Below are 191,443 nucleotides of genomic sequence, written 5' to 3' on the forward strand. Positions count from 1 at the left end.
ACAAACGCCGAAGGTACTTGGTTGGAAACGGCCTGGGAGATCAGGAAGTTGCTGGTTGATAAAACACCTACTAATTGTTGTAGGTGTTTTTTGTTTTGCTGAAAAGCTTGGACTGTTCAGAGTGGATGCCAGGTGGAGTGAGGTCGCCATAGTCGTAATAGAAGTACGTCGAAGGGGATGGCCTTAGTAACAAACAAGCAGAGGGAGTGCTGTAAGCATAATAACTTACATTTTTTTGCTTGACAGCATTTAGGCCCTGTGCTACTATGCTAATATAGTCCATGAATTGAATATAGTATTTTTCATCAAGAGTTGGCTGAGGGACTGGCCCTATGAAGCCGCGGCAACCATCGGATATGCATTGCATATGCGAAACGGTGCCAATTCCTGCAGAAGCCCGCAAGGGACTGGCAGATGAAGAATAGCATAGTTAGTTAATTATGCCTCTTCTTCTGTGAAGAGGTTTTTTTATTGTCTGAAAGTAAAGGAGGAACCCATACAAAAATGATTATGTTAACTGAATTACAGAAGATATATCATGGGGGAACAGGTATTGTAAAGGCACTTGACAATGTATCTCTTGAAATTGAACAGGGTGAAATTTTTGGTATTATTGGTAAGAGCGGTGCAGGGAAAAGCACGCTAATTCGCTGTATTAATCTGTTGGAACGTCCTACTGCTGGCCGGGTATTGGTTGATGGTCAAGATATGACTAGTTTATCTGAAGTCGAGTTACGAGACGCTCGTAAAAGCATGGGCATGATTTTTCAGCACTTTAATTTGCTTTCGTCTCGCACTGTACTGGGAAATGTTGCTTTTCCGCTTGAGATAGCTGGTATCAGCCGTACTGAACGAGAGAAAAAAGCATTACCCTTATTAGAATTGGTTGGGCTGACAGATAAGAAAGATGTTTATCCGGCCCAACTTAGTGGTGGACAGAAACAGCGAGTGGGTATTGCCAGGGCTTTAGCCAGTCAGCCTAAAGTTCTCTTATGTGATGAGGCAACTTCGGCGCTTGATCCGCAGACCACAGAATCCATTTTGGCGCTTTTGAAAGATATAAATATAAAGTTGGGCCTGACTATTGTTTTAATAACTCATGAGATGCATGTTATTAAGGCGATTTGTGACAGAGTTGCTGTTATTGAAGGTGGACAGTTGGTTGAAACCGGTAAAGTATTTGATGTATTTACTAATCCGCAATCAGCAACTGCGCAGGATTTCATTAAAGCAGTAGTAAATAACAAAGTTCCAGATACATTAGCAGCCTTATTGTCAGATGCCCCAGTAGCTGGTGGAAATCTTGTTATGAGGTTATCTTTCTTCGGTGACGCAACCAATGAACCAGTTATAGCTGGACTTATTCGTCGGTTTGCTGTAGATGTAAATATTATATCAGGAAATATTGATCATCTGCAGGACACTCCTTATGGTACGCTCTTGATTGAGCTGTCTGGTAAGGACGAAGATATCCAGAATGCACTAATTTACTTGCAGAATCTAGATTTAAGAACAGAGGTGATTGGTTATGTCGCAAGACATGCTCATGCTGCTGGTTGAGGGACTAGGAGAAACTTTTTATATGGTAGCTGTTTCATCGCTGGTTTCAGCACTTTTGGGGATTCCCTTAGGGGTTATCCTAGTGATAACCGGCAAAGGTCATATCAAGGAAAATCTTTTATTTAATCAAACGTTGGGAGCCATTGTGAATGCTGCTAGGTCAACCCCCTTTATCATTTTGATGGTAGCTATAATTCCCTTTACCCGGATTATTGTGGGTACATCTATCGGCACAAATGCCGCCATTGTACCGCTTACTATTGCTGCTATTCCATTCCTCGCCCGGGTTGTTGAGTCGGCAATTAAGGAAGTGGATGCTGGTTTAATTGAGGCTGCACAGTCAATGGGAGCATCACCTAGCCAGATTATTTTAAAGGTACTTATTCCAGAATCTATGCCTTCCATTGTGCTTGGAATCACGCTGACAGTAATTAGTCTTATCGGTTACTCTGCCATGGCAGGTGCCATCGGTGGCGGTGGATTGGGCGACTTGGCCATCCGTTATGGCTATCAACGCTTCCGCGCTGATGTTATGTTGGCTACTGTAGTCATTCTCATTGCCATGGTGCAGATCGTGCAGTCAAGTGGCGATTATTTTGCGCACAAGCTTAATAAAAGATAAATTTATTTTGGCAGGAAGTGAACTCGTTTCAGCATAGCTGAAACATTGGAGATTCAGGTGGAGAGTCTATGCTACCTGAATGAACGACGCCTATAGAGGCGGGAGTATTGACTCGTATCCAAGATAAACTTGCAGGCACAGGTGGGCGGCGTAATACAACGCTCCACCACTAGCGTTTGACTTGTGCTATTGCCAATACGCTAACCGCCTGTAAAAAGGAGGCAATATACTAATGAAAAACAGTATCCAGGATATTCGTAAGGACGGTTATGCGTCAGCTAAAGCCAGACAATTTACGGAATCGGTTATTCGGGAGATGAGCCGGATTGCAGCCGCTCACAACGCGATAAATTTGGCACAGGGATATCCGGATTTTCCAGCGCCGGAAGCTATCAAGCAGGCTGCTGTCAGAGCAGTCATGGAGGATCACAATCAATATGCGATAACCTGGGGTACGAAAGGCTTGCGTGATGCCATTGCTACCAAGGTAAAGCGCGACTATGGAGTAGTCATTGATCCCGAACGTCAGCTCACAGTTTGTTGTGGCGCGACAGAAGGCATGATTGCTACATTGCTGGCGACTATTAATCCGGGCGATGAGGTTATCATATTTGAACCTTTTTACGAGAATTATGGGGCAGATGTTATTCTCTGTGGTGCAGTTCCTAAGTATGTTAGCTTACAGCCGCCGACGTTCAATTTTAGCCGTGAGGAATTAAGCGCTGCATTTTCGGATAAAACCAGGGCGATCATTATTAATACACCCAATAATCCAACAGGCAAGGTTTTTAATCGTGAGGAACTGGAACTAATTGCCCAGTTGTGTATTAAACATGATGTACTGGCAATTAATGATGAAATTTATGAACATATTCTTTATGACAATACTAAACATATTCCCTTATGGACTCTGCCAGGGATGGCTGAGCGGACAATCGCGGTAAACAGCGTTTCAAAAACCTTTAGTGTTACCGGCTGGCGGATTGGATATGTGCAGGCCGCGGCTGAGATTACTGCTTCTATTCGCAAGGTACATGATTTTCTTACTGTTGGGGCAGCAGCACCGCTGCAAGTAGCCGCTGCTGAAGCATTTAATTTTGGGTTCGAATACTATGAGGAATTGGCAGGCTTTTATAGCGAGCGTCGTGACTATCTGCTTACTGCCCTGGAAAAGGCTGGTTTTACTTGCATGAGACCACAAGGCGCGTATTATATTATGGCAGATATTACTCCGTTTGGCTGGGTAGATGATGTTGCCTTTGCTAGATATATGGCTAGTGAAATTGGGGTAGCTGTTGTGCCAGGCTCCAGCTTTTTTCGATCAGAAAGTACAGCTGGCAAACAACTGATACGTTTTTGCTTCTGCAAGAAATTTGAGACATTAAAGGCGGCTGCCGATCGGCTAGAAAAGCTTAAAGCAAAGACAATATAAAAGATAGGGAGAGAAAAGAAATGAAAAGATACGCAAAGCTACTGACAGTATTCTTAATTCTAGCAGTTACTGTTGTGGTATTGGCAGGCTGCGGTAAACAGGCAGCTGCTCCGGCAGCCTCAGATAAGCCTCTTAAGGTCGGTGTTACCGCCGGTCCACATGCTGAGATTATGGATGTGGTAAAAAAAGTGGCCGAGAAAGATGGTCTTAAAATTGAGATAGTTGAATTTAATGACTATGTCCAACCCAATGTAGCATTAAGTCAGGGCGATATTGATGCTAACAGTTTTCAGCATCAGCCCTATCTTGACAATATGGTTAAAGACCGCCAATATGACATTGTATTTGTTACCAAGACGGTAATTTTCCCTATGGCGATATACTCGAAAAAAGTGAAATCACTCAATGAGCTTAATCCTGGGGCTACTATCGCCATTCCTAATGACCCTACTAATGGCGGCCGCGCTTTGTTGCTCCTAGAGAGGCAAGGTCTGCTCAAGCTTAAGCCTGGTGTAGGACTTAAAGCAACAGCGGCTGATATCACTGAAAATCCTAAGAACTTTAAGGTTAAAGAATTGGATGCTGCGCAAGTCCCGCGTTCATTGGAAGACGTAGATTTGGCAGCCATTAATACCAACTATGCTATTACTGCTGGTTTGGTGCCGAATAAGGACTCTCTGGCGATTGAGGATGGCAATTCTCCTTATGCTAATATTATTGCTGCTAAGGCCAAAGATAAAGATAATCCGATGATAGCTAAGTTTATAAAAGCCTATCAGTCGGAAGAAGTCAAGAACTTTGTCAATGAACATTTTAAGGGCTCAGTAATTGTTGCTTGGTAATAAGAAAATGGATAAAAACCACGGATTAACCGTGGTTTTTATCTATTTTCCTCTACCGACGTGATGAACTTTTCTACTAATTTTGGATCAAACTGAATGCCAGCAAAGCGGCGAAGTTCATCAATAGCTTGTTTCTGGCTTAGTGCCTTGCGGTAAGGGCGGTCACTGGTCATAGCATCATAGGCATCAGCAATGGATAAGATCCGGCATTCTAAAGGAATGTTTTCACCGCTCAAGCCCATCGGATAACCGCTGCCATCCCACCACTCATGATGTTTGAGGATATAATCAGCAATTAGGTTTAAGTCAGGTGACGATTGGGCAATACGGAAGCCAATCTCAGAATGACGCTGCATTTCATTAAATTCTTCGGGAGTAAGTGTACCTGGCTTAAATAATATCTTATCGGGAATACCAACTTTGCCAATGTCATGAAATTGAGCTAGTAGTTTGAGGTCTGTCACCCTGTTTTCAGGTAGTTTAAGTGCTATCCCTAGATGGGCGACTAAGAGTTGTAGGCGGTCACCATGACCTTCGGTGATAAAGTCCCTGGCTTCCAGCAGCTTCATCGCCGTTTGTACAATAGCGCTCCGGTTGCTCTGACTCTGGTTCAATTTTTCCCGGTACATATTATTATCTGCAACCTTAAAGACTTCCGGTAAATCAAGGTGGCAGCCTTCTGCTAAAGCGAATCCTAACGACATACTGAGAACGATACCCTCTTTCAGGGGATTGGTTTGATTATAGGTATCTATCGCGCGGGTCAGCGTGTGGCACAAATTTTCGAGTGTAGCAAGGGTCGTACATGGTAGCAGCAGGACAAATTCATCGCCTCCGATGCGGGTAACAGTTGCGTTATTGGGACAAAATTTTTTTATAATGCTAGCCGCTGCTTGCAGCAAGCTGTCACCACTTTGATGCCCCCAGGTATCATTGATCAATTTAAGTCCATTTAAGTCACCAACGATGATACCAACTGGTGCAAATTGGGGCTGTTGCAGGCGTTCTAGTTCTGATGAAAAATGTGCTCGATTATAAAGACCGGTTAACGGGTCGTGGATGCTTAAATAGGTAAGGCGCTCTTCCATTATACGCCGTTCTCGGCGTACAATGGTTTCCTGTAGTTCACGGTTGATAGCAGGCACCAGACGAGTTAGGTTGCCCTTAAGAATGTAATCATGAGCACCGGCCTTCATGGCGGCTACTGCTACGTCTTCCCCAATGGCACCTGATACGATAATAAAGGGAATGTCCTGACCGCTTTTTTTTAGGAGTTCTAGTGCCGCTAATCCACTAAAATCTGGTAACGAGTAATCGGCGATAATAATATCCCACTTTTCTTCGGCCAAGGCGTCTATCATTGAGGAAGGTTGGTCTACCCGCCGGATATAAGGTACATGACCTCCCAGGCGGAGAGCTCGTTTTAACAGCAGTACATCATCTTCCGAATCCTCGATAACCAGAACATGCAAGAGTTCTGCCATTAGCTACCTCCTAACTGGCGGGATTTCGTTCAGTACCAGCCAATACAGGCCCAACTGTTGTACTGCAGCAATAAATTGATTAAAGTCCACGGGTTTGCGAATATAGCTGTTAGCGCCTAAATCATAGCTATTTAATAAATCTTGTTCTTCACGTGAGGAAGTCAAGATGATTATTGGCAGTAATTTGGTACGTTCATCAGAACGCAGGCGTTTAAGTACCTCTAAACCGTCCATTTTGGGTAAGTTTAGGTCAAGCAGGATGATTTGCGGAATAAGGTTATTAGCAGAGTCCGGACCTAGCAAATAATTGATTGCTTCAACACCATCATGGGCAATAACAACCTGATTCATAATATTATTCTTTTTAAAAGCGCGAAGCGTTAAGGCCTCATCGTCAGGATTGTCTTCAACCAAGAAGATTATTTTATCGCTCATAACGTGCTCCTTTGGGAGTATATTTAGATATTGTGGCAATAATTCAACAAATAGTGTGAAAATCCTGCAATTATTGAATTATTTTGCAAATTTACTATGAACTGGTCTGGCTTTCTTAATTTGCAGGACTTTGTCCTGACTGAGGCGAAATTTCTTTTTAGGTGAATTTCTATATAGTTCGCATTAGCAAAAGGCTGCAGGCGACATACTGTGTTGATCTGCAACGAGTTAAGCGTTTTAGTATACATATGATACATAAAAGGAGTAGCAATACCATGCGAATTTTACATACAGCCGACTGGCATTTTGGCAAGTCTATTGAAGGGCGAGACAGAATGCCGGAACAAGTGGCTTTTGTGGAAGAACTGTGCACTATTTGTACAGAGGAACAAGTTGACTTGGTGTTGGTGGCTGGTGATGTATTTCAAAGCTCTAATCCCAGTGCTGCAGCGGAGGAGCTTTTTTACTATGCTGTGGACAAGTTAGCCAATAATGGCAAACGTGGTGTAGTTATTGTGGCTGGCAACCATGATAATCCTGACAGATTATGTGCTGTGTCGCCGCTGGCTGGCCGATTAGGTATTACGTTAGCTGGTCTCCCTAAAGACGGGCTTGGTCCCACTAGTCCCGTGGCTGGAAGGGTGCAACGGGTGAATGGCGGACCGGCTTGGTTGGAATTGGCTGTGCCGGGAGTTGATCATACGGCTATTATTGCGGCTCTGGCATATCCGTCAGAGGGACGGCTCAAAGAGGTTTTATCGCAGTCGCTGGAGGATAAAGAGTTACGTCAAGGATATAATGACCGGTTGGCGGGCTTGTTTAGCCAACTAAATACTAAGTATCGGTCAGATACTGTGAATTTGGTTGTAAGTCATCTATATGTGCGCGGTGGGCTTGAGTCTGATTCGGAACAACAGATTCAAATCGGGGGGGCTTATGCTGTTGACCCATTGGTATTTCCGGCTGATGCCCAGTATATTGCACTTGGTCATCTCCATCGACCACAATATGTAGGCTCTACAGTAGCTCCTTGCCGTTATGCCGGTTCGCCACTAGCTTACAGTTTTTCCGAGATTGGATATGCTAAGTCAGTAACTCTTGCTGATATTAAGCCTGGTAAGCTGGCAGCTATTCGCGAGGTGCATGTGACTTCAGGCAAGCCACTATCTAGATGGCGGGCAACCGGTGGTCTGGCTCAGGTACGGGAATGGGTAGCAGCCGGGCGGGATAAAGATGCCTGGATTGAAGTTGAATTGGAGATGAACAAGGCCTTGACGTTGGAGGAGATTCACGAGCTTAGGGCCTTGCATTCCGGCTTTGTTACTATCAGGCCGGTATTTAATTCCCCTGAAGGAGAATCTGACAAAAAACCAGTCCGGCTTAACAGCCTGCCGCTCAATGAATTGTTTATCCGGTTTTATAAGCAGCAAAATGGCGGGCTTTTGCCTGATGATAACCTTGTGGAGCTATTTCTGGACATAAGCCAGAGTCTTATACAGGAGGAACAGACGGCTGAGCCGGAGTTAGCTGAGGAGGGGCAAGCATGAAACCGATAACTCTCAAAATTGCTGGTCTCCACAGCTTCCGCGAGGAGCAGGAGATTCCTTTCGAACAGCTATGTGAGCTTGGTGTATTTGGAATTTTTGGACCGACAGGCAGTGGCAAATCGTCGATACTTGATGCCATGACTTTGGCGCTATATGGAAGTGTAGTTAGAGCCGGACGGCGGACGCAGGGTATATTAAATCACGCAGAAAAGCAGGTTAAAGTAGCCTTTACCTTTGCCTTAGGGCAGGGCGGCGAGCGGCGCCTTTATCGGGTCGAACGCCGATATACCCGTAAAGATCAGGTTGCAGTGTCCAACACCTACAGCCGTCTGGTGGCAATAATGAATGAGCAGGAAGAGGTTCTTGCCGACAGGGACCGTGAGGTTACAGACCAGGTTACAACCTTGCTTGGATTGCGTGAAGAAGATTTTACCAAGGCTGTGGTGCTGCCGCAGGGCAAGTTCGCCGAATTTCTTAATTTAGGTGGCAAGGAACGGCGTGAGATGCTGCAGCGGTTATTTTCGCTGGAACAATATGGAAATGTACTGCTAAATAAGGTCAATGAGCAATATAGAATGGTGGAAATAAGCCATATTGAAATAGAAAGCGAACAAAAGGGCCTGGGGGATGCATCTCCGGCAGCTGTCGCCACTGCCCAGGCGGTGTTGACAGTTACTAAGCAAGAGGAAACAGCCGCCTTAAAACAGTACCAGGCGGCGGAACAAGGCTATAAGGAAGCTAATGAAGTCCATAACCTGCAAAGCGAATTGAAGAAAAAAGAGACTGAGAAGGCCGCTCACCGCCAGCGCGAAGATGCGGTGAAGCAGCAGGCAGCAGTGCTGGCCGCTGCTGAAAGGGCAGCGCGGACCGCCCCGGTACTGGAGGAGTTTTTAGCCAGTCAAATGGCTGAGCGGGCAGCTGATAAAACCAAAAGGCAAGTGCTGGGGCGGGTTAATGAGCTGTCTGAAGATTGCAAGCGGCTAAGTGCCAGCTATATAGCGGCGCAGCAATCCAGGTTAAGAAAAGAACCGGAACTGATTGAACGGCGTACAAAATTAGAAGCAGCGGTTAACCTTGAAGCTGAAGTAAATAAGTTAGCTATGGAGACAGCTGGATTAGCAAAACAACAGCAGGTGTGCCAGCAGGCCTGTCAAGCCGCCAGCCAAGCAGCCGCTGAAAAGGGCTCCTATAGCCATAAATTAACAGATAGCATTCAAAAGCTGGAGCAGCAGTTACTGTCAGCCACAATCAGCACCATACAGCGGAGTCAGGTGCAAGCCTGTATGGCGCTGGCACAGATAGTAAAGCAAAATAGGTTAGCAGCTGATAAGATAAAAAAGGAGGGCGCTGTACGCAAACAACAGTATGACGTTACCCAGAGTGCTGCCTGCAAGGCAGAAGAGCAATTACGTCAAGCTGAAATAAGGCTTAGTGAGCGGGAAACAGCGGAAGGCAAACTGACAGAAGAACAGTTAACTGCTGCGGTGGCTCAGCTTGACCAATTATTTGCTGGTGAAAAGCAGGCTGCTGCTATCCGGTTAGCCGGTGAGCTAACCGCAGGCAGTCCTTGCCCGGTATGTGGTTCAGTAAGTCACCCTCAACCGGCAGGTGGTGGACAATATGGCGGGGGGACGCGTGACCAGGTTAAATTTGAGCAGGAGATTGCGGCTACCAAAGAGCACATTGCTAAACTAACCTTAACTTTGTCTGAGGCGAGTAAAAAAGCTGTTGTTGAGCGGCAAAGCCTTAATGAGGCCCGTACGGCAGCCGTTGCACTTACCCAGCAGGCAGCCAGTGCCCTGGCTGAACTGGATAAAATCAGAGAAGAGTATGTTGAGGCGCAGGCGGCAGTTGCCGACGCCGATGGCCAGCTTATTGCGGCACTTCAGGCTCAAAGTATTGTTGCTTTTTTGTCTAATGAGACCGCCCTTACACAGGTAGTTGAGCTGCACCAATATATTAGCAAGCAAGATCAACTGGCTGAAAGTTTGGCCAGGCAACTGACAGACTACCGTCAGGAACAGGTAGCTTGTCAGGCTGAAATTACCTGTATTCAGCAAACTATTCAAACAGGTGAAGCGGAATTGGCGACATTGACTGCCAGGTTAGATAGTCTTACTGATCTGGTAGCAGCCAAGCGGCAAGAGCTTTTTGTGGTTACAGGGCAAATACCAGCAAGCCAACTGCGAGCCCGTACAGATCAGGCCCTCGAAACTGTGCGCCGCGAGGAGCAGGAGGCGCAAGCTGCCTATGAGCAAGCGGCTGAGGGGCTTGCTGAAGCCGAGCAGGCGCGTGCCAGTGCGGAAACTAGTTGGCAAGAAGCCGTCCTGCGGCGAGAGAAGTTGCAAGTGCGTCTAATGGCCAAGCTTAGCGAAGAGGGGTTTGCCGATAGCGAAGCTGTTAAGGCCGCCCTGTTGCCGTTAGAACGTCAGGAGGAATATCGCCAATTGCTTAAGGGGTATGCAGAGACTGAGCAGCGGCTAAGCGCCCAGTGCGAACAACTGGCAGAAACGCTTAGGGGGCGGAGTGTAACTTCGGTTGAGTGGGAGCAGCGCAAACAGGAGCTAACCCAGGCTGAAACGAACAAAAGTACAGCTATTGAGCGCCGGGTGGAGGCAGATAAGGAGTACCGTGATCTCACAGAGAAATATCAACGATGGTCACAGCTTGAGACTAGGCGGTTGGCAATTAAGGTACGCAAAGACGGCTTGCAGGCACTCAAAACGCTGCTGCGGGGTAATGTATTTATTGAGTTCCTGGCACAGGAGCAGATGGGACTTGTGGCTTGGCAGGCATCTGAACGATTAAAAGAGATTACGCAAAATCGATATGCGCTGGAAATGAGTTCGGACGGCGGTTTTCTTATTCGCGATGATACTAATGGTGGGGTAAAGCGTCCGGTTAGCACACTGTCAGGCGGAGAAACCTTCCAGGCTTCTCTGGCGCTGGCGTTGGCTCTGTCTGCCCAGATTCAGCTTAAAGGTAAGTATCCATTGGAATTTTTCTTTTTAGATGAAGGGTTTGGTTCGCTTGATCAACAGGCGCTGGATGTTGCTATGGTATCACTGGAAAAGCTGCACATTGAGAGCTTAACCATTGGTATTATTAGCCATGTAGCTGAATTAAAGCAGCGAATGCCGCGCCGTCTGCTGGTCGAGCCGGCAGAACCGGCTGGTCGTGGCAGCCGGGTTAGTATAGAGGAGGCATAATAAGTTTTTCTATGGAGGATAAACTGTTTTGTTAAGAATATCTACACCGTGGCTGTCCAGGATAGCAGGCATTGTGTTATAATTTTGATAGAAAATACGAATAGTTTCGAATGGAGGCAAGGGAAAAGAAGATTTGGCACCGGTGCAGGTGCCGGCTGATGGGCAGAGGGTAGATTTTACATAACACTGGAGAGGCTATATATGAAAAAATACATATTAATATATAATCCAGTAGCAGGTGATGCCAAGTTTAAGTCTAGACTGGATGAAGTTGTGGAATACTTACAAGTGTCTGACGGGATAGTGTTGCCTTTTCGCACCAGATATCAGGAGGATATCCGGCCATTTATCAGGCAAATCAAAGAGATTGGCGCTGACGGCTTGATTGTGTCTGGTGGTGATGGCACAGTGCATCAGGTAATTAATGCGATGTTGATAGAAGATGTTGATATACCTGTTGGCATTATTCCCAGTGGAACTTGTAATGATTTTTCCAGTCATGTAAGCTTTGATAAGAATTTGTCCAGGTGTCTTAGTGCAGTCACCGGCGGGCGGTGGCGAATGGTTGATGTGGGCAAAGTAAATGAGGAGTATTTTCTAAATGTTGCCAGTGCCGGACTGCTTACTTCGGTGGCCCATAGTGTGGATGCTTCTCTTAAAAATACTGTAGGGCGGCTGGCATATTATTTTAAGGGCTTAGGACAATTGCCTAACTTCAGGTCACTGCATGTCAAAATAACGGCAGATGGTCAGGTATTTGACGGCGATATTCTACTGTTTCTGGTGATGAATAGTGGCATAGTGGGCAGCTTTCCTTCGTTGGCTCCAGAGGCCAGAATTGATGATGGTAAACTGGACTTATTGATTATTAATAAATGTAGTATTCCAGAGCTTATGGGTTTGTTTATCAGTTTGTTTTCCGGGCGGCATATATTAAGCAAGCATATCCGGAATTTACAGGCCAAAGAGCTGTATATTGAATGTGATGAACCTGTAGATAGCGACCTGGATGGTGAACAGGGGCCGCTGCTGCCATTGGCTATTTCTACGGTTACGAAAAAGCTGAAGGTATTTCAACTGTCCTGAACGAAAGAGGTACGTTCATCACTAAGGATAGGGCTATATACTAAAAGGGGGGACTACTATGCGTTCAACAACATTGTGCTTTCCCATTCAAGGTAATCCAGCCCGGCAAATCTTACTTGGAATGAAAAAGACGGGGTTTGGCCGGGGTAAATACAATGGTTTTGGCGGTAAGCTGGAAGCTGGTGAGACGCCGCTGGGCTGCGCGGTGCGTGAGTTGGCCGAAGAGTGCGGTATTGTTGCTGAGGAGGCTGATCTCAGGCCAGCGGGTGAGTTGCTATTTATTTTCCCTGCCAATCCGGAGCTTAATCATGATGTGCATTTGTATCTGCTGTATAAGTGGCAGGGTGAGCCACAGGAAATGCAAGAAATGAAGCCAGTGTGGTTTGATGTTGCTGAGATACCTTATGCTGAGATGTGGGCAGATGACTGCTACTGGTTACCGGCTGTTCTTAAAGGAAAAAAAGTCAATGGCAAGGTGATTTTCTCTGATAACAATGAGGATGTGGATGGTATTACCATTCGCACCGAATAGCCATATATATTAAAAAGTAATTGACAGACAGCATGAGGGTTTGCTATACTTTGCTATAAATATATAATGATATTGTCGATGACCAGAAAGAGTACATATGTTAGAGAGCCACAGAGAGCCAACGGTAGTGGGAGTTTGGCGCTGCTCAGCATGTCGAATGGGCCTGGGAGATACAGTCTGAGCCGGCATAGCCGGGGTAGGCGCTGTCGGGATTCTTCCGCCGTTACCAGGAAGCAGGTATCAGATCTTTTTGTTCTCGTACCTAGTAAGCCGGGCCGATTTATCAGGCCAATTAGGGTGGCACCGCGGGTTAATGATACCCCGTCCCTTAAGTCATACAATTAACTATGTATGATTTAAGGGATGGGGTTTTACTATTTTTTGCGCGAATACTTTAGAATTGTCGATAAGCCGCCATCTGCGTTGCATCTCTTCCGGGCTTCACTCCAGCGTACGCCCGGTACGCTTGCGTTCCAGTCCTTGGAGAAGCTTAGCAGCTGACGACTTCTCGGCAATTCCGGCATTTCATTTGTTATGGGAAAATAGAGGAGGAAGTTATGATGGCTGTGAATTTTGAACATTTTTCTTACGCTTATCCGAACAGTGATGTGGTTCTTGATGATATTACCATGGCGATTCCTGAAGGTTCATTTACCGTTATTACTGGCCCTAGCGGGGCAGGCAAAACTAGTTTGGCGCTGGCGATAGCCGGTGTGGTTCCCCATTATTTTGGGGGGCGGCAGGGAGGCTCTGTGCAGGTTGGTGGCGTTATCTCCGCCCAAAGCAGTATGGGCGAACTGGCTAAGCAAGTAGGTACTGTATTGGCTGATTACGAAAGTCAGCTGGTGGCATTAACGGTAGCAGAAGAAGTAGCATTTGGTCTGGAGACTTCCGGCTTTGGCCGGAGTGAGATTGCCGAACGGGTTAATCAGGCGCTGGCACTGGTGGGGCTGGCTGGGTTAGAGGATCGTGAGGTGGCCGGGTTGTCAGGCGGCCAGAAGCAGCGGTTGGCGATTGCCGCTGTGCTTGTTACCGCTCCAGAGATATTGGTTCTTGATGAACCGGCTTCGGCGCTTGACCCGGAAGGGGCAGCCGGGATTTATGAGCTGCTGTATAAGCTTAATTGCCAGGGGAAAACAGTGGTTGTTGTGGAACATCAACTGGCGCGCGTATTACCGTATGCCAGCCAGGTTGTTGTTTTGCAGGCAGGTCATCTGCAATTCGCAGGTAACCTGGAACAGACGCTAGCATTTATGTGGGAGCAACCGGCGCTTAAGTTGGGCGTACCGCCACTATGGGTCATTAAATTGACCATGGAAGAACAGACAGGACTAACCTTAACTGCTTGGAAAAGTGAAGACGAAGCAGCCGCAGAACTGAACAAACTGATGCGAACGTGCGCAGAAGGAGTGGCCAAAAGTGCCTGAAACACTTTTAGATATACAAAAATTAGTTTTTACCTATAAAAATTCCGAACAAACGCTGAATGAAGTGGACTTTGCCGTCAATGTCGGTGAATTTGTAGCATTAGTTGGGCGCAACGGCAGTGGGAAGACAACACTTACCCGTTTGGCGATGTCATTGATAAAGCCGGCCAGTGGAAAAATTACCTTTCAGGGGCAAAACACGGCAGCCATGACACCTGCTGATATGGCCCGCAGTATTGGTTATGTTTTTCAAAACCCTGATAGGCAGATTTTCCATGATACTGTTGCCAAGGAAGTAGCTTACGGTCCGCAACAGCTTGGATTTGCTCCTGAGGCACTGAGCCAGTCGGTGGCATGGGCGCTTAGAATGACCGGTCTGACAGAACTGGCCGACAGTTTTCCGCGTTTGCTCAGCCGGGGACAAAAGCAAAAAGTAGCTATTGCGTCAGCCATTGCCATGCAGCCCAAAATGCTCATTCTGGATGAGCCTACCAGCGGGCAGGACCCTTGGGACGGACATAACTTGATGGAGCTGTTAAACAGCCTAAATCAGCAAGGTATTACCATAATTCTGGTTACCCATGACATGGAACTTATTGCTAAATATGCAACTAGGGCTGCTGTGCTTGATCGGGGGCTAAAAGTATTTGATGGTACGCCATCAGAGTTGTTTTCTGGCAGTCGCGATATCGCTGCCTGGGGTTTACTGCCGCCAACAGCTGTTGCGCTTGGTCAGCAGTTGGCTGGTGTAAATGCACAAAATGCGGCTGAGTTAGTCAAGCTGGTTATGTCAACAATTAAAGAGAGGGGTGAAGGCTATGCCTAAACTTGCGCCGCTCACCAAACTCATTTTTACAGCTGTCGTATCGGTATGGGCGTTACTCATTCCTACGCTAACAGGCCAAATTGCATTGGTTGTTGGTCAACTGCTGCTACTGGGACTTTATCGCCCCTTAGGTAAGCATTGGCAGGCGGTTAGTGGATTGGCACTATTTGCCGGCCTGTTGGTAGCTATTCAATATGTGTTTGGCAGTAGCCTGGAGTTTTCATTGATGTCCGGCTTTAAGATGCTTGCGATGTCGCTAGTATTTGTCTTTATGTTAGCTACCACCCGGTTGCAGGACTTGACAGCTGCGCTGGTTAGTCAGTGCCGGATACCTTATGAATATGCTTTTATGTTTACTTCAGCATTACGGTTTGTGCCTGATTTCCTTGAAGAGAGTAAGGCTGTGCGCGAAGCGCAGGCTTGTCGCGGTTATGTTTTTCGCGGTAATCCGGTAAAACGGCTCATGGATTATATAGCCATTGTTGAGCCATTGGTTTTGCGGGCCATTTCCCGGTCGGAAACTATGGCCATGAGCCTGGAACTGCGGGGGTTTGGCCGCAAAGGACGACGGCAGTTTACTGCCGATGTAGCGCTCAGCCGCCCTGATTATGCCGCTATGTTGTTTATGCTGCTGCTGACGATTGGTTTGACGATTGTACGATAATTTGTGATAGTTGTTGCCACAAGCGGCAGCAACTATTTTTTGTAAGGACATGAAGGAAAAATGTACATGTAGCAGAATATAATACCAAATATCAATCATTAATGATTGCATTGACCCCGTTATTTTGGGGAACAATTTAAAAACTACCAATTTATTCAAATAGGAGAGGAGTTTTCAGCAATGGCCCTGATTAACGAGAATTATCTTAAATTGCAAGGAAGCTATTTATTTGCTGAAATAGCACGGCGTATAACCAAATTCAAGGAAGATAATCCCAGTGCCGATGTTATCAGACTCGGAATTGGCGATGTTACCCGACCGCTGCCTGAGGCTGTAATTAAGGGGCTGCACATGGCCGTTGATGAAATGGCTGATGTTAAGACCTTCCGCGGCTATGGCCCTGAGCAAGGCTATCAGTTCCTTATTGAGAAAATCATTGCTACTGACTATCAATCACTGGGTGTGAGCCTGGATGTGGATGAGCTATTTGTTAGTGATGGTTCCAAAAGTGATGTCGGTAATATTCAGGAAATCTTTGGTGTGAACAACCGAGTAGCTATTACTGATCCGGTATATCCGGTTTACCTGGATACTAATGTTATGGCTGGACGCACTGGCGACTTGGTCAATGGTAAATTCGCCGGTGTGACCTACTTGACTTGTAATGCCGAAAACAATTTTACCCCAGCGTTACCGGAGGAGAAGGTAGATATCATTTATCTTTGCTTCCCCAATAATCCCACAGGCACGACGCTGCCTAAGGAAGAACTAAAAAAATGGGTGGATTATGCTAAAGCCAATGGGGCTATTATTCTCTATGATGCCGCTTATGAAGCCTACATCCAGGAACCAGGCATTCCCCATAGTATTTATGAAATTGAAGGCGCAAAAGAGGTGGCTATTGAGTTTAGAACCTTCTCCAAAAATGCTGGTTTTACCGGCACGCGTTGTGCTTTTACTGTCGTACCTAAGACTGTTTTGGCAGCCACTAAAGATGGTGGTCAATATCCTCTGAATAAGCTATGGAATCGCCGCCAGACCACTAAGTTTAATGGCGTGCCGTACATTATCCAACGGGGAGCGGAGGCTGTATATACGCCAGAAGGCCAGCAGCAGATTAAAGCGCTTATTAACTACTATATGGATAATGCCAAAACCATCCGGGAAGGATTAAAAAGTATCGGGTTAGATGTTTTTGGTGGTGTTAATGCACCCTACATTTGGCTCAAAACGCCGCCAGGCTACGATTCATGGTCATTTTTTGATAAGCTTCTGAATGAAGCTAACATTGTCGGCACCCCGGGAGCTGGTTTTGGCCCGGCTGGCGAGGGTTACTTCCGGCTTACCGCCTTCGGTAGTCAAGAAAGTACCCAGGAAGCGATTGACCGTATTAAAACTAAGTTGAGTTTATAAGACCTAAAGCAGGGGGATAGTTCTTGTGCTTCGTTTGGTGAAGCAGGAGAATATTCTTCCTGCTTTCTTTAGATCCCCAAGCGGCCGAGCTTTTGGTAAAGGTAAAACAATCGCAAGAAAAATATCGTATAGCGAGAAAATATTTTGCGTCGGGATAAAAAAAGATTGACAAAGAATCAGGAACGTAATACTATTAAATTGAGAATGATTCTCGATATCAATTTAATAGCTTTAAAAATAGAGGGGCGTTTGGGGTGAAATTTTGAAAAACGTTTTATTAAAAAAATTTATTGCTACATTAAATACTTTTAGTGACGGCGAATATCTTATGGCCAAGATTGAATTAGAAGCCGCACCAATACTTGCAGGAATAAAACCTTCTTCACTAATGACTTTCAGCAAAGATTCACGTAATCTTTATCAAATGTGGGAAACGTTCAAGGACAAGTGCTGTGCGATACTGCGGTTGCAATATTTTGAAATGAAAAAAACCGAAAGATCTGTATTAGTCTTATTCTATAATCCCGTTTTAATATCAGAAGTTGTGCTACGTGCTGAAAATAAAGATTTTTTATGCGGTATGGGGTATCCGGCTGGCGTATCGCTACAGCAAATTTTGCAGATTCTTAGGGAACGATTTAAACATACATTCCCGCATGAAATTGGATTATTTCTTGGCATAGCCAAAGAAGATGTTGACGGCTTTATACAAAATGGGGGAGCCGGATGCTTATTTTGCAGGTATTGGAAAGTCTATCATAGACCTCATGAGGCGATTTGCTTATTTCGTAGATATGATACGGCTAGGTATACTGTTATGAAAAGTATTTGTCAGCGAAATTCATTGGTAAATATGCCCGCGTGAGTAAAAAAGGTATACGCGTTAATTTATAACAGGCATGATAGATATAAAACAGATAAGTAGTAGAATCTTCTGTTGGAGGTATGCTGAGTTAAGGGGGTGGGCTATCTGCATTGTAAGCTTCGGTTGCTAGTTCTGGTGATGATGCTCATCCCACAAGGAGTTGTTTTCGGGTTAGCCAATGGTACCGGATTGGCAAGTGATAGATGGTTTAATCAAATAGAAGCTGTATCATTGGTGAGTGCCTTGTTGTTAGCCCTCGCGACACCGGGTCTGATAATTGAATGGTTGCTGGGTAAGCCTTTAGAAAAAATAAGATGTTTTTGCTTTATGGTAAAGCAGGGGGATTACCGGGCGAGAGTATCATTGCCTAACGAATCCCGGGATAGGGACGATGAGGATGCTATAACTCTCCTTATGCGTGATATGAATTGGATGGCACGACAGATAGAGCTACGAGAACAGGAATTAAAGCAGGTTGTAGAAAACTTAGAACAATCTCGCCAGCATATCGGGAAACAAAATCAAGCTTTGGCCAAAACAAATGCGGAACTAATGGTAGTCCAGGGCCGGCTAAATGAAAGAACAACTGAACTGGAAGAAGCTTTCAAACAAATGCAAGTGATGGCATTGACAGATCCACTCACAACGATAGGCAATCGACGGTGTTTTTTCGATACGTTGGAGCAACAGTTTGCGGCACTGATATGCACTTGTCGGCCGATTTCATTGGTTATGATTGATATTGACCGATTTAAAGCAATAAACGATACATTTGGCCATGAGGCGGGTGATCGGGTTTTACAGGAACTTGCCAGGATTATCATACAACATAGTCGAGAAAACGATTTAGCTGCTCGTATTGGGGGGGAAGAATTTACTGTTCTCTTGCCTGGAGCGGGTTCTCAGGAGGCGGTGCTTGTCGCCCGGAGAATTAAAGCCGCGATTGCAAACCATAATTTTGAGTTGGCTGATGAACAGCGAATTTCCATCACAGTTTCTATTGGTATTTGTACATTGTCGCAAACGCCGTGTTTCAACAGAGATAATTTATATAATTATGCCGATCAGGCGCTTTATCATTCTAAAAACAACGGGCGCAACAGCATTTCTATTTTTGATCCCACGATTCGATCAGTGACCAAAGTTAGTTGAAATAGGAAAGGAAGGTAATTGTATGTCAGTGGTAGTTGTTGGAGGTGATTATTTAGGCAGTATTGAAAAGAATTTGTATTCTATAGGGGTTACTGAATTGGTACATATTTCCGGCAGAAAGACGTTTGACAAAAATAAAATGAATTTACCAAAAAATACTGCTTTTGTTTTAGTGTTGACTGACTACGTAAATCATGGTACTGCAAAGAATGCTAAACTTGCAGCTAAATCACAATCAATACCGTTGATTTTTGCCAAAAGATCATGGCGCTTTGTTGAAGAAAAACTTAGAGATAGTAAGTTTATTTAGTTACGGCAAACAGACAGGAGGGAAAAACTTGACTTTGCAAATACGTTCAAATGAAGAAAAAGTAGATTTACTTATTGAGGGAGACATTTACGAAGAACATGCGGAATGTTTACGGGATATGACTTTTTCTTATGCACGGCGTGGAATAAAAAAGCTCGATATCCAACTTTGCTCTACGTATTACATTAGCTCTAAAGGGAAGCAATGCCTGCGTCTTATGAAAGACACATTAGACGGGCAAGGTGTACAGGTCTTATTTAAGCCTAAATTATAAGGTTTTTTATTTTGCTACTAAAGTGAGAATGATTCCCAATATTGATTGAAGCCAGGAGGATATTATGGTCAAAACACTCAACCAGTTAGGTTCCGGTGAAACGGGCGTGGTGATAAAGGTGTATGGAAGCGGTTCGGTGAAACGACGGATTGTAGATATGGGCATTGTTGCCGAAACTCTTATTCAAGTACAAAAGTTGGCCCCGCTTGGTGACCCCATGGAGATTAAGGTAAAAAACTTCAATCTTTCTCTACGTAAGTCGGAGGCAGCGCTAATTGAAGTTCGGACGCAGTGAAGCTGGAAGGCATGCTGATGATATAGAAGGAGGCTTACGGATGTCGACGAAAAATTTGACAGTGGCTTTGGCGGGCAATCCTAATTCCGGCAAGACCACTATTTTCAATAATATTACCGGAGCGCGCCAGCATGTGGGCAATTATCCGGGGGTAACCGTGGAGCGACGAGAGGGTTTTCGTCGTTACCAAGGCAAGGAGCTATTGCTGGTAGACCTGCCAGGAACATATAGTCTGACAGCTCATTCGCTGGATGAGTTGGTAGCACGTAACGTGATTGTCAACGAAAAACCGGATATCATAGTGAATATTCTGGATGCATCCAACCTGGAACGTAATTTGTATTTGGCGGTCCAACTACTGGAGCTTGAACGGCCAGTGGTATTGGCTCTAAATATGACTGACGTGGCGGAAGAGAGAGGCCTAAAAATCAATGATGAGTTGTTAGGCCATAAACTGGGTATTTCAGTAGTTCGTATGGTGGGCAACCGTAACAAGGGCACGGACGATCTCCTTCAAATGGTGTCAGACGCTGCAGCGGCAAATGAACACCAGCCTTTCAATTTGGACTATGGTCAGGAGATTGAGGCCAAAATTAAGCTGGTGACCGAGGCTCTCGAAGCCTTGACCGAGGTTAAGTATCCGCTAAGGTGGCTGGCAATCAAACTGCTTGAAAATGACCAAGACGTTAGCAGTGCAATCAAACTGGTAGTGGGCGGGTCAAAGATCTTGTCGTTGGTTGAACAAGCCAGAGGCGAACTAAAAGTTGTTTTTAACGATGAGCCGGAACTTGTAATTGCTGAGAGCCGTTATCGTTTTGTCGGCAAAGTTTACCGGCAAGTCGCGTCTGCTAATAATGATCTGGGTAAGACCACATCGGACAAGATTGACAATGTTTTGACTCATCGTGTACTTGGTTTACCAATATTCTTTGGCATTATGTGGCTATTGTTTAATATTGTTTTCACTGTTGGGGCCTATCCGCAGGAGTGGTTGGAACAGGGAATTACATGGGGCGGGGCATTCCTTGGCCAGAATTTGGCGGATGGCGCTCTCAAATCACTGGTGGTCGACGGTATTATCGGCGGCGTGGGAAGTGTCATTTCTTTTCTACCAAACATTTTATTGCTCTTTTTAGGAATAGCATTGCTTGAAGACACCGGATACATGGCTCGGGCTGCTTTTGTCGTAGACCGCGTAATGCGTGCTGTTGGTTTGCACGGCAAATCTTTTATACCACTTCTTTTGGGCTTTGGCTGCAGTGTTCCCGCCATTATGGGAACTCGCACCCTGGAGAACCCCCGAGACCGGATGGTTACTATCCTTGTTGCTCCGTTGATGAGCTGCAGCGCTCGATTGCCGGTCTATACCTTGCTTACCGCTGCCTTCTTCTCTCCGCAATTTGCTGGCACAGTCCTATTTTCCGTCTATGTCGTAGGCATTGTTTTGGCTATATTTATGGCACTAATCTTCCGTAAATTCTTATTCCCCGGAGCGGCCGAGGCTTTTGTGATGGAAATGCCCCCTTATCATTTGCCGACAATACGCAGCATTTTTACGCATATGTGGGAGCGAAGTGTACTGTATTTGAAGAAAGCGGGCACGCTGATTCTAGCCGCTTCCATCCTGGTCTGGTTTGCTACCAATTACCCTACAAATGTTGAATATAGTAAGGACTACGATCAGGAGAAAACGCAAGTCGAGGAAAGCTTTAGCGCTCAAGTTACGCAAAATGTTTTAATTCCTCTACATATCGAGAACCCGGAAGATATTGAAGCATTGAGTGCTCTTGTAGGCGAGATTGCGGCAATTCATGATGCGAAGGATAAAGAGGATCAAGCCTTATCAGCTACGGCGATAGCTGATAAGCTGGACGAACTCCAACAGGCCAAGTCTGTGTTGTATCCATATGCTATGCATTATTACGAACTTGAACAGGAGAAACAATCCGAAACTGAAAAAATCGATAAAGAGCAGGCTGGCGAGAAACTGGCCAAAAGTTATGCCGGACAAATTGGGAAAACAATTGAGCCAGTTATTCAGCCGCTAGGGTTTGATTGGAAAATTGGCGTCAGCTTAGTATCGGCGATGGCTGCCAAAGAAGTTCTCGTAAGCACCCTTGGCACTATCTACAATGTAGGCGAAGTCGATGAGGATGACTCAACCAGTCTGCAAGAGGCACTAGCTGCAGACCCGGCGTTTAGTCCACTGGTAGCCTATTGCCTGATGATATTTACGCTCATTTATTCTCCCTGCCTGGCTGCGCTCGCCGTCTTACGGCGTGAAACCAACTCATGGAAATGGACGGCTTTCAGTTTTTGCTATTCCACCGTTTTGGCCTGGATCATTACCCTGGCTGTTTATCAGGTGGGTATGATGTTGAGTTGAGAAAGGGCATGATAAATTGTTGCATCAAATTACAGTTGACGATCTGCACGAAATGGTGGATGCGCTGACCACCGCGCTTGATGCCAAAAACTCATATATGTGCGGACATTCTGAACGTGTGGCGAAGCTATCGCTGCTATTGGCTAATACCATGGAATTATCGCCATCAGAGCAGACGCGGATTCATATTGGGGCCCATTTGCACGATATTGGAAAAATAGGTATTCCTGACGCAATCCTTAATAAACAGGGAAAGCTGACAGATGATGAGTTCATTATCATCCGTCAGCACCCGGCAATCGGCGATAACATTGTGGGTAAACTCAAGCTGTTCCAATCGGTCGCCGATATTGTCCGCCATCATCATGAACGCTTTGATGGCAAAGGTTACCCTGATGGCTTACGAGGTCATGATATTTCGTTAGGCGCGAGGATTGTGGCTGTTGCCGATGCTTTTGATGCGATGACCAGCGCCCGGGCTTACCGTACGGCATTCACGCTTAGTCAGGCGATAGCGGAAACACAGCGCTGTCAGGGCACTCAATTTGATCCGGATATAGTAGCGGTATTGGTTGATTTGTCTACAAAGAATAAACTTTTTAGCAGTGGCGGCGGAGAAATTCGCAGTCTAGTAGCTACGGCCTAAAGTTAATCGTAGAGCAACTTAGTTATCCGATAAAATGAAGTAATTTTAAGGAGGTCGTGACATGGAAACTCTGTTAGTAAGTCTCATAGGAATAGCGGCGATTGGATACGCAGGATATATGGTTTGGCAAAGCATTAGCGGAAAACATGGTTGCAGTTGTGGAAATGGCGGCTCTTGTCAGACTAGTGGGGGCAGTTGTTGTTCGACAAAAAAGGTTTTGCGGAAGCTTCCTTAAATTTAGATAAAAGGAATAATGCATCAAGGAGATGTTTATTGAATGAAAAGGATAATGGTAAGTTTGACTGCAGGTATTATCTTAATGAGTGCGCCAGTAGGTGCTGAACCGATTCATATAACTGGTGATACATCAATTAAATATCAGAGAGATAGCGCCGACGGTGAGAGCACAATTTCCGGCTCGGTCTATACAATAAAACTTATGGGTGAGGCTGATTTGGGAGACGGTTGGTCACTATACACTCGCCTGGCAGCGCAAAGTGTAACAGACCCATTCCTGGCGGATTTCAATCTTTCTCCCGGAGCTTATGGAGAAAGCAAAAAATCGGTGGTTGCTTTGGACCAGTTCGGCTTGAATTACAAGACAGACAAAATGGTCTACAAGTTTGGTCGTCAGGATGCGACTGTGGGGACGACCGCCTTGCTGTATAGTCGACCCGATTCGAATATTGGTAAGGAAGCCTTTGTTGACGGTCTTAGCTTTTCCGGTACTGTCGGCGCTATTAACATGTCAGGTCTCCTGGCACGAGAAGATAATCCGGCAGGGGAGATCAAAAACAAAATTTATGCAATACGGGCTGGCTATAGTCCGGTAGAAAACTTCGGTTATGGTGTTACCCTGGGCCGGTACGACGGTGACGACAGTACCAATCATTGGGCTGTGGACGGAACATATACACTTGGTAAGAGTCATTTTACTGCCGAATATACGAAAGCGAACAGCAACACTAATAACAAAGCGTACGCAGTAATTTACGGCTATGATTTTAATGACAAAATTTCCGCGTCGGTAACTGGGTTCAGGGTCGAAGAACTCGGTTCAATGGGTCAACAAAGTGACTTTGATGTGGATAACCGCGGTTTTCATTATGGCGTCAGTTACCAACTCAATGAGGCTACGGGTCTAGAGCTCGTTTATAAAGACCAAAAAACTATCAGTGAGGGGCAAAATAACGAATCTTTCGAAGCTACGATCACTTATGCATTCTAAGTAGTTTAACTAGTAGCGTCTGTTACGAAAAATTGGTAAAAAACGATGCATGTATAAATAGTAAAGAGGAAAGTCAGAGAAAAATAGCAGTGGGACAGTTCTTAACTTGAAGGGTTATTCAAGAAGAGCTGTCCCACACTGTTGCACTGCTGTATTTGGTTATGGAATGCATAAACACTATGGTATAATTAGATGCAAACAATTTTCAACTAAGTGGAGGAAGTTATGGAATTTTTAAAATCTATGGGTTATTTTATTCTTGCAGGTCTGTTTGAAATTGGTGGAGGATACCTAATATGGCTTTGGCTACGAGAGGGCAAAGGAAGCAGCTATGCGATTGTTGGTGCGATTATTCTGACCTTGTACGGCGTAATCCCGACACTACAACCGGCTAACTTTGGACGAGTTTACGCCGCATATGGCGGGGTATTTATAGTTTTGTCTATTCTTTGGGGATGGGGTATAGACAAGGTTATGCCTGATAAATTCGATATTATTGGCGGTGTTATATCTCTGCTGGGAGTGCTAGTTATAATGTACTGGCCTAGATAAATTAGTCACACGTTATACTTTCTAATAAATGACATTATTTCCATACAGGTTTTAATTGAGGATCTCTTATTATAGCTTTGCGAAAATGGATTAGCAAATCCATGCTGACCAGATCGTTTTTCAACTTGGATATTATCAAGGTTAGTTAAATGTGAAATCAAGTTGTCTACATCAAAAACTTTTTCTTCAGTAGGAAAGAACAATAAGACAGGACATGTAGGCTTTATTTCGAGGTAATCTCGTATTCTTGAACCATAAAAGCCAATAGCTAAATCGCACAAACCTGTGTCGCTACACAACCACGCAAGTGTAGCCCCCACGCTATAGCCCAACACGTAAACTTTTTTATAATTTGCGCGCGCATTACGTAGAACCTCTTTTATTTGATTGAACGCACTCTCAAAACCAACAGTATTCATAAAATAATTATAAGCTATTGCTTCTTGATCATAACAAAATGACTCTCTACCATTAAGTAAGTTAGGCGCAATACTGTCAATTTCATATTCTGAAAACTTCTCACAAACTTCAATAATGTGTTTATTTATACCGTAAATTTCATGTAAAACAATAATGACTGTATTAGAGTGATGAATATAGGCTAGCATCAATACCTCCGCATCCTATACTTTTCATAATAATATCATATAGATTCAGCGCTGAAAAGCAGGCTTGGATTTCTGCATCGGGTTAGAAAGAAGCAGAATACTTGTCTGCATTCTATTTTTCTGTATGCCTAACCTAACCTGGGGAACAATACCTAACAAGAAAAACAATCCAGGGGGTGAAGTAGTATGAGTGAATATTACCGGCTCATTCGCCATAGTGGTAACAAAGATTTGTTTCGCGCGGTTGAGATGTCGGTGGCGGCTCTTGTAAGCGGGCATTCATTTCATATTCAGGCTGAAGGCTTGGCGGCGATAAAGGCGGCACTTAAAATACGCTTGGCAGCTTTGCTACAAAGCCAATTTCAGTTACCTAGCAGCGGCAAGGGCAGCAGTGACAACCGGGGCGGACTGGGGAGAGCGCAATTTATTGATCCATTACACACCAGGATTATTGCACCACCCAAACCAGCCATACCGCTTAGCCGCTTACCTGACGAGCAACTGGTGACGAAGGAAATCAAATCACATGGTTGATAGTCTCAATACCAGCCTTGCGCAATTATCCCTATCCCGCTTAGGGGCAGCAGCGGCTGTTATTGATGAGGCTCTAGGACGCGGGCAGGGAATACGCCTTGGACAAAGTACTGTTTTCAGCAGCAAAGTGCATGCTTTTAATTCACATAGCCCTGAGCATGTGAAAATCATGGTGAATACGGATGCTGGTCAAGTTTTTTATTATCGTTCAGACAGTGGTAGGATTGGTCATTTAGATATATTTCACGAGTGTGGTGCGATCGATCATCAAGTAGCAGCCTACTATGTTTGTTCAGCCCTTGAACGGTATCGTACCATCGCTGTACAGCAGCCAACAATGATGGGTACCGGATTGCTTAACCCTGATCTTGTGGATATTCAGACAGCTACCGGCGGTGGGCGAATAACCGGCAATTTGCAAGGCGGACAAAAGCCTTCTGTGCGGCGAGTGCATGAAAATCACGTGCATGTAGCACTGCAACTGTCGATAAACAATCTGTTATGTCTGTTTTATATTGTGGCGGCGGTTGAAACTGCTATACTGGACTTGGGTTTGGAACTTAGATGCAATGAACGCATTTCGTATGTTGAGGCGGCTGACTGTCAATCTGACCTTAGCCCGTACACTGATCAAACGGATTCTTTGCTTGCCAGTCAACTGTTGACTAAGAATAACCAACAGGCCATTTGCCCTGTGTCTGATAGTACTCCCGGCTCAGCTGCTGAGTGCTCGCCTGAATATAGTTATACAGGCAGTCGATTTGGTGCGGGACCGCAGCCAGCAGAGAGTGTCGCGGATAGACCTTTGGGTTTTGAAAAGTAAAATTATGCTACTGAAATAAACAGGTTTGCCGGGGTTCAAGTCGGCAGACCGTTGATATATCGCAGTAAAGATGTTTGCTAGTGGGGTGTATTGCCAGATAACTATAAGCTGAAAATTATCTTGATTTTGAGCGCAGCAGCTAATTCGCGAACAGGAACCAGCAACTGGCCGTGTTGTTTATAAGGAGCTTGCGGCAAGGCCAGAGTTTTGCCATTAACAGTCATACTTGCTTTCCCGGCAGTTAGGGTAGCTTTACTTTCGCCAATAGTAAAGGTAACGGTATCATCTGTTTGCTCAAGACCGGCAGACAGGGCATCAGCTGCTGTTATAGCTGGTAGCAAGAGAAGTTGTTTTTTTTCAGTTTTAGTTATAGAAATAGGGGTTTGCAGGAAAATTTTGCGATTATTGACAGTAATAAAGCTGGCTCCTGCTTTGGCTTTTAACTGTTTGGGTTTATTGCTGGCTTTGGGAGCAAAGGTAGTAAATAATGTTTTGGCAATGGCGTTTTCCACACTGTAATAGGGGTTGGCTTCTATGAGGTTCGCCCCGTTCATTAGGAAGACTATACCCAATTTGCTGTCAGGGTCATAGTAGGCATCACTGGATAGTCCATAGGCTTCGCCAGAGTGGCCAACAAGGCGTTTTCCTGGCACCAGGTCATCGGTAATATGGAAGTTCAGACCTTTTTGTTTGTAAAAGCCACCCATACTGTAGCCAAACCACTGCATACTATGCATCAGGTCTGTTGTGTCTGATTTTAGAATACGGGTATGTTGTTTATATATGCCGCCGTTCATATGAATCTGGAGAAATTTGGCTAAATCGACAGAATTGGCGCGTAATCCACCGGCTGGAGAATGAGCAAGCGAACCAGCACTTGTTGTTGGCGTGGGCTTAGTGCCGTTATAATTATCCTTTGTTGGCCTAAAGCTGATTAGGGATGCATCCAGGCGATATAATACGGCTGTGTTTTGCCAGTTTATACTATCGGACGGTTCGAAGCTGGCATCCATGTCGAGTGGCTTGAAGATATATTTGGTACAGTATTTATCAAAAGGAAGGCCGGAGATTTTTTCAACAAGCGTTCCAACAATGCCTGTGCCAAAGTTGGAATAGCTAAATTGTGTGCCTGGGGCATAATTGCCAAAGGTGTCCGGATCATAATACTGACCATCAGGAACCAGCATATCTTGGATATTAATTTCCTGCAATAAGGCAGGTGTCTCTTCCAAAATGGTATTATAGGCGCCACTGTCAACAATACTGGAGGTGTGAGTCAGCAACTGGCGAAAGGTGATTTTGACATCTGGATAGCGGGGATTTCTTATTTGGTAGCCCAGGTATTGACTGATATCGTCATCAAGGCCAAACTTGCCCTGTTCATAAAGCTGCATCAGCGCCGTGGCTGTGATCATCTTGGAGAGGGAGGCCACGCGAAACAGCGTTTCAGCGTTTACGGTGCGGGTAGTGGCCAGATCAGCCCAGCCGTAGCTGCCATTCCAGATAAGCTTGCGCTCGTTGAAGACAGCCGCTGATAAGCCGACAACCTTGTATTTTTCCATGGTGACCAGCAATTGCTTATCAAGAACCGTTGGTTTGGCGGGCAGCAGATAAGGCGGTAAGACATAATAGCCTGGCGGCGGTTCAAGTTGGTTTCCCTGGGCAGAGGAGGTCAGCAGGCTTAGGACAAGAATAATGCCCGTCAAGGCGGTGGGTAGATGTTTTCTTAAACGGTTAGAGAACATAGGGACCTCCTCGTTAATGACTGGAATGCGCTCTACACGGAGTGCCTTTCCTGGCTGAAGGAATAGGTTCTAGGGTGTGAAAAACAAGCGGTTATAATATACCGAATTGCCGATAAGGATGATTGGCTGCGGTCCAATGCCTAAATCGCAAATCAGCTGCTGGTTGTGGTTGTTAAGATTAATTCGGTATAAGGCGTGATTGGCTGATGTATTGGTAAAATAGACAAAGCCATTAGCAACATTAATAAAACCGGCCTGGTCATCTGTCAGCTTGGTGCGCCCCTGACCGTTGGTGCTGATGGTGTAGAGCTTTTGGTTGTCGCTATAATTGCTATAGTAAATGGTATCGTCAGCTACGGCCATGAAAAGAACCTGATCATCGGCAATCTTGCTGCGACTAGTGCCGTCAAGCTTAATTTTGTACAGCTTGTAGCCGTCAGAAGCATTGAGGTAATAAACCCAATTACCGGCGATGGTAAGATTTTCAGCCTGGTCGTCACATAGCTTTTGCGGCTCAGACTGACCGTCTAAGGCCAATTTGTAGATGGTATTAGATGGCGTAGAATTGTCATTGCTCCAGTTAATATATACCAACCAGTTGCCAACTACGGTTAATTGACTAGCAGGCTGGTTGCCAATTTTGGTTTTTTCAGTGCCGTCAAATTGCATCCGGTAAATATGATGCTGGTCTGACCAATTGCTATAATATAAATATTTCCCGGAAATAGTAAGGCTCCAGGCTTCATCGGCGCTAATGATGACAGGCCTTGCTTCACCAGGTCTAAGCCGGTAGATATTCTCTTGACCACCAGCATAACTATCGCCGGTAAGGTCAAGGTAATACAAAGTGCCGTCGCTATCAGCAACCGCCAGGCCGTTGTTGGCGGTATTTGCCGGAGGGATGGTAACGGGAACTGCAAAAATAGAGGCTGGGATAATAACTAGCCACAAGGCGAGCAGGGTTGTGACAGTCTGCTTGCATAAGGTGGTTGGTGCCATGCTTAGTTCCTCCTTGCTGCCAGTGCGGTAATCGAAAAGTATTTATCTGTAGCCTGGAAAATTGCCTGGGCAGCTTGCTGGCGATAAATTCGCTGGGATAGCAGTTTGGCATCTTGCGGGTGAGGCATCATGGCAACTTCGACAATAACTGCCGGAACCCAGCTGGAGTTAAGGACGACCAGGCCTGGCCGGTCTTGCAGCGGATATTGATGAAGATGGAGCGTGCCTGCCAGCTCATTTGCCAACAGAGTAGCTAATTCTTTAGCCGGTTTGGGAGCGGATGAGTTGTAGAGGGCGGTAGTTCCCCGGTATAGCTTTCTGGCAGCATCAGGCATATCAGTAGGCATAGAATTATTATGAATAGCAAGGAAAGCGTCAGCCTGTAGAATGTTGGCGGCATCGGCCCGGTCTAACAGACTGGGATTGCTGTCATCTGTTCTGGTCATATACACATCATAACCATGCTGACAGAAAATATCACGGCTTAACAGGGTGATATCAAGGTTAAGCTCTTTTTCTAATAGATAGTTACTGGTTGCGCCTAAGGCTGTACCGCCGTGTCCGGGGTCAAGTACAATGGTTTTAGGCAGGGGAGTGGTGAGGGTATCGGAAAAAGTCAAGACAAGGTAGGTGCGAAAGATAATGGTGTCGTCAGGCTGCATTACCCGTTTGCGTTTTACTGTCGTTACCGTGGCTGTGGTATTTCGTGAAGAATAGGCAGCTGTTAGTATAAAATCACTGTTGTTGTCAGAATTTGTTGCTAGCCTTGTTAAACGCGGGGAGAAGTTTACAAGAGTAACAGCATTGCTGTCGGCAGGCAGGGTTGATTGTGCGGCTACTGTGAGTGTAAGGATGTTGTTTTTTTCTGTTATGTGATATTGCGGTTCAAAGGTGTAGGCTAAGGGGCCAGGTACACTGGCTGCAGGCAGCCGGGTTTCCACTGCTACGGCGACAACATCTTTGTGTTCAAGTTGAAACGTTTTTACCGCGACAATGCTGGCGGGGAGTGTTTCTGCCAGGTCAGCCGCAGCAGGCACCGGGGAAAGTAAAAACAGGATGGCGATAAACAAGGTGATATAGGATATAAAGACAGGCATAGCTACACCTCACTATTATAGAAATAGATAATAGAAAATGGTTCGTCATTAAAATAAAAATACCTGCCGAGTAATCTGAGTATTGACAAATGTGCGTGTCCCTTGGTATTCTATATACATCATAGTTGCATATTGGAAATATCAATGACCAGGAAGAGTAAACATTCAGTGGAAGCTGCAGCGAGCCAATGGTAGTGAGAGTTTGGCGCCGACCGGTATGTTGAATGGACCTGGGAGATGCAGTCTGAGCCGTGTAAGCGGGGTAGGCGCTGACGGGATTCTTCCGCCGTTATCAGGAAGCAGGTATCGGACAATTGTCTCGTACTTTGATGAGCCGGACCAGAGCAGTTTTGTTGTGGTCAATAAGGGTGGCACCGCGGGTTATTCCCCGTCCCTTGGATATACTTCTATCCAAGAGACGGGGTTTTGTTTGTTTTGTGGCTGATACTTTAGAATTGCAGATAAGCTGCCATCTGCGTTGTTGCTCCTGCGGGCTTCACTCCAGCGTACGCCCCTGTACGCTTGCGTTCCAGTCCTCGGGGCGCCTAGCAGCTGACAACTTCTCTGCAATTCCGGCAATTCATTATTGATTTTTAGAGGAGGTTGTTGAACAATGGAAAACAAAGAGCGAGAGTTAGTGACGGTTACTACCGGGCAAGAGGGGCGTTTTCGTTGGGCTGCTGTTTCTGCCATGTTGCTGGCGATTGGTGCCATCCTTAGGTTGGTCAGTCCGAGTATTGCCGGAATTTCACCTAACTGGATTATAGCCATGTACTGTTTGGCGATTGTGCTATTTCGTCTGCCTGCCAGCCGGGCTATGGGTATCGGCTTAGTGGCAGGTGCGCTGTGCCTGGCAACTTCCAAATCGGTTTTTCCGTATGGTAATCTGATTAGCGAACCTATAGGGGCGCTGGTATGTGCACTGGTAGTGGGGTTGCCGTTTAGTATGAAATTGGGGCGACTGGATCTCAGACCAGCGATTGGCGCGTTATGTGGTACCTTGGCCAGCGGGCTGACGTTTACAACGTTAGCAAAGCTCCTGTTGGGTTTACCGCTTAAGGTTTATCTGTATGGCATGCTGCCGGTAGTAGTGACAATGACAATTGCCAATACGGTTGTTGCTCAGGCATTGTTCTATCCGGTAACGGCGTTGTTAGGCGGCTTTGTTGCCAAGCATAAGGCAGATGACAGGGTTAACAAGTAAAGAAAACGCCTGTTTTGAGGGAAAGAACTCAAAACAGGCGTTTTCTTTTGCTAAGCAATAATTTTAATTAGCATTTGCCCAATATTCCGGATTAACGAGACGTTGGATAAAGATGGTCTTGGTAGTGGCAAGATCAATGATTGTGCCGCTATGGGTTTTGACAACCGGTTTATCTAAGTGGTCGGTGTTGAAGAAGATAATCTGTCCAGTACGGCCATCACTTAGCAGAACAGGAGAATTAATGAGACAATCGCGTATATAGCGAATAAAGGGCTGGCAGATGCCTTGATCTAGTTTGTCAAATAATTGCTTGGACATGTATTCTAAAACTGGGAAAGGATTGGCGTCTTCACCTGAGTATGCATGTTGATGAAATAGATCAGCAACCGCAATGATGCGGGCGAAGAGGTGAATTTTATCACTGGCCGAGCCCATGGGAACTCCGCTGCCATCCATCAATTCATGATGCTGTAGAACTGATAGCAATACTTCCTGGGGCAAAGAGGGTACATGCTGCAGTAGTTTAGCACCATTTATTACATGAGCTTTGGGTTCTGAGTCGGTCTCTTTTGAAACTACCAGTTTGCCAATATCATGCAAGAGTCCTGCCAAACAGAGCACATGTATTTTATCGTCTGAGAGTTTGAGTTTATGACCAATGATGGTACTAATAAAAGCTACCATGACCGAGTGGCGGGTAACCTTGTCAGCTAAATTATAGTCGCTGACTAATAGATAATCCATTATGGCAGGGCCGGTTGACAGTACAGTAGAATAGATACTAAAGGAGGTTTCTTTTAGTTCCTGTATGGGAACTTGCTTGGTATTACGAATAAAATCAAAGGAGTTAACAGATGTTGTTATTAAATTATCATATTCTTTAAAAAAGTCAGTAAAGTTCTCTGTCAGACCATCTTTTCTTACTGACGTTTCCACTGGTGCGTTACTTTCCGGTGAACTAGTAGTTTCGCTGGACACAAACACATGACTAACATTCCACATGGTTAACAACGAAATAGTACGAGGCGCAATGATGACATCTTTCCCAAGCAGCACCTTGCCGCTGACTGACAGGACTGGTTCGCCGATAGCCATGCCGGGAACCAATTCTTTGACGGCGATCATCCTGGTGGACACAATACCAGCTCCTTTTGAAATGAAAAAAATATAATGGTAACATAAGTATAAATTAGATTATAATGGGAGGCAATCAGTCAAAAGTCATGGTGCTTAGTACTAAAGTCCTAGATGACCAATGTATTAATGCCAAGGGTAAAGAAAAAGGGGCTGTTGCACTAAAGCAGGCCTAAAAAAACAAAAGACGGCCCCGGTATGTAGCCGGGAGCCGTCTTTTGTTGTAAAATCAAGTTTGTGAAAACAAAGAAATTACAAACAGATTATACAACAAACGGGAATGTATATCAACTGGTTATCCCCATGGACATCGGCGAAATGATCCCGGCAGATGATTCGGTGCGATTACTCAACGCGGTCATGGAAAGGATGGATTACAGAAGATTGTATGCCGCGTACTCCCGCCTGGGGAGAATCGAGAAGTCACCGAAACGTCTGTTTAAAATTCTCGTATATGGATACATGAATGGCATTTATTCCAGCCGCAAACTGGAACAATCCTGCCGGCGAGACGTCAATTTCATGTACCTGCTGGGCCGGGAAAAAGCACCGGACCACGCCACGATTGCCCGGTTTCGCAGCGAGCGGTTGGCAGAGGTTGTAGACGACCTGTTTACCCAGCTTGTGCTACTGCTGGCCGATGCGGGCGAACTGTCACTGTCAAGCGCCTTCATCGACGGAACCAAGCTGGAGGCCAATGCCAACCGCTACAGCTTTGTCTGGAAGAAATCGACGCAAAAGAACGAGGAGAAGCTGCAGGAAAAAATGAAAGCTCAGCTCCCGGTGCTGGCGGCAGAGTTCGGTCTGCGCTTTCCTGTCGGTCAGACGATCAAGGCCAAAGACCTGAAAAAGCTGCGCAAACGGCTCAAAGCGCTGCAAGCCGAACGCGGCATCGTCTTTGTCCACGGCAAGGGACAGCGTAAGGCGCCACTGCAGCGGGCGATAGAAACGGTAGACGAATATCTTGCCCGGCAGAAGAAGTACAACGACTACAACCACAGCTTCGGGGAACGCAACAGCTTTTCCAAGACGGACAGAGACGCCACCTTCCTGCGGATGAAGGAAGACCATATGAAAAACGGGCAGCTTAAACCGGGATACAACGCGACACTGGCGGTAGATGCAGAATATATCGTATCTGCCATGATCAGTCAGGAACGAAGCGACAGCCAAACATTCATCCCGATGCTGAAGACGCTCAAAGGACTGGGATATACCAAGCCTGTAGCGGACGCGGGGTTCGAGAGTGAAGAAAACTACACCTGGTGCGAAGAAAACGGACAAATAGCATTTATTAAGCCGTCGAATCACGATAAAGCCAAAACCCGCAAATACCAAAGTGACATCGGCAAGCGTGAGAATATGCCCTATGATGCGAAAAGCGATAGTTACCGCTGCCACAGGGGCCACCCCATCAAGGCGGCGTATGAAAAAAAAACCAAGTCAAAGGCGGGTTATCCCATTGTGACAACGGTCTACGCCTGCACCGAGTGTGCCGGCTGTCCGTATAAGGCCCAATGCATTAAAGGCAAGAGCAAGACGCCGCTCGAAGAACGGAGCAAGAACCTGTACGTATCCAAAACCTTTCTCAGGCAGAGGCAGGAAATGCAGGCGCGCATTCAAAGTGAGGAAGGTGTCCTCTTGCGCATAAACCGCTCCATCCAGGTAGAGGGAGCGTTCGGTGTACTTAAACAGGACATGGGCTTCCGACGGTTTCTGCTGAGGGGCAAAGGCAAGGTCCAGACCGAGTTGTTGCTGCTATGTATGGGGTATAACCTAAACAAACTCCATAACAAAATCCAAAGCGGCCGCTGTGGAACCTATTTACATATTCCCAAAGCGGCCTGACAACTATATACAGATTTTTTTAGAGGAAGAGGCTTCCTCTGTTTTGTTGTGCACATAAACCGACTGCGGCTTCTTTTTTTCATTCTCCCTACTAGGAGTTTCCTTCCTAAATTACCCAAAAAGGCGTGTCGCTCTGCGTTTTTCAAAAAACGTTTTGCGACACGCCCTTTTCTCCATTATCAGGAAGATTAGCGGGGTTTTACTGATAATACTATTTTATCAGTGGCAGCACTTAGGTGTACAGTGCTGCCTTCGGGTACTTCACCACGAATAATCATTTTGCTCAGTTCGGTTTCTACCATGCGGCTGATAAGCCGTTTTAGGGGGCGGGCGCCAAATTGAGGATCATAGCCGGTTTGAGCGAGCAGGGCAAGCGCCTTGTCATCCCAATTTAGGGTGATGGTTAGCTGTTTTTGCAGCCGTTTATTCAAATTCTCCAGCATAATGGCCGCAATATCAGCTACTTGTTTGGTAGTGAGCGCCTTAAATACGACAATATCGTCAATCCTGTTTAAAAATTCGGGCCGGAAGTGTTGTTTTAAAAGTTCCAACACCCGATTCTCCGCAGTTGCAAAATCACTGTTCAAAATTTCGTGTGATCCCAGGTTGGAGGTCATAATGATGATGGCGTTTTTGAAGTCAACCGTACGTCCTTTGCTGTCAGTCAATCGGCCATCATCCAGAATCTGCAGCAATACATTAAACACGTCACTGTGGGCTTTTTCCACTTCGTCCAGCAAAATAACGCTATACGGGCGGCGGCGTACGGCTTCGGTTAATTGTCCCCCTTCATCATAACCAACATAACCGGGAGGTGCGCCAATGAGGCGGGCTACGGTATGCTTTTCCATATATTCGCTCATATCCAGGCGAATCATGCTGCGTTCGTCGTCAAAAAGTACCTCAGCCAGAGTTTTGGCCAACTCGGTTTTACCGACACCAGTCGGTCCCAAAAAGATGAAGGAACCGATCGGCCTGCTGGGATCTTTGATGCCAGCCCGGGCCCGGATAATGGCTTCACTAATGGCCGTTACGGCTGTCTCTTGGCCTACTACCCGCTGATGCAGGTGGGTTTCCAGGTTGACAAGTTTTTCCCGTTCGCCTGTCAGGAGCCTGGTTACCGGTACGCCTGTCCAACGGCTGACTACTTTGGCAATATCGTCTTCATCCACTTCTTCTTTGAGCATGGTTTTGTGCGAGCGGTTCTGGGTAAGCTGTTCTTCTTGGGCTGTAAGCTTTTTCTCCAATTCTGGCAGACGGCCATATTTAAGCTCAGCCAGTTTGTTTAAGTCATAGGCCCGTTCAGCTGCTTCCATTTGGGTACGAACGGTTTCAATTTCTTCTTTGACTTTTCGCTGCTCAATAATAGCCTGTTTTTCCAGTTGCCATTGGGCTTTTAACACGTCTGCCTGCTCTTTAAGGCCAACCAATTCGTGATGAATGCGTTCCAGCTTGTCTTTGGAAGACGAATCAGTCTCCTTTTTGAGTGCTTGTTCTTCAATCTCAAGCTGCATGACCCGGCGGAGGAGTTCATCCAACTCACTGGGCATGGAATCAATTTCAGTACGCAATTTGGCTGCTGCTTCATCCATCAGATCAATGGCCTTGTCTGGTAAAAATCGATCAGCAATGTAGCGATCAGACAGCACGGCGGCGGCCACTAAAGCGGCATCTTTGATCTTAACGCCGTGGTGTACTTCATAACGTTCGCGTAAGCCCCGGAGAATAGAAATAGTGTCTTCGGTGTTGGGTTGGTCTACCAGGACAGGTTGGAAGCGCCGTTCTAAAGCGGTATCTTTTTCAATATGTTTGCGGTATTCGTTTAATGTGGTGGCGCCGATGCATTTGAGTTCGCCTCTGGCCAGCATGGGTTTTAAGATATTGCCGGCATCCATAGCGCCTTCAGCAGCACCTGCCCCCACGACAGTATGCAGTTCGTCGATGAATAAAACAATCTTGCCTTCGGCTTTGGTGATTTCGGCTAATACTGTTTTGAGGCGCTCCTCAAATTCACCGCGGAATTTGGCGCCGGCAACCAGGGCTCCAAGGTCCAGGGAATATACGATCTTATTTTTCAAGGTTTCAGGGACATCACCGGCAACAATACGCCTGGCCAGTCCCTCGACAATGGCTGTTTTACCAACGCCGGGTTCACCGATAAGTACAGGGTTGTTTTTGGTGCGGCGGGATAGAATCTCGATAGTCCGGCGAATTTCTTCATCCCGGCCAATTACCGGGTCAAGTTTGCCTTGTTTAGCCAGTTCAGTCAAATCGCGACCATACTTGTTTAGTGCTGTAAGATTTTCGTCAGGATTGTCGTTGGTAATGGGCTGACCGCGCCTAAATTGGTTTACTACTTCCTGAATCCGGCTGCGCGTCAAGCCAAAATCACGGCATGTGGCCACTAAGTCACTGTCACCATCCTCGGCAATGGCCATCAGAAAATGTTCGACACTAATATACTCATCTTTCATACTTTCTGCATGCTTCGCGGCTAAGGCCAATACCCGCAACATGGCTGTATTCATGCGTAAGCCACTTTCCTGGCCACGCACCGAAGGCAGGTTTTTCAAAAGTTGTTCCAGTTTTGTGGTTAGTAACCGTACATCAATAGTTAGCTGGCTTAACAGATAGGCCATGATGCCATCAGCATCTTTAATAAGGGCGAGAGCGAGGTGTTTGGCCGTCAGCTCCTGATGGTAGTGCAGGGCCGCCAGCTGTTGCGCTTCCTGCAAGGCGGCAGCCGCTTTTTGGGTATATTTTTCGCTGTTCATGACTATACCTCCTAAAAAAATTATGTCATACTTTCAGCAGAGATATTCACAGGTAATGCTTACAATTAAATACTACCAGAAAAGTGGTATTAATTGGAGTTGGATAATGAGGCATAGCAGGCGATTTTGGGCATAGTAGACTGATTTAAAGCCAAAAATATTGCCGGACGCAGGCTCTCTAACTTTTTCTGACTTTTTGACCTTTATTGACTTTGCCTATACATATTTCACAAATAATTTTGTTATAGATCAGAAGAATATCGCAAAAAAAAATAATGTTTTTAGTGTATAATAATATTCACAAAGCTAATTATGACACGTTTCTCCTTCGGTGATTTTGCAAGAAGCAGGTGTAAACAGTGGATACAATCTTTGCCAATATTGCTGTTAACGAGTTAGTATCAAACAGCTATATTTATGTTGCAATTGTTGTGCTTGGCGGCATTGTTACTTATTTACTGGCAAATGTTCATAAGTATAAGCAGACTATAAAGTTATTACAGCAGCAGAATGAAGAATTTATGACAGTACATGAAGAGTTATCCGCCCAGGAGGAAGAGCTCAGGCAGAATTTCAATGAGTTGTATCTAAGAGAGGAAACTATTAGACAAAATGATGAAATATATCAGCTTGTTACCGAAGGCTCAAATGATGGGTTGTGGATATGGGACATTGTTACTGATGCCAAGACGGTGTCTGAGCGCGGCTGGAATATGCTGAAATTACCTGAGCATGCAGTAACTACGAAAGCGAAATGGAAGCAGACGATTGTCCATCCTGACGATTTACCGCTCATGGTGGCTGAATTGGAGCGTCATTTTAGTGGTCAGACCCCTTTTTATCAAGCTGAGTATCGGGCTAAATCAGCACAGGGCGGCTACCGTTGGATTCTATCACGGGGAAAGGCTTTGTTTGACAGTAATGGGCAACCGATGCGGATGGCCGGCTCGTATACAGATATTACCGATCGCAAATATAAAGAAGAAAGAATTAAACATATGGCTTATTATGACGCTCTTACCGGTCTTGCTAACAGGGAACGCCTGGTAGAGGTTGTTAAGCAAGCATTACATTCGGCTGCCTCAAGCGATAGGAGAGCGGCTTTAGTTTTTATTGATATTGATAATTTTAAACAGATTAATGACACCTATGGTCACTCATGGGGTGATAAGCTGCTTATTAGTCTTAGCAAGCGACTGGAAGCGCTGGTGGTTGAAACCGGTATGGCCGCCCGCCTGGGAGGTGACGAATTTATTATATTTTTACCAGTTATGGTCCAAAGTGAAGAAGTAACTGCTTATGCGGACAAGATGATGCACGTACTTGAGCAGCCAATTACCGTGAACAGACATGTTTTCCACATTACGGCCAGTGCTGGTATTGCTATTTATCCTGAGCATGGCGATAATGTGGAAGATCTTTTACGCACGGCAGATATGGCTATGTATTCAGCCAAAACGTCAGGGAAACACACCTATCGGTTTTTTGATAAATCAATGCAGGATGCAGTTGTAGAAAAAACACTAATGGAAGCCCGGCTGCGTCAGACCGTTTACAATAATGAACTTAAACTGCACTATCAACCACAGTACAACATGAATTCTGGTCAGATAGGCGGGTTTGAGGCTTTGCTAAGATGGAAAAGCTCCGACTATGGCATGGTGTCACCGTTAAAGTTTATCGCGCTGGCAGAAGAAACAGGGCTTATCATCGGTATAGGTAATTGGGTGCTAAGAGAAGCCTGTAGTTTTAGCCAGGAACTATATGCACGCGGTCAGGGACGGTTATGTACAGCGGTAAATATATCGGTGGTGCAGCTTATGCAAGCAGATTTTGTTCAAGTGGTTGCTGCGGTGCTGTCTGAAATCGGGCTGCCACCGGAACTGCTTGAGTTAGAGATTACTGAGAGTGTGTTAATGGAGCGGTTTGAGGACAATGTTCGCAAGTTAGGAGAGCTCCGGAGCATGGGAGTGCGGATTGCGCTTGATGATTTTGGCAGTGGTTATTCATCGCTGACCTATCTGAAAAAACTACCAATTACGGCTCTAAAAATAGATAAAGCCTTTATTGACGATATCGCAGTGGGGGGTAATAATATTGCTATTACTGGCAGTATTATTGAATTAGCGCATGAGATGGGTTTGGTTGTGGTTGCAGAAGGCGTTGAAACTGAGGAGCAATTTGCTTATCTTAAGCAAAAAGGCTGCGATACTATTCAGGGATACCTTATTAGCCAACCGTTGCCACCGGAAGAATTCATAGCAAAACTTCAGGGGTGAGAATAATGAAAAGTGTGTTAACAATTGCTGGCTCTGATTCAAGTGGTGGTGCCGGCATCCAGGCAGATCTAAAAACATTTGCGGCACATGGCGTGTTTGGGATGAGTGTTATCACCGCCGTTACAGCGCAAAATACGCAAGGAGTATTTGCTGTCCAGGATATTACGCCTGAGATAATTGCAAAGCAGATGGATGCTATTTTTTGCGATATTACGGTTGCCGCTGTTAAAATTGGCATGGTATCGCAAATTGAAACAATTAAAACCATTGCTGCCAAATTAAAGGAATATGGTGCGATAAATATCGTGCTCGACCCGGTTATGGTATCAAAAAATGGTTATCATCTTTTAAATCCCGTTGCGGAGGCCACACTGGTGTTAGAGTTGTTGCCGCAGGCAACTATTGTGACACCGAATATTCCTGAGGCTGAGGTTATTACCGGACAAACCATTGCTACGTTAACAGATATGGAGGCAGCAGCCCGCACTATTTTGGCGCTGGGTCCGAAAAATGTGTTAATAAAGGGCGGTCATTTGGAGGGTGATTCAACAGATATTCTCTTTGACGGCCAGGAGTTTATTCACTTTAAATCCCGCCGGATTGAGACTAAAAATACGCATGGCACAGGCTGTACCTTGTCTTCGGCTATTGCGGCCAATCTGAGCCGGGGATTACCGGTAACAGACGCGGTAGCAAGGGCTAAGGAGTACATAACCATTGCCATTGAACACTCGTTGACTATTGGCAAAGGGGTAGGGCCAACCCACCATTTTTATACTTTATATAAAAAAGCTGGACTGCTTGATTAATAGTCAGCCTGCAGGATGTATTATATATGCCTGCGGCTTAACGGGCTAGTATATTTATAAAACGCGTTGGCAACGGGAGTAACTTCTGTTTCCAACTCATTTGTTGACTCAAGATCACTTTGAATTACTGAGTCGAGTTTTTTCTTTACTGGTGTTGGGGGAGTGGGCGGCGGTTTTGGTGGTGTTATTCCTTCTGGCGGCGGACCAAAGCAGGAATTGTCATGGCAATGGTGGTCCAGCACCTGGCGTAGTAATTCAAGGATAACAATTTGTTCTGCCGTACGGCATGAGTCATCCTCCAGTGTGCCGCAGTTGGCTAGGAGACGGATGATATCAACAGGCGCACAGGTTACGGCCAAAAACTGGCTGCTAAAAGCTATCTTACAACATAACAGCTCAAGCAAAATATCAATCAGTGTGCCAGCCCGGTCAAAGCGGATAACAGCCCGTTCAAATATCTCAAAAGGTACGCCAGGCGTGCGGTGTATTTCTTCAGCTGAGCCAACCAGCAGCCGGTAGGAGCTAACTAATGAAGAGAAATTAGGAATAACGCCAGTAATATCACCTAATATCGTATTAATAATAGTTTGCGTACTGTCGGCCATATAGAAACCTCCACTTATAGATACTTATACTATATGCCGTATGTTTGCTGGTGGCTAAATATAACCGCAAAAAACCGTAACACGTCTATATGATTAAAAAGGCAGTAAGACCAATTTAGTTTTACTAGATTATTCTTTTTTTTTCTCTATCAACTATACTAAAAGTACTTTGGGGTATAATGACAATAGTATAGGTTGAAAGTCGGGAGGCACACATGCAGCACAGTCCGTCAATTGTTGCAATGCTAATTGTTTTTTTGATTCTATTGGGAATAATGTGGCTGGGTGGGCGGATTTTAGCCAAATGGCATCCGGTCTATGCCGGAAAAAGAGCTCGCGCTGGTTACTGGTTGGTTACGGCTTTGGCAGTGGTAATTCTTATTTTTAGCCGCTGGCTGCGGCCGCTGAGTGGGTTCCCCGGGGAGTGGTTCAGGTATTTTATTTATGCTGCTTATGTATGGATGGTTGGATTGGTATTCATGCTGGTAGTGTTATTGGCAGGTCATGGTGTAAGACTTTTGGCGAGGAAGCTTAGTCAACAATCTAAACCTCTGCAAGCCGGAAGGATGGTGCCAGGGGGGGTAACGCGCCGCGAATTTTTACAGCGGGCGATAACGGTAGTTCCGGCAGTGCCGTTTGCGATGAGTGCTTATGGCGTAATTGACGGGGATACCAAGATTGTTGCTAATCGGTATACACTGTCTTATGCCCAGTTGCCATTTGCTTTGGATGGTTTTACCATTGCACAAATAAGTGATACTCATATTGGGCCTTTTTTCGGGATGGATAAGCTGGAACGGGTGCTGGACATGGTTAGACAGGATGAGCCGCACCTGCTTGCTATTACAGGTGATTTGGTGGATGATTTAGACTTATTGGCACCAACGATCGAGCGGTTGACGGCCTTTCAGGCTGAGCTGCCCTGCGGTATTTTTTATTGTTGGGGTAATCATGAGTACTTTCGGGATATTAGCCGCATTCGCAAGGCACTTTATAGCAGTCCAATCGCAGTACTGGAAAATAGCCATCAGGCAGTAAAAGATGGCCTGTATTTAGCCGGAGTCGATTATCCATGGGGAAAAAATAAGGCCGAACAGGAAACCAAGCGACAGGATTATTTTGCGCAATCAGTCAGCAAAATACCTGCCGACGCTTTTACTGTTTTTTTGACCCATCACCCCGACTTTTTGGACAATGCGTTTATGGCGGGAGTGCCCTTGTCATTAGCCGGGCATACGCATGGTGGTCAGGTGGCGGTTTTTGGTGCATCGGTGCTGCCGGTACAATATAAGTATATGAAGGGTATGTTCCGGCAAAACGGTTCTTATGGGTATGTCAGCGCAGGAGCAGGGCACTGGCTGCCGCTGCGTATTGGCTGCCCGGCAGAAATTAGCTTTTTTAAGCTAAAGCGGGGGATATCATGAAGCAGGTACCTGACATTATTGCTGCTAATCTAAAAATTCTGTTTATCGGTTTTAATCCAGGAACCAGATCAGCGGAAACAGGGCATCATTTTGCCGGTTATTCGAATAAGTTTTGGAAGTTGCTAGCGGCAGCCGCTCTTACGCCCTATCAGTTTAAACCAGAGGAAGATGGCAAGTTACTGGCTTTTGGTCTGGGTATTACCAACATTGTGGCTCGTCCCAGTCGGACAGCTGCCGAGATAACAAAAGCGGAGTATCAGGCCGGGCGAATAATTTTACAGGAAAAGCTGCTGCTATATAAACCGCAGGTTGCCTGCTTTGCCGGTGTGGGGGTGTATCGGGAGTTTACGCGGCAGGCGCGTGTCATCTGTGGCTGGCAGGCTGCCAGTGTGGTAACAGGGGTGGCTGATTTTGTCGTGCCGTCGCCTAGTGGTTTGACGCGGATCGTGTTTCCTGAGCAATTGGCATATTATCAGGAGCTGAAAGGATATGTAACCTGATGCCTATGGCAGCAGGGGAAATGCTAGGGCTTTACTGCAAAGGTTAGAAAAGCGGATAAGACAGGTGCTTGCGTAAGCAAGCACCTGTTTTTCTTTTTAATTTGCTTGCTAGCTTAGGTTGCGGCCAATACAAAACGGTGTATAATTATAGAAGATTATTCTTTAAAAAGAGGTGCGTAGTATGTTAAAAAGATGGATGGCTTTGGCTAGTCTGATTGTATTGGTCTTGACTTTAGGTCTTGCCGGATGCGGTGGAAACCAGTCCGCACAGCCAGCTGCCAAAGTACTCAAGGTGGGTGCTGAAGCTACCTTTCCACCATTTGAGTTCCAAGACGAAACAAGCAAGGAATACGTTGGTTTTGATGTGGATATTATGAAGGCTATTGGCAAACAGATGGGGCTGGAAGTACAAATTGTCAATACAGGCTTTGATGGCTTGATTCCGGCGCTGGAAGGCAGTCAGATTGACGCCATTGCATCAGCTATGACTATTACTGATGAACGCGCTAAAAGGGTCAACTTTTCCAAGCCATATTATAAATCTGGTTTATCAATTGTAGTGAAATCAGACAATGTAACAATTAATAACTTCAAAGAACTAGAGGGCAAGCGGATTGCCGTACAAATAGGCACTACCGGCGCGGAAGCCGTTAAGAAGATCAAAGATGCCAAAGTCCGCGAGTATAATAGTGCGTCCGAAGCCTATCTTGAGCTCAAGGCTGGCGGGGCGGATGCAGTTGTCAACGACTTGCCGGTAAACGAATACTACCTGACCAAAGGCGGAAGCAAAGATGCCAAGTTGGTTGGTGAGATTCTTAATGCTGAGGAGTATGGCATTGCAGTCGCTAAGAAAAACACTGAACTAGCAGGTAAAATCAATAAGGCGCTGGATGAAATCAAACAAAATGGCGAATATGCCAAAATATATGAACAGTGGTTTGGAAAAAAGCCGCAATAAGCGATCAGGTGCCAAAAGAAAAGGCTCATCTTTGGATGGGTCTTTTCTTTTGAGTGAACCGAGAGGGATTACAGATAGTTACAAAGCTGCCTATTGCCGCGCGGAATATGTATTGCAGTTTACGCTATTCTTTTATATGATTAAATACAGATAACCATACTTGTTCCCCTATAAGTGCTAAGCACTAAAAAAGGAGCTGTTGATAAATGAAAAAACTTGTGTTAGGCGGTCAGTCTATTATTACCGGCTGTGGTTCGATTGCTGAACTTAGTAATGTTAAAGCCAGCCGGGCATTCATTGTGACTGGCGGCAGTGCGATGCAGACAAGCGGCGTAATCGCTAAGATAGAGGGAATTTTCAAAGCTAACGGCTGCAAAACCTGTATATATGGGGGGATTGGTAAGAATCCTGATACACAGGCTGTACTTGAAGGACTTTCTATAATGCGGGAGTTTGAGCCTGATTTATTAGTGGCTGTCGGTGGTGGTTCGCCGATTGATGCAGCCAAGGTTATGGCGCTCTTTTATGAGTATCCGAAACTGGATTTTGCTGCGGCCCAAACAGGGGAACTGCCTGCTGCCCGCAAGCGCCTACTTTTTGTGGCTATTCCTTCAACTTCAGGCACCGGGACAGAAGTAACTAAAGCGGCAGTGATTACTTTTCGGGAACTGGAACTCAAAGTTGGCTTAAAAACCCCAGCCTTTATTCCTGACCTGGCGATACTTGATCCGGAGATTACCATGACCATGCCACCCAATGTGGTGGCCGAGACTGGCATGGATGCACTTACACATGCAGTAGAGGCTTATATAAACCGTAATTTGGACGACTTTAGCGAGGTGTTAGCTAAAGGGGCGGTAGCGGGGTTGCTTACATGGCTGCCGGTATCTTATCACGAAAAAACCAAAGAAAGCCGGGAAAAGGTGCACCATTATCAGTGTATAGCCGGTTTAGCCTTTGAAAATACCGGTTTAGGTATGGCGCATGGTATTTCGCACGCAGTTGGTGGCAAGTTTGATCTAGGGCATGGCCTGATAAATGCGATTGCTTTGCCCCATGTCCTTGCCTATAATGCCCAAGAGGAATTTGTGGGTGCGCGCCTGGATGAATTGGCCCGCAGCATTGGGCGTAAAGGTCGCCAGGAGTTTATTGCTGCTGTGAAGGAACTAAACCAGCAACTGGCAATTCCGGCTGGACTGGCGCAGGCCGGTGTTGATCGCGCCTCCTTTGAGGAGGGCTTTGATGAGTTGACAGTCAACTGTCTCAAGGGTTCTACCCGCGTTAATCCGGTGCCGGTGACTAAGGAACAAATGGCGGAAATTCTCAAAGAACTGTATCAAGGCTAATTTTTTGGAGGGGACGGCGTTTGAAACTTAATTTTATCCTAGGTCAGGCTGGCTATGGCAAGACCTGGCAGTGTTTTCATGAGATAGTAGCCCGGCTGGCCGAGTCGCCTGATGGCCGGCCGCTTCTTTTTATTGTGCCTGAACAGGCTACTTATGAAGTTGAGCAGGCGCTGGCCGCCGCCTGTCCGTCTCAGGGCTTTATGCGGGCTCATGTGCTGGGCTTTCGCCGGCTGGCGTATCGGGTACTCAATGAAACCGGGGGTGCGGCCAGACCGCATATATCGGAACTGGGAAAACGCATGGTCTTTAGCCGGTTATTAATGGAGAATAAAAGTAATTTCAAACTACTCTCACGGGTGGCTGCGGAAAAAAGTTTTGCCGCTACGGTTGCGGGCTTAGTGAAGGAGTTTAAAACCTATGGAGTAGGGCCGGACTTACTTACCGCGATAGCCAGCGAGCAAGACTGTAATCAGGTGCTAACGGCTAAAATGCAGGATTTGGCGTTATTGTACCAGGGATTTGAGGACTTTTTAGCCGGACGGTATATTGATCCGGAGGATTATCTTACCTTGCTGGCAGAAAAAATTCCCGGGTCTTCTCTACTGAGGCAGGCTGAAGTGTGGGTGGATGGCTTTACCTTTTTTACCCCACAGGAATATGCAGTAATAACAGCTATGCTTGAAGCGACACAGACTGTGACGGTAACTCTATGTCTGAACCAGCCGGAGAATGAGCTGCACTCCCACGAAGAAGCGTTGTTTCACCGTCAATGGGAAACCTATCAAAAATTAAAAAAACTGGCGGGGGAGCTGCAGATTGAAGCTGAGCAGCGGGAACTCATGCTGCCGCATCGTTTTGTCAGACCGGCACTGGCAGCCATTGAACAGCAGTTTTTTAGCGGTCGGAATCCGGCTAAACCGGTTATGCCGGATAATAGCTTTATGTTGGCAGAAGCGGCTAATCGCCGGACTGAGGCTGAGGCCATTGCCCGTGAAATGATTAGGTTGAGCCGGGAAGAAGGCTTACGGTGGCGGGATATGGCTATCCTTATTCGCGACATGGACAGCTATGCCGAGTTACTTACAACCGTGCTGACCGATTATAATATTCCCTTTTTCAGTGACAATAGCCGTCCGGCGGTGCATCATCCGCTGGCCGAATTGCTGCGTTCGGCACTTGATGTTGTGCTGGAAAGATGGAGTTATGAGCCGGTTTTTCGTTGTTTAAAAACAGATTTACTGCCAGTAACCCGTGACCAGGTGGACCTCTTGGAAAATTACTGTCTGGAATTTGGTATTCGCGGTTCGCGGTGGACAAAACCGGAAGACTGGGCGTTCCGGCGTCGATACTCGCTGGCTGAGGATGAGTGGGCTGGCGCTGAGCCTGATGCTGCTGAGCAGGAGTATTTGCGTCAGATTAATACTATCCGTCAGGATAGTACAGCCGCGCTGGTACTCTTAGCCGAGAAGATAACACCGGCGATAAAGAAGGGCTTGACACCGATAGAATTGGTACAAGCTGTCTATGAATTTTTGCAAAGCTTACAAGTGGCTGATACGCTGGCGGCCTGGGCGGTGTCCGCTGAAGCTGCCGGGGATCTTGAACAGGCTAGGGAACATCAGCAGATGTGGCCTAAGCTGATGGAACTGTTAGATCAGATTGTGGATACGTTTGCTGAGCAGCCGTTAAGCCTAGCGGAGTTTGCTGCTATTGTCAGTGAGGGGCTGGAGGGTACTACTCTTAGTTTAATTCCGCCAGGGCTTGATTATGTTACAATTGCCGCCCTGGAACGGACGCGGCGATTGCGAATAAAGGCCGCCTTTGTCCCGGGGGTGAGTGATGGCATATTGCCGCGCCGCCGCAGGGACGAGGGGCTGCTGAATGATGGTGAACGGGCGCTGCTGCGGACGCTGGGGTTGGAACTTGGCAGCGGGGCAGTGGCTGATGTCTTTGCGGAGCAGTTTTTGGTATACACAGCTTTGACGCGGGCGAGCCAGTACCTTTGGGTTAGCTACCCGCTGGCCGATGCGGAAGGCAAAGCGCTGGCTCCTTCAGCCATTATCAGACGCTTAAAAGAAATTACTGGTACTGTGCCTGTGGCGCTGCCAATTGAGCCGCCGGCGGGGCGGGAAGCCGAGTACCTTGCCAGGCCTGAGCGGGCGCTGGCAGCACTGGCCGGGGCGCTCAGGCTATATCGGGAGACGGGAAATATCAGTCCGGTCTGGTGGGATGTCTACAACTGGGCGCTGATGCAGCCTCAGTGGCGTGAACCACTCAGGGCCAGTTTAGCCGGGTTATTTCATCATAACCAACTAGAGCCGTTGCAGCCTGGACTTCCTGGCCGCCTATATATGAAAAATGGTGTCCTGCGAGGCAGTGTGACCCGGTTTGAGGCGTTTCGCGCCTGTCCGTTCAAGCATTTTGCCCAGTATGGACTGAACCTTAAGGAGCGGGCTGTCTATCAACTGGCGGCACCTGACCTGGGACAGTTTTTGCATGCAGTGCTGAAATCATTTGGTGACAGGCTGGCCGCGCATGGTCAAAGCTGGGGTGAGCTCACCGGCAATCAGCTTAGTGAATTGTGCGGTGATATTGTCACTCAATTAGCACCTAAACTGCAGAATGAAATACTGCTTAGCAGCAAGCAGCATGAGCATTTGGTTACCAGGCTGACACGGCGGGCTGTGCGGGCTGTTAGCCGTCTGGCTGCCTGGGGTGAGGTCACTCAGTTTCGGCCGGTGGCACTTGAGCAGGCTTTTGGCCGGGGGGTGGATGCGCTGCCGCCGCTTAAGCTTACTCTGCCGGATGCTATTGTGGAAGTAGCCGGGCAGATTGACCGCCTGGATATGGGTGAGCATGGCAACCAAAACTATGTGCTGGTTATTGACTATAAATCAGGCGGCGCGTGGCTCAGTTTGACTGAGGTTTACTATGGTCTTAAGCTGCAACTGCTAACTTATTTATTAGTGGCGGTGAGCGCCCAAAGCGGTCCTGATGCTTGTCTGCCAGCAGGGATATTATATTATTTTTTGAAAAATCCCGTTATATCGGGGACAACCCTAAAAACTCCTGAGCAAATTGAAAACGATATTAACAGCCGGCTCAAAATGCCAGGCTGGTTACTGGCTGATACGGATATTGCCGGCTTACTGGATGCAACGATTAACGGTTGGTCTGAGTTTTTTAAGATTGCGTTGGGTAAAAACGGTTTTTACGAAAGTTGTAGGGATAAGCTCAAAACAGAGGAAGAGTTCAAATTATTATTAACCCATGTTGAACAGGAACTGATGGCTGTAGCGGCCGCCATTCTTGCTGGCGAAACAGCCATTAGGCCGTATCGTTTGGAGAAAAGTACACCCTGTGGCTATTGTGCCTTTCTGCCAGTATGCCAGTTTGACGGTAATTTGCCGGAAAATGACTATGTAGCACTTCCTAAGCTGGCTGATGATACTATTATGGAGGAATTGCGTCAACGGAAAGGAGGCGGTGAGTAATGCAATGCTCTCCTGAGCAACAAGCTGCGATTGAAACCCGTAACCATAATCTGTTGGTGGCGGCAGCTGCCGGGTCGGGTAAGACCTGGGTGCTGGTGGAACGTATTATCAGCCGGATCATTGATCCTGAAGAACGGCTGAGTGTGGATAGTCTGCTGGTGGTTACCTTTACCAATGCGGCGGCTAATGAGATGCGCAGTCGCATTAGCGAAGCGTTAAATACTGTACTTAAGCAGCCTGAGCTTACTGATGTTGAGCTTAGGCGCCATGTCGAGCGACAGTTGGTGCTGCTAGGCGCAGCCAATATTTCAACCTTACATGCCTTCTGTCAGGGCATTGTGCGGCAGTATTTTTATCTGCTGGCCATTGAACCTAATTTCCGGGTGGCTAATGACACCGAGGTAACGTTAATCAAGAGTGATGTGCTGGAGGCTGTGTTTGAAGAAAGCTACCTGCAGGCAGATACTGATTTTATGATGCTGATTGAGCATTATGGAGACGAAGTCAATGATAATTCTCTAGCTGGACTGGTGCTGAAGTTATATGAATTTTCCCGTAGTCATCCCTGGCCGGAGAAGTGGCTAACTGATTTACCTGGCGCTTTCCTTTTGCCGCCAGAAGCAACGTTTGATGAGACTCCCTGGTCGGCCTTGGTCCGAGATAAAATAATACTAGACTGGGAAGAGGCCCGCCAGCAGCTGCTGGCACTAATGGCAGAGGTTAGCAGACCGGGTAAGCCAGCAGCCTATGCCCAGACCTATGCTGAAGATATCCAGATTATTGATAATTTGCTAGTAGCTGCGCAGTCATCCTGGGCAGCGTTGGCTAAGGCGCTGGCAGAGGTAAGTTTCCCCCGGATTGCTTCCGTTGGCAAGGAAGTGCCTAAGGAGGTTAAGGATTATTTTCAAGGCCAGCGCAATAAAGCCAAAAAGCGGATAATTGATGCCAGGGAATTTTATTTTGAACGCAGCGGCTCAGAACTTGTGGCTGATTTGCGTCAGGTCGAGCCGCTCATGGCTGCATTGGTCCAACTGGTCAAGAACTTTGCATTAAAATTTTCTCTGGCGAAACAAGAAAAAGGCATTGTTGATTTTAATGACTTAGAGCATTTGTGCCTGGAGGTATTACGAGCGACAGATGCAGGGCAAGGGGAAACCAAGCCTTCACCGGTAGCTCTCCAGCTTAAAGCCCGGTTTAGCGAAATTATGGTCGATGAGTACCAGGATACCAACAGAGTACAGGAAGAAATTATCCGGCTTGTCGCAAGTGTCGAGCAGCCCAATCTCTTCCTGGTGGGCGATGTCAAACAAAGCATTTACCGTTTCCGTTTGGCTGAGCCGGCCCTGTTTATGGACAAATACCATGGTTATCAGAGCGGCGAGCGGGTTGGGTGTAAACGCATTGATTTGAGTAAAAACTTCCGCAGCCGCCCTGGGGTTCTTCATGCTGTCAATTTCTTGTTTGCTCAGCTTATGACAGAGCGTATGGCTGAGCTTGATTATGGACCGGCAGAGCAGCTTAATCCTGGTCCTGATTATCCGGTCACGGAAGGAAACAGCTTGGAGGGGCCGGTAGAAATCATTATACTTGACAGGGAGAAAGCTGGGGATGAGAGCTTTGCTGACGAGGGTGAGGCGATTAGCAGTCCAGAGCCTGAAAGCGAGGGTGAGAGTAGCCAACTGGGTGATGGTATACCGGAAGAAGAACTATCTGCTTTTGAGCAGGAAGCTGTCCTCATTGCCAGGCGTATTCAGGAATTAATAAGCAGCGGCTGTTTGGCGTTTGATAAACAGGCGGGCGGCTATCGTCCCTTATTGTACCGTGATATTGTTATTTTACTGCGTTCGGTACGGGGTAAGGCTCAGGCGCTGCAGGACAGGCTGCGGCAAAACGGGATTCCCTGTTACGCAGAACTGGATTCTGGCTATTTTTCGGAAACCGAGATATCTATTATGTTAGCCCTGCTGCAAGTTATTGATAATCCCCACCAGGATATTCCAATGGCCGCTGTGCTGCGTTCGCCGCTGGTTGGTCTGACTGGCGATGAATTGGCTGAAATTCGGCTGTGTTTGGCGCAAGGCAGTCTGTGGGCCGCGGTGCAGGAATATAGCCATACCCAGGCTGTTTCCCACAAGGTACAGGGCTTTTTGGCTAAGCTAACGACTTGGCGTAATTTAGCGCGGCGTAAGGGTGTGGCCGAGCTTATCTGGCGTATCTATCAGGATACCGGTTACTATGACTATGTGGGTGGGATGCCTGGTGGAGTTTTGCGGCAAGCTAATCTGCGGGCGCTGTATGATCGGGCCCGGCAGTATGAGGCCACTAACTTTAGGGGACTGTTTCGCTTTTTACGGTTTGTTGAGCGGCTGAAGAATAAGGATTCTGATTTGTCAGTAGCTCGGGCGTTAGGCGAGAGCGAGGATGTTGTCAGGGTCATGAGTATTCATAAAAGTAAAGGGCTTGAATTTCCGGTAGTTATTGTAGCTGATATGGGAAAAAACTTTAACCTTATGGATACGACTGGGTTGGTATTATGTCATAAGGAGCTGGGTGTCGGGCCGTATGTTACTTTACCTGAGCTTAGATTTCGCTATCCGACACCGGCTCGATGGGGTATTGCCCATAAGCTTGAGTTGGAAACTAAGGCCGAGGAACAGCGGATTTTGTATGTGGCTCTGACCCGGGCCAGGGAAAAACTCATTTTAGTTGGTTCGGCCAAGAAGTTGTCCCAAAAGTGTGCTGCCTGGTGCCGGGCAGTGGGTGAACCGCAGGCAAAACTGCCAGTCAGCCAAGTCATAAAAGCTAAAAGTTATCTGGATTGGGTTGGTATGGCGGTTGCCCGGCATACTGATGGTGAGGCTATTCGCCAGTATGGTGAGTGCACTGATCAGCCGGTGACAGCATTAGCAGGCCAGCTTTCAGCCTGGAACATCAAAATTGGTAAGCTGGCAGATAGTAAACCGTTAGCGCAGGCCAGTCCGGCGGATGACGCGTTATTGGCGGCTGTCCGGCGGTTGGAACCGGTTGAATGCGATACCGATACCCGGTGGGTGGATACTCTTTTAAACTGGCAATATCCATGTAAGGCTGCGGTTAGTAAACCAGCCAAACTGTCAGTGTCGGAAATTAAACGCCGTCTTGAACTTGTGGAAAGGGAAGAGGCCGAGGTTGTATTTGCACCAAAACCATCGACCGTGCATGCTCGTCCCCGCTTCCTGCAAGCCTCCTCGCAGCTGACACCGGCAGAGTATGGGGTGATGCTGCATACGGTTATGCAACATATTGATTTGGCGGGCGAGTTTTCTAACCAAGCCATTACTGAGCAGGCCAGTGCCTTGGAAGTTCGCCAGATTTTGCCGCCAGGTCAGGCGGCAGAGGTTGATGCTGGTTTAATCAGGGCTTTTTTTGCCTCTCAGCTTGGTCAGCGTTTGACGAAAGCCAATGAGGTGTGGCGGGAAATGCCGTTTAGTCTGCTGCTGCCAGCCGAAAAGTTTTATGCTGATTTGCAAGGCTGTGGGGAACAAATCTTCGTGCAAGGGATTATTGACTGCCTGTTTGCCGAAGATGACGGTTTAGTGCTGATTGATTATAAGACCGATAGCGCTGCTGCGGCAGAGGAATTGGTCACCAAGTACGCAGCGCAGCTTAGCATGTACGCGCTGGCAATTGAACGGATACTTGGTCGACCGGTCAAGGAACAGTATATCTATGCATTCCGGTTAGGGCGTGAGATTAAATTAGATGGTTTAGGGTAAAGGAAAAGTGGCTGCACGGGAACGCAAGTTCCCGTACAGCCACTTTAGGATGCTTATTAATATTGTTTTACACAAACCATAGCTTTGGGGAGGAATGTCTTGCTCATTATTTTTACTAGAACATGCCTTTACGCCATAAACCAAAGGCACTAAGTGCAGTAACAGCCATAGCAAATAATAGCGTAATAATAAAGCCGCCGTTGCCGCTAAAGGGTACGTCAACATTCATTCCCATAAAGCTTGAAACCATAGTTGGTATTGCCAAAATAATGGTCATAGAGGCCAGGAATTTCATAACGCGGTTGAGGTTGTTCGAGATGATGGAAGTAAACGTATCCATCATACCGTTCATAATGCGGCTATACATTTCGACCATTTCGATAGCCTGTTTATTTTCAATAATAACATCTTCTAACAGATCTTCATCTTCTTCATACATTTTAATCAGGTGTTGTACTTGGCTGGTAGAACGGAGTCGCAAGAGCTTTTCCAAGACAATGCCGTTAGAACGCAGGGAAGCGGCAAAATAAGTTAAGCCTTTCTGCAGCTCTAAGAGCTGGAAAATTTCCTCGTTTTGCATGGAACGGCGCAGATAACGTTCGATTTCGTCTGTGCGACGGTTAATCTGCTTTAAGTATTTCAAATATAAAGTAGCCGATTTATACAATATCTGAAAAAGAAATCTGGTCTTTTTAAAGGTACTGAACAACCGGTGATTTTCAGGTTTAAAATCAGCTAACACTTCGTTGGATTCCAGGCAAATGGTAATGATGTAGTCGGTAGTAAGCACGATGCCTAATGGCAGCGCGTCATAACTATCATGACCACGCGTAACGGGAATGTTGGTGATAACAAGCATATGATTTTCTTCAAGTTCGATACGGGAACGTTCTTCTTCGTCTAAGGCGGCTTTAAGGAAATCAAGTGGGGTGCCAGTAGTGGCGGCCACTTGCTCCAGTTCCGCGGATGTGGGATTGATCAGGTTAAACCAAGCACCCCGTTCCAACGTTTGAAGAGTAAGTTCATATAGATCTGTGCAATTGCTGCGATAAATTTTAAGCATAATGCTCCCCCTTTTTTCTTTTAGGGGAATGCAAATAGTTACCTAGTCAATCAGATACCCTTAGCCAAGGCTGCTAAGTGGTGTACTCAGATAATTTCGGCGAAAAAAATGGAATATTCCCCTAATTTTTATTAAATTGAACAACAGACGCCAACTAGGTCGGCCTACGTCCATCTATCTCACCTGCCTTTGAAATATTAATGATTATCTTTAAATATCTCTATAATGAATATAATTCTGTTTACCTTAATAGTCAACCCTTTTATAAAAAAATAACCTAGTTTTAACCTGGCTATAGCATGAGGCAAGTATTCTTACTGCTAGATAATCAATTCTATGTATTATTGTATTACCTCTGCTTAGCAAATGTGCACACGGACAAGAGCAGGTAAGGCGAAGCAAACAGAAATTACCGGGGTTTGTTTTGTTGACAAGCCATCTTGCCATTTGTTATAATACTAACTGTGCTTGATACGGAGGGGTGTCCGAGCGGTTTATGGAGCTGGTCTTGAAAACCAGTGATCCCGCAAGGGACCGTGGGTTCGAATCCCACCCCCTCCGCCATATAAGTCAATTGACTTAAGGCAGAGTATCTGCTATAATCTAACCAGTTTATGACACGGAGTGGTACTCAAGTGGCTGAAGAGGACGGTTTGCTAAATCGTTAGAGGTCGTGAGGCCTGCCAGGGTTCAAATCCCTGCCACTCCGCCATTAAAAAACGGCTGTTTACCGAGAGGTAAACAGCCGTTTTTTATATGCATCAGAATTTATAAGTTTTGGGAATCGCGGATGAGGGGCAATGCCAAAAGTAAAGCCCCTCTCCCTTTATGTCGCAGTAGTGAACTAGAATTTACTGAGCCAACTGGCAATAGCTTCGCCAGCTTGGCTGCTTTGTGCGGCCAGGTGGTGATCGCCGTCTGGATAGAGAATTAGCTTTTTGGGTTTTGCCGCTAACTCATAAATAGTTTGAGCCTGGCTGACTGGCACGATGGTATCGGCTGTTCCGTGGAGAATAAGGAGGGGTCGTTGTTTTATTTGTTGGACATAAGCCAGGAGGTTATGGTGGGCAAAATCCTGGATGAATTCTGGTGTAAGCAACAGGTCACCATACTCATCTGTTAGTTGCAGGGGGCTGCCGGCTGCCAGTTGCTCATAATGAGCCCCCAGTGCCAACCGGAAGGTGGCGGAGAGGTTCCAGGGTGTAGCCCAGAGGATGAGGCCGCTTATCGCTGGGTCAATGGCGGTTACTGCCAGTGAGGTGGCGCCGCCCAGGCTGCGTCCCAACAAAAATAGCTGTCCGCCGATTGTCTGTCGGGAATAGGCAACAACGGCTGTAAGTTCGGCAATCTGGCAAGATAGGTTTTGGAGGGGAGTAAAGTCATAGCGGAGTACGTTAACATCTGTTGCAGCAATGGTTTCTGCCAGGCAGATTGCCCGGCCGCCGCCGTCCTTACTGCCCCGGAAGCCATGAGAGATAATTAGCGTTTTATCTGAGGGATGGCAGGCAGGGTGGAAAACACCCGGTAGTTGAGTATTACCCGCAGGTAGTAGAATATTGTTCATTAGGACACCTCATCTATTTAAAGTTAAGGATATTATTTTGGGTTATACTAATTATAGTATAGCTGTAGCTAAATATAATTGTAGGAGGAGCAACTATGACAGACATCTTGTTAGGATATCTTATTAATAACTTTTTGATTGATAGTCATCAGTATGAAGCATGGCGAGGTCTTAGCCAGGACGAGCTGCGGGAGGAACTGAGTACGGCTGGTATAATGAACAGTGCTGAGTTTGATGAGTTTAGCCATCAGCTTGCCACTGGTGCCGAGGTAGTGGAAGAGCAAGGCGAATAAAAACAAATGCGTTTCATAGTATTATATATACCAGTGGTATATACAATAGTGAACCTGGTAGAAAGTCCGGCAAGGGACTCAGGACGGGAGAGGGGAACAGCAATTGAATAGTATTGATTTACATTGTGATACGATAATGCGCTTAATGGAGGGAGATAAGTCAGAGGGCCTTTATCGTAATTCGCTTAGTGTTGATATTGAAAAGCTGCAGGCAGGTAAGGCTCAGGCTCAATTTTTTGCTATGTTTATCAATCTCCAGACAGATGGTGATCCGTTGGTGAGAGCACTTAGAATGATTGACCGCTTTTACCAGGAAATAGAGGACAATAAACAATATATTGCGCTGGCAAGAAATTATGGTGAATTTCAGCAAAATCAAGCAGATGGCAAATTATCTGCTTTTTTGACGATTGAGGAAGGCGGGGCGCTTAAGGGTGAGTTGATTAATTTGCGTAATTTCTACCGCCTTGGTGTTAGGCTGATTACGCTCACTTGGAACTATCCTAATGAGATTGGCCATCCGAGCGCCTTGCCCGAATGCCGTGAGCGGGGGCTTACGCCCTTTGGCCGGGAAGTAGTGGCAGAGATGAACAGGCTGGGGATGATAATTGATGTATCCCATTTATCAAATCAGGGTTTATATGAGGTGGCCGCACTGACACAAAAACCGTTTGTGGCTTCCCATTCTAATGCCTGGTCTGTAACCACTCATCATCGCAATCTGACTGATGAGATGATTAAGGTGTTAGCCACAAAGGGTGGTGTTATGGGGATTAATTTTGAAAAATCCTTTTTGGGCAGTGCGCCGTTTAGTCGGGTTGAAGATATGGTTCTTCATATCCAACATATTTATAATGTGGGTGGGATAGAGGTCATTGCTATTGGGTCAGACTTTGATGGCATTAGCCCAGAACTGGAATTGGCTCATGCCGGCGAAATGAGTAAACTTGTAGATGCTTTGGGAAAAGCAGGATTTGGTCAGGCGGAAATTGATAAAATATGCTGGAAAAACGCCCTCAGAGTGATAAAAGATACATTACAATGAAGCTGGTTAGTGAAGTAACAAGGCATTTAGAGACTTGCACATTCGGATACGGGGGAGTAAAATAAATTTATGGTAGTACCTCTTGATAGATGATATTAAAATCTGATAACAAGATACAGTGTCCTTTATCAACTAGTGCTACAAAGCGATAACAATAAAAGGAGTGCGAAAAGGTGGAGTTTTTGGTAGCACTAGCTAGTATTATGATGGTTAACATCGTACTTAGCGGCGACAATGCAGTGGTCATTGCTTTGGCGAGCCGTTCTTTACCCCCGAAGCAACAAAAGCAAGCAATCCTATGGGGTAGTGGCGGGGCGATAGTCCTGCGCGTTATTCTTACAGTTGTAGCTGTTATACTTTTGCAAATTCCTTATGTTCAGTTTTTTGGCGGTTTACTTCTTATTTGGATTGCGGCTAAATTACTTATGGAGGATGATGGCGATGAAAATATTGAAGCCAACACTTCGTTCATGGGGGCTGTAAAGACTATTATTATCGCCGATTTAGTTATGAGTCTTGATAATACCCTGGCAATTGCTGCGGTAGCCAAAGGCGATTATGCTTTGCTTGTCATAGGGCTTGCGCTTAGTATCCCATTGATTGTTTTTGGCAGTCAAATTATTATTAAAATTATGGACAAGTTCCCGATAGTTGTGTATCTCGGAGCCGCGCTTATTGCCTGGACGGCCGGAGAAATGATGGTGGCTGATGAAAAAATTGGTCCGGTTATTCATGCAGCGATACCCGAATGGCTGTTGCCAGCGGCAGTCACGGTAGGGGTAGTAGCGGTTGGTCTCTGGTGGAAGAGCACACATAAAGAAAAGGGTACCGAAGCCTGTGCAAAAGAGGGAAATCCGGTGCAATAATGTATGTTCTAGTGCAAAGGCATTGTTAGGGGGACATCGTATTTTGGTGCGATGTCTTCCTTCTTTTTTGCAGGGTATTAAGGCTCTATGCCGAATAATCTATAGAATATCTATCCAAGGAAGGGCTGACATAGATGGCAACGCCAGTAAGTATGCAAAAACGCCTGGCTTGGTTTCTGACTGTAACCATGCTGGTGATATTTGGTTTAGCAGGGAGAATTGCCTGGATTCAATTCGGTGAGGGGCAACGTCTGAGTCACAGGGTACAGGATCAAGTTAGCGAAAGCCGGGTAATGCAGTCACCTCGAGGCACGATATATGACCGGAACGGGCAGCAATTAGCGGTAAGCAGTCTAAATAAGTCCCTTTATGCTGATCCGCAGGAAGTAAAAGATATTGATGGATTAGCGGCTTTATTAGCGCCGGTTCTTGGTGTAACATCCGCAGATATTAAGGAGCGGTTAGCGGACGGAGCTCGTTTTGTTTGGCTTAAACGGACGCTGGAACCGGACGTAGCCAAGGCAGTTTCCGCGCTTATCAAGGACCACCAGCTTACAGGACTGGGTTTTATCGAGGAAAGCAAACGGTATTATCCTAATGATAAATTGGCAGCGCAGGTGCTGGGTTTTGTGGGTACAGATGATGTTGGTCTGGAAGGACTGGAAATGTCACTGGATAAGGTTATTAAGGGCCAGGTTCGTAAGCAGGTTATTGATACAGACAGCTATGGTACACCCATATTCCAATCCATATTTTCTTTTATACCGGAAAAAAAGGGACGTTCAATTTACCTGACGATTGACAGCAACATCCAATATATTGTCGAAAGGGCACTTGATGCTGCCATGGCGAAGACGGGCGCAAAGACGGGTACAGTTATCATTATGCAGCCTAAGACAGGGGAGATTCTCGCTATGGCCAGCCGTCCCACGTATAACCCTAATCAATTTGGCAGCTATAGTTCAGAAGCCTGGAAGAATCGGGCTGTATCTGATGTGTATGAACCAGGTTCGACTTTTAAAGCCATTATTGCGGCGGCGGCACTGGAGGAGGGAAAGGTGCGGCCGGATGAGCGGTTTATTGATAAGGGTTATGTGGAGGTATCCGGGCGGCAGATCAAAAACTGGAGTGGCGAGAGCTATGGCAATATACCATTTACTGAGATTATAAAGAATTCTATTAATACCGGTTTTGTTGAAGTTGGTTTGCGGGTTGGTGCGGCCAAACTGACAAGCTATGCGCGGGCATTTGGGTTTGGAAAGATTACAGGAATAGAGTTGCCGGGGGAGGCCGAGGGCCTGCTGTTTGATCCCCGGGAGATGCGTGATAGCGATACCGCAACCATGTCGATCGGTCAGAGTGTTGCAGTGACACCACTGCAACTTACCGCGGCTATTGCCGCTATTGCCAATGATGGGGTACTGCTAAAACCCCGGCTTGTTAAGGAATACCGTAACGAGGATGGTACGCTGGCGGAAACCTTTGAGCCTGTTGTTGTCAGACAGGCTATTACGCCGGAAACAGCCCGTACTCTGACCGCATTATTAGAGAAGGTAGTACATGAAGGCGGCGGTAAACTGGCGGCCGTTAAAGGCTATCGTTTTGCTGGGAAAACAGGTACAGCTGAAAAGTTAAATCCCAACGGTGGCGGCTATTTAGCCGGGCATTATATTGCCTCTTTTGCCGGTTTTGGGCCTGTTGATGATCCGCAGGTAGCGGCACTGATTGTGCTTGATGATCCGAGTGGTATTTATTATGGCGGGACAATTGCCGCACCGGTATTTAATGATATTATGACACAGGTTATGCGAGTGTTAAATATTCACCCTGATGGGGGGAGCTATGTAGTGCCGCCTATAAAGACGGTAGAGTCCCTGACGCCGTCAGATGTCCCAACTAGCCCCGGGCCACCCCCGGAAGTGCCGTATGGGCATGTATTAGTTCCTGCACTTGCAGGCAAGTCCATCAGAGAAGCTGGTGAAACTTTACATGAACTTGGGCTCACCTTTGTACCTGTGGGTACTGGAATGGTTGTAAAGCAAAGTGTTGCTCCCAATACACCAGTCAAGCCGGGCACTGAGATTATTGTATATTTTGAGTCAGTGAATACAATTTCGCCGGGTGGGTAATCTGGTACATAGAAGCAGCGACAAAAAATGCTAAATCAAAATTAGCCAACCTAAGTGAGAGTTAGGATAACAACAATAAAAGGCGGCTAAGCCGCCTTTTATGCTACTATGAGTTATTTGCTGTTAATATCGAATTGGGAAGTCATCGTACTCGAAGTAGCGGTTGTTCCACTTGGAGTGGAAGTTTGTCCACCCATGGATGATTCATATTGTTCGATCATGCGACGAACCATGTGACCACCTACCCGACCACAATCAGCCGAAGTCATAGTTGACCAGCCTTGGCTGCGTACGCGATCACTAATACCCAATTCGGTTGCTATTTCTAGCTTCATGCGGTCAAGTGCATTTTCTGCACTTGGGTTAACAGGTTTGTTACTTCTAGCCATAGAATAAACACCTCCTGAAATTTTTCTAATCCTAGTATCTGCGGCGCAAATACCTGTTATTCTATAAATATTATGTTAATTAAGTAAGAAAATCCCAAAAGGATAAAGGAAACTGTAATTTTTTATTGAATAAATACGAAAAATAGCAGAAAAACCACAGGAAATGACGAAGTTCGCCTGGAAGGAATTTACAGACGAATAAAGAATCATTTATTTAAATGATGCTAATGGTAAAACAATAATTTTGTGTTAGGGGTATTGCCATGCATGAGCTTGCAATTGCGCAAGGGATACTGGATATTGCTTTGAGTACGGCCGTAAATCATAATGCCAATAGTGTTTTGGGCGTTAAAGTAATTGTGGGTGAACTTACAGGGACTGTACCGGAGGCGCTGGAATTTGGTTTTGTGGCGTTGGCTAAAGGAACAATGGCAGAGAACGCCTGTTTATCAATCCGGATAATTCCGCTGACAGGACATTGCCGGGACTGCGGCAGTCAAAGCAGTATTGATAAATATTGTTTTGCTTGTGCAAGCTGTGGTTCTCATGCGGTTGAGATTATAACCGGGCGTGAACTAAAAGTAGAAAGTGTGGAGGTAGAGTAATAGTTGGAAATTACTGTAATGAGCAATATCCTGGAAAAAAATGAGGAAGTGGCTGCCGAGATAAATGCCATGTTGAGCAGACAGGGGATTTTTACAGTTAATCTGTTGGGTTCTCCTGGTTGTGGTAAAACTTCTCTTGTGGAGCAGACGGTAAGCCTGCTCAAAAGTGAACTAAATATAGCCATTATCGAAGGTGATTTATATACATCTAAAGATGCTGATCGTATTGCTGCCTATGGAGCGCCGGTGGTTCAAATCAATACCCAGGGCGGCTGTCATCTTGATGCGGCGATGGTTAAGTCAGCTCTTGACCAATTGGATTTGAATGAGATTGATATTCTGATTGTCGAAAATGTTGGCAATCTGGTTTGTCCAGCTGAGTTTGCCGTTGGGGAGCATGCCAAAGTGGTAGTCCTCAGCGTTACGGAAGGAGAGGACAAACCGCTAAAATATCCCCTTGTATTTAGGCAGTCTGCAGCTGTTATTTTGAATAAAATTGACTTACTTCCCTATACTGATTTTGCTATTGATTGTGCGGTAAGAGATATTACCGGTTTGAATCAACAAGCTGTCTTGATGAAGGTGTCCTGCAGAACTGGAGCAGGGTTAACCGACTGGCTAGAATGGCTTAAAAAGCAGGTGCAGTTAACTAGAAAACGAAAATGTGATTAGGGGGAGTATTGTGGCAATTCTGGCGGAAATGGAATGGGAAATTGAGGTTGTACGTGAGCGGTTACATCAGCTAGTAGAACGGAAGTTGGGCGATCTTACTGACGTCGAAGTAACTGAACTTAGCGGCTACCTGGATCAGCTTATTGTCAAGTATGAGATGACTAATACCCGCCAGAAAAAAACAGATAAACTGGCGTCAGTTTAAAAGAAACAACAAAGTTCTAAGCCTACGACCGCAAGTATATAGTAGTAAGGGGGACTCGCTTTCTTTGGTAGTAAATGCGGCGGAGGGAAAATTTTGCGTATACAGGAGAACCGGCGGGAGCTCCGGCGTGGGCTCAAAGAGCGTCATATTCAGTTGATCGCGATTGGCGGTTCAATTGGTGTAGGTCTGTTTTTAGGATCGTCTGCCGCTATTCAAGCAGCAGGTCCATCACTGCTAGTTACGTACTTTATTGGTGGTATTGTGGTTTTCTGTTTGTTGAGGGCGCTGGGTGAAGTTGCTGTTGCTATCCCGATAGCGGGCTCATTTAGCGCGTATGCCCATAGATTTTTGGGACCGCTGACTGGTTATTTGACAGGCTGGACGTATTGGTTTATGTGGGTTGTAACAGGCATGGCTGAGATTACAGCCGTGGGAGTGTATGTAAATTACTGGTTGCCTGAATTGCCGCAATGGATTCCTGCGCTGCTGGCGGTAATCTTCATGACAGGGGTTAATCTTGTTGCCGTAGAAGCCTATGGCGAATTTGAATTCTGGTTTGCGTTAATCAAAATTATTGCCATCATTGCGTTAATTATGGGCGGGTTGGGGATGATTTTGTTTGGTTTTGGCAATGGTGGCGTTCCTGTAGGGATAGGGCACCTCTGGCAGCATGGCGGCTTTTTTCCGCATGGTGTAAGTGGGGCGATTATGGCCCTTTCGATGGTGCTGTTTTCTTATGTGGGTATTGAAGTTATTGGCGTTACCGCCGGAGAAGCCAAAGAGCCGGAAAAGACATTGCCAGTCGCTATTAGCAAAGTGTTTTGGCGAATTCTATTATTTTACATCGGCTCACTATATGTTATTATGTCAATTTATCCTTGGAATGAGCTTGGTCATGTTGGTAGTCCGTTTGTAGCGGTATTTGGTAAATTGGGAATAAGTAGCGCCGCCGACATAATGAATTTTGTTGTGCTATCAGCAGCTCTGTCCTCCTGTAACAGCGGCGTTTTTAGCACAGGCCGGATGCTGTATACTCTGGCAAGGCAAGGGGAAGCGCCGGCGCTTCTGGGTAAGTTAAATAACAGCCAGGTTCCGGTCTGGGGAGTATTGGTTTCAGCTGCTTTTTTAATGGTCGGGGTGGTACTCAATTACTTTATTCCGGCAAAAGTGTTTACCTATGTAACTAGTATTGGTACGTTTGCCTGTTTGTGGGTGTGGGCTATCATTCTTATGGTTCAGATCAAGTTTCGGCGAAGTCTGCCGCCGGCAGTGGCAGCCAAACTGGTCTATCCGATGCCCTTATATCCCATATCAGGTATCTTGTGTTTGGTAATGCTGGCGCTGGTAGTTTTTATTATGAGCCAAGATTCTGATACGGTGCTGTCGCTTTGGATTGGTCCGGTTTGGATAGTAGGATTGATGATCTTCTACCCTGTACGGTCACGCAAGTCGTGATGGTAATTGGCGATTCGGTTCATTTAGGAGGCTAATGGGTTATGTTTGAACGTCCTGTGTGGGCAGAAATTGATTTGTCTGCTATTAAACACAATGTTAGAGAAATAAAAAAAGGCCTAAAACCTGGTGTGAAATTTTGTGCTGTGGTCAAGGCTGATGCTTACGGTCACGGGGCAATAGCCGTCGCCCGCACCGTGTTGTCTGCAGGTGCTGACAGGCTGGCGGTAGCTATTTTAGGCGAGGCTATTGAACTTAGGGAAGCTGGCTTCTTGGTGCCCATTCAGGTGCTCGGTTATACGCCGCCTCATCAGGCTAGGATAGTGGCTGCTTATGGTATTGCTCAGACGGTGTATTCCATGGATGCCGTGCGGGCGCTGGCAGCGGCTGGAACAGAAACAGGCAAACCTGTAAAACTGCATATCAAGATTGATACGGGTATGGGGCGGATTGGTATTCTGCCTGAGGAGGCCGGCGATTTTGCTGCTGCGGCAGCTGCAATGAGCGGAGTCGAGATTGAAGGAGTATTTTCCCATTTTGCCACCGCTGATGCAAAGGACAAGTCGTATGCTTATGAGCAGTATGCCAGATTTCAGCAGGCGCTAGACCGAATAAAAGCTAAGGGAATTGATATTCCCATCAGGCATATTGCAAACAGCGCGGCCACTTTAGAAATGCCGGAGACGCATCTGGATATGGTTCGTCCCGGAATTATCTTGTATGGGCTGTGGCCTTCACCGGAAGTAGAACGAAATATTACTTTGGCGATGGCTATGTGTCTTAAGGCGCGGATTGCTCATGTCAAGAACGTGGCAGCTGGAACAGGCATAAGCTATGGCCGGGCGTATATTGCTGCAACTGAACGCAAAATTGCCACCTTACCTATAGGTTATGCCGACGGCTGGACAAGATTGTTATCTGGCCGGACAGATGTTTTAATTAACGGCAATCGGGCACCCTTAGTGGGGAGAATCTGTATGGATCAATGTATGGCAGATGTTACTGGTATTGCTGATGTCAAGCAGGGAGACACCGCCATTTTGTTTGGAACGTCGGCGTTAACGACAGATGAGGTAGCCGGTATTTTAGGGACAATTAATTACGAGCTTGTATGCATGGTGGGTAAGCGGGTTCCGCGTATATATATAAATGAGTAAATTGTGAAAGAGCGCTAGGGAAGAGATAAAAGCCGAATGGACAAAAGTTCTGAATTTAAGATATTTTACTAAATACAAAATAAGCAAGTATACTATATGAGGGGTGGGTTATGAGCTAGGTGACTTTAAACGAAAAATCGCAACAATAGGAGGAGAAAAGTGTCTAAAAAAGATGGTTTGCATGAAGATCTGCACCGTGGTTTACAGGAACGACACATTCAGCTAATTGCTCTGGGAGGGGCTATTGGTGTTGGGCTGTTCTTGGGTTCAGCAACAGCCATAAAAACAGCCGGTCCAGCCTTGATGGTTTCCTATATAATTGGTGGTATTATTATATTTTACATCATGCGAGCCCTTGGCGAAGTGGCGGTAGCTTATCCGGTTTCAGGATCTTTTAGTGCTTATGCAAATAGGTTTTTAGGACCGATGGCCGGGTACATCACCGGGTGGACGTATTGGTTCATGTGGGTGGTAACCTGTATGGCTGAGATAACAGCCGTAGGCGTATATATGCAGTTTTGGTTTCCTGAAGTGCCACAGTGGATTCCTGCGTTGGCAGCGTTGGTGTGTATGATGACCGTTAATCTAATTGCGGTGGCGGCCTATGGTGAATTTGAGTTTTGGTTTGCCTTAATTAAAGTTATAACCATTATCGTTATGATTGTTGTCGGCTTAGGCATGATTATCTTTGGCATCGGTAACAGCGGCGTGCCTATTGGTATATCCAACCTTTGGTCTTATGGCGGTTTTTGTGCCCAAGGCTTGACAGGCATGATTATGTCCTTGGTCATGGTTATGTTTTCTTATCTCGGCATTGAATTAGTCGGAGTAACGGCGGGGGAGGCCAAAGACCCGGAGAAAACGTTGCCCTCTGCGATTGACAAGGTTTTTTGGCGGATTCTTATTTTCTATATAGGTGCACTCTTTGTCATTATGTCCCTTTATCCATGGAATCAGTTAGGTACTATTGGCAGTCCGTTTGTGCTTACCTTCGAAAAGCTAGGGGTGCGGTCAGCGGCAGGAATTATTAACTTTGTCATTCTGACCGCCGCCTTATCCTCTTGTAACAGCGGTCTTTTTAGTACTGGCCGGATGCTGTATAATTTATCGCTACAAGGGCGGGCACCCGAGTTTTTTGGTAAGTTGAGTAACAGAAAAGTTCCCCAAAATGGAATCTTGGTATCAGCGGTATTTTTGCTAATTGGTGTTGTGCTCAATTATTTGATTCCCGGCAAGGTATTTACCTATGTAACAAGTATTGGTACCTTTGCTGCACTATGGGTGTGGGCTATCATTATCCTGGTGCAGATAAAATTCCGCCAGGAACTGACGCCAGAGCAGCAAGCAAAGCTAAAGTACCCTATGCCAGGCTATCCGGTTATTAACTGGATTTGTCTAGCCTTTCTGGCCTTTGTCGCTGTTGTCATGTGTTTTGATCCGGATACCTTGATAGCCATGATTGTCGGACCGATTTGGCTGGTTTTTCTTGTAGGCACCTACTATATGTTTGGTTGGAATAAAACGGACGAAAAGAATAGTAAAAATATCAAAAATTTAAAATAGTATATACACAAGAAATAATGTACTTTGGAATCTAAGGTTTACAAATGGCAGAATGATGCCATACTGATGGGAACTTTAGTTTTCGATAGCTAAGATAGTTCCGGTAGATAGGTTTCTATGACTAATCTGATTGTCTGAATTGTAAGTAGGTAAAGAATTTTCGGCAATATTGGATAATTTAGTACAAACAACCAATATTGGCATGCTGATTGCAATATAAAGACAGCAAGAACGGCAATGTTGCCAGTAGAATAGTCGAAGGAGGCCAAAGAATGATTATTGGTGTGGCAAAGGAAATCAAAAACAATGAGAACAGGGTGGGGCTTACGCCGGCTGGTACCGAAACCTTGAAAAAGGCTGGTCATACGGTGCTTGTTGAACAAGGAGCCGGTGTTGGCAGCGGGTTTGCCGATGAAAGCTATATAACAGCCGGGGCGCAGATTTTGGCAGACAAACAAACGTTGTTTGATCAGGCTGAAATGATTATCAAGGTGAAAGAACCATTGCCTCCTGAATATGAGTTGTTTCATGAAGGACAAATTCTTTTCACATACCTGCATTTGGCACCTGAGCCTAAACTAACCAGGGCTTTGCTTGAGAAAAAGGTAACCGGTATTGCCTACGAAACAATTGAACGTAATCACACCCTGCCATTATTATCCCCCATGAGTGAGGTTGCAGGGAGAATGGCGGTGCAGGTTGGCGCGCACTGTCTGGAAAAACCATTCGGCGGTAAGGGCATTTTATTAGGCGGTGTACCTGGTGTTGAGTCGGCGCAAGTCGTTATTATCGGCGGCGGTATTGTTGGTACTAATGCTGCTAAGATGGCTGTGGGCATGGGCGCGCGTGTTACCGTGCTTGATAAATCAGCAGATCGTCTGGTCTATCTTGATGATCTCTTTGACGGGAGAGTAACAACGGTTATGTCCAACAGCTATAATATTGCCAGTTGGGTGAAAAAAGCCGATCTCCTTATTGGGGCTGTATTGTTGCCAGGGGAAAAAGCGCCTAAACTGGTTAGTGAGGAAATGGTTACATCCATGGAACCCGGTTCGGTCATTGTTGACGTGGCAATTGATCAGGGTGGCTCAGTCGAAACAATTGACCGTGTTACTACGCACAGCGATCCTACCTATGTAAAACATGGTGTTGTTCATTATTCGGTGGCCAACATGCCGGGCGCTGTCGCTCGCACCTCTACGTTTGCTCTGACCAATGCTACGATTGACTATGCCATGCAAATTGCCAATAAGGGCTGGAAGACTGCACTCAAGGATGACCACGGTTTAGCTAAAGGCCTTAATACCTATGCAGGTAAGATTATCTGCATAGGGGTTGCCGAAGCTCATAAGCTGGCGTTTACGCCGGTGGAGGAAGTATTGGCTTAGCCCATATTTGGCAATAAGACTAAGAGGCAGTCACAGCAGCGACTGCCTCTTAGTCTTATTGCAGGAAAACAATGGACATGTGTCGAATTTTCTCATCATACTGTACGGGATATTAATAATAACACCAGGGGGTTGTCATGAGCGATAATGATTGGGCGCTTTTTAAGCAAAAACTTCATACTAAGTCAGGTATTAACCTTAATGACTATAAACCGGCGCAAATGCAGCGGCGTATTGGGAATATGATGAGTCGCCATGGGGCGAGTGGGTATCTTGATTTTTTCAGTAAGCTAGAGGCTAACCCTAAATTATATAAAGATTTTATTGATTTTCTGACTATTAATGTTACTGAGTTTTTTCGGACGCCGGAAAAGTTTGATGAATTGGAAAAAAAGGTTGTCCCTGATTTGTTAAAACAGAGTGCTAAACTTTCTATTTGGAGTGCTGGCTGTTCGATTGGAGCAGAACCGTATTCGCTGGCCATCATGCTTAACGAGCTTACGCCTCATATCAGGCACCGGATTTTGGCGACAGATCTGGATGTCGAGATGCTGGCCAAGGCGAAACAAGGGAGCTATACCGCAAATGAGTTAAAAAATATACCGCCTGCCAGGCTTAAAAAATATTTTGCGCAGGCAGACGGCTTAGCCACCATTAGTGATGATATCAAAGCCCGGATTGATTTTCAGCGTCACAATCTTTTGGTGGACAAGTTTGAAACCGGGTTTGACCTGATTTTGTGCCGTAATGTAGTAATTTATTTTACGGAGGAGGCTAAAGAGGGCCTTTACCGCCGGTTTTTTGCTGCACTTAAGCCGGGAGGAGTTTTGTTTGTCGGTGGTACAGAGGCCATCCTGAACTTCCGCGAAATTGGATTTAATCATTATCTGCCCTTTTTCTACAGGAAACCTCTATAGCAGTCCCCAGCCAGATAACCGTTGTATGGTACTAAGCCAATGCCGGAGCAGGATTTTATTTATGGTGTATTCCTCTACCGTGCTGCCGGCAACAAGATCAACTGTTTTTACGGCTTTATCCTGAACATAAAATACGATTTCCCCGATTTTTTGGCCCTGGTATACCGGGGCCTTAATTTTTTCGGGTAAGTCCACTTCTACGGTTACAGCTGGGTAATCGGTGGCAGCAACTACCAGTGAGCCGGGTCCTGCTACCAGGGCATCGACCATGTCTGTCATACCATTTTCTATCGGCAATGCGGCAAAAACAGCGCCGTCTTCGGCGTATTCGTACAAATCATACTGATCAAACCCATATTTTAGTAGTTGCATTGAATCATACCAGCGGGAGTGATCATGCAGGACAACGGCAATGAGCCTTTGGTTATCGCGGGTAGCGCTCGAAACTAAACAGGGGCCAGCCATATTGGTTGTACCGGTTTTTACACCGTCAGCATCTGCCAGCATCCAGAGTAGTTTATTGGTATTGCGGAGATTGCGGTTATGGTTTTTGCCTTTGCGGTCAAGCCATTCAATGTTGGTTTCCTTTGTACTGACGATTTGGGAAAACGTGGGATTCAGTAAGGCATACCGGGCTATTGAGGCCAAATCATAAGCTGTTGACAGATGATTGGGGGCGCTTAACCCGTGGGGGTTGCGAAATTGGGTATGTATGGCGCCAATGCTGAGGGCCTTTTTATTCATAATTTCGACAAAAACGTCAACCGAGCCTGCCAGGTGTTCGGCAATAGCAACAGCAGCATCATTACCGGAGCGGAGCAGGAGGCCGGTAACCAGCTCACGCAGCGTAATAGTTTGCCCTGGATACAGATTCAGAGAGGAGCCGCCGGTGGCGGCGGCATGGGCACTTACACGCGTGGTTTCATCCAAACGACCACTTTCGATGGCAATGATGGCAGTCATAATTTTGGTCGTGCTGGCTGGTGCCAGTTTTTTATTCATGTTGCGGTCATAAAGCACTTGACCGGTTTTTGCATCCATCAAAATAGCTCCTTGAGCGGACATTATCGGTGGTGCGGAACAAACCATACTGGTGGTTAGCCACCAAAAAAATGCCAGTAAGGTGGCAGAGCGTAGTAACCTGCGGGCCATGGAATACCTCCTTATAATTGTTACGATGCATCAAAGCTTATAGGGCTTTAAACTCTGCCAGTGGGCTTGGATTAACTGGTCATAGCGGTACATCGTGGCAGTTCGTTCATTTCTCAGGGCCTGAATGGCCCCCAAGATTTTTTGGTCAAAGGTATATACCTTTGCTTTAGGTAAGGTAAGTGGCTTGGAATACTCTTTAAGCTTGGTGGCTACCTTGCAATTAGCCTTAGTTTCTTTGATAAGAACAGCTGGCTCCAGCAGGTCAGAGCCTTCATAGCGATGAATCAGGCAATTGGGCTGCAAACGGTCAATAACGTTTTTCTTGTCGCCGTCAAGGATAAGTTCGCTGCCACAGCCTGGACAAGCAGTTAAATCTGCCGGCAAATAGTTATGGCAGCTCATACAAACAATTTCATTCATGTGACATCCCTCCAATCCTAGTGTATCCGGAAAAACGGGTGACTATAATTCTTGGGAAAAAATTGAACTTTAACAGGAAAAGATCCAATCATGGCGAATTTTTCAGTTAAGATATAGGTAACGTTCGGGTATGAGGGGGAGAAGGATTGGACAATTACCGGCGCTGGCTGATAATAATAACCGTAATAGTATTTACAGCTGGCTGGCTGGGAATGAGTTTGGCGGTAAAGCTAACCGAAGAGGAGCTGCAGAGCAAGCTCTTGCTAAGGACTGTGACAGCAGCAACGATGATAAGTCATGACCGGATAGCGCGGCTGACAGCAATGGCGGCTGACAGTGGTTCTTCTGATTACGAATATTTGCAGGAGCAGTTGATAGCTACGCGTGCGCTTAACACCGACTGCCGATTTGTGTACTTGTTAAAAAGAATAGATAACCGGATGGTGTTTCTTGTGGACTCAGAGCCGGTGACTTCTGAAGACTACGTCCCGCCTGGTTACGAATATAAGCAGGCATCTGATGAGTTGTACCAAATATTTTCAGATGGCCAGGCTTTTATCGAGGGACCACTAAGCGATGAATGGGGAATATGGGTATCCGGGATTGCTGCTGTGCGCGATCCGGCAGACGGGCGGGTGATTGCCGCTTTGGGCATGGATATAGCGGCTAGGGACTGGCAGGCCGCTATAGCTACTACGCGGCTTACCGTCATGGGTGTTACACTAGCCGTACTGTTTATGATATATGCCTTGTTTTATGCACTACATACCTTAGCAAGAGCGGCTACCAGAGTATACCAGGTGGAGAAACAGGCTAAAGAGGCGGTGGAGGCTGTTAGTCAGGCCAAAAGTCAGTTCCTGGCCTATTTAAGCCATGAAATCCGCACGCCGGTTAGTGGCATTTTGGGTGTGTGTGAGCTGTTGGAAACCACCTTGCTGGATAAATGCCAGCGGGACTATGTCAGTACAATTACTTACTCAGCCCGTTCCTTATTGACGGTGCTTAACGAGGTATTGGATTTTTCTAAAATTGAAGCCAACAAAATGACAGTGGATAACATTGACTTCGCCTTTTGTCCCCTGGTGGAGGGGGTGGCTGCAATGCTGCAGGCAACTGCTCATAACAAAGGACTTGAGCTTAGCGTGACGATTGATCAAAGCATTCCGCAACTAGTGGGCGGTGATCCGACTAGGCTGCGGCAAGTCTTGCTGAATCTTGTTGGTAATGCGATAAAATTTACCGAAATGGGGAAGGTCGAAATCGCGGCCATATGCCTACGGCAAAATTCCAGTACAGTACAGGTGAAAATTTCAGTTACTGATACGGGGATTGGTTTAGACTCCACTGAAATTGAGAAGCTGTTTCAACCCTTTGCTCAGGCAGACGGTGCCAATGCCCGTAAATATATGGGCTCAGGACTGGGTCTGTCCATATCAGGCCGCCTAATAAAACTAATGGGCGGTGAGATTGGAGTTATCAGTAGCAAAGGTGAAGGTTCTTCCTTTTGGTGTAGCATTCCTTTGGCAGTAATCAACTCAGCTAGTGAGTCAGTGGTTAATGAACCTGTTATCAATGCGCAGCCAATTGACGATGTACCTGCCTGGTTAACTCAGCCAGTGACCTTGGCAAAGGAGGCCGGCACTGTCCTTATTGTTGAGGATAATCCGGTAATTCAGCAGGTAGTTGTCTCCCAGCTTGGACATCTTGGTCTAACCGCTGATGTGGCTGGTAATGGTCAGGAAGCTGTGCAAAAGGCACTAAAAACAGGCTATAAACTGATTTTTATGGATTGTGGCTTGCCACTGTTGGATGGGATGGCTGCTACCCGTCTTATTCGGGACAAGGAAGCAGCCATTGGCGGGCATACTCCGATTATTGCTTTATCAGGCAAATCCATGCCTGATGAACAGCAACAGTGCTTGGCCGCAGGGATGGATGATTGCCTGGTGAAGCCAGTTTCCCTTCAGGACATCAAACAAATGGTGGAGCGATGGCTGCCCCAGGAGGCCACTGATAGCATTGATAAAACTGTGCTTAGGGAGTTAAAACAATTAGCTGATAGTGGCCAGTCTGATCTGGATATATTTATTGATGCTTATCTGGAGGAACTGCCAGTGCTTACTGATAAGCTCAGACAAGCCATGCTTGCCTGCAATAGCGCTCAAGTAAGTATGGTAGCTCATAGCTTAAGGTCAATGAGTGGAACGATTGGGGCTAAACGCCTGAGTGAATTATTCAGTAGCTTGGAGCAAATTGCTATTAGGGATAGCTGTGATAATCATGCGGAAGCAAGAAGGCTGATGAGTAAAATTGATATAGAATGCAAGCAGGTGGGGCTAGCCCTTAAAAATGCTGCCCGCTTAGTATAATGTAAAGGTAAGGTGAAAATATGGCGTACCAGATATTATTGGTTGATGATGTGCTTTTAAATCGCAAAGTGGTTACAGTAGCATTAAGCGGCTTGCCGGACGTTGCCTTTCTGGAAGCAGCTGATGGTGTCAATGCGCTGAAGGTTATTCATAGTGAAACGATCAACCTGATTATTCTGGATCTCATTATGCCAGGTGAAGTAGCAGGCTTTGACGTATTGCGAGAAATTAAGGCAAGTGTACTTTATAAGCACATTCCCATAATTGTTTATTCGGCCGTGTCGGATACGGCCAGTATCAAACAGGCACTGGAACTGGGAGCCTATGATTATCTTATTAAGCCACTAAAGCCGCAGGAGTTACAAACCATTTTGCCGGAAAAGGTCAAAGATGCATTGCAGCTTCCTTCAAAAAAGGATGAACAGCAACTTGCGGGAAGAGAGTCTTATGGGCAGGCTGCCAGGGGGCCGGACCAGCTTGTCATTGGGGTGGTTACTGAGGAAGAGGTGGCAACCATCAAATATTTGACTGACCGTAAAGCCGAGCTCAAACTAAAGCTAAAAAGACTTATTGATATGGACAAGGAAGAGTTGTACTGCACTCTGTATGATATGATTATTCAGGAAATGGGCGAAGTATCGACAGCTTGTGAACAATGGTGGGATGAAAAATATGACAAATATCAATGGGCCAACATTGTTGGTGACGAGATTGAGCTTGATTATGACAATGGTCAGGTTTTGGTGAAAAATATGATGAAAGAGAGCAAAAAGCACCCAGAGGATGATCGCCAAGAACCAAATGCGAAGATATAAAATAGTTGAATGGTATATATCCCGCAGCAGGCTGTTGAATTAGCTAAAGCTGCTGGCTTCTAATAAGATAAGGATTTAATAAGGTCTAAAAGTGTCTGCCTGCATTTATGCGGGCAGGCGCTTTTTTTTATATGTTCTATAGTTAGCCCTTTCTGCATAAACTGGTTGTATCTGCCATAGGGTTGAAGGAGGGGACATTTTGAGGAATAAAGAATGGATTGCAATGGTGTTGGCTGGAGGGCGGGGCACACGGTTGGGCGTGTTGACAGAGGCGGTAGCCAAACCTGCCGTGCCATTTGGCGGTCAATACCGCATTATTGATTTTACTTTAAGCAATTGTAAAAATTCCGGAATAGATACTGTAGGCATCTTAACTCAGTATCAGCCACTTACCCTGCATGCATACATTGGTAATGGTGCCGGCTGGGATCTTGACTGCAAAGGAGGAGGCGGAGTACATATGTTGCCGCCATATGCCAGCGCAACGGGCGGCGAATGGTATACAGGAACAGCTGATGCGGTGTATAAAAACAGAGAGTTTATTGAGCAGTTTGAGCCACAGTATGTAGTGGTGTTATCAGGTGACCATATATATAAGATGGATTATAGTGTCATGCTTGAACAGCATAAGCTGAGGCAAGCTGATGTTACGGTTGGCGTACTGGAAGTGCCCTGGCGGGAAGCTAACCGATTCGGAATTATGGAGACAACGGCTAGTGGCCGAATCATTGATTTTGTCGAAAAACCCTATCATCCCAAGGGAAATCAGGCATCTATGGGTGTGTATATTTTTACCTGGAATGCGTTAAAACAATATTTGATAAAGGATGCGGCTCAGGTGAGTTCCAGCCATGATTTTGGCAAAAACATTATTCCGACCATGTTAGCCGCTGGCCAGCGCATGTATGCTTACCATTTTAATGGCTACTGGAAAGATGTGGGGACACTAGCTAGTTATTGGGAAGCCAATATGGATTTGTTGGGGGACTCACCAAAAATAGAACTTGACGACGCGGCATGGCCGGTGTACTCACCGGGGCGGAGTCTGCCGCCCCACTATCATGGTGCTATGGCCAGAGTAAGCAGTTCTTTAGTCGCCGGAGGCGTTACTATCTTGGGAGAGGTGGAAAACTCGGTTATTTTTCCAGGAGCCTATATTGGGGATGGAGTTAAGGTGAAAAATAGTGTTATTATGCCTTATGCCAGGATGGAGCAAAATTCGAGCGTTGACGGTGCTATAGTTATTCCCAATACGGTAATTACTGCCAGGATGAATGGCGAGGAGGATAGCGGTATTATTCAGGTTGTCGCCCGGTCAACAACCCAAGAGGCTGTGGTACAGGTTAGTTTGGCGGTGTAAGATATATAATAGCATTAGGAATGCAAATAGTTGACAGGAAATATGTATATTAATAGAGAAACGTATAAAGAAAATAACAGTTTATTATAGGTGATAAAGGATGATTAACAATGACTGCTGCTTGCTTTAGTGATCAAGAGTTGTACTTGTTTCATGAAGGTACTCTGCAACGCAGTTACCGCCTGCTGGGGGCACATGTGGCAGCGGATGGACACGGGGTACGCTTTACCGTATGGGCGCCTAATGCGCAGGCTGTTCGGGTTATTGGTGATTTTAACAATTGGAATGGCAGTAGACATGGAATGGAAAGAATCAGCACCTGCGGTGTTTGGGGTCTGGTTATTCCTGGGGTTACAGTCGGCGATAGTTATAAATATGAGATTATTACTGCTGGAGGCGAGATACTGCATAAGGCAGATCCCTATGCATTTGCTGCAGAAATCAGACCCAAGACGGCATCAAAGGTGGCCTGCCTTGCTGGTTACACCTGGCAGGATGCGGCCTGGCGGGAAAATAAGTCCAAGCAGTCTCTTTATGAACAACCTATGAATATTTATGAAGTGGATTTGGGTTCATGGAAACGGGACAGTGATCGCCAGTGGCTCTCCTACCGGGAGCTAGCGCCGGAACTAGCCGACTATGCCGCCAATATGGGCTACACCCATATTGAACTGTTACCTGTGGCGGAGCATCCTTTTGACGGGTCATGGGGCTATCAGGCTACAGGCTATTACGCGGTTACCAGCCGCTATGGTTTGCCAGAAGATTTTATGTTTCTGGTAGACTGCTGTCACCGGCGGGGAATTGGGGTTATTCTGGACTGGGTCCCCGGGCATTTTTGTAAAGATGCCCATGGTCTGGCAGCTTTTGATGGTACAACACTCTATGAATATGCTGATTCGAACCGGAAGGAAAATCGCGGCTGGGGTACGCTGAATTTTGATCTTGGCCGGCCTGAGGTTATGAGCTTTCTTATTTCTAATGTGCTGTTTTGGATGGAACTATACCATATTGATGGCATTAGAATTGATGCTGTTGCCAACATGTTATATCTGAATTATGGGAAAGAAGACGGAGAATGGACACCGAATTGTCATGGCGGCGCAGAAAACCTGGAGGCTATCAGTTTTTTACGACGACTTAATGAAGCTGTTTTTGCCAGTTTCCCAGCGGCCTTGGTTATTGCGGAGGATTCAACAGCTTGGCCGCTAGTTACTCATCCCACTTATCTGGGGGGGCTTGGTTTCAACTTTAAATGGAATATGGGCTGGATGAACGATATGCTGCGCTATATGGAGCTTGATCCGCTGCAGCGCCAGTACCATCATAACTTAATAACTTTCTCTTTTATGTACGCGTTTTCAGAAAATTTTGTTTTGCCTTTATCGCATGATGAGGTGGTTCATGGCAAGCGGTCATTGCTTGATAAAATGCCGGGGGATTACTGGCAGAAGTTCGCTAATTTGCGGGCTTTTTATGCCTACATGATGGCTCACCCGGGTAAAAAGCTGCTATTTATGGGTGGAGAATTTGGCCAGTTTATTGAATGGAATTACCAGGATAGCCTGGATTGGCATTTGTTAGACTATGAAATGCATGGTAAGCTGCATAACTATGTCCGGGATCTGAATCATTTTTATTTGGAAAACCCGGCAATGTGGCAAAATGACCGGGATTGGCGGGGATTTTCCTGGATTGACTGCCAGGATTGGCAGCAGAGTGTCCTGGTATTTAAACGGCAAGGACTGCAGGCAGATGATTTTATTATTGCGGTAGTAAACTTTACACCCGTTGTTCGGCTAGAATACCGGATTGGTGTGCCAGAGGCCGAGTATTATCTTGAGGTACTTAATAGCGATAGCTTGATTTACGGCGGTTCTGGTCAAGGTAACACTGGCAAAAGGGTGCCTGTGGCAGTGGCTTGCCATAACCAGCCGAATTCGTTGGTTATTACGTTGCCGCCGTTGGCGACGGTATATTTTAAGCCGATAGGCTGCCGGAAACAGTATACCATAGGGAGTGAAGCACTTTGCGCAGTAAAGAATGCGTTGCCATGATTTTGGCTGGTGGTCAGGGAAGTCGACTCGGAACGTTGACCAAAAAGCTGGCCAAACCTGCAGTACCATTTGGCGGTAAGTACCGAATTATTGATTTTCCTCTCAGTAATTGTTATAACTCCGGGATTAATACGGTCGGCGTGCTTACCCAGTATCAGCCGCTCGCGCTTCATTCCTACATCGGAATTGGCAGTGCCTGGGATCTTGACCGGCGGGATGGCGGTGTCTACGTATTGCCGCCCTATGTACGGGAAAAGGGTGGTGAATGGTATAAAGGGACCGCTGATGCCATCTTCCAAAACATTAACTTTATTGAGATGTTTAATCCTGAGTATGTACTGATATTGTCAGGTGACCATATCTATAAAATGGATTATTCTCGTATGCTTGATTACCACAAAAGCAAGCAGGCTGATGTTACCATTGCCGTTATTGCGGTGCCATGGGAGGAAGCCGGCCGGTTTGGTATTATGAATACGGCTACAGATGACCGGATTGTCGAATTTGAGGAAAAGCCAAAGAAACCTAAGAGTAATTTGGCTTCGATGGGGATATATGTATTTAGCTGGGCGGCGTTGCGCTCCTATTTGACAGCCGATGCTATTGACACTAAATCCAGCCATGATTTTGGCAAAGATGTTATTCCGCAAATGCTTGCCGGCAATGAGCGGTTATGTGCCTATCATTTTGACGGCTATTGGAAAGATGTTGGTACAGTGGAAAGCTTCTGGGAGGCCAATATGGATCTTCTCAGCGATGAGCCTGCCTTGGACTTATATGACCCGGATTGGCGGATTTATTCGGTAAACCCGACCCAGCCCCCCCATGTGATTGCCGATACAGCAAGCGTAGTTTGTTCGTTGATTAGTGAAGGCTGCCAGGTTCTGGGGCAAGTGGAAAATTCAGTGTTATTTCCTGGGGTGTTTATTGGGGAAGGTGCAATAGTTAAAGATTCTATTATTATGCCTTATGCGTCAATAGGTGCAAACGCCATAGTTTCCAAAGCTATTATTGGACGAAAATCAAGGGTTGAAGCCAATGCGCAGCTGGGGGTTAATCAGCTGGAACAAGAAGCCAGTCACTGGTTTTCAGGCATAACGTTGATCGGCGACAACCTGACAATTAGCAGAGAGACCAAGATTCGGCGTAATGCGCTGCTTGCCCGGTCGTAATTCCTAGAAAGCCAGATAGCGTTAGGGGGAGTAAGCTTGTTAAAGAATACGATGGGTATTATCAATTTACATGAAAGTCATGAGTCATTCCGGGAGATAACCAAGCATCGTCCGCTTGCGGCTATTCCTTTTGCCGGCCGTTATCGGCTAATAGACTTTGTACTATCTAATTTCATTAATTCCGGGATAACTAATGTTGGCATTTTATCTGCAGGCAATTCCCGTGCGCTTTCCGATCATATCCGCTCTGGTAAGGAATGGGACTTGGCCCGTAAGCGGGATGGTTTATTCTTATTGCCTTCCTGGCAGACTGGCAATGTACAGGGGGCATTTCCCAATGATTTAGCTGACTTTTTCAGTAATCTTGACTATATCAAAAGCAGCCGTCAACGTTTTGCCTTGCTCTCAGGCAGTCGGGCGGTTTGTAATATTAACTTCGAGGCTGCCTATAATTACCACCTTGAGAAAGAGGCGGATATAACAGTATTATACAAAGAATATAGTATTGCAGAGGCCAAAGGCTTATCTGAGGCTACTATGCTCGAGACTGGCAGTGATGGCAGGGTTATTGATATGGAGGTATGTCCGGTAAATCCCCGCAGCAATAAATTGTCACTGGAGATGATTCTTTTGGAACGGCAGCTGCTGGTGGATTTGATTGATGCCAGCGTGTCAAGGGGCGGGACTAATTTCACCCGCGATTGTATTATGAGAAATATGGAAAACCTCAAAATTTACGGGTTTCCCTTTACTGGTTATTTGGCCCGTATTGACTCTATGCAAAATTATTTTGACCATAGTATGAAACTCTTGACCCAAGAAATATGGCAGGAAATCTTCTTTGCCCATGGCTCCATTTATACCAAGGTAAAAGATGAAGCGCCGGCAAAATACCAGCGGGATGCGATGGTTAAATCGTCGCTGGTAGCCAATGGTTCAGTTATAGCGGGTAAGGTTGAAAATAGTGTTTTGTTTAGGGGTGTCAAGGTGCATAAAGATGCCCGGGTCACAAACAGTATTGTCATGCAAAAAGGGGAAATTGGCCCAGGTGCAGTTATTGAGAATGTAATCTGTGATAAAGATGTAAGGATTACAGCAGGCAAAAAACTCAAAGGAGAATTAAATCACCCGATTGTGATTGAGAAAGGGACAGTGATTTAATATGCTAAAAGTACTATTTGTAGCATCGGAAGCAGCGCCATTTGCCAAAACGGGTGGTTTGGGTGATGTAATTGGTTCTTTGCCCAAGGAATTGAGTAACCAGGAGATTGATGTTCGGGTCATTATGCCTAAATACAGTGCTATCCCGGCCGGGTTTGAGGGGCAGATGGTGCAAAAGGCAATCCTTACCGTACCTGTAGGCTGGCGCCAACAATATACCGGGCTGTTTGAACTTGCGTATCAGGGGATTACCTGGTATTTTGTCGATAATGAGTATTATTTTAAGCGTGACAGCCTGTATGGTCATTACGACGAGGCCGAGCGTTTCGCCTATTTTTGCCGGGCTGTACTAGAAGCATTGCCCCAGCTGGATTTCATACCTGATATTATTCATTGTCATGATTGGCAGACAGGGCCGCTGGCGGCCATGCTCAAGCTGCAGTATCTTGCAAGAGCCGAATATGCAGCAATCAAAACAGTATTTACCATCCATAACTTAATGTACCAGGGGATTTTCTCGGGTGATATACTGAATGATTTGCTTAGTTTGCCAAACAGTGCCTTTACAGCCGACGGCCTGGAATTTTACGGACAGGTGAATTATCTAAAAGCAGGGCTAGCCTTCAGCGATGTTGTTACTACTGTCAGTAAGTCATATGCTGAAGAGATACGGCAGCCGTATTTTGGTGAAAATCTGGATGGGTTCCTGATTAAACGGCAAGCTGACATCTATGGTATTGTTAATGGCATTGACTATGAAGTATATAATCCGGCTGTCGATCCAGATATTTATAGCAACTATGCTTGGTCGGATAGTAGCAAACGGTTTGACAACAAGCTTAAGCTGCAAAGTGAGTTAGGATTGCCTGTAGACAAGCGTATTCCGCTTATTGGCATTGTCTCCCGCCTGGTAGCTTCGAAGGGTTTGGATTTGATTGACCATGTCATGGAAGAATTGTTAGCTCTTGATGTACAGGTGGTTGTGCTGGGAACAGGGGAAGAACGTTATGAGAAACTGTTTAGTGAGGCAGCTTGGCGTCATCCGGCTAAAGTAGCGGCAAATATTTATTTTTCGGATACGTTAGCCCACAGGATTTATGCCGGCTCAGATTTGTTTTTGATGCCTTCGCGGTTTGAACCGTGTGGCATTGGTCAAATGATTGCTCTTAGGTATGGAAGTATACCCATTGTGCGTGAGGTGGGCGGCCTCAAGGATACGGTTATTCCTTTTAATTTAGAGACCGGGCAGGGTAATGGTTTTGTTTTTACCAACTATAATGCGCATGAGATGCTCTGGGCAGTTGAGCAGGCGGTAGAGCTGTACCAGGATAAAACGCAGTGGCATAAGTTGATTAAAAATGCCATGCAGGCTGAGCATAGCTGGCAACAATCAGCTAGCCAGTATTGTCAGCTTTATAAGAAGTTGACAGGGAACAGAGAATGTATTGTAACATGAGCTAGTAAAGAATTTTGCAGGCGCCTTTAATGCGTTGGATATAGATGGGGACTGGAGTTGATTTACGAAGGGGATGGATCAATGTTTGAATCGAAAGAGCAGTTTAAACAAGCGTTTATTGAAAAAATCCAGACTCTGTTTGGACAAAGTCTGGAGGAATCGTCAACTGCTGCTAAGTATGAAGCCTTGAGCACGCTGATTCGCGAGATTATTAGCAAACGTTGGTATCAATCCAATCAACAATACAGCATTAGTAAAGAGAAGCAAGTGTATTATTTCTCCATGGAATTTTTGCTCGGACGACTGCTGGGCAGTAATTTGTTTAATCTGGGGATAACCGAAGTCTGCTGTCAGGGACTCAAAGAATTAGGTATTGAGTTAACAGAGTTGGAAGCGGTAGAGCATGATGCGGGGCTGGGTAATGGTGGGTTAGGTCGCCTGGCAGCCTGCTTTTTGGACTCTATGGCATCCTTGCATTTGCCTGGGCATGGCACTGGTATCCGTTTCCGTCATGGGATGTTTGAACAAAAAATTGTCGACGGCTATCAGGTAGAGCTGCCTGATAATTGGCTCAAGGACGGCTATGTTTGGGAAACGCGCAAGGTTGACCGTGCAGTTACCGTCAAGTTTGGCGGCAATGTTCATATGGAGGAACAAGGCGGGCGGCTTATTGCTATTCATGAAAACTATGAACCGGTGCTGGCCGTACCGTATGATGTGCCAATTGTTGGCGCCAATTGTAATACTGTCAATACCTTACGCCTATGGAGCGCGGAAACCAATCACTTTGACTTTTCCTCGTTTAGTAAAGGCGATTTTTTAAAAGCGGTGGAAGAAAAATATTCATTGGAGGCCACCTCGCAGATTCTCTATCCTGATGATAATTACCCTGAGGGCAAAACGCTCAGGCTAAAGCAACAGTACTTTTTTGTTTCCGCCGGTTTGCAAAGCATTGTGCGGCGCTACAAACGGACCCATGGCGGATTTCCGGCTGATTTGGGCAATTTTCATAAAAAAATTGCTATTCATATTAATGATACCCATCCGGCACTGGCGGTGCCTGAGCTAATGCGCATCTTTATGGATGAAGAGGGTTTGGGCTGGGAGCAAGCTTGGTATGTAACTAGACATACGATATCTTATACCAATCATACTATTTTGCCGGAGGCGCTGGAAAAATGGCCGATTGAACTTGTTAAGACATTGCTGCCGCGTATGTATATGATAATTAATGAGTTGAATGAACGCTTTTGTGCGGCTCTTTGGCAAAAATATCCTGGTGAATGGGAGCGAATCCGGAGCATGGCTCTTATCGCTGACGACTATGTACATATGGCGCATTTGGCGGTTGTTGGCAGTTACAGTGTTAACGGTGTGGCCGAAGTACATAGTAATATCCTGAAAAATGAAGTTATGGCGCCCTTCCATGAATTTTTCCCTTATCGCTTTACGAATAAAACTAATGGCGTTACCCATCGCCGCTGGTTGGCCAAAGCCAATCCTCAGCTCGCGGCACTGATTACCGCGACCATTGGTCCGGGCTGGATGGCCCATCCTGACGAACTGGCAAACTTGCACCGTTTTGCGCATGACTGTGCTTTACAAAAGGAGATAAAGGCTGTTAAGCAGGCTAATAAAGAACGGCTGGCTAACTATATCCAGGCGAAATTGGGCATAGCTATTGATGTGAGTTCCATTTTTGATGTGCAGGTAAAGCGTATTCATGCCTATAAGCGGCAGATCCTGAATGCTCTCCATATTCTTGATTTGTACAACCGCCTTAAAGCCGACCCTGGGCTTGACATTGAACCGCGTACTTTTATTTTTGCGGGTAAGTCGGCTACAGGCTATTATCTGGCCAAACGGATTATTAAGTTTATCAATACATTGGCTCAGGTTATTAATAATGATCCGGCTATTGGTGGCAAAATCAAGGTGGTTTTTTTGGAAAACTACAGTGTTTCCCTGGCTGAGCTTATTATTCCGGCGGCCGATGTCAGCGAGCAGATATCAACAGCCAGCAAAGAGGCCTCAGGCACCGGCAATATGAAGCTGATGATGAACGGAGCTATTACGATTGGTACGCTTGACGGTGCGAATATTGAGATTAAAGATGAGGTTGGTGACGAGAATATTGTTATTTTTGGTCTGACAGCAGAACAAGTGATGAATTATTATAAAAATGGCGGCTATAATGTCCTTGATGTATATAATAACAATCCCCGGCTTAAAGTGGCTGTGGATCAGCTAGTCAATGGTTTTCTGCCAGTTAGTCCGGATGAGTTTGACTGTATTCATCATTCGCTCATGCGTACCAATGATGAATATTTCGTATTGAAGGATTATGCAGATTATGCGGTTGCGCAGGAACGGATTAATAGCCTGTATGGCAAGCAATGCTGTTGGCAGGCGATGGCCATTAATAATATTGCTTTCTCCGGCCGGTTTGCCAGTGATCGTACGGTATCGGAATATGCTATTGGTATTTGGAAGATTAAGCCGGTAGTTATTAGAGAAAATTAAATCTGGAGGTAGACCGGGAATGAATGAGTACTGGATACTGCATGACTCCCACAATGCGGATTTTCGCAGCCCCTTTGGGGCTGTTTCTTGTCATACAGAGATCACGATTAGAATACTTATTGCTGCGCCACAGCATCCTGCATTTATACTGGTAGATGCTGTGCAGCTACGACTGTGGCAGGACGGTCTTGGTGAAACCATCATTGATATGCGGGTTAGTGAAAAACAGCAGGACCGGTGCTTATATGAGGCTGTTTTTTCTGCTCCAGCTGTTCCGGGTGCTCTTTGGTATTACTTTATTGTCAGGCAGGGTGGACAGATTTCCTACTATGGCAATAATGCCGGGGAAACAGGCGGTGTGGGGCACCTTGCCGCTAGTCCGCCGCCATCCTACCAGATCAGCACGTACCTTCCGGGAACAGTTACGCCTGGCTGGTTTAAACATGCGATCGTCTATCAGATTTTTGTTGACAGATTTTGCAATGGGCTGAGTAAAGTTCTTAACCCTCGTCCAGGTAGTCTTATTCATGCCAATTGGCGAGATACGCCAATATATACCCGCGATATGGATACTGGTGCTATTCTGGCCTATGATTTTTTTGGCGGCAATCTGGCCGGGGTTATCTCCAAGCTGCCTTATTTGGCTGAATTGGGCGTAACGGCCATTTATTTCAACCCGGTATTTGCGGCACCTTCGAACCACAAATATGATACAGCCGATTATCACAGCATTGATCCCATGTTTGGCGATAATGACGGATTTACTCAGTTGTGTGCTAAAGCCAGGGAGCAGGGTATTGCTATTATTTTAGACGGTGTATTCAGTCACACTGGCAGTGACAGTATCTACTTTAACAAGGAAGGCACTTATGATGCAGCTGGCGCATACCAGTCCCCGGAGTCCCCGTACTACTCCTGGTACAAATTCAGTGAATACCCGGAAAAATATGAGTCTTGGTGGGGAGTAGATAACCTGCCCAATGTTAACGAGGAAGATGAATCCTACCAGCAGTTTATCATTGGGGCTCCTGATAGTGTGCTTAAACAGTGGCTTTCGATGGGGGTAAAGGGCTGGCGGCTGGATGTAGCCGATGAGCTGCCAGAAGGATTTTTGGAAAAATTCTATAAAACACTCAAGCAAACCGACCCGGAAGCCGTGCTAATTGGCGAGGTGTGGGAGGACGCTTCCCGCAAGGTGGCCTATGGTAAGCTACGGCAGTACTTTAATGGTACTGAACTGGACAGTGTGATGAATTATCCCTTCCGCCAGCTTGTACTGGATTTTATGTTGGGGAAGAAAGAAGGCCAGGCTGTGCAGCGTGAGCTGTTTAGCCTGTATGAAAATTACCCGAAAGAAAATTTTTATGCCACTATGAATATTATCGGCAGTCATGATGTGCCGCGCATCCTGACACTGCTGGCCGAGGCACCACCTGAGGGCAGTCAGAGCAAGCTGGGCACTTTTAAACATAAGCTTTCGCCTGCAGAGCGTGAACTGGGCATTGCCAGGCTCAAACTCGTCGTATTGTGGCAAATGACCTTTCCGGGAGCGCCCTGCGTCTATTATGGGGATGAAGCCGGACTTGAGGGGTATAGCGATCCGTTAAATCGTCGTACCTATCCCTGGGGACAGGAGCAGGCAGACCTAGTATCCTGGTATAAAAAGGTAATAGGGCTTCGCCGTCAATACATGGTATTGCGGACAGGCGAATGGCTGCCGCTGCTAACAGAGCGTGATGTGTTTGGCTATGTGCGCCGCATCCGGGGCGGGCAGGATGTTTTTGGTGAATTGGCAGCAGATAATACGGCTGTTGTTGTGTTTAACCGCAGCCGACACCAGTCAGCCCGTGTCCAGCTTGACACCATGGCGTGGTTTGCCGACCAGGATTATATTATGGATGTGCTGATTGATGAAAAAATACCATTGCCAGATAACAATGAGTTGGAATTGGTATTGCCGCCGCTAAGCGGCAGATTGCTAATCGCTAATCCTGGCCGGCCAGTAGGGCGGCAGCGGGCAAGTGGTGTACTGTTACACCCGACTTCCTTGCCCTCGCAGTTTGGCATTGGGGATTTAGGTCCGACGGCGTACGAGTTTATAGATTTCTTAGCAAATGCAAAGCAATGTATATGGCAGATTTTACCGCTGAATCCAGTCGGCTTTGGTGAGTCGCCCTATCAGTGTTTGTCGGCATTTGCGGGCAATCAATGGCTGATTTCGCCGGAAAAACTGGTGACAGCCGGCTGGCTGAGCGAACAAGAACTGATGCTGCTAGACGTTAGCAAGCAGGATTCCGCCAGTGTTGATTTTTCCCAGGTTAAACATGGCAAAGAAACGGTTTTTCGTTTAGCTTTTGAACGTTTTAGACAGCAGGAAGAGACAACGGCCTATCAAAGCTTTATCCGGGCGGCCGGTGACTGGTTGCCGGATTATACGCTGTTTGCTGCCCTCAAAGAGCGGTTCGGGAGCTTGCCCTGGAACCAATGGGACAGTGATATCAGGCAACGGGAAGCTGCGGCTATGGACTATTACCGGCAGGAACTGGCAGAGGAAATAGCCTATCAGCGCTTTTTGCAATTTGCCTTTTGGCAGCAATGGCAAGAGGTAAGAAGCTATGCCGGCCGCCAGGGAATCCGGCTGTTGGGCGATATGCCGCTATTTGTGGCCCATGACAGTGCTGATGTTTGGGTCAATCCGGAGCTGTTTCAATTGGAGGGTATGGGAAACCCGGAGAAGGTAGCCGGTGTACCGCCCGACTACTTCAGTGCCGATGGACAATTGTGGGGCAATCCGCTCTATGACTGGGGACAGCAGGCTAAAGATGACTACCACTGGTGGCGGCAGCGCCTAGCGTGGCTACTTACACTTGTTGACAGTATTCGTATTGACCACTTTCGCGGCTTTGAAGCTTACTGGGAAATTCCCGCTGGTGAGCCTACGGCTGTCAAGGGCCGCTGGGTATCCGGGCCAGGTTCTGCTTTTTTTGCCGTACTGGAACGGTATCTGGGCAAAATACCATTAGTGGCAGAGGATTTGGGCAGTATTACGCCTGCTGTTAACCGACTAAAACATAAATTTAACTATCCAGGCATGAAGGTGCTGCAGTTTAGCTTTGGTGATGGTCATTCAGCACCGGAGTTTCCCTGCAATACCGGCTTTAATACCGTTGCTTATACGGGTACCCATGATAATGATACTCTCTTAGGCTGGTATCAAAAACTGGTTAGTACTCAGCCTGAGCTGCAGCGCATTATTCTGACTCATCTTGCCAGGCTGCAGGTAGACAGCGATAAAAGTGACACCGGTGTGTGCCGGCAGCTTATTCGCCTAACCTATCAGAGTCAGGCTGATACAGTTATTTTACCGCTGCAGGATGTGCTTGGCTTGGACACAACCGCACGGATGAATACCCCTGGTACGGTAGGGGGTAACTGGAACTGGCGGGTGGAGCAGGGGCTGCTTACCGCTGAGGCCGCAGCTCGCCTGCTCAACTGGACAAGGCTTGGCGGTCGTGCGTAAGGCAACAACAGGGTGGATATGAAAATAATACCAACAAAAATTGCATAGGTATGCAATTTTTGTAAACACGTATTACCCGAAAATAGCGTATTTTCGGGTAATAGTGCTGTTTAGGGTTAATTTTCCTTGGCATGATAATTGCATTATAAATGAGCAGTATCGTTATATATAACGTGTTAAAGTTTTTTGCAGCGGGTGGTGTTGTCAATACATTCACCTGGGCCTGCAAACTTCTTTAATGCGGAATATGTAGAAATGGAGAGCGTGAATAATTCATGAATATATTGCTGGTTGATGATGATGCTGGCTCTTTGTTAGGCATGAAATTTGCGATTGAGATGATGGGTTATGCCTGTGATGATTGTTTATCGCCGCTGGAAGCCATTGAGAAGTATTTACCTGAACGTCATGACGTCGCGGTAATTGATTACCAGATGCCTAGCTTAAATGGCTTTGAAGTGTTGCAGAAAATGCGAAGCAAGAATCCTGCCCTTAAGGCAATTATTATATCTGGCTGCATCAATATCAAGGCTGAGACTGAAAGTCAGCCCTATATTTTATTAAAGAAGCCGTTGGGAGACGATTTCTTTCAGGCGTTAAAAGAGATCGAGATAAGCAGTATACAGGCAGGAACTATGCTTTCTTTGAGGGAAAATGTAGAGTGATATAAATTTTTGCCAAAAAAGGGGTGGATAGAATGAGTTTAAAAAAGAAGCTTACGTTAATCTTTTCGGTATTGTCTATAGTAATTCTCTTAGTGTCATCAATCGCGGGTTATATGTTTACTAAAGAACAAGTGCTTTCAGGAATTCAGGCAGAAATGACGTCAACTGTAAATGCCCACGTAAACAAACTAGACGGTTGGCTTATTGGAAAAGCAAAAATGTTGGAAATAACAGCTGGTACGTTGCAAAGTTCAGTTGGTGACAACGAAATAAGCGTGCCCATGCTGGCCGGCTATAAAACTGTGGATAAAGAGATATCTGATATGTATTTTGCTTCGGTAGCAGGCCAGCTTGTGGATGGAAGCGGTTGGAATCCCCCTGCTGGTTATGACCCGCGTACCCGGAGTTGGTACAAGTCAGGCCTGGAGCAGGGGAAACTTGCTTTTGGTGAGCCTTATTTGGATGGAGCAACTAAACAAATGGTGGTACCAGTGGTAATGCCCTACAAAGGATCGACAGGCCAATTACGCGGAATTATGGCTCAGGATATCCAGTTGCAAATACTTGTTGATAACATACAGAGCATCAATCTAAAGGGTCAGGGCTATGCCTATTTATTTGACGCCAAAGGCTTCATGCTGGCTCACCCGGACAAGGAGATAGTGTCTAAGAATATCTTTGAAGAGGACAAATTGAAAGATATGTCAGCCTATTTCAAAGAGATGATAGGTAAAGAGCAAGGCTTTGCCAAGTACAGTGAAAATGGTGAAGTCATGCTGGTGGTTTATCAGAAAGTGCCGTCAACAGGCTGGACTTTGGCAATAAATATACCAGAGAAAATTGTTTTAAACCCGTTGGAACATTTGCAATGGCTATTGCTGATGATAGCCATGCTTGCTGTTATCATCGTGGTTGCAGTTACTTTTGTGATAGTTAAGCGCATTGTCAATCCCATAGAGGTTTTGGCTGGTCAGGTGGATTTAGTAGCCAGCGGAGATCTTACTGTACAATCACAAATTGACGGTCAGGATGAAATTGGCAAGCTTGCGACTGGCTTTAACAAAATGGTACATAATTTGCGAAATTTGATTGTACAAGTGAGTACCAATGCCCAACAGGTAGCGGCTTCGTCAGAAGAACTTACTGCAAGTGCCCAGGAATCGGCGCAGGCGTCCAATCAAGTAGCAGGCTCGGTAACCGAGATAGCTGCGGGCGCGGAAAGGCAATTGGCTGCGGTAGGACAGACTGCGAGTGTAGTGGAAAAGATGACAGCAAGTATTCAACAGGTGGGTGACGGAGCCAAACAAGCTGCGGCGACATCCTTACAAGCTGCAGAAAAGGCCAAAGAAAGCGGTACTTCCATTGGCAAGGCGGTTACCCAGATGGGACTTATTGAAAAAACGGTTAATACATCGGCCGAAGTAGTTGCCGATTTAGGAGAACGGTCCAAAGAAATAGGGCAGATAGTGGACACAATCGCAGGAATAGCTGGGCAGACAAACTTATTGGCACTTAATGCGGCAATAGAGGCTGCGCGGGCAGGGGAACAAGGTCGCGGTTTTGCGGTAGTGGCCGAAGAAGTTCGCAAATTGGCAGAGCAGTCCCAGGATGCGGCAAAAAAAATCGCTGATCTAATCGGGGAAATTCAGCGGGAAACAGCTAAAGCTGTTTCAGCCATGGACAATGGAACGCGTGAGGTTAGTAGGGGAGCGGCGGTTATAAACGTTGCGGGCATTGCATTCCAGGAGATTGAAGAAATGGTCGTACAAGTGTCAAATCAGATAACCGAAATATCCACAGCCATGCAACAGATGGAAATTGGCAGCCAGCAGATAGTTTCTTCGGTGAAGGTCATAGATGATTTGAGCAAAATGGAAGCAGGTGAAGCGCAGACTGTGTCGGCAGCAACGGAAGAACAATCGGCGTCGATGCAGGAAATTGCTGCATCAAGCCAAACGTTGGCAAAAATGGCAGAAGAATTACAGCGGGCTATTCAGCAATTCAAAGTGTAAAATCAGAGCAATAGTGTTCAATGAAGGAACTATCAAAAATAATTGATTGAGCGCTATTGTGGCCAATGTAAGAATAAATAAAATAGGCGGGCGTGCCCGCTTATTTTATTTGTAGATGCGATAAATGTGTTTTGTCAGGTATATGTCAAGATAGTATTGCACGATTTTATGTTGGTTTTTATCGCAGCGGACAGGGATTTTGCAAAGACTAACGAAAATATGAAAATACTATGTGATAATACGGTAAGTGTGAGGTTGGTGCGAAATAGTGGTAAAACGCTGGACGTTTGCGATTGTTTTGTGTGTCGGGTTGTTTTGCATAATTAGTGTTGATAAGATTTACTGCCAGCAAGAAACGGAACGCTATGCGTGGGTTTTAAATAGATTTACCGAACGGTTGGAGCAGTCACTGCAAGTTGAAATAGACCAGGGTTTGTATGTGGTGGAAGATATAAAAATGTTTCTGCAAATGGGAGAAGCTCTTCCGGAGCAGGAGGCTTTTGAACAGTTTGTTGCTTCCTTGCTAAATTATTACCCTACGGTAACAGCTGTGGCATATGCTGACAATGCTTATACCGTGTGCTATTTGTATCCTGCGAATTCAGTTGTGCCCCAGCTTGACACAAGCTTGTCCGAGGCAAACCAATATCCCCATTTTACCACAGCTGCGCATAAGGCTGAGAACGAGCGGATAACGGTAAATAAAGCACCGATTCAAATACAAAACGGGGTTACTGTTTTTGCGCTCAGAGCGCCGTTGTTTACAGAAGAACACTTTCGCGGTACGGTCGGGGTCAGTTTTGTGGTAGACAAGCTTTTGCAGGAGGCTATAGCTAAGATCGATTCAATGCTTACGAATAATGCCGGCAACTATTATGTTGAGATACGTGCGGAAGAGGGAGAAGCGATATATAGCCTTAATCAGTTAGCACCGCGGTCATCTGTGCGGGAATTTATCTTGCCGGTTGCGGATACACGTTGGCTGGTAAAGGTTGGCTGGAGCACTTTGCTGCAGCCCAGTCCTTATATGCGCGGACTTATCTGGGGAATAGGCAGTAGCACACTTATCCTATTGCTAATTTTTCTCAATAGTATGTTTCGCAGGCAAGAGTGGCTTACACAGGCAGTTACTGCAAAAACCAAAGAATTTCAACTGAAAAATCAACAGCTGGAATTGGAAATTTTGGAACATGAAGATACCGAGCGGGCTTTGCTTACAAGCGAACACCGGCTGGCCGCACTGCTAGCCGCTGTCCCTGATATGCTGCTCAGGGTTAGCCGGGAAGGAATTATTCTAGATGTTGAAGCCAAGAAACCAGCTGATTTGTATTTGCCGCGTGAGGAGCTATTGAATAAAAATCTGGCTGAAGCTTTACCAGCTCAGCCTTTATTGGCTGATGTATACGACAAGTTCGTAGAGCTAAGCAACAGCATGGTTGTAGGTGAATTGGTAACAGCCGAATATCAATTGATAATTAATGGTATCAAAAAAGACTTTGAAGCCCGTTTGGTAGTGAGCCCGAAGGATGAAATAGTAATTATCATTCGCAATATTACCGAGAAAAAGCAGAATGAAGCCTGTGAACGGATATTGATGCAAACTGCGGACAAAGTGTTGGAAGAGGCCAGCATTGAGGAAATTCTCAATTATGTCTGTGAGCAATTGGCGGCAGTTTTTGAAGTATCTCTGGCGCGGGTTATTTTAAAAGAGGCTAATGACACTATCAAAATAAGTGCTGCAGCAGGGAAGCTAGCTGTAGCAGCCGGGAGCACCAGACTAAACTGTACTGCCACAGGTAAGCTGAGTAGATTAGCCATTCGGGCTGGCGCAATCCAAGTAGTTCAATGTAACGATAAATTATCATGCTGGCAAGAAAAACTTCTGGCTGAATTACAGCTGGACAAGACTGTAATTCAGTCCGAGATTGCGTTGCCGCTCAAGCTGTCAGGCAATATGACGGGGGCATTCTATCTCATAAGTACGAGACCATATTATTGGGATGAACGGATTGTGACCCGGTTGCAGAGTTTTTCTGATCAGCTATCTATTGCCATTAATGCCGCCAGAGACCGTCAACGCCGCAGGCTGCTGACGGTCGGACTGGAGGCAGCCGCCAATGCCATCGTTATTACTGATAAGGATGGTAATATGGAATGGATTAATCCGGCCTTTGCTGTGTTGACTGGTTATACCGAGAACGAGTCTCTCGGGCAAAACCTTATGTTGCTGTCAGGCTATCAGGATGAGGGCTTTTGTCAGCGCTTTTGGCAACAGCTAAATTCTTCGGCTGAGGCATGGCGGGGTGAGTTCGCCCACTACCGGAAAGATGGCAGCTTATATCAAGAGGTTATGACCATTACACCTGTTCGGAATAATTGCGGGGAAATAGTAAACTTCATTGCGATAAAAGAAGATATTACGGAACAAAAAATGGCGGCAGCGGCCATGGCTAAGGCCGATGAGGTAAGAGCCCAGGCCGAAAAACTATCTTCACTCGGCACCATGGCGGCTGGTCTGTCCCATGAGATTAATCAGCCGCTTAACTCGATTAAAATGATCGCTAGTGGAATGGTTTATGCGTACCATAATGGCAAAGAGCGGCCGGTAGAAGATATTATGCGGAATATAGCTGAGATTTCCAATCAAGCAGATCGCATTAATAACATAATTACGCACATGCGGAGCTTTATCCGGCGGGATGAAAGCCAAGTAACTTATTGCCATGTTAATGAGGCCATAGAGCAAGCACTAAAAATCATTGGCAGTCAATTAACGGCGCACGGAGTTAGGGTGCACAAGGAGTTGGCTGAACAATTGCCCCTTATCTATACTATGCCTACCGCACTGGAAGAAATTGCAGTTAATTTGGCAGCTAACGCCATGCAAGCGATGGAGTCGGCAAAATGCCAGGATAAACAGCTTACGATCCGGACATGGTCAGACAAGAATACTGTGTGTATTAAAATTTCTGATAATGGTCCCGGCATACAGGCTGATCACAAAACCAAAGTGTTTGAGCCGTTTTATTCTACTAAACCTGGCAGTGATAATCTTGGGTTGGGATTATCGATAGTACATTCTGTTGTTACCTCCTGCAAGGGAACAATTAGCATTGTTTCGGGTGAGAATGAAGGAGCCGCATTTTTGATTACCTTTCCTGCTGTTAGGGAAGAGGCCAATTAGGGGGTTAAGCTATGGAAATATTATTGGTGGATGATGATCAACATAGTCGGGCGGCAGTGGCCTGGTTTTTGCGCGAACAGGAGCATCTGGTAATGGAGTGTGAGAACGCCGCAGAGGCGCTGGCTAAGTGGAAACTGGCTGATTATCCGCTGGTATTATCTGATATTCAGATGCCAGGCATGTCCGGAATTGAACTGGCCCAGGTTATTACTGAACAGCCAGATAGCTGGCGGACAGATGTTGTACTATTTACCGGCTATGGAGATATGAAAACAGCGGTGGCAGCCCTGCGAGCCGGGGCCTATGATTATTTACTGAAACCTGTTGATGCCCAGGAGTTAGCGGCTATTGTGCAACGTGTATCAGAACATCAGGCATTGTTAAGGGAGAACAAAGCGCTGACCGAGAATTTTGATGCCCAGCTCCAATCCGCGACTAAGAATACGGAGCAAGAGTTAACCCGCATGCGCAAGATGGTCGCCGAGACGGTTATTGGCAATGTGGGTGTTTTTTCTGTAAGCATGCAGCAGGTGACTGAGCTTGCACAACGTTTTCACACCGATAGGACACTGACTGTGCTGATTCAGGGAGAAACAGGCACTGGTAAAGAAGTAGTCGCCCGGATCATTCATTATGGCTCTAACCTAAAATCGCCGTCAGGGCCGCTTGTTGAGCTCAATTGTGCGGCCATTCCACATAATTTGTTTGAAACCGAACTCTTCGGTTACGAGGGCGGTTCGTTTAGTGGTAGTTTAAGCCGTGGGCAAAAAGGCAAGCTGGATGCCGCGGCAGGCGGGACATTATTTTTGGATGAAATAGCCGAGATGCCGCCGGAAATGCAGGCCAAGCTGCTCAGGGTTCTTGAGACCAAGGAGTATTACCGTGTCGGCGGTTTGAAAAAAATCAAGGCAGATGTCCGCATTATCTGCGCTACTAATGTTGATCTTGAAAAAAGAATGGAAGCGGGGTCATTCCGGCGCGATCTTTATTATCGCCTGAAAATCGGGCACATTGTTATTCCACCCCTTAGAGACCGGCGTAAGGAAATTGTACCGCTCGCAGCAATGTTCCTGCGGGAGTTTGCTCAAGCCAAAAGAAAACGCTTTGCCGGCATTAGTTTTCAGGCTGGGGAGCTCCTGGAACAATGTGATTGGCCTGGCAATGTGCGGGAATTGCGCAATGCCATAGAGTGGGTGGTCTTTATGTATAACGATGCTGAGCTGCAACCCTGTCACCTGGAGAAAGTGATTCAAGACTGTGCAATATCTCCCCAAAGTGAGAAATCTGCAGGCGGTACCACGGAAAAACAAGTGATATTGCCTTTGCCTGACGGAGGGTTGTCAATAAAGGAATATAATGACCTTATTATTCAGGCCGTTCTTAATGCACATAAGGGTAATCAGACGGCAACCGCCAAATATCTGGATATGTCACTGCGGGCTTTGTGTTATCGCCTGGAACAAATGCGCAATCGAAATGCTGGAAAAAAAGAAGAGTAAAGGTGATCATTTTTTGCATATCCACCAATAATTGCATAGCAATTGTTGGTGGATATGCAATTATTGGTGTTAATAAGGGTAAGTTTGTCGGCAAAGTATCGATGCCGGGAAGACTCTGTTTTATTAATTTAGGTAGAGCGGTTGCTGTTTAAGGGGCTTCTTAGTTAACTAACAAGAATTAACTGATTTTGGCATGATATTTGCATGAACAAAGGATAAGCGAAGTCCAATTTACGAGCGGTTCTAGCTGGCCGTTCGCATAGTAAAGGGGTAAGGAGCATGAGGCGTATTCTCAACCGAAAAATAAATTACTATAGATTTAGTAATAGCAACTGGAACCCTCTGGCACATGCATCACTTTATTCCAAGCTGGTTATTATTTTGTTTCTGGTGTTTACGGTTACTGTTTTGGCTTTGACCTATCAGTTAGAAAAAAATATAGCAGACAGTCATATTGAACTGGTCAAAGATGAACTAAAGTCTATCGCCGCTATTAGCGCAGTTTCTATTGACGGGGATTTTGTGGATGATTTGCGTGAGCCTGAGCAGCAGCAAAATAAAAAGTATATTGCTATCAAACAATTCTTTGCGCAACTTATAGAAGCCAATCAGAATATAAAAGATATCTATATTATGCGCAAAGGTGCGACAAATGAGGAACTGGTTTTTTTGGTAGATGCTGACCCGGACCCGGCTGAATTTGGTGAGATATATGATGTTGAAGTTGCACCAGATATGGTTAGCGGTTTTGAACGACCAGCGGTAGACCGCGATTTTACCACCGATAAATGGGGCATGATGCTTTCCGGATATGCGCCAGTAAAAAACTCTCGCGGAGAAACGGTTGCCATTATTGGGATAGATTACGATGTGGGCAGTATCGAGGCCGGAATTGGCCAGAGAAAAAAGCAGATACTGCTATACTCGTTAGTGAGTATGGGTATCATGCTGGTTATTAGTCTGATATTGGCCAAAAGCATAATTGGCCGCCTAAACAGAGTAAAGCGGGCTGTTGATATTATTCTGGAAGATGAACGCCATACCACTCAGCTTTACAAGGAGAAGGATGAGGTCAATCTACTCGCCTTCCGGGTTAACAAATTGATTCAGAAGTTTACGGTAGAGAAAGAGAAAATACTTATTTCAATAATAATGACATTGGTTAATACCTTAGAGGTAAGAGATCAATACACACATGGCCATTCAACAGAAGTTGCCCTGATGGCAACAGATATTATGGATAAATTGAATATGGATACTGAGGAGAAATTCACGATTAATTTTGCGGCGCTATTACATGATATCGGTAAAATAGGCATTACAGATACTGTTCTTAATAAAACAGGCAAGCTTACTGATGCCGAGTTTGATATTATCAAGCAGCATTCTGTTATTGGTGCGAAAATTCTGGAGAGTATCCCTTCGCTAAATCAGATTCAACTGATAGTAAAACATCATCATGAACGTTATGATGGGCGAGGGTATCCAGTTGGGCTGGCTGGTCAGGATATTTCCCTTGGGTCAAGAATTATCGCGGTAGCCGATAGCTTTCAGGCCATGATTTCCGATAGACCCTACCGGGAGGGAATGTCACAAGCGGTAGCGATGGAGGAATTAGAGCGAAATAAGGGGACACAATTTGATCCAGAGATTGTAGATGTATTTTTGGAATTATGCAGGGCTAAGAAATATAAAATCTAGTAAAGAAATGCTGGTATTGGTGCTGGATTCTTTACTGCTAGATATGACATAAGGATAACCGCAAGCGTTGCGGTTATTTTTTTTACCCAAACACACTACTTGCAGGTAATGCGGTGAACTTGTATATAATAGTTATAATAAAAGCCCTGCCAATAGCTTGACTAATTATTTTCCATTAATACGGTTTTCTAACAGATAGATATTGACAATCCTTAGTCGGAAGCAGTAAAATGAAATTGATATTATACTGGTTCAGTATACATTGATTATCGCACTAGAAGGTGGTGGCATTGTGCAGCTTAATCAGGCTACAGATTATGCTTTTCGAGTCGTATTATATTTGTCTGGGCTGCCGTTTGGGGAGGTGGTAAGCGGGATAACTATTGCTGAAAGTCAAACCATTCCGCGACGGTTTTTACAAAAAATTATGCGGATGCTGGCCGCAGGTGGATTGGTAAAATCATACCGCGGTGCTGTGGGCGGGTTTGCGCTGGCAAAGCGGGCTGAAGAAATCACACTCTATGATGTAATTATCGCCATGGAAGGTTCGCTCGGTATTCATCGCTGCCTGGTTGACCGCAGCGCATGCAACCGCCATTGTGGTGAGGAATGTCCGGTACATCAGGCACTGGCCGCAACGCAAGACCGGTTGGCAGCCGACCTAGCCAAGGTTACCTTTGCAGCATTGGCTGCTAAAACAAATAATTCTAGTAGGGGGTAAGAGCATGGAAGAATTACTATTATCCCGGTGGCAATTCGGGATAACAACAGTCTATCACTTCCTTTTTGTGCCACTGACATTGGGGTTGTCGCTCATTGTAGCCATTCTTGAAACTATGTATGTCCGCACTGGTAATGAGATGTACAAACAACAGACTAAATTCTGGGGGAAACTATTCCTTATCAACTTTGCTATGGGTGTGGTCACAGGTATTGTTCAGGAATTCCATTTTGGGATGAACTGGTCAGAGTATGCCCGGTTTATGGGGGACATTTTTGGTGCACCACTGGCCTTGGAGGCACTCACGGCTTTTTATCTGGAGTCGGTCTTTCTGGGTCTCTGGATTTTCGGCTGGGATCGCCTGTCTAAGAAGCTGCATGCTGCCAGTATATGGGTTGTAGCATTAGCTTCAAATTTGTCGGCTTTCTGGATTTTGACAGCTAACTCTTTTATGCAGTCGCCTGTGGGCTATGTCATTAATAATGGCCGGGCCGAAATGACAGACTTTGTTGCACTTATTACTAATCCTTATGTGTTCAATCAGTTTCCGCATACTGTATTGTCAGGTCTGGTAACCGCTGGTATCTTTGTACTATCTATTAGTGCTTTTCACCTTATCCGGAAAACACATGTTGATTTTTTTCGGGCTTCGTTCAAGCTGGGACTAATCTGGACGGCAGTAGGCTTATTCCTCCTGATGGGCAGTGGTCATGCCCAAACACAGTTTATTGCCAAAGCGCAGCCAATGAAGTTGGCAGCAGCCGAAGCACTGTGGGAGACGGCTAGTCCTGCGCCCTTCGCGGTTGCAGCTATTATTGACGAGCAGAATAAGACCAATCCGGTGGAATTGAAAATTCCGGCAATGCTATCTATATTGGCTTATAATAATCCCAATACACCGGTTAAAGGGATTAAAGATATTGAAAAAGAGTATATTGCTCAATATGGGCCGGGCAATTATGTTCCTGCAGTAACGCCGGTATTCTGGAGCTTCCGAATTATGGTAGCTGCCGGCAGCGCCATGATGATTATTGTACTGGTCGCAGGGTTCCTCTGGTGGCGCGGCCAACTGGAAGCAAAACCTTGGGTACTCAAAGCTGTATTGTGGAGCTTACCGTTACCGTATATCGCCAATTCGACCGGCTGGTTTGTCACTGAGGGTGGCAGGCAGCCCTGGATTGTATTTGGTCTGCAGAAGGTAGGCGAAGCCGTATCACCTTCAGTGGGGGCTATCAGCATCTGGATTTCGCTGATTGGTTTTACCTTGGTATACGCGTTGCTGGCAATAGCAGCGGTGTATCTTGTACAGAAATTTGTCCGGCAGGGTCCTGTAGATACTCCGGCTAAAACCAATAAACCGGTAGCAAAGGGGGCGTCATTGTGGAGTTAAATATATTGTGGTTTATTTTGCTGACAGTTCTCTTTATTGGCTTCTTTTTTCTCGAGGGATTTGACTATGGTGTAGGTATTTTGCTTCCCTTCCTGGGGAAAAGTGACACCGAACGGCGGGTGGTTATCAATACCATTGGTCCGGTATGGGATGGCAATGAGGTCTGGATGATTACTGCCGGTGGCGCGATGTTTGCGGCTTTCCCGCATTTATATGCTACTTTATTCAGCGGTTTTTATCTGGCGTTGTTTTTGATGCTGATGGCGCTGATTGTTCGCGGCGTAGCCTTTGAATTCCGGAGTAAAGATGAAAATCCAGCTTGGCGCAGTACCTGGGATTGGCTGATCTTTGCTGGCAGTGCTATCCCCGCAATTCTCTGGGGTGTGGCTGTGACCAACTTAATTCAAGGGGTACCCATTAATGCCAAGATGCAGTATGTTGGAACCTTCTTTGATTTACTTAGTCCGTATACAGTCGTTGGGGGCATTGCCTTCTTGCTGGTGTTTACTTTCCACGGGGCGCTGTATCTGACGCTCAAGACAGAAGGGGAACTGATGGAACGTGCCCGCAGTGCTGCGGTAAAAGTGGGAGTTTTGACGGCAGTATTTTGCCTGGTGCTTGTTGGAATGACCTATACACATACTGATTTATTTGCTAATACTGGCGCAGGGATTGCTCTTTTGGGAGCCGTTGCCTTGTTTGTCGGAGCTTATGGCGGTGTATATGGCAGGCGATATGGGCTTGGCTTTATTCTAAGCAGCCTGACGGTGGCACTTACAACCATAGCCTTTTTCTGGGGGTTGTTCCCCCGGCTGATGGTGTCAAGTATCAATCCGGCCTGGAGTCTGACGATTACTAATGCCGCTTCTTCGCCCTTTACCTTATCGATTATGACAATGGCAGCGCTGGCACTTGTGCCGCTAGTGCTGGTGTATCAGGGCTGGGTCTATTGGATATTCCGTAAACGGGTCAATGCCAATAATTTAGAATATTAAAGGATTTTATGTAAACAGGTGGTGAAAATATGGGGCTTGGTGATGAGGATAAAGACTTCTTGCGGCAGCTGGACTGGATTTATCCAGCTGATTATATGGCTAAATTACGGCAGTTGAGCGAGGCTTTAATAGAAGAGCAGCTGGCTATCGGTGAGCGCCAGAATATCCGTGAAATAGTTGGGACCATCATGACCAGGCTCCAGCTTGAGGCTGAGGGTACTATCGAGACTGAGGCTGATGCTGACGCTGCGGCAGCACAAGCGGCGGCCGGGGAGCTGGTGCGGCAAAAGGTGTTGGCAGCGTTACATGACGGTCAGCCTGATATTCCGGCAGGGATGGGACCTGAGGCTGTAGCAGCACTCGTAGGCTTTCTTGACCACGGGGAACTAATTGTTGCCGACAATGCGCGGCAGGCTTTACGCTGCTTAACCGATGGCGGGGCTATTGATGCGCTATGCCAGCTATGGGCAAATACCCGCCGCCCGGAACTGGAACACATTCTGGTTGCGGCCGGTTATTTGGCCTCCCAGCCGCTAGGGCTGAGACTGTTGACGGTGCTTAAAACCGGGGCAGATCGGGTGATGCTGAATGAGGGACCGGCACTTATCCCTGAGCTCTTGCGGGTGGTAGATGACGCTGACCGGAGTATTGCCGGGCGCGCCAGGCGCTTGCTGTTGACCCTGACTAACAGGCAGGCGATTGATGCGCTATGTGAAACCGTACTTGCCATAGGCGAGGAACAACTTACAAATTGGGCGGTCATTGCCCGATATGCGCCTACGATTGACAGTAAAGCAGCGCTGTATTATTGCATTACTGGGCAGTGGGATAAGTATTTTGCATTAGATTGGCAGGAAACAAGACCGTTATTAAAAAAAGGCTACAGTCAGGCAGTGTCAGAACAAAGACAGCAATTTTTAACTGCGGCTCGCCAAAGCGGTCACAGCTTACTGCTGGTAGGTTTACTATTGGAAGGTGGCCAGCAGGAGGAATATGAGGAAATAACGGACGAAGATTGGGCCGCTATGTTGGATCTGCTCACAAGCCAGGAACAGTGGTCAGAGTTATACCGGCTAGCTTTGTGTGCGCCGGCCAACTGGGCAGCTGAGTTTGTATTGGCGCTGGGTAATACGACCTGGAAACCAAAATCATGGGAAAGTAGTGACTGGGAGAATAGCTTAGCATGCTGCCCGCAAACAGGCCGAAATATGTTTGTGCCAGACGGGCGGCTGTTGGCTGTTCTGGAGGCGAACCAAGCAGAGGTCAATGTGGAATGTGCTGCTTTTCATCCTAACGGGCGAATTGTAGCCGGTGGCTGCGCTGATGGCCGGGTGCGGTTATGGCAGATAACCAGTGGCAAATTGTGGCGGACAGTTAACCTTCATGATGAGGGCATCACAGCTGTAGCCTTTACCCCGGATGGACGGTATTTGGTGACAGCCGGGAGGGATGCTCTGGTTCATATTTGGCAGCTGCCTGCTGTTAAATGGGTTGACAGTATTAAGGGCCAGCCAGGGTTTGTGATGGCGCTGGCAGCAGGCCAGGGTGGTGAAATGCTGGCGTTAGCTTGCCCGGGGGGAGTATTACCGGCAAGGGCTTGGTGGTGGGATGGCTCTTACATGACCACTAAGGCGCAGTATCCAGGCAGTCTGTTTTCTGCGGCCTCGGTTGCGCTGGAAAAACGTGCTGTGGCTGGCGGCGGACGGGATGGTCGGATTCGTATCTATACGTTAGCGGGCGGATCAGGCGGAAATAAGCTATGGGCCGCTCATAACGGACCGGTTCAAGGCCTGCTGTATAGCGGTGATGGCCGGCTGCTGGTCAGTAACGGGATGGATGGAACAATAAAGGTGTGGCAAACAGACAATGGCAAGCAGTTATGGAGTATCAAAGAGCAAGGTAAGCTATTAGCAGTTAGCCAAAGTGGTGCGTTCATAATCCTGAAATCGGCACAAGGTACGGTGGCAGTAAGGCAATTGCGGCTGAAGAAGCCATTGGCATTGGCTACACATGGCGACTGGCATTATATGGCGGCCATGCTAGCCTCGCCCGAGCTTGAAACCCCAGCCAGGCAGGCTGGTTCTTTTTTACACAGCCTGCTTACGGCTAAATTCCGCTATGATATCATGTTATAAGCTATGAGGTGGTGGCAATGGCCGGACAGTTGGCTATAGATTTTGGTAATAGTTATACGGTAGCTGCCTATTGGCGGCAAGCGTCCCGCCAGGCAGAGACACTTTATGTCCCTGGCATAATGCGGCCTATGCCGGGAAGTACTAAGGGTGTGTATGCGGCACCGTCACGTATTGCCTATGGCACTTTCACTGGAGACTGTTTGGTTGGGCAAGAGGTTGTTGAAAGCGATCAGACAGAAGGTGTATTTCAGGATCTGCGGTTTGCTGTTGTCACAGGTAAACTAGTATACAGTTTGGCTGGCGGTCGGTGGCTCAGCAATCAGGATATGGCCAAAGACTATGTAGCTGCTATTATCAGTCGGGCCGGACAAACGCTTGGTTTAAGCGGCGAGGCCGTACTTGCCTTTACGGTACCGCTAGCGGCCTGTAATTCGGCGCCAGCATGGCGGCGATACCAGCGTTGGCTTACAGGGGCGGTCAGACAGGCTGGTTTTAACCGTCTGGAGCTTGTTGAAGAGCCGTGGGCTGCTGCCTGGGGTGCCGGTATGAAGGTAAAACCGGGAGACAAATATATTGTTGTCAGGTTAAGTGCTGAATTTATGGAAGCAGCGATGGTATTGGCCGCGAGCCAAAACGGGGATGGCAGTAATGAGCGCCATATCCGGGTAGTAAGCTATAGCTCCGGCTGGCTAGCTAATGAGGAAGTAGGTTTTCAGCCACCGCAAGAATTAGCTGCCCTGATCCGGCAGGTATTGCGGCAGGCGGGGCTGCTCGGGTATACGGCCGCTAGTCTTGCCGGGATAGTAGTAACTGGCAGTGCTGTAAAAGCCGATATGCTGGCTGTGGTGTATGAGCTGTTTGCCGGCATTCCCATCTATGATAAGCAGCCGTTGGCGGCAACTGCCTGCGGTGCTGCGGTGCTAACCGCCGGTGTGGATGGCAGCGGTTATCTGCGACATAGTTATGGCTTACGTTATTTGACGGCAGATGGCTATCAATACCGCGAAGTGGTGCCGCAGGGTCAGTTTTATCCGAGTGACGGATTTGTGGCTGAGTTTACGATCAAAGCCAGCTATGATGGACAGCAAGAATTCGCATTATTGATATATCGTATGGAAGAACAGTGTATGAATGAAGACAGCCCGTTGTTACTCAGGACCGGAAAATCGGCCATTAAGGGGCAAGCTGTCATTACTGTAAAGTGCAGCCTTGATGGGGCCGGACAAATGATTGTAACAGCTTATGAGCTGGTGAGTGGGGAGGTTATCGCTCACAATATTGCAGCAGCTAAACTTGTGTAGTGAAGGGAGGAATAAAGATGTCGCATTTTACTCAGGTGACAACTAAAATTACGAGTAAGGAGATGCTGATAGCTTGCCTGAAAGAGTTAGGTTATGATGTGGAGGAGAAAACGGGTATAAAAGGCTATCGCGGCCAGGAAACACCAGTCGATATTGCTGTGCGGATGAAGCAGGGCTATGATATTGGCTTTGTACTGGGAAATGACGGCACCTATAGCTTTGTTGCCGATTGGTTTGGGGTGCAGGGCGTTAATGAACAGCAGTTTACTACCAAGGTCCAACAGCAGTACGCCTTAACCACTGTGATGGACAAGATTAGCCGTCAGGGCTTTAATGTGGTGGAACAACAACAGGAGAATAACGGCGAAATCAGATTAGTAGTACGCAGATGGGTATAGGGAGGTAAGCGTATGGACAACTTTGCTGAGCAATTTGATACTTACATTAGAGCGCGGGTTACACTCATTGTTATCGTAACTCCGGAAGAAGAACGGGCTATAGAGCATGTTAAAACTGTTTGTGAGCAAAAAAACCGTACCTGTCTGTCCTGGGATGTGGCTGATGGCTTTGTGGTGCTAACAGGCAAGACAGCGCTTGATCTAAAGTGCCGGGACCCGCTGGTAGCGCTGGATCTAATAGAAAAGACCGGTATGGATAATAACGGGGATATTTTTGTCTGCAAGGATTTTCACGACTTTTGGTCTAATCCGCCGGTGAGGCGTAAGCTGAGAAGTGTTGTACAACGCCTGACGCAGACAAGAACCTCGATAGTTATTACCACCCCTACCGGGCAGATTCCGGATGAATTGCAGGATGAAGCCGTGGTTATCCACCTCCGGCGCCCTAACGGTGAGGAGTTGGACGGTGTGCTAGAGGGTCTGCTAAAAGGGGCTAATGTCAAAATGAATCTAACGGAAACTGGTCGGGAAAAGGTGGTTCAAGCCGCCATGGGAATGACGGCTGGTCAGGCTCGCCGGGTATTCTCCAAGGCCATTGTTACCTGCGGCTGCTTGGATGATCGCAGCATTACCATGATTACCGAGGAAAAAGCCCAGTTGGTGCGTCAGAGTGAAGCACTTGAATTCTTAAGCACTACCGAAACTTCGGAAAGTGTCGGTGGTCTGGGAGTTTTGAAAGACTGGTTGGGTTTGCGGGAACAAGCCTTTACAAAAGATGCCCGCGACTATGGTTTGCCTGCACCTAAAGGCATTGCTATGGTCGGTATTCCTGGTACAGGCAAGAGTTTAACTGCCAAAATGATTAGCGGTTTATGGCAACTGCCACTCCTGCGGCTTGATGTGGGCGCTTTGTTTGGCTCCTATGTTGGCGAATCTGAAGATCGCTGCCGCCGGGCATTGCATATTGCCGAGACCATTGCTCCCTGCATTTTGTGGGTGGATGAAATAGAAAAAGCGTTTGCTTTTGGCGCAGGCGACGGCGGTACCAGCCAGCGGGTTTTTGCAACTCTGCTGACCTGGATGCAGGATAAAAAAGCCCCCTGCTTTGTCGTTGCCACCGCCAACAATATTGCAGCGCTGCCGCCGGAACTTATGCGTAAAGGCCGTTTTGATGAAATTTTCTTCTTGGACTTGCCGCATATGTCTGAACGGCGCGAGATTTTTGCCACCCATCTCAAACGCCGCAACCGCAGTCCGCGTGATTTTGATCTCAAACGGTTGGTGAAAGAATCGGACGGCTATGTTGGCGCGGAAATTGAACAGGCTATTATCGACGCCATGTATTTAGCCTTCAGCGATCACATGCGCGAGATTACGACCGAAGATATTGTGATATCCTTGAAACGTCAGGTGCCATTGTCGGTCTCCCAACGGGAAAATATTCAGTATCTCAGACAGTGGCTTCAGGAGGGCCGGGCCCAGTCTGCCTCCTATCCGGGCGAGGTTGCCGGAGAAACAGGCTCTGGGCAGGTGCTGCTAGAAATTGAGGACCAAGACTAAGGCGAAAGGACGGTAAGCCATGGATAAAGAAGAATTGGAAATCACCATTGACGCCAGTGGGCAGGTTAGTATCAAGGTGGCTGGAGCCAAAGGCGGCAAATGTCTGGATATCACCAAACCCATAGAAGAAGCGCTCGGGGAAGTCAAGGTGCGGCAGATGTCTCCTGAATATTATGAGCAGCCGGCTGATGCTGCCAAGGTGCGGGATAACCAGCGATGATAGCGCAACCAAATTCCAAAGGCGGCCTGATTAATATGGCCGCCTTTTTGTCTGTCTCGCGCAGTAATGGTCCTGGCCGGCGGGCTGTTCTCTGGGTGCAGGGCTGCTTCCGCAATTGCCCGGGATGCTTTAACCAGGACATGCAGGAGTTTCGGGAAAAGCAAGTGATTGCGGTTCCGGAGTTAGTAGAGCGCATTTTGGCTAGCGAAGATATTGAGGGTGTTACCTTCTCGGGCGGTGAGCCGTTTGCTCAGGCACAGGCTTTGGCAGAACTAGCAGAGCAACTGACGGCCAGGGGTTTGAATATCGCGATTTTTACGGGTTATACAGTTGCTGAACTTACGGCAGCAACTGACCCAGCCTGGCAGCGATTGCTGGCAGCAGCCGATTTGCTGATTGCCGGACCCTATGAGCAGGATTTGCCAGCCCAAGACTATCTTGTAGGTTCTGCCAATCAGCAACTGGTATTTCTTACTGAAAAACTGAAGCAGCACCCGGATGTTGTTACTAGTCAGGGGCAAACCCTGGAGGTTATCGTTGATGCTGCAGGCAAGGTAACAATAACAGGGCTCACCGGAAAACTGTAATTCGAGAACGTAAGATTAGGTGGGGAGAGCCGTATCATTGGTAATGGTTCTGGTTTTTGCTTCAAATCCTGTATTTGCAGGGATTGAGGGATTTTTTGCGTTTCTAAGTGAAAAAATGAACTGCCCAGATTACCCTGCGAATTGAAGAGAATTGAACGGTTGACATATTTTATCGGAAAGCGTCACCAGTCCCCACATAGTGCTCACGCACTAGCCCTGAGATAATAATATGAAATAGGCAGATTAACAAAGTAACCTGCCCCTTCCCGAACCGTACAAGCGGTAGAGTAGGCGACCAGCGAGTTACCATCCGAAGACAGCCCTCTTCCAATCGCCCCTCTCAGAACGGAGCATGCAAGTTTCCTGTGCACTCCGCTCGCCAGTGGTTAACTGTCAGCCAACATCGACTTCCTTGGGCTGAAAAAATTCTCGAAAGCTGCAAGATGCTGATTAATCGATATAGTCACACCTGCGCAAATCATCTGGTGCTTTGCTTTTGCATACATCAGGTGATTTTTTATTTCCAGGTGGTGCTGCGTTGATGCTTACGGTATTCCCGTTGAAACTCCCTTGATTGGGGTATTTATGAGAGGTTTTTTAAGCAGGCTCATTATTTGAGTGCCAACGGCGGTGATAAAATGAGCAAAAATCTGCTATTTTACAGTATTAGGAAGTTTTCGATGACTGTAGGTTATATTTCGAGTTGGGGCTACCTTAAGTGTTAACCTCTGTAATGACATTTTTGTAATGAATTAAAACAGATGACAGCAGAATTTGGTTGATTAAATGTAATCTTCAATCGTTGCTGCTCCGAGTTGCCTGTTATTGCTCCATATCTTAAAGGTGATTGTTTTGGCATGAAACTTGCAAAATATGTTAAGAAGCAACGTTTTGCAAATCTCTGGTACAGGGAGTGGGTGTCTAAATTTCTTTGAAGTAGAAGGGCAATTGTAATGGGAAGTTATCAAAAGAGAGGAGATTTCATGTTGGAACGCTGGCCATCTCAACCGTTTTCTAGACTAGAAAGGAATGAGGCACTTAGCAGGAAAAAGAAGTGTTTGGCGGTTTGGACTTTCGGGTAGTGAAGCAATTTAAATAGGGAGTGACGAAACTAATTTTCAAAGGACGGTAGGAAAAGTGCTAGGTCTATGGTATTGGTTTCAGGGCCACAAAACATCGCAAAGTGTGAATGCCTTTTTGAAAAAAAGCAGACTTCAGTTTACAGATTAAGAAGGTATTAGGGGGAGAAAATTACATGAGAAATATCTTTGATGGTATTAAAGTTATTGATTTCACATCCACCGCTGCAGGACCTACTGCGACCGCATTATTAGCTGACTTCGGAGCGGAAGTTATAAAAGTTGAACGTCCTAAAGTAGGTGACGATTCCAGACAGTTTATGCCACAGTTCGAGGGTAATAGCATGACGCATATGTGGTGTAATCGTGGAAAAAAATCACTCGTTGTCGATATGCAAGATCCTATTGGTGTAGAAATCGTTGAGAAATTGATACTCCAAGCTGATATTGTGGTTGAAAGCTTTCGACCGGGAACAATGGCTAAGTTTGGGTTTGATTATGATAATTTAAAGAAAATTAACCCGCGAATCATAATGTGTTCTGTTTCCGGCTATGGCCAGACAGGTCCTGATTCGCACAAGCCTGGCTATGATATAGTAGCCCAAGCTCTCAGTGGAGCAATGGATTTGACAGGTGATCCCGATGGCCCGCCAGTCAGGAGCGGTCTAGTATTGGCAGACTACTGTGCAGGGTATAATGCGTTTGCCGGAATGGTGGCGGCCTTGTACTACCGGGAGCGGACCGGTAAGGGTCAACATGTTGATATAGCCCTGCTTGATTGTCTAATTGGAATGAATAGCTTTGTGGAAGCGGCGGGTCTAGGACATAAACCAACTAGAACAGGTAATCATCATGGCATGTTGGCGCCTTTTGGCGTATTCAAAGGGAAATCCGAGTATGCCATAATTTGTGCGCCGAACCTCAAGCTATGGTCCTTACTTTGTACTGTTATGGGCAGAACGGATTTTATAGAGGATCCTTTATTCAACACTAGCCCGAATAGAATAAAAAATATTGATAAAATGATCACGGAAATTGAACAATGGCTTAAGACGTTTGACAAAATTGATGAACCCGTAGCTATGATGGATAAGGCTGGTATTCCATGTGCTAAGATTTTGACTTCAAATGACGTAATAAGCAATGAGCATCTGAAAGTGCGGGAGATGATTATCGAACTGGAAACTCCTAGTGGGAAGAAAATATCTGCCCGTGGTAACCACCTAAAGTTCTCGGAGGCTAAGGCGATCTTGCGGAAGGCACCGAAGCTGGGAGAACACGAAGATCAAATTCTCAAATTAATTGGCTACGACGATGTAAAAATTGCTGAGCTAAAAAGTAAGTGGGGTTGCTAACAATTCGAAGCCGGGTTCTTTATATTATGTGAAGAAAGTGAGGCAGAATGTAAAATGTCGGAGAAAATAGTGGGTAGCTTAGATATTGGAGCATCAGGAAACCCGACAAGACAGCGCTTTTTTATAGTATCAGTACTATTTATCGGTATTTTCATAGCGTTTCTAGACAGGGTAAATGTTTCTGTTCTCGTTGCAAATGAGCAATTTCTAATGGAAATGGGGATAAAAGGGCAACCGGTCAAAATCGGCATGTTGATGACAAGTTTTTTGGCGGCATATGGAATCGCACAAGTGGCATTAAGTCCCTTAGGGGACTATCTGGGGCCGCGCAAAGCTATGATAATAAGTATTGCTTTGTGGGGTGTAGCGATGTTAATGGGTGGCCTTGTCGCCACTTTTGCCATGATGATCATCGCTCGGATATTACTGGGAATTGGTGAAGGATTTTACTACCCAATGCAGATTACGCTCATTAAGAATTGGTTTCCCCCTCAGGAGCGAGGGCGGGCTAATTCGATATGGCTTATTGGTCAATCGCTGGGACCGGCTATGGCTATGCCATTTTTCGCCTATATTATTGGCAGTTTTGGCTGGCGGGAAAGTTTTTTTGTATGTTTTCTCGTAGGCTTAATACCTCTATATCTTTTCTGTTTCCATATAGCAGATACACCTCGTGAGCATAAAAAAGTTAACAGCCTTGAACTTAATCATATTGAGGAAGGCTTGGTAAAAGAGCGGAAACCGGAAGTTTCTGCTAGTAAGGAGACTTTCTGGCAACGTGTAAAGCTTTTTGCTAATGATTATAGGTTTTGGCTGGTGGTATTTTGGTATCTGGTAGTAAATTTCGTATTTTGGGGATTGGTGTCGTGGCTTCCAAGCTATCTGAAAGCGGCCCGGGGTTTTTCGTGGGAGGAGATGGGATGGCTCGCATCGTTACCATTTATCTTCGGAATAGTATTTAAAGCTATAACCGGTTACATTATCGACCGTGTTGGAAGGTGCGCGCCGTTCCAATTGGCAGCTATTTTCTTCACAGGCTTATGCGTTTATTTAGCCGCCATCGTTCCCGGAAAATACTTTTCGGCGATGCTGCTGTCTTTGTCTGTCGGCTTTATCGGAGTATGTACTACGACTGCCTGGACACTATTGCAGAAGTTAGTACCGACTAAATCGATATCGACTGCTACAGGAACAATGAGCGGAATTTCCACTGGTTTTTCGGCGCTATCGCCGGTGATTATAGGAATTTGTATTAGTATGACCGGAAGTTATGATGGCGGTTTGTTTTGTATGGTTGGAATGACGGTGCTAGCATCGCTGGCTATGTCTGTCTTGGTAATTCAAAAATACTAATAATGCCGGGGAATTTTGTCAGGGCATTTGTGCTGCAGGGACCAATCGTTTATTAGATATGACGACAAATATATTAAAAGGAGTGGAAAACAATGAGTTTCAACAATATTATTTTGGAAAATAAGGATGGGATTGGTTTTATTACTTTAAACGATCCTGAGAACCGGAATACTGTTTCTGGTCCTATTGTTGGTGAGTTGGGTCAGTGTCTTGACGAATGCAATGATGATCCAAACGTGCGTGCTATTGTCATACGCGGAGCAGGAAGCGTTTTCAGTGCCGGAGGTAATATAAAAGCCATGAAGGAAAGACTCGAAAAGGGGATTGATTATCGAGCTAATATGAGAAATTTGGGAACAATTATCGTGAAAATCAGGAATATCCGCAAGCCGGTTATAGCATCTATTCACGGAGCCGCCGCCGGTGCTGGGTTAAGCCTAGCTCTGGTTTGCGATTTTCGTATAATGGTAGAGGATACAAAGTGTGTATTCGCTTTTGTTAACTTGGGTTTGATTCCTGACTGCGGTGCTCCTTTACCGCTTGTTAAGATGGTTGGTGCAGCAAGAGCCACAGAACTGCTCATGACTGGAAGAATGTTTACCGGCAAGGAAGCGTATGATTGGGGGCTTGTTAATCAAATCGTGCCTCACGATCAATTGGAAGCAGCAACCATGAAATTTGCGAAGAAGCTGGCGCAGGGGCCGACTGTTGCTTACGGCATGATAAAGGCAATGATAAATAGAAATGCATTCGGCGGCCTGGAATTGGAACTTGACAACGAAGTAGAGTTTCAGAGTCTATGCGCCCGGACAGAGGATCATATAGGAGCCGTTGACGCTTTCATTGAAAAGAGAAAGCCTGTCTTTCAAGGACGTTAGTTGAAACAAATAAAGTAAAGCGGTATACAGGTTAGTGAGAAAGATTATGGGGGTAAAAGAAAAATGACAATTATGCTAAGCGAGGAACAACAGCTAATTCGCAATATCGCGCGGGAATTTGCGGTCAATGAAATTCGACCACAGATCAAGGAAATTGATGGCATGGAGGAGGTTCATGCTAAACTGAATGCCCGTATTGGTGAATTGGGATTCAGGGGGATTATGCTCCCGGAGGAATGGGGCGGTCTTGGACAGAATCTTACTACACAAGTATTAGTTGCGGAAGAAATTGCCAAGGAAAGTGTTATAATGTCAATATGGGCAGGCAACCCAATGGCTACAACAATCTTGAAGGCGGGTACTGCAGGGCAAAAGGAAAAGTATCTGCGGCGACTAGTTACTGGTGAATTCAGCATGGGTTTTGGTTTTACTGAGCCGACTGCGGGTTCCGATGCATCTAATATTCAAACTACTGCAGTAAAGGATGGCGACGAATGGGTCATTAACGGGACAAAAATTTTTATTACTGGTTGCCTCCATCGTGATGCATACTTAGTATCTGCGCTAACCAATGAGACTGCGCCCGGCGGGATATCCGCATTTATCGTGGAACGAGACTTCCCGGGCTTTTCCTCAGGTGCGTGTTATAAAAAGCTTGGTATCCACGGCTCTGAGACAGGCGAGCTTTATCTGAAGAATTGCCGTGTTCCGGCTGAAAACATGATGGGAGCCGAGAACAAAGGGCTCCATGTGGTTTTTCATGCGCTTGATATGGGCCGCGTAAAAGCAGCCGCTGTTGCCCTAGGTAATGCCGTAGGCGCTTTTGAAGAGGCGGTAACTTATGCCCAACAACGTGTACAGTTTGGCAAGCCGATTTCGAAGTTGCAAACAATTCAGCATTACACCGCTGATATGTTAGCGGAAATAGAAGTGACCAGAGCAATGGTTTACCATGCCGCCGCTTTGGCTGATGCTAATCAGCCATTCGCTCGTGAGGCATCCATCGCAAAGATGTGGGCAACGGAGATGGGCAGCCGGGTAACCGATAGGGCTCTCCAGATTTGTGGCGGTTACGGTCTGACGGAAGATAGCGGCATGGAGCGACGTTATCGTGATGCCAGGGTTCTGCGCATCATCGAGGGGACCACCGAGATACAGAAGATGATCATTGCCAGGACTATATTTCCTAAATAATGATACATTAAGGTGTTCCAGATCGGGTTTCTAGGGGCGGGATAAACAATAACGAGATGTAATGATTCTGTTCCGTGTGATATTTGCCTTCGTTTGTATCATGTTATTAGTGAACGGAATCAATATAAAAGAAACGGGGTGCTCTTGAACCTTTATTGGTCAAAAGAGCACCCCGTGTTTTGTGTTTTTACTAAGCCAAAACATAATTAGTTCTTATTTCAGACCGTATTTGTACATTTTCTGATACATTGTATTGCGGGAAATCCCAACCTCTTTCGCGGCGTGAGAAACATTACCTTGATGCTTAGATAGTGCTTTAGCAATAAGCTCTTTCTCATTGTATATTAGTGTCATCTTATCTATTTTTTCCAAATTAGGACGGAATTCGAGGATCTCAACCGGAAGTAAGTCGGGAGTAATTTTGTCTGATCGAGAAAAAATTACGGCATTTTCAATTATATTGGATAACTCACGAATATTACCAGGCCAATTATATTGATAGAGAAGATTACTTGTCTCTTGCGTTAGGCTCATTTTTTGTAGACAAAAAAGAGTTGAAAAATAATTAACATAATGGTTAGCAATTACTAAAATATCATCTTTCCTATCACGTAATGGAGGCAGAGTAATATGGATGACTTTTAAACGATAATATAAATCATCCCGAAATAAATTATCTGCAACACACTTTTTCAAGTCTCTGTTAGTTGCAGCAATAATTCTTACATCAACCTTTTTGGGTGCATGTTCTCCCAGGCGAATCACTGTTCTATCCTGAATAAACCGGAGAAGGCTAACCTGCATATCTAAAGGCATTTCACCAATCTCATCCAATAATAGCGTGCCCCCATCGGCTAGTTCTAACTTGCCGATCCGCCCACCTTTCTTGCCCCCGGTAAAAGTACCTTCGGCATATCCAAACAATTCACTCTCAAGAAGACTGCTCTGAATAGCACCGCAGTTAATGGCTATAAACGGTTTTGCTGCCCTGTTACTGGCATCATGGATTGCCTTGGCAAAAAGCTCCTTACCAGTACCACTCTCGCCATCAATGAGTACGTTGGCCGGTATTTGTGAGGCTCGCGTAGCAATGTCAATTAAATTTTTTTTAATAAAACTATTGCCGATGATTTTAGCAAATGGATTGCCAGACCACTCGACCGGTACTATGGGGGGCCTGTCTTTCGTTGTATCAATCACATTGAACATAAGCATAGTGTGTTGTTTTTGATTTAGCCATCTGACGGTCTTGCTGCTCTGTGCCGCACAGATGTAAGTCATTTGCGGTATTTTGAGTGTAAAATAATTGGGTTCATTAACTAATGAATTAGAAATTACTTCATTGAGTGTAATACCTAAGTCATAGCATGACTTTCCAATTAGATTGCTTTTATTTTGCTCTATGGCTAAAAAGTTTCTGCAGGAAGCATTGGCATTAATGATCTGCCCCTCGTTATCAATAATTAAAATGGGGGCTGCTATCTGATTTATCATTTGCGTAAAGTATTTATTTGACTCAAGCATTTTTTTCCGAGCAACTACCTTGTTTTGAAGCAAGTTTTCTAACAGTTGAGTGGCTGCTATCACAAAACTTAGTGGCTGATCAGGTATCTTTCCGAACGAATTACTTAATGCCAGAATCCCTAATATATTATTGGCGTTGTCTTTAATGGGAGCCGCTCCACCATAGGAAGTCTTGCACGTGACTCTATATACTTCCTGTCCCCCCAATTCAAGCGGGGCCTTTTCTGCCAATACTGCAGCCGTCAAAGTTGTACCGGTTGTTGCTTCGGTTATTCTTTTTTTTAATATAGTGGGGAAAGGACTTTTCCAAGTGCACGAATCCATAACCACGCCGCTTTGGTCCGATAGATGAACGATGGTATCTTGAAAATATTTGGTATTGGTGGCATACATATATTGCATAATCGGTCTTGCGAACTCAATTAATTCGGCATTATCCTCTAAAACCTGGTTGTACTCATCGTTGTTTATATTTCTAGGCTTGGGTCCCCACGGATTTACAGACCTACTCCTTTGCCATGAGTTTGAAATTTCTGGTCTAACCAAATTAGGAGGTACAATCCCGCTAGTAATAAATTTATGATAAGCCTCGCTGATTCTATGCCAGTTATTCTTTTTCAGTAACTCCATCTGATCCTCCAGACTCTTCCTAGAAGGCAATACATATTCGGCTATGAACAGGCCAAATGGTTTATCTTTTGACAGCCCCATGCAAAAAATGTTTATATGGCAGTCGGTTTTCCTTCACTCAATTTTCAAGTCGCTATTATAAAATATGATTCGACAGTTGGAACAAGATCCCTTTAATTAATTGCAAATTAATTACAAAGTTAAAATACGCTGTATGCTGAACAAAAGGATAGCTGATTTTTGAATACTGTCGAGTTACCGTATTCAGTACTTTATATTAGTACGCGGAATTCGGCTTGGTGGCTCGGAACTGTTAAGTATGTGTCATGACACTTGTAATAGGTCGGGACGGTTTTTAAATAGAATTGTAAAAAAATTCAGGGAGAGTCCTTGTGCATTTAAGGAATAAAGGCATTGATTAAATTTGGCACGGTATTTGCATTAATATTAATTGACAATTAAGGAAGCTGTGAAAACTGCTTTCTGTGAGTCGGAGATAGAATTAATATCAGGAGGGGTAAAGAATGTCTAAAGTGATTGCCTGCTACAAATGGGTAGTAGATGAAGCCGACATTAGAATTAAATCAGATCTTTCACTAGATATCAGCAAAGCAAAATGGAAAATCAGCGACTATGATAAAAATGCTATCGAAGCGGCAGTACAGGTTGCCCGAACTTTAGGAGGAAAAGCGGCAACGTTGACCTTTGGTGGAGCCAATGCCAAGCAATCATTGAAAGATGCTCTTTCCAGAGGGCCGGCAGAAGGATACTGGATAAATAGCCAGCTGGCCGAAGCTGCTGATGGGTTTGTTACCGTAAAAGCCTTGGCAGCCGCTATTAATAAGATTGCAAATACAAGTCTGGTAATCTGCGCCGAAGGCTCCAGTGATGTTTACGCAAGGCAAACAGCGCCCAGACTTGGAGCAGTGCTTGACTGGCCTGTAATCACATCAGTATGCAAAATTGAAATTAATGGCAATACCTTGACAGCTCAAAAGAAAATGGATGATTGCATTGAAACAGTTGTAGTCGAGCTTCCGGCTATAGTGGCAGTTCTTCCAGAGATAAACGAGGCGCCATTGCCAAATCTCAAGGCTGTTATAGAGGCAGGCCGAAAGCCGGTCACCGAATTCACAGCGGAAGATTTGGGTACAGCCGATACAAAAGCAAAGGTGCAATTGCAGTCATTGAAAGCATATATCATGAAACGCAAGAATATTACCATTGCTGAGGGCGAGGCTTCCTGCAAAGTTAAAGAGCTAGTAGCAAACCTTAAAAAGGAGGGTGTTCTCTAATGGGCGGTATATATATTTACAGCGACAGAACAATTATGGCTGCCGAGCTTATTGGGTTTGCCAAGAAGTCCGGAAAATCCGCTAATGTAATAACATTTAATGAAACTGCCGCGAATGAAATAGCCCAATACGGTGCTGACCAAGTTTACGTCTTTAAAGGAGACAGTCCCTTGGCCGAAAATTATGCCAAAGCGGTAGCAGATTTTTTGAGGAACGAGAGGGCAGAGCTTTTTGTTGTCGGAGCCACTGCACGGGGAAGAGACATAGCCGCCAGAGTCGCAGGCTATCTCGAATGCAGCCTGCTAAGCGAGGTTTCAACAATTGTACTCGAAGGAGGAACCGTGTCTACCACCAGAATGGTGTACGGCGGAGCGGTGATTCAGTCGGAGGCTGCGGCAGGTATGGCTGTGGTCACGATACCTTCGGGCAAATTTGAAGCCGTTCAAGGCGGAACTTCCGAAGTCGCAATAGTTAGTGTCAAGGCGGATGATAGAGTCTCGCTGCTTGAGTCTACACCGATAGTAAGAAGTGAAGTAGATCTATCCGCTGCTGACAAAATAGTTTGTATTGGCTTAGGAATGGAGAAAAAGGAAGACATGCAGCTAGCCATTGATTTAGCCGAGGTACTTGGGGCAGAAATCGGCTGTACCAGAAGCGTGTCAGAAGAGAAACATTGGCTGCCTAACTATATTGGTATTTCCGGTCTAACAATCAGGCCTTCTCTCTATTTAGCCATGGGTGTATCGGGTCAGGTGCAACATTTAGTAGGGGTTAGAGATTCGAAAATTATTGTCGCTATAAATACAAATGAGAAGGCACCAATTTTTAACGGCGCAGATTATGGCATAGTAGGCGACTTGTACGAGATAGCACCGCTTCTTACTAAAGAACTAAAAAGTACGAATGCTGGCTAGAGATAGTCAGGCGGCAGCTCTTTAAACCCCGGCCTGAAGGGAGGAGAAAGTGTATGGGAATAGGAAAAATAGAAGCCCCCGAATTATTAGGCCTAAACAAGTTCAATGTGGACGAAGAGAATGCTCATATCGAATTAAAAAAGGACATCTGTGTTAAATGTGAAGACAAGCCTTGCCTTTTTGTTTGCCCGGCAGTTCTTTATAACCTGGAAAAGAGTGGAGAGGTGAGTTTTGACTTTGCCGGGTGCCTGGAATGTGGTACTTGCCGGGTAGTGTGCAAGAATAAAGGTATAGTCAAATGGACTTATCCCCGAGGTACTTTCGGGGTAAATTTCAGATTCGGTTGAGTTTTGAGTCATTCCTGCGGAGGAAAATGTCCTCAATGCATTCTTCCTTGGAATTTGACTTTGGGATTTATACTCTGGAAAGTGTATTTGACAACTATATAAGCAAGCGATAGGGTATAGCCATTTTGGGTTCTAAAACCCGAGAAGGGGGTGATTTTATATGACTACGGAAGAAAAATTTGATGCCATAGTAGTTGGAGCGGGGCCGGCGGGATCTGCCTGTGCATATGTTTTAGCCAGGGAAGGGAAAAGCGTGTTGCTTATAGAAAGGGGAGCATCGTCCGGTAGCAAAAATGTGACAGGTGGCCGGATTTACACCTATGCTTTGGAAATGGTGGAACCAGGTCTGTATGAGCGAGCGCCATTGCAGCGCAAGGTGGTGCGGGAACAAATGATGTTGCTTGGACGAAACGGCGCTGCTACTTTGGATTACGTAGATTACGATTTTGGTGAAGGAGTACCGCAGTCGTATACTATACTACGTGCACCCTTTGATGAGTGGTTTGCAAGCGAAGCTGAAGGACAGGGGGCCTTGGTCGCTACCGGAATCCTAGTAGATGGACTGATTGAGGAAAATGGCAAAATCGTCGGCATTAAAGCCGGCGAAGATGAAATGTATGCTGATATAGTCATTGCAGCCGACGGTGTGAATTCCTTTATTGCTCAGAAAGCCGGACTGTTTGGCGATATCAGTGCCAAAACGGTAAGTGTGGGTATCAAAGAAATTATCGAGCTTCCCGAAAATATTATAGAAACCAGGTTTAATTTGCGAGGCAATGAGGGAGCGGCGCGTCTTGCCATCGGCTGCACAGCAGGCATTTCTGGGGGGGCATTTCTCTATACCAATAAAGAGAGTATCTCCTTAGGAATCGTTTTTAACCCTGAGCAAGCTGGCAAAAGTGGAAAAAGGATTCATCAGATCCTTCAAGACTTCAAGATGCATCCAGCCATCCTAACGCTCATTGAAGGCGGGACAACGGTGGAATACGGGGCTCATCTAGTGCCGGAAGTGGGATTAACTGGCGTACCGCAGAAGCTATACAGGGACGGACTGATCGTTGTTGGTGATGCCGCCGGCTTCGTTATCAATACGGGCACTATCATCCGTGGTATTGATTTGGCGATTGTAAGCGGCTTGGCGGCTGCTAACGCCGTGCTTAAAGCCAGTGAACCGTCTCAAATAGGACGATTATACATGCAAGAACTCCAGAATTTGCTGCTATTGCCAACCATGAAAGTTTTTGCTGGTTGGCATAACATCCTAGGAATTCCACGCATGGTCAAAGAATATCCTGATCTTGTTAACGAGGCTATGAATTTTATGTTCACCGTCGATGGCAAGGTTCCGGAGAAAATGCCTAAGGCAATGCTGAGCATAATAAAAAAACATGTATCTTTCTTCCAGTTAGTGACAGATGGCTGGACAGGGCTTAGATCAATATAGCCTATCAAATTAAGTATTTATTTAGGAGGAGAACATGTTAAAAACTAAAATTACTGAGCTTTTAAAGATTGATCATCCTATTATGCAGGGGGGGATGCAGCACCTGGGGACCATAGAACTGGCTTCTGCAGTATCTAACGCCGGAGGGCTTGGTACGATTAATGCCACCGCCTACCCGACACTTGAAGAATTCCGGTCGGCAATCCGCAGCCTCAAATCTTTGACGAAAAACCCTTTCTGTGTCAACGTATCCATGTTGCCAAACGCCTCTCCCGGAGAATTGACAGCCGAATATTTCAAGGTGATTGTGGAAGAAGATGTTCCGGTTGTAGAGACAGCCGGACGCAATCCTGTGGAATACGTTCCCATGTTGAAAAGTGCAGATATAAAACTTATTCATAAGGTGCCGGCAGTAAAATTTGCTAAAAAGGCTGAAGAGATCGGCGCCGATATAGTTACAATTGTGGGTTTCGAGTGTGCCGGGCATCCAGGAATGGAAGACGTCACAACAATGATCCTTGCCAATAAGGTAGCAAAAACGGTTAAGATACCGATCTTTGTTGGCGGCGGGATTGCAGACGGAGCTGGATTAGTTGCTGCTTTAGCCCTAGGAGGAGAGGGGGTTGTTATGGGAACTCGTTTTGTTGCGACTGAAGAGTGCACAATCCATTCAAAATTCAAGGAGTGTCTGGTTAACTCTTGCGAAAATGATACAATGCTTGTTCAACGCTCCATAAAAAACATGGTACGCGCCATGAAAAATAACACAGCATTTAAGGTTGCGGAAATGGAGAAGCGCGGTACCACATTGCAAGAATTGTTACCGATTATTTCCGGCAAAGTGGGTAGGAGATGCCAAGCAGAAGGCGACCTGGAGGGATCAATATTCGCTATTGGGCAGACAATCGGACTGATCAATGAAATCAAGCCTGTAAAAAAGGTAATTGAGGATATGATTAACGAAGCCGAAACTATCCTAGCGCGTTTTAATAGCATAACAAAGTAACTCCCTTCTCGAAAATAACCTGGAGCTGATGTCTATTTCAAGATGTACGCTGCTGAAAGTGTTGATATGTACTGGATATGCAGGAAAATCAGCGAGTTTGTCATGATTATATTCTCAAGGTAAAGAGCTTGAGCGAAAGAAACGGGTGGATTTGCAAAGCTGAGATGGTCTCCACCATACAATTCTGAAAATCACACAAAAACCCGCGAATTTCGCGGGTTTTTGTATGCTGGGGTATTGGTAGGGTGCCGTCTCTGCTGGAAAATTTTTAATAAATTACTAAAGATTACTTATAATCTGGTATAAATATACAGCAAAATAGAAATTTATGTCAAAAAGGTATTGACGATCTAATTAATCAACCTATTCAATTGCCATAGAAGTAAATCCGAAAGAAGCAGCACACTCACCTCCGAATGATTTGTAGCTGCCTGTAATCCAACAATCATAGTTGCAAAATAAAATAAGCTCAATGGTAACCGTTTCACACCATTTTGTGGCTTGAGCTTGCGAAAGGAATGATTAAAAGATGAAAAGTATCCAGGCCAAACTCACAGTTACAATTCTTATCATTATTTTTGTAGCGCTAAGCGCGTTGGGAGGGCTAAACTACTGGAAGGCGCGGGAGATAATTACCCAAAGTATTACGGGAGACATGGAAAAAATGGCCGAGAACTCAGCTGAGGATGTCGGCAATTGGATGGAATCACGCAAGTCAGAACTGGCTTTAATGGCAGCGGCACCGATGATAAAAAATGGCGATAAAGCTGCCATTGTTCCGTTTTTAGCCAATGCAGTCAAGGCGCATAAGGTTTATGATGCCATGTCTTATGTTTCCCTGGACGGGAATTTTATCAGTTCTAGCGGCATAACCGGCAGTTTGGTTGATCGGGATTATTTCAAGAAGGCTCTCCAGGGGGAGCCAGTCATATCTGATCCGGTACAGTCTAAGGTCTCAGGAAAATGGATAGTTGTGGTGGTTGTTCCGGTAAAGGCAGATGGCAAGTTGACCGGGTTATTTCAAGGAAATGTTGACATAACGGGATTGGCCAGTAGAGTTCAAAGCATCAAGGCCGGTCAGACTGGCTATGCCTATATCTTGAAAAATGACGGGCTGGTCATAACTCATCAGGACCAAGAAGTTGCCATGAAAGCTAACTACCTGAAAGACAGTAACACTCCGCCAGCTCTCACCGCGATTTCCGAACGCATGGTTAAAGGTGAGACCGGTCTTTCCCGTTACGAATATGGGGGCAATGACAAGATAATAGCTTTCGCGCCGGTGGGGGGAACGGACTGGTCCATGGCCATAACGGTGCCTGCGACGGAAGTAACGGGGGCTGTTTCCGCGTTGACCACGATATCGCTGATAACAATTTTTGCGGTGTTGATTATTACGGCGATAATCATCGCCTGGTTCTCCCGCCGCATTGCCAGGCCCATCCAGGCCCTCGAAGCGGCGGTCAACCGGATTGCTAACGGCGACATCGCCCAGGTTAACCTCAATATTAGCTCCAAGGACGAAATCGGCCGACTGGGCAATAGCTTCGAACAGATGACGAAAACCCTGCGAGGCCTTATCCGGAAAATCCATGGTGCCACCGACCAGGTGGCGGCGTCATCGGAGGAACTGACCGCCAGCGCGGAGCAGGCGGCCCGGGCAGCCGACCATATAGCTGCTGCAATCACCACGGTAGCCAACGGCGCCGATGAGCAACTAGTCGCCGCCGACAACGCCTCCACGGTAGTGGCGGAGATGTCAGCTGGAATTCAGCAGATAGCTGCCAGCACCCAACAGGTAGCGGCGCAATCGGCCCAGGCAGCCGGTAAGGCGAAAGAAGGCGACAGAGCCGTGGACGATGCGACTACTCAAATGGACCAGATAGAAGAGACTGTTAATTCCTCGGCTAAAGTTGTGGCTAAGCTGGGCGAGCGCTCCAAGGAAATCGGCCAGATTGTCGATACCATTTCCGGTATCGCCGGTCAGACGAATCTGCTTGCGCTTAACGCCGCCATCGAGGCAGCTCGGGCAGGGGAAGCTGGCAGAGGTTTCGCAGTCGTAGCCGAGGAAGTCCGAAAACTGGCTGAACAGTCTCAGGAGGCGGCCAAGAGGATCGCTGAGCTGATCGGTCAAATCCAGGGAGACACTGACAAGGCGGTCGTGGCCATGGATGAGGGTACGCGGGAGGTTAAGACCGGGGCCGAGGTCGTAAAGAAGGCTGGGGCCGCCTTCCGGGAAATCGCCGGCCTAGTTACCGAGGTTTCGGACCAGGTGAAAGAGATTTCCGCTTCGATTCAGCAACTGGCCAACGGAAGCCAACGAATCGTAGGCGCGGTGCAAACAATCGACGGCTTGGGCAAGAAGTCGGCTGGCGAGGCTCAGGGAGTTTCGGCGGCCGCCGAGGAGCAACTGGCGTCAATGGAGGAAATCGCCTCCTCCGGCCAGTCACTGGCTAAGCTAGCTCAAGATTTGCAGACCGATGTAGCCAGTTTCCGGCTGTAGCGGGTGACCGGAGCAATAGTGAGTTGTTCAATTTGTAATATAGTCAAAACTCTTGAGGGCAATAAGGTCGATCTTCAGTGCCTCTTTCGCACTGTTTTTCCTGATACGGAGAACCGTACCGTGCGACCCGTTCCTACGAAACTTAAGTGGCAAAAGCCACTCATTGGGATGGAGGGGAGGCGGGAGTGAGGAAACCTTTCACGCGTCCGGTCTGACAACTTGATACTTGATGTTGGTGTTGAATTGCAGAAAACCTTAGCCAAAACTAAGCAAAATATTGCAAAATATACCGGAATTCAAGTAAACATAAAACCGTTCCAATTTGCTATAATGTGTTGCACATTATTAGAGCAAAGGAACGGTTTTTTTATGCAAATAATCACATAATTCTCTATGAGCCCTCAGCAATATGTCTTACAGTTTGACTCCCTGCAGATTAGTCGGCCTGAAAAATGTCCAAACTGCGGTGTATCTAATTCTTTTCATGGGGTTTGCATGTTAACTGTCCCCACAGCAGAAACCTTTTCGCAAAGATTTCTTAAACAGTACAAACTAAATTTCATGGCACGCTAATTGTATCATAAAGTCAGCTCTACCGTAAATGGAAACCATACATGTGAGTTGTGTGGTGCTAAAGGAAACATCGAAATGCACCACGTCAAGAAATTGAAAGATCTTGAACATAACGGTAGAAAAGGCAAGCCCGAATGGATGAAGCGCATGATCGCGATGAGGAGAAATACACTCGCCGTATGCCAAGAATGCCATGCCAGCATCCATTCGGGTAAGTATGACGGTAAGACGCTAACGTCGATGTTGGCTGACAGTTAACCACTGGCGAGCGGAGTGCACAGGAAACTTGCATACTCCGTTCTGAGAGGGGCGATTGGAAAAGTGCTGTCTTCGGATGGTAACTCGCTGGTCGCCTACTCTACATCATGCTCGGTTCTGGAGCCGAGTCAACGGGGTGACCCGTTGACTTAGGTTAACACTGGTAATGGCAAATGTATCTACCTTGTTGCCGTAGGCTAATGGTGGACGTCCGATAGTGCCGTTATGTAACTGGTAAAGGCAGTTGCGCTTTTTAGCTGGCCATGACCGGAACGATGACGAGATAGAAAAAGCGATCCTTGGCAGATGGTTTTACTGCATAGGCTCGCTTTCTCGTTGAATGCATCTTTGGGGACGGAGTTGCTGGCATCGGTTTTCAACACTGCCGACTTTCCCGTCCCCATTAACATTCCGGTCGACATTGTTGAAAACTGATGCGTAACCCAGTATAATTTAAATGTTATGGTTTGATTACTCATTATAAGAATAAGTAATCAAGCTCAACTACCGATTTTTAAATGGTATTCACACTTGGCGAATAATGTAAAGTATTAGATTAAGTAGATAGGCGGATACGTTATGAAAATTTCCAAGAAAGATGCGTTGATATGGTTTGATTTTTTTTCACAATTGCCTGAGGAAGAGGAAATTAGTATAAAACATGAAGAAATCATTTACTCTACCTTTGCGCAAATTGAGGCAGCAATTGATCATAGAAATGAACTATTGATGTCGGAAATTAGAAGTTTAAAAACGTTGGAAAATAGGACTTTTTTTGTAGGAAATGAAAGCAAATTCCCCAAAGGATGCCGCTCTTGTCTGTTGGGTACTGGTTTGAGTGCAATTAGGAAAACGAACAAATGTAATTTAGAGTGTAAGTTCTGTTATAATTATGGGGAACTAGAAGATATTCATCCAGTTGGAGAAGGTATGTGGGAAATTGGCGGCACAAAATTTTACGAGAAGGATATGGATTTGCTTCTTTCTATTCACCAAAAACCCACTGGCATTTCCTACGTTTATTTAGAACCTTTTATGGAAATTGAAAAATATTATTCGGTTATAAAGAAATTTAGTGATGCTCAAATTTATCAACATTTATACACAAATGGCACTTTAGCTACAGAAGAGACATTGAAAGCATTAGGTGAAGCCGGTCTTAATGAGATACGTTTCAACCTAGGTGCTTCTAATTGTTCGGACAAAGTAATTGAAAATATTGGCTTAGCGAAAAAATATATTAAAAGTGTAGGTATTGAAACTCCAATGACTCCTGAGTTTTTCGAAGTATTTTTTAAGAAAAAGCAAGCAATCTTCGAGACAAAACTCGATTTTATCAATTGTGCGGAATTACATTTAAATGAGAATAACATAAACAATTATTATGGGGAAAATATGTATATTTCCCGACATGGTTATATATCTCCAATCTGGAGTAGGGAATTAACTTTGAAATTCATGAAAATAGCTGATGAAGAAAACTGGGATTTAGCAGTTCATGATTGCTCAAACTACACAAAGTTTGCAAGAAGTTTAAATTTGAGTAGCAAAACGGGTATGTGGTTCGGAGCCAGTAATTATGCCTGTGAGTTTTCTATGATACCATACGAAATATTTATACCAATACTGAATGATGACAATTTTAAATTTTTAGATGAAGAAGAATTGCCTGATGACTATCAACCAGAAATTATAGATTTTTAGAATGGTGTGAATACTCTAAACCAAACAGAAGGTATGGAAAACAATGAGAATTACTACCGTTGAATTCTTAGCGCTGAAAGACGGCGCTAAAAGGATCGTTTGAACTAAAACATTCGCCGTTTGACCCGACGGAAAACCGTATCACTGGTAACGGTGCAGAGTGTCCTCAAAGCTTGTATTTTCAAGGTTTGAGGGCTTCTTTTTTGTTCGTTTCTAAAAAAGAAGCTGGTGATTGCCCCGCAAATATGGGAGGGAGCGTTTTCAATTTCGGGACCGTATCAAGAATGTTTATAAACGATTTTTGCCACCCCAGATACACATCATATCTAAGATTGGAATAAGCGATTTTCCACGTTCCGATAAGCTATATTCTACTTTTGGTGGGATTTGAGGATGTTCTTTGCGTACTATTAGTTGGTCTTCTTCCATTTCTTTAAGTGTTTTACTTAACGTTTTGAAGGAAATTGTACCAATAGAACGTTGAAGCTCATTGAACCGCATAACTGACCTATATTCAGCAAGCCAATACATAATAATCATTTTATATTTACCATTAATAAGCGATAAAGTATACCCGAAATCGGTATCTTTTATATTGATACCAGTTGGGCTGCAATCTTCAATAGACATTTTTACACTTCCTTTCAGGTTAGTACATTACCTTAATGTGCGTACTTCACTAATGTCATATTATAATTTATACTTTAATTGTTTTCAATGATATCAATTAAAGAAAGGAAGAATGAACAGTGAAAAAGAGTATTCTGGTAGTAACTGGTAGTCCGAGAGTTGGAGGTAATAGTGATTTATTGGCTGATGCGTTTATAAAAGGAGCAGCCAAAGCAGGACACGAAGTAGTTAAATGTGAAGCTGGTAGAAAAAATATTATGGGTTGCAAAGCTTGTGATACCTGCTACAGTAAAGGGAAGCCTTGTTCATTTGATGATGATTTTAATAGTATTGCTCCTCTTATGGAAAAAGCAGACGTAATCGTTTTTATAACGCCGCTTTATTGGTTTACATTTCCCACTCAGCTTAAGGCGCTCATAGATAAAACCTATTCGTTTATTATTGGAAAAAAGGAACAGAATATAAAAGAAAGTATGCTTCTGGTTTGTGGAGAAGAGAAGGATGAGGCCGTATTTGACGGTATTATTACCACATATGAACGGATAGCGAACTATCAAAAATGGACAGATAGAGGTCAGCTGATTGTTCCCGGTGTGCTTAATAAAGGAGATGTATTATCTACTAACTATCTTGTTCTTGCAGAAAAAATGGGCCATAATATTTAATGGCCACTGGTAATGGTGAAGAATGTCCTCAACCCTTGCGTAATGAAGGGGTGGGGACATTTTTTATTCTAATGTTAAAGTGATAGAACTATCTTAACTCAAAATAACCACCCAAATTATACCAATTTTTCGTCCGGACTCCAATGGGAATGAATTATCGAATGTGTTAATATATAATAAAGACATTTCCATTTATTCACATTTTGATAATGTAAATAATCTATTTCTAAGGGGGGGAAGAGTAAGCCCTAAAAGTTTATTCTACATTTTCGGAGAGGTGTGATACCATGAACAAAAACCCGTTATTGCCAAAATTACACTTGATTACAGAGGAATTTGGAACAACGCTGGCGGATATTGGCAATTTGTCAAAGTGTATTGAAGATGTAAAAAATGCAGCTTTAGATTCTGATACTGGGCCGGAAGATCCGGAAAATTTTAAAGAATTAAGGGACCGGCTGGAAAAAGCTAACCGAAAACTTCCTCCTCTTTATCGTGAGGCGGTATTTAATCCTTATGTTAAATGCCTGGATGAATTAGGTGAAGAAGGATTTAATAAAATCCTTCTTATGGATCGCATGAAAACTGGCTTGGCAGGTATGATGATTGATATTGCTCATGCCATTCTACAAAATGGCGAGGGATATTGCGAATGGGCTACAGATGCCTTTCAGGAAGTTGTCAGCGATATTTATGACGGATTTTTAAGTTCTGAAAACAGAACCGGGGTAAAGCCACCGGACAAATGTGTGATTCCACCTCTTGTAAAATGGGGAAATCCTAATTTTGGCCCGTATACGTGGCCGATAGACGCCACTACAACTTTTGAGATACAAACATCAATTGTAAATCTTCCGCCCGCTAATGCTAAAGGGGGGCTCCTCGCTTGGGCTACACTAGGGCATGAAACCGGAGGACATGACATTTTACATGCAGACACCGGATTAACCGCTCAATTACAAGAAGCTGTTCGTTCTGCGCTGAAAGAAAAAAACATTGGTCATGGACTACCCGAATATTGGTCTGCCAGAATTGATGAAACAGCTTCCGATATTTTAGGAATACTCAATATGGGTCCGGCGGCAGGGATCGGATTAATTGGATATTTTCGCGGGTTAAATTATGCGTATATAGGTAAGCCTGTTCTCAGAAACAATGGACCCGAATCTGACCTACATCCCGCAGATATTCTCAGGGGTTACCTGGCTGCCTCAGCGGTAGGACTGCTTAATTTCAGTGGTGCAGACAATTGGGCAAAAATTATTGAAGCTGAAACCAATAAAGATCTTTCGGAAATCAACATTGCAGGGGAAAAAATAAATGTCGAAGACGCCCGGGAATCCACCAAAATTGTTGCGTCCACGATTATGCGTACAACATTGCAAAGCTTGGAAAATCATAATTTGGCGCAGATCCAAAACTGGTATAATCAGGATGAAAACATTACTAATTACTTACGTTCTCTATTAATTACGGATAATCCATTGCCTATAGATTATAAACAAAATATTTATGCAACCCATGTGGTTGCCGCCGCTGTTATGGCCGCCCTTGTCAAAGACGCCGACATCCCGTCCATATTTAAACGCATGCAGGCTATTTTGAAGACGATGCATGATGGTAACCCGTCATGGGGGCCCTTATATGTACAGTATTCAGGTAACATTGTACCATGCGTAGTTTACTCCAGGTCTATCGAATATCCATTTACTGAATGATGGGGACTACTAACTGCGAAAATGGCCACAACCTTTGCGAAAATGCAGGGGTTGTGGTTTTGCTTTTGCATGTAGTTAGGAGTTCATAGTAGGTGTTTTCAAAAAAGATAGTGCTATTTTTCGTATGGAAAAGGAGGAGAGAATGCCTGTGATTGTGTGAGGGCACAGAGGCGTGTTTTAAATAGGCTTATAAAAGAAATTTTTTAACAAGTGGTAAATCATACTATGTTATAATTAAATTCAGGGGTACTACCAATTACACTCTACACGGTAGGGGCGATTCCTCTAGATAAATGGGTAGCATCCCGAATAAACCTCACATAGGAAAGGGGAGAATATATCTACCTAAAAAGAGTGGAAAATGAAGGATGTCAGCAACCTGTCCCCATGGCACCCTGGGAAAAACAGGTAGTAAGCCTCAAGGTATGTTATTTTTGGCTCTATATGACGTAATTCTGCCGCCGACTAGCGAATAAATAAAAGAGGATTTTTCCGGTTATTGAGTGATAAAGAACGCGGGGAAAGTATCGATATTGATTTTTAAACAGAGGTGAGGATGTGGAGTCATCTTGGACTTCAGAAGAGTTAACTCTGATATTGAAGAGTGGGCATCTACGGAAGTTCCCAAAGAACCAGATCATTTTTTACGCAGGGGCAGTTTGCAATGAAATATATTATATTGACAAAGGGTGGGTCAATATTTATAGCATGACAGACGAAGGTAAACGGGTTTCTGTAGGACTTAGAAGCAAGGGTGAATTTGTTGGTATCTCTGAAATATTTTGCCGGAGCTCATGGCAATGCTTTGGACAAGTGTTAGCAGAAGTCGACGTCTATGCTATTGAACTCAAAAATTTGTATGTTATTTTAGATAAACATCCCAGCATACTTCGTAAGTTTTTGACATTAACGGCACACCGCCTCCAGGAGGCAAATACAACTATGCTCAACTATGTCTGCAAACAGGCGCCGGGTAGGCTGGCACTGACCCTCCTCAATCTAGCGGAGAAATCTAGCAACAAAAAGAATGATAAAGTAAAGGTGTCTATCAAATTAACGCAGGAAGAGCTCGCTGCCATTATCAGTACCACACGGCAGTCGGCGGGTCGCATTATGAATTCCTTTAAAAAACTTGGATGTATAGAAATGAAAGGCAGGCAAATAGAGGCAATTTATCCGGACAAACTGAGAGCAAAATCCCTAGGGGAAATATAATATATGCTGCAAGTTGAACTTTAATGAGTCGCTTCAAAAACAGTAAAAAGTGTACAACCATTCCAGCTTATCGAAGGAAAAAAACGTATGAGTAAAATGAAAATTTTACTCATACGTTTTTTCCTTTTGGAAATGTAACTTACTTTACATTATATTGGTTTTTGATAAGCACTAAGATGTCAAGCAAATAACAGAAAAATTTTGAATAGAGTGTTATTATGAATAAGTCAGATAATTACGTATTAGTGTTGTATTGCAGCATTCTTAGCCCGTAAGAAATAATTGTTCAATTAATCGCGATTATTTATCAGAACAATAACTATATTTTTTGAGGTAAAAAATTGAAACGGGGGCGAATTAATGCTAGAAAATTATTTAACAGGTATACCTTTACCGAGAATGGTCAAAGTACGACAAAATTTTTCAGCGGGGCATATTGCTAATTTGCAAGCTGCTGTGAGCGAACAATTAGCTGGAAAAGAGATTGCTCAGCTTATTAAACCGGGTGCTCGCATTGCTGTTTTAGTGGGTAGTCGTGGAATTGCGAAGATTGATGATATAGTGGCAATTACCGTTAGAGAATTGAAAAGGCAGGGGGCAGAGCCTTTTATTGTTCCGGCCATGGGAAGCCATGGAGGAGCAACTGCCGAGGGGCAGATCGAAGTATTGCAGAGTTTAGGTATTACGGAAGAGAAAGTCGGTGCGCCGATTATATCTTCCATGGATACTGTTGAACTTGGACGAGCAAGCTCCGGCTTACCGGTTTATTTCGATCGCAATGCTGCTGGTGCCGATGGGATTATTCCTATTGCCAGAGTTAAACCCCACACTGCGTTTCGTTATTACCATGAGAGCGGTGTCATAAAAATGCTTACAATTGGTGCCGGTAAGCAGCGTGGTGCCAGTGCACTGCATTCAAGGTTTAGTGTAAATGGTTTTGGGCCGTTACTGCATGCAGCTTATCTGCAAGTTTGCCGCAAATTGCCGGTTTTATTTGGTTTGGCTATTGTTGAAAACGCGCAAGAGCAGGTGGCGATGATTGAAGCCATACCCCAACAGTTAATTGAAAAAAGAGAGCCTGAGCTTTTACAAAAGGCATTTGAGCTAATGCCGAAGATACCGTTTACTAATTTTGATGTGTTAATTGTTGATCAATTGGGTAAGAACATTAGTGGTGACGGTATGGATCCCAATATTACCGGACGCTATGCTGTCGACATAAAAGGGGATCTTGCTTATCAACGACTTGTGGCGCTTGACCTTACGCCGGAAACAGAAGGTAATGCTTTAGGTGTCGGTATGGCAGATATAACCACCCGTAAGCTGGTTTCAAAAATTGACTATGAAAAAGGCTATATGAATGCCTTTACATCGAAAATTGTGTTAGCAACGGTCAAAATACCAATGACGCTGGAAAGTGACCGGGAGGCGATTGCGGCAGCAGTACAGACCTGCGTTTGTGTTGAACCAGGGCAGCATAAGGTGATTCGAATAAAAAATACGTTGGAAATTAGTGAGCTGGAAATTTCGGAAACATTGTTAGCCGAAGCGAAACAGAAAGATGGCCTGGAGATATTGGGGCAACCATTGGCAATGAATTTTGATTCTAAGGGCAACCTGCTATAGCCTTGGAATAATTTAAATTACAAAAGGAGGCAATTATGACTAACACCGTATTTACCGAAGAAATGCAAAACAAGCTTATGACCAAACTGCGATGGAAAATAGTACCTTATATTATGCTGCTTTACGTAGTATCTATGATGGACAGGCTTTGTATCAGTTTTGGGGCACTGCAGATGAACAAGGAACTGGGTATAAGTGCAAGTGCCTTTGGGATTATTGCCGGGATTTTCTTTATATCCTATTTCTTTTGCGAAGTACCCAGTAATGTGCTCATGCATAAAGTGGGTGCCCGTGTCTGGATTACCCGGATACTGATCACTTGGGGCATCGTAACGATCGGTACTGCTTTTTCCGATACAGCAACGCATTTAGCAATTTGGCGCTTTTTACTCGGTGTGGCGGAAGCAGGTTTTTATCCTTGTATGATTTTGTATTTAACATTATGGTTTCCAGCTAAACATTTAGGACGGACAATATCGTTATTTATGTGCGGTATGGCTATTTCTAACATCTTGACCGGCCCACTTTCCACCTGGATCATGGATAATGTTGCTTGGTATGGTATGTCAGGCTGGCGCTGGATGTTTATTATTGAGGGTATACCCGCAGTTGTTTTGGGAATAACCACTTTCTTCGTATTAACTGACAGACCTGAGCAAGCTAAATTTTTAACTCAGGAAGAAAAGGATTGGCTGATAGCAGAACTGCAACAGGAGCATGAAGCAAAAAGCAAGAAGCTGCAAGTTTCAAAATGGGCTGTGTTTTCTCAACCGCGCATCTGGTACATGTGTGTTCCTTATCTGTGCTATATTATGGCACTATACGGCCTGGGAATGTGGATGCCGCAAATTCTACGTGCTTTATCGCAAACACTTACCAATTTTCAAATTGGTCTTATTTCGACTTTGCCGTATATAGTTGGCGTAATTGCCATGGTGCTTGTTGCCAGGCATTCGGATAAGACGGAAGAACGGCGCTATCACGTAGGTATTCCTATCCTTTTCAGTTTTTTCAGCTTGATCGCGTTGACTATGACGAAAGATTTATGGCTGTCAATGTTGTTTATTTGCATTAGCACGGCGGGCATATATAGTTTCGTAGGTACTTACTGGACGTTGCCCAGCTCATTTTTAAGCGAGGGAACGGCAGCAGTAGGTATCGGTATTATTAATTCCGTCGGCAATCTCGGTGGCTTTTTCGGGCCATATGCTGTAGGTTTTCTAAAAGATATGACAGGATCAACATCGGCCGGAATGTATGTGTTGGCAGGTTTTGCTTTATTTGCAACAATATCAGTTTTAGCTATTCCTGAAAAAGAGGTTGCGATTAGAACGCAAAACAGTAATATAAAGACTTGATATCTAAAAACTGCTGCGAAAATTTAATATGATTCTATACTTGGCAATAAATAGAACAGTAATCCAGCTGAAAAGCTGGATTACTGTTTTTGGAGTAAGACATAGATGGTAGTACTGTCTTTATGCCACAGGCTGGACGCAACCACTGTCCCCGTGGCATGTCCTGGACAAAATTGAATATAGTGCCCCCTTTTTTAAAAAACGCATATTCCCTTTGCCTTGCCGGTCTTAAAGACAACATTTCGTAAGCCGTACGTTTGCTAAAAGGCTGCGTGAGCTGTGCGGCTTTAACTTAGACAGTTTTGAGTTAACTGAAACAGAAGTAAGGTAGCCGGTGATATCCGCATGCTGGTTCATTAAGTGAAAGCCAAAGACGGTTCTTTCGACAATAAGAAAAAGGACAGCAGTCAGAAGAGGCTACGAACTACACGGAATAGTTCGTAGCCTCTTCTTCGTGACTTTCATTAGCGGCTTGCTAAATGATCGATCTGGACAATCATCCGGCTTACCGTATGAAATCAGACCTGCTTCAAGGGCGGCAGTGGGCGGCTATATTGGAAACTGTGGTTCTAAAGTGAAATAATTCAGCAGGATTGTCATAGTAAGACAGCGTGATTGTCCTATCCAGACTCAACATAGCTGAGGTATACTCAAAAATAAATAACAAGGGATATGGATAACGGGGAGTGGAGGAAGTGCAAAAAAAAATCTTAAGAAGGAAAATTCTACTTGCGCTATGTTTGGGAAGTATGTTTACAATACAACCTGCTTATGCTGCTGAAGTAGGATATAGCGTCCCAGGCGATAATGTTACCTTAAATACCAGTGAAATTTCGATTACAAAAACGGCTACTGATTATATTAATGTAATTGGTGTTTCCAATAGAGAGTATAGTAATTTTATTCTTGGTAATCCGCTAACGACGATTACGGCAGAGGCAAAATCAACATCTTGGTATGCGGACGCATATGGAATATATAATTATGGTATTGGTGCAACAACAAGTGTAAGTGGATCTGCTGCTATAACAGCAACCGCAACAAGTGGTAGTGATACGTCTTTCAATGCGAGTACGAATGCGCATGCGTATGGGATATATAATTATGGCACTAATGCGACAACAAATGTAAGTAAAGATGCCGCTATAATAGTAAAAGCAACAGGTGGTAGCAGCGATACGACTGGTTTTTTTGCGACTGCGGATGCGGATGTATACGGGATATATAATTATGGCACTGATGCAACAACACGCATAAGTGGAGATGCCGATATACAAGTAGAAGCGACAGGTGGCAGCGCCACGTCTAATTCTAGCGCGACTGCGAATGCATATGCGTATGGGATAGATAATTCTGGTGATGCTGCAATAACAACTATAAGCGGAGATGCCGCTATAACAGCAACAGCAACAGGTGGTAGTGCTGCAAGTACGTATGCGTATGCGGCTGCATATGCATATGGGATATATAATTCTGGTACTGGCATAGTCAGCCTCGAAAAAAATGCAACTATCAGGGCAACGGCGACCGCAAATAGTGAGGATACCTATGCGTATTCCTTATATGCAACCGGTGGGACGATCAATATTAATCAAGCTGACGGAAATCCTTATACCATCAAACTCACCGGTGATGTGGTGGCAACAGGCGGCCTCATCAATCTTAACTTGAATAACAGCAGTTCTTTTCTGCAAGGCAATGTCGTGACAAGCGGTAGTGGTACCGTAAATCTGACTCTGACCAACAATGCCGTATGGCAGCCCGTCTATGATAACCGAAATGGTATCATTACATATAATAGTAGTCTTTATTCTACAACTCTAAACACCATTAATGCCCTTAATCTAGCTGGCGGCATTGTCAATTTAACCTGGGATAATGCAAACAGGACAAGCTCCTATAGGAACCTGGCTATTACCACCTTGAATGGTATGGGAGGTACCTTTACTATGAATACTGATGTGGCGAATAATACGGGCGATATCATTACAATTGGCACCTTAAGTTCAGCAAGTAATCTAAAAGTAGCAGTTAACTATGACAGCAGCCTGGCGGCAATTACCCAGCCGACCACCTTGTATAGCTCCAGTTATACTCCAATCAGCGTAATCACAGGAGGCAGCAACCTAACCGTAACCGGAGTCACCACTGATAGTGGTGCGTATTCCCTTACCCCTAATTTTAGCGGAACCACCTTGACGAGTCTTGCTATCGGAGCCAGCAGCAATACCAAAGCAGCCGCAAGTTCAGCCAGTGGACAGGCAGAGCTGATGCAGACCAGCGTCAATCATCTAAGAAAACGTCTTGGCGACCTGCGGAATGCACCCGGGAAAGAAGACGGTATCTGGGCAAGGGTATATAGCGGTGATGTGACTAATAACAAATATACCCCTGTAGAATCCGATTACAAGGGCATGCAGATGGGTTATGATAAGAGCAGACAAACGAGCGATGGCAGAATCTACACCGGTGGCGCATTAAGCTACACCAAGGCCGATAACAGTTTTTATCATGGCAGCGGAGATAGTGAGGTCAGTGATGTGGCTTTATACCAAACCTGGCTGGGTAAAGACGGGCACTATTACGATATTATCGCCAAACATGGCTGGTTAAGCAGTAATTATCATGTCACTGACTTAAGCAACAACTACTCCACGGCAGACTATAGCACCGGTACAGATAGTTTATCTGTGGAATATGGCTATAAAAAACAACTGACAAATGGTTGGTATCTCGAACCGCAGACAGAATTAACTTTTGGGCATTTTAACAGCGTCAATTATACAACAAGCTCAGGCTTGAAGGTAAAACAAGACAGCCTGACTCGCCTAATCGGCAGAATAGGTTTTGGCGCAGGGAAAAAATTAAATAATGTGACTCAACTGTATACATCGCTGTCGGTTTTACATGAATTTAAAGGCGAACAAAATATCAAAGCAGATAATTTAAACTATAACCAGTATTTAAGTGGCACGTGGTACGAATTTATCCTGGGAGCCACCGCAAAACTAAGTGACCACAGCAATGGCTATATCAACGTAGAGAAACTGTTCGGCGGCGATATCAGCAGTAACTGGCAGTTAAATGCCGGGTGCCGGTGGAGTTTTTAAGCCAAAAGAAATTCATATCGCACGAATAGGGAACGCCACTTTAGTCTGCCGTTCCCCTGATCGGAATAATATTTAGTGGAGCTGGTTTTTCATGTCACCGGAAAAAATACATTGGACGGAGAAACACCAATAGTATTGCACCTACACAGTGGTTACAGTCTATTTTTGTTGTATAATAATGAAGGTAGCAACTAAAAAGACAATGAGGTGAAATACATGGAATTTGAACAGGTTTTATATTTACGGCGAACTGCACGCAAATATCAGGCAACGCAAATCAAGGAATCAGATTTACAAAAAATATTAGATGCCGCGCAGACAGCGCCGTTGGCTGCGGGGGATGATAAAACTACACATATTACTGTTGTGCAGGATCCAACCTTACTCAAGCGTATTCGTGAGGTAACTCAAGTGATTTCACGTAAGACAGGTAATTTATTTGATCCATTTTATGGAGCGCCAACGATTATCTTCTTATCTGCAACAGATTTATCAGAGGACTGTATTGAATATGCTAACGTGGGTTGTGTAATCGAAAATATGATCTTGCAGGCAACTGCATTGAATCTAGGCAGTACCTATATATGGGGATGCTTAGGGAAATTACGTGATAATATAGAACTGATACAAAAAATGAATATTCCAGCTCAATATAAAATCCTATCGGCGTTGGCTATTGGTTATCCCACTACTCCATTAGAAAAACGCGAGAAAAAAGATAAGATTTCAGTAAATAGAATTTAGATTCGGATTTGCGAACTAGGGGCTGTAAATAGTTTTGTGCTTTTTCCTTGTGACATGACATTACCAATGTTCAGTAGAGTCGCAGAATCCCTCGTTTGCTAACGCGCTCGCAGCTAAGCAGTTATTTTCATCTGCAGCGGAGTGCGATACCCATTGTATTATGACTCGCAGGGATGGTTCTAACGAGTCAAAAAATGACATAAACCCTTATAGAATGCGGGTTACTCGGATTGACGGCCTATGCTTCGCTGCTGGCCCAGGAAGGTGAAACTGCCTTGCTGCTGGATGCAGTGAAACAGCATACAACTTTGCTTTTGCATGGGCCTATTTAGGCGAAACCCTTGGGATTCTCCAATTGACCGGGGCTTGATATACTCTGTAAGCTTTGCCAGAAAAACAGCAGTGTAACTGACGGTCAGGGGCTTGAATATCGTAATTTTTACGGGCTATACATTTACTGATTGCCGGACCCTATCTATGAGCCGGCTTTGCCTGCCCAAGACTATCTCTTAGATTCTGCCAATCAGCAGATGGTATTTTTACTGAAAAACTCAGGCAGTACCTGGATGTTGTTAAAGTCAGGAGCAAACCTTGTAGGTTATCGTTGATGTGGCAGGCTATTTAACAATAACAGGGCTCACAGAAAAACTATAACACCGGGAGTTTATGATTAGGCGGGGAGAACCGTATCATTGGTAATGGCGGAAAAACCTCAATCCTTTGGAATCAAGGGTTGAGGTTTTTTGTTTAGTGCGCCCGGCATGGGCGCAGTCTAACGGGTGAAAGTCCCGAACACGCCCGGTAGTGGGAAGTGTATAGCCAAGGCCAAGTGCGTCCATCGTGAGATGGAGTGTGAAGGAAGGCGGCGGCAAATCTCTGGCCTGACGAACAGAAACCGCATCAGGCACAAATTGAGGATAAGGCTGCTAAACAAGTCGAAGTCCAATAACTACACGGAATCAGTCTGTGTAAATGCGGCAGGTAGATGGAGCGAAAGACTGCGTTCTTACCCGGGGAGGCCTCACGGACGGTGGAAGCATATTTGCGAAAGCCGGTTGAAATAAGATTTGTCGTGAGGAGTCAGATGAAGCCATACTAGCAGTACCGTCGACGGTACTGTGAAGGGCGGAACCCTTGGAGGTGTTAGTAAATGAATGTTACCAGGAATCGGAACAATAGCAGAAAACACTGTGACAAAGGTGGTTGGCCGCAAAGGGATAGTGCGGAGCACAAAGAGTATGCGGGAGCGCTTACTGGTTCAGGGATAACTGAAAATAACAGCACCCATGCCAACAGACTAGAATGTGGACTGCTGGAAGAAATCCTTGCCCCAAATAATCTTAACCAAGCATACAAGCGGGTTAAGAAGAACAAAGGGGCAAGCGGAGTCGATGGGATGCAGGTGGAAGATCTTCTATCATATCTCAAAGACAACGGGGAGGAAATCCGGCAAACCATCAAGGACGGAAAATACCGACCTCAACCTGTACTGAGGGTGGAGATACCCAAAGATGGCGGGAAGAAAATGAGAAAGTTGGGAATACCAACAGCCGTAGACCGAGTCATACAGCAGGCAATAGCGCAGGTTTTGACGCCAATCTATGAGCCAAAGTTCTCGAACAACAGCTACGGATTCCGACCAAGAAGAAGCACCCATGATGCTCTCAAAGCATGTCAGAATAATATTTGCGACGGGTATAAGTACGTTGTGGATATGGATTTGGAACAATTTTTTGATACTGTGAACCAAAGCAAGCTGATAGAGGTACTGTCACGGAGTATAAAGGATGGGAGAGTCATATCTCTAATTCATAAATATTTCAGAGCGGGAGTTATTACGCGTGTGGGCAGATTCGAGGAAACGGAACTAGGAGTACCGCAAGGGGGACCTCTAAGTCCAATTTGTGGAAATATCCTTCTGAATGAGCTAGATGAGGAACTTGAACGAAGAGGGCACAGGTTCGTCCGTTATGCAGACGATATGCTCATCTTCTGCAAAAGCAAAAGAGCGGCCCAAAGGACACTGGAAAATCTAATCCCGTTCATAGAGAAGAAATTATTCCTCAAAGTGAACAAGGAAAAGACAGCAGTAGCCTACGTAGGCAAGGTCAAATTCTTAGGTTACGCGTTCTATATCAACAAGAACAGAAATGTGGGTCTGCGAGTACACCCCAAAAGCATTATAAAGATGAAAGCGAGGATTCGCGAAATTACATCAAGAAGCAACGGAATGGGATATGAGCAGAGGAAGGAAAAACTCAAACAGTTTGTAACTGGATGGGTGAACTACTTTAAACTTGCAGATATGAAGAATCTACTGAAAACAACAGATCAGTGGTTACGGAGACGTATCCGGATGGTTGTCTGGAAACAGTGGAAAAGGATAAGGACGCGATACGCTATGCTTAAGAAACTGGGAATAGTGGACTGGGTAGCATGGGAAGGTGCAAACATAAGAAAAGGGTACTGGCATGTTGCCCGTAACCCGATTGTTGCCAAAGCCATCTCTGCCGAGAGACTTAAGAAGGCAGGATATTTCAATTTTCTTGATTACTACGAGTCTGTTTGTGCGTAAACATAGGAGGAGCCGTATACCGAACGGTACGTACGGTTCTGTGGGAGGTCGGCTGACTCACTAAGGGTCAGCTTCCTACCCGATTAGAGATTGCAATTAATGAGGCATTTTTTTAAAGATAGACATATTATTTTATATTTATAAATTGTTGCCATTAATTTGGCCAAATGTTACAAATCCTATAGTATATTATAAAGATATGGATAAATGCGACAAGAAATATGAAAAACACGGAAACTTGTCAAGCTTTTAATGTAAAAAGATTTTTGAAACAAAGTCCCTGTCCCCGCGCTTCTGAAGAACAGAGAGAATCATTGTAAAACATGGCAACGTTAGAGGTAGCAGCGCCATAAACTTGATTTAACATTATTTAACGCGTCACGGTGATTTTTTGTAAGTCCATCCGATTTATGAAGTTTATACCGGATTTCTTTCGTTAAATGTGCAGGCTTTAGTAAACTCCTGCGGCGACTGACGTAGCCGTTATTAATAAAGTAATTGAAACTTACGAAACTTGAGCCGTGACGGAGGACAAAATCAATAACCTTAAATAACTTATCTGGATTACGACTTAGCATTTTAAAGGAGTCTACAAAAAATATATTTACATGCTTATTGGCAATTGCTTGTAGGTTTCTTAGAAGGTTATTGTCTATTGTAGGGTCCATTCCGCTCATTATAGTTGCTTCTACTTTATTTGTATTTTGATCTGCTAAGGGACGAATAATAGTTGGTATATAGTCTATAGTATTGCTTTCTCTAACGGGCGGAAAACGACTTTCATTACCAATAGTTTTCGTTAATGCCCATAAAGCGGCCCAGGCGAATGGATAGTGGTCCTTCAAATGCTCATAAGGATTACTATCACCTGGTTGAATGTTTTGAGCTAGTTTTTCAAAGTTTACATCTTTAAAACATCTAATAGCATCCCCAGTAAAATGGATAATGTGTTCATCTTGAATGACTGGTTTTTCAAGAGCAAATTTTTTAGCTTCTTGATTAGTACTCGCAATATCTTCAAGTAAACTATTTCGGACTCCTAAGACGACTATTGATTTAATATCTAGTTTTGCTTGCGGGGAATAAAAATTAGCTTCTTCGACTCCGGTGAATAATACTGTACGACGGAAATATGGATCGTTCCAGCGATTAATTATTGCCTGTAGTCTGTTATTTATGTCTTCGGCCACAATGGAAACGATTTTTTTATTTAAGCTATAAGAATTTAATCTGGGAATAAGATGCTCAATGATATAGTTATCTAAAGAGTTCAATTCCAATCTCCCTTTTTTCTTTAATTAACAAACACTAGGTAAATATAAAAACACAGATATACCTAATTTTTAATAACGGAAAGTTTTCTAATTCTATAATTTGTATTTATATACATATAGGTTTCGTTAGGCATGTTTTTGTATCCAAGTTTTTTATAAAATAATTTTAACTTATTGGTTAATCGTTTTTCTTCTTTATCATCATCAATAAGTGAATACTCATGTTCATTTACTCTTCTAATAGGTATCGGATTAACAATTAAACAACCAGCCTCAAGATTCAAAGAATACTTTAAAATTTTTTTGATCATATCCACTAATTTGCCTCCGACCCCCTGATTTCTATATTCATCATTAATATAAAGTAAATCTAGGTAAAAGATTGTGTTTGTGATGCCAACGTATTCATCTATTAAATTTCCATCACTATCAAAAAGGACTCTATATAAATCGGATGTGTCTCCGCTTATACAATCAAATACATCAAAAACATTGTCACCGCTTTCTTTTGCAGAGGGAATATCAAAGTAAATACCATGTAAAAAACCAAGATTATGTTGAATCATATCCCCATCAGTAGAGAATTCAGTAAAGATTGGCTCAATGGTAATATGCGCAGCATGCAATTCATCTGGTTCACCAAATTCTGGCCAACTATCTTCATCCCTACGCATTGGATTATTTACGCTAGGAGTTTCCAGTCTACTTGACCAAACTTTAAAAGAAATTAAATCAATATTCACTATAAAGGCCCCCATGAAGATACGTAATTAAATTCCTTACCCCTTATTATACTACTTTTACAAATATATAGAGAAATAAAGTTGGATTAGTTATTTTTAGCAAATATAGTAAAAATAGAATCGAAGGGATGAGTCAGGTGACGGTTCTTTGGCTCAGGACGATGGGAACAAATTTTGCAGGGCAATGAGGCGATTCGGTGTCCTGTTTTGCCGTTATAACCGATACGGAGAACCGTATCGTGCGACCCGTTCCTCCGAAACTTAAGTGGCAAAGGCCACTCATTGGGATGGAGGGGAGGCAGGAGTGTGGAAACTTTTCACGCGTCCGGCCTGACAACTTGATACTTGATGTTGGGTGAGAATAACCATTCAATTCCCAGCCCCTGAGGTAAACAGGGAATGTGTTACCCACGTTGGTGCGAATGACTATCAAACCGACGAATGCATGGGTGAAACGCGGGTAACTCAGAGTCTGACTGGGAACCCCCGCTAACAGGTGAACCATGAGTAACGAAAGTGAACGCACATTTGAATCGCCGTGAACTCCGACAAGCCCCCTGACGCGGACTAATGGGCTTGCCCAAAATGGAAAGGATACTGAGGCTGGCGTTTGGTACGCCGACCAGTATTTACTCTCAAGAAACCCGGCGGATGGTGCGGCTCTGACGTTCACGCAAAACAATATCTAAGGAAACATTCTCAAAAGCCAATTACGCAACCTTTCAAATGTTGTGGGCTTGGGCAAAACGCCGGCATCCAGATAAATCGAAAAAGTGGATTTATAGCCGATACTGGAAACGATGGAACGGAAAAGTCGAATTTAAGGCAGAAGACACAGATAAGTTACTAAATCATCATGAAACGCCAATTCGCCGCCATGTCAAGGTGCTAGGAAACCGTAGTCCGTTCGATGGTGAGTGGGTGTATTGGGCAACGCGTATGGGAAGGTATCCAGAGATAAATGACAAACTTGCCAATTTATTAAAGAAGCAGCAAGGTAAATGCGCTCATTGTGGATTATATTTCAAAGAAGAGGATATATTGGCGATTGCTAATAATAAGATTGCTTTGGCGGGAAAGAACCGTTATCGAATGGAATCCAAGCTTCTTCATCAACATTGTCATGACAAAACGACTAAAGTCAATTTAAAGATAGTCGGAGGTACCGAAAGATACGGCCAAATTACTGAGGAGCCGAGTGATGGGAAATCATCATGGCAGAAAGAGTAGTGAAGGATGAAGTCGAACAGGAGAATTTGGAGCAAATTTTGGCCTCGGCAGCGAGGGTGGATGCAATCATTATTGCCTGGGGCAAGGTGGGAGATACCAGTAAGGCTGTTCAGAAACGCCAGGAATATTTTCTGGAGAAGCTAGGTGAATTTGCGGACAAAATGCAGATGATCAGCTTTCATCCTTTGTTTCTGCGAATGCGCTTGAGTTGGAAATTGGAAAGGTTCTCAGTGAAGTCTGTAACAGAATTTGATACGAATCCATGATAGTCAAAATTCGACAAACAACAAAATAGTATCATTTGATACTATTTTGTTGTTTTTTTATAATGATTTGTATATAATAGTATTAAAGAATAGCAGCATTGGCGGTGATTTATTTGCAGCGGGGATGGACGGAAAGTGAGGAAGATGTTGGGAATTTTCTGCAGAAAGTTAGGGAGTTACTTACTGATCCGAATAATTTATCTATAGTTCAGAAAACAGGAATTAGAGATAAAACACGAGAGTTTAGAGAAAAATATGGAATTAATCACCAGATGGTTTGTGACGAAATATCGAGGTTAGATGTTAGCAATTATTCTTATACAGACAATGACCATAATAAAGAGATAGGCGGCGAGTTTCTGATCTTTGGTCAATTTATATTACCGCCTATTGTAGATAAACCTGTACAAGTATATATTAAGCTGAAAATTAGAGGGAGAGTGGTTTGTATGTCATTCCATGAAGCAGAGTTCCCTTTAAATTATCCATATAACTGAGTTTTACACTAAAGAAGAAACGGTTACATCTTGATGTAACCAGGAGGGATGCAAAATGAAAACGTACTGCCCTGAATGCGACAATGATAGAGAAGTAGAACTTCTGGAAAGAAAAGTAGAATCTACAATTGATAATTTAACCTTCAAATATCTTGCAAAAATACCTTATTGCAAGTCATGCGGTAATGAAGTCTATATTGCTGAAATTAGTGACCAAAACTTAAAATTAGCTAATGATCAATACCGTGAGTTAGCGGGGCTAATTAAAGTCGCTGAAATTGAAGAATTACTGGAAACCTATGAGATAGGTAAAAAACCGCTAGCTTCTTTGCTGGGGTGGGGGGAAGCGACCATTATAAGATATCTAGATGGCTTTACTCCCCGTAAGATTTATAGCGATCAACTAAAGGAACTTAAAGATCCGAATAAGATGTTAGAGTTATTTGAAAGAAATAAAAGTAGTCTTTCTGAAGTTGCTCAAAGAAAATTATTTAATCGGATTAGTCAACTAATAGATGATTTTAGAGAAGTTGAAGATCATGGCGTAGTCCGTGTTGCCAAATATTTTCTATCCAAGATAGATACTGAAGCTGAAGAGGTTATTACCCAACTTAAACTTCAAAAAATTATCTATTATTCTCAAGCCTGGCTTTTGGCTCTAAAGGATAGAACATTCTTTCAAGAAGATTTTCAAGCATGGGTACATGGTCCGGTTATTCCCAATCTATATTATCAATATAAAAAACATGGTTATAGCTCTATACCAAAAGTTGAGAACTTTGATGATAGTATCTTTGATGAAGATCAATTAGATGTTTTAGAAATGGTTAAATTTGCATATGTCCGATATGATGCAAAATATCTAGAGGAATTAACACATAGAGAAAATCCATGGAGAGAAGCGCGCGGAGAATGCAAAGCGGACGAGATATGCAACCGTATTATCGAAAAGGAGTCTATAAAAAGCTATTTTAAAGAAATTAAAGACACCTTTAATATTCAAAATAAAAATGACTTAAAAAATTATATAGCTAATTTATAATGAATCAGGACTACTATGTAACTTGGAGTTTGCCCAAAATAAATATTCTTTACATTGTGTCATTCGATTGAATAGTGATGATTCTGAAAATAGGATTTTGCGTATCTCTTTTTTGCTTTACGAGATGTAGAAAATCTTCTTGTTACTTCTGGTCCAGTTAACGCAGTAGATCGTGTGCATACTATTTTACATGGTTATTTTAGAGAAATTTGTGTTAGCGTTGATTTAGAATTACCAAACGATGTAAGTATCATACGATTATTTAGCATATTAAGAAATCATCATTCTGCACTGTTAAATCTAGGATCAAGAGCAGAAGAAGTTAGAGAAGATTGTATATTTAGAATGTAATTGAAGCAGGGGGAATGGAGATGAAAATTGACAAGGCTTACTGTAATGAACTAAAAGAATCAATTACACCTTATTTGGCTAGGGAGTTGTATTTTGATGAAGAAAGTGAATATTATGGTCAAAAGTTAAATTTTTCCTGTGATAGTAATGAGTGCAGTGTCGAGTTGGTGGGGGTTAATATATACAATGAAAAAAAGCCTAAGAAAGCTCTCCACTATAGAACAAAGAAAAATTTGAAACATAGCAGCGAATGTGATTATTTTTTGAAAAATAGTGGGGCCAGCCAGACGGAGGTTAATAAAAAGCGTAAGGAAGAAGGATTTAAAATCACAAGATATCCATCCGAATTTTTGCTCAATCGTCCAAAGACATCCAATCGCAGTTCTGGAAATGTAAAGATAGAGGAATATGAAGAAGAAATAGAACCCTTTGTAAGGAATATTGCAGGTAGCAGTGGTTCTTCTAGTAAAGAATCAGTTTTAAAAACAAGTTCTTTAGAAAATATGGTTGATTGTTACTTACATGGTGATTTTGACATTTTAAATAATCAAAACTTAACCATAGGAAATAAAACAAAAAAGTTTATGCATTTTTTTAAGAAGATAAAATATTATCAAGACGAAATAGGATTAATTTACTGGGGAAACGTTAAAGAAATAAAAAAATATGGTAAAAATTATCGAATCGTTTTTAAAGATAGGCCTACAGTGGATAATATAAGTTACTCAGTCTCTATTTATATTGAAAATGAGCTGATAGAGAAATATAGAAAGAGAAAGCTGTTTAGAAGTCAAATAGATAGCATAATAGATACTCAAGAGGAAGTGTTATGCTTTTTCGTGGGAACCTATCCGCAATTTATTGAAGTTGAGAAAAATAAAGAGAAATTTAAAGTTCTTGGTGTTACAATAGACAATCTTGACCATATAGCATTCACGTTTGGAGTGTAATTTATTTTAGATTAATATAGCACGAGTATAGTAGCTTAAAAAATTGTCGGTATTCTTGATGCTTCTTCATTTTGTATTGATACAACTTTTAACTGTGGTTGAGTATTATATAAGCAAGCACTGAAAAGGCAAATTGGTTCTATATAGGCATGTTCACTAAACCGTAAATTATTAGTAGTAGTGAGTGCAGTGCATTCACTACTTTCTGACAAACATTGATCGCTGGTTTATCAAAGAAGTAGTCAAAAAGGTACCTCCTTTGATATTGAAATGTAATATATATATAAATTTGACCTGCTAGCAAAAGTCAATAGAGAAAAGCAAAAGATGATGGTCCAAAAAGTACAGCAAAGTAAGCCGCTGTGTAATTTAAAAAAGTTTATGAAGGACAATCCCGATATATAATAGATAACTTTCTCATGAATTATAATGAACCCAGCAGGCCTAATACCGATCAGTTGATAGAAAGAAGGATCTACTGTGGGCAATTGCGTCGTACATTTTCTTCCTGCCAAAGCCGGAGACTGTTTTGTTGTGGAATTCGACAACGGGGAATGTATCCTTATTGACTGTGGTTACAAGTCTACATACGAAACCGAGCTGAAGCCCTTGTTAACCCAATTAAAGCATAAGGGCTGCCGCGTAATATTAATGCTGATTACGCACATAGATCAGGATCATATAGAAGGAGCGATCGCATTTTTACGCGAGAACGGTCCCGCAAACGCACCTCATATTATCGAGGTGGAAAATATTTGGTTCAACGGATTTTTCAACACGCTGTTCATGAGAGATGAATTTCAGGAGAGAAAACGGGCGGCAATTGGAGCACTGCAAAAGAAACGGATGAATATGGTATTGGGTCAGTTGTCCATGCAGATCGATGGCAATGCCGGACCGATATCGGCAGCGCATAGCAGAAGCTTCGAGGAGCTATGTGCTCACAACGGATATCGGTTAAACGCACAGTTTGTTGACCGGGTTGTTAAAAGAAGTGCTGACAGCAGAAATCATTTGGTCGATCATTTCATTCAAATTGGAGAATGCAGACTGATTGTGTTGTCCCCAAGCGAAGTTTCGCTGAATAGACTGGCGCACAAATTGAATATTGAGATGATCCGGAACTTTGGCGTCCACTATGAGCTTTCGGATCATGTGGAATTTGCGGCATTGTTTGAACGATTAATGGAGTTGCAAATAGAACCGGGCGGTTCTGAGGAATATATTTCGGCCTCAGAGCCGTGGCTTGAACGTTGGATCGGCACTTCCACACTGGCGCAGATGAACGAGGTAAACAATGCATCCATTGTAATCGAAATTGAATATAAGGGCACGAAATTGTTGTTTACCGGAGACTCGGACAGCGACAGTTGGGCGGAGTTTTTGATGGATGAGTATGATCTGATCAAGATATCCCACCATGGCACTACAAAACCGAATATAAAGTTGCTGGAGAAAGCAAAGGGTAGAACACTTCTCATATCGACGGACGGCGGAAAGCAAAACCGGCATCCGGAGAATGATTTGTTGGCAAGAGCCATTCTAACCGGGAATAAAACCATATATTTTAACTATGACATCAAACAAAAACAGGAACTGCTGGATATGCAGGGAGGATACGGATATTCCGCTATGTTTGGACATCGAGAAATCGGATTGTAAAGGGAAATGGGTATGGAGAAATATATAGTCAAGGTGCGGTCATATCTAAAAGATGAGTGCATTGAATACGGAACTGGGATCATGATCGCGAGAAATCTCGTGCTGACTCCCAGGCATGTGGTCTGTGGAGACCGTCATACGGTGTGGATCAGTGACAAAGAAGACCAAGCTCGCATCGTAAAGGAGAATGATGTTGCAGTAGTGCTGGAGATCGACCACTCTGATGACGCTTGCAGTATGGCAGATATTTTTTCCGATGATGAGAGCTTAGATGAAGAATCGATATGGGCGGTCAGCGGATTTATTACATCCCGGCAACACGAGCATCATGTGAGGGGAACCGGGATCATCGTTTCACCGGTAAGGGATGCAGAATGGGATTATCATCTGGCAGCAATTACGACTGGAATGGCGGATAATTATCAGGGGTTATCCGGCTCTCCGGTATTCTGTGATCACAGAATCGTCGGCATCCTTCAAATGCAGGCTTATAATAGCAGCGGCGCATTAGGCGTACGCATGTCATCCGTGAAGATGTTTCAGGATTTGCTGGCGAAGGAAAATCTGAAGCCTAATGCATATCAAATGCTACTGAAGGAGGCCTTTACCCAATATACGAAAAGCCAGATCGATAAAAATGTGAAAAGTAAAAAGTACATTGCAGACATATTCGTGGAAGAAGGCAGCTATAAAGAAAATCTCCGATATTTTGCAGACCCTATGTTGTTTTTGCAGAAGGCGATTAGTGATGCGAAAATTCTCGATTTTAAAAATGTCAATTTTCACCTGAAAAAGCATGGCAAACAGAAAATTGATTTTTCCGATCTGACTGAGAATTTTGCGGCGACGGAACTGGAACCGGTATACGTTTGTCTGCGGGACAGGATTTCGGATGCGATTTCCAGGTTGGAGGAATTAGAAAAAGTTTTTTACTCTGATATTTCCAGTTTGGAGGAGCGCTATGATATCAGACAGAACAGTCTCAATAATTCTGTTAAATACTACTTATCTGGCATAAAAGACAATATCGATTTTATAGCCAAGAAGTATATTCTGCTAACCAAAGACGCTGGCCAGGGAAAAACGAATTTCGTATGCGACTTTGCATTGAATTTCCTGATGAGAAAGGGCTATTGCGCGCTATATTTTAATGCCTATGATTTTAGAGAAAATCCCATGGCCCTCGTAAAGCAAAAACTGTCGCTTGATGGGACGCATTCACTCCCTTATGCAAATAAAATTCTCCTCTGGGAGTGGAATCGCTCCAAAAGGCCGATCGTCATTATCATAGATGGATTAAACGAGAACACGCTGGTGAAGGACTTTGGCCAGTGCATTCGGGATTTTCTGGAGGAATGTCAAGCCTACCCATATATCAAGGTGATTATGACCACCCGTAACGAGTTCTTACAGGAGAGGTTTGCGGAGATCGACGAAGGAACGTATTTGAGCGTATATAAGCATATCGATATGTGGCAAAGAGACAATGACTTCAAGGAGCGGATCTTTTGGGGTTACTTGCGCTTTTTCGAGATTACGGTCAGAAAGAATACATTAACGAATAAATCCTATGATGCATTAACCAATGATATACTGCTGTTACGATTTTTTTGCGAAGTAAACGAAAACAAGAAGCAAATCTACGTATATGATGTTTACAAATATGATGTATTCCGGCAGTATTTAAATCGAAAATCACTGGAATATCAAAAGGATCAGCAGGTCTTAAATCATCAAGATTCTTTGTATGCCCTGCTTGATAAAGTTTCGGTGTATATGATCCGTAAAAAAACATTCTTTAATGTCCCATCCAGTATTTTTAACGAATCTGAGCAAAAGCTGCTCTATCAAATGCTGGATAACGAGGTGATATTCAAGGACGAGCAGATAATGAAAACTGGCATGTTAATGAGAAATACCGTTGTGATCAGCTTTACTTTTGATGAATTCCGGGATTTCTGCATAACGAACTATGTTTTAACCCATCTTGCGGAGCAGCACGCCTTTCTGACGTTTTGGGGTCAAATGAATAAAGAGAATCTGACGATACGAGAAGGCGTTCGAAAATACATTTTTTACTTAGCGCGAACCGAGTCACAGGAGGATCTGCTGCCAATCCTCGAGGATCTTCCCGAATACGAAAATCTCTACTGGCGCTATATATGGGGTTTGGAGGATCGTCATTTCACCGCCAGGGATGCGGAAGCCTGGAGGAAGCAGCTTATTGCGAATGGGCCTCACGCGAAAAAAATTATTCATGATCTGATCGGCAAATATGATTGTGAATTTTTTTCTAATATCAATATCTGTTTGCTGTTCGAAGCGCTGGATGCGCTCGCCGAAAAAATAGACTTGTATGATGTTTTTACTAAAAGGATGTTTGGTGTTTACCATCAGAAGAAAGGCACTTATACCGATCCCGGGCCAGAGTCTGTGTGGCCGTTTAACATGATGATCCGGGACATTGCGGAATATGTAAATGATAATTCTTGGAATGTGTACCATTCCGAGTGGTATCGACTGATCATCTATTTGCTTGAATTGGAGAACAGGGGCGCGTTAGATTTATGGTGCAAGCTCTATGGGGTGTCACCGGAGGTAGCAGTTCGCATTCTGGAAGAAATGAACCGCCATAAAAGCTGCTTGATTTTATGCAATGTGAAGGAGATTTTGCATCATCTCACAAAGGGTAGGAACGGTGATGCATACGATCAGATACTTGAACGGCTGGTTCAGGAGAACACCTTCTGCAGGGATATACCTATTAACATGGAGCTATTTTCTAAGTTGCTTCTTGAGTAAGGCGGAGGATAACATGATGATACTTAAATTATCGGATGGATATTACTGCAAAGCAGATGATAATTTTATTTATGAAGAGCTTGAAAAAAGAATATCCGATACATTACATCTGCGAAAGGATTCCTTTGCGGAGTTCTACACAAAGAGGATCTTTCAGGCTTTTTTTCAATATGCCAGAGATTTAAAAAAGGAATATCTGACGTACTATGGACAGGAATATGATAGCTTTGCCGATTACTTGTATAAAAAAGAGTTAATGGAGTTGGAGCATATCAAGATTTTGGATCTGAGCGAACGGCAAACCTTGTTTAAGCTGAACATAAATTTATCCAGCTATAATGCCGACTCTTTGATCGAATATGAAGATAAAGGTATAGATATTCTGAATCAGGCTTTGGAGGAGATTGGACTATGAAGATCAGGCAGGACTTTGTAACGAACAGTTCCTCTACCTCTTTCATTATTTCAATGAAGGATGACTTAAATAAAGAGCGCTTTTTAAAAGATATCGGAATCGAAGGACCATCTCCGGTAAGTCGGCTTTTTGAAGAACTTTATGAAGCAGTAGAGCAGAACAAACAGGACATTATAGAATATATGAAGGAGTCCCGAACATCATATCGCAGCGTAGCGGAATTTTTGCAAACAGAACACTATGATGAAGAGACAGTCAAAACTATAGAAAAGCTGCTGGCCGAAAACAGAAAGGTATATTACGGAAACCTTCGCTCCGATGGATATTCGGCAGCGGAAGTCTATTTTTGTTCGGAAAGCTTTCTGATTTGTGAAGATAACTTGTATTTTAACGGTAAGATCGGTGGCTGGTAATGGGAAGTTGTTTGATTCGAAATTGTAGAGAAAGCGGGTATATCCTGGGCTTTGATCGAGATGAGGGCACGTTTATCCGATATGGCAAAAACGGCAGCGAGCCATTCTATAACGCGACAGGGCCTGAGTTGCTGGATATCGCAATCACAAATTACTGCGAACGGGAATGCGATTTTTGCTATCGCGCTTCAAACAGGCAGGGTAGTTTCATGTGTATAGGAGATTACGAGCTCATTATGGAGCAGGCGGAAAAGGCAGGGGTTTTACAGGTGGCCTTAGGCGGCGGAAACCCAAACCAACATCCTCAGTTCGTGCAGATATTGCAGAAAACCCGCGACCATAATATTGTTCCCTCCTATACAACAAATGGACAGGGCATGACGAACGAGATCTATGCGGCAACGAAACAATTCTGCGGCGCAATGGCCGTCAGCTGGTATGAACCCTATGCATATGCGCAGGAAGTAATCAAACGGGCTAGCGCATTCGAAATCAAGGTCAACGTCCATTTTATGCTAAACAAACTCAGTCTCCCGCAGGCGATGGAATTGCTGGAGAAACACACCGATTTACTGGAAAGCGTCAATGCGATCGTTTTTCTGAATTATAAGCCGGTGCATTCCTCCGATGCCTTGTGCCTGACGGATGGAGACGAAATAAAAGATTTCTTCGAATTCGTGAAGAAAATCAAAAATTGCAAAATCGGCTTTGACAGCTGTATGATTTCATTTTTGCCGCTAATAGGAGATGGCCTGCTGAAGGAGACCGTGGATTTTTGCGAAGCGGCAAGATTTTCAGCTTATATTTCAGAAAATCTACTCCTGTACCCATGCTCATTCATGAATGATATCTCCGGGAATGGAATTGATTTAAGGGAGCATTCACTGCGGGATGGATGGGAATTTGGCGAAGAATTTGTCAAAATGCGCGAGAGATTAAGCAGGCCCGGAGCACAGCGGCATTCCATTTTGGCGTGCCGAACCTGTGAAAATTATGTGATGTGCCACGGTGGCTGTCCAATTTTTAATATCAACAGATGCAGGGAGAAGTAAATCTGCGGAGGAAAAACTAATGATGATTTCAGAAACGGCTGCAAGGCGAAGGAATTTACTAATTTCCATCATACGCGGAATTCTCAAAGAGAACTATGAAGTGACGCGCGAGTATACGGTGTCGGAGATTGAGACAATCTTTCATTTTCGGAAAAGGGATATCGCATATAATTTAGACTATTTATTTGATCAAAGGGATGAGAAATACATCCTAAAAACAAAAAAGCTGAAGGAAGTCCAAAAAATAATTCGGAATCATCACCAGGTCTTCGGACAGTTGGAAACCGCCAAAGTATTATTTATAAAATCCTTCGGAAGATTTTATGACGACCGTAAAAATAGCGCAAGCTTTTCGTTTAACCATGAAAGGTTGCGGAAGATTTATTCTGACCTGCAGCCGGTGATCCCGATCCTTCATTGGGGGATGCTTCCAATTCTATCAAAATGGCTAATGATTAATAGCGGAAGGCTCCCAGAGAATGACATAATCGATTTCTACGATCATTATGATATGCTTACTGCATTGTTGAATGAAATAAGAGGACGGGGAGAAACGATGGAAACCAAGGGAGACAATACGCTAAACAAAGAAATGACTTTCTCTGTATATACGAGAAGGTGGGGGCATGCGGACGTTTATCGAATTGAGCGGACGATCGACGGATGGGAGGTTCACCATATAGCGATCAATGGTAAGTGCGCTAAGGATGGCGAAGGCGCTCTTATGAATAATCTACATCATGATGGCATATTTTTCCCGGAAGATGGCGTAAAATACGCACTCAGCAACTTATGGGACGATGCAGAAGCAGGGAACGTTACGACAGAGGAATTGCAGAAAAAACTCCAACAGATCGCGGACTGGATCAGTAGTGTTGAAAAGGCGGTTGGAGAAAATCAGCCGGATTGGGTTAATTACTACTGAGTGTGGAAATTCTATTCGGATTGAGAATATACAAGGGGACGTTGTGCCAAGAAAGTGCTAATTAAGTACTATGCTGTATTTTGGATGAAGGAAGGCCCTTCGAAGCCGGTTTGTAGGAGCAGGCTTCAAACAGCCATAAGCTGCTTCGGTCCGAAAGGTCGCGGTGGTGAACGTTATGGTAAAAGCCGAGGTGTACCTCGGCATGTATGGCTTAGAGAGACGAACGAGAGTAAACCACCGAAGACGCGTCGAAAGTATTAAATGGCATCAAAACTGAAGGGCGTCCCTACTTCAGGATGAGTATGGCGGAAACCTACTTACTGGCCATGCGGTGCCCGGTGTACAGGTGGCGTGACTCTAAGCTAGGCCAAATTACGGAACTTGGGAACTCTCCATGTGATGATAAGGGAAAACCCTATAAGTGTGATCCACGAAGGGGGAAAGTACCAAGGCACATGAAGGGGGCGGATCATCCGGTAGTAGCGTTGAAGCTCTTGTAATGAGAGGGGAGCGAAGAGGATGAATCAGTTCAAAGAAAGTCATCGTCAACCGTCAAACCGGGAGGAACATTCGACTTTCTGCGTCGGCTTGCGGCCGTAAGGACGTAGCGAATGACTGGTACGAGCCGTGTAAATCGAGAGGTTTATGCACGGTTCTGTAGGCGGCTGGTGGTGAAATTCCTCCGGCCGACCTGGCGCTCTCAAAGGGGTCATTACTAAAACCAAAGATATAAAGTCAGGAAAATGGTAATGTTTCATTTGGAATCATTTCACAGGGAACAGCTTGATATGTTTCTTGAAATATTTTCCATAACAATCACCGATGTTTCATGAAAGAAACAGGTTGATCAGAAAAGAGCAGAATCATCCCTCGCTGAATTTTACAGCGAATTGCGGCACAGGTATGAGGAGTGAAGAAAATGATTATAGAAGAAGATATAACTTGGTTTCAGAATGCTCTTAACGATACAGGATATCTCGATAGTAAGCTTGGCTACGGTAACGCAATTATGCCATATACAGATGTAAAAAAGTTAATGTCGATTCTTGGTAAACAGAAAATAGAACAATGGCTAGAACAGTTTGAGGAAGCGGATAAAAAGTATGCGGTCGAACTTTTTACAAATATAAAGTATTATGATAGTACTACTGTCATGAACAATTTACGTCTTGCTTACTATGATTGGAAAACTAGAGTTAAGTATGATGGGCAGGATATTGTGTTTGTTGGCCTGGGGGGGCCGGGAAAGAGCGGACAACTTATTTCATATTTATTTAGAACTGCAAATGATATACCGCCAATGCATTTTTTAAGTTTCGAGAATCTTACGGAGAAAGTTATTCGCAAAAAAAAGTATATTGTTCTTCTAGATGATTTTATTGGCAGTGGCTCCCAAGTTTCAACGGCTTGGTTAGAACTTATAAATCGGGTTCCCGCGGACCAATTAAAAGGTAAGTTTTTCTTAATTGCTATAGCAGGGTCTTTTAAAGGTGTACGAACTATTGAACAAACGACAGGCATCATTCCAATTGTTGTTGAAAAACGTAAAAGTACTTTTTGGTTTGATGAAGATGACAATGATAAGCCGATGGTACTTTTTTTTCAAAAATATGGATCTGGTCTATATACACCTAAGTCCAAAGATTGCTATCTAGGTTGGGAAAACTCATGTGAGACGGTCGTTTTTTTCTATAATGTACCGAATAATACAGTTCCGATTATATGGTCAACGGGGAAATCAGCAACTTCAGGTAAGGATTGGATTCCACTTTTCAATCGTGCCATTACTACGGGGAAAAAAATAAAGTTAGAATTGTTGTCGGTATTACTACAAAAATGGAAAAGCAGTCAATTATTCGCGGAAGATTATATGATCGTTTCGAAGATACTCGTAGAGACTAATATAAGTAAACGTATAGCAGAATATACCTGTGAATACTTATTTCAACTCTCGGAAATAGCCACGGCTTTTTATCAAACAAATAGTGGCGGGGGTGGGGGATTAGAAGTACACCCACTTGAAGTATTTCGCTTCTTGCTCCGAATCCGAGATGACTATATAAAGTATATTGCCGATAAAACAATACAGAGTAAAGATTTTAACGACTTTACTATTCTATTCAACTGCTTTAAATTCGAAGGATATTCAGCTAAACAAGAATCAATTGTACAACCTATTGTAAAAGAAGAGGTTTGCCGCACGCTTAGTTCTCATCCGAGGTGGATAGAAAAAGTTATCCCGCTAGTCAATTCGGAAAACGTATATATTGCTAACGGTGCTTTCCGTGTCCTTATGAGTTCTAGGGAACTACTGAAAACATATGTTGACGCAATAAAGAATCTATATTTATTGCGCAAGAATGGAACCCATAATGCGAGATTTTTCGTGGAACATGTGTTGGCTAGAGTTGATGGTAGGGAGCCAGATTTAGAAGAGATCGACCTAAGAAGTGTTCATATGCTAGTTAACTGTTATGGTAGCATACGAATTATTCCTGTTTCAGATTTTAATCGCTTTGGAATCTAAATAAGAACATTTGGGTTTAAAGAGCAATAGCTCAATTCAGGGTTGAACCGATTCCCGTCGGTGTAGTGTACTCCTGCCGCAACGAGGGGATACCTTGGTTTTCTATCTTTACAACACTTTTCGTATTTATTACCACTACCGCAGGGACAGGGTGCTTTATCTCTTAGCGGTTTGCTCATTGCATCACGTCTAGAGTGCGTATTTTATTGCTATCTTCAATCATTTAGAAAGGATCCCTCCTGTCCTGTCTAGTGCATGTTGCGTAAATAGTAGTAGACAGACTGATTTTCTGAAGTAGTGAGGGGATGGTGTGTTTTTTGCAGGGCAATGAGGGCAGACCTCATTGCCCTTTCCTGCACCATTACCAATGATACGGAGAACCGTATCATTGGTAATGGTGCAGAATGTCCTCAAGTATTGAATTTTCAGGGCTTGAGGGCTTCTTTTTTTGTGCGTTTTAAGAGTGAAGAAGAAAAGTGCCCTCATTGCCCTGCGATATGAGAGGGAAACTGCGTTTGCACTTACTTTACCTGCAAAGATACTGCCCTCATTGTCCTCAAAGGATTGGAATTGCATTCTTGCTAATCTGTAGGTTAAGGATGGATCGGCTACAATTAACTAGACAGATTTTATAAGGTCATGTAAAAGATAATAGTAATACAGAAAGGAAGATTTACATGACAGAAAAACGGCCTAAAAGAAAATTTACCGACCAATTTAAGCAACAGATGGTGCAACATGTTCGCAATGGCCGGGCTGTACGGATCAAGCCGGACCCTAACTTCTATCTGCGGCCTGCTTGCGTCAGTGGCAAGGACACGATTCAATGTTTGAAAGCTACACCATTACGATTGCGTCTCAACTTCGTAGTTATAGCAATATCAAACGGTCGAGGCGCTACTTTTTTAAAAATTCCATTTTTCTGATCATGTCCGAAAATGGCTAGTATTTATATTGTCCCTTGCTATAATAAAGTCAAAGGAGAGTGAGAAATGACACAATCGAAGACCTTGGACTTGCTTTTGGATAACAAAGCCTGTTATGCTGCGATGCAGGCTCATGATGTTCGCTTTGACGGTCGCTTTTTTTGCGGGGTTTCTTCAACGGGTATTTATTGCCGCCCTGTCTGCCGGGTTAAAGTACCCAAAGAAGAAAACTGTACTTTTTTCACCAGCGCAGCGGCGGCTGAGGCAGCTGGGTATCGCCCATGCCTGAGATGCCGACCTGAGCTAGCTCCTGGTCTGGCTCCTGTGGATTCGGTGACTAGGCTGGCGCGCAGCGCTGCCATGATCATCATGGAAGATTGCATGACAACCCGAAAGGTTGCCGAGTTGGCAATTATACTGGGGATCACGGATAGACACCTTCGTCGTGTGTTTTTCGCCGAATATGGCGTTACCCCAACTCAATATCTCCAAACTCATAGACTATTACTGGCAAAGAGCCTGCTTACCGATACACAAATCACAGTGACTGACGTAGCGATGACTGCTGGCTTCGGTAGTATCCGCCGTTTTAACGACCTTTTCAAAAAACACTATCATCTCACCCCGAATAAACTTCGAAACAAAAGTCGAAACAGGATGGAAAGTGACGACGAAATTACCCTATCAATTGGTTATCGTCCGCCGTACGCTTGGAATAATATAATTTCCTTTCTCGCTAGTCGTGCTATTTCTGGAGTTGAAAGCGTAATTGGTGATACTTATCGTCGCACGGTAGTTATAAAAAAAGGGGAAACGAATTATTACGGCTGGATATCAGTAGCAAATCAGCCCAAGAAAAATGCCTTGTCACTGACACTGTCAGTGACATTGTTGCCGGTCTTGTCCCAAGTGTTGGCACGAATCAAATATTTATTTGACGTTAACTGCTGTCCTGACAAAGTATACGAAAAACTTGTGACGATGAACGAGTTGGCGTCTGATATCTGCATACCGGGAATAAGAGTGCCAGGTTGCTTTGATCCTTTTGAAATGGCAGTGCGGGCTGTTTTAGGGCAACAAGTGACCGTTAAAGCAGCGAGTACCTTGACCGCGCGGCTGGTCAACGCTGTTGGAAGGAAAATAAGTACTCCATACCAAGAACTGACCCGTTCTTTTCCCCAACCTAACGAAATCTGTGCACTTGAAGGCCCTATCGAAAATCAACTGGGACCACTTGGTATAACTGGAGCCAGAGCTCGATCCATTTTGGCTTTGGCAACAGCCTTAATGACCGGTTCTATCACTCTTTCTTATAGCGCGGACCCAAGTTTGGAAATGGAAAAGCTTCTAAAACTCCCGGGATTTGGACCCTGGACGGTTCAATATATCGCTATGCGGGCGCTTGGCTGGCCTGACGCTTTTCCCCATACTGACTACGGGGTCAAAAAAGCGCTCTTGGATCGGCCCCCGCAGGATATACTGACGCTGTCGCAGGCCTGGAGCCCGTGGCGTTCGTATGCCACCATCTTGTTATGGAATTTTCTTCCTCGCATGCTTAATGAACAGAAAGAGCGTTGTTGTGCTGACTGAATTATACATGCACAATCAATACAACGTTGGGCACTTGGCGGAAGTGCAGCGCCCTTGGCATAGTTACGCAACATTCAATTTATGGAACAGTATAAGGAGGAAATTATGTTTTATTCAACATATTATACTTCGCCCTTTGGTTTGCTTATGTTAGGCAGCGATGGTGATAACCTTATCGGTGTGTGGCTCGAAGGGCAAAAATACTTCGGCGCTACAGTGGATGAAGATATGGCTGAAAAAGATGATTTGCCAGTATTCGCTGCTACGAAAAAATGGTTGGACAAGTATTTTGCTGGTCAAAAACCCGCCATTTCTGATTTGCCTTTAGCCCCTATTGGTGGAGCATTTCGCAAGGTGGTATGGGACATCTTATGTGAAATTCCATATGGTGAATATATCACATATGGCGACATTGCAAAGGCTGTGGCTGTGCAAATGGGAAAAGTAAGCATGTCCAGCCAAGCAGTCGGCGGAGCAGTAGGCCATAATCCCATCTCTATTATTATTCCTTGCCATCGGGTTGTAGGAGCAAATGGAAGTTTGACAGGTTATGCTGGAGGCATCAGTACAAAAATCAAGTTACTTGAACACGAAGGTGTAGATATGTCTCGGTTATTTGTACCTACCAAGGGAACAGCACTTTAAGAAAGAATCAAAGGGACGGTTCTATTGATGCGAAAAACTAAGGTGTGTTATTGGAGTAGGTCGAGAGAATTAATATTATCTTGTATGCAAGGCCAGGAAAAGAAGCCTTTTATAGTAAAATCGGGTACTGTAAAATGCTTACAGGAATGGCGAGGTTTAATAACGAAGGCATAATGCGTGAAAAAGGTTTTATTGAATGACTTGTGATGGAAAATGGTTTTGCAGCCTGTAATATCGACAAAATTATACTTCTGAGAGACGACAAAATTGCTATACTATCTAAGTCATGATGTAAAAAAGCACTAAATAATAATAAAAAGTCCGAAGCCGGTTGATGAGGCTTCGGACTTTTTATTCATTGATGGATATTGGTAATAGTGCTGTTGACAAAAATTAAAATTGGATGATATAGTATATTAACAATACTTTTAATAAGTATTGTTAATATACTATATAAAATGTGGAGGGGTACGACATGCTTCCCATAGTAAATAACACAATGAGAGTAAAGCAGGTCAATGTTGAACTTGTTAAAACTGCTTTGAAGGCTTTGAAATTTGGGACTAAATCAACGATAGCCAATGCCACAGGGTTAAGTGTAGCAACCTGCGGCAACATTCTAAATGAGTTATTAGAACGCGGCGAGGTTATAGAAACTGATTTAGAGCAGTCTAGCGGCGGTCGTCCGGCACGACGTTTTATGTATAACGCAAATTATTCTTACATTGCTTGTATCTATGTGAGTAATGAAGGAGGAATCTATAGAACAGTTTATGCTGTTGCCAATTTAACCGGTGAGATTATTGCGAAAAATTCGTCGGAAGTAGAACTCATTAACTATGAAGCTATAGATAACCTACTTGAGGATCTGACTGGCAAATACGAAAATATCAAGGCTGTTGGCATTGGTATACCAGGGATTGTGCATAAAGGCCTAATTGGTGCCGGTGATATTGAAGAGTTGGTAAATATTCCATTGGCTGCCCGGTTAAAAGCTAAATATAACCTGCACATTACAGTTGAGAATGATGTGAACTTAACCGCCTATGGTTTCTACCAAAAACAACATTATGAGGAAGATAAAACGGTTGCGGTTGTCATGTTTCCAGAGGGTAACTGTTCAGGTGCAGGGATCATTGTCGACGGGCGTATTATCAGGGGCAATACAAACTTTGCGGGCGAAGTGTCCTATTTGCCCTTGGATTATTCACGGGAAGAGCAAATCAAGCAAACCAAAAATCCGGATGTTTTCTTCCTCTTAATGGTGAAAACAATTGCATCTATCATCGCCGTTATTAATCCGGCAATCATCGTAGTAACAGGAGGCTTAATCCGGTTAGATATGATGGCGGGCATTACCAATTCCTGCGAAGTAATCATACCCCAGGAACATATGCCACAGATCATTATTAAAGAAAATATGCAGGAAGATTATATCAATGGCTTGATTTCGATTACTTTAGAAAGTATGGCTTGTGATGTTCAATTGATAGAAAAAAGGCTGTAAAATATTCTAATAAAATGAGGGTTAGGTGTTTTAATTCATATGATGGGTAGGCGGTTTACATGAATAAAGTGAGTGAGAACAAAAGTAGATTTGAATTGCCATTAGATGAATGTCCGGCATCTAAGCATCCAGTACCAGGGCTTTGGGAACAAATTTCCACAAGGGTAGCTTTTTTTATTGGCGGATTTGCGATTTCAGCATGGGCTCCTCTGGTTCCCTACGCAAAAGAGCGCCTTGGGGTCGATGAGGCTGCTTTAGGTCTTCTTTTACTGTGCCTGGGGGCCGGAGCGATTAGTACCATGCCTTTTGCCGGTACGATGGCAGCGCGTTTTGGATGCCGCCGGATGATTTGGTTTGCCAGTTTGTTCATATGTATTTCTTTCCCCTTTCTTGCTACGACAGCAAGCCTTCCCGTAGCCGTGATTGCCTTGCTGATTTTTGGTGCCGCAGTTGGTATGGTCGATGTAGTGATTAATATCCAGGCCGTGATTGTCGAGAAAGCTAGTGGCCGAGCCATGATGTCTGGATTTCATGGGCTGTGGAGTCTTGGCGGTTTCATTGGGGCAGGCAGTATGAGTGGCCTTCTTGGAACAGGCGCATCACCACTAGTGGCAGTGTTATGTGTCATAGTGACAATTGTAGGACTTTTGTTGATTTTTGGAAGATACTTGCTGCCCTACGGGAGTGATGAAGAACATGGATCATTGTTTATTCTTCCTAAGGGAATTGTCCTTTTCATCGGATTTTTATGTTTCATAGTCTATCTGGCAGAAGGATCCATGTTGGACTGGAGCGCCGTATTTTTAACTTCGCTGCGTGGGGTTGATTTTTCTTACGCAGGACTCGGTTATTCATTATTTTCAGTTGCGATGATGATGGGCAGGCTAAATGGTGATCATATTGTTTTTAAATTTGGCGGCAAGAAGATTGTTCTTTTTGGAGGAATCTGCGCGGCGGCAGGGGTTGCTATTGCCATATTCATTCCTAACTGGGCTGTATCCTTCATTGGCTTTGGGCTGGTCGGGTTGGGTGCTTCTAATATTGTGCCGGTACTGTATTCCGCATTGGGGCGTCAGAAAGTCATGCCGACAAATCTGGCAGTATCGGCTGTCAGTACGCTTGGCTATTCTGGCATTTTAGCAGGACCTGCACTTATCGGTTTTATTGCCCATACACTGAGTCTTTCCTTTGCCTTTTTTGTTGTAGCTGTAATGCTGCTGGTTGTGGCAGTCAGTTCTCGTGTTGCAGCTGAAGTATAAATGACTGTAAAGTATTGTAATTTGAAAATGGTGAGTATTAACGGAATTTTTTAATTGCTGGATGAAGGAGGAGCAATGGGGCATATCAATGATACGCAGAACAGTCCTGTATCTGCTTATCTCTTGCGGCTATAAGTTATCCAAAAAACTACATATTGGCAGGAATTTCACCGCCTGTGCGGAATAAGTAAAAAAAACCAAAGGAGAAAGTAATTTGGCAAACAATGCACCAATCAAGCCTGTCAATCTTGTTTACGGTGTCGATGATCGGCCACCGGTTCTTATCACCCTGATACTTGCACTTCAACACATTATGCAGATGTCCGCCTCACTGATTTTTCCCGTGCTGGTGGTAAAGGCAGCAAACGGCTCGCAGGCGGAAATGCAGAGCCTGGTAAGCTTATCAATGATCGCCGGCGGCGTGGGAACCATCCTGCAAGCTTTGAAGAAAGGCCCTGTGGGATCCGGTTATCTTGCTCCCGAAGGCGGTAGCGAGCCATTTCTGCCTGCGGCAATATTGGCGTTAAAAACGGGAGGCTATCCCCTGCTGTTCGGGATGACCATCGTCGCCGGCTTATTTGAAGCCCTGTTGTCACGAATAATGCACCGGCTACGGACGGTGTTCCCACCAGAGGTGGCCGGTGTTGTCGTATTTATGGTCGGAGTCGCTATTATCCCTATTGATGTCACCCTGTTTTTTGGTGCCGACACTGCGTCTTCCACCATGGATCCCTCTAGCCTCATTGTCGCTGTCATCACCTTCGCGGCGATGGTGGGAACAAGCATCTGGGGTAAAGGGAGCTTGCGGCAGTATTGTATGCTTATCGGTATCATCATCGGCTATTTTTGTTCCTACATATTTGGTCTGTTTACGCCTGCTGATTTTGAGCAACTAAGCAGCGCCGCCATAATAGCGTTGCCTTATATGGGACATATTGGCTGGTCTTTTGATATGGCATTACTTGTCCCGTTTCTGATTGCCGGACTCTGTGCAGCGCTTAAGTGCGTGGGCGATATCACCACCTGTCAGAAAATAAATGATGCCGAATGGAAGCGGCCGGATATGAATACAATTAGTGGGGGCATGCTGGCAGAAGCAACAAAAACAGTGTTCGGCGGCTTAATTGGCGGCATGGCACACACTACTTGTTCGTCCAACATCGGACTTTCTTTGGCCACCGGGGCCACCAGCCGTGTGATTGCCTATGTTGCCGGCGGAATTTACATTTTGCTGGCATTTCTTCCCCAATTGTCGGTAGTGTTTTCGATTATGCCCAAACCTGTCATGGGGGCAACTGGGATATTTTGCGTGACCTTCATGCTGTTGTCAGGAATTCAGATTTTTACATCCCGTATGATCGATACCCGAAAAACAATTCTTATCGGTTCCGCCGTTATCTTCGGGATGAGCGTGGACATGCTGCCGGGATTCTACAGCAATGTTCACCCGATCCTACAGCCTGTGGTTAATTCTTCGCTAACATTAGCAACAGTAACCGTTCTCCTCCTGAATCTGATTTTCCGCCTCGGCATAGCCAAGCAGGAAAAGATTGAAATCCTGCCAGGGGAAGATAATTATAAAAAGATAGTCGATTTTATGGAGATTCAAGGTGGATTATGGGGTGCCCGCAGGGATGTTGTCTACCGCGCGGCTTCAGCCATGAATGAATTTATGGAATCTGTGGTAACGCTGGAACTAACTGCTGAAAAAGTACTAATGGAGGTCAGTTTTGACGAATTCAACCTGGACGTAAATATCCATTACCAGGGAGTACTAATGGAATTTCCCGCTTCGCGCCCGACTGAGGAAGAATTACTGCATGACGAAAAGGCCTTCATCAAGCTTTCCGGTTTTTTGATGCGTAATTATGCCGACCGGATTAAAACCGATATCAATAAAGGCACTTGCCATATCCATTTCCACTTTGATCACTAGTGCAAATAACCTGTCATGCGCCACGAAGGCGATGGTTGCGAGCAACAAGTTTTAACTTACAAGGGACGGTGTAAGTTTCTTAATAGAAAACCAATTTTTTTCCTTCATACACTTGCAATTTATGTAAAAAGATACTACTATTAGTAATAGGTGGAAATTAAAAAGTAAAGTCGCCGTGTCCCATAGGTGTTGCAGCACCTATGGGCACGAGCAGGTGCCAACACACCTACACGTAACAGCGAACTGCCCACGACGACAATCTTATTATACCCGGTTGCTAGCTGAATTACAAGTTTTGACAATTGGGATGTAATGATTGGCGTGAAAGACAGATGGCTGTGCGACTGCATGCAATATTCGATGGTATCATATCTTGATACAGGTTTGGCAGGACACGCTGACGGGTTCTGTTATTTAGGTTGCTGCCTGTATCTTGATGTTGTTGCAAAGATCGATTTGGATCGCATGTGTAGGGTAGAAATAATCCTGCATATGTGATCCTTTTTAATTTCCTCCTGTAAAATTCCCATTCATGGGAGATTACAGGAGGGCATAGAAGCCTCCAGATAAAACAAGGAGGAGTGGGTTTAACTGACTTATGAATATCAGATACCTGGATTTTAAGAAGCAAGAGACTGCGCTATATAATGAAATTTGGCAACTATCTGAAGAATTTGATCGGCTGGATAAAGAGGGAAAAGATACAACGGACACTGTCCAGAGAATTGGGGAGGTATTGGAAAAATTTATATTATTCAGGCAGCAGGGAGGCAAAGACCCGCTAGTTAAAGTCAACCCCTAAACCATAGGTGGACAGTAGGGACACTTCTCTTTTGACAACTTTATCGAGAAAACAAGGGAAAGTCCCGGACATGAGACAGGGGGCGGTGGCATTGTTAGTTATTGACATAACCATCGTTCCTTGTCTCATTTTAGTTACTACTCCTTAAGAAAACGGTCCGGTTCAGTATAGCTAATCCAGTTAATTCAGGACCCATGCCATTTATTTTGTCTAACTTTGCAATGCTAAGGGGGGAATCGCTTACATTCACCTTTAAAAAATGGCGTAAGAGTAGTATGATGGACATGCCTATATTTTACCTTTAGTTTAGAGGGACTAATAAAAAATATATTACCAAGGGAGAGAATCCAATTGAAAAAACGATTTGTTCTTTGTCTACTGCTGATTTTCTGTTTAGCAATTCCAGTTTGTAGTGCGAATACTAGCTGGAAAGTTCTCCAGCCGTTTGGCTGGAATACAGATCCTGACGGACATACATGGTTTAATAACGGAATTAATTTAATTATGCCTATTGGCACGCCGATTCCCGCACCACTACCGGGAACCGTTATCGCCATGGAAACTGATCCGGACGGTTATGGATACTATATTGTGCTAGATCACGGCGCCGGTAAACAGACAATCTATGGTCACATTTTGCAAAGTAGCTTTAGCCTTCACAAGATTGGCGACGCATTTAATAAAGGAGATACGATTGCGTTTTCTGGAAACGAAGGGAATTCAAGCACGCCACACTTACATGTAGGTTATTCTGAAACCAATGATCCGTATAAGAACGGTTGTATTGACCCCATGCCGCTGTTGATTGCTGCTGGCTGGGATATACAGAACGAAAAAGAAAAAACGGTAGCTCCTTCAAACTGAGAAACAACGTAAATCCAGGGATAGCTACGTTTTCATTATTTTATTAGTCCTGGTTTACCTTACACCCTGTACGATAAAAATAGGCCCATAGCAGAAGAGTCCTGCATTTTGTGGAAAAACAGTGAGCTTGTTTCAGCATAGCTGAAACATTGGCGGGGTCAGGTCGTCTACCCCACCTGACCAAACGCCGCCTGCAGAGGCGGGAGTCTTAACTCGCCGCAAAAGATAAAATAGCAACCGTACCATTGGTAATGGCGAAAAATAGAGAGAATTTCTGTCACGTGTGTGGATTTGGCAGGAATTCTCTCTATTTGTAAGGAATGGAATAGTAATTTAGGTCAACCAGCAGGACGATTCTATTGTTTCTTGCGGAAGGAATGGATTTGCCGATGACAAGTAAGTTTGAGAATAAAAGGATTACCTGGTTTTTAATCGTTACGGTGTTAGTAGCTTGGATGATAACGATACCGGATCAAGCGGCTGGGCAGACAGGGAATAGGTACCGTGGTCCGGAAGTACAGTTCTTAGAAGAAAAATACTCCATTTGCTTTGGGAGTGTGATTAATAACGGCGAGTTTATTTCTGCATTGGCAAAAGTGTTGAATTTAGACTATACTGAGCAGTCCGGCCGGATTGATGGCATTGCGCCAAACTCAAAGTATTTCAAAGCGGCGAATGCTTTGTATAATGACGGTGTACTGACAGAGAGCAAACTGGATGCGGATAGTCGTCTGACTGGTATTAATGCAGTGGCTTTGGCCGTACGGGCAGCTGGCTTAAAAGAAGTTGCTGCAACTTATAACCGCCATAAGACTGATGTGGCGATTAGCAAACTGGGGTTGTCGGGCAGTAAGCTGCAACCATCTTTGCTGAACGAGTTAGCAGTTGCGATTGATAGCGAGTTGCTGCCACAGTCTTGTTACAAAAATATCCATCTAAATGAAGCGGTTACACCAGAGCTAGCTGCTGTGCTGTTAACTAAGGTATTAGCTTTTCACGGCGAATATTTACCGGCAAACTATCTTGGGTATATCACAGATGAGGATATATACGGCAAAGTGTATACGACCTGGAAAAATGCAAAGTTGATTAAGGATGAGAAGTTGCTGGAAGTTGTAGACCGGGGTGTGACGCAAGGTCTGATAAATGGTTACAACCTTCGAGATAAGGATAATGCACACCGGTTTGATGAGTGTCGTACTATCCGCTATGGTCATAGCAGTATTAAGCATGCATTGCAGCTGATTGCGCTATTAAAGAGTGAAGGATTAAATGCCAAAGTACAGTTCGAACCAAAAACTTCAGCCTACATCTATTTGAAAGAATGGGGAAAACCAAGCATTACGCCTGATTTTACAGTGACAGAGTTTGCTAACGGCATTTACGTTGCTTATGCTAAAGAATACGATATCTCTTTTGAATTTCAGACGCTCGAACAGAAACAGGCTTTTCAAACCATTATTTTTAAGTACGCCAAGAAAGACCGTGAAAATCAGCCGGGCTTACTTTATGACGCATGGTGGCAGCCTCTGTATACATCAGTAACACCCATTAGCGGTTATCAAACAGTTACAGATCATATTATTACTGACGGTCATTACGAAATTCATACATTTTCTTTGGAGGAAAAGTCGGTTGCTGTACTATCAGGATTACTGGCTATTAGGCCTGATATGCAAGTTGCCCAAAAAACAGTTTGGGTGGATAATCCTTTCTATCAATATTTACTGGGAGGGTATAGATAAACGGATTGATTTGTCATCTTCTTTAGCTTTCCCCGGTATTAACCATATTGGGTGGTCTTTGAACGTAGATTTGCTAGTACGGTTTTTACTTGTGGCATTTTGCTCCAGCATAAAAACGGTGGGTAATATAACGGCTTTCAAAAGGTGAATGATGCTAATTGGATCAGACCGGACATGAATACAATCGGCGGCGGTTTACTGGCTGAAGGCCTCGGGACAATGATTAGCGGCTTATGTGGAACAATGGGGCAAACAACCAGTTCTAGCAGTATGGGGTTATCCATCGCAACCGGAGCCCTCAGCCGCTTTTGAGTTAGTTGTATTGAACTTAGAAGTGTTAGTTAGATACACGCCAATTATAACCGTAATTCCTCCAAGTAATAGGAAGCCTGTAATAGTTTCGTTTAACAGCCATATGCCGGCTAATAAAGCAAACAACGGGCTTATATAATAGAAGGACGCAGTTCGAACGACACCTATTTTTTCAATTCCGCGGTACCATGTATAGTAGGCGTAGACGGAGCATAGTGCCGCCAAATATACTACTGCAGCAATTGTTGGCAGTGTGATACTTGAGAGTTGTTCAATTGCGGATGTTGGATTTAGGGGATTGGGGATCAGAATAATAGGCAAAAGCATAAGTGCTCCGAAAATATTCATATAGGCAACTGCTGAAAAAGGAGAATATTTGCTCATGATCTTTTTCCCGTATAAAGTAAAGATTGCCCAAACGATAGCATTAAGGAGCATTAACATGTCGCCTAGTAGTGTTTCAGACATAAATAATGAAAACAGTTTTCCTCTGCTTATAACGATTGTAACTCCTAAAAAGGCGAGCAATATTCCGCCAATGGCTTTGTGGTTAGCTTTTTCTTGGCCAATGAAGATACCTGCTATCGTTGTCCAGACTGGGCTTGTCGCTAATAATAAAGAAGCATTAATAGAAGTTGTATAAAGAAGTCCAGTATACTGAATATAAAAATAAGACGTTATCGCGAGAAAACCCATTATAGCAAGCTGTGGTATATCTTCTTGATAAATGTGTGATTTTTTCACTGCCAAAATTGAACCAAATATGATTGCGGCGGCTATAAAACGAAATCCTGCTAAATTTAATGGACTAAGTTCATGTAAGGCGATTTTAGAGGCGGCAAATGACGTTCCCCATAAAAAAGTCACGCAGATCAGAGAAAAGTAAATCGCCATATCTTTATTTTTTAACATAATAATTCCTCCGCTCTATCCTTATTGTGAAAAGTTTTGTGTATTCTTGCCACAAAAAGATGGTATCATATATATATATTATCTGTAAAATTGATAATTTAGATAGAGATAATCTGTTTTTTTGATAAGGATGGAAGCGGAAATGGAATTTAGACAATTACAGGCCTTTTTGACAGTAGCTAATACTGCTAATTTTTCACGGGCGGCTAAGCTATTGGGGTATGCACAGTCAAGTATTACTACCCAGATTCAGCTTTTGGAACAGGAATTAGGTACCAAATTATTTGATCGTTTAGGTAAACGTGTTGTGCTGACAGATCAAGGACAATGTTTTTTCACCTATGTGAAGCAAATTTTATTCCTTGCCGATGAAGCTAAGGAAGCTGTCTCTAGTTCAACAACCCTAAAAGGTAGCATTACCATTGGAGCACCAGAGTCCTTATGTGCTACTCGCCTGCCGATGGTACTGCAGGAATATGGCAAACGTTATCCGCTGGTGAAAATGGTATTGAAAATCGGTTCCTATGATGACTTCCTTTTTTGGCTCAAGAATAATTCAATTGATGTAGCGCTTTTTTTTCAGCGAGAAACGGTTCATCCAAACTTAATTACTTTTACTTTAATCGCGGAACCCATAATAGCTGTTTCCAAAAGAGGGCATCCTTTAATTCAAAAAGGCGGGCTTGAGCCAATTGATTTAAGAGATGAAATGGTAATTTTAGCTGAGCCTGGCTGTAGTTATCGTATTATTTTAGAAAACATACTGTCTGCTGCCAATGTATATCTTGAAACGGTTTTGGAAATTGGCAGTATAGAGGCTATGAAACAGTGCGCTATAAGTGGACTTGGTATTACTTTTTTGCCACGAGTTGCGGTAGAAAAAGAATTAGAATCTGGCCAGTTGGTGGATTTGCATTGGATAGGAGAAGAATTTAACACAGTTATTCAGTTAGGCTATCATAAAGATAAATGGTTATCACCAGTACTTAGGGCTTTTCTGAGTGTAACAAAAGAAATTTTGGGATCTGAGTGAGGGCATATGTATATAGGTCGATAGACATTGACATTCCATATCACGTGAAATAAAATTTACCTAACAACTGGTCGTTATGGAGGAAAAGCATGAGTGGTCAAACTAAGTTAAAAATTAAAAAAAATGCGCTTATTTTATTTGCCAACAATGGCTATGAAGCAACAAGCATGGAAAAAATTGCATCCGCAGTTGGAATTAAGAAATCATCTCTGTATGCATTTATTACAAGTAAAGAAGCACTCTTTTGGGAAATTTACGAAGAGCTTGAGCACCAATACCATAATTATATGGAACAGGTTTTGGACGATTCAAAAAATATGTTACCTCCGGCAAGACTTCATTATCTGTTTAAACAGTATCTAATGAGTTCGCAGAGTCCTTCTCAACAAGAAGCGCCGGTAGTGCAGGCTTTTTGGATTCGTGCCATGTTTTTTCCTCCGGTTGACCTTAAAGACAGATTGCTAATGCGGGCACTGAACCGTGAAATGAAGCTTGGGGAGCGATACATGGAAATTATTCAGGATGGTATCAAGCAAGGATTGATCCGAAAAGACTCACCGGAAGAAATTCTGCTTTCTTATTATAGTTTAAGGCAGGGACTCTATTCTCTCATGAATGTATTTATGCATGAACTGACAGATGAGCAAAAATTAGATAAAATTGATAAGGTCTGGCATAATTACTGGCAGGGGATAGAAGGCAAATAGCAGGTAGGGCTCCGGAAGTTACCGGCGTCTTTTTTTTTACAAAAAAACATAGAATATGTTATATGTTTTTTTGTCATGCATAGTAATTTAGTTGTTGACTTTCATTTTAACTTAGGATAATATTTACCTAACGAACGGTCGTTGATGTAAAACTTTTATTAGGAGGCAATCATGAGTAACCGTGATATAAAAGTATCTAAAACTGGGCAAGGAACTTGCCTTATGCGGGCAACTTCTTATTATGAACAAGATCCATGCTATAAAAGTGATGATTATATCGCCTCATTATTTCTGCCATTATTTCTTACTATGATGCTTAAATATAATTTTTTGCGGACTATTTTAAAGAAATCTCTCTTTAAAGTTCCAGGTATATACGAGTATGTAATTTCACGGACCAAATTTATTGACGAGATAGTTAAGAACTTTGATGAAAATATTGAGCAGGTGCTGATATTTGGGGCTGGCTTTGATTCCCGTACCATTCGGTTCAAAAATGAGTTAAGAAATGCTAACGTGTTTGAGCTTGATGCTCCGGCAACCCAGCAGGCCAAGTTAAAAATAGTTATGGAAAAGAAGATCGAAATTCCCGCAAATGTGACGTTTGTTTCGCTTGATTTTACGAAAGAATGTATACTTGAAAAATTAGAAGAAGCCGGATTCCAGAAAAACCGTAGATGCCTTTTCCTATTAGAGGGCTTAACATATTATTTAAATCACGAGGCTATTGATAGCATCTTTAATCTTATGAGCGCCTATTCTGAGAAAAACAGTTTGCTTATTTTTGATTATGCAATTGGGTCTGCCGGTAAAGAAGAACAATTTTGTGCTGACAGTAAAACAAAAAAACAATATCAAGCCCTTATCAAGGCAGGCGAGAGGCCAGGGTTTATGATTGATGGGTCCATACAAGATTTTTTAGTCAATTATAAATTTGATTTGATCCAGGAACTGACTTCTAATCAGTTGGCAAATATATATTTTAATAAAGAGGGCTTTGAGTTGGCTGCTCAAAATTTTAAAATCGTAAAAGCAATAAAGAAGTAGAAGATAAGAACCCTTAGGGTGTGCAGCAAATTGGTAGTGCTCGTTGGTGTAAAATTACTATATAACATTTTTAATAAATGAATAGTTTTTGATATAACGGCACATAGTATACAAAGGCTTCTAAAATCATTGATGGAGGTGGCTGTATATGGGAAAGGTTATGTCGGAAGAAACAAAGTATAAATTAGCTCATGATCTTGGTTTTGGCGAGAAGGTCGAAGACCATGATTGGTCGGATGTAACTACCGGTGAAGTCGGTTCCATGGTTAGAGAAGCCATAAAGCGTGGCGAGCAGGCAATGGCGGAAGAAGCTAAAGCGAATGGTGTAGCACATCAGAATGCAGAATAAATAAAAAAAGATGACCCGAAGTTCTCACTAGAGCTTCGGGTCATCTTTTCTAAATTTTGTAAAATAATTAAAAGGCAGCAACTACCCATCTGCGGGATGGTCTTTGTATACCTATTCAGATGCTTGAAATGTAAAGCTCATCTTAAAGCCTATGCTAAATGCATAGGCTAATTTCATTATTTCTTTACGTTCCGCAATCTTTTTTCTCCTTCGTTCAGTTAAATATTAGTGCGCAAAAATGTGTTAAAAAATTCATGAGTTACCACCTGACTGTCTTGCCAAAACGGTCAAGATATTGCAACCCTCGTCTCCCTTCTTGGGCAAGGATCGTGTCAACGATGTCATGTATTATTTCTTCAATCGTGAATTTAGCATTTGGTCCACCCATATCTGTTTTTACCCAACCTGGAGCAAGAAGTAATAATGCATGATCCTTCCCTCGACGTGCCGCAAAACTTCTCATCAGCGTATTGAGTGCCGCTTTACTTGCCCGATAGACTTCAAACTCCCCTTTCTCGTTGTCTGCGACACTGCCCTGTCCAGACGACATGACACCAACTGTACCGCCTAACCGAACATTTTCCGTAAACTGCTCTACAACTCGCATAGTGGAAAGCGAGTTTATGACCATCACGTGTACAAATTTCTCCGTCGGGACTTCGCCAATTGTTTCATATCGATCGTTAGTAATGCCCGCATTTACAAAAAGAAGATCAAAACTTCTACTGCTCAGTCGGTTTTTGAGAACTGCAATTTGGTTTGTTTCCGTAATATCGACATGTTCGATTTCAAGGTGTTCCTGATATTGCTCAGCGAGAGCGTGTAACTGGGTCCTTTTCTGGTCACGAACTGTTCCTGTCACCTTCCATCCGCGCTCCAAAAGTTCTCGAACAATCGCTAAACCTAGTCCTCGTGATGCGCCAATGATTAGGGCTGATTTTTGCTTTGACATACTTTACTCCCTCCACTATTTCTTTCACTTAAATTTTTATGAAGGCTATTCCAATATAATTTCGAGAGCCTTCTAGGACTCTCGAAAGTTTCCCCTCCACCCAGTGAATAAGATAAAGGTACCCCAATTCGAGGGTAGTAAGACACTTTACTTCGCCTCCTTTTTGTGATATGTTCACTTTAGCGCATTCGAGTAACACGAAGTCAAGTGTTTTTTCACAAAAGGGAGTTAGAGAAATGTACACAGTCAAAGAAGTAGCTAAGAAAATAAATCTCACAGAGCATACCATCAGATTTTATACTGACAAGGGATTGGTACCAAACATACACCGCGACAAATATAATAATCGCCTTTTTGACGAAGAGTCTCTTAATTGGCTGATAAGGGTGAAGTATCTTAAGGATTGCGGTATGTCAATAAAGGACATCAAACACTTTGTTGATCTATACCTAGAAGGAGATTCTTCAATTCTTCTCCGTTATGAAATTATTTTAAAATACAAGGAGATTGCACGGGAACAGTTGGAGGAGGCAACGAGAAGAGTTGAATTTATGGAAGGAAAGGCGAAACGCTATCGTGAAATCATAAATCAAGTCATTTCGGACGATATAAATACATGATTTCCAAACAAGAAAAACCGCTTTGGCGACGGTTTTTCTTGACAAATAATAAGAGATTTTTTATACGTACGTATAGGGCGGAGTTACTGACATGAGCATTGTCATCAATCCCGTCCCGGAGAAGAGATAGGGGGCGGTGGAGCAATGGAGACGCACCACCGTCCCATGTCTCCTTTCCGCAAGTAGATTTGTTGGAGCAATAGAACCATCCCAACGCTTTCCTGGGACAGCTTCTTCTCGCACTTGACATTTCAAGCGCATTTTCTGATATGCCGGTTTTCAATCAAAAAATAAAAAAATATTGTAAGATTAGAAAAAAGGAATTACAAAAGAGACTTTGTCGAAGAGATAAGATACCCAAGCCAGAACATCTTCAGTTGTTGAATAAATTGGCTATTCGTCAGTTAGAAAGCAATAGGGGTAATCAATACGACAATTACGAAATTTAGAAGGAAAATAAGCCGTTTGACAAAAATGATCGTAGATAAACTATTAAAAGCAAGATCTTTTGTATTAAATTTAGTGCAATGAAATCATGGAGGGTTTGGTTATGCCACATGAATCAGGGGGTAGAGCCGATAAACGTGGAAATAGGTTCGAAGTAAGATGGGTAATATACCAGATGCTGAAGGTTTTGGAAGAGAAAGTAGATTATGTTATTCTGGAAGCTCCAGGCGACGATGAAAAAGGAGTTGACGTCTGGATTGGGCAGAAAAATGGCAGCAGAGAAGGCCAACAATGCAAAGGGAGAAACGGAAGCCAAGAGTATTGGGATTATGGAACTGCTAATGCCAAGGGAATCTTCGCGAAATGGAAGCTTCAATTGGATAGAGATAAGTCGAATACGGTTGCCTTGGTTTCACCTTTGACGTTTACATTTTTAGAGGATTTGATTGAAAGAGCCAAAAATACCGGTAATAATCCTAAAGATTTTTATGATAGCCAAATACTCAATGCGGGCAAAGAATTTGTGAATTTCTTTAGAAATTTCTGTAAAGCGATGGATATTGATCCAGAGCAAGAGTTGGATTTAATTAAATGTATTTCTTATTTAAATCGGATAGCCTATCGTCAAGTCCCGGATGCAGAATTAAGAGAATTAATTCTATCCAAAATTAGTTATTTATTAGTAGGTAATGAAGGAAAAATATATGATATATTCATTGCCTGGATAGTGGACGGAAATATTTTAGGGAAAACAATTAATCAGTCTGTTCTGTATACGTTTTTAAAAGAAAATAATATAAAGTTTAAAGATCTTGCCACCGATGAACGTATTAGGCCTAGATTAGAGGAATTGAATCAAGAATATAAAATGGCGTTTATTCCGTTAAATAATGGGCTGATTACGAGAAAAGAATTTTCTGTATGCAGAGAAGTAATAAATTCAGGGGATTCTCTAATAATACACGGAAAAGCTGGAAGAGGAAAAAGTGGTTGTACAGTAGACATTATTAATTATTGCCAAGAAAATATCATACCATATTTGGCAGTTAAATTAGATAAACGGATTCCGAATGGGACTGCGGAAAAATGGGGCAAAGAGGGCTTAGAATTGCCTGCATCTATAGCTCATTGTATTCACTGCCTTTCTAAAAATGAAAAAGCAGTCATTATTTTGGATCAGTTAGATGCTTTACGGTGGACGCAGGCACATTCACGAGATGCTTTATTAGTATGCGCCCAGATTATAAATCAAGTGGAGAAGTTGAATCTCGAACGAAATTATAAGATATCTGTAGTTTTCGTATGTCGCACCTATGACCTAGAAAATGACAATAATATTAAATCATTATTTAAAAGAGCTGATAAAAAAGAGGGATTTATTCAATGGAATAAAGTTCAGGTCAATGATTTGGACGAAATAATAGTTAAGAATATTGTTGGGAAGCGTTATGATCAGTTAACAAGTAAATTAAAAGAAATACTAAGAATCCCAAGCAATTTATATATTTGGCAACAGTTAGATCCGAGCAAGGAGTATGCTGAATGTTCTACGGCAAGTCATTTGGTCTCGAAATGGTGGGATCAGTTGTCTGCAAAATGTTTTGCATTTGGACTGAGTGAAGCCAATCTAAATCAGGCTAGGGAAGAAATAATAGCATTATTGGAGAAATTAGGTAGAATATTTATTCCATTAAGCGTATTAAATGTGAATAAATCATGCTTGGATTTTTTATCATCAAGTGCTTTCTTAGTAATTCAAGATAATAAAGTGTCTTTTGCTCATCAGTCTATATTGGACTGCTTTCTGGCTGATAAAATGCTTAAGAGGTATTATGCCGGGGGAGACATTGTAGATATTATTGGAAGAAAAGAAAAACAAACCCCAGGAAAAAGATATCAAGTGCAAATGTTCATGCAAAATTTATCTGAGTTCGATAGTCAAGACTTTATTGAAGCTGGTCAAAAAATGTTTGAGGCTAAGCAAATTAGATATTTTGTCAAATTCGTTTTCCTAGAAGTATTAAATCAGGTAGATATTTTGGATGTAAATATACAAAATTTTGTGCTTAATAACTGTGAAGACAAAACATACGGAAATCATATTATTAATAACGTCATATTTTCAAGGCCTAAATATATTAGGTTACTTAGACAACATGGTATTTTGGATAAATGGTTTAGCGACCCACAAAAAAAGGATCTTGTTTTTAATTTATTAATAAGTTTAAGTCCAAATTATGAAACCCAAGATATTGCATTTATTGAAAAGTATGCATTTCACTCGCCAGAAGATGATAAAAAAGTCGCAAGATGTTTTTTGCATGATCTAAATCAAGATACAGATGAATTATTTGAATTGCGAATGAAAATTTATAGCAGTTATCCGCAAATGGCGGATGTATATCTTGATTTCAAGTCGATGCTCAAAAATTGTGAAATAAGAACAATACGATTTTTGGTATTTTTATTGGAAAATAAATTTAAAAGTAATGGGAAAAGCATTTATAGATATGAAGAAGAATTTTTAGATGAAGACTCTGAAATTCTCATTAAAAATGGGGTAGAGGTTGTTAATTTATTACTACCCTACATTCCAACGGAAAGCAACGAAAGGCTATCCTTCAGTAATTGGTCTGGAAGATATTTTCATAAAGGAGGTCTTGAAAGGGCTTGTATTCAAATTATAAAGAAAGCAAATGCAGCAATAATTGCCTCAAAACCAGAAGCTTTTTGGGAGCGCTATAAAGAATTCATGGGCGCAGGATTTGATTTATTTAATGAAATTATATTGGATGGATTATATCGGTTACCAGAGCAATATAGTGATGTAGTTATTAATTATTTATGCAGTGACTTCGATAACAACATATTTGATAAGACAAGTGGCAACGATGAATTACTTCTTATCAAACAAATATTGGGTAAGCATTCGAAATACTGTAGTGAGGAGGTTTTTATTACATTAGAAAAGACAATTATAAGCTATCTATCACCACGAGCTAAAGATATATATCAGCGCAGAATTAATTACAATAGAGAAAAAAATGGCTATAAAGTATATTGGAGTTTCTGGGGTGAGTTGCAGAAAGAACTTCTCGAAGTTCTTACCGATAATCGACTGAGCGACCAGGCCAAAGATCTGATGCGCGTTTTAAAACGCAAATTCCCTAAAGGGACAACTTTATATAACCATTCAGATGGACATGGTGGATGGGTAAGCTCGCCTATTGCTGGGAAAAAACTAAGTAACAAACAATGGCTGGGAATTTTAACAAACACGAAACTTAAATATAAAACTCACTCCCGTTGGAAAGAAGTTCCAGGGGGATTTATTGAAAGCTCTATTGAAGAGTTCGCAGGAAGCTTTAGTAATGCTGTTTCTGAAGAACCGGAGAGAATGATAAATCTAGTTCTTTCACATAAGGAAGAAATTTTGGATGCATATATTGATTCTTTATTTAGCGGAGTTGCATACAGTAAAGCTTTGGATAATGTGCCGGTAGAATTACTAGAAGCGATGATTTTGAGCTATCCATATGATCATATTTCCTATAGAGCGAATTACATTTGCGCAATTATTGAAAAAAGAAGTAGTGAGAAATGGTCGCAGAGAGTATTGGAAATTCTCAAGGATGTTGCGATTAACCATAAAAATCCGGAGATTGGCAAACCAAATGTAACCAATAATAAAGATATAGAAATGCATAGTTATAATATGTTACAAAGCAATGCGTTAAATTGCGTAAGAGGCGAGGCGGCCCAAGCAATAGCACAGCTTTTATGGAAAGACAGCTCTTTGTTCAACCAGTTTAAAAATACAATTGAAAAATTGGCATTGGATGAAAACCCGGCGGTAAAATTGGCGAGTTTATTCGCATTATGGCCTTCGTATAACATTGAACGAGAATGGGCATCAGAAATAATTTTAAATCTGTATGAACAAGATTACAGGCTTGCAGGATTCCATGATACGAAAAATATGCTTTTTTTGTTATATCCGAAATATCGTGAACGTGTCTTAAAAATTATTAAAAAATGTTACGAGTCTGAAGATGAGAATCTAATTCAAATGGGAGCGCATTGTCTAGCGGAAATGTTTATTCGTGAAAATGAATTTGCTGATGTAATGGATAACGTGAATGCAATGAGCAAAATGCAATCAGAAGCAGTTCTCCATATGACCATTATTTATTTCAATAAAGATGAATTCAATTTATTGGCACAAGATATTATACGCAAATTTAAAATAAGTACATTAGATTTGGAGATGCCAATTTCAAGACTATTCTATGATAATCTTATTGATTTAGAAAGAGATAAGGATTTTTTAATTGAAATAATGAATTCAGACTTAAGTCGCAGAGCGGTGCATGCATTTGTACATTATCTTGAAGAAGAATCGAAATCAGTAGTTGATTACAAAGATATTATAATATCAATGAGTCATCATCTAATAAAGAATAGAAGTAAAGACGACACAGGTGGGTGGGGAATTGAAGATGAAATTTCCAAGTTGGTAATAGGATTATATGATGAGACTTCTGAATCAACACTACCTGAAATGAAAGATATTGCTAATGAATGTCTCGATGTATGGGATCTGATGTTTGAAAAACAAATTGGACCTATTAGACAGTTGAGTCAAAAATTAATGGAAAGGTGATACTATCTGCAGATAAAATAGATGTTTCAAAACAATTTATTTGATTATAAAGCTATTATCGCCGCCAAGGGGATATCATCAGATTGATGCGACATTGTTTTTGTATCCTCAATGCACATCGGTTATGTAGCAAAGAAAAAATCAAAAAGGTTATATGCGAACATCTCATTGGAGCGATGTTACGACAGGTGAAGTTGGGTCGACGGTCAGAGAAGCGATTAAGCGCGGCAAAGAGGCGATGGCTAAAGAAGCTAGGGAAAACGGACTGGTGCATCAGAATGCAAAATAAGCTACAAACCCGAAGCTATTTGATGGCTTCGGGTTGTGTTTTGTAACAGGTCTTACTGATGCGATAGGGTTGCCCCGCTTCTTCCTCGTTAGGGTGTGCCGCCCAGGGTAGTGTCAAGAAAGTTTCGCAAAAAGGTTTGCAGTCCTAGGTAGTAAAATCAGTCATCACTAAAATCCGACTCAGGGTCGGTATTTTCTAGATGTTTCATATTCATATACTTTTTACTGCCCCACTGGGTTCCAGCAACGTGGCGAAGGCGGGCGCAGACCAGCATCAGAGCGGACTGCCCATCCGGGAAAGCACCCACGACCCTGGTTCGCCGCCTGATCTCCCGGTTGAGTCTCTCAATCACATTGTTAGTCCGGATTCTTGTCCAGTGCTCGCCGGGAAAGTCGGCATAAGCAAGCGTTTCCTCGATGCTTTCCTCGATTTTGGCCGCCGCTTCTTTGAGTTTCATGTCGCGCAAGCTTTTTGCTACCTGTGCCGCCTTTTCCCGGGCAGCGGACTTGCTTTCCTGCGCATGAATCGCTTTGAGCATTTTCGCAACCGTTTTGACCTTGGAGCGGGGAACAACTGAAAAGACATTGCGGTAAAAGTGAACAGTGCAGCGCTGGTATTTGGCCTGGGGGAAGACCTCATTTGCCGCTGCCAGCATCCCTTGGCATTTATCACCAATGATCAGTTGGACGCCTGTTAAACCGCGGCTTTTCAGCCATTTGAAGAATTCCAGCCAACTGACTTTGTCTTCTTTCATGCCTTCGGCCGCTCCCAGCACTTCACGGTAGCCGTCTTCGTTGACGGCAATCGCCACCAATACGCTCACATTCTCATATTCACCGCCCCAGTTGCGGCGTAAGTAAATGCCGTCGACGTAAACATAGGGATACTTACCACTTTGCAGCGGCCGACTGCGCCACTCTTCAATGTGGACATAGGCCTTCTTATTCAACTCACTGATGGTGGACGGCGATACCTTGCTGCCCCACAGAGCCTCGGTGATGTCTTCCACTCGCCGGACGGATACGCCAGCTAGATACATTTCGATGAGCGCTTCTTCTACGGAACTTTCCCGCCGGCGATAGCGTTCGATAATGGCGGTTTCAAAAGGAATGCCCTTGAGCTTGGGAACTTTCAGCGTGACATCGCCGGAGGTAGTAGTCAACCGCCTGTCGTAGTGACCGGAGCGGTAACCTTGACGGGTTTCAGTACGCTCATATCGGGCCGCCTGGGTTAGGTCTTTGGCTTCCTGATCCAGCAAGTTATTGAGCGTTTCCTCCACGCTGCTACGCACCAGTTCCTTCAGTTCTACCTTGATGATTTCTTCATTCAACTGTATAATTTCTTTGGACATGTTTGCTCTTCCCCTTTCGGTAAATGGTGTGTGGTGACTTCATTTTACCGGGGAACTGCAAACTTGTCCTCTTTTTTAGCCGTATTTCAATTTGCGAAACTTATTGTACCTTATCCCGCCCAGTTTAATGATTGATTTTTTTGCGATGTCGACAAGGGTGGGATTATCGCCAATCCGGATGCACTGCCGGAAAGCATCAATTGCCTCTTGGATTCGGCCAAGCAGCGGCAGTGTAGCACCTTTAACAGCATAGGCTTTTGTGTAGTTGGGATTTATGGCAATGGCTTGATCACAGTCCGCGATAACTTTTTCATATTGTTCTAACCGCGAATAGGCAAGACTACGCTGATAATATGTTTCTGCGTTACGTGGATTTATGGCAATGGCTTTATCGAAATCGACGAGGGCCTGCTCGAATTGTTTTAAATCATTGTAGATGAGACCACGACAAAAGTAGGCTTCTCCCATCTGAGGGCTAATGGCAACCGCTTTGCTTAGGTCGGCAATGGCTCGTTCGGGTTGGTTTGACAAAAAATAAACTCTACCCCGTAGAAAATATAGACCTGCGTTCTGGGGAGCAAATTCAATCACTTTGTTGAAGTCAGCAATAGCCTGTTCGTAATGGTATAATTGTTCATGGATCAAGCCACGCAAACCATATGCCTCTCGGTAATTTGGATCAATTGAGATGGCTTTATCTAAATCGGCGATAGCCTGGCCGTATAGTTTTGATTTATAAAGGGCCATCCCGCTGTCATAATACTCTTTTGCCGTCAGTGGTTCAGTCTTTGCGGCTGACGGTGTTGTTGGTGCACCGCCGAGGCGCAGAATGTAATCTTTTGCCTTAGTGATCCATACGGTATCGGATTCGATTTTGATATATTGCTGTAGGGCGGTAATGGCTTTTTGGCGGCGATCAGGGTTTATCAGGGCATTCCCTTTGGCGAAGGCATATGTAGTCTGGGAATCAGTCACAATGGCATTATCGAAATCGTCGAAAGCCTGTTCGTAATTTTTCAGGGCTAGATTGGTTATACCACGCCCTAAGTACGCATTTGGATTTAGACGATTAAAAGCAATCGCTTTGTCAAAGTCTGCGAGGGCATGCTGATATTGCTTCAAGTCAAAATATACGTAACCCCGGCTATTGTATGCAAAACCATATTTAGGATCAATTGCAGTGGCTTTGTCATAGTCGGCAATGGCGCGGTCATATTGTTTCAAAGCATAATAAACATTACCGCGGTAAAAGGAATAGATTGCTGCCATTAAGCCTTCCGGAATGTTGGCAAGCGCTTTATCAAAGTCGGCAACTGCTTGTTCATGGTTTTGCAGTGCGTAGTAGGATAGGCCGCGCATGCTGTAAGCGGCTGCGTCCTTGGGTTTAATCAACAATGCTCTATCAAAGTCGGCTATAGCCGACTTATATTGTTTTAGCTCATAGTAAGCAAGCCCTTGATGATAGAGTGAATGGGCATCTTGCGGGTCTATCGCAAGAACTTTATCAAAGTCAGCAATGGCTTGCTCATATTGTTTTAGAGGAAAATATGCAAAAGCACGCATAGTATAGGCTTTTGCATACCGTGGGTCAATAGCAATAGCTTGACTAAAATCAGCGATGGCTTGCTTAGGTTGATTTTGAACATGATAAGCGTTGCCGCGGTTATAGTATACCTCAGCATAGTGGGGGGCAAGCTCGATAGCTTTGTCAAAGTCGGCAATGGCTAAGTCTAATTGTTTAAGTATGTAGTATGTTCGGCCACGGTTGTTGTACGCATTTGCGTACACTGGATTGATGGCTATGGCTTCGTTGTATTCGGAGATAGCAAGCGAATACTGCTTTTCTGCGTAATATGCAAGGCCACGATTGTTATGATCTTCAGCCGTTAGTGGTTCGGCCTTCGTTGTTAAAGGTATGGACACAAGCAGCAAAATACAGAGGAATAAAAAAGAGATATGCTTTACGGATTTTGGTCTGCTTTTCGAACACCTTAAGTAAATGAACATAAAAGCCCTCCTGCTCAGTGAAATATGTATTGGATTATTTTCCCTATAATTCCTGATGTTCCTCTATTCATTAGATAAAATAATTTTTACTATGTTAACACAATATGTTCTAAAAGGTTATTTACAAACTTAACACTGGAGCGATGTTACGACGGGTGAAGGCGGTTCTATGGTTAGAGAAGCTATTAGGCGTGGTGAACAAGCAATAGCGGCAGAAGCAAAAACTAATGAAGAAACACCTCAAAATGCAAAATAAATGAAAGACGGGGCTGTGTTGAAACGTTTACGTTTCAACACGGCCCCTATTCTTTAATGTTAGATCATTATGATAGAAAATTTTAAAAGATAGTAGGCAAAGAATCGCAAATAAAGCGAGAGTCTCACAATTCAATATCGACCATAGTTTCTGGCGCGGAGTTTATCTTGTTAACAAGGTTGACCCATTCATAATTCGAAAGAAATGCTTGGCCAGGGTCCACAACGTAAGCCGGTACCCGGAAATTAACTGTGTTTCCAAAGCTGGCCACAGATAAGACCCCGCCATAGGCAGCAAGCGTAATGCGATCAAAATCAATGATAGGAAGAGCTTGGTCCAAGAAAAAATATTTATTGATTAATACTTTCAAGTGTATGACCTCCTTTTACAGCGTAATGATTGCTATGTGGTATGAATAGTATTGATATACGAACAATAAGTCAACTAGCACTATTTTAGTATTTGTTGGTTGAGAAATAAAAACCCGTACAAAACTATTTTTCTACGACTTCATTACCAGCCCTTGACTCTCCCTAAGGCTTGAAATTTTTTTAAATCAACACGCTGCTAACTGCCGGAGTTTACTTTTTTATGATAATATTAGATAATAAGGAGTACTATAGGTATTATCAGTATAAGAGGCAGTAGAGACTCGCTAATTCCCAGCGCTGTATTCTTTACTGTACAATGATAAAAAAGTGAAAACGAAGGGCGTTGGTTGCGTGGAGTGTGGTTGTGTGCTTCAAGGTAAGAGAGTTTGTCTTAGGACAGTACGTGAATCTGATCTTGAGTTAATTTATAGATTAATGACTGATGTATCGCAAAAGGGTGAATATTGGCTAATTGATATTCCAGCTGAACCGGCATTTCGACGGGGATTTGCCGATAGAGGTTTTTGGCATGAGCACTTTGGCCGGTTGCTTATTACTGATCATCAAGATGAGGGTAGAGTTGTCGGCGAAATTATCTATTATCGCAATGCCGATTACCGCGCTGGTTATGAGGTTGGGTACCAGATTTTCCGGCGCGCTGACAGAGGAAAAGGCTATATGTCTGAGGCTTTGTCGTTGTTTTCCGCATTTTTATTTGAGTCTAAACCCATTCCCCGGCTACAACTTACGGTAGTTGTTGGCAATGAATCCAGTCGCAAGGTGGCCGAAAAATGCGGTTACCGTTATGAGGGGACGCTGCGCAAGGCGGCTTTTCTCTCAGGTAAGTATGTTGATCTTGAACTCTTTGGGCTGCTTCCGGACGAATGTCCGCCGCTGCGGTTATAAGGTGCGAGTTGGCATTAAATGTATGCTAAGGGTGCTGCGTCGGCTGTACTTGGCAAAGCTGGAATACTATGTGGCCGCTTTGTGAAATACTACCTGTAAAAAGGAGTGGTGTTCATGGATGCGAGTCGCGCCGAACAAATTATGAAATCGTCAGATATCATTGGTGTGATGTACCGTAATAATTATGTCTGGATTGAAGATATTGATAAAGGCCGGAATACGGCGCATGTAACCTATCTGGAAGAGCATAATACGATCCATGTTGGGATTGACCAGCTTGAGGAAACAGGCCCGATAAAACAATTGCACTAAAAGAGGCTGTAGCAGTAGAAGTTTGCTAATGAGCAGGAATCGGGCTTCTGTTTGTAGTATTCTAAGTAATAAGCTAAACCGCCATACGCTGGCGGTTTTATTTTACTTGCAGCCATGTGCAAGCAGGCTTGGCGGCGGCGGGAGTTTTCGCCAAAGTGGGCGCAAGGTATTTTCTACAGGCAGGTGATAATATTGCTTGATAAGCAGTTAGTCCAAGAAGCGGTAAAACAGCGCTGGTTGCTGGCTGTTGTTACTATTCTCGGTGCTGGCGGTGGGGTACTGGCGGTTAGCCAGGCCTATTATCTTACGCAGGTCATTGATAAGATATTTTTAGGTAAACAGGAGTTAGGCGTTGTCGCGCCTGTTTTATGGCTGCTGGCAGGCTTGGCACTGCTGCGGGCAATTGTTATGTATGGCGAAGGGGTATTATCTTTTACGCTGGCAGCAGAGATAAAAACAACGCTCAGGCAGCGTCTGGTCAGTCATGTGCTGGCGTTGGGGCCGGTGACAATGGCACAGCAGCCTGCAGGCGAATTGATCAATATTATCAGTGAGGGTGTAGAAAACCTTGATGCGTATTTTTCAAGATATTTGCCACAGCTGCTAAAGGCTGTTATTATTCCCATATTTATTTTAATGGTGGTGGGACCGCTTGATAGTACTACCGCTGTTATTATGGTTGTGACTGCGCCCTTAATTCCAGTTTTCATGATTCTGATTGGTAAGCTGGCAGAGAAGCGGAATCGCAGGCAATGGGAGACGCTCAATAATCTGAGTGCACATTTTTTAGACGTCCTGGCAGGATTAACTACGCTAAAGCTGTTTGGCCGGAGCAGGGAACAAATAGCGATCATTGCCCGGGTCAGTAATGAGTTTCGTGATACTACCATGGAAGTGCTCAAGGTAGCCTTTCTATCAGCCTTGTCCCTGGAATTATTAGCTACCATCAGCACCGCTTTGGTAGCAGTGACTGTTGGCCTCCGGCTCTTATATGGAGAGGTTACCTTTGCGCAAGCGTTGTTTGTGCTGCTATTAGCGCCTGAATACTATTTGCCGCTGCGCATGCTAGGCAGTCAGTTTCACGCCGGCATGGACGGGAAATCGGCAGCAGCTGACATTTTCGGGTTACTGGCACTACAAGGGCCGGTAATGGCAAGTGGTGCAGTGCCTTTGGCGCGGCAGCAACAGATTGGGCTGGAATTCAGGGAGGTTTACGCTGCGTATCAACAAGGGGCGCGGCCTGCTTTGGCGGGGGTATCTTTTACGCTAATGGCCGGTCAGCACTTGGCTGTCGTGGGACCAAGCGGGGCGGGAAAAAGTACGCTGGCTGCTTTGCTGCTAAATTTTCTGTCGCCGGCAGCAGGGGAAATTTTGGTAAATGGCCTGGTGCTGCGCACGGTATGTGCTAGTGACTGGTTGCAGCAGGTGGCCTTTGTCCCTCAGCGACCGCATTTATTTCAAGGCTCGGCAGCTGACAATATTCGGTTGGCCCGACCGGACGCCTCGCTTGCTGAGGTAGTAGCTGCTGCCAAGGCGGCAGGGGCGCATGACTTTATTATGCGTTTGCCCAGTGGCTATGATACACCGGTAGGTGAAGGCGGCCAGGGGATCAGCGGTGGTGAGCGCCAACGGATAGCGATTGCCAGGGCTTTTTTGCAGAATGCGCCGCTGGTTATCTTAGATGAAGCGGTCAAGGGCCTTGATGTCAAATCCCAGGTCGCTTTGGATACGGCGCTCTCAAGACTGCTCGCTGGACGGACAGCGATTATTATTGCACACCGTATAACCACTGTGCGCCAGGCAGACAAAATTATGGTATTGAATGCGGGACAGATTGCCGAGACTGGTACGCATGCAGAGTTGCTGGCGAAAAACGGAATCTACAGTCGGCTGGTGGCAGCTTCTCAAGCCAGGGAGGTGATGCTATGATTAAGCTGCTGGCAGGCAAGCGAGCGACTATCATCATGGCTGCTGCAGCCTGTATCCTTGGTAGTTTTACAATTTACGCCAATGTTGGATTGTTAGCGGCTTCGGCCTGGCTAATCTCAGCCGCTGCGCTGCATCCGTCAGTAAATGAATTAGCGGTAGCTATTGTAGGGGTGCGGTTCTTTGGACTGGCACGGGCTATTTGCCGCTATGGGGAGAGGTATGTAAGCCATGAGGTTACCTTCCGCTTGTTGGCTGAAATCAGGATCTGGTTGTATAGCCGGATTGAGCCGCTGGCGCCAGGTGGGTTGGCCCGATTTGCCACAGGCGATATTTTTAGCCGCCTGGTAGCCGATGTGGAGACCTTGAAGTTCTTTTATTTGCGGGGCGTGTTTCCGGTAGTGATCGCCGTGTTAGTGGTTATAGCGACGATGGTGTTAGTAGCGTGGCTGGCACCCTGGCTGGCGTGGCCGGTGCTTGGTTTGGTTGTGCTGACAGGGTTCATTTTACCGGTACTCCTTCATTGGCTGGGGTACAGGGCCGGCCAACTGGTTGTTGCCGCCAGAGCTGGTTTTAATGAGGTATTAGCTGACAGTATTGACGGCCTTACCGAATTGGCAGCTATGGGGCAAGCCAAAGCACAGGCAGGCAAGGTTGCTGCGGCAGCCGCAACCTTGCGGGCTGGCCAAAAAAAGGCCAATGCGGTGACGGCATTGGCTGAGGCTATGGGTGGATTGGGTGTAAATCTAACTGTCCTTATTGTTATTATGCTGGCTGCGCCGCTGGTCGGAGCAGGGCAACTTGATGGCGTTTATCTGGCTGTTGTGGCGCTGGCAGTGCAAGCCAGCTTTGAGGCTATTTTGCCATTGCCTGCCGTAGTCTATTATTTGCAGGAAAGTGCGGCAGCTGTGGCGCGCCTGCAGGATATTACCTGTAAAGGGACATCTGCTCTTGCTGGAGGCGCCTGTATTGTCCCGCGCGGGCCGCTGACGCTGACGGCAGATAAGCTGTCGTTTTCTTACCAGCCGGAGCAGCCGCCGGTGTTGTCAGACATAGCCTTTAGCCTGCCGCCAGGCAAGCGGCTGGCGGTGGTAGGTGCAAGTGGGGCTGGGAAAAGTACGTTGGCCGGACTTATTTTGCGGTTTTTGGATTATAATCAGGGAACGCTCTTATTAAATGGTTCTGATATTAGGGAATATGATTCTGAGGCGGTTCGCCGCCTGGTTAGCGTAGTGAGTCAGGACACCTATTTGTTTAATGCGACCATCAGGGATAATATTCTTTTGGCTAACCCGGAGGCGACGCCAGACGAGTTCGCGCCCGCCATGGAAGGGGCTTTGCTCAGCGACTTTATCGCCCGGTTACCTCACGGTCTGGATACCCGGACAGGGCAAAACGGACTAGCTCTATCCGGTGGCGAGCGCCAGCGGATTGCCCTGGCCCGGGCGTTACTCAAGGCTGCGCCCATATGGCTTTTAGATGAGCCAACCGTCGGGCTTGATGCTGAAGCCGAGCAGATGGTGATGCAGCATATTTTGCAGGCAGCAGGCAGCCGTTCGGTGTTTCTGATAACGCACCGGCTGTTAGGTTTAGAGGTCATGGATGAGATCCTTGTGATTGACAATGGCAAAATCGTCGAACAGGGAACCTGGCAGCAGTTGCTGGCTGGTAGAGGCTTATTTTATCAGATGTGGACCCTGCAACAAGATACACTAAATAGTGCTTGAGGTAGTTTCCCTATTATGGTAAGGTATATAGTGGAGGCGATACCTATGACAGAGCCGACCTACTCGGTGGAAAAAGAGTGTCCAGTGTGTCAGCAGAAATTTGACGTTACCCGTACACGCGGCAGACAGATCTTGGTGAAACAGGACAGTGATTTTTGTTCGTACTTTCGAGATATAAATCCGTACTATTATACAATTTGGGTGTGCCCTCATTGCGGTTATGCGGCAACTGACAGCTATTTTGCAGAGTTATCAGTGGCCGCTAAAGATAAGATTGCCAAATTTCTGGCAAGCAGAGCGGTAAATGTAAATTACAGTGGCAACCGTACCCGTGAGCAGGCTATATCGACGTATAAGTTAGCTATTTTTTTTGCTGAACTTATCGCGGCTCCGGCCAGCAAACTGGCAGACTTGTATCTTAAGCTCAGTTGGTTGTATCGGGAGGGAGAAGATGAAGAAGACGAAAAAGCTGCCCTCGCGATTGCCTGTGAACAGTATGAACAAGCGTTATTTCGCGAACGGTTGCCTATTGGTACATTGAGTGAAGCGGCGGTCAGCTATTTAATTGGTGAGTTGGCACGGCGGACTGATCAAACAGAAAAAGCCTTATTATATTTGGGTAAGGTTGTCGGCAATCCGGCAGCCAAGCTGGAACCGAGGGTATTTAAACTGGCAAGAGATGCCTGGCATGCGGCCAGAGCCACCCGGGATGGGGAAGAGGTACCGGCAGAAGCGGTGGCTGATTAACGCCACCGCCTAGACACAACAATACAGATAAAAGCGCTGACGGTAATGACCGTCAGCGCTAATTTTTTAGTAGCTATTCCTAATTTTCTTACTCAATTTTATAGGCGGCGACAATTTCACCAAAATACAGAGTGTGGTAGTCGCCATCGGCATAGCAGGAGTTCTTGGTGGTTGAATCCAGGTTTGCTGGTGTCATGGTCTCTTTAAACAGTACCTTGCATTCCAGTTGGAGGCCGGGAGCGGCAATAACCGGGGTAGATATGGACTGGCCGGCAGCAAGGGTAAGTTTGGCAGCGGCAATTTTGTCCAGGTCACGGCCTGATTTGGAGCCGCACAGTGCCAGCGCTTCTTTCATGTCTGCCAGCGGCAGGGTAATAGTGAACTCGTTGCTTTGTTCGACAAGCTCTTTAGTATAACGTGATTGCCGTACCATAGCGGTAAATACCGGTTTACGCCACATAATGCCGACACTGCCCCAGCCAATTGTCATAGTGTTGGTTTTACCGCCATAGGCAGTTGTCATAAAGGCATTTTGGGGCATAAGTTTAGCAGCCTCAGCGGAAAATTGTTCATAGGTAAGTTGGTTTGTCATAATTGGTCCCCCCTGTTTTTATACATATATGTTTATATAATGAGTCTTATCTTACATAAGGAATTGATAGTGGTCCTTGTGGTAGTACTGCCACACTGGCTCCGGATTTCTTTGCTAATAGTTGGGTTATGGCACCGCACGGGTTAGCAACCGGAATAAGCTTGGCGGCTTTTACGATTTGTTCATCAAGCGAGGAGTATAGATAACAGTCGGCTTTCTGCTGAATCATAGCCTGTGCCTGAACCTGCCACTGGTCAAATAATCTAAACTCAGGTGTGTTAATCATAGCTAACAGTTCCTGTGGCGTTGCTTTCATTGTAAGAATTTTACCATAATTGCCATGAGCGGGTACACCGTCTGAGCATTCTGAGCAAGTTAAGATAGCGCCACCTTGTTTGACGATTTGAGCGGCAGCGCTCATGCCCTTAACAGTCTGATAGAGGTTTTGGTCAAGCGGATAGCCAGAGTTGGTGGTAATTACAATGTCAAAGGGCTGGTCAACAGGAAACATGGCATGGTCTTTAACAAAAGCGCAGCCGGCACGATGAGCGTTAAGCAGTTCACCGGCGAATACACCTGTGATTTCTTTTTGACCGTTGAGTGTGACATTAAGCATAAAGTCTGGCTTGGCCAGTAAGCAGTTTTGGGTAGCTGCATCCTGGACAATATTACCATCGATGATTCCCCAGGTGCTGTTGCGGTGCCCGATCATTTGTGCGTTGTGAAAGTCCTGAATGGTGGATATACCGGCAATACCGGGGCAGATACCTTTGGGGCCGCCGGAGAAACCAGCAAAAAAATGGGGTTCAATGAAGCCTGTGACAATTTTAAAAGTACAGTTAACATAGGTTTTATTTAGGTAGACATCAGAACCATAGCTGTTTTTTCCCACCAGTACAAGTTCTTCAGGGTCAAAGGCATTGTGGTTAATAATACGGACAGTATCGACGACTTCCTGGCCAAGCATTTGCACAAGCTCCTGGTTGGTATTGGCACGATGACTGCCTAAGCCGTTAATAATGACAAAGTTTTCTTTGGGAATATGAGCTAGTTCTTCCAAAAGCCAAGGGATAAGCTTATGATTGGGTGTGGGGCGGGTCAGGTCTGAGATGACAATGGCGATAGTATCAGATGCTGTAACTAGGTCTTTGAGGGGCGGTGTTCCAAGTGGTTGGCGCAAGGCTTGTTGTACAGCTGCTTTGTCAGCGTTCAGGCCGTCCAGATGCCGGGGTTCAATAATTACTGCCCGATCAGGCACCATGATCGAGAGTGTGTCTTTCCCGTAAGCCAGAGCTACGTGTTTCATATTGATACCTGCCTTTCCTTTGTAGGTATATATACATTTTATCCTGAATGTATTGGAACCTCAATAGCTTTGCCAATATTGACCTAAAAGAATCAAGCTATGAGGATAAAAAGTAATGCAGTGCCTGTTTGAAAACGTAACATGTCACGTTGTATATAGAAAGTCAAAAAGGCGTTTACAAGCTCATGATTAAGAAGCGATTTTCCCGCGTATCCTATAGCGGTACGCGGGTTTTGTTTTTATAAAAAATTTGCTTGCACTTTGGGTCAATTATGTTACAATCATATAGTACTTTTCAAAAAAAAAGCAGGTAAAAAGGAGCGATGATAAGTGAAATATTTTAGGTTATCCCAGGATGCTGTCAAGGCACTGGCTGATACCTACAGCACTCCCTTGTTGGTGCTGTCTTTAGAACAAATTGAATTAAATTACAAGCTGCTGGCTGAGAATATGCCAGATGTTAAAATATATTACGCCGTCAAGGCCAATCCGGATGAACGAATTATCCGGAAGCTTGACACGCTTGGCGGTTATTTCGACGTCGCGTCTGACGGTGAGATGCGTATGTTGAATCAGTTAGGCATTGACTCTGACCGCATGGTGTATGCTAATCCGGTGAAAACAAACAGCGGTTTAAAAGTAGCGCATGATGTTGGGGTGCATAAATTTACTTTTGACAGTGAAAGTGAAATTGAAAAAATGGCAACAGCTATTCCCGGAGGCACTGTTTTGCTGCGCATCCGGGTGGACAACCCGCATGCATTGGTTGATCTTAATAAAAAATTTGGCGTACATCCGGATGAGGCGCTGGAGCTTTTGACCAAAGCGAAGGCGGCCGGACTTGATGTGGCTGGGTTGTGCTTCCATGTTGGCAGCCAGTCAACAAGCAGTGAAGCCTACATTGCTGCGCTCAAAAGTTGCCGTAAACTTTTTGATGCAGCTAAAGGATTAGGTATGCATCTTCATATTATTGACATTGGCGGTGGTTTTCCTATTCCCACGTTGGTCGAAGAGCCTGATGTGGCGCAAATGGCAGCTGCTATTTATAAAGTTATTAGACAATATTTTCCTGATACTGAGATTTGGGCGGAGCCAGGCCGGTATATCTGTGGTACGGCGGTTAATCTGATTACTCAGGTTATTGGCACCAAAGTGCGCAATAATCAGCAATGGTACTTCCTGGATGATGGTTTGTACGGGACTTTTTCAGGCGTTATCTTTGATCACTGGGATTTTGAACTGGAGACCTTTAAGACTGGTAAAATGATTCCGGCCACCTTTGCCGGTCCAAGCTGCGATTCGCTGGACATTATGTTTCGGGATAAACATACTGTGCCGATGGAGATTGGCGACTTGATTCTGGTGCCTAACTGCGGGGCTTATACGTCGGCTTCAGCAACCGTATTCAATGGCTTTGCCAAAACGCAAATTGTTGTGTGGGAAGAAGTATATAAAGCAATTCAGGCCAAGCTTGAGTTAGCTACTGCGGGGTAATGAAATAGCTTTGCTTAAAAAGGTAAAACCCTTCCGTGTGAAGGGTTTTTATTTTCCTATTATATAACAAAGGTAAGGAGCCGCCATAGGAAAAGCGGCTCCTTGGCAGATGATTACGTGTTTTGGGGGTCCATAATGGCAATGTCGCCCTCTTCGCCTGTACGAATTCGAACTGCATTGGCTACCGGGTATACAAAAATCTTACCATCGCCCATTTTTCCGGTTCGACAGGTTATTTTTGCCGTTTCGATAACGCGTTCTACCGGAACTTCGCAGACCACGATTTCAACTTTAACTTTTGGCAACAAATTGACCGAGTATTCTTGACCACGGTAAACTTCTTTGTGCCCTTTACTGAGACCACAGCCATATACTTGCGTGACAGTCATGCCGGTTACATTAATTTTATTCATGGCTTCTTTCAAGGCTTCTAATTTTTCCGGCCGGGTAATAATATCAATTTTAGTTATTGGATTCATGTTTTTCCCTCCAATTACACTGGACGTAAAATTATGCCAGTGTGGTTTCTTTAACAGTTACTTGATTACTTGAGATACTGGTTACCGGGATATTGAGCGGAGAACCTGTCATGAGATCTTGATAGGCATAGCCGCGTTCGCCGTGCTCGGTAATATCCATGCCTTGAATTTGTTGTTCATCGTCGGCTTTGATTTGCATGACTAAGCCGATAGCTTTGACAATAAGGAAGGTCATGACGGCGGCAAATATCCAGCTTGTACCGACGCCGGCAAGTTGTTTTAAAACCTGGGCGGCATTTCCATAGAATAAGCCATCGGCTCCCGCGGGATTGACTGCAGTGGTGGCAAAGAAGCCGGTAGCAATAGCGCCAAAGGTGCCACCTACACCATGAACTCCGAAGGCATCTAATGAATCATCATAACCCAACTTGTTTTTGGCTATGGCCACAGCAAAGAAGCAAATTACGCCACCGCCGAGCCCCATAATAATGGCGGACGGTACAGTAACAAAGCCGGCTGCCGGAGTAATAGCTACAAGACCGGCGATACAACCGGAAGCTGCGCCAAGCAGGGTAGGTTTGCCATGATAAAGCCACTCAGCGACTATCCAGGAAACTGTGGCTGCAGCGGCAGCGACGTGAGTTGTAACGAAAGCAACGGCTGCCAGTCCGCTGGCGCCAAGAGCACTGCCGGCATTAAATCCAAACCAGCCAAACCACAGCAGGGCGGCTCCTAAAACGGTCATAGGGAGATGATGGGGAGCCATTACTTCGCTGCCGTAGCCCTTGCGTTTACCAACCATCAAGGCAAACACCAGACCAGATACACCGGAGATGATGTGTACTACAGTACCGCCGGCGAAGTCAAGTACGCCATATTCGCGCAACCAGCCACCGACACCCCAAACCCAGTGAGCTACAGGATCATAGACAAGCGTAGCCCAAAGTAATACGAAGGCCACGAACGCGGGAAATTTAACCCGTCCGGCAACAGAACCGGAAATAATTGCCGGAGTAATGATAGCAAATACGCCTTGGAACATCATGAAAGCCAGTTGGGGGATAGTAGCAGCGTAATCGGGGTTAGGATCGGTGCCGACACCACTTAATCCAATCCAATCCAGACTGCCTAGCAGGTGATTGATGTCCGGGCCAAAGGCAAGTGAATAGCCCCAGAGGACCCATTGAATTGAAATTACGCCAAGACAAATAAAACTTTGCATTATAATACTCAATACATTCTTAGTACGGACCATTCCTCCGTAGAAGAGTGCTAAGCCTGGAGTCATTAACATTACAAGTGCTGCGCTGATTAGTACAAAGGTTGTATCCCCAGTATCAATTTTGGGTGGTTCAACCGGTGCTGCAGAGGCATCGCCTTCGGCAGCCAAAACAATAGTAGTCAGGAATAAAGTTAAAATCAAGAATATACCCAATATAGTAGATAGCTTTTTCATATACTAGTCACCTTCCTTATCTGATGAATTTTCAAAGCTGCTGCATAATACTGCTGTTTGAGCTAAATCAACAATCGTTGCAGGAAGCAAAGAATATCTTTCACGATGAACCACCCCCCGATAGTAAGCGTTTGACAATGAAATGTCCTGGAGGCTGGCCTCCAGGACATCATTGTCCCTAAAAAGATGTAAAAGGCGCTTATATCAGTCCTAAGATAAAGAGGACCAAATATAAGCGCCTTTGCTTGTCTATCACCATAACGGTAATTACTTATTTGATGTATGTTATGGCGTGAATTATATCACCTTTAATTTTCAAATGCAATAGGTTTTTAATAATTTTTTAATTTAGAACATTTAGAATACGATTTCTTGAAGATGCTGCAGTAATTTTGGCTTTTATTGAATAAAGCGGTGAGGTTAAAGAGTATAAGTGCTTAAAGAGGATTAATAGTACTGGTTCGGTAGATGTTTAGTAGAATGTGTAATCTATAAACAGACAATTAGCTAACCTATAAAATAAATTGCTTACAGGGGTATTGTATTTGAAAAATCGGTGTGCTATAATCAGTTCCATAAAACACGCCCAAACACAAATAAATAATTACCGTTATGCAGAGCAGGGAATTATCTATTTATAATTGGGGATATTCGGTTGCTGTGATGCTTGATAACGAAGTAAAAATTGTAGATTAATGTTTTAAGGTTAAGCAAAGAAGCTTATTTGAGTTCTATTTTAGCTAGAACTTGGATAAGCTTCTTTTTTTATAAATCACCAGTTAGGCAGTAAGTGCGCGCTTTACAATCTAACAAGAAGTGATGGATGGTTAAAGTAATGAAATAAGAGGGTGAACCAATGGAAGAAAAGCAAAAGATATTAGAGAAGCTGAAAACAGCGGTAGAAGAACTGGAAACAGAAATGGCGGAAGAAGCAGCAAAAGAAGCGCTAGCCGCGGGGATTGATCCCATAACAGCTATCAATGATGGACTGGCAGCTGGGATGCAGACCATGAGTGACCTGTTTGATGAAGGAGAAGTATTTGTCCCTCAACTCGTAGTAGCCGCAGACGCGTTTGAAGCGGCGGTTGCCATCCTGACAAGTTCAATGTCAGAGGAAGATAAAGCAAAGTCATCCAAGGGGAAGGTACTGTTGCATACCGTACAGGGAGACATTCATGATATTGGCAAAAATATTGTTAAGACTATGATGTCAGCCAGTGGTTTTGAAGTCATCGACCTTGGGCGAGATGTGGCTGTAGAAGAAGTAGTAGCTAAAGCCAAGGAATACAAAGTAGACATCATCGCCGGAGCCGCGCTAATGACCACGACAATGCCGGCCCAGCGCGACATCGTGAGCCTGCTTAAAGAAGAAGGCATACGGGACCAGTTCAAATGCATGTTTGGCGGGGCGCCGGTATCCGATGAATGGGTGGAAAAAATTGGCGGCGATGCCTACGCCGAAACCGCTTCCGAAGCGGTAGAGAAAGCAAAAATCTTAGTAGCAGAATTACGGGGGTGAAAGTAAATGGCAATTGCAAAAGCATTAACCGTATTTGATATCTACGAACGGGCGAAAGTCGGCCCGAAAGTAGAAGAAAAAGAATGGGATTTTAAAACCATACCGCAAACGGCGAGCAGACTAAAGCAAAAATACAAC

The 191,443-nt window shown here is 44.5% G+C and carries 155 protein-coding genes, 2 tRNA genes, 1 riboswitch and 1 other annotated feature; of the genes, 129 read left to right on the forward strand and 28 right to left on the reverse strand.

Annotated features, from left to right (window positions below; all coding sequences use genetic code 11):
* Window positions 1-299: 299 nt before the first annotated feature.
* Window positions 300-421, forward strand: a riboswitch (SAM riboswitch).
* Window positions 422-504: 83 nt separating this feature from the next.
* From SALPA_RS12690 to SALPA_RS12705, 4 genes are all read left to right on the forward strand, one after another.
* The gene (locus SALPA_RS12690; protein WP_145094435.1) at window positions 505-1,560 is read left to right on the forward strand and encodes a methionine ABC transporter ATP-binding protein; all 1,056 of its coding nucleotides are present in this window, start codon (window positions 505-507) and stop codon (window positions 1,558-1,560) included.
* Window positions 1,529-2,182, forward strand: coding sequence for a methionine ABC transporter permease (locus tag SALPA_RS12695; protein WP_145094438.1), 654 nt, complete (start codon window positions 1,529-1,531; stop codon window positions 2,180-2,182). The genes SALPA_RS12690 and SALPA_RS12695 overlap by 32 nt, the downstream gene beginning before the upstream one ends.
* Window positions 2,183-2,414: 232 nt before the next feature.
* Window positions 2,415-3,614, forward strand: coding sequence for a pyridoxal phosphate-dependent aminotransferase (locus SALPA_RS12700; RefSeq protein ID WP_145094441.1), 1,200 nt, complete (start codon window positions 2,415-2,417; stop codon window positions 3,612-3,614).
* 20 nt (window positions 3,615-3,634) lie between these two features.
* The gene (locus tag SALPA_RS12705) at window positions 3,635-4,456 is read left to right on the forward strand and encodes a MetQ/NlpA family ABC transporter substrate-binding protein (protein WP_145094443.1); all 822 of its coding nucleotides are present in this window, start codon (window positions 3,635-3,637) and stop codon (window positions 4,454-4,456) included.
* A 38-nt stretch (window positions 4,457-4,494) separates the two neighbouring features.
* On the opposite strand, the gene SALPA_RS12710 is transcribed toward SALPA_RS12705, so the two are convergent.
* Together SALPA_RS12710 and SALPA_RS12715 are read right to left on the reverse strand one after the other, a co-directional pair.
* A complete protein-coding gene (locus tag SALPA_RS12710) occupies window positions 4,495-5,940 on the reverse strand; it encodes an HD domain-containing phosphohydrolase (RefSeq protein WP_222427978.1) in 1,446 nt (481 codons plus the stop codon).
* Between the two features lie 3 nt (window positions 5,941-5,943).
* Entirely contained in the window at window positions 5,944-6,375 is a 432-nt protein-coding gene (locus tag SALPA_RS12715; protein WP_145094446.1) for a response regulator, read from the reverse strand.
* Window positions 6,376-6,650: 275 nt separating this feature from the next.
* Here SALPA_RS12715 and SALPA_RS12720 point away from each other — a divergent pair, with 275 nt between their 5' ends.
* From SALPA_RS12720 to SALPA_RS12805, 18 genes are all read left to right on the forward strand, one after another.
* Entirely contained in the window at window positions 6,651-7,922 is a 1,272-nt protein-coding gene (locus SALPA_RS12720; protein WP_145094449.1) for an exonuclease SbcCD subunit D, read from the forward strand.
* The gene (locus tag SALPA_RS12725) at window positions 7,919-11,131 is read left to right on the forward strand and encodes an AAA family ATPase (protein WP_145094452.1); all 3,213 of its coding nucleotides are present in this window, start codon (window positions 7,919-7,921) and stop codon (window positions 11,129-11,131) included. The genes SALPA_RS12720 and SALPA_RS12725 overlap by 4 nt, the downstream gene beginning before the upstream one ends.
* Window positions 11,132-11,332: 201 nt before the next feature.
* Window positions 11,333-12,217, forward strand: a complete 885-nt coding sequence (locus tag SALPA_RS12730) for a diacylglycerol kinase family protein (protein ID WP_145094455.1) — start codon at window positions 11,333-11,335, stop codon at window positions 12,215-12,217.
* Between the two features lie 58 nt (window positions 12,218-12,275).
* The gene (locus SALPA_RS12735) at window positions 12,276-12,749 is read left to right on the forward strand and encodes an 8-oxo-dGTP diphosphatase (RefSeq protein ID WP_145094458.1); all 474 of its coding nucleotides are present in this window, start codon (window positions 12,276-12,278) and stop codon (window positions 12,747-12,749) included.
* Window positions 12,750-13,306: 557 nt separating this feature from the next.
* Window positions 13,307-14,176, forward strand: coding sequence for an energy-coupling factor ABC transporter ATP-binding protein (locus SALPA_RS12740; protein ID WP_145094461.1), 870 nt, complete (start codon window positions 13,307-13,309; stop codon window positions 14,174-14,176).
* Complete coding sequence (locus SALPA_RS12745; protein ID WP_255451191.1) at window positions 14,169-15,002, forward strand: energy-coupling factor ABC transporter ATP-binding protein; 834 nt, start codon at window positions 14,169-14,171, stop codon at window positions 15,000-15,002. The genes SALPA_RS12740 and SALPA_RS12745 overlap by 8 nt, the downstream gene beginning before the upstream one ends.
* On the forward strand, window positions 14,995-15,666 hold the full coding sequence (locus SALPA_RS12750; protein WP_145094464.1) for an energy-coupling factor transporter transmembrane protein EcfT: 672 nt from the start codon (window positions 14,995-14,997) through the stop codon (window positions 15,664-15,666). The genes SALPA_RS12745 and SALPA_RS12750 overlap by 8 nt, the downstream gene beginning before the upstream one ends.
* A 180-nt stretch (window positions 15,667-15,846) precedes the next feature.
* Window positions 15,847-17,079 (forward strand): LL-diaminopimelate aminotransferase, encoded by a 1,233-nt coding sequence (locus tag SALPA_RS12755; protein ID WP_145094467.1) that lies wholly within the window; start codon window positions 15,847-15,849, stop codon window positions 17,077-17,079.
* 262 nt (window positions 17,080-17,341) lie between these two features.
* Window positions 17,342-17,944: a DUF3793 family protein gene (locus SALPA_RS12760; protein ID WP_145094470.1), complete on the forward strand. Its 603-nt coding sequence runs from the start codon at window positions 17,342-17,344 to the stop codon at window positions 17,942-17,944.
* A 138-nt stretch (window positions 17,945-18,082) separates the two neighbouring features.
* A complete protein-coding gene (locus tag SALPA_RS12765) occupies window positions 18,083-19,096 on the forward strand; it encodes a GGDEF domain-containing protein (RefSeq protein ID WP_255451417.1) in 1,014 nt (337 codons plus the stop codon).
* 22 nt (window positions 19,097-19,118) lie between these two features.
* Window positions 19,119-19,406 carry a DUF2325 domain-containing protein gene (locus SALPA_RS12770; protein ID WP_145094473.1) on the forward strand — a complete coding sequence of 96 codons (288 nt, stop codon included), beginning with the start codon at window positions 19,119-19,121 and terminating at the stop codon, window positions 19,404-19,406.
* Window positions 19,407-19,434: 28 nt separating this feature from the next.
* Complete coding sequence (locus SALPA_RS12775) at window positions 19,435-19,680, forward strand: hypothetical protein (protein WP_145094476.1); 246 nt, start codon at window positions 19,435-19,437, stop codon at window positions 19,678-19,680.
* A 64-nt stretch (window positions 19,681-19,744) separates the two neighbouring features.
* On the forward strand, window positions 19,745-19,975 hold the full coding sequence (locus SALPA_RS12780) for a ferrous iron transport protein A (RefSeq protein ID WP_145094479.1): 231 nt from the start codon (window positions 19,745-19,747) through the stop codon (window positions 19,973-19,975).
* A gap of 40 nt (window positions 19,976-20,015) precedes the next feature.
* A complete protein-coding gene (feoB, locus tag SALPA_RS12785; RefSeq protein ID WP_145094482.1) occupies window positions 20,016-22,361 on the forward strand; it encodes a ferrous iron transport protein B in 2,346 nt (781 codons plus the stop codon).
* 16 nt (window positions 22,362-22,377) lie between these two features.
* Window positions 22,378-23,007 (forward strand): HD-GYP domain-containing protein, encoded by a 630-nt coding sequence (locus SALPA_RS12790; protein ID WP_145094485.1) that lies wholly within the window; start codon window positions 22,378-22,380, stop codon window positions 23,005-23,007.
* A 61-nt stretch (window positions 23,008-23,068) separates the two neighbouring features.
* Window positions 23,069-23,242 (forward strand): FeoB-associated Cys-rich membrane protein, encoded by a 174-nt coding sequence (locus SALPA_RS12795; protein WP_145094488.1) that lies wholly within the window; start codon window positions 23,069-23,071, stop codon window positions 23,240-23,242.
* A gap of 42 nt (window positions 23,243-23,284) precedes the next feature.
* A complete protein-coding gene (locus SALPA_RS12800; protein WP_145094491.1) occupies window positions 23,285-24,235 on the forward strand; it encodes a hypothetical protein in 951 nt (316 codons plus the stop codon).
* Window positions 24,236-24,460: 225 nt separating this feature from the next.
* A complete protein-coding gene (locus SALPA_RS12805) occupies window positions 24,461-24,787 on the forward strand; it encodes a YnfA family protein (protein WP_145094494.1) in 327 nt (108 codons plus the stop codon).
* 5 nt (window positions 24,788-24,792) lie between these two features.
* Here SALPA_RS12805 and SALPA_RS12810 read toward each other — a convergent pair whose 3' ends face one another.
* Window positions 24,793-25,395, reverse strand: a complete 603-nt coding sequence (locus SALPA_RS12810; RefSeq protein WP_145094497.1) for a dienelactone hydrolase family protein — start codon at window positions 25,393-25,395, stop codon at window positions 24,793-24,795.
* 186 nt (window positions 25,396-25,581) lie between these two features.
* Between SALPA_RS12810 and SALPA_RS29035 the strand changes: the two genes are divergently transcribed.
* Window positions 25,582-25,929 carry a hypothetical protein gene (locus SALPA_RS29035; RefSeq protein ID WP_186451058.1) on the forward strand — a complete coding sequence of 116 codons (348 nt, stop codon included), beginning with the start codon at window positions 25,582-25,584 and terminating at the stop codon, window positions 25,927-25,929.
* Window positions 25,922-26,752 (forward strand): hypothetical protein, encoded by an 831-nt coding sequence (locus SALPA_RS12820; protein WP_145094500.1) that lies wholly within the window; start codon window positions 25,922-25,924, stop codon window positions 26,750-26,752. Before SALPA_RS29035 ends, SALPA_RS12820 begins: the two co-directional genes overlap by 8 nt.
* A gap of 101 nt (window positions 26,753-26,853) precedes the next feature.
* Here the strand turns inward: SALPA_RS12820 and SALPA_RS12825 are convergent, their stop codons facing one another.
* The 3 genes from SALPA_RS12825 to SALPA_RS12835 all read right to left on the reverse strand — a co-directional run bounded on the left by SALPA_RS12825 (window position 26,854) and on the right by SALPA_RS12835 (window position 30,593).
* A complete protein-coding gene (locus SALPA_RS12825; protein WP_145094503.1) occupies window positions 26,854-28,497 on the reverse strand; it encodes a serine hydrolase in 1,644 nt (547 codons plus the stop codon).
* A gap of 69 nt (window positions 28,498-28,566) precedes the next feature.
* Window positions 28,567-29,496 carry a DUF5050 domain-containing protein gene (locus SALPA_RS12830; protein WP_145094506.1) on the reverse strand — a complete coding sequence of 310 codons (930 nt, stop codon included), beginning with the start codon at window positions 29,494-29,496 and terminating at the stop codon, window positions 28,567-28,569.
* 2 nt (window positions 29,497-29,498) lie between these two features.
* Complete coding sequence (locus SALPA_RS12835) at window positions 29,499-30,593, reverse strand: N-acetylmuramoyl-L-alanine amidase (protein ID WP_145094509.1); 1,095 nt, start codon at window positions 30,591-30,593, stop codon at window positions 29,499-29,501.
* Between the two features lie 135 nt (window positions 30,594-30,728).
* Window positions 30,729-30,992 (forward strand) — a binding site (T-box leader).
* A 214-nt stretch (window positions 30,993-31,206) separates the two neighbouring features.
* Between SALPA_RS12835 and SALPA_RS12840 the strand changes: the two genes are divergently transcribed.
* Window positions 31,207-31,797 carry a tryptophan transporter gene (locus SALPA_RS12840; RefSeq protein WP_145094512.1) on the forward strand — a complete coding sequence of 197 codons (591 nt, stop codon included), beginning with the start codon at window positions 31,207-31,209 and terminating at the stop codon, window positions 31,795-31,797.
* A gap of 63 nt (window positions 31,798-31,860) precedes the next feature.
* On the opposite strand, the gene SALPA_RS12845 is transcribed toward SALPA_RS12840, so the two are convergent.
* On the reverse strand, window positions 31,861-32,934 hold the full coding sequence (locus tag SALPA_RS12845; RefSeq protein WP_145094515.1) for an HD-GYP domain-containing protein: 1,074 nt from the start codon (window positions 32,932-32,934) through the stop codon (window positions 31,861-31,863).
* 234 nt (window positions 32,935-33,168) lie between these two features.
* Here SALPA_RS12845 and SALPA_RS12850 point away from each other — a divergent pair, with 234 nt between their 5' ends.
* The gene (locus tag SALPA_RS12850) at window positions 33,169-34,779 is read left to right on the forward strand and encodes an IS1182 family transposase (RefSeq protein ID WP_370516704.1); all 1,611 of its coding nucleotides are present in this window, start codon (window positions 33,169-33,171) and stop codon (window positions 34,777-34,779) included.
* Between the two features lie 188 nt (window positions 34,780-34,967).
* Here SALPA_RS12850 and clpB read toward each other — a convergent pair whose 3' ends face one another.
* Window positions 34,968-37,553 (reverse strand): ATP-dependent chaperone ClpB, encoded by a 2,586-nt coding sequence (clpB, locus tag SALPA_RS12855; protein WP_145094521.1) that lies wholly within the window; start codon window positions 37,551-37,553, stop codon window positions 34,968-34,970.
* A 359-nt stretch (window positions 37,554-37,912) separates the two neighbouring features.
* Here clpB and SALPA_RS12860 point away from each other — a divergent pair, with 359 nt between their 5' ends.
* Both SALPA_RS12860 and thiD read left to right on the forward strand, forming a co-directional pair.
* Window positions 37,913-39,832: a bifunctional diguanylate cyclase/phosphodiesterase gene (locus tag SALPA_RS12860; protein ID WP_145094524.1), complete on the forward strand. Its 1,920-nt coding sequence runs from the start codon at window positions 37,913-37,915 to the stop codon at window positions 39,830-39,832.
* 5 nt (window positions 39,833-39,837) lie between these two features.
* Window positions 39,838-40,641, forward strand: coding sequence for a bifunctional hydroxymethylpyrimidine kinase/phosphomethylpyrimidine kinase (thiD, locus tag SALPA_RS12865; RefSeq protein ID WP_145094527.1), 804 nt, complete (start codon window positions 39,838-39,840; stop codon window positions 40,639-40,641).
* 20 nt (window positions 40,642-40,661) lie between these two features.
* Here the strand turns inward: thiD and SALPA_RS12870 are convergent, their stop codons facing one another.
* Complete coding sequence (locus SALPA_RS12870) at window positions 40,662-41,246, reverse strand: hypothetical protein (protein WP_145094530.1); 585 nt, start codon at window positions 41,244-41,246, stop codon at window positions 40,662-40,664.
* A 215-nt stretch (window positions 41,247-41,461) separates the two neighbouring features.
* Here SALPA_RS12870 and SALPA_RS12875 point away from each other — a divergent pair, with 215 nt between their 5' ends.
* From SALPA_RS12875 to addA, 6 genes are all read left to right on the forward strand, one after another.
* The gene (locus tag SALPA_RS12875; protein ID WP_145094533.1) at window positions 41,462-42,670 is read left to right on the forward strand and encodes a metallophosphoesterase; all 1,209 of its coding nucleotides are present in this window, start codon (window positions 41,462-41,464) and stop codon (window positions 42,668-42,670) included.
* Entirely contained in the window at window positions 42,667-43,170 is a 504-nt protein-coding gene (locus SALPA_RS12880; RefSeq protein WP_094603042.1) for a mismatch-specific DNA-glycosylase, read from the forward strand. Before SALPA_RS12875 ends, SALPA_RS12880 begins: the two co-directional genes overlap by 4 nt.
* 181 nt (window positions 43,171-43,351) lie before the next feature.
* Window positions 43,352-44,128 (forward strand): basic amino acid ABC transporter substrate-binding protein, encoded by a 777-nt coding sequence (locus SALPA_RS12885; protein ID WP_145094536.1) that lies wholly within the window; start codon window positions 43,352-43,354, stop codon window positions 44,126-44,128.
* A gap of 206 nt (window positions 44,129-44,334) precedes the next feature.
* Complete coding sequence (locus tag SALPA_RS12890; protein WP_145094539.1) at window positions 44,335-45,474, forward strand: iron-containing alcohol dehydrogenase; 1,140 nt, start codon at window positions 44,335-44,337, stop codon at window positions 45,472-45,474.
* A 20-nt stretch (window positions 45,475-45,494) separates the two neighbouring features.
* Entirely contained in the window at window positions 45,495-48,968 is a 3,474-nt protein-coding gene (gene addB, locus SALPA_RS12895; protein ID WP_145094542.1) for a helicase-exonuclease AddAB subunit AddB, read from the forward strand.
* The gene (gene addA, locus SALPA_RS12900; RefSeq protein WP_145094545.1) at window positions 48,968-52,723 is read left to right on the forward strand and encodes a helicase-exonuclease AddAB subunit AddA; all 3,756 of its coding nucleotides are present in this window, start codon (window positions 48,968-48,970) and stop codon (window positions 52,721-52,723) included. Before addB ends, addA begins: the two co-directional genes overlap by 1 nt.
* A 115-nt stretch (window positions 52,724-52,838) precedes the next feature.
* On the opposite strand, the gene SALPA_RS12905 is transcribed toward addA, so the two are convergent.
* A complete protein-coding gene (locus SALPA_RS12905) occupies window positions 52,839-53,786 on the reverse strand; it encodes a magnesium transporter CorA family protein (protein ID WP_145094548.1) in 948 nt (315 codons plus the stop codon).
* 475 nt (window positions 53,787-54,261) lie between these two features.
* On the opposite strand from SALPA_RS12905, the gene SALPA_RS12910 reads away from it, so the two are divergent.
* Window positions 54,262-54,350, forward strand: a tRNA-Ser gene (locus SALPA_RS12910).
* A gap of 57 nt (window positions 54,351-54,407) precedes the next feature.
* Window positions 54,408-54,498 (forward strand) — tRNA-Ser (locus SALPA_RS12915).
* 132 nt (window positions 54,499-54,630) lie between these two features.
* Here SALPA_RS12915 and SALPA_RS12920 read toward each other — a convergent pair.
* Window positions 54,631-55,350: an alpha/beta hydrolase gene (locus SALPA_RS12920; protein ID WP_145094551.1), complete on the reverse strand. Its 720-nt coding sequence runs from the start codon at window positions 55,348-55,350 to the stop codon at window positions 54,631-54,633.
* A 95-nt stretch (window positions 55,351-55,445) separates the two neighbouring features.
* On the opposite strand from SALPA_RS12920, the gene SALPA_RS12925 reads away from it, so the two are divergent.
* From SALPA_RS12925 to SALPA_RS12940, 4 genes are all read left to right on the forward strand, one after another.
* Window positions 55,446-55,643, forward strand: a complete 198-nt coding sequence (locus SALPA_RS12925; RefSeq protein WP_145094554.1) for a hypothetical protein — start codon at window positions 55,446-55,448, stop codon at window positions 55,641-55,643.
* A 103-nt stretch (window positions 55,644-55,746) separates the two neighbouring features.
* Complete coding sequence (locus SALPA_RS12930) at window positions 55,747-56,688, forward strand: dipeptidase (protein WP_145094556.1); 942 nt, start codon at window positions 55,747-55,749, stop codon at window positions 56,686-56,688.
* A gap of 173 nt (window positions 56,689-56,861) precedes the next feature.
* A complete protein-coding gene (locus tag SALPA_RS12935; protein ID WP_255451193.1) occupies window positions 56,862-57,554 on the forward strand; it encodes a TerC family protein in 693 nt (230 codons plus the stop codon).
* A 134-nt stretch (window positions 57,555-57,688) separates the two neighbouring features.
* A complete protein-coding gene (locus tag SALPA_RS12940; protein ID WP_145094560.1) occupies window positions 57,689-59,683 on the forward strand; it encodes a penicillin-binding protein in 1,995 nt (664 codons plus the stop codon).
* Between the two features lie 113 nt (window positions 59,684-59,796).
* Here the strand turns inward: SALPA_RS12940 and SALPA_RS12945 are convergent, their stop codons facing one another.
* The gene (locus SALPA_RS12945; protein WP_145094563.1) at window positions 59,797-60,072 is read right to left on the reverse strand and encodes an alpha/beta-type small acid-soluble spore protein; all 276 of its coding nucleotides are present in this window, start codon (window positions 60,070-60,072) and stop codon (window positions 59,797-59,799) included.
* Window positions 60,073-60,335: 263 nt separating this feature from the next.
* Between SALPA_RS12945 and SALPA_RS12950 the strand changes: the two genes are divergently transcribed.
* The 8 genes from SALPA_RS12950 (at window position 60,336) to SALPA_RS12985 (ending at window position 68,031) form a co-directional block, all read left to right on the forward strand.
* Complete coding sequence (locus SALPA_RS12950) at window positions 60,336-60,677, forward strand: hydrogenase maturation nickel metallochaperone HypA (protein ID WP_145094566.1); 342 nt, start codon at window positions 60,336-60,338, stop codon at window positions 60,675-60,677.
* A 3-nt stretch (window positions 60,678-60,680) separates the two neighbouring features.
* Window positions 60,681-61,349 carry a hydrogenase nickel incorporation protein HypB gene (gene hypB, locus SALPA_RS12955; RefSeq protein ID WP_145094569.1) on the forward strand — a complete coding sequence of 223 codons (669 nt, stop codon included), beginning with the start codon at window positions 60,681-60,683 and terminating at the stop codon, window positions 61,347-61,349.
* Between the two features lie 10 nt (window positions 61,350-61,359).
* The gene (locus tag SALPA_RS12960; protein WP_145094572.1) at window positions 61,360-61,554 is read left to right on the forward strand and encodes an aspartyl-phosphate phosphatase Spo0E family protein; all 195 of its coding nucleotides are present in this window, start codon (window positions 61,360-61,362) and stop codon (window positions 61,552-61,554) included.
* A 93-nt stretch (window positions 61,555-61,647) separates the two neighbouring features.
* Window positions 61,648-63,009 (forward strand): amino acid permease, encoded by a 1,362-nt coding sequence (locus SALPA_RS12965; protein WP_370516705.1) that lies wholly within the window; start codon window positions 61,648-61,650, stop codon window positions 63,007-63,009.
* Window positions 63,010-63,050: 41 nt separating this feature from the next.
* Window positions 63,051-64,163 carry an alanine racemase gene (gene alr / locus SALPA_RS12970; protein WP_145094575.1) on the forward strand — a complete coding sequence of 371 codons (1,113 nt, stop codon included), beginning with the start codon at window positions 63,051-63,053 and terminating at the stop codon, window positions 64,161-64,163.
* Between the two features lie 159 nt (window positions 64,164-64,322).
* Window positions 64,323-65,726, forward strand: a complete 1,404-nt coding sequence (locus SALPA_RS12975; RefSeq protein ID WP_145094578.1) for an amino acid permease — start codon at window positions 64,323-64,325, stop codon at window positions 65,724-65,726.
* A gap of 272 nt (window positions 65,727-65,998) precedes the next feature.
* On the forward strand, window positions 65,999-67,114 hold the full coding sequence (gene ald, locus SALPA_RS12980; protein ID WP_145094581.1) for an alanine dehydrogenase: 1,116 nt from the start codon (window positions 65,999-66,001) through the stop codon (window positions 67,112-67,114).
* Window positions 67,115-67,251: 137 nt separating this feature from the next.
* Window positions 67,252-68,031, forward strand: coding sequence for a protein-glutamate O-methyltransferase CheR (locus SALPA_RS12985; protein ID WP_145094584.1), 780 nt, complete (start codon window positions 67,252-67,254; stop codon window positions 68,029-68,031).
* Here SALPA_RS12985 and SALPA_RS12990 read toward each other — a convergent pair.
* Together SALPA_RS12990 and SALPA_RS12995 are read right to left on the reverse strand one after the other, a co-directional pair.
* Complete coding sequence (locus tag SALPA_RS12990) at window positions 68,026-69,183, reverse strand: D-alanyl-D-alanine carboxypeptidase family protein (RefSeq protein ID WP_145094588.1); 1,158 nt, start codon at window positions 69,181-69,183, stop codon at window positions 68,026-68,028. The genes SALPA_RS12985 and SALPA_RS12990 overlap by 6 nt on opposite strands.
* A gap of 30 nt (window positions 69,184-69,213) precedes the next feature.
* Window positions 69,214-69,603: a hypothetical protein gene (locus tag SALPA_RS12995; protein ID WP_145094591.1), complete on the reverse strand. Its 390-nt coding sequence runs from the start codon at window positions 69,601-69,603 to the stop codon at window positions 69,214-69,216.
* Between the two features lie 146 nt (window positions 69,604-69,749).
* Here SALPA_RS12995 and SALPA_RS13000 point away from each other — a divergent pair, with 146 nt between their 5' ends.
* The 27 genes from SALPA_RS13000 to SALPA_RS13130 all read left to right on the forward strand — a co-directional run bounded on the left by SALPA_RS13000 (window position 69,750) and on the right by SALPA_RS13130 (window position 110,263).
* Window positions 69,750-71,972, forward strand: coding sequence for an ATP-binding protein (locus SALPA_RS13000; RefSeq protein WP_145094593.1), 2,223 nt, complete (start codon window positions 69,750-69,752; stop codon window positions 71,970-71,972).
* 20 nt (window positions 71,973-71,992) lie between these two features.
* On the forward strand, window positions 71,993-72,787 hold the full coding sequence (locus tag SALPA_RS13005; RefSeq protein WP_145094597.1) for a CXXX repeat peptide modification system protein: 795 nt from the start codon (window positions 71,993-71,995) through the stop codon (window positions 72,785-72,787).
* Window positions 72,788-72,986: 199 nt separating this feature from the next.
* Window positions 72,987-74,147, forward strand: coding sequence for a glucose-1-phosphate adenylyltransferase (locus SALPA_RS13010; RefSeq protein WP_145094600.1), 1,161 nt, complete (start codon window positions 72,987-72,989; stop codon window positions 74,145-74,147).
* Between the two features lie 110 nt (window positions 74,148-74,257).
* Window positions 74,258-76,204, forward strand: a complete 1,947-nt coding sequence (glgB, locus tag SALPA_RS13015) for a 1,4-alpha-glucan branching protein GlgB (RefSeq protein WP_145094603.1) — start codon at window positions 74,258-74,260, stop codon at window positions 76,202-76,204.
* On the forward strand, window positions 76,177-77,376 hold the full coding sequence (locus tag SALPA_RS13020; RefSeq protein WP_145094606.1) for a glucose-1-phosphate adenylyltransferase: 1,200 nt from the start codon (window positions 76,177-76,179) through the stop codon (window positions 77,374-77,376). Before glgB ends, SALPA_RS13020 begins: the two co-directional genes overlap by 28 nt.
* Window positions 77,377-77,412: 36 nt before the next feature.
* Entirely contained in the window at window positions 77,413-78,537 is a 1,125-nt protein-coding gene (gene glgD / locus SALPA_RS13025; protein ID WP_255451195.1) for a glucose-1-phosphate adenylyltransferase subunit GlgD, read from the forward strand.
* A gap of 1 nt (window position 78,538) precedes the next feature.
* Window positions 78,539-79,993, forward strand: a complete 1,455-nt coding sequence (gene glgA, locus SALPA_RS13030) for a glycogen synthase GlgA (protein WP_145094609.1) — start codon at window positions 78,539-78,541, stop codon at window positions 79,991-79,993.
* Window positions 79,994-80,074: 81 nt separating this feature from the next.
* A complete protein-coding gene (locus SALPA_RS13035; RefSeq protein WP_145094612.1) occupies window positions 80,075-82,516 on the forward strand; it encodes a glycogen/starch/alpha-glucan phosphorylase in 2,442 nt (813 codons plus the stop codon).
* A 19-nt stretch (window positions 82,517-82,535) separates the two neighbouring features.
* Window positions 82,536-86,036 (forward strand): bifunctional glycogen debranching protein GlgX/4-alpha-glucanotransferase, encoded by a 3,501-nt coding sequence (locus SALPA_RS13040; protein WP_145094615.1) that lies wholly within the window; start codon window positions 82,536-82,538, stop codon window positions 86,034-86,036.
* A gap of 275 nt (window positions 86,037-86,311) precedes the next feature.
* The gene (locus tag SALPA_RS13045; protein WP_145094618.1) at window positions 86,312-86,701 is read left to right on the forward strand and encodes a response regulator; all 390 of its coding nucleotides are present in this window, start codon (window positions 86,312-86,314) and stop codon (window positions 86,699-86,701) included.
* 32 nt (window positions 86,702-86,733) lie between these two features.
* On the forward strand, window positions 86,734-88,713 hold the full coding sequence (locus tag SALPA_RS13050; RefSeq protein ID WP_145094621.1) for a methyl-accepting chemotaxis protein: 1,980 nt from the start codon (window positions 86,734-86,736) through the stop codon (window positions 88,711-88,713).
* A gap of 268 nt (window positions 88,714-88,981) precedes the next feature.
* On the forward strand, window positions 88,982-91,897 hold the full coding sequence (locus tag SALPA_RS13055; RefSeq protein ID WP_145094624.1) for a PAS domain S-box protein: 2,916 nt from the start codon (window positions 88,982-88,984) through the stop codon (window positions 91,895-91,897).
* An 11-nt stretch (window positions 91,898-91,908) separates the two neighbouring features.
* Window positions 91,909-93,396: a sigma-54 dependent transcriptional regulator gene (locus tag SALPA_RS13060; RefSeq protein ID WP_145094627.1), complete on the forward strand. Its 1,488-nt coding sequence runs from the start codon at window positions 91,909-91,911 to the stop codon at window positions 93,394-93,396.
* Window positions 93,397-93,675: 279 nt separating this feature from the next.
* The gene (locus SALPA_RS13065) at window positions 93,676-95,097 is read left to right on the forward strand and encodes an HD-GYP domain-containing protein (protein WP_145094630.1); all 1,422 of its coding nucleotides are present in this window, start codon (window positions 93,676-93,678) and stop codon (window positions 95,095-95,097) included.
* Between the two features lie 292 nt (window positions 95,098-95,389).
* A complete protein-coding gene (locus SALPA_RS13070) occupies window positions 95,390-95,818 on the forward strand; it encodes an Rrf2 family transcriptional regulator (RefSeq protein ID WP_145094633.1) in 429 nt (142 codons plus the stop codon).
* A 4-nt stretch (window positions 95,819-95,822) separates the two neighbouring features.
* Window positions 95,823-97,208 (forward strand): cytochrome ubiquinol oxidase subunit I, encoded by a 1,386-nt coding sequence (locus SALPA_RS13075; protein ID WP_145094636.1) that lies wholly within the window; start codon window positions 95,823-95,825, stop codon window positions 97,206-97,208.
* The gene (cydB, locus tag SALPA_RS13080; protein WP_145094639.1) at window positions 97,199-98,203 is read left to right on the forward strand and encodes a cytochrome d ubiquinol oxidase subunit II; all 1,005 of its coding nucleotides are present in this window, start codon (window positions 97,199-97,201) and stop codon (window positions 98,201-98,203) included. The genes SALPA_RS13075 and cydB overlap by 10 nt, the downstream gene beginning before the upstream one ends.
* Before the next feature lie 29 nt (window positions 98,204-98,232).
* Complete coding sequence (locus SALPA_RS13085; RefSeq protein WP_145094642.1) at window positions 98,233-100,338, forward strand: WD40 repeat domain-containing protein; 2,106 nt, start codon at window positions 98,233-98,235, stop codon at window positions 100,336-100,338.
* A 17-nt stretch (window positions 100,339-100,355) separates the two neighbouring features.
* Window positions 100,356-101,639 carry a hypothetical protein gene (locus SALPA_RS13090; protein WP_145094645.1) on the forward strand — a complete coding sequence of 428 codons (1,284 nt, stop codon included), beginning with the start codon at window positions 100,356-100,358 and terminating at the stop codon, window positions 101,637-101,639.
* A 17-nt stretch (window positions 101,640-101,656) separates the two neighbouring features.
* On the forward strand, window positions 101,657-102,037 hold the full coding sequence (locus SALPA_RS13095; protein WP_145094648.1) for a DUF1257 domain-containing protein: 381 nt from the start codon (window positions 101,657-101,659) through the stop codon (window positions 102,035-102,037).
* Between the two features lie 12 nt (window positions 102,038-102,049).
* Complete coding sequence (locus tag SALPA_RS13100; RefSeq protein ID WP_145094651.1) at window positions 102,050-103,597, forward strand: AAA family ATPase; 1,548 nt, start codon at window positions 102,050-102,052, stop codon at window positions 103,595-103,597.
* Between the two features lie 19 nt (window positions 103,598-103,616).
* Complete coding sequence (locus tag SALPA_RS13105; protein ID WP_021168402.1) at window positions 103,617-103,817, forward strand: DUF2997 domain-containing protein; 201 nt, start codon at window positions 103,617-103,619, stop codon at window positions 103,815-103,817.
* Entirely contained in the window at window positions 103,814-104,404 is a 591-nt protein-coding gene (locus SALPA_RS13110; protein ID WP_145094654.1) for a 4Fe-4S single cluster domain-containing protein, read from the forward strand. Before SALPA_RS13105 ends, SALPA_RS13110 begins: the two co-directional genes overlap by 4 nt.
* A gap of 1,255 nt (window positions 104,405-105,659) precedes the next feature.
* The gene (locus SALPA_RS13115; protein ID WP_145094657.1) at window positions 105,660-106,838 is read left to right on the forward strand and encodes a CaiB/BaiF CoA-transferase family protein; all 1,179 of its coding nucleotides are present in this window, start codon (window positions 105,660-105,662) and stop codon (window positions 106,836-106,838) included.
* A gap of 54 nt (window positions 106,839-106,892) precedes the next feature.
* The gene (locus SALPA_RS13120) at window positions 106,893-108,191 is read left to right on the forward strand and encodes an MFS transporter (protein WP_145094660.1); all 1,299 of its coding nucleotides are present in this window, start codon (window positions 106,893-106,895) and stop codon (window positions 108,189-108,191) included.
* Window positions 108,192-108,283: 92 nt separating this feature from the next.
* Window positions 108,284-109,069, forward strand: a complete 786-nt coding sequence (locus SALPA_RS13125) for an enoyl-CoA hydratase/isomerase family protein (RefSeq protein ID WP_145094663.1) — start codon at window positions 108,284-108,286, stop codon at window positions 109,067-109,069.
* A 63-nt stretch (window positions 109,070-109,132) separates the two neighbouring features.
* The gene (locus SALPA_RS13130) at window positions 109,133-110,263 is read left to right on the forward strand and encodes an acyl-CoA dehydrogenase family protein (protein ID WP_145094666.1); all 1,131 of its coding nucleotides are present in this window, start codon (window positions 109,133-109,135) and stop codon (window positions 110,261-110,263) included.
* 213 nt (window positions 110,264-110,476) lie between these two features.
* Here the strand turns inward: SALPA_RS13130 and SALPA_RS13135 are convergent, their stop codons facing one another.
* Window positions 110,477-112,417: a sigma-54-dependent Fis family transcriptional regulator gene (locus tag SALPA_RS13135; RefSeq protein ID WP_186451059.1), complete on the reverse strand. Its 1,941-nt coding sequence runs from the start codon at window positions 112,415-112,417 to the stop codon at window positions 110,477-110,479.
* A gap of 524 nt (window positions 112,418-112,941) precedes the next feature.
* Between SALPA_RS13135 and SALPA_RS13140 the strand changes: the two genes are divergently transcribed.
* From SALPA_RS13140 to SALPA_RS13175, 8 genes are all read left to right on the forward strand, one after another.
* On the forward strand, window positions 112,942-113,712 hold the full coding sequence (locus SALPA_RS13140) for an electron transfer flavoprotein beta subunit/FixA family protein (protein WP_145094672.1): 771 nt from the start codon (window positions 112,942-112,944) through the stop codon (window positions 113,710-113,712).
* Window positions 113,712-114,626: an electron transfer flavoprotein subunit alpha/FixB family protein gene (locus SALPA_RS13145; protein ID WP_145094675.1), complete on the forward strand. Its 915-nt coding sequence runs from the start codon at window positions 113,712-113,714 to the stop codon at window positions 114,624-114,626. Before SALPA_RS13140 ends, SALPA_RS13145 begins: the two co-directional genes overlap by 1 nt.
* A 53-nt stretch (window positions 114,627-114,679) precedes the next feature.
* Window positions 114,680-114,973, forward strand: coding sequence for a ferredoxin family protein (locus tag SALPA_RS13150; RefSeq protein WP_145094678.1), 294 nt, complete (start codon window positions 114,680-114,682; stop codon window positions 114,971-114,973).
* A gap of 160 nt (window positions 114,974-115,133) precedes the next feature.
* Window positions 115,134-116,417 carry an FAD-dependent oxidoreductase gene (locus SALPA_RS13155; protein ID WP_145094681.1) on the forward strand — a complete coding sequence of 428 codons (1,284 nt, stop codon included), beginning with the start codon at window positions 115,134-115,136 and terminating at the stop codon, window positions 116,415-116,417.
* A gap of 34 nt (window positions 116,418-116,451) precedes the next feature.
* Entirely contained in the window at window positions 116,452-117,423 is a 972-nt protein-coding gene (locus SALPA_RS13160) for a nitronate monooxygenase family protein (RefSeq protein ID WP_145094684.1), read from the forward strand.
* Window positions 117,424-117,952: 529 nt separating this feature from the next.
* Window positions 117,953-119,926, forward strand: coding sequence for a methyl-accepting chemotaxis protein (locus tag SALPA_RS13165; protein ID WP_145094687.1), 1,974 nt, complete (start codon window positions 117,953-117,955; stop codon window positions 119,924-119,926).
* Between the two features lie 621 nt (window positions 119,927-120,547).
* Complete coding sequence (locus SALPA_RS33240; protein WP_370516706.1) at window positions 120,548-120,757, forward strand: hypothetical protein; 210 nt, start codon at window positions 120,548-120,550, stop codon at window positions 120,755-120,757.
* A gap of 579 nt (window positions 120,758-121,336) precedes the next feature.
* Complete coding sequence (locus SALPA_RS13175; protein ID WP_145094690.1) at window positions 121,337-122,461, forward strand: radical SAM protein; 1,125 nt, start codon at window positions 121,337-121,339, stop codon at window positions 122,459-122,461.
* Between the two features lie 288 nt (window positions 122,462-122,749).
* On the opposite strand, the gene SALPA_RS13180 is transcribed toward SALPA_RS13175, so the two are convergent.
* Window positions 122,750-123,091, reverse strand: a complete 342-nt coding sequence (locus SALPA_RS13180) for a helix-turn-helix domain-containing protein (RefSeq protein WP_222427979.1) — start codon at window positions 123,089-123,091, stop codon at window positions 122,750-122,752.
* 119 nt (window positions 123,092-123,210) lie between these two features.
* Between SALPA_RS13180 and SALPA_RS13185 the strand changes: the two genes are divergently transcribed.
* The 8 genes from SALPA_RS13185 (at window position 123,211) to ltrA (ending at window position 136,102) form a co-directional block, all read left to right on the forward strand.
* Window positions 123,211-123,756, forward strand: a complete 546-nt coding sequence (locus SALPA_RS13185) for a flavodoxin family protein (RefSeq protein ID WP_145094693.1) — start codon at window positions 123,211-123,213, stop codon at window positions 123,754-123,756.
* A 287-nt stretch (window positions 123,757-124,043) separates the two neighbouring features.
* Complete coding sequence (locus SALPA_RS13190; RefSeq protein WP_222427980.1) at window positions 124,044-125,474, forward strand: hypothetical protein; 1,431 nt, start codon at window positions 124,044-124,046, stop codon at window positions 125,472-125,474.
* 558 nt (window positions 125,475-126,032) lie between these two features.
* The gene (locus SALPA_RS13195; RefSeq protein ID WP_145094696.1) at window positions 126,033-126,689 is read left to right on the forward strand and encodes a Crp/Fnr family transcriptional regulator; all 657 of its coding nucleotides are present in this window, start codon (window positions 126,033-126,035) and stop codon (window positions 126,687-126,689) included.
* Between the two features lie 360 nt (window positions 126,690-127,049).
* The gene (locus SALPA_RS13200) at window positions 127,050-128,315 is read left to right on the forward strand and encodes a lactate racemase domain-containing protein (RefSeq protein ID WP_145094699.1); all 1,266 of its coding nucleotides are present in this window, start codon (window positions 127,050-127,052) and stop codon (window positions 128,313-128,315) included.
* Between the two features lie 35 nt (window positions 128,316-128,350).
* Window positions 128,351-129,673, forward strand: coding sequence for an MFS transporter (locus SALPA_RS13205; protein WP_145094702.1), 1,323 nt, complete (start codon window positions 128,351-128,353; stop codon window positions 129,671-129,673).
* 749 nt (window positions 129,674-130,422) lie between these two features.
* Window positions 130,423-132,783 carry an autotransporter outer membrane beta-barrel domain-containing protein gene (locus SALPA_RS13210; RefSeq protein ID WP_222427981.1) on the forward strand — a complete coding sequence of 787 codons (2,361 nt, stop codon included), beginning with the start codon at window positions 130,423-130,425 and terminating at the stop codon, window positions 132,781-132,783.
* A gap of 216 nt (window positions 132,784-132,999) precedes the next feature.
* Window positions 133,000-133,527 (forward strand): nitroreductase family protein, encoded by a 528-nt coding sequence (locus tag SALPA_RS13215; RefSeq protein WP_145094708.1) that lies wholly within the window; start codon window positions 133,000-133,002, stop codon window positions 133,525-133,527.
* Window positions 133,528-134,677: 1,150 nt separating this feature from the next.
* Window positions 134,678-136,102, forward strand: a complete 1,425-nt coding sequence (ltrA, locus tag SALPA_RS13230; protein ID WP_145092090.1) for a group II intron reverse transcriptase/maturase — start codon at window positions 134,678-134,680, stop codon at window positions 136,100-136,102.
* Window positions 136,103-136,434: 332 nt separating this feature from the next.
* On the opposite strand, the gene SALPA_RS13235 is transcribed toward ltrA, so the two are convergent.
* Together SALPA_RS13235 and SALPA_RS13240 are read right to left on the reverse strand one after the other, a co-directional pair.
* Window positions 136,435-137,376 (reverse strand): hypothetical protein, encoded by a 942-nt coding sequence (locus tag SALPA_RS13235; RefSeq protein WP_145094714.1) that lies wholly within the window; start codon window positions 137,374-137,376, stop codon window positions 136,435-136,437.
* 62 nt (window positions 137,377-137,438) lie between these two features.
* Complete coding sequence (locus SALPA_RS13240) at window positions 137,439-138,119, reverse strand: GNAT family N-acetyltransferase (RefSeq protein ID WP_186451060.1); 681 nt, start codon at window positions 138,117-138,119, stop codon at window positions 137,439-137,441.
* A gap of 681 nt (window positions 138,120-138,800) precedes the next feature.
* Between SALPA_RS13240 and SALPA_RS13245 the strand changes: the two genes are divergently transcribed.
* The 12 genes from SALPA_RS13245 to SALPA_RS13300 all read left to right on the forward strand — a co-directional run bounded on the left by SALPA_RS13245 (window position 138,801) and on the right by SALPA_RS13300 (window position 152,251).
* Window positions 138,801-139,349, forward strand: a complete 549-nt coding sequence (locus SALPA_RS13245) for a group II intron maturase-specific domain-containing protein (RefSeq protein ID WP_145094720.1) — start codon at window positions 138,801-138,803, stop codon at window positions 139,347-139,349.
* Window positions 139,334-139,615, forward strand: coding sequence for a DUF1643 domain-containing protein (locus SALPA_RS13250; RefSeq protein WP_145094723.1), 282 nt, complete (start codon window positions 139,334-139,336; stop codon window positions 139,613-139,615). Before SALPA_RS13245 ends, SALPA_RS13250 begins: the two co-directional genes overlap by 16 nt.
* Window positions 139,616-139,728: 113 nt before the next feature.
* The gene (locus tag SALPA_RS13255) at window positions 139,729-140,112 is read left to right on the forward strand and encodes a type II toxin-antitoxin system MqsR family toxin (RefSeq protein ID WP_145094726.1); all 384 of its coding nucleotides are present in this window, start codon (window positions 139,729-139,731) and stop codon (window positions 140,110-140,112) included.
* 55 nt (window positions 140,113-140,167) lie between these two features.
* Window positions 140,168-141,154 carry a type II toxin-antitoxin system antitoxin SocA domain-containing protein gene (locus SALPA_RS13260; protein ID WP_145094729.1) on the forward strand — a complete coding sequence of 329 codons (987 nt, stop codon included), beginning with the start codon at window positions 140,168-140,170 and terminating at the stop codon, window positions 141,152-141,154.
* A 371-nt stretch (window positions 141,155-141,525) separates the two neighbouring features.
* The gene (locus SALPA_RS13265) at window positions 141,526-142,455 is read left to right on the forward strand and encodes a hypothetical protein (RefSeq protein WP_145094732.1); all 930 of its coding nucleotides are present in this window, start codon (window positions 141,526-141,528) and stop codon (window positions 142,453-142,455) included.
* Window positions 142,456-142,935: 480 nt separating this feature from the next.
* On the forward strand, window positions 142,936-144,117 hold the full coding sequence (locus SALPA_RS13270; protein WP_145094735.1) for a ComEC/Rec2 family competence protein: 1,182 nt from the start codon (window positions 142,936-142,938) through the stop codon (window positions 144,115-144,117).
* 12 nt (window positions 144,118-144,129) lie between these two features.
* Window positions 144,130-146,919: a serine protease gene (locus tag SALPA_RS13275; protein WP_222427982.1), complete on the forward strand. Its 2,790-nt coding sequence runs from the start codon at window positions 144,130-144,132 to the stop codon at window positions 146,917-146,919.
* Window positions 146,920-146,932: 13 nt separating this feature from the next.
* Window positions 146,933-147,334, forward strand: coding sequence for a hypothetical protein (locus SALPA_RS13280; RefSeq protein WP_145094741.1), 402 nt, complete (start codon window positions 146,933-146,935; stop codon window positions 147,332-147,334).
* A complete protein-coding gene (locus SALPA_RS13285; RefSeq protein WP_145094744.1) occupies window positions 147,331-147,747 on the forward strand; it encodes a hypothetical protein in 417 nt (138 codons plus the stop codon). The genes SALPA_RS13280 and SALPA_RS13285 overlap by 4 nt, the downstream gene beginning before the upstream one ends.
* Complete coding sequence (locus tag SALPA_RS13290) at window positions 147,747-148,799, forward strand: radical SAM/SPASM domain-containing protein (RefSeq protein WP_145094747.1); 1,053 nt, start codon at window positions 147,747-147,749, stop codon at window positions 148,797-148,799. The genes SALPA_RS13285 and SALPA_RS13290 overlap by 1 nt, the downstream gene beginning before the upstream one ends.
* A 19-nt stretch (window positions 148,800-148,818) precedes the next feature.
* Complete coding sequence (locus SALPA_RS13295) at window positions 148,819-149,724, forward strand: hypothetical protein (protein ID WP_145094749.1); 906 nt, start codon at window positions 148,819-148,821, stop codon at window positions 149,722-149,724.
* Between the two features lie 919 nt (window positions 149,725-150,643).
* Complete coding sequence (locus tag SALPA_RS13300) at window positions 150,644-152,251, forward strand: hypothetical protein (protein WP_145094753.1); 1,608 nt, start codon at window positions 150,644-150,646, stop codon at window positions 152,249-152,251.
* Here the strand turns inward: SALPA_RS13300 and SALPA_RS33245 are convergent.
* Complete coding sequence (locus tag SALPA_RS33245) at window positions 152,248-152,430, reverse strand: SEC-C metal-binding domain-containing protein (RefSeq protein ID WP_145094756.1); 183 nt, start codon at window positions 152,428-152,430, stop codon at window positions 152,248-152,250. The genes SALPA_RS13300 and SALPA_RS33245 overlap by 4 nt on opposite strands.
* Window positions 152,431-152,928: 498 nt before the next feature.
* On the opposite strand from SALPA_RS33245, the gene SALPA_RS29040 reads away from it, so the two are divergent.
* The 11 genes from SALPA_RS29040 to SALPA_RS13355 all read left to right on the forward strand — a co-directional run bounded on the left by SALPA_RS29040 (window position 152,929) and on the right by SALPA_RS13355 (window position 163,837).
* Window positions 152,929-153,177: a hypothetical protein gene (locus tag SALPA_RS29040; protein ID WP_186451061.1), complete on the forward strand. Its 249-nt coding sequence runs from the start codon at window positions 152,929-152,931 to the stop codon at window positions 153,175-153,177.
* A gap of 66 nt (window positions 153,178-153,243) precedes the next feature.
* Entirely contained in the window at window positions 153,244-154,767 is a 1,524-nt protein-coding gene (locus SALPA_RS13310) for a DNA-3-methyladenine glycosylase 2 family protein (RefSeq protein WP_186451062.1), read from the forward strand.
* A gap of 105 nt (window positions 154,768-154,872) precedes the next feature.
* Window positions 154,873-155,412, forward strand: coding sequence for a methylated-DNA--[protein]-cysteine S-methyltransferase (locus SALPA_RS13315; protein ID WP_145094759.1), 540 nt, complete (start codon window positions 154,873-154,875; stop codon window positions 155,410-155,412).
* 475 nt (window positions 155,413-155,887) lie between these two features.
* Window positions 155,888-156,919: an ROK family protein gene (locus SALPA_RS13325; protein WP_145094762.1), complete on the forward strand. Its 1,032-nt coding sequence runs from the start codon at window positions 155,888-155,890 to the stop codon at window positions 156,917-156,919.
* A 59-nt stretch (window positions 156,920-156,978) separates the two neighbouring features.
* Window positions 156,979-158,178 (forward strand): MFS transporter, encoded by a 1,200-nt coding sequence (locus SALPA_RS13330; RefSeq protein WP_145094765.1) that lies wholly within the window; start codon window positions 156,979-156,981, stop codon window positions 158,176-158,178.
* A gap of 214 nt (window positions 158,179-158,392) precedes the next feature.
* The gene (locus SALPA_RS13335) at window positions 158,393-160,114 is read left to right on the forward strand and encodes a uracil-xanthine permease family protein (RefSeq protein WP_145094768.1); all 1,722 of its coding nucleotides are present in this window, start codon (window positions 158,393-158,395) and stop codon (window positions 160,112-160,114) included.
* A 312-nt stretch (window positions 160,115-160,426) separates the two neighbouring features.
* Window positions 160,427-160,612, forward strand: a complete 186-nt coding sequence (locus SALPA_RS30395; protein ID WP_222427983.1) for a hypothetical protein — start codon at window positions 160,427-160,429, stop codon at window positions 160,610-160,612.
* A 100-nt stretch (window positions 160,613-160,712) separates the two neighbouring features.
* Entirely contained in the window at window positions 160,713-160,916 is a 204-nt protein-coding gene (locus tag SALPA_RS13340) for a hypothetical protein (RefSeq protein WP_145094770.1), read from the forward strand.
* Window positions 160,917-161,267: 351 nt separating this feature from the next.
* Complete coding sequence (locus SALPA_RS13345) at window positions 161,268-161,780, forward strand: M23 family metallopeptidase (protein WP_145094773.1); 513 nt, start codon at window positions 161,268-161,270, stop codon at window positions 161,778-161,780.
* Between the two features lie 359 nt (window positions 161,781-162,139).
* Window positions 162,140-163,525, forward strand: a complete 1,386-nt coding sequence (locus SALPA_RS13350) for a hypothetical protein (RefSeq protein ID WP_145094776.1) — start codon at window positions 162,140-162,142, stop codon at window positions 163,523-163,525.
* 144 nt (window positions 163,526-163,669) lie between these two features.
* Window positions 163,670-163,837 carry a solute carrier family 23 protein gene (locus SALPA_RS13355; RefSeq protein ID WP_222427984.1) on the forward strand — a complete coding sequence of 56 codons (168 nt, stop codon included), beginning with the start codon at window positions 163,670-163,672 and terminating at the stop codon, window positions 163,835-163,837.
* Here SALPA_RS13355 and SALPA_RS13360 read toward each other — a convergent pair.
* A complete protein-coding gene (locus SALPA_RS13360) occupies window positions 163,802-164,749 on the reverse strand; it encodes a DMT family transporter (RefSeq protein WP_145094783.1) in 948 nt (315 codons plus the stop codon). The genes SALPA_RS13355 and SALPA_RS13360 overlap by 36 nt on opposite strands.
* Before the next feature lie 142 nt (window positions 164,750-164,891).
* Here SALPA_RS13360 and SALPA_RS13365 point away from each other — a divergent pair, with 142 nt between their 5' ends.
* From SALPA_RS13365 to SALPA_RS13380, 4 genes are all read left to right on the forward strand, one after another.
* Window positions 164,892-165,782 carry a LysR family transcriptional regulator gene (locus SALPA_RS13365; RefSeq protein ID WP_145094785.1) on the forward strand — a complete coding sequence of 297 codons (891 nt, stop codon included), beginning with the start codon at window positions 164,892-164,894 and terminating at the stop codon, window positions 165,780-165,782.
* Between the two features lie 89 nt (window positions 165,783-165,871).
* The gene (locus tag SALPA_RS13370; protein WP_145094788.1) at window positions 165,872-166,489 is read left to right on the forward strand and encodes a TetR/AcrR family transcriptional regulator; all 618 of its coding nucleotides are present in this window, start codon (window positions 165,872-165,874) and stop codon (window positions 166,487-166,489) included.
* A gap of 171 nt (window positions 166,490-166,660) precedes the next feature.
* Window positions 166,661-167,536 (forward strand): SAM-dependent methyltransferase, encoded by an 876-nt coding sequence (locus tag SALPA_RS13375; protein ID WP_145094791.1) that lies wholly within the window; start codon window positions 166,661-166,663, stop codon window positions 167,534-167,536.
* Window positions 167,537-167,684: 148 nt separating this feature from the next.
* The gene (locus tag SALPA_RS13380) at window positions 167,685-167,885 is read left to right on the forward strand and encodes a small, acid-soluble spore protein, alpha/beta type (RefSeq protein WP_145094794.1); all 201 of its coding nucleotides are present in this window, start codon (window positions 167,685-167,687) and stop codon (window positions 167,883-167,885) included.
* Window positions 167,886-168,144: 259 nt separating this feature from the next.
* Here SALPA_RS13380 and SALPA_RS13385 read toward each other — a convergent pair whose 3' ends face one another.
* Complete coding sequence (locus tag SALPA_RS13385; protein ID WP_145094797.1) at window positions 168,145-168,837, reverse strand: SDR family NAD(P)-dependent oxidoreductase; 693 nt, start codon at window positions 168,835-168,837, stop codon at window positions 168,145-168,147.
* A gap of 236 nt (window positions 168,838-169,073) precedes the next feature.
* Here SALPA_RS13385 and SALPA_RS13390 point away from each other — a divergent pair, with 236 nt between their 5' ends.
* The 3 genes from SALPA_RS13390 (at window position 169,074) to SALPA_RS13400 (ending at window position 174,856) form a co-directional block, all read left to right on the forward strand.
* Window positions 169,074-169,457, forward strand: coding sequence for a MerR family transcriptional regulator (locus SALPA_RS13390; RefSeq protein WP_145094800.1), 384 nt, complete (start codon window positions 169,074-169,076; stop codon window positions 169,455-169,457).
* 550 nt (window positions 169,458-170,007) lie between these two features.
* Window positions 170,008-174,567, forward strand: coding sequence for a hypothetical protein (locus SALPA_RS13395; protein ID WP_145094803.1), 4,560 nt, complete (start codon window positions 170,008-170,010; stop codon window positions 174,565-174,567).
* Between the two features lie 154 nt (window positions 174,568-174,721).
* Complete coding sequence (locus tag SALPA_RS13400; RefSeq protein ID WP_255451196.1) at window positions 174,722-174,856, forward strand: hypothetical protein; 135 nt, start codon at window positions 174,722-174,724, stop codon at window positions 174,854-174,856.
* A gap of 157 nt (window positions 174,857-175,013) precedes the next feature.
* Here SALPA_RS13400 and SALPA_RS13405 read toward each other — a convergent pair whose 3' ends face one another.
* From SALPA_RS13405 to SALPA_RS13420, 3 genes are all read right to left on the reverse strand, one after another.
* A complete protein-coding gene (locus SALPA_RS13405; protein ID WP_145088854.1) occupies window positions 175,014-176,207 on the reverse strand; it encodes an IS256 family transposase in 1,194 nt (397 codons plus the stop codon).
* Window positions 176,208-176,282: 75 nt separating this feature from the next.
* Entirely contained in the window at window positions 176,283-178,214 is a 1,932-nt protein-coding gene (locus SALPA_RS13410; RefSeq protein ID WP_145094806.1) for a tetratricopeptide repeat protein, read from the reverse strand.
* Between the two features lie 380 nt (window positions 178,215-178,594).
* Entirely contained in the window at window positions 178,595-178,840 is a 246-nt protein-coding gene (locus SALPA_RS13420; protein ID WP_145094810.1) for a hypothetical protein, read from the reverse strand.
* Window positions 178,841-179,207: 367 nt separating this feature from the next.
* On the opposite strand from SALPA_RS13420, the gene SALPA_RS13425 reads away from it, so the two are divergent.
* From SALPA_RS13425 to SALPA_RS13445, 5 genes are all read left to right on the forward strand, one after another.
* The gene (locus SALPA_RS13425; RefSeq protein ID WP_145094813.1) at window positions 179,208-179,747 is read left to right on the forward strand and encodes a GNAT family N-acetyltransferase; all 540 of its coding nucleotides are present in this window, start codon (window positions 179,208-179,210) and stop codon (window positions 179,745-179,747) included.
* Between the two features lie 114 nt (window positions 179,748-179,861).
* A complete protein-coding gene (locus SALPA_RS13430) occupies window positions 179,862-180,059 on the forward strand; it encodes an H-type small acid-soluble spore protein (RefSeq protein ID WP_021168450.1) in 198 nt (65 codons plus the stop codon).
* 114 nt (window positions 180,060-180,173) lie between these two features.
* Entirely contained in the window at window positions 180,174-181,988 is a 1,815-nt protein-coding gene (gene cydD, locus SALPA_RS13435) for a thiol reductant ABC exporter subunit CydD (RefSeq protein WP_255451197.1), read from the forward strand.
* Window positions 181,985-183,712, forward strand: coding sequence for a thiol reductant ABC exporter subunit CydC (gene cydC / locus SALPA_RS13440; protein ID WP_145094819.1), 1,728 nt, complete (start codon window positions 181,985-181,987; stop codon window positions 183,710-183,712). The genes cydD and cydC overlap by 4 nt, the downstream gene beginning before the upstream one ends.
* 45 nt (window positions 183,713-183,757) lie before the next feature.
* Window positions 183,758-184,459 (forward strand): DUF2225 domain-containing protein, encoded by a 702-nt coding sequence (locus SALPA_RS13445; protein WP_145094822.1) that lies wholly within the window; start codon window positions 183,758-183,760, stop codon window positions 184,457-184,459.
* 88 nt (window positions 184,460-184,547) lie between these two features.
* On the opposite strand, the gene SALPA_RS13450 is transcribed toward SALPA_RS13445, so the two are convergent.
* The gene (locus SALPA_RS13450) at window positions 184,548-185,051 is read right to left on the reverse strand and encodes a flavin reductase family protein (protein ID WP_186451063.1); all 504 of its coding nucleotides are present in this window, start codon (window positions 185,049-185,051) and stop codon (window positions 184,548-184,550) included.
* A 46-nt stretch (window positions 185,052-185,097) separates the two neighbouring features.
* On the reverse strand, window positions 185,098-186,357 hold the full coding sequence (gene larA / locus SALPA_RS13455; RefSeq protein ID WP_145094825.1) for a nickel-dependent lactate racemase: 1,260 nt from the start codon (window positions 186,355-186,357) through the stop codon (window positions 185,098-185,100).
* A gap of 330 nt (window positions 186,358-186,687) precedes the next feature.
* On the opposite strand from larA, the gene SALPA_RS13460 reads away from it, so the two are divergent.
* Window positions 186,688-187,851, forward strand: coding sequence for a type III PLP-dependent enzyme (locus SALPA_RS13460; protein WP_145094829.1), 1,164 nt, complete (start codon window positions 186,688-186,690; stop codon window positions 187,849-187,851).
* Window positions 187,852-187,964: 113 nt separating this feature from the next.
* Here SALPA_RS13460 and SALPA_RS13465 read toward each other — a convergent pair whose 3' ends face one another.
* Both SALPA_RS13465 and SALPA_RS13470 read right to left on the reverse strand, forming a co-directional pair.
* Window positions 187,965-188,330 carry a P-II family nitrogen regulator gene (locus SALPA_RS13465; RefSeq protein WP_145094832.1) on the reverse strand — a complete coding sequence of 122 codons (366 nt, stop codon included), beginning with the start codon at window positions 188,328-188,330 and terminating at the stop codon, window positions 187,965-187,967.
* Between the two features lie 31 nt (window positions 188,331-188,361).
* Window positions 188,362-189,786: an ammonium transporter gene (locus SALPA_RS13470; protein WP_145094836.1), complete on the reverse strand. Its 1,425-nt coding sequence runs from the start codon at window positions 189,784-189,786 to the stop codon at window positions 188,362-188,364.
* A gap of 856 nt (window positions 189,787-190,642) precedes the next feature.
* Here SALPA_RS13470 and SALPA_RS13475 point away from each other — a divergent pair.
* Together SALPA_RS13475 and SALPA_RS33250 are read left to right on the forward strand one after the other, a co-directional pair.
* Window positions 190,643-191,305, forward strand: coding sequence for a B12-binding domain-containing protein (locus SALPA_RS13475; RefSeq protein ID WP_145094839.1), 663 nt, complete (start codon window positions 190,643-190,645; stop codon window positions 191,303-191,305).
* A gap of 6 nt (window positions 191,306-191,311) precedes the next feature.
* A partial coding sequence (locus tag SALPA_RS33250; protein ID WP_222428175.1) for a monomethylamine:corrinoid methyltransferase occupies window positions 191,312-191,443 on the forward strand: 132 nt, incomplete at its 3' end.

The sequence above is a fragment of the Sporomusa sp. KB1 genome (genome assembly GCF_007830295.1).
In the GTDB taxonomy this organism is placed as follows: domain Bacteria; phylum Bacillota; class Negativicutes; order Sporomusales; family Sporomusaceae; genus Sporomusa.

Bases quoted from the DNA above. Each gene is read 5' to 3' on its own strand.
- SALPA_RS12825 (WP_145094503.1), bottom strand. From the start codon at position 28,497: ATGTTCTCTAACCGTTTAAGAAAACATCTACCCACCGCCTTGACGGGC.
- SALPA_RS12875 (WP_145094533.1), top strand. From the start codon at position 41,462: ATGCAGCACAGTCCGTCAATTGTTGCAATGCTAATTGTTTTTTTGATT.
- SALPA_RS13280 (WP_145094741.1), top strand. From the start codon at position 146,933: ATGATGATACTTAAATTATCGGATGGATATTACTGCAAAGCAGATGAT.
- SALPA_RS12905 (WP_145094548.1), bottom strand. From the start codon at position 53,786: ATGCTTAAAATTTATCGCAGCAATTGCACAGATCTATATGAACTTACT.
- SALPA_RS13005 (WP_145094597.1), top strand. From the start codon at position 71,993: ATGGCGTACCAGATATTATTGGTTGATGATGTGCTTTTAAATCGCAAA.
- SALPA_RS13285 (WP_145094744.1), top strand. From the start codon at position 147,331: ATGAAGATCAGGCAGGACTTTGTAACGAACAGTTCCTCTACCTCTTTC.
- SALPA_RS12770 (WP_145094473.1), top strand. From the start codon at position 19,119: ATGTCAGTGGTAGTTGTTGGAGGTGATTATTTAGGCAGTATTGAAAAG.
- SALPA_RS13450 (WP_186451063.1), bottom strand. From the start codon at position 185,051: ATGACAAACCAACTTACCTATGAACAATTTTCCGCTGAGGCTGCTAAA.
- SALPA_RS13470 (WP_145094836.1), bottom strand. From the start codon at position 189,786: ATGAAAAAGCTATCTACTATATTGGGTATATTCTTGATTTTAACTTTA.
- SALPA_RS33245 (WP_145094756.1), bottom strand. From the start codon at position 152,430: ATGAGCAAACCGCTAAGAGATAAAGCACCCTGTCCCTGCGGTAGTGGT.
- SALPA_RS13325 (WP_145094762.1), top strand. From the start codon at position 155,888: ATGCTTCCCATAGTAAATAACACAATGAGAGTAAAGCAGGTCAATGTT.
- SALPA_RS13160 (WP_145094684.1), top strand. From the start codon at position 116,452: ATGTTAAAAACTAAAATTACTGAGCTTTTAAAGATTGATCATCCTATT.
- larA (WP_145094825.1), bottom strand. From the start codon at position 186,357: ATGAAACACGTAGCTCTGGCTTACGGGAAAGACACACTCTCGATCATG.
- SALPA_RS13090 (WP_145094645.1), top strand. From the start codon at position 100,356: ATGGCCGGACAGTTGGCTATAGATTTTGGTAATAGTTATACGGTAGCT.
- addA (WP_145094545.1), top strand. From the start codon at position 48,968: ATGCAATGCTCTCCTGAGCAACAAGCTGCGATTGAAACCCGTAACCAT.
- SALPA_RS13290 (WP_145094747.1), top strand. From the start codon at position 147,747: ATGGGAAGTTGTTTGATTCGAAATTGTAGAGAAAGCGGGTATATCCTG.
- SALPA_RS13145 (WP_145094675.1), top strand. From the start codon at position 113,712: ATGGGCGGTATATATATTTACAGCGACAGAACAATTATGGCTGCCGAG.
- glgB (WP_145094603.1), top strand. From the start codon at position 74,258: ATGACTGCTGCTTGCTTTAGTGATCAAGAGTTGTACTTGTTTCATGAA.
- SALPA_RS13340 (WP_145094770.1), top strand. From the start codon at position 160,713: ATGAATATCAGATACCTGGATTTTAAGAAGCAAGAGACTGCGCTATAT.
- SALPA_RS12735 (WP_145094458.1), top strand. From the start codon at position 12,276: ATGCGTTCAACAACATTGTGCTTTCCCATTCAAGGTAATCCAGCCCGG.
- SALPA_RS12710 (WP_222427978.1), bottom strand. From the start codon at position 5,940: ATGGCAGAACTCTTGCATGTTCTGGTTATCGAGGATTCGGAAGATGAT.
- SALPA_RS12690 (WP_145094435.1), top strand. From the start codon at position 505: ATGATTATGTTAACTGAATTACAGAAGATATATCATGGGGGAACAGGT.
- SALPA_RS13430 (WP_021168450.1), top strand. From the start codon at position 179,862: ATGGATGCGAGTCGCGCCGAACAAATTATGAAATCGTCAGATATCATT.
- SALPA_RS13040 (WP_145094615.1), top strand. From the start codon at position 82,536: ATGAATGAGTACTGGATACTGCATGACTCCCACAATGCGGATTTTCGC.
- alr (WP_145094575.1), top strand. From the start codon at position 63,051: ATGTTTGAACGTCCTGTGTGGGCAGAAATTGATTTGTCTGCTATTAAA.
- SALPA_RS13250 (WP_145094723.1), top strand. From the start codon at position 139,334: ATGGCAGAAAGAGTAGTGAAGGATGAAGTCGAACAGGAGAATTTGGAG.
- SALPA_RS13050 (WP_145094621.1), top strand. From the start codon at position 86,734: ATGAGTTTAAAAAAGAAGCTTACGTTAATCTTTTCGGTATTGTCTATA.
- SALPA_RS13150 (WP_145094678.1), top strand. From the start codon at position 114,680: ATGGGAATAGGAAAAATAGAAGCCCCCGAATTATTAGGCCTAAACAAG.
- SALPA_RS13125 (WP_145094663.1), top strand. From the start codon at position 108,284: ATGAGTTTCAACAATATTATTTTGGAAAATAAGGATGGGATTGGTTTT.
- SALPA_RS12755 (WP_145094467.1), top strand. From the start codon at position 15,847: ATGGCCCTGATTAACGAGAATTATCTTAAATTGCAAGGAAGCTATTTA.
- SALPA_RS12715 (WP_145094446.1), bottom strand. From the start codon at position 6,375: ATGAGCGATAAAATAATCTTCTTGGTTGAAGACAATCCTGACGATGAG.
- SALPA_RS12780 (WP_145094479.1), top strand. From the start codon at position 19,745: ATGGTCAAAACACTCAACCAGTTAGGTTCCGGTGAAACGGGCGTGGTG.
- SALPA_RS13405 (WP_145088854.1), bottom strand. From the start codon at position 176,207: ATGTCCAAAGAAATTATACAGTTGAATGAAGAAATCATCAAGGTAGAA.
- SALPA_RS30395 (WP_222427983.1), top strand. From the start codon at position 160,427: ATGATTGGCGTGAAAGACAGATGGCTGTGCGACTGCATGCAATATTCG.
- SALPA_RS12920 (WP_145094551.1), bottom strand. From the start codon at position 55,350: ATGAACAATATTCTACTACCTGCGGGTAATACTCAACTACCGGGTGTT.
- SALPA_RS12695 (WP_145094438.1), top strand. From the start codon at position 1,529: ATGTCGCAAGACATGCTCATGCTGCTGGTTGAGGGACTAGGAGAAACT.
- SALPA_RS13310 (WP_186451062.1), top strand. From the start codon at position 153,244: ATGACACAATCGAAGACCTTGGACTTGCTTTTGGATAACAAAGCCTGT.
- SALPA_RS12700 (WP_145094441.1), top strand. From the start codon at position 2,415: ATGAAAAACAGTATCCAGGATATTCGTAAGGACGGTTATGCGTCAGCT.
- SALPA_RS13095 (WP_145094648.1), top strand. From the start codon at position 101,657: ATGTCGCATTTTACTCAGGTGACAACTAAAATTACGAGTAAGGAGATG.
- SALPA_RS12890 (WP_145094539.1), top strand. From the start codon at position 44,335: ATGAAAAAACTTGTGTTAGGCGGTCAGTCTATTATTACCGGCTGTGGT.
- SALPA_RS13180 (WP_222427979.1), bottom strand. From the start codon at position 123,091: ATGTCTATTGAAGATTGCAGCCCAACTGGTATCAATATAAAAGATACC.
- SALPA_RS13140 (WP_145094672.1), top strand. From the start codon at position 112,942: ATGTCTAAAGTGATTGCCTGCTACAAATGGGTAGTAGATGAAGCCGAC.
- SALPA_RS13200 (WP_145094699.1), top strand. From the start codon at position 127,050: ATGCTAGAAAATTATTTAACAGGTATACCTTTACCGAGAATGGTCAAA.
- clpB (WP_145094521.1), bottom strand. From the start codon at position 37,553: ATGAACAGCGAAAAATATACCCAAAAAGCGGCTGCCGCCTTGCAGGAA.
- SALPA_RS12950 (WP_145094566.1), top strand. From the start codon at position 60,336: ATGCATGAGCTTGCAATTGCGCAAGGGATACTGGATATTGCTTTGAGT.
- SALPA_RS13265 (WP_145094732.1), top strand. From the start codon at position 141,526: ATGAAAATTGACAAGGCTTACTGTAATGAACTAAAAGAATCAATTACA.
- SALPA_RS13395 (WP_145094803.1), top strand. From the start codon at position 170,008: ATGCCACATGAATCAGGGGGTAGAGCCGATAAACGTGGAAATAGGTTC.
- cydC (WP_145094819.1), top strand. From the start codon at position 181,985: ATGATTAAGCTGCTGGCAGGCAAGCGAGCGACTATCATCATGGCTGCT.
- SALPA_RS12990 (WP_145094588.1), bottom strand. From the start codon at position 69,183: ATGGCCCGCAGGTTACTACGCTCTGCCACCTTACTGGCATTTTTTTGG.
- ald (WP_145094581.1), top strand. From the start codon at position 65,999: ATGATTATTGGTGTGGCAAAGGAAATCAAAAACAATGAGAACAGGGTG.
- SALPA_RS13060 (WP_145094627.1), top strand. From the start codon at position 91,909: ATGGAAATATTATTGGTGGATGATGATCAACATAGTCGGGCGGCAGTG.
- SALPA_RS13370 (WP_145094788.1), top strand. From the start codon at position 165,872: ATGAGTGGTCAAACTAAGTTAAAAATTAAAAAAAATGCGCTTATTTTA.
- SALPA_RS29035 (WP_186451058.1), top strand. From the start codon at position 25,582: ATGAGTGAATATTACCGGCTCATTCGCCATAGTGGTAACAAAGATTTG.
- SALPA_RS13360 (WP_145094783.1), bottom strand. From the start codon at position 164,749: ATGTTAAAAAATAAAGATATGGCGATTTACTTTTCTCTGATCTGCGTG.
- SALPA_RS13380 (WP_145094794.1), top strand. From the start codon at position 167,685: ATGGGAAAGGTTATGTCGGAAGAAACAAAGTATAAATTAGCTCATGAT.
- SALPA_RS12725 (WP_145094452.1), top strand. From the start codon at position 7,919: ATGAAACCGATAACTCTCAAAATTGCTGGTCTCCACAGCTTCCGCGAG.
- SALPA_RS12870 (WP_145094530.1), bottom strand. From the start codon at position 41,246: ATGGCCGACAGTACGCAAACTATTATTAATACGATATTAGGTGATATT.
- SALPA_RS13175 (WP_145094690.1), top strand. From the start codon at position 121,337: ATGAAAATTTCCAAGAAAGATGCGTTGATATGGTTTGATTTTTTTTCA.
- SALPA_RS13315 (WP_145094759.1), top strand. From the start codon at position 154,873: ATGTTTTATTCAACATATTATACTTCGCCCTTTGGTTTGCTTATGTTA.
- SALPA_RS13300 (WP_145094753.1), top strand. From the start codon at position 150,644: ATGATTATAGAAGAAGATATAACTTGGTTTCAGAATGCTCTTAACGAT.
- SALPA_RS12885 (WP_145094536.1), top strand. From the start codon at position 43,352: ATGTTAAAAAGATGGATGGCTTTGGCTAGTCTGATTGTATTGGTCTTG.
- SALPA_RS12765 (WP_255451417.1), top strand. From the start codon at position 18,083: ATGATGCTCATCCCACAAGGAGTTGTTTTCGGGTTAGCCAATGGTACC.
- SALPA_RS13135 (WP_186451059.1), bottom strand. From the start codon at position 112,417: ATGGAGTTACTGAAAAAGAATAACTGGCATAGAATCAGCGAGGCTTAT.
- SALPA_RS13075 (WP_145094636.1), top strand. From the start codon at position 95,823: ATGGAAGAATTACTATTATCCCGGTGGCAATTCGGGATAACAACAGTC.
- SALPA_RS13100 (WP_145094651.1), top strand. From the start codon at position 102,050: ATGGACAACTTTGCTGAGCAATTTGATACTTACATTAGAGCGCGGGTT.
- SALPA_RS12925 (WP_145094554.1), top strand. From the start codon at position 55,446: ATGACAGACATCTTGTTAGGATATCTTATTAATAACTTTTTGATTGAT.
- SALPA_RS12720 (WP_145094449.1), top strand. From the start codon at position 6,651: ATGCGAATTTTACATACAGCCGACTGGCATTTTGGCAAGTCTATTGAA.
- SALPA_RS13110 (WP_145094654.1), top strand. From the start codon at position 103,814: ATGATAGCGCAACCAAATTCCAAAGGCGGCCTGATTAATATGGCCGCC.
- SALPA_RS13130 (WP_145094666.1), top strand. From the start codon at position 109,133: ATGACAATTATGCTAAGCGAGGAACAACAGCTAATTCGCAATATCGCG.
- SALPA_RS13475 (WP_145094839.1), top strand. From the start codon at position 190,643: ATGGAAGAAAAGCAAAAGATATTAGAGAAGCTGAAAACAGCGGTAGAA.
- ltrA (WP_145092090.1), top strand. From the start codon at position 134,678: ATGAATGTTACCAGGAATCGGAACAATAGCAGAAAACACTGTGACAAA.
- SALPA_RS12830 (WP_145094506.1), bottom strand. From the start codon at position 29,496: ATGGCACCAACCACCTTATGCAAGCAGACTGTCACAACCCTGCTCGCC.
- SALPA_RS13085 (WP_145094642.1), top strand. From the start codon at position 98,233: ATGGGGCTTGGTGATGAGGATAAAGACTTCTTGCGGCAGCTGGACTGG.
- SALPA_RS12940 (WP_145094560.1), top strand. From the start codon at position 57,689: ATGGCAACGCCAGTAAGTATGCAAAAACGCCTGGCTTGGTTTCTGACT.
- SALPA_RS13275 (WP_222427982.1), top strand. From the start codon at position 144,130: ATGGAGAAATATATAGTCAAGGTGCGGTCATATCTAAAAGATGAGTGC.
- SALPA_RS12945 (WP_145094563.1), bottom strand. From the start codon at position 60,072: ATGGCTAGAAGTAACAAACCTGTTAACCCAAGTGCAGAAAATGCACTT.
- SALPA_RS13365 (WP_145094785.1), top strand. From the start codon at position 164,892: ATGGAATTTAGACAATTACAGGCCTTTTTGACAGTAGCTAATACTGCT.
- SALPA_RS12840 (WP_145094512.1), top strand. From the start codon at position 31,207: ATGGAAAACAAAGAGCGAGAGTTAGTGACGGTTACTACCGGGCAAGAG.
- SALPA_RS12800 (WP_145094491.1), top strand. From the start codon at position 23,285: ATGAAAAGGATAATGGTAAGTTTGACTGCAGGTATTATCTTAATGAGT.
- SALPA_RS12730 (WP_145094455.1), top strand. From the start codon at position 11,333: ATGAAAAAATACATATTAATATATAATCCAGTAGCAGGTGATGCCAAG.
- SALPA_RS12795 (WP_145094488.1), top strand. From the start codon at position 23,069: ATGGAAACTCTGTTAGTAAGTCTCATAGGAATAGCGGCGATTGGATAC.
- SALPA_RS13390 (WP_145094800.1), top strand. From the start codon at position 169,074: ATGTACACAGTCAAAGAAGTAGCTAAGAAAATAAATCTCACAGAGCAT.
- SALPA_RS12820 (WP_145094500.1), top strand. From the start codon at position 25,922: ATGGTTGATAGTCTCAATACCAGCCTTGCGCAATTATCCCTATCCCGC.
- SALPA_RS12880 (WP_094603042.1), top strand. From the start codon at position 42,667: ATGAAGCAGGTACCTGACATTATTGCTGCTAATCTAAAAATTCTGTTT.
- SALPA_RS13065 (WP_145094630.1), top strand. From the start codon at position 93,676: ATGAGGCGTATTCTCAACCGAAAAATAAATTACTATAGATTTAGTAAT.
- cydD (WP_255451197.1), top strand. From the start codon at position 180,174: ATGTGCAAGCAGGCTTGGCGGCGGCGGGAGTTTTCGCCAAAGTGGGCG.
- SALPA_RS13385 (WP_145094797.1), bottom strand. From the start codon at position 168,837: ATGTCAAAGCAAAAATCAGCCCTAATCATTGGCGCATCACGAGGACTA.
- SALPA_RS12705 (WP_145094443.1), top strand. From the start codon at position 3,635: ATGAAAAGATACGCAAAGCTACTGACAGTATTCTTAATTCTAGCAGTT.
- SALPA_RS13410 (WP_145094806.1), bottom strand. From the start codon at position 178,214: ATGTTCATTTACTTAAGGTGTTCGAAAAGCAGACCAAAATCCGTAAAG.
- SALPA_RS13445 (WP_145094822.1), top strand. From the start codon at position 183,758: ATGACAGAGCCGACCTACTCGGTGGAAAAAGAGTGTCCAGTGTGTCAG.
- SALPA_RS13215 (WP_145094708.1), top strand. From the start codon at position 133,000: ATGGAATTTGAACAGGTTTTATATTTACGGCGAACTGCACGCAAATAT.
- SALPA_RS13190 (WP_222427980.1), top strand. From the start codon at position 124,044: ATGAACAAAAACCCGTTATTGCCAAAATTACACTTGATTACAGAGGAA.
- SALPA_RS12810 (WP_145094497.1), bottom strand. From the start codon at position 25,395: ATGCTAGCCTATATTCATCACTCTAATACAGTCATTATTGTTTTACAT.
- SALPA_RS13045 (WP_145094618.1), top strand. From the start codon at position 86,312: ATGAATATATTGCTGGTTGATGATGATGCTGGCTCTTTGTTAGGCATG.
- SALPA_RS13465 (WP_145094832.1), bottom strand. From the start codon at position 188,330: ATGAATCCAATAACTAAAATTGATATTATTACCCGGCCGGAAAAATTA.
- SALPA_RS13105 (WP_021168402.1), top strand. From the start codon at position 103,617: ATGGATAAAGAAGAATTGGAAATCACCATTGACGCCAGTGGGCAGGTT.
- SALPA_RS13210 (WP_222427981.1), top strand. From the start codon at position 130,423: ATGTTTACAATACAACCTGCTTATGCTGCTGAAGTAGGATATAGCGTC.
- SALPA_RS13120 (WP_145094660.1), top strand. From the start codon at position 106,893: ATGTCGGAGAAAATAGTGGGTAGCTTAGATATTGGAGCATCAGGAAAC.
- SALPA_RS13205 (WP_145094702.1), top strand. From the start codon at position 128,351: ATGACTAACACCGTATTTACCGAAGAAATGCAAAACAAGCTTATGACC.
- SALPA_RS12985 (WP_145094584.1), top strand. From the start codon at position 67,252: ATGAGCGATAATGATTGGGCGCTTTTTAAGCAAAAACTTCATACTAAG.
- thiD (WP_145094527.1), top strand. From the start codon at position 39,838: ATGAAAAGTGTGTTAACAATTGCTGGCTCTGATTCAAGTGGTGGTGCC.
- SALPA_RS13400 (WP_255451196.1), top strand. From the start codon at position 174,722: ATGCGAACATCTCATTGGAGCGATGTTACGACAGGTGAAGTTGGGTCG.
- SALPA_RS13165 (WP_145094687.1), top strand. From the start codon at position 117,953: ATGAAAAGTATCCAGGCCAAACTCACAGTTACAATTCTTATCATTATT.
- glgA (WP_145094609.1), top strand. From the start codon at position 78,539: ATGCTAAAAGTACTATTTGTAGCATCGGAAGCAGCGCCATTTGCCAAA.
- SALPA_RS12805 (WP_145094494.1), top strand. From the start codon at position 24,461: ATGGAATTTTTAAAATCTATGGGTTATTTTATTCTTGCAGGTCTGTTT.
- SALPA_RS13295 (WP_145094749.1), top strand. From the start codon at position 148,819: ATGATGATTTCAGAAACGGCTGCAAGGCGAAGGAATTTACTAATTTCC.
- SALPA_RS13035 (WP_145094612.1), top strand. From the start codon at position 80,075: ATGTTTGAATCGAAAGAGCAGTTTAAACAAGCGTTTATTGAAAAAATC.
- SALPA_RS13115 (WP_145094657.1), top strand. From the start codon at position 105,660: ATGAGAAATATCTTTGATGGTATTAAAGTTATTGATTTCACATCCACC.
- SALPA_RS29040 (WP_186451061.1), top strand. From the start codon at position 152,929: ATGACAGAAAAACGGCCTAAAAGAAAATTTACCGACCAATTTAAGCAA.
- SALPA_RS12835 (WP_145094509.1), bottom strand. From the start codon at position 30,593: ATGCCTGTCTTTATATCCTATATCACCTTGTTTATCGCCATCCTGTTT.
- SALPA_RS13330 (WP_145094765.1), top strand. From the start codon at position 156,979: ATGAATAAAGTGAGTGAGAACAAAAGTAGATTTGAATTGCCATTAGAT.
- SALPA_RS12740 (WP_145094461.1), top strand. From the start codon at position 13,307: ATGATGGCTGTGAATTTTGAACATTTTTCTTACGCTTATCCGAACAGT.
- feoB (WP_145094482.1), top strand. From the start codon at position 20,016: ATGTCGACGAAAAATTTGACAGTGGCTTTGGCGGGCAATCCTAATTCC.
- SALPA_RS12750 (WP_145094464.1), top strand. From the start codon at position 14,995: ATGCCTAAACTTGCGCCGCTCACCAAACTCATTTTTACAGCTGTCGTA.
- SALPA_RS12995 (WP_145094591.1), bottom strand. From the start codon at position 69,603: ATGAATGAAATTGTTTGTATGAGCTGCCATAACTATTTGCCGGCAGAT.
- SALPA_RS13260 (WP_145094729.1), top strand. From the start codon at position 140,168: ATGAAAACGTACTGCCCTGAATGCGACAATGATAGAGAAGTAGAACTT.
- SALPA_RS13155 (WP_145094681.1), top strand. From the start codon at position 115,134: ATGACTACGGAAGAAAAATTTGATGCCATAGTAGTTGGAGCGGGGCCG.
- SALPA_RS13375 (WP_145094791.1), top strand. From the start codon at position 166,661: ATGAGTAACCGTGATATAAAAGTATCTAAAACTGGGCAAGGAACTTGC.